General features: G+C 43.0%; 201 protein-coding genes, 12 tRNA genes and 10 pseudogenes (2 of these 223 only partly in view). 111 read left to right on the forward strand and 112 right to left on the reverse strand.

The window, feature by feature from the left end; genetic code table 11:
• A protein-coding gene (locus VTAP4600_RS06115; RefSeq protein WP_102521985.1) for an NfeD family protein crosses the window boundary here: on the forward strand, nucleotides 1-170 show its final stretch. Its footprint begins 283 nt before the window's first position; only the last 170 of its 453 coding nucleotides appear in the window; its start codon lies beyond the left edge, outside the window; it ends in the stop codon at nucleotides 168-170.
• A 50-nt stretch (nucleotides 171-220) separates the two neighbouring features.
• Here VTAP4600_RS06115 and cueR read toward each other — a convergent pair whose 3' ends face one another.
• Complete coding sequence (gene cueR, locus VTAP4600_RS06120; protein ID WP_102521986.1) at nucleotides 221-616, reverse strand: Cu(I)-responsive transcriptional regulator; 396 nt, start codon at nucleotides 614-616, stop codon at nucleotides 221-223.
• Nucleotides 617-825: 209 nt separating this feature from the next.
• Between cueR and VTAP4600_RS06125 the strand changes: the two genes are divergently transcribed.
• Nucleotides 826-1011, forward strand: a complete 186-nt coding sequence (locus VTAP4600_RS06125; RefSeq protein ID WP_102521987.1) for a hypothetical protein — start codon at nucleotides 826-828, stop codon at nucleotides 1009-1011.
• A gap of 51 nt (nucleotides 1012-1062) precedes the next feature.
• Here VTAP4600_RS06125 and VTAP4600_RS06130 read toward each other — a convergent pair whose 3' ends face one another.
• The 3 genes and pseudogenes from VTAP4600_RS06130 to VTAP4600_RS06140 form a co-directional block, all read right to left on the reverse strand.
• Nucleotides 1063-1425, reverse strand: coding sequence for a DUF2799 domain-containing protein (locus VTAP4600_RS06130; protein ID WP_231897880.1), 363 nt, complete (start codon nucleotides 1423-1425; stop codon nucleotides 1063-1065).
• A gap of 64 nt (nucleotides 1426-1489) precedes the next feature.
• The gene (locus VTAP4600_RS06135; protein ID WP_102521988.1) at nucleotides 1490-2872 is read right to left on the reverse strand and encodes an OprD family outer membrane porin; all 1383 of its coding nucleotides are present in this window, start codon (nucleotides 2870-2872) and stop codon (nucleotides 1490-1492) included.
• A gap of 775 nt (nucleotides 2873-3647) precedes the next feature.
• Nucleotides 3648-4514, reverse strand: a pseudogene (locus tag VTAP4600_RS06140) (helix-hairpin-helix domain-containing protein); the annotation flags it as partial.
• Nucleotides 4515-4627: 113 nt separating this feature from the next.
• On the opposite strand from VTAP4600_RS06140, the gene VTAP4600_RS06150 reads away from it, so the two are divergent.
• From VTAP4600_RS06150 to VTAP4600_RS06165, 4 genes are all read left to right on the forward strand, one after another.
• On the forward strand, nucleotides 4628-7708 hold the full coding sequence (locus VTAP4600_RS06150; protein WP_231897881.1) for a hypothetical protein: 3081 nt from the start codon (nucleotides 4628-4630) through the stop codon (nucleotides 7706-7708).
• Between the two features lie 13 nt (nucleotides 7709-7721).
• Entirely contained in the window at nucleotides 7722-9539 is a 1818-nt protein-coding gene (locus VTAP4600_RS06155; RefSeq protein ID WP_231897882.1) for a site-specific integrase, read from the forward strand.
• A 189-nt stretch (nucleotides 9540-9728) separates the two neighbouring features.
• Nucleotides 9729-10265, forward strand: a complete 537-nt coding sequence (locus VTAP4600_RS06160) for a hypothetical protein (protein WP_102521990.1) — start codon at nucleotides 9729-9731, stop codon at nucleotides 10263-10265.
• Complete coding sequence (locus tag VTAP4600_RS06165) at nucleotides 10265-11620, forward strand: site-specific integrase (RefSeq protein ID WP_102521991.1); 1356 nt, start codon at nucleotides 10265-10267, stop codon at nucleotides 11618-11620. The genes VTAP4600_RS06160 and VTAP4600_RS06165 overlap by 1 nt, the downstream gene beginning before the upstream one ends.
• 1545 nt (nucleotides 11621-13165) lie before the next feature.
• Here VTAP4600_RS06165 and istB (VTAP4600_RS06170) read toward each other — a convergent pair.
• From istB (VTAP4600_RS06170) to VTAP4600_RS06205, 8 genes and pseudogenes are all read right to left on the reverse strand, one after another.
• Nucleotides 13166-13906: pseudogene (istB, locus tag VTAP4600_RS06170) on the reverse strand (IS21-like element helper ATPase IstB).
• A 9-nt stretch (nucleotides 13907-13915) separates the two neighbouring features.
• A pseudogene (gene istA, locus VTAP4600_RS06175) lies at nucleotides 13916-15447 on the reverse strand (IS21 family transposase).
• Nucleotides 15448-16081: 634 nt separating this feature from the next.
• Entirely contained in the window at nucleotides 16082-16345 is a 264-nt protein-coding gene (locus tag VTAP4600_RS06180; protein WP_102521992.1) for a helix-turn-helix domain-containing protein, read from the reverse strand.
• Between the two features lie 1618 nt (nucleotides 16346-17963).
• Nucleotides 17964-18584: a hypothetical protein gene (locus VTAP4600_RS06190; protein WP_102521993.1), complete on the reverse strand. Its 621-nt coding sequence runs from the start codon at nucleotides 18582-18584 to the stop codon at nucleotides 17964-17966.
• Nucleotides 18585-18672: 88 nt separating this feature from the next.
• Nucleotides 18673-20889, reverse strand: a complete 2217-nt coding sequence (locus VTAP4600_RS06195) for an AAA family ATPase (RefSeq protein ID WP_102521994.1) — start codon at nucleotides 20887-20889, stop codon at nucleotides 18673-18675.
• Nucleotides 20890-21186: 297 nt separating this feature from the next.
• Nucleotides 21187-21876: a hypothetical protein gene (locus VTAP4600_RS26180; protein ID WP_231897884.1), complete on the reverse strand. Its 690-nt coding sequence runs from the start codon at nucleotides 21874-21876 to the stop codon at nucleotides 21187-21189.
• A 35-nt stretch (nucleotides 21877-21911) separates the two neighbouring features.
• Nucleotides 21912-22865: a KAP family P-loop NTPase fold protein gene (locus VTAP4600_RS26185; RefSeq protein ID WP_231897885.1), complete on the reverse strand. Its 954-nt coding sequence runs from the start codon at nucleotides 22863-22865 to the stop codon at nucleotides 21912-21914.
• A gap of 294 nt (nucleotides 22866-23159) precedes the next feature.
• On the reverse strand, nucleotides 23160-23912 hold the full coding sequence (locus VTAP4600_RS06205; RefSeq protein ID WP_102521995.1) for a metallophosphoesterase: 753 nt from the start codon (nucleotides 23910-23912) through the stop codon (nucleotides 23160-23162).
• 695 nt (nucleotides 23913-24607) lie between these two features.
• Here VTAP4600_RS06205 and VTAP4600_RS06210 point away from each other — a divergent pair.
• Genes VTAP4600_RS06210 through VTAP4600_RS06220 form a run of 3 tightly spaced genes read left to right on the forward strand, consistent with a single transcriptional unit; the run spans nucleotide 24608 to nucleotide 27571 of the window.
• A complete protein-coding gene (locus tag VTAP4600_RS06210) occupies nucleotides 24608-25555 on the forward strand; it encodes an ABC-three component system protein (RefSeq protein WP_102521996.1) in 948 nt (315 codons plus the stop codon).
• The gene (locus VTAP4600_RS06215; RefSeq protein WP_102521997.1) at nucleotides 25545-25784 is read left to right on the forward strand and encodes an ABC-three component system middle component 8; all 240 of its coding nucleotides are present in this window, start codon (nucleotides 25545-25547) and stop codon (nucleotides 25782-25784) included. Before VTAP4600_RS06210 ends, VTAP4600_RS06215 begins: the two co-directional genes overlap by 11 nt.
• Entirely contained in the window at nucleotides 25781-27571 is a 1791-nt protein-coding gene (locus tag VTAP4600_RS06220; protein WP_102521998.1) for a DUF2326 domain-containing protein, read from the forward strand. The genes VTAP4600_RS06215 and VTAP4600_RS06220 overlap by 4 nt, the downstream gene beginning before the upstream one ends.
• A gap of 48 nt (nucleotides 27572-27619) precedes the next feature.
• Here the strand turns inward: VTAP4600_RS06220 and VTAP4600_RS06225 are convergent, their stop codons facing one another.
• From VTAP4600_RS06225 to zipA, 6 genes and pseudogenes are all read right to left on the reverse strand, one after another.
• Complete coding sequence (locus tag VTAP4600_RS06225; protein WP_102521999.1) at nucleotides 27620-28072, reverse strand: hypothetical protein; 453 nt, start codon at nucleotides 28070-28072, stop codon at nucleotides 27620-27622.
• A 91-nt stretch (nucleotides 28073-28163) separates the two neighbouring features.
• Nucleotides 28164-28778, reverse strand: a complete 615-nt coding sequence (locus VTAP4600_RS06230; RefSeq protein WP_102522000.1) for a hypothetical protein — start codon at nucleotides 28776-28778, stop codon at nucleotides 28164-28166.
• 117 nt (nucleotides 28779-28895) lie between these two features.
• On the reverse strand, nucleotides 28896-29360 hold the full coding sequence (locus VTAP4600_RS06235; protein WP_102522001.1) for a hypothetical protein: 465 nt from the start codon (nucleotides 29358-29360) through the stop codon (nucleotides 28896-28898).
• A gap of 649 nt (nucleotides 29361-30009) precedes the next feature.
• A complete protein-coding gene (locus VTAP4600_RS06240; protein ID WP_102522002.1) occupies nucleotides 30010-31959 on the reverse strand; it encodes a BRCT domain-containing protein in 1950 nt (649 codons plus the stop codon).
• Between the two features lie 100 nt (nucleotides 31960-32059).
• Nucleotides 32060-33244 (reverse strand): annotated as a pseudogene (gene ligA, locus VTAP4600_RS06245) (NAD-dependent DNA ligase LigA); the annotation flags it as partial.
• Nucleotides 33245-33314: 70 nt separating this feature from the next.
• A complete protein-coding gene (zipA, locus tag VTAP4600_RS06250; RefSeq protein ID WP_102522003.1) occupies nucleotides 33315-34271 on the reverse strand; it encodes a cell division protein ZipA in 957 nt (318 codons plus the stop codon).
• Between the two features lie 209 nt (nucleotides 34272-34480).
• On the opposite strand from zipA, the gene cysZ reads away from it, so the two are divergent.
• From cysZ to VTAP4600_RS06285, 7 genes are all read left to right on the forward strand, one after another.
• Nucleotides 34481-35239 carry a sulfate transporter CysZ gene (cysZ, locus tag VTAP4600_RS06255; RefSeq protein WP_102522004.1) on the forward strand — a complete coding sequence of 253 codons (759 nt, stop codon included), beginning with the start codon at nucleotides 34481-34483 and terminating at the stop codon, nucleotides 35237-35239.
• Between the two features lie 225 nt (nucleotides 35240-35464).
• Nucleotides 35465-36433, forward strand: a complete 969-nt coding sequence (gene cysK / locus VTAP4600_RS06260) for a cysteine synthase A (RefSeq protein ID WP_102522005.1) — start codon at nucleotides 35465-35467, stop codon at nucleotides 36431-36433.
• A 333-nt stretch (nucleotides 36434-36766) separates the two neighbouring features.
• Nucleotides 36767-37024, forward strand: a complete 258-nt coding sequence (locus VTAP4600_RS06265; RefSeq protein ID WP_102522006.1) for an HPr family phosphocarrier protein — start codon at nucleotides 36767-36769, stop codon at nucleotides 37022-37024.
• 138 nt (nucleotides 37025-37162) lie between these two features.
• Nucleotides 37163-38887, forward strand: coding sequence for a phosphoenolpyruvate-protein phosphotransferase PtsI (gene ptsI / locus VTAP4600_RS06270; RefSeq protein WP_102522007.1), 1725 nt, complete (start codon nucleotides 37163-37165; stop codon nucleotides 38885-38887).
• Nucleotides 38888-38993: 106 nt separating this feature from the next.
• Nucleotides 38994-39503 carry a PTS glucose transporter subunit IIA gene (gene crr, locus VTAP4600_RS06275; protein ID WP_102522008.1) on the forward strand — a complete coding sequence of 170 codons (510 nt, stop codon included), beginning with the start codon at nucleotides 38994-38996 and terminating at the stop codon, nucleotides 39501-39503.
• Nucleotides 39504-39708: 205 nt separating this feature from the next.
• Nucleotides 39709-39906 (forward strand): hypothetical protein, encoded by a 198-nt coding sequence (locus tag VTAP4600_RS06280; RefSeq protein WP_102522009.1) that lies wholly within the window; start codon nucleotides 39709-39711, stop codon nucleotides 39904-39906.
• 11 nt (nucleotides 39907-39917) lie between these two features.
• Nucleotides 39918-41144 (forward strand): MFS transporter, encoded by a 1227-nt coding sequence (locus tag VTAP4600_RS06285; protein ID WP_102522010.1) that lies wholly within the window; start codon nucleotides 39918-39920, stop codon nucleotides 41142-41144.
• 353 nt (nucleotides 41145-41497) lie between these two features.
• Here VTAP4600_RS06285 and VTAP4600_RS06290 read toward each other — a convergent pair whose 3' ends face one another.
• The 14 genes from VTAP4600_RS06290 to VTAP4600_RS06360 all read right to left on the reverse strand — a co-directional run bounded on the left by VTAP4600_RS06290 (nucleotide 41498) and on the right by VTAP4600_RS06360 (nucleotide 56001).
• On the reverse strand, nucleotides 41498-42637 hold the full coding sequence (locus VTAP4600_RS06290; RefSeq protein ID WP_102522011.1) for a flagellin: 1140 nt from the start codon (nucleotides 42635-42637) through the stop codon (nucleotides 41498-41500).
• 435 nt (nucleotides 42638-43072) lie between these two features.
• Nucleotides 43073-44266 (reverse strand): flagellar hook-associated protein FlgL, encoded by a 1194-nt coding sequence (flgL, locus tag VTAP4600_RS06295; RefSeq protein WP_102523924.1) that lies wholly within the window; start codon nucleotides 44264-44266, stop codon nucleotides 43073-43075.
• Between the two features lie 14 nt (nucleotides 44267-44280).
• Nucleotides 44281-46161, reverse strand: a complete 1881-nt coding sequence (gene flgK, locus VTAP4600_RS06300) for a flagellar hook-associated protein FlgK (protein WP_102522012.1) — start codon at nucleotides 46159-46161, stop codon at nucleotides 44281-44283.
• Nucleotides 46162-46490: 329 nt separating this feature from the next.
• Nucleotides 46491-47420 carry a flagellar assembly peptidoglycan hydrolase FlgJ gene (gene flgJ / locus VTAP4600_RS06305; RefSeq protein WP_102522013.1) on the reverse strand — a complete coding sequence of 310 codons (930 nt, stop codon included), beginning with the start codon at nucleotides 47418-47420 and terminating at the stop codon, nucleotides 46491-46493.
• A 9-nt stretch (nucleotides 47421-47429) separates the two neighbouring features.
• Entirely contained in the window at nucleotides 47430-48524 is a 1095-nt protein-coding gene (locus VTAP4600_RS06310) for a flagellar basal body P-ring protein FlgI (RefSeq protein WP_102522014.1), read from the reverse strand.
• 30 nt (nucleotides 48525-48554) lie between these two features.
• Complete coding sequence (gene flgH / locus VTAP4600_RS06315) at nucleotides 48555-49331, reverse strand: flagellar basal body L-ring protein FlgH (RefSeq protein WP_102522015.1); 777 nt, start codon at nucleotides 49329-49331, stop codon at nucleotides 48555-48557.
• A 26-nt stretch (nucleotides 49332-49357) separates the two neighbouring features.
• Complete coding sequence (gene flgG / locus VTAP4600_RS06320; RefSeq protein ID WP_102522016.1) at nucleotides 49358-50146, reverse strand: flagellar basal-body rod protein FlgG; 789 nt, start codon at nucleotides 50144-50146, stop codon at nucleotides 49358-49360.
• Nucleotides 50147-50170: 24 nt separating this feature from the next.
• Nucleotides 50171-50920 carry a flagellar basal body rod protein FlgF gene (locus VTAP4600_RS06325; RefSeq protein WP_102523925.1) on the reverse strand — a complete coding sequence of 250 codons (750 nt, stop codon included), beginning with the start codon at nucleotides 50918-50920 and terminating at the stop codon, nucleotides 50171-50173.
• Nucleotides 50921-51119: 199 nt separating this feature from the next.
• The gene (gene flgE, locus VTAP4600_RS06335; RefSeq protein ID WP_102522018.1) at nucleotides 51120-52430 is read right to left on the reverse strand and encodes a flagellar hook protein FlgE; all 1311 of its coding nucleotides are present in this window, start codon (nucleotides 52428-52430) and stop codon (nucleotides 51120-51122) included.
• Nucleotides 52431-52457: 27 nt separating this feature from the next.
• The gene (locus VTAP4600_RS06340) at nucleotides 52458-53168 is read right to left on the reverse strand and encodes a flagellar hook assembly protein FlgD (protein WP_102522019.1); all 711 of its coding nucleotides are present in this window, start codon (nucleotides 53166-53168) and stop codon (nucleotides 52458-52460) included.
• A gap of 11 nt (nucleotides 53169-53179) precedes the next feature.
• Entirely contained in the window at nucleotides 53180-53596 is a 417-nt protein-coding gene (gene flgC / locus VTAP4600_RS06345) for a flagellar basal body rod protein FlgC (protein ID WP_102522020.1), read from the reverse strand.
• A 5-nt stretch (nucleotides 53597-53601) separates the two neighbouring features.
• The gene (gene flgB, locus VTAP4600_RS06350; RefSeq protein WP_102522021.1) at nucleotides 53602-53997 is read right to left on the reverse strand and encodes a flagellar basal body rod protein FlgB; all 396 of its coding nucleotides are present in this window, start codon (nucleotides 53995-53997) and stop codon (nucleotides 53602-53604) included.
• Nucleotides 53998-54232: 235 nt separating this feature from the next.
• Nucleotides 54233-55063: a protein-glutamate O-methyltransferase gene (locus VTAP4600_RS06355; RefSeq protein WP_102522022.1), complete on the reverse strand. Its 831-nt coding sequence runs from the start codon at nucleotides 55061-55063 to the stop codon at nucleotides 54233-54235.
• An 11-nt stretch (nucleotides 55064-55074) separates the two neighbouring features.
• On the reverse strand, nucleotides 55075-56001 hold the full coding sequence (locus VTAP4600_RS06360) for a chemotaxis protein CheV (RefSeq protein WP_102522023.1): 927 nt from the start codon (nucleotides 55999-56001) through the stop codon (nucleotides 55075-55077).
• Between the two features lie 101 nt (nucleotides 56002-56102).
• Between VTAP4600_RS06360 and flgA the strand changes: the two genes are divergently transcribed.
• The 3 genes from flgA to VTAP4600_RS06375 all read left to right on the forward strand — a co-directional run bounded on the left by flgA (nucleotide 56103) and on the right by VTAP4600_RS06375 (nucleotide 57723).
• Nucleotides 56103-56822 carry a flagellar basal body P-ring formation chaperone FlgA gene (gene flgA, locus VTAP4600_RS06365; RefSeq protein WP_102522024.1) on the forward strand — a complete coding sequence of 240 codons (720 nt, stop codon included), beginning with the start codon at nucleotides 56103-56105 and terminating at the stop codon, nucleotides 56820-56822.
• Between the two features lie 129 nt (nucleotides 56823-56951).
• Nucleotides 56952-57263: a flagellar biosynthesis anti-sigma factor FlgM gene (gene flgM / locus VTAP4600_RS06370; RefSeq protein WP_102522025.1), complete on the forward strand. Its 312-nt coding sequence runs from the start codon at nucleotides 56952-56954 to the stop codon at nucleotides 57261-57263.
• A 34-nt stretch (nucleotides 57264-57297) separates the two neighbouring features.
• On the forward strand, nucleotides 57298-57723 hold the full coding sequence (locus VTAP4600_RS06375; RefSeq protein WP_102522026.1) for a flagella synthesis protein FlgN: 426 nt from the start codon (nucleotides 57298-57300) through the stop codon (nucleotides 57721-57723).
• Nucleotides 57724-57924: 201 nt separating this feature from the next.
• Here the strand turns inward: VTAP4600_RS06375 and VTAP4600_RS06380 are convergent, their stop codons facing one another.
• Both VTAP4600_RS06380 and VTAP4600_RS06385 read right to left on the reverse strand, forming a co-directional pair.
• Nucleotides 57925-58350: an LPP20 family lipoprotein gene (locus tag VTAP4600_RS06380; protein ID WP_102522027.1), complete on the reverse strand. Its 426-nt coding sequence runs from the start codon at nucleotides 58348-58350 to the stop codon at nucleotides 57925-57927.
• Between the two features lie 28 nt (nucleotides 58351-58378).
• Nucleotides 58379-59014 carry a FlgO family outer membrane protein gene (locus VTAP4600_RS06385; protein WP_102522028.1) on the reverse strand — a complete coding sequence of 212 codons (636 nt, stop codon included), beginning with the start codon at nucleotides 59012-59014 and terminating at the stop codon, nucleotides 58379-58381.
• A 161-nt stretch (nucleotides 59015-59175) separates the two neighbouring features.
• Between VTAP4600_RS06385 and VTAP4600_RS06390 the strand changes: the two genes are divergently transcribed.
• The 4 genes from VTAP4600_RS06390 (at nucleotide 59176) to VTAP4600_RS06405 (ending at nucleotide 61924) form a co-directional block, all read left to right on the forward strand.
• Nucleotides 59176-60321 carry a flagellar assembly protein FlgT gene (locus VTAP4600_RS06390; protein ID WP_102522029.1) on the forward strand — a complete coding sequence of 382 codons (1146 nt, stop codon included), beginning with the start codon at nucleotides 59176-59178 and terminating at the stop codon, nucleotides 60319-60321.
• Nucleotides 60322-60364: 43 nt separating this feature from the next.
• A tRNA-Arg gene (locus tag VTAP4600_RS06395) sits at nucleotides 60365-60441 on the forward strand.
• Between the two features lie 240 nt (nucleotides 60442-60681).
• Nucleotides 60682-61503, forward strand: a complete 822-nt coding sequence (locus VTAP4600_RS06400) for a restriction endonuclease (protein ID WP_102522030.1) — start codon at nucleotides 60682-60684, stop codon at nucleotides 61501-61503.
• Between the two features lie 220 nt (nucleotides 61504-61723).
• On the forward strand, nucleotides 61724-61924 hold the full coding sequence (locus VTAP4600_RS06405; RefSeq protein ID WP_102522031.1) for a hypothetical protein: 201 nt from the start codon (nucleotides 61724-61726) through the stop codon (nucleotides 61922-61924).
• A gap of 2 nt (nucleotides 61925-61926) precedes the next feature.
• On the opposite strand, the gene istB (VTAP4600_RS06410) is transcribed toward VTAP4600_RS06405, so the two are convergent.
• Together istB (VTAP4600_RS06410) and istA (VTAP4600_RS06415) are read right to left on the reverse strand one after the other, a co-directional pair.
• Nucleotides 61927-62667 (reverse strand): IS21-like element helper ATPase IstB, encoded by a 741-nt coding sequence (gene istB / locus VTAP4600_RS06410; protein WP_012397030.1) that lies wholly within the window; start codon nucleotides 62665-62667, stop codon nucleotides 61927-61929.
• Between the two features lie 9 nt (nucleotides 62668-62676).
• Nucleotides 62677-64208 (reverse strand): annotated as a pseudogene (istA, locus tag VTAP4600_RS06415) (IS21 family transposase).
• A gap of 212 nt (nucleotides 64209-64420) precedes the next feature.
• Here istA (VTAP4600_RS06415) and VTAP4600_RS06420 point away from each other — a divergent pair.
• Complete coding sequence (locus tag VTAP4600_RS06420) at nucleotides 64421-64600, forward strand: hypothetical protein (protein WP_102522033.1); 180 nt, start codon at nucleotides 64421-64423, stop codon at nucleotides 64598-64600.
• Between the two features lie 274 nt (nucleotides 64601-64874).
• Here VTAP4600_RS06420 and VTAP4600_RS06425 read toward each other — a convergent pair whose 3' ends face one another.
• Nucleotides 64875-66404, reverse strand: a complete 1530-nt coding sequence (locus VTAP4600_RS06425) for a transposase (RefSeq protein WP_102522034.1) — start codon at nucleotides 66402-66404, stop codon at nucleotides 64875-64877.
• A gap of 144 nt (nucleotides 66405-66548) precedes the next feature.
• Between VTAP4600_RS06425 and VTAP4600_RS06430 the strand changes: the two genes are divergently transcribed.
• The gene (locus VTAP4600_RS06430) at nucleotides 66549-67412 is read left to right on the forward strand and encodes a hypothetical protein (RefSeq protein ID WP_102522035.1); all 864 of its coding nucleotides are present in this window, start codon (nucleotides 66549-66551) and stop codon (nucleotides 67410-67412) included.
• Between the two features lie 243 nt (nucleotides 67413-67655).
• Here VTAP4600_RS06430 and VTAP4600_RS06435 read toward each other — a convergent pair whose 3' ends face one another.
• The 5 genes from VTAP4600_RS06435 to VTAP4600_RS06455 all read right to left on the reverse strand — a co-directional run bounded on the left by VTAP4600_RS06435 (nucleotide 67656) and on the right by VTAP4600_RS06455 (nucleotide 72513).
• Nucleotides 67656-68894: a VapE domain-containing protein gene (locus VTAP4600_RS06435; protein ID WP_102522036.1), complete on the reverse strand. Its 1239-nt coding sequence runs from the start codon at nucleotides 68892-68894 to the stop codon at nucleotides 67656-67658.
• The gene (locus VTAP4600_RS06440; RefSeq protein ID WP_102522037.1) at nucleotides 68887-69123 is read right to left on the reverse strand and encodes a helix-turn-helix transcriptional regulator; all 237 of its coding nucleotides are present in this window, start codon (nucleotides 69121-69123) and stop codon (nucleotides 68887-68889) included. The genes VTAP4600_RS06435 and VTAP4600_RS06440 overlap by 8 nt, the downstream gene beginning before the upstream one ends.
• Before the next feature lie 73 nt (nucleotides 69124-69196).
• Entirely contained in the window at nucleotides 69197-70159 is a 963-nt protein-coding gene (locus tag VTAP4600_RS06445; RefSeq protein WP_102522038.1) for a hypothetical protein, read from the reverse strand.
• A gap of 10 nt (nucleotides 70160-70169) precedes the next feature.
• Nucleotides 70170-71186 (reverse strand): Fic family protein, encoded by a 1017-nt coding sequence (locus VTAP4600_RS06450; protein ID WP_102522039.1) that lies wholly within the window; start codon nucleotides 71184-71186, stop codon nucleotides 70170-70172.
• 94 nt (nucleotides 71187-71280) lie between these two features.
• Complete coding sequence (locus VTAP4600_RS06455) at nucleotides 71281-72513, reverse strand: site-specific integrase (RefSeq protein WP_102522040.1); 1233 nt, start codon at nucleotides 72511-72513, stop codon at nucleotides 71281-71283.
• A 145-nt stretch (nucleotides 72514-72658) separates the two neighbouring features.
• On the opposite strand from VTAP4600_RS06455, the gene VTAP4600_RS25910 reads away from it, so the two are divergent.
• Nucleotides 72659-72731 (forward strand) — tRNA-OTHER (locus tag VTAP4600_RS25910).
• 306 nt (nucleotides 72732-73037) lie between these two features.
• On the opposite strand, the gene VTAP4600_RS06460 is transcribed toward VTAP4600_RS25910, so the two are convergent.
• Nucleotides 73038-74525, reverse strand: coding sequence for an alpha/beta fold hydrolase (locus tag VTAP4600_RS06460; RefSeq protein WP_102522041.1), 1488 nt, complete (start codon nucleotides 74523-74525; stop codon nucleotides 73038-73040).
• A 483-nt stretch (nucleotides 74526-75008) separates the two neighbouring features.
• Here VTAP4600_RS06460 and VTAP4600_RS25915 point away from each other — a divergent pair, with 483 nt between their 5' ends.
• The 4 genes from VTAP4600_RS25915 to VTAP4600_RS06475 all read left to right on the forward strand — a co-directional run bounded on the left by VTAP4600_RS25915 (nucleotide 75009) and on the right by VTAP4600_RS06475 (nucleotide 77628).
• Nucleotides 75009-75179 (forward strand): hypothetical protein, encoded by a 171-nt coding sequence (locus VTAP4600_RS25915; protein ID WP_172443083.1) that lies wholly within the window; start codon nucleotides 75009-75011, stop codon nucleotides 75177-75179.
• 208 nt (nucleotides 75180-75387) lie between these two features.
• Nucleotides 75388-76293 carry an ABC transporter ATP-binding protein gene (locus VTAP4600_RS06465; protein WP_102522042.1) on the forward strand — a complete coding sequence of 302 codons (906 nt, stop codon included), beginning with the start codon at nucleotides 75388-75390 and terminating at the stop codon, nucleotides 76291-76293.
• Entirely contained in the window at nucleotides 76199-77164 is a 966-nt protein-coding gene (locus VTAP4600_RS06470) for an ABC transporter ATP-binding protein (protein ID WP_102522043.1), read from the forward strand. The genes VTAP4600_RS06465 and VTAP4600_RS06470 overlap by 95 nt, the downstream gene beginning before the upstream one ends.
• On the forward strand, nucleotides 77161-77628 hold the full coding sequence (locus VTAP4600_RS06475; RefSeq protein ID WP_102522044.1) for a transcriptional regulator: 468 nt from the start codon (nucleotides 77161-77163) through the stop codon (nucleotides 77626-77628). The genes VTAP4600_RS06470 and VTAP4600_RS06475 overlap by 4 nt, the downstream gene beginning before the upstream one ends.
• A gap of 67 nt (nucleotides 77629-77695) precedes the next feature.
• Here the strand turns inward: VTAP4600_RS06475 and gltX are convergent, their stop codons facing one another.
• Nucleotides 77696-79126: a glutamate--tRNA ligase gene (gene gltX, locus VTAP4600_RS06480; protein WP_102522045.1), complete on the reverse strand. Its 1431-nt coding sequence runs from the start codon at nucleotides 79124-79126 to the stop codon at nucleotides 77696-77698.
• A gap of 227 nt (nucleotides 79127-79353) precedes the next feature.
• On the opposite strand from gltX, the gene VTAP4600_RS06485 reads away from it, so the two are divergent.
• Nucleotides 79354-82110, forward strand: a complete 2757-nt coding sequence (locus tag VTAP4600_RS06485; protein WP_102522046.1) for a heavy metal translocating P-type ATPase — start codon at nucleotides 79354-79356, stop codon at nucleotides 82108-82110.
• 3 nt (nucleotides 82111-82113) lie between these two features.
• Nucleotides 82114-82554, forward strand: coding sequence for a DUF411 domain-containing protein (locus VTAP4600_RS06490; protein WP_102522047.1), 441 nt, complete (start codon nucleotides 82114-82116; stop codon nucleotides 82552-82554).
• A gap of 108 nt (nucleotides 82555-82662) precedes the next feature.
• Here the strand turns inward: VTAP4600_RS06490 and VTAP4600_RS06495 are convergent, their stop codons facing one another.
• Nucleotides 82663-83370: an oligogalacturonate-specific porin KdgM family protein gene (locus tag VTAP4600_RS06495; protein WP_102522048.1), complete on the reverse strand. Its 708-nt coding sequence runs from the start codon at nucleotides 83368-83370 to the stop codon at nucleotides 82663-82665.
• A 553-nt stretch (nucleotides 83371-83923) separates the two neighbouring features.
• Between VTAP4600_RS06495 and VTAP4600_RS06500 the strand changes: the two genes are divergently transcribed.
• Nucleotides 83924-84793 carry a TraB/GumN family protein gene (locus tag VTAP4600_RS06500; RefSeq protein ID WP_172443084.1) on the forward strand — a complete coding sequence of 290 codons (870 nt, stop codon included), beginning with the start codon at nucleotides 83924-83926 and terminating at the stop codon, nucleotides 84791-84793.
• A 111-nt stretch (nucleotides 84794-84904) separates the two neighbouring features.
• On the opposite strand, the gene rluF is transcribed toward VTAP4600_RS06500, so the two are convergent.
• The 3 genes from rluF to VTAP4600_RS06515 all read right to left on the reverse strand — a co-directional run bounded on the left by rluF (nucleotide 84905) and on the right by VTAP4600_RS06515 (nucleotide 86915).
• Nucleotides 84905-85957 (reverse strand): 23S rRNA pseudouridine(2604) synthase RluF, encoded by a 1053-nt coding sequence (gene rluF, locus VTAP4600_RS06505; RefSeq protein WP_102522050.1) that lies wholly within the window; start codon nucleotides 85955-85957, stop codon nucleotides 84905-84907.
• 69 nt (nucleotides 85958-86026) lie between these two features.
• The gene (smrA, locus tag VTAP4600_RS06510) at nucleotides 86027-86611 is read right to left on the reverse strand and encodes a DNA endonuclease SmrA (protein ID WP_102522051.1); all 585 of its coding nucleotides are present in this window, start codon (nucleotides 86609-86611) and stop codon (nucleotides 86027-86029) included.
• Nucleotides 86612-86774: 163 nt separating this feature from the next.
• Entirely contained in the window at nucleotides 86775-86915 is a 141-nt protein-coding gene (locus VTAP4600_RS06515; protein WP_102522052.1) for a DUF3149 domain-containing protein, read from the reverse strand.
• Between the two features lie 253 nt (nucleotides 86916-87168).
• Between VTAP4600_RS06515 and VTAP4600_RS06520 the strand changes: the two genes are divergently transcribed.
• A tRNA-Pro gene (locus tag VTAP4600_RS06520) sits at nucleotides 87169-87245 on the forward strand.
• Nucleotides 87246-87437: 192 nt separating this feature from the next.
• Here the strand turns inward: VTAP4600_RS06520 and ybaK are convergent.
• Both ybaK and ushA read right to left on the reverse strand, forming a co-directional pair.
• Nucleotides 87438-87911 carry a Cys-tRNA(Pro) deacylase gene (ybaK, locus tag VTAP4600_RS06525; RefSeq protein ID WP_102522053.1) on the reverse strand — a complete coding sequence of 158 codons (474 nt, stop codon included), beginning with the start codon at nucleotides 87909-87911 and terminating at the stop codon, nucleotides 87438-87440.
• Between the two features lie 77 nt (nucleotides 87912-87988).
• Entirely contained in the window at nucleotides 87989-89647 is a 1659-nt protein-coding gene (gene ushA, locus VTAP4600_RS06530) for a bifunctional UDP-sugar hydrolase/5'-nucleotidase UshA (RefSeq protein WP_102522054.1), read from the reverse strand.
• 348 nt (nucleotides 89648-89995) lie between these two features.
• On the opposite strand from ushA, the gene VTAP4600_RS06535 reads away from it, so the two are divergent.
• Complete coding sequence (locus VTAP4600_RS06535; protein ID WP_102522055.1) at nucleotides 89996-91897, forward strand: methyl-accepting chemotaxis protein; 1902 nt, start codon at nucleotides 89996-89998, stop codon at nucleotides 91895-91897.
• 88 nt (nucleotides 91898-91985) lie between these two features.
• On the opposite strand, the gene kdsA is transcribed toward VTAP4600_RS06535, so the two are convergent.
• The 6 genes from kdsA to hemA are packed head-to-tail and all read right to left on the reverse strand — an operon-like array spanning nucleotide 91986 to nucleotide 97350.
• A complete protein-coding gene (gene kdsA / locus VTAP4600_RS06540) occupies nucleotides 91986-92840 on the reverse strand; it encodes a 3-deoxy-8-phosphooctulonate synthase (RefSeq protein WP_102522056.1) in 855 nt (284 codons plus the stop codon).
• A 27-nt stretch (nucleotides 92841-92867) separates the two neighbouring features.
• Nucleotides 92868-93677, reverse strand: a complete 810-nt coding sequence (locus VTAP4600_RS06545) for a SirB1 family protein (RefSeq protein WP_102522057.1) — start codon at nucleotides 93675-93677, stop codon at nucleotides 92868-92870.
• 3 nt (nucleotides 93678-93680) lie between these two features.
• Nucleotides 93681-94064, reverse strand: a complete 384-nt coding sequence (locus VTAP4600_RS06550) for a SirB2 family protein (protein WP_102522058.1) — start codon at nucleotides 94062-94064, stop codon at nucleotides 93681-93683.
• Between the two features lie 35 nt (nucleotides 94065-94099).
• Nucleotides 94100-94984 (reverse strand): peptide chain release factor N(5)-glutamine methyltransferase, encoded by an 885-nt coding sequence (gene prmC / locus VTAP4600_RS06555; protein ID WP_102522059.1) that lies wholly within the window; start codon nucleotides 94982-94984, stop codon nucleotides 94100-94102.
• A 4-nt stretch (nucleotides 94985-94988) separates the two neighbouring features.
• A complete protein-coding gene (gene prfA, locus VTAP4600_RS06560) occupies nucleotides 94989-96077 on the reverse strand; it encodes a peptide chain release factor 1 (protein ID WP_102522060.1) in 1089 nt (362 codons plus the stop codon).
• A 16-nt stretch (nucleotides 96078-96093) separates the two neighbouring features.
• Nucleotides 96094-97350, reverse strand: coding sequence for a glutamyl-tRNA reductase (hemA, locus tag VTAP4600_RS06565; protein ID WP_102522061.1), 1257 nt, complete (start codon nucleotides 97348-97350; stop codon nucleotides 96094-96096).
• Between the two features lie 143 nt (nucleotides 97351-97493).
• On the opposite strand from hemA, the gene lolB reads away from it, so the two are divergent.
• The 16 genes from lolB to VTAP4600_RS06650 all read left to right on the forward strand — a co-directional run bounded on the left by lolB (nucleotide 97494) and on the right by VTAP4600_RS06650 (nucleotide 106219).
• A complete protein-coding gene (gene lolB / locus VTAP4600_RS06570) occupies nucleotides 97494-98144 on the forward strand; it encodes a lipoprotein insertase outer membrane protein LolB (RefSeq protein ID WP_172443085.1) in 651 nt (216 codons plus the stop codon).
• On the forward strand, nucleotides 98141-99013 hold the full coding sequence (gene ispE, locus VTAP4600_RS06575; RefSeq protein ID WP_102522063.1) for a 4-(cytidine 5'-diphospho)-2-C-methyl-D-erythritol kinase: 873 nt from the start codon (nucleotides 98141-98143) through the stop codon (nucleotides 99011-99013). Before lolB ends, ispE begins: the two co-directional genes overlap by 4 nt.
• A gap of 28 nt (nucleotides 99014-99041) precedes the next feature.
• Nucleotides 99042-99986 (forward strand): ribose-phosphate pyrophosphokinase, encoded by a 945-nt coding sequence (locus VTAP4600_RS06580; RefSeq protein WP_102522064.1) that lies wholly within the window; start codon nucleotides 99042-99044, stop codon nucleotides 99984-99986.
• Nucleotides 99987-100259: 273 nt separating this feature from the next.
• Complete coding sequence (locus VTAP4600_RS06585; RefSeq protein ID WP_102522065.1) at nucleotides 100260-101561, forward strand: Na+/H+ antiporter NhaC family protein; 1302 nt, start codon at nucleotides 100260-100262, stop codon at nucleotides 101559-101561.
• A gap of 72 nt (nucleotides 101562-101633) precedes the next feature.
• A complete protein-coding gene (gene pth, locus VTAP4600_RS06590) occupies nucleotides 101634-102224 on the forward strand; it encodes an aminoacyl-tRNA hydrolase (RefSeq protein ID WP_102522066.1) in 591 nt (196 codons plus the stop codon).
• Between the two features lie 10 nt (nucleotides 102225-102234).
• Nucleotides 102235-103326 carry a redox-regulated ATPase YchF gene (gene ychF / locus VTAP4600_RS06595; protein WP_102522067.1) on the forward strand — a complete coding sequence of 364 codons (1092 nt, stop codon included), beginning with the start codon at nucleotides 102235-102237 and terminating at the stop codon, nucleotides 103324-103326.
• 282 nt (nucleotides 103327-103608) lie between these two features.
• Nucleotides 103609-103685: transfer RNA gene (locus VTAP4600_RS06605), tRNA-Met, on the forward strand.
• Between the two features lie 46 nt (nucleotides 103686-103731).
• Nucleotides 103732-103816, forward strand: a tRNA-Leu gene (locus VTAP4600_RS06610).
• Between the two features lie 33 nt (nucleotides 103817-103849).
• A tRNA-Gln gene (locus VTAP4600_RS06615) sits at nucleotides 103850-103924 on the forward strand.
• 114 nt (nucleotides 103925-104038) lie between these two features.
• A tRNA-Met gene (locus tag VTAP4600_RS06620) sits at nucleotides 104039-104115 on the forward strand.
• Between the two features lie 86 nt (nucleotides 104116-104201).
• Nucleotides 104202-104286 (forward strand) — tRNA-Leu (locus VTAP4600_RS06625).
• 29 nt (nucleotides 104287-104315) lie between these two features.
• Nucleotides 104316-104392: transfer RNA gene (locus VTAP4600_RS06630), tRNA-Met, on the forward strand.
• Nucleotides 104393-104502: 110 nt separating this feature from the next.
• Nucleotides 104503-104587, forward strand: a tRNA-Leu gene (locus VTAP4600_RS06635).
• 80 nt (nucleotides 104588-104667) lie between these two features.
• Nucleotides 104668-104742: transfer RNA gene (locus tag VTAP4600_RS06640), tRNA-Gln, on the forward strand.
• 113 nt (nucleotides 104743-104855) lie between these two features.
• Nucleotides 104856-104940: transfer RNA gene (locus VTAP4600_RS06645), tRNA-Leu, on the forward strand.
• A 205-nt stretch (nucleotides 104941-105145) separates the two neighbouring features.
• Nucleotides 105146-106219 carry a lactonase family protein gene (locus VTAP4600_RS06650; RefSeq protein WP_102522069.1) on the forward strand — a complete coding sequence of 358 codons (1074 nt, stop codon included), beginning with the start codon at nucleotides 105146-105148 and terminating at the stop codon, nucleotides 106217-106219.
• A 76-nt stretch (nucleotides 106220-106295) separates the two neighbouring features.
• Here the strand turns inward: VTAP4600_RS06650 and VTAP4600_RS06655 are convergent, their stop codons facing one another.
• Nucleotides 106296-107453: a 2-octaprenyl-3-methyl-6-methoxy-1,4-benzoquinol hydroxylase gene (locus tag VTAP4600_RS06655; RefSeq protein WP_102522070.1), complete on the reverse strand. Its 1158-nt coding sequence runs from the start codon at nucleotides 107451-107453 to the stop codon at nucleotides 106296-106298.
• Between the two features lie 260 nt (nucleotides 107454-107713).
• Here VTAP4600_RS06655 and miaB point away from each other — a divergent pair, with 260 nt between their 5' ends.
• The 5 genes from miaB to lnt all read left to right on the forward strand — a co-directional run bounded on the left by miaB (nucleotide 107714) and on the right by lnt (nucleotide 113444).
• Entirely contained in the window at nucleotides 107714-109138 is a 1425-nt protein-coding gene (gene miaB, locus VTAP4600_RS06660; protein ID WP_102522071.1) for a tRNA (N6-isopentenyl adenosine(37)-C2)-methylthiotransferase MiaB, read from the forward strand.
• Nucleotides 109139-109285: 147 nt separating this feature from the next.
• The gene (locus tag VTAP4600_RS06665) at nucleotides 109286-110374 is read left to right on the forward strand and encodes a PhoH family protein (RefSeq protein WP_102522072.1); all 1089 of its coding nucleotides are present in this window, start codon (nucleotides 109286-109288) and stop codon (nucleotides 110372-110374) included.
• A complete protein-coding gene (ybeY, locus tag VTAP4600_RS06670; protein ID WP_102522073.1) occupies nucleotides 110375-110839 on the forward strand; it encodes an rRNA maturation RNase YbeY in 465 nt (154 codons plus the stop codon).
• A 133-nt stretch (nucleotides 110840-110972) separates the two neighbouring features.
• Nucleotides 110973-111863, forward strand: a complete 891-nt coding sequence (gene corC / locus VTAP4600_RS06675; RefSeq protein WP_102522074.1) for a CNNM family magnesium/cobalt transport protein CorC — start codon at nucleotides 110973-110975, stop codon at nucleotides 111861-111863.
• A 60-nt stretch (nucleotides 111864-111923) separates the two neighbouring features.
• The gene (gene lnt / locus VTAP4600_RS06680; protein ID WP_102522075.1) at nucleotides 111924-113444 is read left to right on the forward strand and encodes an apolipoprotein N-acyltransferase; all 1521 of its coding nucleotides are present in this window, start codon (nucleotides 111924-111926) and stop codon (nucleotides 113442-113444) included.
• A 112-nt stretch (nucleotides 113445-113556) separates the two neighbouring features.
• Here the strand turns inward: lnt and VTAP4600_RS06685 are convergent, their stop codons facing one another.
• Complete coding sequence (locus VTAP4600_RS06685) at nucleotides 113557-114030, reverse strand: zinc ribbon-containing protein (RefSeq protein WP_102522076.1); 474 nt, start codon at nucleotides 114028-114030, stop codon at nucleotides 113557-113559.
• A gap of 116 nt (nucleotides 114031-114146) precedes the next feature.
• On the opposite strand from VTAP4600_RS06685, the gene leuS reads away from it, so the two are divergent.
• The 13 genes from leuS (at nucleotide 114147) to VTAP4600_RS06750 (ending at nucleotide 127240) form a co-directional block, all read left to right on the forward strand.
• Nucleotides 114147-116723 (forward strand): leucine--tRNA ligase, encoded by a 2577-nt coding sequence (leuS, locus tag VTAP4600_RS06690; RefSeq protein ID WP_102522077.1) that lies wholly within the window; start codon nucleotides 114147-114149, stop codon nucleotides 116721-116723.
• Between the two features lie 152 nt (nucleotides 116724-116875).
• Nucleotides 116876-117454, forward strand: a complete 579-nt coding sequence (locus VTAP4600_RS06695) for an LPS-assembly lipoprotein LptE (RefSeq protein WP_102522078.1) — start codon at nucleotides 116876-116878, stop codon at nucleotides 117452-117454.
• A 2-nt stretch (nucleotides 117455-117456) separates the two neighbouring features.
• Nucleotides 117457-118473 (forward strand): DNA polymerase III subunit delta, encoded by a 1017-nt coding sequence (holA, locus tag VTAP4600_RS06700; RefSeq protein WP_102522079.1) that lies wholly within the window; start codon nucleotides 117457-117459, stop codon nucleotides 118471-118473.
• A 60-nt stretch (nucleotides 118474-118533) separates the two neighbouring features.
• A complete protein-coding gene (rsfS, locus tag VTAP4600_RS06705; protein WP_102522080.1) occupies nucleotides 118534-118851 on the forward strand; it encodes a ribosome silencing factor in 318 nt (105 codons plus the stop codon).
• A gap of 4 nt (nucleotides 118852-118855) precedes the next feature.
• Nucleotides 118856-119326 (forward strand): 23S rRNA (pseudouridine(1915)-N(3))-methyltransferase RlmH, encoded by a 471-nt coding sequence (rlmH, locus tag VTAP4600_RS06710; RefSeq protein WP_102522081.1) that lies wholly within the window; start codon nucleotides 118856-118858, stop codon nucleotides 119324-119326.
• A gap of 6 nt (nucleotides 119327-119332) precedes the next feature.
• Nucleotides 119333-121222 (forward strand): penicillin-binding protein 2, encoded by a 1890-nt coding sequence (gene mrdA / locus VTAP4600_RS06715; RefSeq protein WP_102522082.1) that lies wholly within the window; start codon nucleotides 119333-119335, stop codon nucleotides 121220-121222.
• Nucleotides 121219-122337: a rod shape-determining protein RodA gene (gene rodA / locus VTAP4600_RS06720; RefSeq protein WP_102522083.1), complete on the forward strand. Its 1119-nt coding sequence runs from the start codon at nucleotides 121219-121221 to the stop codon at nucleotides 122335-122337. Before mrdA ends, rodA begins: the two co-directional genes overlap by 4 nt.
• A gap of 4 nt (nucleotides 122338-122341) precedes the next feature.
• Nucleotides 122342-123136, forward strand: coding sequence for a septal ring lytic transglycosylase RlpA family protein (locus tag VTAP4600_RS06725; RefSeq protein ID WP_102522084.1), 795 nt, complete (start codon nucleotides 122342-122344; stop codon nucleotides 123134-123136).
• A gap of 115 nt (nucleotides 123137-123251) precedes the next feature.
• Nucleotides 123252-124430 (forward strand): serine hydrolase, encoded by a 1179-nt coding sequence (locus VTAP4600_RS06730; protein ID WP_102522085.1) that lies wholly within the window; start codon nucleotides 123252-123254, stop codon nucleotides 124428-124430.
• Between the two features lie 118 nt (nucleotides 124431-124548).
• The gene (gene ybeD / locus VTAP4600_RS06735; protein ID WP_102523926.1) at nucleotides 124549-124827 is read left to right on the forward strand and encodes a DUF493 family protein YbeD; all 279 of its coding nucleotides are present in this window, start codon (nucleotides 124549-124551) and stop codon (nucleotides 124825-124827) included.
• Between the two features lie 261 nt (nucleotides 124828-125088).
• Nucleotides 125089-125748: a lipoyl(octanoyl) transferase LipB gene (gene lipB, locus VTAP4600_RS06740; protein WP_102522086.1), complete on the forward strand. Its 660-nt coding sequence runs from the start codon at nucleotides 125089-125091 to the stop codon at nucleotides 125746-125748.
• Nucleotides 125745-126710: a lipoyl synthase gene (gene lipA / locus VTAP4600_RS06745; protein WP_102522087.1), complete on the forward strand. Its 966-nt coding sequence runs from the start codon at nucleotides 125745-125747 to the stop codon at nucleotides 126708-126710. Before lipB ends, lipA begins: the two co-directional genes overlap by 4 nt.
• A gap of 203 nt (nucleotides 126711-126913) precedes the next feature.
• The gene (locus VTAP4600_RS06750) at nucleotides 126914-127240 is read left to right on the forward strand and encodes a hypothetical protein (RefSeq protein ID WP_102522088.1); all 327 of its coding nucleotides are present in this window, start codon (nucleotides 126914-126916) and stop codon (nucleotides 127238-127240) included.
• A 446-nt stretch (nucleotides 127241-127686) separates the two neighbouring features.
• On the opposite strand, the gene VTAP4600_RS06755 is transcribed toward VTAP4600_RS06750, so the two are convergent.
• The 3 genes from VTAP4600_RS06755 to VTAP4600_RS06765 all read right to left on the reverse strand — a co-directional run bounded on the left by VTAP4600_RS06755 (nucleotide 127687) and on the right by VTAP4600_RS06765 (nucleotide 130402).
• Nucleotides 127687-128229, reverse strand: a complete 543-nt coding sequence (locus VTAP4600_RS06755; protein ID WP_102522089.1) for a tetratricopeptide repeat protein — start codon at nucleotides 128227-128229, stop codon at nucleotides 127687-127689.
• Nucleotides 128230-128233: 4 nt separating this feature from the next.
• Nucleotides 128234-129001 carry a hypothetical protein gene (locus VTAP4600_RS06760; RefSeq protein WP_102522090.1) on the reverse strand — a complete coding sequence of 256 codons (768 nt, stop codon included), beginning with the start codon at nucleotides 128999-129001 and terminating at the stop codon, nucleotides 128234-128236.
• A gap of 393 nt (nucleotides 129002-129394) precedes the next feature.
• The gene (locus tag VTAP4600_RS06765; protein WP_172443086.1) at nucleotides 129395-130402 is read right to left on the reverse strand and encodes an AraC family transcriptional regulator; all 1008 of its coding nucleotides are present in this window, start codon (nucleotides 130400-130402) and stop codon (nucleotides 129395-129397) included.
• A 118-nt stretch (nucleotides 130403-130520) separates the two neighbouring features.
• On the opposite strand from VTAP4600_RS06765, the gene VTAP4600_RS06770 reads away from it, so the two are divergent.
• Entirely contained in the window at nucleotides 130521-130847 is a 327-nt protein-coding gene (locus tag VTAP4600_RS06770) for an MFS transporter (protein WP_102522092.1), read from the forward strand.
• Complete coding sequence (locus tag VTAP4600_RS06775; RefSeq protein WP_102522093.1) at nucleotides 130841-132064, forward strand: HlyD family secretion protein; 1224 nt, start codon at nucleotides 130841-130843, stop codon at nucleotides 132062-132064. Before VTAP4600_RS06770 ends, VTAP4600_RS06775 begins: the two co-directional genes overlap by 7 nt.
• A gap of 77 nt (nucleotides 132065-132141) precedes the next feature.
• On the opposite strand, the gene glyA is transcribed toward VTAP4600_RS06775, so the two are convergent.
• Nucleotides 132142-133392, reverse strand: a complete 1251-nt coding sequence (glyA, locus tag VTAP4600_RS06780) for a serine hydroxymethyltransferase (protein WP_102522094.1) — start codon at nucleotides 133390-133392, stop codon at nucleotides 132142-132144.
• Between the two features lie 346 nt (nucleotides 133393-133738).
• Here glyA and VTAP4600_RS06785 point away from each other — a divergent pair, with 346 nt between their 5' ends.
• On the forward strand, nucleotides 133739-134338 hold the full coding sequence (locus VTAP4600_RS06785; protein ID WP_102523927.1) for a YitT family protein: 600 nt from the start codon (nucleotides 133739-133741) through the stop codon (nucleotides 134336-134338).
• 154 nt (nucleotides 134339-134492) lie between these two features.
• Here VTAP4600_RS06785 and treC read toward each other — a convergent pair whose 3' ends face one another.
• The 5 genes from treC to gmhB form a co-directional block, all read right to left on the reverse strand.
• Nucleotides 134493-136172 carry an alpha,alpha-phosphotrehalase gene (gene treC, locus VTAP4600_RS06790; RefSeq protein WP_102522095.1) on the reverse strand — a complete coding sequence of 560 codons (1680 nt, stop codon included), beginning with the start codon at nucleotides 136170-136172 and terminating at the stop codon, nucleotides 134493-134495.
• Nucleotides 136173-136284: 112 nt separating this feature from the next.
• The gene (gene treB / locus VTAP4600_RS06795; protein ID WP_102522096.1) at nucleotides 136285-137709 is read right to left on the reverse strand and encodes a PTS trehalose transporter subunit IIBC; all 1425 of its coding nucleotides are present in this window, start codon (nucleotides 137707-137709) and stop codon (nucleotides 136285-136287) included.
• Nucleotides 137710-137887: 178 nt separating this feature from the next.
• Entirely contained in the window at nucleotides 137888-138832 is a 945-nt protein-coding gene (gene treR / locus VTAP4600_RS06800) for a trehalose operon repressor TreR (protein ID WP_102522097.1), read from the reverse strand.
• A gap of 50 nt (nucleotides 138833-138882) precedes the next feature.
• Nucleotides 138883-139248, reverse strand: a complete 366-nt coding sequence (locus tag VTAP4600_RS06805) for an MliC family protein (protein ID WP_172443087.1) — start codon at nucleotides 139246-139248, stop codon at nucleotides 138883-138885.
• A gap of 26 nt (nucleotides 139249-139274) precedes the next feature.
• Entirely contained in the window at nucleotides 139275-139829 is a 555-nt protein-coding gene (gene gmhB / locus VTAP4600_RS06810) for a D-glycero-beta-D-manno-heptose 1,7-bisphosphate 7-phosphatase (protein WP_102522099.1), read from the reverse strand.
• Between the two features lie 292 nt (nucleotides 139830-140121).
• Between gmhB and metN the strand changes: the two genes are divergently transcribed.
• The 4 genes from metN to VTAP4600_RS06830 all read left to right on the forward strand — a co-directional run bounded on the left by metN (nucleotide 140122) and on the right by VTAP4600_RS06830 (nucleotide 144285).
• On the forward strand, nucleotides 140122-141156 hold the full coding sequence (metN, locus tag VTAP4600_RS06815) for a methionine ABC transporter ATP-binding protein MetN (RefSeq protein ID WP_102522100.1): 1035 nt from the start codon (nucleotides 140122-140124) through the stop codon (nucleotides 141154-141156).
• Nucleotides 141146-141823, forward strand: a complete 678-nt coding sequence (locus VTAP4600_RS06820) for a methionine ABC transporter permease (protein WP_102522101.1) — start codon at nucleotides 141146-141148, stop codon at nucleotides 141821-141823. Before metN ends, VTAP4600_RS06820 begins: the two co-directional genes overlap by 11 nt.
• Before the next feature lie 114 nt (nucleotides 141824-141937).
• Nucleotides 141938-142741: a methionine ABC transporter substrate-binding lipoprotein MetQ gene (gene metQ, locus VTAP4600_RS06825; protein ID WP_102522102.1), complete on the forward strand. Its 804-nt coding sequence runs from the start codon at nucleotides 141938-141940 to the stop codon at nucleotides 142739-142741.
• 143 nt (nucleotides 142742-142884) lie between these two features.
• Complete coding sequence (locus VTAP4600_RS06830) at nucleotides 142885-144285, forward strand: amidohydrolase (RefSeq protein WP_102522103.1); 1401 nt, start codon at nucleotides 142885-142887, stop codon at nucleotides 144283-144285.
• Nucleotides 144286-144348: 63 nt separating this feature from the next.
• Here VTAP4600_RS06830 and VTAP4600_RS06835 read toward each other — a convergent pair whose 3' ends face one another.
• Complete coding sequence (locus VTAP4600_RS06835; RefSeq protein WP_102522104.1) at nucleotides 144349-144789, reverse strand: Lrp/AsnC family transcriptional regulator; 441 nt, start codon at nucleotides 144787-144789, stop codon at nucleotides 144349-144351.
• 110 nt (nucleotides 144790-144899) lie between these two features.
• Between VTAP4600_RS06835 and VTAP4600_RS06840 the strand changes: the two genes are divergently transcribed.
• Nucleotides 144900-145487, forward strand: a complete 588-nt coding sequence (locus VTAP4600_RS06840) for a LysE family translocator (RefSeq protein ID WP_102522105.1) — start codon at nucleotides 144900-144902, stop codon at nucleotides 145485-145487.
• A 108-nt stretch (nucleotides 145488-145595) separates the two neighbouring features.
• Here the strand turns inward: VTAP4600_RS06840 and VTAP4600_RS06845 are convergent, their stop codons facing one another.
• The 3 genes from VTAP4600_RS06845 to VTAP4600_RS06855 all read right to left on the reverse strand — a co-directional run bounded on the left by VTAP4600_RS06845 (nucleotide 145596) and on the right by VTAP4600_RS06855 (nucleotide 147801).
• Nucleotides 145596-147185, reverse strand: coding sequence for an AbgT family transporter (locus VTAP4600_RS06845; protein ID WP_102522106.1), 1590 nt, complete (start codon nucleotides 147183-147185; stop codon nucleotides 145596-145598).
• A 212-nt stretch (nucleotides 147186-147397) separates the two neighbouring features.
• Nucleotides 147398-147538, reverse strand: coding sequence for a type B 50S ribosomal protein L36 (gene ykgO, locus VTAP4600_RS06850; protein ID WP_102522107.1), 141 nt, complete (start codon nucleotides 147536-147538; stop codon nucleotides 147398-147400).
• 2 nt (nucleotides 147539-147540) lie between these two features.
• On the reverse strand, nucleotides 147541-147801 hold the full coding sequence (locus tag VTAP4600_RS06855; RefSeq protein ID WP_102522108.1) for a type B 50S ribosomal protein L31: 261 nt from the start codon (nucleotides 147799-147801) through the stop codon (nucleotides 147541-147543).
• Nucleotides 147802-147968: 167 nt separating this feature from the next.
• Here VTAP4600_RS06855 and tsaA point away from each other — a divergent pair, with 167 nt between their 5' ends.
• The 6 genes from tsaA to VTAP4600_RS06885 all read left to right on the forward strand — a co-directional run bounded on the left by tsaA (nucleotide 147969) and on the right by VTAP4600_RS06885 (nucleotide 154131).
• The gene (tsaA, locus tag VTAP4600_RS06860; RefSeq protein WP_102522109.1) at nucleotides 147969-148664 is read left to right on the forward strand and encodes a tRNA (N6-threonylcarbamoyladenosine(37)-N6)-methyltransferase TrmO; all 696 of its coding nucleotides are present in this window, start codon (nucleotides 147969-147971) and stop codon (nucleotides 148662-148664) included.
• A gap of 101 nt (nucleotides 148665-148765) precedes the next feature.
• Nucleotides 148766-150481 carry a proline--tRNA ligase gene (locus tag VTAP4600_RS06865; RefSeq protein ID WP_102522110.1) on the forward strand — a complete coding sequence of 572 codons (1716 nt, stop codon included), beginning with the start codon at nucleotides 148766-148768 and terminating at the stop codon, nucleotides 150479-150481.
• Between the two features lie 280 nt (nucleotides 150482-150761).
• Complete coding sequence (locus tag VTAP4600_RS06870; protein WP_102522111.1) at nucleotides 150762-151451, forward strand: tellurite resistance TerB family protein; 690 nt, start codon at nucleotides 150762-150764, stop codon at nucleotides 151449-151451.
• Nucleotides 151452-151729: 278 nt separating this feature from the next.
• Nucleotides 151730-151933, forward strand: coding sequence for a YaeP family protein (locus tag VTAP4600_RS06875; protein WP_102522112.1), 204 nt, complete (start codon nucleotides 151730-151732; stop codon nucleotides 151931-151933).
• 2 nt (nucleotides 151934-151935) lie between these two features.
• Nucleotides 151936-152127, forward strand: coding sequence for a DUF4250 domain-containing protein (locus VTAP4600_RS06880; protein ID WP_102522113.1), 192 nt, complete (start codon nucleotides 151936-151938; stop codon nucleotides 152125-152127).
• Nucleotides 152128-152226: 99 nt separating this feature from the next.
• Complete coding sequence (locus VTAP4600_RS06885) at nucleotides 152227-154131, forward strand: sensor domain-containing diguanylate cyclase (RefSeq protein ID WP_102522114.1); 1905 nt, start codon at nucleotides 152227-152229, stop codon at nucleotides 154129-154131.
• Between the two features lie 68 nt (nucleotides 154132-154199).
• Here VTAP4600_RS06885 and VTAP4600_RS06890 read toward each other — a convergent pair whose 3' ends face one another.
• A complete protein-coding gene (locus VTAP4600_RS06890) occupies nucleotides 154200-155546 on the reverse strand; it encodes a sodium-dependent transporter (RefSeq protein ID WP_172443088.1) in 1347 nt (448 codons plus the stop codon).
• A 327-nt stretch (nucleotides 155547-155873) separates the two neighbouring features.
• Here VTAP4600_RS06890 and VTAP4600_RS06895 point away from each other — a divergent pair, with 327 nt between their 5' ends.
• Nucleotides 155874-158402 carry an Ig-like domain-containing protein gene (locus VTAP4600_RS06895; RefSeq protein ID WP_102522116.1) on the forward strand — a complete coding sequence of 843 codons (2529 nt, stop codon included), beginning with the start codon at nucleotides 155874-155876 and terminating at the stop codon, nucleotides 158400-158402.
• 124 nt (nucleotides 158403-158526) lie between these two features.
• Here the strand turns inward: VTAP4600_RS06895 and VTAP4600_RS06900 are convergent, their stop codons facing one another.
• Together VTAP4600_RS06900 and VTAP4600_RS06905 are read right to left on the reverse strand one after the other, a co-directional pair.
• Nucleotides 158527-159273 (reverse strand): YggN family protein, encoded by a 747-nt coding sequence (locus VTAP4600_RS06900; protein WP_102522117.1) that lies wholly within the window; start codon nucleotides 159271-159273, stop codon nucleotides 158527-158529.
• 37 nt (nucleotides 159274-159310) lie between these two features.
• On the reverse strand, nucleotides 159311-159799 hold the full coding sequence (locus VTAP4600_RS06905) for a GreA/GreB family elongation factor (protein ID WP_102522118.1): 489 nt from the start codon (nucleotides 159797-159799) through the stop codon (nucleotides 159311-159313).
• Nucleotides 159800-159867: 68 nt separating this feature from the next.
• On the opposite strand from VTAP4600_RS06905, the gene VTAP4600_RS06910 reads away from it, so the two are divergent.
• The gene (locus VTAP4600_RS06910) at nucleotides 159868-161799 is read left to right on the forward strand and encodes a RecQ family ATP-dependent DNA helicase (RefSeq protein ID WP_102522119.1); all 1932 of its coding nucleotides are present in this window, start codon (nucleotides 159868-159870) and stop codon (nucleotides 161797-161799) included.
• On the opposite strand, the pseudogene VTAP4600_RS06915 reads toward VTAP4600_RS06910, so the two are convergent.
• Nucleotides 161796-162443, reverse strand: a pseudogene (locus VTAP4600_RS06915) (DinB/UmuC family translesion DNA polymerase); the annotation flags it as partial. The gene VTAP4600_RS06910 and the pseudogene VTAP4600_RS06915 overlap by 4 nt on opposite strands.
• A gap of 219 nt (nucleotides 162444-162662) precedes the next feature.
• On the opposite strand from VTAP4600_RS06915, the gene VTAP4600_RS06920 reads away from it, so the two are divergent.
• On the forward strand, nucleotides 162663-163892 hold the full coding sequence (locus VTAP4600_RS06920; RefSeq protein ID WP_102522120.1) for a diguanylate cyclase: 1230 nt from the start codon (nucleotides 162663-162665) through the stop codon (nucleotides 163890-163892).
• Nucleotides 163893-164017: 125 nt separating this feature from the next.
• Here VTAP4600_RS06920 and nqrM read toward each other — a convergent pair whose 3' ends face one another.
• The 9 genes from nqrM to bolA form a co-directional block, all read right to left on the reverse strand.
• A complete protein-coding gene (nqrM, locus tag VTAP4600_RS06925) occupies nucleotides 164018-164239 on the reverse strand; it encodes a (Na+)-NQR maturation NqrM (RefSeq protein ID WP_102522121.1) in 222 nt (73 codons plus the stop codon).
• Between the two features lie 9 nt (nucleotides 164240-164248).
• On the reverse strand, nucleotides 164249-165253 hold the full coding sequence (locus tag VTAP4600_RS06930; protein ID WP_102522122.1) for an FAD:protein FMN transferase: 1005 nt from the start codon (nucleotides 165251-165253) through the stop codon (nucleotides 164249-164251).
• 148 nt (nucleotides 165254-165401) lie between these two features.
• Nucleotides 165402-166625, reverse strand: coding sequence for an NADH:ubiquinone reductase (Na(+)-transporting) subunit F (nqrF, locus tag VTAP4600_RS06935; protein WP_102522123.1), 1224 nt, complete (start codon nucleotides 166623-166625; stop codon nucleotides 165402-165404).
• Between the two features lie 35 nt (nucleotides 166626-166660).
• On the reverse strand, nucleotides 166661-167257 hold the full coding sequence (gene nqrE / locus VTAP4600_RS06940) for an NADH:ubiquinone reductase (Na(+)-transporting) subunit E (RefSeq protein WP_102522124.1): 597 nt from the start codon (nucleotides 167255-167257) through the stop codon (nucleotides 166661-166663).
• 7 nt (nucleotides 167258-167264) lie between these two features.
• Nucleotides 167265-167897, reverse strand: coding sequence for an NADH:ubiquinone reductase (Na(+)-transporting) subunit D (locus VTAP4600_RS06945; protein WP_102522125.1), 633 nt, complete (start codon nucleotides 167895-167897; stop codon nucleotides 167265-167267).
• Entirely contained in the window at nucleotides 167897-168670 is a 774-nt protein-coding gene (locus VTAP4600_RS06950; protein ID WP_102522126.1) for a Na(+)-translocating NADH-quinone reductase subunit C, read from the reverse strand. The genes VTAP4600_RS06945 and VTAP4600_RS06950 overlap by 1 nt, the downstream gene beginning before the upstream one ends.
• Complete coding sequence (locus VTAP4600_RS06955; protein WP_102522127.1) at nucleotides 168660-169904, reverse strand: NADH:ubiquinone reductase (Na(+)-transporting) subunit B; 1245 nt, start codon at nucleotides 169902-169904, stop codon at nucleotides 168660-168662. Before VTAP4600_RS06955 ends, VTAP4600_RS06950 begins: the two co-directional genes overlap by 11 nt.
• Nucleotides 169905-169907: 3 nt before the next feature.
• Entirely contained in the window at nucleotides 169908-171248 is a 1341-nt protein-coding gene (locus tag VTAP4600_RS06960; RefSeq protein WP_102522128.1) for a Na(+)-translocating NADH-quinone reductase subunit A, read from the reverse strand.
• A gap of 410 nt (nucleotides 171249-171658) precedes the next feature.
• Complete coding sequence (gene bolA / locus VTAP4600_RS06965; protein WP_102522129.1) at nucleotides 171659-171979, reverse strand: transcriptional regulator BolA; 321 nt, start codon at nucleotides 171977-171979, stop codon at nucleotides 171659-171661.
• A gap of 200 nt (nucleotides 171980-172179) precedes the next feature.
• Between bolA and VTAP4600_RS06970 the strand changes: the two genes are divergently transcribed.
• The 8 genes from VTAP4600_RS06970 to csdA all read left to right on the forward strand — a co-directional run bounded on the left by VTAP4600_RS06970 (nucleotide 172180) and on the right by csdA (nucleotide 179931).
• Entirely contained in the window at nucleotides 172180-173313 is a 1134-nt protein-coding gene (locus VTAP4600_RS06970) for a methyltransferase (RefSeq protein ID WP_102522130.1), read from the forward strand.
• Nucleotides 173314-173382: 69 nt separating this feature from the next.
• On the forward strand, nucleotides 173383-173955 hold the full coding sequence (locus tag VTAP4600_RS06975) for a YajG family lipoprotein (RefSeq protein WP_102522131.1): 573 nt from the start codon (nucleotides 173383-173385) through the stop codon (nucleotides 173953-173955).
• Nucleotides 173956-174498 (forward strand): peptidylprolyl isomerase, encoded by a 543-nt coding sequence (locus tag VTAP4600_RS06980; protein WP_102522132.1) that lies wholly within the window; start codon nucleotides 173956-173958, stop codon nucleotides 174496-174498.
• Between the two features lie 70 nt (nucleotides 174499-174568).
• Entirely contained in the window at nucleotides 174569-175951 is a 1383-nt protein-coding gene (locus tag VTAP4600_RS06985) for an AmpG family muropeptide MFS transporter (RefSeq protein WP_102522133.1), read from the forward strand.
• 364 nt (nucleotides 175952-176315) lie between these two features.
• Nucleotides 176316-177092, forward strand: coding sequence for an outer membrane protein OmpK (locus tag VTAP4600_RS06990; protein ID WP_102522134.1), 777 nt, complete (start codon nucleotides 176316-176318; stop codon nucleotides 177090-177092).
• Between the two features lie 143 nt (nucleotides 177093-177235).
• The gene (panE, locus tag VTAP4600_RS06995; RefSeq protein ID WP_102522135.1) at nucleotides 177236-178129 is read left to right on the forward strand and encodes a 2-dehydropantoate 2-reductase; all 894 of its coding nucleotides are present in this window, start codon (nucleotides 177236-177238) and stop codon (nucleotides 178127-178129) included.
• Entirely contained in the window at nucleotides 178126-178722 is a 597-nt protein-coding gene (locus tag VTAP4600_RS07000; RefSeq protein WP_102522136.1) for a DJ-1 family glyoxalase III, read from the forward strand. The genes panE and VTAP4600_RS07000 overlap by 4 nt, the downstream gene beginning before the upstream one ends.
• On the forward strand, nucleotides 178723-179931 hold the full coding sequence (gene csdA, locus VTAP4600_RS07005; RefSeq protein WP_102522137.1) for a cysteine desulfurase CsdA: 1209 nt from the start codon (nucleotides 178723-178725) through the stop codon (nucleotides 179929-179931). It abuts the gene before it with no gap.
• A gap of 129 nt (nucleotides 179932-180060) precedes the next feature.
• On the opposite strand, the gene csdE is transcribed toward csdA, so the two are convergent.
• The 4 genes from csdE to VTAP4600_RS07025 form a co-directional block, all read right to left on the reverse strand.
• Nucleotides 180061-180492 (reverse strand): cysteine desulfurase sulfur acceptor subunit CsdE, encoded by a 432-nt coding sequence (gene csdE / locus VTAP4600_RS07010; protein ID WP_102522138.1) that lies wholly within the window; start codon nucleotides 180490-180492, stop codon nucleotides 180061-180063.
• 161 nt (nucleotides 180493-180653) lie between these two features.
• Nucleotides 180654-181472, reverse strand: a complete 819-nt coding sequence (gene tcdA / locus VTAP4600_RS07015; protein WP_102522139.1) for a tRNA cyclic N6-threonylcarbamoyladenosine(37) synthase TcdA — start codon at nucleotides 181470-181472, stop codon at nucleotides 180654-180656.
• A gap of 86 nt (nucleotides 181473-181558) precedes the next feature.
• Nucleotides 181559-182662 (reverse strand): murein transglycosylase A, encoded by a 1104-nt coding sequence (gene mltA, locus VTAP4600_RS07020; RefSeq protein ID WP_102522140.1) that lies wholly within the window; start codon nucleotides 182660-182662, stop codon nucleotides 181559-181561.
• Nucleotides 182663-182801: 139 nt separating this feature from the next.
• Nucleotides 182802-183266: a DUF2850 domain-containing protein gene (locus VTAP4600_RS07025; protein ID WP_102522141.1), complete on the reverse strand. Its 465-nt coding sequence runs from the start codon at nucleotides 183264-183266 to the stop codon at nucleotides 182802-182804.
• A gap of 142 nt (nucleotides 183267-183408) precedes the next feature.
• On the opposite strand from VTAP4600_RS07025, the gene argA reads away from it, so the two are divergent.
• Together argA and VTAP4600_RS07035 are read left to right on the forward strand one after the other, a co-directional pair.
• A complete protein-coding gene (gene argA, locus VTAP4600_RS07030; protein WP_102522142.1) occupies nucleotides 183409-184737 on the forward strand; it encodes an amino-acid N-acetyltransferase in 1329 nt (442 codons plus the stop codon).
• A 245-nt stretch (nucleotides 184738-184982) separates the two neighbouring features.
• Nucleotides 184983-185243 carry a hypothetical protein gene (locus VTAP4600_RS07035; protein ID WP_102522143.1) on the forward strand — a complete coding sequence of 87 codons (261 nt, stop codon included), beginning with the start codon at nucleotides 184983-184985 and terminating at the stop codon, nucleotides 185241-185243.
• A 75-nt stretch (nucleotides 185244-185318) separates the two neighbouring features.
• Here VTAP4600_RS07035 and recD read toward each other — a convergent pair whose 3' ends face one another.
• The 4 genes from recD to VTAP4600_RS07055 all read right to left on the reverse strand — a co-directional run bounded on the left by recD (nucleotide 185319) and on the right by VTAP4600_RS07055 (nucleotide 195757).
• Complete coding sequence (gene recD / locus VTAP4600_RS07040) at nucleotides 185319-187373, reverse strand: exodeoxyribonuclease V subunit alpha (protein WP_102522144.1); 2055 nt, start codon at nucleotides 187371-187373, stop codon at nucleotides 185319-185321.
• Nucleotides 187366-190971 carry an exodeoxyribonuclease V subunit beta gene (recB, locus tag VTAP4600_RS07045; protein ID WP_102522145.1) on the reverse strand — a complete coding sequence of 1202 codons (3606 nt, stop codon included), beginning with the start codon at nucleotides 190969-190971 and terminating at the stop codon, nucleotides 187366-187368. The genes recD and recB overlap by 8 nt, the downstream gene beginning before the upstream one ends.
• A gap of 248 nt (nucleotides 190972-191219) precedes the next feature.
• Nucleotides 191220-194675, reverse strand: coding sequence for an exodeoxyribonuclease V subunit gamma (gene recC / locus VTAP4600_RS07050; RefSeq protein ID WP_102522146.1), 3456 nt, complete (start codon nucleotides 194673-194675; stop codon nucleotides 191220-191222).
• Nucleotides 194676-194797: 122 nt separating this feature from the next.
• Nucleotides 194798-195757 (reverse strand): TDT family transporter, encoded by a 960-nt coding sequence (locus VTAP4600_RS07055; protein WP_102522147.1) that lies wholly within the window; start codon nucleotides 195755-195757, stop codon nucleotides 194798-194800.
• A gap of 106 nt (nucleotides 195758-195863) precedes the next feature.
• Here VTAP4600_RS07055 and VTAP4600_RS07060 point away from each other — a divergent pair, with 106 nt between their 5' ends.
• The 6 genes from VTAP4600_RS07060 to VTAP4600_RS07085 all read left to right on the forward strand — a co-directional run bounded on the left by VTAP4600_RS07060 (nucleotide 195864) and on the right by VTAP4600_RS07085 (nucleotide 200436).
• Nucleotides 195864-196766 (forward strand): LysR substrate-binding domain-containing protein, encoded by a 903-nt coding sequence (locus VTAP4600_RS07060; protein ID WP_102522148.1) that lies wholly within the window; start codon nucleotides 195864-195866, stop codon nucleotides 196764-196766.
• Between the two features lie 157 nt (nucleotides 196767-196923).
• Entirely contained in the window at nucleotides 196924-197322 is a 399-nt protein-coding gene (locus VTAP4600_RS07065; protein WP_102523928.1) for a PaaI family thioesterase, read from the forward strand.
• A gap of 163 nt (nucleotides 197323-197485) precedes the next feature.
• On the forward strand, nucleotides 197486-197791 hold the full coding sequence (locus VTAP4600_RS07070; protein WP_102522149.1) for a YebG family protein: 306 nt from the start codon (nucleotides 197486-197488) through the stop codon (nucleotides 197789-197791).
• 242 nt (nucleotides 197792-198033) lie between these two features.
• Complete coding sequence (dapD, locus tag VTAP4600_RS07075; protein WP_102522150.1) at nucleotides 198034-199065, forward strand: 2,3,4,5-tetrahydropyridine-2,6-dicarboxylate N-succinyltransferase; 1032 nt, start codon at nucleotides 198034-198036, stop codon at nucleotides 199063-199065.
• Between the two features lie 280 nt (nucleotides 199066-199345).
• Nucleotides 199346-199648 (forward strand): PTS fructose transporter subunit IIB, encoded by a 303-nt coding sequence (locus tag VTAP4600_RS07080; protein WP_102522151.1) that lies wholly within the window; start codon nucleotides 199346-199348, stop codon nucleotides 199646-199648.
• Nucleotides 199645-200436: a PTS sugar transporter subunit IIA gene (locus tag VTAP4600_RS07085; RefSeq protein WP_102522152.1), complete on the forward strand. Its 792-nt coding sequence runs from the start codon at nucleotides 199645-199647 to the stop codon at nucleotides 200434-200436. The genes VTAP4600_RS07080 and VTAP4600_RS07085 overlap by 4 nt, the downstream gene beginning before the upstream one ends.
• A 22-nt stretch (nucleotides 200437-200458) precedes the next feature.
• On the opposite strand, the gene VTAP4600_RS07090 is transcribed toward VTAP4600_RS07085, so the two are convergent.
• Complete coding sequence (locus tag VTAP4600_RS07090; protein WP_102522153.1) at nucleotides 200459-201304, reverse strand: helix-turn-helix transcriptional regulator; 846 nt, start codon at nucleotides 201302-201304, stop codon at nucleotides 200459-200461.
• 365 nt (nucleotides 201305-201669) lie between these two features.
• Between VTAP4600_RS07090 and VTAP4600_RS07095 the strand changes: the two genes are divergently transcribed.
• Nucleotides 201670-203568 carry a PTS fructose transporter subunit IIABC gene (locus VTAP4600_RS07095; RefSeq protein WP_102522154.1) on the forward strand — a complete coding sequence of 633 codons (1899 nt, stop codon included), beginning with the start codon at nucleotides 201670-201672 and terminating at the stop codon, nucleotides 203566-203568.
• Between the two features lie 172 nt (nucleotides 203569-203740).
• On the opposite strand, the gene VTAP4600_RS07100 is transcribed toward VTAP4600_RS07095, so the two are convergent.
• Nucleotides 203741-206863 carry a beta-galactosidase gene (locus VTAP4600_RS07100; protein WP_102522155.1) on the reverse strand — a complete coding sequence of 1041 codons (3123 nt, stop codon included), beginning with the start codon at nucleotides 206861-206863 and terminating at the stop codon, nucleotides 203741-203743.
• 228 nt (nucleotides 206864-207091) lie between these two features.
• Between VTAP4600_RS07100 and VTAP4600_RS07105 the strand changes: the two genes are divergently transcribed.
• On the forward strand, nucleotides 207092-207283 hold the full coding sequence (locus tag VTAP4600_RS07105) for a YqaE/Pmp3 family membrane protein (protein ID WP_102522156.1): 192 nt from the start codon (nucleotides 207092-207094) through the stop codon (nucleotides 207281-207283).
• A 119-nt stretch (nucleotides 207284-207402) separates the two neighbouring features.
• Here VTAP4600_RS07105 and VTAP4600_RS07110 read toward each other — a convergent pair whose 3' ends face one another.
• Both VTAP4600_RS07110 and VTAP4600_RS07115 read right to left on the reverse strand, forming a co-directional pair.
• Complete coding sequence (locus tag VTAP4600_RS07110) at nucleotides 207403-208059, reverse strand: DsbA family oxidoreductase (protein WP_102522157.1); 657 nt, start codon at nucleotides 208057-208059, stop codon at nucleotides 207403-207405.
• A gap of 126 nt (nucleotides 208060-208185) precedes the next feature.
• Nucleotides 208186-209109, reverse strand: coding sequence for a LysR family transcriptional regulator (locus tag VTAP4600_RS07115; protein ID WP_102522158.1), 924 nt, complete (start codon nucleotides 209107-209109; stop codon nucleotides 208186-208188).
• Nucleotides 209110-209285: 176 nt separating this feature from the next.
• Here VTAP4600_RS07115 and chrA point away from each other — a divergent pair, with 176 nt between their 5' ends.
• Nucleotides 209286-210434: a chromate efflux transporter gene (gene chrA / locus VTAP4600_RS07120; RefSeq protein WP_102522159.1), complete on the forward strand. Its 1149-nt coding sequence runs from the start codon at nucleotides 209286-209288 to the stop codon at nucleotides 210432-210434.
• A 170-nt stretch (nucleotides 210435-210604) separates the two neighbouring features.
• Nucleotides 210605-211765: an HD domain-containing phosphohydrolase gene (locus tag VTAP4600_RS07125; protein WP_102523929.1), complete on the forward strand. Its 1161-nt coding sequence runs from the start codon at nucleotides 210605-210607 to the stop codon at nucleotides 211763-211765.
• Between the two features lie 107 nt (nucleotides 211766-211872).
• Here VTAP4600_RS07125 and VTAP4600_RS07130 read toward each other — a convergent pair whose 3' ends face one another.
• The 14 genes and pseudogenes from VTAP4600_RS07130 to VTAP4600_RS07195 all read right to left on the reverse strand — a co-directional run bounded on the left by VTAP4600_RS07130 (nucleotide 211873) and on the right by VTAP4600_RS07195 (nucleotide 223206).
• Nucleotides 211873-212526: an OmpA family protein gene (locus tag VTAP4600_RS07130; RefSeq protein WP_145958557.1), complete on the reverse strand. Its 654-nt coding sequence runs from the start codon at nucleotides 212524-212526 to the stop codon at nucleotides 211873-211875.
• An 18-nt stretch (nucleotides 212527-212544) separates the two neighbouring features.
• The gene (locus VTAP4600_RS07135; RefSeq protein WP_102522161.1) at nucleotides 212545-213789 is read right to left on the reverse strand and encodes a TadE/TadG family type IV pilus assembly protein; all 1245 of its coding nucleotides are present in this window, start codon (nucleotides 213787-213789) and stop codon (nucleotides 212545-212547) included.
• A gap of 2 nt (nucleotides 213790-213791) precedes the next feature.
• Nucleotides 213792-214301 carry a tight adherence pilus pseudopilin TadF gene (gene tadF / locus VTAP4600_RS07140; protein WP_231897886.1) on the reverse strand — a complete coding sequence of 170 codons (510 nt, stop codon included), beginning with the start codon at nucleotides 214299-214301 and terminating at the stop codon, nucleotides 213792-213794.
• 16 nt (nucleotides 214302-214317) lie between these two features.
• Nucleotides 214318-214800, reverse strand: a complete 483-nt coding sequence (locus tag VTAP4600_RS07145; protein WP_102522163.1) for a TadE/TadG family type IV pilus assembly protein — start codon at nucleotides 214798-214800, stop codon at nucleotides 214318-214320.
• Complete coding sequence (locus tag VTAP4600_RS07150) at nucleotides 214797-215564, reverse strand: tetratricopeptide repeat protein (protein WP_102522164.1); 768 nt, start codon at nucleotides 215562-215564, stop codon at nucleotides 214797-214799. The genes VTAP4600_RS07145 and VTAP4600_RS07150 overlap by 4 nt, the downstream gene beginning before the upstream one ends.
• Nucleotides 215557-216464, reverse strand: a pseudogene (locus VTAP4600_RS07155) (type II secretion system F family protein). Before VTAP4600_RS07155 ends, VTAP4600_RS07150 begins: the two are co-directional and overlap by 8 nt.
• Nucleotides 216465-217379, reverse strand: a complete 915-nt coding sequence (locus tag VTAP4600_RS07160) for a type II secretion system F family protein (protein WP_102522165.1) — start codon at nucleotides 217377-217379, stop codon at nucleotides 216465-216467.
• Nucleotides 217376-218656, reverse strand: a pseudogene (locus VTAP4600_RS07165) (CpaF family protein). Before VTAP4600_RS07165 ends, VTAP4600_RS07160 begins: the two are co-directional and overlap by 4 nt.
• A gap of 6 nt (nucleotides 218657-218662) precedes the next feature.
• Nucleotides 218663-219898: a CpaE/TadZ family protein gene (locus VTAP4600_RS07170; RefSeq protein ID WP_102522166.1), complete on the reverse strand. Its 1236-nt coding sequence runs from the start codon at nucleotides 219896-219898 to the stop codon at nucleotides 218663-218665.
• Between the two features lie 7 nt (nucleotides 219899-219905).
• Entirely contained in the window at nucleotides 219906-220400 is a 495-nt protein-coding gene (locus VTAP4600_RS07175; protein ID WP_102522167.1) for a hypothetical protein, read from the reverse strand.
• Nucleotides 220397-221719 (reverse strand): type II and III secretion system protein family protein, encoded by a 1323-nt coding sequence (locus VTAP4600_RS07180; protein WP_102522168.1) that lies wholly within the window; start codon nucleotides 221717-221719, stop codon nucleotides 220397-220399. Before VTAP4600_RS07180 ends, VTAP4600_RS07175 begins: the two co-directional genes overlap by 4 nt.
• Nucleotides 221720-221742: 23 nt before the next feature.
• Nucleotides 221743-222537, reverse strand: coding sequence for a Flp pilus assembly protein CpaB (gene cpaB, locus VTAP4600_RS07185; protein WP_102522169.1), 795 nt, complete (start codon nucleotides 222535-222537; stop codon nucleotides 221743-221745).
• Nucleotides 222538-222553: 16 nt separating this feature from the next.
• Nucleotides 222554-222970: a prepilin peptidase gene (locus VTAP4600_RS07190; protein WP_145958558.1), complete on the reverse strand. Its 417-nt coding sequence runs from the start codon at nucleotides 222968-222970 to the stop codon at nucleotides 222554-222556.
• Nucleotides 222971-223008: 38 nt separating this feature from the next.
• Entirely contained in the window at nucleotides 223009-223206 is a 198-nt protein-coding gene (locus tag VTAP4600_RS07195; RefSeq protein WP_102522171.1) for a Flp family type IVb pilin, read from the reverse strand.
• Between the two features lie 533 nt (nucleotides 223207-223739).
• On the opposite strand from VTAP4600_RS07195, the gene VTAP4600_RS07200 reads away from it, so the two are divergent.
• A complete protein-coding gene (locus tag VTAP4600_RS07200; protein ID WP_102522172.1) occupies nucleotides 223740-225425 on the forward strand; it encodes an AMP-binding protein in 1686 nt (561 codons plus the stop codon).
• Nucleotides 225426-225491: 66 nt separating this feature from the next.
• Here the strand turns inward: VTAP4600_RS07200 and VTAP4600_RS07205 are convergent, their stop codons facing one another.
• On the reverse strand, nucleotides 225492-225704 hold the full coding sequence (locus tag VTAP4600_RS07205; protein WP_102522173.1) for a DUF1127 domain-containing protein: 213 nt from the start codon (nucleotides 225702-225704) through the stop codon (nucleotides 225492-225494).
• 99 nt (nucleotides 225705-225803) lie between these two features.
• On the opposite strand from VTAP4600_RS07205, the pseudogene VTAP4600_RS07210 reads away from it, so the two are divergent.
• The 4 genes and pseudogenes from VTAP4600_RS07210 to VTAP4600_RS07225 all read left to right on the forward strand — a co-directional run.
• Nucleotides 225804-226358, forward strand: a pseudogene (locus VTAP4600_RS07210) (LysR family transcriptional regulator); the annotation flags it as partial.
• Nucleotides 226359-226487: 129 nt separating this feature from the next.
• The gene (locus VTAP4600_RS07215) at nucleotides 226488-228017 is read left to right on the forward strand and encodes a transposase (RefSeq protein WP_102521342.1); all 1530 of its coding nucleotides are present in this window, start codon (nucleotides 226488-226490) and stop codon (nucleotides 228015-228017) included.
• Between the two features lie 179 nt (nucleotides 228018-228196).
• A pseudogene (locus VTAP4600_RS07220) lies at nucleotides 228197-228571 on the forward strand (LysR substrate-binding domain-containing protein); the annotation flags it as partial.
• A 66-nt stretch (nucleotides 228572-228637) separates the two neighbouring features.
• Nucleotides 228638-228850, forward strand: coding sequence for a VF530 family protein (locus VTAP4600_RS07225; protein WP_102522176.1), 213 nt, complete (start codon nucleotides 228638-228640; stop codon nucleotides 228848-228850).
• Between the two features lie 167 nt (nucleotides 228851-229017).
• Here the strand turns inward: VTAP4600_RS07225 and fusA are convergent, their stop codons facing one another.
• Nucleotides 229018-230686: the 3' portion of an elongation factor G gene (fusA, locus tag VTAP4600_RS07230; RefSeq protein WP_102522177.1), read on the reverse strand. It continues 416 nt past the right edge of the window; only the last 1669 of its 2085 coding nucleotides appear in the window; its start codon lies off the right edge, out of view — the gene reads right to left on this strand; it ends in the stop codon at nucleotides 229018-229020.

Genomic DNA, 230686 nt, shown 5'->3' on the forward strand with positions numbered 1-230686 from the left:
TGATCGGGCAAGTGACTCGGCTTGAAGAATCAGTTCAAGTGGGAAAATGCCGAATTAAACTGGGTGACACGACATGGTCCGCGGTTAGCCACCAAGACATCGAAGCAAATAGCCTGGTTAAAGTAACTCACGTTAATGGCATTATCTTAACGATAGAAAAAGCCGACTAACAACATAGGCGTATCTATCTTAGACTTATCAAGCCCTTACTTTAAGGGCTTTATTTATTGTGACCGCAAAGATCATCAATAATTGGGCAATCCGCTCCTGAGTCTCCTGGGCAATGTGAAATCCATGACTCAAGTTGCTGTTTAATCACATTGAGTTCGCCTATCTTCTGCTCAACCACCTTCAGTTTCTCAACGGCTCTGGCTTTCACTTCTGCGCTGGTGCGCTTTGGGTCATTAGCTAAAGATAATAAGGATTTACACTCTTCTAAATTAAAACCTGCCCTACGAGCCCTAGCAATCAATTGAAGCTCTTCTATATGTTGGCTGGAATAAACGCGATAACCATTATCACTGCGTTGAGCAGGCGTGATTACGCCCTTTTCTTCATAAAATCGGATAGATTTAGCGGTGAGTTGTGTTGCTTTAGCGGCTTGGCTGATGTTCATTGTCGGTTAAAATTACGTTACGTGACCAGTATAGCAGTCACTTTATCAGCGCGTTAATCTGAAAGAAAGAGAATTAAGATGACTACAAAGTTAATTAGTAATTAAAATTAATTCTAATTTCTAAACTGAGTTTGATTAAACACTATTCATAGACATAATTAAAGAGTTGAAAGTGAATTTTATAAAATAATCATTACTGGAAGGATATTATGAAAAAGCTAATAACCCTAATGTCTATCATCTATATTTCTAGTCTAGCTATTTCTGCAAATGCGAGCGAAGGAAGTGCAGGAAAAGCTTTCGGTGCAGGCGTTACATGTGAACTAAATGGAAAAAATCAACAACTACCAAGAGAGCTTTGTATCCAATATGGCGGTAAAATAATACTAGTTTAATATCACATCCTGGCAGTATCAAATTCTGATACTGCTAAGGTAAGATACCGGCTAACGAAAGAAGTCACTCCCGACAAAAGCATCCCAACCGCGCTGCCACTCTGCCTCAATCATCACTTGCTGTTTGTGCCCGTCACATTGCCCCGTATATAAAGTGCCTGAGATACCTTTTTCAAAAGCAGAAAATGGGTCACAGTATTCTAGTTTCCCGTCTGTATAACCTTGCATATAGTTTTCAGATTGAAATGGCACCTTATCTTTTAGGTTGGCCAGTAACCTATTATCCGAATCGTAACCGGCCATTCCAAACCGGTAACCTTGTCCATACCAATATTCATCCGCAGTCAGTGTTTTAGTGGAGCATCCAGCAACAACAACCAATACAAAAAATAACATGAAATTATGTACATACATTAAAAAATTCCTACAAAAAAGCTGGGAAATCCCAGCTTTTTATTAATGACATACTATCTAACAATTACTTTACGTTAAATGGTAACGTTAACGCTAGCTTGAAATCTGTCTCATCTTGGAACGCATTTGAATATGGTGCCCAGTTACCAGATTTACTGTCGTTAAAGTATTCTGTGTAATGGAAGCTAACAGCACCACCTTTCAGAGGGCCACCTTGAATACCGTAGCCCATGAACAAGCTGTATGCATACTCTTTAAGATCATCTACACCGTCAAATTTAGCACCCATGCCAACAGCACCACTTACACCAGCACTAAACCCTGGAGCACCAACATCAGAGAAGTCACGAGAAGCCGATACAAAACCTGCGAATTCACCATCATGGTTAAAGTCGGAACGATTATTCCACCAAACATCGTACGCGCCGTTAGAGCCACCATATTGCTTAGTCAAACGGTAAGAGAAGTGACCTACATCAGCGTCACCTTTGTGGTCTGCTGAAGTGTAGATACCTTCAGCACGAAGTGAGTACTGACCAGTTTTGTAGCTTGTTAGCATAGCTGCTTGCCATGCAGTACTATCGTATTGCTCGTTATCGTCAACAACATAAAGCTGCGGAGACCAGAACAAGCCATCATCTGTGGTGCCTTTCACTTTGACGTGGAAGTTCTTACGAGGACCACTAGTTAGCGCACCGTAACCCGCATCAAGGGAAATACCATTAGCAAAGCTGTAACGTCCACCTAATGAGTATACTGAACCGGCTTCATCACCGTCAGTTGTTTGGAATTCATAAGTAGTCTTAAACCATGGTGCTTTATATTGGTCAGCAAAAACGGCACCAAGACTCAAGTCGCCAAATTTACTACCAATTTCGCCACCACGGTAAGTGCCGGGCGCGAATGACCAGTTAACACCTAAAGAACTAGGTACTGACGGTTGAAAGTAACCCAATTGAGCATTTGTACTTTCACCAAATTTAAATTTAGCTGCAGCTTTAGCGAATGAAACACCGTTATCATTACAAGATTTATCCCATGCACCAGTACAACCATCTGCGTCTGCAACTTTATCATATGGGTTGTTTACACCCCAAAAGTTAAACTCATGATCTGGACTAGCGTTTTGCCACATGTCCCAAGTTGAGTAAACAACAAAGTCTGCACCAACAACATCATTAACATACCCAGAGTTAAACCCCAAATTCACAAAAATTGAACCGTGATCTAGGTTTTTCTTTTTCTTGGTATCATTTCCATTTGCATCAACGCCACCACGTTTGCGGTCACGCATGAAGAAGTTTACATTACCACTGATCGTTGACTCAGCGAAAAAATCAGATACACCTTCAGTATACTCTGGTCCTACAACGTTTTCTGCGAAAGCACTTCCGCAAGCAACTGATAGAGCAACCCCAACAAGGGTGCGTTTAAACATTTTGTCCATGGAAAAACTCCTAAAAATGGATATAGCTGTTTTTTGTTTTACTTACCCCTCAAGTTGGCCGCCGAAGGTGGTAAGTAAATCTCCTAATTCGCTCTTCTAGTTAAAACCTATTAACTAGCAAACGTTCTTCTCTCCGTAATACACAGTGTGCATCCACAACTAAGAGACTAACTTCGCGGCGAAAAACATCAATCAGAACTTAATTTTTATATAAAAAAATGTGAGCAAGTGCAAAGTTTCATCAAGGCAGTGACTGAGTTCAAAGTTATTTACCAAATACACAACAATTAGATTAAAATCCATAATTTTCAGGTAATTAGCAAAATAACAAATAATTAAAACATTGAAGTACGCCGAAAAAATCAACATAAAAACAGCCCTAAAACACAAATTAGGACATTGATCACTGATTTAGATGAGACTTAATTTCAGGGAAGAAATTACATATAAGCAGACAGTGGATAGTTAGAGATTGAATAGAAACACAGCCAAAAACATCCATTAATAGAAGGCAGAGCGCAGACTAAATTAATGATAAACAATTCAATTAATCACGATATTACGACTCAACAAAAACAAAAAAGTTTCTATAAAAGATAAAAAAAGGTGATTTTCACTGATATTTCAAGGGAAGTGTGACTTAAGGCGGTAGGCGGTAGGCGGTAGGCGGTAGGCGGTAGGCGGTAGGCGGTAGGCGGTAAATTGAAATACCTAACGATTTTTGTCAATAAAAAAGCCGCTACAAAAGATAGCGGCTTTAGAATGTTCCAGAAAACTAACCGATTAACTCAATGAGTGCTTGCTCATCTTTTACTTCAATACCTAAGTCCGTTGCTTTTGCCAATTTGGAACCTGCGGCTTCACCAGCAAACAAGATATCTGTTTTCTTAGACACACTGCCAGTAACTTTAGCACCAAGTGCCTGTAGAGCGGCTTTAGCATCATTTCGATTAACTTGTGAGAAGCTGCCTGTAATCACGACCACTTTGCCTTCAAGAGGTTGGGGTAAATCTGCGCTTACCTCTTCAATGTCTGGCCATTCAACACCCAGTTCACGTAATTGCCTTACGACTTCAATGTTCAATTCTTGCGAGAAAAAGTGCAGTAAGTGTTTTGCCACAATCTGCCCCACATCACTCACTTCTAGTAGTTGTTCTTCAGAAGCGCTTTGAATCGCTTCCCAAGTTTTAAAATGACTCGCCAAATTCGCAGCGGTTGCTTCACCGACTTCACGAATACCCAGCGCATAGATGAATCGAGCTAGCGTTGTTTGCTTGGATGCATTTAACGCAGAAACGACATTTTGAGCCGATTTTGGCCCCATACGATCCAGTACAGTGACGACTCCTGCCGACAACTTGAATAGATCGGCAGGTGTTTCCACCATTTCTTTATCTACCAACTGCTCGATGACTTTAACGCCTAAACCATCTACATCTAGGGCTTTACGAGAAACAAAGTGTTTTAACGCTTCTTTGCGCTGCGCTTGGCATACTAGCCCACCACCACAACGCGTCACCGCTTCACCTTCGACTCTTTCTACTGGTGAAGAACATACCGGGCACTGTGTCGGGTAGACAATACTAACCGCATCTTCAGGCCTTCTTTCAAGCACAACAGCAGTCACTTGTGGGATAACATCGAAGTGTCACCTTGCATCTAATATTTCATATAGAAAAAGGCCTTGCAATCACTAGATTAATTACATTCAAGTACTACACTAAAGGTAGTTGAAACTATCAACAAGGGCATACTATGTTAAACTATGAAGACAGACTCATATTCTTGTCTAAGTTTCTTCGTTTTGATATATATGAATTGATAAGAAAATATATAAATAATCAGAGTAAAAGCCAGCAAAAACGACTTTCGCTTACCTTGGTTCAGTACGTCGAACTAATATATGTGCCCTTTAACAATGACGAGACGAACGAACTAATTCTTAGCTTGACCTACATTCGTGCAGACCTCTGCCAAAGATATAAAATAAAAGCTGCTAAAGATTGTTATCGCCACATTAACTTGCTAATAGAACACATGTTGGATCAGGGCTGTTTCAAAAAAGAACTTGTTGATGAACAACATTCACTCACTTGTACTCTAACTAAATCTCAATACGAAGCCTGTAAATCAGAGAAGATACCATTAATGGTTTCTGTTAAGTTCAATTGCGACCTCACCAAAGCAGATGTCACCGACAGCACAAAGAGCCAGCCCCCTTCACTTAAAGTTGAACAAAGACTTGAATATTTATCTTCCTTCCTGAGTAATGAGGTTTCTGAGTTAGTTGTCAATTTTGTGTACCAATCAAATAGTGTAAGACAAACTCAACTGACGTTTACATTAGTAGTGTACATTGAGGTTTTACATGAAGCATTTAACAAAAACGATACAAATAAGCTGGCCCAAAGTTTATCCTACATCCGAACCGACCTTTGTCAAAAATACTCTCTTCTAATAGTCGAACGTAAATTTAATCATCTTAGAATACTTTTAAAGCACATGCTTAAAGCAAGCTATTTTCATGAAGAATTAGTGGAAGAATTAACGACCTTTTTTTTTCCTATCAGTAAGACCCAATACGAAATCAGTATGTCCGAGAGCATACCTGAAGAAGTTTCTGCTCAGTTCAAGCATGATTTCAGGGTTACTGATATACGATGTAGAGAAAAAAACCATAAACTCTCTATTAATGTAGAAGAAAAACTTGATCGCTTATCTGGCATCCTGAATGAGGATATTTCTGAGTTGATTATAAACTTTTTATACCAATCAAATAAGGAACAACAAACGCAACTGACATTCAAATTAGTCACTTACATAGGTGTTTTGCATGAAGCACTTAATAACAACGATACAGATAAACTGATCCGAAGCCTGACCTATATCCGGTCAGATCTTTGCCAAAGACATACCTTCAAGGCAGCTAAGTCTGTACTTGTTCGTTTTCAAATGCTCGTAAAGCACATTATTAAGGCTGGCTACTTTAACGAAGGCTCCGTTGATCAACTAGCAACTTTTCTTGCTCCTTTTAATGAATTACAATTCGAAATCAGTAAGTCCGAAACTATACCTAAAAAAATTTCCAATCTATTTGCGCATGAACCTAACGCAGAGGAAAGTTTCAAGGAGGCTCTAAATTCTTGCTGCACTAGAGAAATTGCAACCAGACTCGAAGAGCACGTCAACACGTTCAAGGTTAAGAAGCACCACAGAGCACCTCTGATTTTATTCTTAAAGCAAATTTCCGAAAGCGACCCTGAATGGCATAAACACACAAGAGTGATTGAAAGTGAACTTCTTAAATTTAGAAGTAATTTACTTGATAACCTCCAAAGAAATACAGCATATGGTCGATTTCAGAACGTTAAGAACTCGATTGACGTATTGGTTAAACATGGATTGTTGTCTAATAACCTTGATATGCCAGATAATTTACGCAGGTGCACGAACACAGAAAAGGTGCGAAAGAACAACCCTTTAATATGCGAAGTTGATATGTATGATGAAACAAAACGTGAGTCATACATAAACAGTCGAAAATTCATTCAATCAATAGAATGCGATCTTTCTAAAAATTTAAATATACTTGTGGCAGATGCTCAAGAAATTGTATATCAAGGGTATCAAAAGTTTTGCGAAAAAGAGAGTTTCATAGCACAAAGTCAATTTGATGAGTTTATCAACCATCCAGAGTTACTTGTAAATAACACTAAAGGTAACAACGGCAAATCAAAGGTAAACCCTTTTTATGATAAACACCCAATGCGCACTAAAAATCTTACGGCTTACTACAACCATTTTTTTGATGATATGGTTCATGGTAGAACGCAACATAAGATGACATCTCTCTCGATCAGTGAGGAAATCCTTGGATATTTAGGTCTAACCGCCAATGTTGCATCTGCGATGCAAATAATCATCACTGAAGAACTTGGGATTAACCCCTATTCACTTTATCGAGTAAAAATTTCGTCTAAAGGTCATGGGTCTGAATTTGTTCAAATCGATGATGAAGGTTCTGTAAGAATTAACGCACTAAAGCCCCGGGCAAGAAGTTCTCACCCCAGAAAAGCGGTAGGAACCTTTACTCCATTGGCTAATATAAAGGCAAACGAAATAAATGCAGCCACTTGCCTAAAAATGGCTTTAGAAATGACATCCAGAACTAGGAAGTATTTAGGTGTAAAAGAGCTATGGGTGTGCTTGAGTGTCACGGGCTCGACGGTCGCCAGCTTGAACTCATTCCAGACACAATTTAAAAAAATTGTAAAACAAGCATCATCGAAGAGCACGACCCTACAGTACGCAACATTGAAAAAGGTTCGATCATCCAAGGGAGTTTTGATTTATATACTGACAAATGGTGACTCACTCAAGACTGCGGCATTCTTTGGTAACACTGTTAAAACAACTCTAAGTCGTTACATCCCCAAATACCTCACCGAGTTAGTCTACAGAGTGAAAATTAGAAATTTTCAGAACATATTTCTTTTTATGGCAATTTCATCAGATGAATCTCCAGCAAAATCACTAAATATGAGTGATAGTGATTTTAAGTTCCAGTTAAAACAAGCATTCAAGAATCCAGATATGGGCGGTAATTTATACGAAAAACTTACCCAAAACCCTACTGAAAATGAAGAAAATACCCCTCTCTACTTTTGTATCTCAGACTTAAACCTCCAGTTAGCGATAAAGTATGCCAAATATGGTGAAGATAAAGAGCTAAAGAATAACTGTAAAAATGTCCTTAATAAGATTGGAGAAGAATCACCCGTAGTAATAAAGAGCATGCTACGAAAGGCACAACTAGCGGTCGAACAAGAAAAATAGGGGTATAGGTAAAATGGAGCAAAGTAATATAAAAGCAATCAAAGAACTGGTGGATCCGAATGATTTGCCTGAGCTCATTAGCAATTGTACTTATCCTAAACCTCGATGGATGTTGAACGAGTCAGCTAGCGACACAACTTGGTTATTTCCTAAAATTGGTATTGAGATATCCTTCTTTGAAAAAAACAAGGATAAAGCATTAAAACTTTCCTTTAAAAGAAAAATTGCACCCGATAAATACCTGACTGACAGCGAAAATGAAGCAATATTAACCGACATAAAAAATAGCCTTCTTTATCTTACTACCACAGGTAAAATTACACGCCCCAAAAGACTCTTAGAGATCACAATAGCCGCAACTAAACTCATCAATCATGCAAACGAGCTTCGTCATGATAAGAAAAAACCTCTGGTTCGGAGTCTAGAGCACATTAAGTTTAAGGAACTGAAAGACTATTTGTTGTCTTTCAATGTCGAGAGGGCGATATTTAATAAAACGCTTAATTTAATATTGAAGAAATGGAGTTCAAAAAGTGATATCGACTGGATGTTAATCAAATCTGAGTTTGGCCTTACAACTCGGAGACTCGATAGTCTTAAACATAAGATAATCCAGTACCTAAAATCCGAAGAAATTGATGGTTTCAGTTCTCAAATAGACTATAAGCGTGAATACGAAAATGCTAATAATCGAGAGTTTGATATAGATTTTGATCTGTTCCCTAGTGAAAGTACTATCTCCAATGAAATTTCAAAGCTAGAAGCTCTTTACACATCAAGAACTGCTCAGAGATATAAATTCCAGCATTCACCGATGAAAATTTTTTCTGGAGGGGAAGCTATTTTTTATGACATGGTGGAAAGGATTAAAACCCCATTGATGCCAGTATTAGTATCCCTTCATGCTATTTCTTCTGCGCTCTCTTTCACTCGTATTTACGGAGCATCACTTCGCCAGTACCTTTCCGACTTATCTAAAGCTGAAGAAAACAGGATAAAAGAATTAAGTATAGCACTATCAACTAGCCGAAATCATAATATTGAAATAAAAAATCATGCCTTTGAAAACGTAAAAATACCAAGCAAAATAAAGAGTTTAAATATTACATCATGGGAAAATGGGGATGACACCAATTTAAAATATAGCGAATTAAGAAATGGTATGTCGGTTCGCACGGCTGTGAGGCTTTACACCGCAGCAATGTATATACAGCTCGCCAGCTTTTCTGCTGGACGATCTTCATCATTACAGACTCTAAGACGTAATTGTTTTGTGCTATCACCAATTGATGGTCTTTTCGATTTAGTCATGCGAATTCCTAAAAGCTCTGAACGTATAGAATTAGAAGAAGTGCATAGGCCAATTCCTGATGTGATATACGACTATGGCCTTGAGTTCGCATTATTAGTTTGTGAACTAGAAGAAAGACGAGGTTTTATTGGTGCCGAGCATGAATTATTTTTGTTTGGTAATGCACTATCATATAGATCAGTGAGTGCAGCTCGCAAAGACGGTGGAGAAATCTGTAAGTACCCTTTAGGAAATGATTATTTAAATAATTCTCTTCATATGTTTATAGACTGGAGTGAATCACCTTTGATTGGTGAGAAAAGGTGGTATCCATCAACACACCAATTCAGAAGGCTTTTTGCAGTGATGTATTTCAACTTCTCAGATGAAGTTGGCTTAGATGAACTATCGTGGTTTATGGGGCATTCTAACCTCGATCAGACGTTTCATTATGCAGAAGTGTCACCTGATGATGAATGGATCGATGAAGCTGAAGCGGCAATTGCTAGGATTTGGGGCATCATTACACAAATTAATTAATGCCGACGAGACTGTGAGAAGCATCGTCGACAAAGCTAGAAAATCAACAAGTATTTCTGCTGTGTTAGAACCACTGGTTCGTAGGTTGATTGAAAAACATAAGAATAAGACAGGACAAGTGGTTCGCTTTTACAAAATTGATAAAAGCGAAGTTTTCTTTTACTTTATTAACCCAGAGGTGAAGGAATAATGTCTAAATTTAGGAAAGGTGAAACATCTAAACTTGTTATCGAAAAGAAAAATTCAATCACTAAATCTATAAAACGTAAAGCAGAAATTATTGATAAGATAAAATGCTATGAAGATATCCCCAGCAGTTTAGAAATGAAAAAGAATACTATTTCTCTAATGTCCGTTCACAACTGGGTTGATAGTAATCTTGGTCTTATACGTTATTCTTACAATTCAGCTCGTGCAGACCATAACGCAAAAAACTTGGAGTCTTTAATTAGATCTATTGATAATGCTAACGCGAGGTTAGTTAGTAACCTAAAACCTGAAATCAAGAATAACTGTGCAGTCACCACCCGCCTATCTCAAGATTATGTTAAAAAATTAAAAAATGAAAATGAAGAGTTGCGTGTAGCTTTAGCTGAAGTATATAGAGCCTATATGCAGATTTTAGGCGAACTTCGAGAAGATAAGCAGATTGATGCTGCATATAGGAAACTAATACTAGCTCAAGCTCAAATTCTAGGGAAAAACAGAGTTTGGGAAGTAACATAATGTCTACTGTAGTCGTTGCCAAAACACCTGACCTGACCTTTCTTGTAACTAGTAGGCGTAGAGGTCAAGAATCTGATTGCCCATTGCCTCTTATTATGAAAAAAGGTGGTCGGTTTGATTGGCATGCCAATTCATTTATTACCGCGTATGGCGGTGGTTCACAAGCATATAATATTCGTCCTTTAGCTAAAACTGTTGAGAAAAAAGCATATAGTCTAAATTTGTTCTGTAATTTTATTGAAGATGAATCTATATGTGTTCATGATATTAACGATAGTACTCTATATCAATACGCTGATTTTTTAAAAGGTAGAGATGTTTCCGACGATACGGTACTAAAGCACGGGAGAACGGCGATTGAGTATATCGTACATCTCAATAAGCATCACCCTGACTGGAAGCTAGCTACTAGCGAAGAAGATAACGATAGAGCATTTGGCGTTCATTATAAGAAAAAAATATATAAAAATGGATATATAGAAAAGGAATATTTTCATCATGAATCATTAGAAGGCTTAATTCACATTGCTGCGGAATCTGAATACATTCGTGACTACGAATTAATTATGTGGCTTGATGCTATCAACTGTTCAACTTACCATCCAAAACCAAATGGTTTTTTGATAAGCAGATGGGAAGCATTAACCACATTACTAGAGATAACTGGTTCTAGGATATCAGAAGTTCATCAAATCACTCGAACAATGATAAAAAATGCTTCTGACTCATTTCTGTTAAATGGGAAAATGCCAGTTATCCGTAATATTCCCATAAGAAAAGGAAAGTACAAAGGGAAAACTCGTAATGTGAGAACTACCTATGAAGATATCCAAGTTATTCTTATTTACATTTATAAAGTTGAAGATATGTTTCCTGATATGGATCATGATGCTCTATTTGTTGATTCAGAAAAAGGAACTCAACTTAAGCCATCTTATTTAAAAAATTACACAAAAAAAATAATTAACGGCAGTAAATATTGTGATGCTTTAAGACATCTATCAAACCATTCTTTCCGCCACAGATTCATTACTCTTAATATTGCTAAAGCAATTAAGAAGATGTCCTCGACAGGTAGTTTTTCTAACATATTGAGCGTTGCTGCAAACGCTTGTCGTAAAATAACTATGCACGCATCCAATGAAACTTTATCCCATTATGTCCACCTTGCTTCTGAAGTTAATTATAAAAACGATGATATGGGTAAAGAATTCAAGAAGACCTCTACTCAAATTACAATCCGTCTAAAGAAAATGATGATGATTGCAAATTTACTTCACTCAAAAGAAATAAGCGAAACTGAGGCTCTAGACTCCCTTCTTTCAACTCTAGATGGATTAAAGAAGTTCGATTAATACAGCATCACTCACCTAGAAAAATAGTATCTAAGCCTGAACTCCAACCTTAGTTTTGATCCTAATGCAAAAAAAAGAATCACTGTTTGTCTTAACTCTTAATTATGAACCAAAGACAACTTTAAGCATCTGACGATGGCATTGAAGTACTCTATGCGATTTGATTAACAAGCGACTGTTTTTCTAACTTAATGCTAATTCCGATCTAATCCAATGCTAATTCCGATCTAATCCAATACTAATTCCGATCTAATCCAATACTAATTTTATAAGTCTAAGTTTCGATACAAATTTCAATTGCTCATTCCTAGTTCTATGACTAGCAGCTAACTCAACTTCTACTATGATGTAATGTAGGAGATTGCTCATTGTGTTCCGCTACATTATGTCCAGTTGTCCTTCGTTGTTCACCCATGGACAATACTACTAAGCGTTGATTTGTAGCTCACTGAAGTTGTAAGTGCTTTTTAGGGACATAATTAAAATCAGTGATGGTTATACATCGATGTTTAGCTTAACCACTAGCCAAAAGATATTGAACATGAGTAAAGAGCGGTCAAGGAAGGCTGCATTGATAGATAACTGTGATTTACCCACAGGGTTGGAGCGTAATCTGGTGAGGTAATCAAATCTCGACTAGCAGGTGTTGAATGTTTCACTAAAGATCTGGCATGAACTACATCGATGTTTGCGTTGACCACTAACCAGAAAATAATGAACGTTGATTAAATCTAGCATATAGATGAAAAAATCTATATGACAGAATGGATGAGAGGTTTTTATTGATATTTTACAAATATTTAGTAGTAAATTTTGATTGTTGCATTTGACTTCTAATCAACAAAGATTCAACGAGAGTAAAGATCGGTCAAGGAAGACTACATTGATAACTGAGATTGACCCGCAGAGTTAGAAAGAATTTAGTTAGGTAATCAAATCAGGTCCCTACGCTGGTGTTGAACGTTCAACAAAGATCGATCATGAGCCGCATCGATGTTTGCCTTGACCACTAACCACCAAATAATGAGCGTTGATTAAAGTTCGTATATAGATGAAAAAATCGATGTGACAGAATGGATTAGAGGTTTTTATTGATATCTCATAAATACTTAAGAGTAAATTTTGATTGTTGCATTTGACTTCTAATCAACAAAGATTGAACGAGAGTAAAGAGCGATCAAGGAAGGCTACATTGATAGCTGAGATTGACCCGCAGAGTTAGAAAGAATTTAGTGAGATAATGAAATCAGGTCCCTACGCTGGTGTTGAACGTTCAACAAAGATCGATCATGAACTGCATCGATGTTTACCTTAACCACTAACCACCAACCACCAACCACCAAATAATGAACGTTTATTAAAGTTCGTATATAGATGAAAAATCGATGTGACATAATGCGTTAAAGCTATTTATTGATATTTTATAAAGACTTAAGAGTAAAGATCGGTCAAGAAAGGTTGCATTGTGCGTATTTCGGCGATTCCGATCGGGCGTTTCGGTTTAATCCGATCACCTGACCCTGCCGTTTTTCTCTACCTCTAGTTTTACTCTAACTGATCGGATTGCGCCAGTTTTCTCATTGATTCCCCTCCTAGTTCTAATCGGTGGCTGTTATGGATTAATCGGTCTAAAACAGCATCAGCAACCGTGGCGTTACCTATCATGTTGTACCATTCTTTTACAGGAAGTTGGCTTATCATCATCGTGCTGCTGACCTGATATCTGTCTTCAAGTAACTCCAGTAAATGACCTGCATGATCCTGAGTGAGCTTTTCCATTCCCCAGTCATCTAGGACGAGTAAGCCTTTTTTCGATAGTGCCAGTAGCTGTTTTTGATATGTGCCGTCAAGACGGCCTGAACTTAGATCATCCAGTAAGCGACTCAAACGGTAATATCAAACGCTATGTTGCTGCTCGCAAGCCTGAGCCGATAAAGCGCAAGCGATATAGGTTTTTCCTGCTCCTGTAGGGCCAGTGATCAAGATATTTTGATGTTTGTGCAGATAGATTCCTGTCAGAAGTTCACTCATCTGACTCCGCATTAGACCTCGCCCTTCTTTGTAAATAATTTGGCTTGCCTGCGCATCTACTCTGAGCTTGGCTTGTCGCTGGAGCCTTTGGATCTTAGTTTGGTTTCGGTTAAGCAACTCACTCTCTAGAAGTAAGCTTAACCTTTCTTCGAACGCTAGCTCTGCGTAAGTGGATAGCTGCTCACGTTGCTGCTCTAAAGCTTGTGCTGCATGACCAAGGCGAAGTGCTTTTAGTTGTTCATTTATCTGGTTCATTACGTACTCCTAGTGGTAAAAGTCAGGGCCACGAACATTGCTGTGCTCTATGTTGGGTGTGGTTTGAGTTTCTGATGAGAGTTGGCCTTCCCGATGGTTTACTAACAAGTTTTTGACGAACTTAAGATAGGGTTTATTGATTAGAAGCGCATCCTTACAGGCTTGCTCTAGACGAACATCACCGTATTTTTTACTCAGGTTCAATAAGCCAAGACAGCTACGATAAGCTTGTTCAGGGTGTGCCTTTTTCATCAATTGAACATTCACCATTTCACGAGTTGCAGCGCCAATATGTTCTCCCCAGCGCAATAATCGTTCAGGAGACCATTTCTGATACCGATGGTTGCTGGGCATGTGTTCGGGGTAAGTGCTTATCCCTCGTTCTTTTGGGCTACATGGATGTTGTGAGACTAGGTTTCCTTGATAATAAATGCGTATCAAGCGGGAAGTGGCTTCAAGTTCAACATGTTGTCCCACTAACTGGTGAGGCACAGAGTAGTAATGTTTTCTGTACTCTATGTGGTAGTCAGGCCCAACTTTCGCCCGCTTAGTTTCGGTATAGATGTAGCGTTGGATTGGAAGTGGTCTCAATGCTGGTTTATCTAACTGCTCGAACAGTGCCTGACGGCTGGCTCCTAGCTGTTTCATTTCCCTTTGGTTCAAATCATTCATTAGCTCACGGATGGCTAGGTTTAACTCTTGAACGTGTGGAAGGTATTGTGTCGTAGTCGCATCATTATCCAACGCTCAACAATGAGCACTGCATTTTCAGCTTTTGCTTTGTCTTTAGGTTTGTATGGTCGAGCAGGCATGACAGCCGTCTGGTAATGGTTAGATAGTTTCTGGTAACTATCGTTGAGCTGAGGTTCATAGCGGTCATGTTTAGTGACAGCCGAACGCAGGTTATCAGGGACTAACAACCTTGGAACCCCGCCGAAGTGTTCGAAGGCATTGGCATGGGCTTCCAGCCAGTGTTCTAGTTTTTGACTCTCACTTGCTTCCACGTAGGTATAATTGGATGCACCAAGAGTGGCAACAAAAACCTGGGCATGACGGATCTCTCCCGTGTCAGGGTTAACGACTGGGATCGTTGGGCCACAGTAATCAATGAACAGCTTGTCACCTGCGATGTGGGTCTGTCGCATGCTACGCTTCTGCTTCTTTAACCAACGCATGTAATGTTCACAGAACTGAGTATAAGCGTAGGCTCGCTCCTGATATTGCTCGTAATATTCTTCCCACAACAGCAGTTTCGTCATGCCTTTTCTTTTTAGTTCCGTACAACAGTTAGCGAAGTTTGGCATCGCTTTGGCTTTATTCGCTCCTTTTGGGTGATAAAGCGCATTGGTTAACTCTGTATCTGAACAACTATCAGGGAGCGGCCAACCTATTTGGCTTTGATTAAAACGACTGATGATTTCAGATACGGTCGCACAACCAATTTTCAGACAGGAAGCGATATTTCTGTGTGACAATCCGCACTCGAATTTAAGGCGTAAAACCTCTTTGATTTTTGTCATTGGTGTTCTCTTTTTTGGCATCATCACTTCCTAGTTGTATACGACTACTAACAAGGATAGCGACTGGTTGATTTAAAAGAGAAAAAGGGAGGGTTTCGGAGTATCCGATCAGTGATTTCGCTATTCCGATCGCCCATTTCGGAGTTTGGGCTAAAGTGATCGGATTATTGCGGAATGAGCGATCGGTTTAAACCGAAACAGGTGATCGGATAATGCCGAAATAGGTGATCGCAATGCTCCGAAATACGCACATTGATAGTTAACTATGATTCACCCACAAAAAAGTTGGAATACGCTTCTCGCCTTAGCAATGTTTCAAGTATGGCAAACTCATCTGAATAGACACTGAATGAACTTTTGCACCAATACACAACGGGGCAAATGAGACAGGGGAAATGCGAGATGTGACAATAATTTCAAACTATGAGTGCAGCATATTAGCTAAGGTAAACTAGCTCAACACTAGTGTGATCAACCTAGGCCTAGATGCAAATTTCAGGTGTTCATAAAAATGACTTTTCTGGTCAGTTGTTCATCAGTGAGCAACAATAAAGAAAATCGAACCGTTAGTATATAACTCGCTGTGATTTACCGTAGAGAAGTTGGAAGTAGCTGTTTGAAGGAGGCACATCAAACCTCTGCTAACTTGTATAAATTATTCATCACCGTCTTCTGCGAATAGCTCTTCGATTTCATCCCAGTCAGGTAGTTGATGTGTTTTGTTGACAACCTCAAACTGCAAATCAACAGCATTTAACAACCTTTCAAATATATCGAATGAACCTGTAAAGCGACCATTTTCGATTTCTGAAATAGTCGTTTTATTAATTCTGGTCAGTTTTGATACTTGTACCTGTGTTAGCCCCTTATCAATACGTGCATGCTTAACCTTTAATCCTATTTCTGACCTACAAGCCATAGTTTCTCACCGTATTGTTAGCTAAATAGCTAACATTTTAGGTCATGTTTCAATTATTAGCTATATAGCTAACAAGGAAATGGACAAAGCGTCCTATCAGTTTCGCTAATTTAAGAATTAACCACAAGTATGAAAAGTCACTTTACTTGGGATCGAGTCTTGGTGGTAAAAATCAATCAATTGAGAGGCTTGAGGCTGAAAAACCAGCTTTTAGAGCAATTCCGCACTTGATTGTACAACGCAACTCAGCGCGGAATTACGATTGAGCAACTAAACGAACCATTACAAACTAAACAGCAGAAGTGGGTGCTTTATAAGTAAAACAACCACGGGATAACAAGGTTCTCGGGCTGATGAGGTAGTTCCTCAGGAAATGGAGGAGTATATCCTAATGGCTATCAATTAAGCAGCTTAAACGCTTTAGCGAGGAGTTGGAGCACTGTAAGCCAAAGTCTTGGAGAAGAGTGAGGAAGAGCATGAGCTAGGGAAGGCTCGCTTGATTGAATGCTAATTCCGATCAGGACTCCCACTTAACCTGAATTCAGAGTAGCCGAATGTAAATTTCAAGTGAGCATTGGCCCGTTGTCCATCATTGTCCATCAATGGACAATGGTACTAAGGAGGCTATCCATTAGTTTGTAGCTTGCTAAAAGATGCCTTGTTTTTTTAGGGGGATAATTAAAATTAGTGATGAAGAAGACATCGATGCTTAGCTTGACTACTAGTCGACAAACATTGAACGTTGACTAAAGCTAAAACATGACCAGCTAAAACTATGCGAACATTTATAAGTGATTGTATTATAATATTTTATTTTTCATTACATGCTTAAGAGTGAGTGTTGTTAGGTGCATCTGACTGCTAATCAACAAAGATTGAAAGTAAGTAAAGATCGATCAAGGAGCCTGCATTGATAGGTAGATGTGATTAGGTTGGAAAGTAATCTGGTTGCGGTAGTTACCTGTACACTACTAGCCCACATTGTTAATCATCTTTGTCTGCAAAGAGTTCTTCGATTTCATCCCAACTAGGCAGTTGATGTGTTTTTTCTACGACCTCGAACGGTAAGTCAACGGCGTTTAACTATCTTTCAAATATATCGAATTAGTCTGTAAAACGGCCATTCTCGATTTCTGAAATAGTTGTTTTATTAATTCTAGTGAGTTTTGATATTTGTACCTGTGTCAGCCTCATATCATCACACGCGGCTTAGTTATTAGCCTTGTTCCATATCTGAAAGCCATAGTTCATTCATCTTAAGGTTAGCTACATGGCTAATAATAAAATGAGAGCGACTGAGGTAGAAAGTGTCACAAGTAAAAGTTCAATCCATAAAGGTTATGGAGAATTATCATTTTCGGAAAATTGAATATTAGCAATTCATGAATAACTAGAGGTATGGCAAAGTCAAAAAAAAACCACGACTCGAAGTTAAGAAAGGGGGCAAATTATGGGTGACATGATGATATTAAAAGCAAGTGCGTAAATGATGTGCATTGCATCACATATAGGCAATAGCATTTCTATGACCTACAACTCGTTTTTGGACACTTATGAGTTACGAGGTGCCAACAACCGTGAAGATTATAGACACATAAACACGTTAGTTTTTTCAGCGTTATCTGCCAATTTGGTTTCGCAATGAATCGCTAACGCTATCTAAACTACGGTGCGTGAAATCGTGCTTTAGTACCAATTCATCTTCAATGCTTTTACCTTGAAATAACACTTGGGAGTCATCTACAGTCGTAACAAAGATTGGTCTGGATTCAAGCATAGCTTTGGATATGCCCGATGCATCACAATAAGCGTTCAGACCTTCAATGCTTGTTGCCCATGAACACCCTAAGTTATCCACACATTCTGTTTCCCTACCTATTCTGTATAAGGTAATGACTTGGTTACTCGGAGTATAGATTTGTGGGAATTTAGATAGATCAAAGCGAAAACAATCATAACCACCTGAAATTATGCCAGAAGTATATAGCTCAATAAACATTTCGTCTTGAGCATTTCCACGCATCATCTCAATAATTATGCCTTTATGACATGTAAAGAAATGCAGTAAACACTCCAAATTTTCGCCATACTTGCTAGTATAAAAATCAAGATTAAGATCTTCACCCGATTTAATTGTTTTGTTGAGGTAATCTAGTTCGCTCTTGTTCAGGAACTCACGCTGTAAATGATCTATATCGATGGCTATAGCACTGAGTAATGAAGTTAAATATTGGTTCAAACAGAAATTCCTCAACGAATTTATAAGAGAAGGAGATATGCGTTTATCTCACTGTTAAAAAGAAAACAAATGACGTGATTCTCGAGAGTTAGGCATAATATGCGTCATAGTGTGGCTTGTCGTTCGTTTCTATGGCGTTCGTAATGATCTCCCATGCGTTAGTTAACTGCGGCTGCACAGCTTCGGGGAACTGAACGCCTAGTTCCATTGACCTAGCGTGGCATTTTTCATTCATGTACTCATACAATGTATTTGCTTTAACTTCCGCATCTTCAATGTTTTTCAATAGATTAGGTGCTATCTGGTCTTTGCCGTTACCCCTGAACTCAGTCAGATTGAAACGGAATGAAAAATACACTTCCAGTATCTTCCTCACGTACGATTGCACTGCAACAGAATCACAATTTTCTGGTCGCTCTACAGCTTCTTTAACCTTGCTGATCAAGTAAGCATACTCGGATCTGTGATCTTTAAGTAGCTTAGGCAATGGGTCAATCTTAGATTGATCGCCTGTACGATTAACTAAGAAGAACTGTGCTCGCTTTGCTGTGCCCGTCTTAGTCCTACTGAAATAGGACAACCACGTTTTTACTAAGTTAAAGAACTCAAAGTTATGCGTAGAAATGAAAAGCTGTTCAACCTGCTCATGACCTAGCTTACTTTTGATAATGCCTAGAACGTTATAAATGTGGTTTGAATCAAGGCTACAGATCGGGTCATCCAAATACACGATAGGTTTGATGCCATTTAAGGATTCATCTTTTAATTGTGTAATGAAGTACGCAAATGCTATTGCAGTGCGTTCACCATCAGATAAGTGCTTTGCCTCTCGATCTTCACGCATGAACTTATACGTGCCATCTACAGGCTTAATCTCTATATCAGTCTTACCGAAGTACTGTCGCAAGTTGTCTTTTAGACTATGCGCTCCCTGTTTAGTGTTATTAAGTTCAGCCTTTATCGCATCAATACGTGCCTGATTAGCGTTGATCTCGTTTTGTGCGGTGACAGCAGCATCTTTAAACGCTTGTATATCAAGCTGTGTTTGCGGGTGGTCGTAGTTCTGTGTTTCTTGGTACACATAGTGACATTTGATTGCTTCAATAGCCTGACGCTGCTCTGTGGAATGGTTAGCAGCCCGCTCATTGTGCGCTTTTATCGATGCGTTGAACTGCTCCATCAAGTCTGTAACTAGCGGTAAAGGGTAGTCTGATGCATTAAATGGAAGTACCTCAGCCATGTGCTCTTTCTTGTCAGTAAGTAACTTAACCAGTGACGCTTTTAGTTCTTCGACAGAATCATCGATTGGCTGGATTTGGCTTCTTAATTCGTCAAAACCTTTCTGTAGATCTGGGTAAAGTTGACTGGTATCTGGAATACTTGATGTGAATGCTTGTGATTGAACCGAAGTGATAGCAACATCAATCCTTTGGCTAAGGTCTTTGTACGCTTTCGAAAAATAAGCATTTAACTCATCAATTCTTGCCTGACTAATCGTGTTGTGACAGAACTGGCAGGTGGTATGTCCAGCGTTACGCTCTATCCCTTCTTCTACCCAACTTCTAAGGCTTTTATCTGCATCCAACTCAGCAATAGTTATCTGTGTTACTGAAGTCGCCATGATTGATTCAATGTCACCCAAAATACCTTTCATTTCTGGGGTGCTAAGTTTAACTTTAGGCACGCTTGAAACAGCACTGGCTCTCGCTGTATCAATGTAAGCACTCATTTGTTCTGGTGTTAGATCATGACTAGCTTCAGCAGATGCAAGCATGGATCTTACGCTTGAAGCGTTGAATGTAGACCTACCTAGAATACTCAATACCGCAACGTTTCGACCTACTTCAGTTAAACGATTATTTTTCTCTTTTTCTTTGCTTGCTGCGAATCCTGTGTTTTGATCTCGCTTAACTTCCTTTACAGGAATAGCCTCTTCCAATCGTTGAAGCTCTGTCTCTAGTTCGATGTTACGTTCACCTACGATCAAAACAGGGCTTACGCTTGATTCATCAAAATTAACGTTTTTAGCGATGTAATCTGAATTGAAAACACGTAGGTTTTCTATTTTTTGTAAGTTGTTACTTTTGATAGAGCTAGCTTCATGACAATCGACTTCAAAAGATGCCCCAGTGAAGCCTTCTGGTATTTCACCAAGCTGCATTGCTTGGAAAACACGTGAAAGCGTGGTCTTTCCAGAATAATTAAAGCCATAGAATAAGTTAAATTGATAGAAAGGTTGACCAGCGTTAGTGTTGGTATCCTTGAAGATACCGAAGTTTTTTATAGACTTTACGTTCTTAAACATGCACATACCCCAACTAGGTGACTCTTCATTCTACTATGCATCATCTAAGATTGGATGTGACTGCTATCAACTTAGTTGCTTAATTTAATTAGGCGTTTGAATTACCATCCCTGAAGGAATTCTTCATGGTCGCCAGTACGGAATGGGGCACTTTCGAGTTAGAAAGTGCCACAGGTAAGAATTCAGTCTGTGAAGCACTGATATTTCAGATAACTTTTAATATGCCAAAACATGGTAATTAACTGTAAATATACGGTCAGATATGTAATCCAGCTATAGGTAGCCCTAAGTAATCTATTAAACGTCTAGAGCAGTGCTGAGTTCTACGAGATCTTTATATCGATCGTAGAACGATAGTTGCTCTACTGGGGACCTTCTATCATTTCCTTCACCTTTTGCTACACACTCTTCCTCAACCCAATGGCATCCGTACTGAAGCCAATTGCTGATATTGCTTATCGTCAAAGTTTCGCCACTGTCATTTGTGTTTCTGTTTGAAAGTTTCAGTGCGGAATAAGTACTCTCTCGAATGAACCCCATGAGCATCGAGCTGTGTGTGGAAGAGAAATAGTTGTTTAATGTGACTGTTGCGTCTGTAGATCGATATAGGCTCTGTATCTGGAGTGTCGTACCATGGTTTTTTTCTACAAAATTAGTAAAAAATGAGTTGGTATCAATGTGAATGTCTAAGACTCTCTCTCCGAGAAAAAGATTGTGAGCAAATATGTTCCATTCACTTTTTGCAGTGCCTGAAAAGATTGTTTTTTTATGTAGCTTAGTGAAGAACTCTGGGTATTTTTCCTTTATACACATTAAGATTACCAAGTAGTACAGATTAATAGCACTTCCTCGGCGCATATTGGTGATGGTCGAAGCCAACCTTTCCATAACTTGGATAGCCTCTCTTGCAGACAACCCAAATGCCTGCAATATCGTTGATAGGTTACGTTTTCCTGTGTCGCTCTTCGTAGCAGTCTTCTCGTTCACTGCACATTTCGGCCATACTTTCAGTCCGCTATCACTCAAACCTGACATTGAAATTTTGTTAAGATCGCAATGCACTTCCAAAAGCTGCTCATAGTTAGTCTCAGCGTGTACCTTGCATCAAAGAAGCGCCCAAGGTAAGTACCAGCATCAAAACGCTGGCCATAAACAGCTTTAACCGCATGCTGTAACTGTTCCGTGTCCGTCGCCACAACAAAGACTACACCTTTAATGTTGAAAATATGTTTTATTGTCTCCAGCATTTCTACTGCATAGCTTGGACGGCAGCGGTCTAATTCATCAATGAGGACGAAGGCTGGATAACTTTTATCCGTAAGACTTATTACTGCCTCTAGCCACTGACTAACACTATCCTTTAAGGCTGAAATCGCTTTCGCTTTTCCATCATGTTCGTCCAGCATGTACTGTACCGCTTTGGACGCAGCAGCACTCATATCTAAAGGTTTATCGTCCTCTCCCTTTAACTCAGATTCAGCGTTCGCTTCCTCGGCATCATTCATAACAGCAGCAAAATCAATGCCAGTAAATTTTTTAGCTACCCCACCTGCGATTGCGGGAGCTAGAGCTTTAAACAGACCTCCAGCCTTACCAACTACGCTAAACATTGTCTTGTCTTCTGTCCTGCCTGCTTGAGCTCGAAATTGCTTAGTCATAGAAGAAATTACCGTCATCAACGGGTCATCTGAATAGTCCTGCTGCCAAGCATCAACATAGACAACGGGATGATGAGCTTTTAAGTCTTCAGCCCAACGACGAAGGAAATACGTCTTACCACTGCCCCATTCGGAATTCAGGTTTAGCACGTAACTTCTCTTCTTGTTACCATTTTCAGAACTATCATCATACCCCTTAGATGAAAGGAAACTTGCTAGATACTGGGCGTATTTAGCTCGGTCTAGTGTGTCTTTGGGGTAATGAGCATTTTCAATCGTAATTGAACTATTCCAGTTAATTTCTACATTCTGAGACATGTGAACTCCCATGCATTTAAATACAAGGTATCCTCTACTTTTTCATTCGAAGAAGCAAAGAATTACGGGGGGAGAGAACTAGATTCCTTGAGGTATGTCGATTAGGCATTAAGAAATGATAATTTCTGCCCCTAGAACAAGTTTTACCATGATAGGCAATGACATGGTGTTAGGAAAAATAATGCTCGATGATGTAAAGACAAGTATGGGTTGAGCAACCACTAAATTGTTTTGGGGCAAAGACGTTCTAACAGTACACGAAGCACATCCTTGGACAAGTACGGGTAACACACATCATAAGGAAATTAAAATTTTGTGTGATGGATCGAAGTTCGAAACTTCTTCATAGCCAACGTATCCACGCTGGTTTGTATGGAATTTAATATTGAAATCAGAAAATTCCATACAATCATGGTTGTGTCCGTAAAACCAGACTGCAATTTTATCAGCAAGAACTGAAAATTCATCGCATTGGGAGGCAAATGCAGGACTAAGTGGGCTGCCCAAGTATTCAAGTTGTATTCCTTCTCTAGATGGAAGGTGGTGGGTAACGACAACATTGACATCTTCTTTGGCTTGACTTATTGATTCGTAAAGGAAATGCCTAGATTTTTGGTGAAGTTCTCTCGCATCCAATGGTGAAAATAGCTTTCCATGATATTGAATTTTTCGATAGTCATTCAAGCCTGAACGAGCTAATTTCATAGAATCTTTAGGGGTCTCATAAAGTTCGAAATCAGTCCACAAAGTACACCCATGAAATCTAACACCATTGATTACAACGCTATCATTTTCAAGAAAGTATACGTTGGAATAACGTTCAGCTCTGCTCCTACATTCTTCTATCAATAGCTCTAGCGATGAAGCACCATAGGCCTCATGATTACCTAGGACATACACAACAGGCACATCAAATTGTGCCGCCCAATCAATTCCTTTAGTGCCGAGGTGAATGTCTCCACTAAGTACGACGACATCTGCGTCAGTTTGCGGGAACTCCATTGGACCAAATTCCAAATGAAGATCAGAGAGATGGCAGATTTCCATAAATTTCTACTTTGATAAAAATTGATGACCCGAATGTAGTTCAGTGTTACAAATTCCTACAACCCGTAAATTGATACTTTCAGGCGATACCATAACCTGAGGCTATACAGCTACAGAGCGTGCTGTAGTTATGTAACGTTAGTATGCTTTTATGGACAGTTAAATACTGAATGCTAGTGGTATTATTTATTTTTGAAGCAATCTGACAGACTTTTCTGACTGAAGAGATCAATTTCCGCTACTAAATCAATAACCTTGCTAAGCTGAATTCTGTCTAGTTTGTATCCCAATGAGTGCTAGCACAGGAGAGGCGTACTACTACAGGTTTAGATAAAGTCGTCGATATCACCAAGCGTTTTAGTTCAAAAGAAAGATTACTTAGATTGAAGTCCCCCACTCAGGTGCTGTATTCATCGATACTAGAACTAAACTATGCAGGCGTAACCCAGATGTTGTGACAGAGTGTTTATATATCGTGGATGAAAGATGAACATCCATTGTTTAATGGGTGTATCACACAAATTAGTGTCAGATGATCAACCAAATAGTTAGACAACACAGACGCACTTTGTCTGAACTGTCATAGAGAACGACATTTCCGGCTTACTTCACCAAATAGCTAATAACAATATATTTTTCTTGCTGATGTTACAATTCAATAGGACAATAGACTCATATCAATATGAGCTATAACAATGAATTATAATTACGCAGACCTATCACCAACACAATTTGAACATCTCGTGATACTTCTATGTGGTGAACTATTTGGGATAGGCGCTGAAGTATTCTCAGATGGCCCCGATGGAGGCCGCGACTCTCGATTTGAAGGTATGGCTCAAATGTATCCTTCTATGGCTCGTCCATGGGATGGATTAACTGTCATTCAAGCTAAGCACACTATTAGCTATAACAGCAAATTTAGTGACCCAGATTTCTTTTCTCCAGATTCGGAGAATGCGACCATTACCGCGGAAGTAAAGAAAATAAAGAAGCTGATAGATGAAGATGGCCTCAATAACTACATCATATTCTCTAATCGAAAACTTCCAGCAAACATCAACGAAAAAATCAAAAAGTTCTTATCACAAGAAACTGGCTTACCTAAAGAAAACATTGGTCTCATAGGAACTGAAACTATGGGGTTACTATTTAAAAGATTCCCACACATTGCAAAAGCTGTCGACCTCAACCCTTACGATGTACCATTAACAATCCAACCAGATGACTTGGCTGACGTAATCGTATCAATTAAAGATGCTCTTCCTGCTATCAAGAAAAAAAACATTGAGCCGAATCTTAAGAGAACAGATTTCGGCAAGAAAAATGAAATCAATAGCCTCACAGACGGTTACGCAGGAGCAATACTAAAAAAGATGGGAGATTTCTATGCAATTGAAAACTTCCTTTCAATGCCTGACAACGAAGAGTACCAACAAAAGTACATCGAGACAGCAGATGAACTGCATGCAAAAATATGCATTTACAAAAAAGACCACCACTCTTTAGACCAGGTGATAGAAAAGACTATCGAGCTAATCATAGATAGAGATAATGACTGTAGAAGAAATAAAGCCCTTACAAGGGCGATGGTTTACTACATGTACTATAAATGCGATATAGGTGAAAACTATGTTGCTTAAACCAAACAAAAACGCACACCCAGACCTGACAATATTAGCAGCATCGTCTTTAATTCTAACCAGATTAAAGAAGAAACGATTCGATACTATCACGGTTCTAAAACAGGTACTTCACGATAACAACAAAGACTCTGTGACCCTACTAGAACCATCACTAGAGTTCCTTTTTCTATTAGGCTTGGTTGAATACCACCCCAAAAATGACTTAATCGAGTATGTAGGCTCATGAAGATTTCGAAAATTTACTCCAACAGACCAAACATTTTTCAGCCTATAGAGTTCAATGAGGGGTTCAACGTTATTATCGGTCAAATTAGACTACATGATGACAAAAATAAAGATTCTCATAACCTTGGAAAAAGTAAATTAGCCGAGCTAATCGATTTTGGCTTTCTAAAGCAAAGACATAAAGAGACGTTTCTCTTTAAGCATATGGATCGCTTTGATGATTTCATTTTCTTTTTTGAGATAAAGCTAAACGACGGCTCATACTTGACTATCCGTAGATCCGTAAATAAAAACACTCAACTCTTCTTTAAAAAACACTCCACGAAATATCAAGACTATAGATTCTTGGAAGACTCAGACTGGGACTACCAAAAGCTCACATTTGATAATGCCAAACTTCTGCTGGATAGCTTTCTCAATCTCACATCGATATCCCCTTGGGACTATCGCATGGCGGTTAGCTACGCACTGAGAAAGCAGGATGATTTTAATGACATATTCCAACTAAAAAAGTTTAGTCGTGGAAAAGACCTAAGCTGGAAACCCTATATCGGTCATATACTTGGTTTCAATGCCGATAATTTAAAAAGCAATTATGAGCTTAAGATTGATATTGAAAAAGTAACTGCACAACTTGCTGATCTTCAAAAAGAAATTGGTCTTTATCAAGGTGATGAAGAAGAGATGCTTCAAGATGCACTTTCTCTAAAACATCAAGATGCTTACGCCCTACAGGAACAATTAGATGCGTTAAATTTTGATGACTCTGACACCGAAACTGTCGAAGAACTATCCGAGAATACCGACGAAGAAATCGAAGAGCTTAACCGTGTACGCTATTACTTGAAATCCGATTTGAAAAAACTACGAAAAGTAGAGTCCAAGCGATCGGTATCATTTAACACTGATAAAACGAAAAAGCTCTTTACAGAAGCAGGGATTCTCTTTGGTGACCAAATCAAAAAGTCTTATGATGAATTAATCGAGTTCAACAAAAAAATAACAGTGGAACGCTCAAGATTTGTAAAGCAACAGACTAAAGAACTGGAACAACAAATTATTGATATTTCATCGCGACTAACGGAGCTCAACACTCTAAAATCTAAGCAAGTTTATTTCTTAACAAGCACAAACGCGCTGGAAAAATACAAAGAAGTATCCAACCGGTTGCTACTAGTGAGTACAGAAATCAACTTGATAAAAAGAAAACTAGAGATTAGTGAACAAATAAAGAGCAAAAAGAGTGAATCTAGAACCCTGAGCAATAGCAAGAATGATGTTATTGAAAAAATTAGGCTAGACAGAGATTTTGTAATGCAATCCGACACGTCTATCTATAAGTCTATAAAAGAAAACTTCACAACATTTGTTAAGCTAGTACTTGATAAAGACGGTCGAATTTCTACGGAACAAAATGGTGAGGGAAACTTAGTTTATCATGCTGGTTTTGTAGATGGCGATTTTAATTACACTAGTGAATCAGATGGGTGTAGTTATAAGAAAATTCTTTGTATTGGGTATGACTTAGCAGTGAACCTCGCTTTTGCAGACAAAGATTTCGTCCGCTTTGTCTATCATGATGGTGGATTGGAAACTCTCGATACCCGTAAAAAACTAGAGTTTTTGAATTATGCTCGTACAATTCCAGAGCTATTTGGAACTCAGTACATTTTAACTTTGATAGATTCTGACTTGCCAGAAGGCGTTGAATTCACAGACGAAGAGATAGCTCTCACTCTCCATGACAATGGGGATGATGGCCTGCTATTTAAGATGCCTTCATGGTAAAATTTAGCCAATAGAGGTTCTAGACAGAAGATAAGTTTAGGGTCATGTTCACAAACGCCTACTTCGAATTCGTTCGTTAACTTTATGTAAAACGCCAGCTATTGGTGTTTTACATAAACTATCATAATTTATTTCGTGTCTATCAATTCTAGAAAAACTTTCGTGGAAATCGCTACTTTTGGAGACAATCACCTTGTCTAGATTGTAACCAATGGAGTTAAATTGGTCTGCTGTTATATCAATAATATAGTCATCGTAGAGCAACCAAGCATGAGATTTTTCTCGATTATTACCTAGGCCCTTACCTGAAACATACAGACTGTCTTTTCCATAAGCAGTTTTTAGAAATAGACCTAAAAGGTTCGATGTATCACCGCAACATCCAGAGGGAAAACCATCTAAGCACTTGTAAAAGCAAGTTTTATAATGAAAATCTGACTTATCAAACGATTCTAGGGCAGTCCTGACTTTTCTAATGTCCACAATAATTGAATCTTTCAAATTACCTCCATACTAGTATTACTCCAAAACTCAGTACCCAAAACAAATCTCAAAACAGATATTGTATCTTGCTGATTTTTGCTCAGCATCCTTAACAACATAATAATTGAAATGTGATGAATCCTTTCTTTATCTCTTCACTAATTTTCGGTCGAGATTTCAAATCAACTAAAACTTCATACTCATGCCCAAACTCAGCATTGCCACCAAACGGCGCAACAACGGCTTTAACTGTAGAGTCTGTCTTAATCTCAATTGCGTATATTTTTATAGGCTTGATGTATCCATTTTTCAAGGCGTGATAAATTGCTATATAGGGAGATAAAGTTGTAGATACAGGCAGATACCAATTATCATTACTATTTTCCGAGCAAACTCCACGAAAGAGAATCTGTCCTTTTGACAAAAACAATCCGTTTTCTTGTATTTCCGTCCCTAATGCTTTGAAATCATTTCTATTGAACGTTCTATACTTTTTCTGAAACAACTTAAACACAGGGTTTTTAACGTTATTAGCCTTACTCTCTTGCCATTTACTCAAAGTGCTAGAGGATTCAAGAAGGGCCTCAAATTCTAGACATTGTTCAGGCTTTTTATGTTGATTTGGGGCTAATTGATAGTTAATAAGTTCTGAAAATAAATCTAAAACACTTTGAAAACTACCATTCCAACCAATTTGTTTAATATCAAACTTATCTAAGACCATCTATACTCCAAATACACAGCGCTAGTATGCTGCACGCTTACTAACCTCAAGATGATTAAAATGGCCAAATAGCCATAACTTAGAGCATTAACGAAAAACATTCCGTTAATACTCATATTATCCACTATCTGATAGTCTCTCTAAAACGGTTGCGTAACAGGATTCAAAGGCTCTTTCCAATCCCGGAGATGAATACTTTTTCAAGTGGATACGATAATCGGCAATGCCATTGTCTTGAATTTCGAAAGTAGACAAAAAATCATTATGTTCGGCCATTATTATTGGCGGATTCCTATAGCCATATTCGTTGAACTGATCGCTGGTAATGTCAATGTAGAAACCATCCAAATAGAGCCAAACGTGAGATCCTAACTCCCTATTAAAACCACCATTTTCTCCACGAATTAGCTTTGAATTAAAATATCCGTTATCACTCAAATATGCAGCCAGTAGCTGGGAACTATCATCACAACAAGCGTCGGGAAACTTACTAACAGAAAGTGATGTCCCATCAAAATCACAGGGATTTAGATTCTCCATTGCAGCTCGGAACTGGCTTACCAAAAATGGTAGTCGACCCATTTAGCCTCCAAAATACATAACAATTCTTTTGTTCTAAAAGTGAGGCATCTTAACAAAATATCAGCTTAATGCATCAACGTAAACTTATGTTTTAAAAGATTAAGATTAAAAAAACGCTAGTCGATAAACGAGATAAATATTTCTACACACCTCACATCGAGCATTAGATAATCTAACGAAAACTCTCAGAGTAAGACTGACTCCCTTGTATTTCACCAATAAGGAAAGGGTCAAAATTAACGTGTCCGTAATTTTGTCCATTAAGCAAATAATGAATTAATTCTATAGTGTAAACGTCGCCAAGTGGTGAGAAGCGAACATTCAAATTTGACTGGAATAACAATAGATAGCCGAGTGTTAGTAAGTTAACAACGAGAGGGAATAAATTTTGATAAGGAATAGCACATTAATAAAATGCGTATGATATTAACTAATCTCTAAAGGGGGGTACGTATGAGTAAAAACATTCTGTTAGGATTAGCTAAACCTTAGATAAAAAACGGCAGATCATCGCGTCCCGACGAATCCACCGTCTACACATAATTATGGAGTTATAGGCTTACTGTTACCATTACAGCTAAATCGACAGTGCTCTACTATACCTTTTCATCATCAGGTAAAAATTTAAGCTCCTACCCAATTTTATTTATTATCCTTGAAGAAGATCAAGATATTCACTTTCTGAAAGAACACTAACACCTTTATCTTTAGCACCATTAATTTTAGTCTCACCAACTTTTTCCCCAGCTACAAGGTAGGTTGTTTTACTAGTTACAGATTTCCCAACTTTAGCCCCTAAAGATTTAGCCTGCTTCTCCATATCACTCCTTTTACCTTGAACCATTGAGCCTGTGAACACTATCACTGCCCCAGCTATCGGAGATAAAAGATCACTTTCTTCTGAATCCTTAGGCGTAATATCCAGATTAAAACCAAGCGTATAAACCTTAAAGAACTCATCCTTAATTTTTGATAACCCTTCTACAATAGCCTCTGCACTCAATTTTGCGAAGCCATCAAGCATAGCTATATCTTCAGCGGAAAGAGAAAATAGGTCTGTTAATGCGTAATGTTGGAGTAACTTTTCGCAGTTTCCGCCACCTAAGCGGCTTACCCCAAATGCAGATAAAAATCGCCAATCTTCAATCTCAACGTCGCGGCTAGCTTGAAGCTGATTAAATAGGTTCTTAGAAGTTTTTTCACCAAAGCCATAACCAACAAATTGATGTGCTTTCAACTGATAGATTTGATGTATATGCTTAATACCATAGTTACTCAACTTCTCAATAACCTTAGGACCAAATCCATCGTTGTTACCCAAGGTTTTAAAAAAATGGATCAAGGTATTCTCTGTCTGTGCTGGACAATCATTCTTATTAGGGCAAATCAAATGATCCGACTCCCAAATAAGGTGAGATTGACAGCTAGGACAATTTTCAGGTAGTTGAACTTCTACTGGTTTAATAACCTTTTCGATCTTTGGTATTACTAGACCACTTCGAACAATTTGAACTATAGCCCCTTGACCCACTCCATTTGCTTCAACCATCTTATAATGGTGAACTGTCACCCTACTTATGGTTGCGCCACTGATCTTGGTCGGCACTAACTCAGCGACAGGGGATATTCTCCCTGTTCTGGAGGTTTGTGGTGTTACACTTAATACCTCTACTTCAGCGGCTTCTTCATTAATCTTAAAGGCTATTTGCCAGCGATGGAATTTCCTCGTCGCACCCATGTATTCTTTGATGCGAGAGTCTGTCGCTTCTAAGATAACGCCATCCACATCATATCCCACTGCATTCCAAATCTGATCGATGATATCTTCAAAGTTAGCTATCAGTTCTTTATAGTGTCCAGTCCAATTATCAATCAAACTGAATGGGTAGAACACACAGGCTCCATCATTAATAGCTTGTTGAACTCGCGGATCAACATTCTTTTCTGCAATAATGGCTGCTTGAATATTACGTGAATTTTCAAAGTATTGACTTAGCTTCTCTTCAAAGTAAGTTTTGTCGATAACAATCTCACCAGCGCCAAGCCCTCGCTCTCCACTTCGTGCAATTTCAAGTCCACGCTCAAATGCTCTCGAAACATCCTGACCTTTAACACCATCGCCCCTTGTATATAGCTTTTCGCCATCATCAAAGGCTGCATAACCATCGAGTTTTGGTGTAACTCGAATATTGATATCCCTAGTGTCTATAGACAAAGCATCTGAAGCCTTAAGAATTCGGTCAAGCCACTTCTGAATCTCTTCTTTGGAATAAGCCTTATCTGTAGATAGCATTTTTTGAGGTAGCGAAACTGTTTTACCTAAGCTCATAACCTCTGATTCAACAGATGTAACAAACGGATGTTCAGGATTTTTTTCTGCAAACTCATTACTGAATTTATCATACTGAGAATCACTAATTACCTTAAAACCAGAGCGATAACATGCATTCGCTACTATCAACAATGATAGTTGGTCTTCGCTTCTAAGTGAGTGGAAAGCACTTTCTCTGATTGCTATTTCTAGCATGTTTAAATCAAGATCTGCTTCCAACTTTTTAATGATTGAGAGCTGATCATTGTTAAACTTAAATTCTGTCATTATTTACTACCAATTTGGTTTTAGCTCTGGTCTAGAAGTTTTACCCTTATAAAGAGTGACTAACTAGCCATGGATCAACTTAGCAAGTATGGCTTAATTATCTATATGAAACATTACTTGCTAAGGTGACACTCACGTCACCCGCCCTACGAATAATTACGCTATCTCCGATACATACGCCCAAGCGTTCAATTTCATCAGCATTATGCAATGTCGCATTACTGACAGTGACACCGCCAACAAACACAGGTTCAAGCTTTGCTACTGGGGTGATCGCACCAGTACGGCCAACTTGAAACTCGACATCATTGAGAACCGTGATTTCTTCTTGCGCAGGAAATTTATAAGCAATGGCCCAGCGAGGTGCTCGGGCTACAAAGCCTAAGTTTTCTTGAACTTTAATATCATCTAACTTAATAACGACGCCATCGATCTCATAACTGAGTGCTTCGCGCTTTTCCATAATATCTTGGTAATACGCAATAACGTTATCTAGCCCTTCAACTTTCTTGGTCTCTGGGCACATTGGTAGTCCCCAGTTTTTGAGTTCAATAAAGCGCTGGTAATGGCTGAATGACAACTGTGCACCTTCAACGACGCCGACGCTGTACGCATAAAAACTTAACGGGCGTGTGGCCGTTATTTTCGAGTCCAATTGACGTAAGCTACCAGCCGCCGCATTTCTCGGGTTTACGAATGGCTTGAGCCCTTTTTTTAGTGCTTTCTCATTCAGCGCGTTAAAACCCGCCTTTGGCATGAATACTTCGCCACGCACTTCTAAGCGTGTCGGCCAACCTGTTCCTTGAAGCTTTAATGGAATCGCCTTAATTGTTCGCACGTTTTCCGTGATGTTTTCGCCCGTTGCGCCATCACCACGTGTCGCTGCTTGCACGAGTAAGCCATCGACATACAATAAACTTACCGCAAGGCCATCTAATTTTGGCTCACAACTGAATCGAGCTGACAAAGTTTCAGGCGATCGATCTTGCGCTCGCTTGTAAAAGGCCTTCAGTTCATCGTTGTCAAAAGCATTATCCAAAGACAACATTGGAATTTCATGCTTTACCGAGCCAAACCCGTCTAAAGCGACACCACCAACGCGTTGGCTCGGGGAATCGACTGAAACCCACTCCGGATGCTGTAATTCAGCTTCAAGCAATTGCCTCATTAATCGGTCATATTCCGCATCAGGAATTTCTGGGCTATCTTCTACGTAATAGCGCACACCATGATAGTGAAGGCTTTCTTTTAACTCAGCGTATTGTTGCTCGGTCATCATGTTCATCATTTAGTTTCTTGGCTTTATAATCAATAAGGGCTCCATTAGGAGCCCTTTAGTATAGTAGTAATAAAGACTATTTCGTGGCGGCATCGTGTCTTTTTGTAAAGTCACGAACTTGCTTACGGTATGCGTCTATCCGGTTTGGCGTTAGGATCGCACGGGTTTCATCTAACACTTGCGCACCGAGATCATCTGCGATCTGCTGAGCAGTTCTAAGCATCACTTTAAAATTCTGATCCGCCTCACCAAAGCATGGCAAAGTCATAAAGAAAGAGATGCCTTTCGTGGTAAACGTTGCTGGGTCATCATGAGCCAACGTACCTGGCTGCATCATATTTGCAACGCTAAACAAGACCTTACCAGTACCCGATAGATCGGAATGACGATGGAAAATGTCCATTTCGCCATATATCAAACCATTTTCTAGCATGCTATCAAACAGAGCGGTGCCGACAAATGGCTCATCACCAACACAATGCACATTCAGGACGATGACTTCCATCTCTGGCTCTTCAGCCACTTCCGTTATTTCTGCTGCGGAATCGGACAATTCACTCGCATCAGAGGTTTCATTAGCGAGTGGTTTATCAAATGCAGAGGCGGAAGGTGTGCGCCCAGAGCTTATATTTTCATTATTAGAGAGCTCTTGACCAACCGGTGACTCGATCTCTCGTGTCACATCGTCTTGAGATGCTTGGCTATCTATAACGTCATCGTTCGTAGAAATTGAAGGCATAACTTCATCTAGTGGGTCTGAACTCACTAACGGATCGAAATCGAGGGGCTCAGTAGCCAGCGCACCAAACTCTGGTTCTTTGCGCTCTTTTTTAATGATTTCGAAATCATCTTCAGGTGCAAACGCTCGTTGAGCTGAGTAATCTTTCTCATCTTCTGTTTCTGTCAACTTACCGAGAGGTTTACTTCCGAATTTTCCTTTGCCTTCTTTTTTACTGGTCCACAAACCATGAAATAGTAGTGCGCCAATGGCCAATAGCCCGACGATGATGAGTACTAGTCGCAATTCCTGCATTATTCACTCTCAGTGGTGATTAAAGTGGCGGCAATTTCGCCACTGGGTAACAATTAAAACGGTTATTACTCTTACTCTACCAAAATTTTGTAATATGTTTGAATCATTTAATGCCATCAATTTGTCAGAAGACGTGATTTTCTGCACGCTTTCTTTCTTTTTATACCGAGTTACAATAGAAGGTAAATTCTCAATCTGAACTCGGTCCTATGCAACTTAACGACAATACGCATAAAAAACGCAGTGGCTTTGGTTACTTTATATACGGGGCAGAACTGGCCTTTCAACCGGGCATCCGCCGGTTTGTCGCTTTGCCGCTATTAATGAACATTGTGCTTATCGGTGGTGCACTCATGTTCTTATTCAGTCATTTAGGCAATTGGATCGACTCATGGATGGCGCAGATCCCTGACATGCTATCTTGGTTGTCTTATATTTTATGGCCAATATTAGTGTTGACTATTTTGGCTACCTTTACTTATTTTTTTAGTACGGTTGCCAATTTTATTGCTGCTCCTTTCAATGGGTTACTCGCAGAACAACTGGAAGCAAAGCTAACAGGAAAAAAACTAAGCGATCAGTCCATCATGCACTTGTTGAAAGACACCCCTCGCATTTTGGGCCGTGAATGGCGTAAGTTAATGTACTACCTTCCGAAGGCAATTGGATTACTCCTTTTGCTTTTCATTCCTGCGGTTGGTCAAACCGTCGGCCCTATACTATGGTTCATTTTTTCTGCTTGGATGATGGCGATTCAATATTGTGATTACCCTTTTGATAATCACAAAGTGACCTTTCAAGATATGAAACGGGATTTAAAAAGTAAACAAACTAAATCTTACGGGTTTGGCATATTGGTTTCGATCTTCACAACCATCCCTTTCTTGAACCTTGTTGTCATGCCTATCGCTGTTTGTGGTGCGACCGCAATGTGGGTTGATGAATATAGAGATAAGTATGTAGCATAAGTTACGGGTTACGGGTTACGGGTTACGGCATTTTGCCATCATGGCACGCGGGTAACGCTTTTCCGTAACCTATAACCTGTAGGACGCTCTGCTTCCGTCCTGTCGCCTATCCCCTCATATCTTATAACTTTTCGTTCCTTTTCCGTTTAATCTTATCGTCTTATGCTAGATTCCTATAAGACAGTGCAATTGGCACCCAACTCAGTGCAATGAAGGAACATCAACATGAGCAAGATTTACGAAGACAACTCCCTAACCGTTGGTAACACACCTCTAGTACGCCTAAATCGCGTCAGTAAGGGTAACGTATTAGCTAAAGTAGAATCTCGTAACCCGAGCTTTAGTGTTAAGTGTCGTATCGGCGCAAATATGATTTGGGAAGCAGAAAAAGCAGGCACATTAAAACAAGGCATCGAACTTGTTGAACCTACTAGTGGTAACACGGGTGTAGCGCTAGCCTTTGTAGCAGCCGCTCGCGGTTACAAGCTAACACTAACAATGCCTGAATCTATGAGCCTAGAGCGTCGCAAGTTACTAAAAGCACTGGGTGCTAACTTGGTACTCACTGAGGCTGCTAAGGGTATGAAAGGCGCAATTGGTAAAGCAGAAGAAATTGTCGCAACCGACCCTTCTAAGTACTTATTGCTTCAGCAATTTAACAACCCCGCTAACCCTGCAATCCATGAGCAAACCACTGGTCCTGAAATTTGGGATGCGACTGATGGTGAAGTAGACGTCTTCGTATCGGGTGTGGGTACTGGCGGTACACTAACAGGCACAAGCCGTTACATTAAGAACACGAAAGGTAAAGCAATCACCACCGTTGCCGTTGAACCAGCCGAATCACCGGTTATTACACAAGTGGTAAATGGCGAAGATGTGCAACCAGCGCCACATAAGATTCAAGGTATTGGTGCTGGATTCATTCCAGGAAACCTAGATCTCGAACTTATTGACCGTATCGAAACTGTAACATCTGATGAAGCGATTGAAATGGCTCGTCGCCTGATGGAAGAAGAAGGAATCCTTGCTGGCATCTCCTCTGGTGCCGCGGTTGTTGCTGCAAACAAAATTGCTGAACTACCTGAATTTGCAGGAAAAACCATTGTAACTGTGCTACCTAGCTCTGGTGAACGTTACCTAAGCACAGCACTGTTTGCCGGACTGTTTACTGAACAAGAGAACCAGCAATAATCTGGTAACAAAACTGTGTTCAAATCAATTTTTCCTACAAAATAGCCCCTTTATGGGGCTTTTTTGTTGATCCCTGCCGCTCCTTTGGTAATATCACACTTGTTTTATTTTTCGCTTCAAAATAAAGAAGCGATGCGACATAAGCATTAAAACACGTATGTCTAATATTATTGATATCAGATATGCAAAACTAAAATACTGGAATCAATCGAGCGAACCCAGTTACCTGTGCAACTAGTGGATTAGGTAACCAATAGACTAGCCTTAGTTTATATTTATGGTTAAGCTTATTTGATTATCAGAACATAAAATAAATCAATTGGGGTAAATCACATGTATCAGAAGCAAGTAGAAATCACTGCAGAAAATGGTCTTCACACTCGTCCAGCTGCACAGTTTGTTAAAGAAGCTAAAGGCTTTGACGCTGACATCACAGTGACTTCTAACGGCAAAAGCGCTAGCGCAAAAAGCCTGTTTAAACTACAAACTCTTGGTCTAGCAAAAGGTACTGTAGTTACTATCTCTGCTGAAGGCACACAAGCTCAAGCAGCAGTTGACCACCTAGTTGCTCTAATGGATCAACTACATTAATAGAAAGATTTATCCTCGAAGCCATTTTGCGAAAGTAAAATGGCTTTGTTGAAATAATCGCTATTAAAAACACACGTCACTGTGAACATTTAGTCAAACACGTTCCTATTTTTTGTTGACCAACTTTAAGGTAAGGCTATGATTTCTGGCATTCTAGCATCTCCAGGTATTGCTTTTGGTAAAGCGCTACTTCTCCAAGAAGATGAAATTGTCCTAAACACAAATACTATCACCGACGACCAAGTTGAAGCAGAAGTACAATGCTTCTACGATGCTCGTACCAAGTCATCACAACAACTAGAAGTTGTTAAACAAAAAGCACTTGAAACATTCGGTGAAGAAAAAGAAGCGATCTTCGAAGGCCACATTATGTTGCTGGAAGATGAAGAGCTGGAAGAAGAAATTTTAGCACTCATTAAAAAAGACAAGATGTCTGCAGACCGCGCGATTCACTCTGTGATCGAAGAACAGGCTTGCGCACTTGAATCTTTAGATGACGAATACCTAAAAGAACGTGCGACTGATATCCGTGATATCGGTACTCGTTTTGTTAAGAATGCACTAGGTATCAACATTGTATCGCTAAGTGATATTGATGAAGAAGTTATCCTAGTTGCTTACGACCTAACACCATCAGAAACAGCGCAAATCAACCTAGACTACGTATTAGGTTTTGCTTGTGATATCGGCGGTCGTACTTCTCATACTTCAATTATGGCCCGTTCACTTGAACTGCCTGCGATTGTTGGTACTAACGACATCACAAAACAAGTTAAGAACGGCGACATGCTGGTTCTTGACGCGATGAATAATAAAATCATCATCAACCCTTCTGATGCTGAATTAGCAGACGCTAAGAAAATCAAATCAGATTTCGAAGCAGAAGCGGCTGAACTTGCTAAGCTAAAAGATCTGCATGCTGAGACTCTAGACGGTCACCGTGTAGAAGTATGTGGCAACATCGGTACAGTAAAAGACTGTGACGGCATCATCCGCAACGGCGGCGAAGGTGTTGGTCTGTATCGTACAGAATTCCTATTCATGGACCGTACTTCTCTTCCTACTGAAGAAGAGCAATACGTTGCTTACAAAGAAGTAGCAGAGTCAATGAACGGTGAGTCAGTGATCATCCGTACTATGGATATCGGTGGCGATAAAGATCTACCATACATGGATCTACCAAAAGAAATGAACCCGTTCCTAGGCTGGCGCGCTGTGCGTATTAGCTTAGACCGTCGTGAAATCCTACGTGATCAACTGCGTGGCATTCTACGTGCGTCGGCACACGGTAAACTTCGTATCATGTTCCCTATGATCATTTCTGTTGAAGAAATCCGTGAGCTTAAAAAAGCAATCGAAGAATACAAAGTTGAGTTACGTGCAGAAGGCTTAGCATTCGATGAAAACATCGAAATTGGCGTCATGGTTGAAACACCAGCCGCTGCAGCTATCGCACACCACTTGGCAAAAGAAGTGTCATTCTTCTCTATCGGCACAAACGATTTAACTCAATACACCCTAGCGGTTGACCGTGGTAACGAGATGATCTCGCACCTATACAACCCACTGTCTCCTGCGGTTCTGACTGTGATCAAGCAAGTAATTGATGCTTCACATAAAGAAGGCAAATGGACGGGTATGTGTGGTGAGCTTGCTGGTGATGAGCGCGCAACACTTCTTCTATTAGGTATGGGTCTGGATGAGTTCTCAATGAGCGGAATCTCTATCCCTAAAGTGAAGAAAGTAATCCGCAATTCTAATTTTGCTGAAGTTAAAGCAATGGCTGATGAAGCGCTTGCGCTACCAACGGCTGCTGAAATCGAAGCTTGCGTAGAAAAATTCATCGCAGAAAAAACACAATAGGCTACGATTACCAATGAGATAGACGACTAAAAGTAGTCGTCTAATGTTTCTGATTGGTATAATATAAATCGGCTGAATTAAAATTAAACGTTAGGAGCAAGACACAATGGGTCTGTTTGACAAACTTAAGAAGCTATTATCTGATGATAGCGCTGACGCTGGTGCAATCGAAATTATCGCACCTCTTTCTGGTGAAATTGTAAACATCGAAGATGTGCCAGATGTTGTTTTTGCTGAGAAAATTGTTGGTGACGGCATCGCTATCAAACCAGCTGGCGACAAAATGGTTGCTCCAGTAAACGGTACTATCGGTAAGATCTTCGAAACTAACCACGCATTCTCTATCGAGTCTGACGATGGCGTTGAGCTTTTCGTTCACTTCGGTATCGATACAGTTGAACTAAAAGGCGAAGGCTTTAAGCGCATCGCTGAAGAAGGTCAAACTGTTAAAGCTGGCGACACAGTAATCGAATTCGATCTTGCTCTTCTTGAAGAGAAAGCAAAATCAACTCTAACGCCAGTTGTTATCTCTAACATGGACGAAATCAAAGAGTTGAACAAACTTTCTGGCGCAGTTGTTGTTGGTGAAACTCCAGTACTTCGCGTTACTAAGTAATTTATACTTAGAACAATCACTTTAATAAACGCTGCCTTTGGGCGGCGTTTTTTTATAGACCAAGCAAAATATCCCTCCCTCCTATGTTCCTTTTTATCCCCGTTAATCTATGCATTTAATGCATAAACCTCATCAGTAATGGTCATTTGAAACATTCCCTTTTAGCCCATAAACTGCGCCTCCTTTATAACAAATAGGCACCTCCGTGTTTTTTCAGACCCTTTTTACCAAAATTTGCCGTTCGCAATCATTATTTGCGCAACTGGCACGCATGGTTGTATTGCTCTTCATCACCCTAATCGTCGTCCACCAATATCAACCATTATTGGATTCGTTAGCAGAGCATGCTGTTAATGCTGGCTGCCATCAAGGCGGTTTAGAAGATCATAGCCATCATCACTAAGAGTCATTTTTATGAGTATATTTCGTTTTCCGCTACTTGTGTGGCTAGGGATTGGCACATTAATCGTCAGTTTAGGGATCAGACAGTCCTTTGGGATTTTTATGATGCCTGTTTCTGAAACCTTTGGTACCGGCCGTGAATTTTTCAGTTTAGTTGTCGCAATGCAAAACCTCCTTTTTGGTGTATTCCAACCTTTTGTTGGTATGGCAGCGGACAAATGGGGTTCAAAAAAAATCATTGCACTTGGTGCTTGCGCTTATGGGCTTGGGCTATTCATTACCTCAATCACAACAGTACCATCGGTTCTCTTTATTTCGATGGGAGCATTAGTGGGCCTTGGATTAAGTTGTACCAGCTATGTTATCGTTTTGGGCGCTGTGGCTAAGGTTGTGCCTCCTCAACACGCAGCAAAAGCATTTGGTCTAACAACTGCGGCTGGTTCGTTTGGTATGTTTGCAGTCATTCCTGGGGCACAAGCATTATTGAATAACTTTGACTGGCAAGTGGCAATACAAGTATTTGCGATGTTGTGTACTCTGATGGTCGCGTTTGCCATGTTCATGCGCTCTGGCGCAATAACAACACCTTCTAACTCTAAGCATAATTTAAATTCGGACACGTTAACTCAGAGTCAATCACTTAAGCAGGCATTATCGGAAGCCTTTTCTCACCGTGGTTACTGGCTGATCCATGCCGGATTTTTTGTATGTGGTTTTCATGTGATGTTTATTGCGACCCATTTACCAAGTTATCTTGCCGACAAAAACTTGCCTGCAACAAGCGCCGCGATGGCTTTAGCTTACGTCGGAATATTTAACATCTTTGGTTCGTATTTCTGGGGCGTGTTAGGCGATAAATTTAATAAGCGCTACGTCATGACTTCACTTTACTTAGTTCGTACCATCGTAATCACTGGCTTTGTCACACTACCGATCACAGAAAACTCAGCAGGACTATTTGGCGCCGCGATCGGATTTTGTTGGTTAGGGACGGTACCGTTAACCTCTGGGTTGGTGAGACAAATGTTCGGAGCTAAATATCTGTCGACATTATACGGCTTGGTATTCTTTACTCATCAAGTGGGCAGTTTCTTGGGGGCATGGGTTGGAGGGCGTATCTATGATTATTATGGTTCTTATGATCCCATTTGGTGGGCAACGGTCATCATGGCATTTTGCGCAGCGTTGATTCACTTACCGATCAATGACAAACCCGTACTTCGCTTGCAAACCGCATAAACAACACAATTTAGTGCGACAGAAAAGATAAAGCCGACACGTGACAAGCGTGTCGGCTTTGTTGCTTTATCAATGAGAGAGAAGAAACTTCGCTTTCACGTTGCTCTTCCTTCTTTTTAAAGAAAGAGCCCCTTTTCCTTTGAGAGAACTGGGGCTGTTACCAGTCAGAGCCTTTCGGAGATCAGAGAAATGAACTTTTCACTGACTAGCCAAGGTGCTTCCAGTATAACTTCAATAACATTTGGCCGGTGAGAGATGAGAGAGCCGCATGTACCATTACACTTTCCGCTATACCAACTTTGCTGTTTCACCAAACGGTCCACGTCTGTCCCTTTTAGTGAATAGAGTTACTTCTATTGAAGTAACTGCATAGCAGAGTTAGGTAACTGTTTAGCTTGAGCAAGTATTGATGTACCTGCCTGCTGCAATATTTGAGATTTCGTCATTTCAGTGGTTTCTTTCGCCCAATCTGTGTCTTTAATTCGACTGTTTGACGCATCTACGTTTTCTTGTACGTTGGCCAAGTTATTAATGCTGTGGCTTAAACGGTTTTGCTTCGCACCCAAATCGGCACGTTGGCTATCAACATATTTCAATGCTGAGTCAACGATACTGATAGCGTTCTGAGAGCCTGCAACGGTTCTTAAATCCACATCTTGTACCGTTGTGTATTGTGGGTTATCAGCATTCAGACCGAGTTCTGTCGCCAAAGTACCTGAAACAGTTAAATCACCTTCCAAGTTTGGTTCAGCCATGAATACTTGCAACTTGCCATCTTCACTGACTGACGCATTGATTCTGTCTGACTGACCATTAATGTAAGTCGCTAGCTCTTCAATATCATCACCTGTTTTAGCAGTGATATCGATAACCGTTTCTTCACCACCTTTGGTCGTAAATTCAAGCTTCATCGCATTGGCGTCTACGGGTACACCCCAATCTTTGGTTTTCGCTTGCTCAGAAACAAAGGTCGTACCGCCCATTCTCGTATCATCAGCACGAATACTGGTTAGTGCCATGACCATGGCTTCACCTGAATTAGCACCGATTTGGAATGCTGCGTCACCAAAAGAGCCGTTCAATAAGCGACGACCACCAAATGATGTGGTTTCAGCAATACGGTTAATCTCATCTTGAAGTGCCGTTGCTTCTTCGTTAATTGCACGACGGTCTGCATCAGAGTTTGCACCATTCGAAGACTGTATCGCCAAGTCACGAATACGTTGCAACACATTCGTTGCTTCGTTCATCGCACCTTCTGCGGTTTGTGCAATCGAAATACCATCATTTGCATTTCGCATTGCCACATCTAAACCACGTGATTGAGCCGTCAATCGGTTAGAGATTTGCAAACCAGCTGCGTCATCTTTAGCGCTGTTGATTTTATGTCCAGACGATAAACGCTCCATTGAAGTGTTTAGCGCATCTGTTGATTTATTTAGATAACGCTGTGCCGTCATTGCGGATACGTTAGTGCTAACAGTTACAGCCATAATTTGCTCTCCTATTGAGTTCGCATTATTTGCGAAGCGGCCAGCTGTACTCTCATTTGGATAAGCACTGACCGTAGTTGCCTTGTAAAGTCCAACTTAACTGGTGAACTTACAATCGCACCTAAGTTGTTTTGTTATTTATAACTATCCAATTAGTGTGCCAACTTTTACGAACATCAATTTTATTTGTAGCTGCATTTAATTTTTCAACTAAAATACAATAGGTTAAATAGTCTTCAACTTAACGAACCTTACCTTTAACTCATCTCAATTAAAGGTTAAGGCCTTGAGTTGCCCTTTTTCTATTTCCATTACACCGACTCGGTATTGCCGCATTTTTCGGCAAACTGATAAGCGGCAAATCCTTACCCTATACACTGACTTTTTCTAGGCACATGCGGCATAGCACACAAGGCTCTCATTAGAATCAATAAATTAGATGTAATTGAACAAGGTCAGATCTTTGGTTTTACCAAAAGCCTGTTGGGAAGCTTGTAATGCAAGCGAGTTTTCATTGAACTCAATTACTGCTTCTGCGTAATCAAGATCTTCAAAATTACTTTTAGACTTGGCCATGGATATTTTAAAATCTCCATGTTGCTGCTCTTGAATGTCTAACGTGCCTTGTCTTGCGCCCAAATCTGTACGTACTTTATTTAAGTGGATAAATGCAGAGTGGAACTGAGCAGTAACCTGATGCAATTCAGCCGTTGCAGATGCATCTGCAACTGACGATTTAGACATTTCAATTGCGTCGTTAAAACTCTCAAAAATGCTAAACGTTTTCTGAGGGGCAAAGTCAACTTGGTCACCGGCACTGATCTGTCCTTTGAACTGCAGCGACAAGCCCTCATAACGAATCCCTTCTACAGGATCGTAAGAATCAGCGGCAACCACCGAGCCATCTTTTTCTAACTGGTACCCAAAGCTACCATCACCCATATTTACAAAAGTTACTTTGTAGTTGGCTTCATCAACCTGGTTGATATTGGTCGCGCGTTCTACAAGCAGTTCAGATGCTTCCTGCAACTTATAGCTTGGGTTGTAGTCGCCAAGTGGGTTATCAATTTCCATAAAGACTTTGTTGCCAGCATCATTGGCGGCAATCTCTAGCCCATTCGAAATTTTCATCATGCGTTGATAGGTATCACCGACATAGCGAACACTACTATCATGGTCTTTAAAAAACGGCTGATTTTTTGTCTTGGTACCGGCAAAGATATAGTTACCAGATTCATCTTGGGTGTTAACCAGATTAAGCATGTTCCTTGACATCTCTTGAAGCTCACGAGCAGTCGCCGCGCGATCCTCTGGAGATAATGCACCATTAATCATTTCCATTACGGAGCGCTTAGCCGTATCGGCATGTTGTTCGGCACTCGAAATTATCACTTCTTGGTTTTCCAAACGGTTACGAATTAAAACGATGGAATCCATGTATTGATTCGTTTCTTCCGTTTGTTGCTTTAAACCCTGAACATAATGGGCGGCTAGTGGACTATCCGCTGCAGTTAATAGTTTTTTACCCGAAGCGAGTTGAGCTTGGTTGTGATGAATTTTGCCTTCTTGACGACGCAAGTCATTTTGCACGGTCTGATAGTTATGGAAACTAGAAATGCGATTATTGATCATCTATCTTCCTCCTATCTCAAAGCCAATATGGTGTTGAACGTATCATTAGACGCTTGCATCACACGGGAGGAAGCCATATAGGCTTGCTGAAACTTCATCATGTTTGCCGCTTCTTCATCCAGGTTTACACCGGAGATAGAAGCAATACGCTCTTTCGCAGCCTCACTTTCTAAGGTTGCAATGTCTGCCTTCCTGATCGCAGTAGAGGTTCTAAGGCCCACATCGGTATTCAAATTCTGATAAAGCCCAAGCATGGTAGTATTACCATCATCCATCACCTTATCCGTTTGAATACTCTGCATTTTCAATAAGTTTCCGTTATCACCTTCCGATGGGACAAGGTTGACGGCAAATCTATCATTCGCTTTGGCGCCTTCGGTTAACTCAAATACTGTCCCATTTACCGTAACAGCCCCTTTCGGAGGATAAGTTTGTGGCTCTGTGATCACTCTTCCATCCATTCCTAGAATGGCAAACTGATCACCTTTTGGAGACACCACCACTTGGAATTCTTTTTGGGCACCCGCCTGTAAAATATTAAATTCAGCGCTGCCTTTGGTATTGGTGTACGAGCTTTTATAACTCTGTGCGGCTAATTGTGTCGGATCATCCATCTCAACCTTCATTAGTCTTGCCGCATTTTCCGTAGGGCGAATGAGAAGGCGCTCTCCCTCTTTTGGTGGGTTTTTCACATCAATACGCAACCCATCCATTTTGTAACCGTTAGCAAATACGCTTTTCGATACAGCAATGGTTTCACCCGATGGTTTCGTGACTTGGTAGGTCGAACCATCATATCGAACGGAATATTCTCCGCCTTTCAACTGACTTAAATCATCAATATAAACGGACATATCCGTTTTGGAGCCAGCGCCGAGTATCACGCGAGATTTTGCCATGTCTTCCGAATTCACATCAGTAAAAATGGCCTTACCGACTTGACCATAAAGATCCAGACCTTGACTTTGCAATTCATTAACTCGAAATGACATCGATGTGGCCAGCCGCCCCAACTCATCCATAACATATGGCAGGGTTTCGTCGCGGGTTTTTAAAAATGCCTCAAGCTTGCCGTTTATATCTTTAGGATTAATAACTTTCGTGCCTTTACCTTCTACAAGAGCCAGTTGCATTTCCTTAGGATCAGGGCTGCCATTTACTAACTTTAACTGACTGGCTTCCGTACCTGAGACTAAAGTGTCACCATTGCCAATGTGGATGTTAAACCCTTCATTAGAGCCCCGAGTCGTCACCGTAACCTTGGTGTATTGAGACAGTTCATTCACCAAACTTTCTTGCTTATCCATTAGATCATTATGTGGACCCGGTGTTCGCATGATGAGTCGGTTTATATCTCGGAGTTCGATCGCCAATGAGTTCATTCTCTCTACTGAGTGACTCATTTTGGTATTGATGTTGTCTTTTTCTTTTCTGACAACTTCATGGAAATGATTCATGTTTTGGGTGATCAAGTGCGATTTTTCCAACAACACTTTACGCGCACCCACATCATTGGGTGAATCCGCTAAGGTTTTTAACGTATCAAACCATTCATTAATATTATCCGGGATCTTGCGCGATGCTACAGAAGAGAGCATGTTGGTAAGCTGATCAAGATTTTCTACGGCATCTTGCTTATTGCTTAGCTCGGTCGTGGTTAAGTTATGTTCGTTAACGGCAAACTGATCCCAAGAGCGGCGAACATTTTCCACATGCACGCCCATACCATAGGTTTGACCACCGTATTGTTTTGGGTCGTTAGCCCCTTGAATAACAGATTGGCGGCTGTAACCCTCGGTATTAACATTCGCGATGTTATGACCGGTGGTCGTCAGTTGTCTTTGCGCTGTCAAGACACTCTGTGTACCTACATTCAGTAGATCAGATGACATATCGCCCCCAAAATAAACAAACAAAATCGGCAGTTGCCGTTACTGAGTTTATAATTGCAATATGTGTGCCAAGAAAATAAAAGGACGGGTTACGGGTTACGGGTTACGGGTTACGGGTTACGGGTTACGGGTTACGGGTTACGGGTTACGGGTTACGGGTTACGGGAAAAGATTGGAAATAACAGCATGACAATGCAAGTAATAATGCGTCAGGAAGCATTATAGAATAGGTGAGTTAAACTAGCGTTCAGCGAAAGCACGTCAGTGCTCTTATTCTTTTCCTGTAACCTGTAGAGCGCAGTTCGTCCTCACCCCAGGACGAAGTCTCCCTATTTCCCTAACATCTCGTCAACTTGACCTTTAACACGCATGATCTTATCTGCGTATTTAGGATCGGTTGCGTATCCTGCTTGATGGATTCCGCGAATAAACTGCTCCGAGCTGCCATCGTGTTGTAATGCTGTTTTATATCTTGGATTCGCGTTCAAGAACTGAACGTAATCATTAAAGCTATCTTGATAAGAATTGTAAGAGCGGAATGCTGCATTTTCTTTAACTGGTACGCCATCGTAAACTTCAAGTGTTTGTGTTGCCACTTTATCACCCTGCCAACGGCTATCCGCTTTGATATTGAAGAGGTTATTACTTGAACCCATAGAGTTCTTAACAACCTTTTGTCCCCAGCCAGTTTCAAGAGCGGCTTGAGCAAGAATAACTGAAGAGTCAATACCAAGCGCATTTGCGGCCTTATCGGCAAAAGGCTTCATTGATTCAACAAATTGCTCTGGGCTGTCAAAACGAGACGATTTTGATTGGGTCGCGGCCATGGCTTGAATGGATTCATTCGTCACACGACGAGCGGTTTCTCTATCAACAGGCAAGCGCAATGACGTATCCATTGCCGCATTGCGCATGGCGATTTCAGATTGGTTTTCACCAGTGCCTGCACTTAACTGTGCGACGATCATATCCGCCAAGCCTAAAGAACCCGAATCACTTAACTCACTCGACATTTGATCATCAAGCATATTACGGTAAAAATCTTGATTCTGACTTTTCATTAAATCAGATTCAAACGTGGCATTAGCGTCACGCATTGACTTAAAAAGCATAGACGTGAAGATAGATTCAAACTGTTTTGCTGCCGATTTCAGCGCCGCTTCTTTGCTTTGCTCATCATCACCAACAGCGCTTTGACGAAGTTTATCTAAGCTACTGATATCATGAATAAAGCCAATATCATTGGGATCGTTAATCATAATATTACCTTAAATAATAATCAGTTGGCCTTCAATTGCACCCGCTTGTTTAAGCGCCTGCAATATGGCCATTAAATCGGAAGGAGCCGCACCAACTTCGTTAACTGCGCGAACCAAATCATCAAGAGTCAAGCCCGGTTCAAATTTAAACATTTTTCCAGACTGTTCTGATACTTCAATATCGGTATCTGGCACCACGACCGTTTGGCCGCCACCAAATGCATTAGGTTGGCTGACGTTTAAGTTCTCTTTAATCGCAACCGTCATACCGCCATGGGTAACGGCCGCCGGCTTTAAACGAACGTGCTTACCAACAACAATGGTGCCCGTTCGTGAGTTTACGATGATTTTTGCAGAACCATCAGCAGGAATAAATTCAATGTTTTCAATCGCAGAGAGAAAGGCAACACGTTGGCTGATATCACGAGGAGCTCTTACTTTGACAGAGGTGGCATCTATCGCTTGTGCCATTTGAGGTCCGAGGAAATTATTTACCGCATCAACTAAACGTTGAGCTGTTGTGAAGTCAGATTCCAATAAATTGAAGGTAATGTAGTCGCCACGACCAAAAGGGGTTGGAATTTCACGTTCAACAGTAGCTCCGCTTGATATCAGGCCGACTGTTGGGTTATTGCCGACAATTTTCGACCCATCCGCACCCGACGCACTGAAACCACTCACCACTAAGTTACCTTGTGCAATCGCGTAAACTTCACCGTCTAAACCTTTTAAGAAGGTTTGTACTAAGGTGCCGCCACGTAAGCTCTTTGCACTACCGATAGACGAAACAGTCACGTCTACTTGCTGCCCTTGCTTTGAAAATGCGGGAAGTTCAGCCGTCACAATAACCGCCGCAACGTTCTTCACTTTTGGCTTTGTACCTGGTGGCAATTGAATACCGAAATTTTGCAGCATGGCGTTAAAGCTTTGGTCAGTAAACGGAGTAGATTCACCCGTGCCCGGCAAGCCAGTCACCAAACCGTAGCCCACTAATTGGTTACTACGAACTCCAGCGACCTTGGCGACATCTTTAATGCGGGCTGCGTGAGCGGTACTCACACATAGCATTAACGCGCTAATCAATATCATTGCCAATTTTTTCATGGTGTCAAAACTCCGACCGTATTCTAACTATTACAAGGATACATTGAAGAATCGTGCCAAGAATCCTGGCTCTTGCATATCTTGTTGATTTCCAGTGCCAGAATATTTAATTCGTGCATTTGAAATACGAGTTGAGGCAATGGTGTTGTCAAAAGAAATGTCATCCGGACGAATTGTGCCGCTTAAACGGATGTATTCGTCACCGGTATTCAACGTTAGCCATTTTTCGCCACGGATGATCAGATTGCCGTTTGCTAACACTTCAATTACCTCTACCGTAATTGAACCGCTGATGCTGTTACTTTGGTTAGCCGATGCGTTGCCTTTAAATTTGTTTTCATTACTCAATTCGTAGGAGAAGTTGTAATCTTGAATTTTCAGTTCTTGGCCACCAACACTTAATGGGTCCATCGAAGCATCGTTAGATTTATTTAAATCTGCATCGGCACTTTTTGCCGCTTTCGTGCTTTCTTGTAGCATGACCGTTACGATATCACCGACACCGTGAGGCTTACTGTCATCATATAGGTTCTGTACATAGTCAGTATTAAACAATGACCCTGTCGCCGTCGCGTAATGCTCTGGCTTTTGCTTAGGGTGAATCGGAGACCAAGCAGGGTCACCCGCAACAGGATCTGTACGACCACGAAGCGTATCGACAATACCGCCACCGGTATCACCAGACTTATCGCCCTCGATCGCATCAACAACGGTTGTACCTTGTGATGGATCGGTCAACTCAGGTTGTTGTAATGCCGAACAGCCCGTCATAGCCATGACCAAAGTAGCAAATAGAATACGTTTCATAATACTTAACCTATTAAAGTGTCGGGTTATAGTTGTTGGTTAACAAAGCTCATCATCTTATCTACTGATGAGATAACTTTAGAGTTCATCTCATAGACACGCTGAGCTTCAATCATGTTCACCAACTCTTCGGTCACGTTCACGTTCGATGTTTCTAACATCGATTGACGAACAGAACCTAAGCCTTCAAGGCCTGGCGTTCCCTCTTGTGGGTCGCCACTTGCACCGGTTGGTAGGTACAAGTTCTGGCCGATAGGCTCTAAACCACCCGGGTTAATGAAATCTGCCGTTGTGATTTGCCCAACCACTTGGTTATTTTGCTGGCCACGAACACGTACCGACACTTCGCCGTCATTACCAACGGTAATAGAAATCGCATCTTCAGGAATAACAATCTCTGGTTCGAGTCGGTAACCAGAACCCGAAGTCACAATTGCGCCTTCGCTGTCGAGTGTGAACTGCCCGTTACGGGTATAGCCTGTGTTGCCATCAGGTAATAAGATTTGGAAAAAGCCATCGCCTTCAACCATCATATCTAAACTGTTGCTCGTCGTTTGAGCATTACCGTTGGTATGTACTTTTTGCGTCGCGACGACTTTAGAGCCCGCACCAAGCATCAAGCCTGTTGGTAATTCTGTATTTTGCGATGACTGGCCACCTGGCTGGTTGATATTCTGATAAAACAGATCTTCAAATACCGCACGGCTTTTCTTATAACCAATGGTTGAGGCATTGGCCAGGTTATTCGAGATGGTCGAGATGTTGGTCTGTTGAGCATCTAACCCTGTTTTACTTACCCATAATGCTGGATGCATAATCTATCCCCTACCCTAATTCTATTAGCTTGAACGGATAAGAGAATCAGACGCTTTGTCCATCTCTTCAGCCGTACTCATCAGTTTTACTTGCATTTCAAACTGGCGTTGCAAATCTATCAAGCTGGTCATTTCACCAACTGCATTAACATTACTGCCTTCAACCGCTCCGGTCATAATTTTAACCGCTGCATCCGCTTCAAAAGGTTGATTCGGCTCTTTTGAACGAAATAGGCCGTTAGTGTCTTTATACAAAGAACGATTGTCTGTATTGGTCAATTTAATTCGGTCAACGATTTCCATCGCATCGGCTGGAGCACCTTGAGGAATAACTGAAATCGTACCGTCACGACCTATTTCCACTTTGCTTAATGGGATAGGTAACGTTATCGGACCACCCGTTTCACCTAAGACTAAGTGACCAGAACTGTTAGTCAGCAAACCTGTTTGATCAATATGAAGATTTCCGTTACGGGTTAAGCCTTCTTTGCCTGTTTTGTCCATTACGGCCAACCAGCCGTTACCTTCAATCGTCACGTCAAGATCACGACCTGTGGTAATCACACTACCTTGAGCAAAGCTTTGTCCTGGACGTTCTGTCATGCTAAACACGCGGCTCGGTAAACCTTCACCATATGCCTGCATAGAGCGAGCTTGCGCTAAGTCTGCACGGAATCCGTTTGTGCTCACGTTGGCAAGGTTGTTAGACCTAAGCTGCATCGCTTGCATGTTCTGCTTAGCACCACTCATGGCTAGAAATAGTGAACGATCCATAATTTGCTCCAAAATAGTTTCTAAGAGCAATAAAGCAATATGCATGCCAATAAATATAATCGTTATATTTCAAATAATTAAGATAAAATCAGGAAGTGCGAAGATGGGAGGGAATATGATTCAGTACTGTAAACGGCAAAAGTATTGCCACAAAAAAAAGCATTGCCGCAAAAAAGCGGCAATGCCAGATGATTGTAGATTAACGGATTTGAAGAATGTTCTGTTGTAGGCCGTTATGAACTTCAAGGGAACGGGAGTTCGCTTGGAAGTTACGCTGTGCAGAAATGAGATCCACCAGCTCTTGAGTCATATCGATGTTCGATTGCTCCAAAGTACCACTTGTTACCGTACCGTAAGAGCCTTTATTCGATTCACCCCAAGTCTTCTTGCCAGACAGTTGAGTCGTATCCCATTGGGTTCCGCCTTTCTTGTCTAGCCCTTGTTCATTGGCAACACGTACTAATGCTACACGGCCAAGGCTTACCGCTTCACCATTAGAGTATGTCCCCATTACGGTTCCGTACTCATCGAAGTCAACTTTGGTTAAGAAGCCAGTAGTTGCGCCATCTTCGTTAAAGCGAACTAGCTCAAATGGAGCAGCGTATTGAGTCGCACCCATCTGATTCAACACCAGCGATTGATTACCATCAGCGCCATTAAGATCAATTGGGGTAGGGTTACCTTCACCAGCCAGAGGAACCGTTACAACATCGTTGCCACCATTCACACTCGCCAGCGTACCATCGTTGTTAAAACGAATGGTATGACCTACATGGCCAGTAGGCGTTGTCGCATCACCACCTTGAATACTTAACGGCTTTTCACCTTCAGAATCTGTCATGGTGTAGTACGACTGCCAAGTATTCGGCTGTGTTGCATCCTTCATGTAGTACGTTGTCATTTTGTACGACTGACCCATTGAGTCATACACCGTCGATGAAGTCGAACGGTTGTATGTTGTTGGATCAGTAATATCAAACTGCAACGGATCTTTTAGCTCACCATCTGCGGGTAAGTTAACACTCAGCTCAACATTTTCTGTCGGTTTTGGTCGGCCATATTCTGCAGGTATATTTAGCGGCTCTGGCTCATAAGATGCCACTTCACCATTTTCTGGGTTCACCTTATAACCTAATAGGTATTCTTCATTAGAAGTCACCATGTAGTTATCTTTATTAAGGTGGAACGCACCGTTACGAGTCAACTCATTTTGTTGCGGCTGCAATCTATCTTTGGAAACGGCAAAGTAACCTGTACCAGAGATACGCAAATCCATTGGGTTGTTAGTATAAATACTAGAACCTTCATGAAATTGCTGAGCGACTTTACTTGCTTGAGCACCACCACCGGTAGCAGTCTTTGCATTGGTAAAAAGTGAATTCGAATAAACATCACCAAATTCCGCACGAGACTCTTTAAAGCCGTACGTGTTGGCGTTAGCAATGTTATTACTGGTTGTGTTTAAATCTAGTTGAGCGGAAGCAAGTCCACTAAGTGCAATATATGACATTCCAAAATCTCCTATCTAGCTAGCGTTTTACGCCTTACCTACTTCTAGTACTTCAGCGAGTCGAACTGGCGAATCAAAGCCAGCCAGATTGAGCAGTACATTCCCATCACCTTTACCTAAGAGCACGCTATTCACGTTTGCGTAAGTCGAAACTTCGAATTCGCGTGTCTCTCCGTCAAGCAAGCCACCAGCTTTCACTTTGTACTTGCCACCCGGCAATGGATTACCGTTTTCATCTAATCCGTCCCATTCCACCTTTGCATCGCCTGAAGGTTTAGCACCCACATCTAATGTACGGATCAATTGGCCTTGAGCGTCTTCAATACGAACAAATAAATTGTCCAGTGCTTGAGGAACCTTAACCATTGCCGACATTCCAGCGTTCTCAGGTTTAATGCCCGCAGCACCAGGAACTAACACGTCACGCCCAACAAGTGATGAAGCTTGCAGAGCCTGATTAGAAGTCATAGATGAATTCAAACTTTCGAATTGAGTGTTCATCTTCCCGATACCATCGACGGTCGCAAATGAAGCCATTTGCGCAATCATCTGGTCATTGCTGACCGGCTTAAAAGGGTCTTGCTGAGCAAGCTGTTTGGTAAGCAAAGACAGAAAATCTTCTTGGTTGAGATCATTCTGCCCCGTTTGCGCTTCCGCAGGCTTATTCTTTTCTTGCAAGCTTTTAAGCTGATCAACATAGGACAAGCCGCTCTGACCAACATTATCTATTCCGGCCATGACGTTACCTCCTATTGACCCATCTGCAGCGTACGCAGCAGCATTTGTTTACTTGCATCTGCAACTTGAACATTCGTTTGATACGCTCTCGATGCAGAAATCATGTTTGCCATTTCTTCCATCACATTGACGTTTGATTTGAAGATGAATCCTTCGTCATTCGCCAATGGATGCTCTGGGTTGTACTCTGAACTCAGTGGTTTATCACTTTCAACAATACCTAACACTTTTACCGGAACGTTATGGTCACGGTTGTATTTCGCCTTATTTAATTCAGCACCAAATACCGCATGACGCGCTTTGTATGTTTGCTCAGCAGAGCTACTAACACTATTGGCGTTAGCTAAGTTACTTGAGGTTGTGTTTAGACGAACAGATTCAGCGCTCATGGCAGAACCGGTCACATTGAATACATTAAATAAGCCCATCTAAATTACTCCCCTTTTAGTGCTTTCGTTAAATTCTTAAACTTACTGCCTAAGAAATCGAGCGAAGCCTGATGACGAATTTGGTTTTGCATAAACAAGTTACGCTCCAAATCTACGTCGACTGTGTTCCCATCCCCTGTATCAGGTTGGGTTGGTATGCGGTACAAAGTATCCCCAGTAAAATTAGTAGTGGCACCAATATGCCGACCATCGGTACGATTAAGACCAAAACTTGCCCCCGACTTTGCCGCTTGCAACGATTTATCAAAATCCATGCCTTTCGCTTTAAAGCCAGGCGTGTTCGATTGAGCAATGTTGGTAGAAATCACCTCTGCATTGCGCTCTCGTAAGCCCACCGTGTGCTGGTGAACCCCTAATGCTTTATCAAACGAAATAGCCATATATTGCCTCTACTAAAAAGAACTGACTTACCTAAGATAAAGAATGCAATCTATATGCCAACTTAACTAAGTTCTCATATAACCAATTCAATACCTACATAGACTATTAGCAATTATTAAGCCAATAGGTAGGTGAATAGAGAAAAAATGACGAGAGGTCTAGATTCAGACGAAAAAAAGCTAGGTAAGATACCTAGCTTCTATAAAGATGAATGTGTTGAGCAAACTCTTTTGACTAACTTTTCAGCTTGTAAATAATGCCTGGATTACAACGAACCATATCAAAACGGTCCGTCAAGCCTGTCAGTGACTCTGATGCACCTAATAATAGGTATCCACCAGGGTTCAGACAGCCGGCCATTTGATTCAGTACTTTGGATTTCATATCCGGAGAAAAGTAAATTAACACGTTACGACAAAAGATGATGTCGAACTTACCAAGTAAGGCATAGCTGTCCATCAAGTTTTGTGGGCGAAAGTTCACCATACGCTTTACGTTGTCTTTGACTTTCATCTTGCCATCACCCGCATCTTCGAAGAAAGTGCGACGGCGCTCCGGTGAAAGGCCACGACCTAAAGCTAGGTTATCGTAAACACCCGCGCGACACATATCTAACATGCTAGAAGAGATATCGGTCGCCGTTATCGCTACATTTGGTAGCATACCCGGCTTACGTTGCTGAGTTTCCGTAATCGTCATGGCGATTGAGTAAGGTTCTTGGCCTGAAGAGCTCGCCGCAGACCAAATTTTAATTGGTCTTTTGTTGGCAGCAACTTCTGGCAGCAGTTTTTCAGACAACACAGCAAACGGATAGCTATCACGGAACCATAAGGTTTCGTTCGTTGTCATCGCATCAACTGCCGCGACTCTTAACTCACGGTTTCGCCCTGTTACGACATCGCGTAACAAATCAGATAATGAACCTAATTTAAACTTGTTAACCAGCGGGCTTAATCGGCTTCGAACCAAATATTGCTTACTGTCTCCCAAGACAATCCCACATTGGGACTCAAGAAAACGGCTGAAATCGCGATACTCTTGATCACTTATAGTTATAGCTGTCATTCAGTTCTCTATTAATTATTTACCGCGGCTTTTACTGCTGAACCCAATTCATCTGGATTGAATTTCGCAATAAACTCATTTGCCCCTACACGCTCTACCATGGCTTGGTTAAATACACCACTTAACGAAGTGTGTAAGATCACGTGTAAGTTTTTAATATCGGCGTTTCTTCTGATCTCTGCCGTTAAAGTGTAGCCGTCCATTTCTGGCATTTCAATGTCAGAAATTACCAGCGAGATCTGTTCGTAAATACTGCCTTCAGCTGCCATCTCAACCAATTTATCATACGCTTCTTTGCCATCTTTCACGGCAATGGCTTCAAATCCTATCGATTCAATAGCACGCTGAACTTGCTTACGGGCAACCGTAGAATCATCTGCAATCAGAATTTTTCGGACAATATTTTTATCGCTTTGAATTTCTGCAATTTCTTCTTTTAGCTCTTCACTCATGGTTTCATCAACCGGAGAGATTTCAGCCAAGATTTTTTCTACATCCAGGATTTCAACTAGCTCGTTATCAATATTCGTCACGGCCGTTAGGTAGTGAGCTTTACCGGCACCTTCCGGTGGAGGAAGAATAGACTCCCAGTGCATATTGATGATACGTTCTACTTTCGTAACCAAGAAACCTTGAATAGTTCGGTTGAACTCAGAAATAACAACAAAACATTTATCAATGTCGGTTGTTGGTCTGCCGCCAGTAGCTAAACTTAAATCAATGACCGATACTGTTTGACCACGAATATGCGCAACACCTTTAACTAAAGGGTGTAGATTAGGCATAGAAGTGAGCTTAGGGCACTGAAGAACTTCTTTAACTTTAAAGACATTAATGCCATAACGTTGACGTCCCATTAGACGAAACGTTAATAGCTCTAATCGGTTTTGACCGACGAGTTGCGTGCGTTGATTCACTGAATCAAGAATGCCCGTCATATGCGCATCTCCATCTCAAGCATTTTTAGTAAAGTATTTAACCCAACACTGACTACAAAACATACAATTACAAAATAACGTATTATAAGGTGTTTTTCTGTATGCAATCTATATCTAAGTGTAGAGCTTTCTATCGAAATTTTGCTAAATCTATCGGCTTTTGTTCAATTTTCTTTAGCCTTTTGTGCAGTGCAGCAACAGAACAGCAACTGGATATGATCAAATATGCTGCTCAAGATCACGTGTTAAGCACATACCAAGTTGCAGCGAATGACCAGTTGTCCGTTACAGCGGCGGATGTTGATAGCCGTATTAGAGCAACAGATTGCCCTGAGCCTCTCACGACGTCATCACCTTCTAGCAGCCGCTCATCAACCAATGTTACGGTACTCGTCCAATGCGAAGCCGATAATTGGCGTATTTATGTACCTGTACGCGTATCGCTTCTTAGACCATTAGTTACTGCACTACGACCACTCTCGCGTGGAGAATTAGTCAGTAACAGTGATATTAGCATATCTTTGATAGAACAACGCGCTTATCGTCGATTTGGTTTCAATCAAACGAATCAAGTTGTTGGCGCTAAACTTAAAAGAAATGTACGCCAAGGAGATGTCATCGAACAAGGTGATATCTGTGTGGTATGCCGTAATGAAACCGTGGTAATTAAGGCCGTGAAAGGTGGGCTCGTCATCACAACAAAAGGAACCGCGCTGTCAGATGGGTCAAGCGGTGAGCAAGTTAGGGTGAAAAATAAGAAATCTAGTCGTATAATTGATGGTATAGTAACTGGAATTGCAGAAGTAACAGTCAACTTCTAATGAAATTCAGGCACGTTTACCACCACGCAAGTGATAGCAAAATTAGAACAAAAATATATTAAAGTTTTGTTTTAGACTGTCGATATCATTTGTATAGGTTCACTATCATTTGCGAATAAGGTTCAAACTATGGCAGGCATTGATCAACTCAGGTCCGGACAAACGGTGGCAACGAGTCGCCCCCAGACTCGTACAGATTCAAGCGCTACGTCGCGTTCTGATTCTGTCGCCGAATCTAAAGGCGGTAAAGACGCTGTATCGCTAAGCCAAGAAAGCAAAGCGATTGGCCAACTTCATCAATCTATGGCTTCCGAGCCAAGCTTTGATAGCGCAAAAGTTGCAGCTATTAAAGAAGCGATTGCTAATGGCTCTTATACGGTTAATCCGGAAAAGCTTGCCGAAAGCATGATGAAACATGAAGACGATCTAGCAGGACTGTAATGATAGTTGCAGTCCTGCTATTTTAAGATAACTTATGGCCAGCCTAACCAGTTTACTTGAATACCAAGTTCAAAATGCTCAGTCCTTATCGGATTTGCTCGAGCTAGAAAAAATAGCCATTGCTAACCGTATCGCAACTGATATCGAAGCCATTGCTAAAGACAAACTCGCTCTTATTAGTTTGCTTCAACAAACTGATCGGCGCATTTCAGAACATCAAGATATCGAACAACTCACTTCCGTTCAACAATACTCAGATCGCGTCTCGCACATCCAATCCATCGTCCATGATTGTCAGCAAATGAATGACATTAATGGTGAAGCTTTACAGCGTGCTCAGCTGAGTTTCAATAAATTAAACAACTTGATGCAGCAAAGCCGAGGAAAAATCGGTATGACTTATAATGCTGACGGCCAAACACATACCATCTCAACGCTAGGCACTAACATAAAAGCCTAACGCTCACCTACTTTCTACTTTCTACTTTCTACTTTCTACTTTCTAACAAAAGCTTATCGCCACTTTATCTTAAGATATTAAAAAAGCGGCAAATCATTCGATTGCCGCTTATTGCCGAGTTTTGCCGCTTCTCTGGAGATGAAAAGAACAACAAAACAGCTAATGTATCGCTTATCTAATCAAAGGCAGAGCCTGAAGTGATTAAAATAGTGTTGTCTGCTTCTTAACTGGCACTTGCTGAACATCACCATAATCTTTAAATCGATCCATTTTGTCCATATCGAGACTTAGCTCAGTCACATAGTTATCGCCAACCGCATAACTGCGGAGCACTTGTGCACCTCGAATTACCCCATCAACCGATCCTGTCGTTAGCTCTCGGCCTAAGCGGGTATCCTCAATATCAGAACGGGCACTAACTCTAAGCCCATATACTTGTTCGGCCAATTCGCGGTAGGCATCAACTTTAGATGCTCTCATCGCTCTAACTTGTTGTTCTTCTACTGAACGGCCTTTTTGTTCACTTATGCTTGCATACCCTACCGCCATCAATAAGTTATCTTCTTTATTTAACGGCTGGCAACCAACAGCAATCAATGCAAACGCAATCATCATTAACTTTTTCATTTCTCTCACCTATTCTCTCAATTCTTTCTTACGGGCGTAAAATAATTGAATTTGGATATTTTAGAGTTGGATCAGATCGAATTAACACGCCATCTTGTGTACGGATACTATTAAGCGTTTCCAAGTCACGACCAATTCGATCTTCTGGCAAGAAGCCTTGTGCGGTAGCAACTACGATACGAGTTTGCATACCAACAACACGAGCATTAATAAGCACACCGCCATCTTGACGTAACATTGTGCCCGTCAGCACATACTTAACATCCTGCTCCTCAGCCAGCTCTTTCCAGTCTCTGCTAAAGGCGAAATCACCTTCATTAGTGACTCGGATAGACCCTGTAGTTTTAAAGTCCACAACTTTAAAACCACGACGCTGGAATTGGTGGATAAAACCTTCAGAAACTGAGTTACCGAGCCAATTCGTTGTATCCATATTTTGCAAGTCAACAAATGAGGTGACGGCAATTGGGGTTCGAGCAGAAACGCTGGTATTAGAGAGAATTAACTCTTCAGCTAAGCTTTCTACAAAGAAGTCCATCGTATGACGAGGTGTATCCATTAGCATAAATCGACTGCCAGAATACGTATCTTTACCGTTATAGATGGGTGAAAAAGCACACGATGACAGAAGCATCGCCATTGCTATTACAAGCCATTTATTCATTATCTTCATCTCCGGGTTTACTGAGTGTTATTGTTCCAAATACTGTAAACTTACAAGTTGGAACAATACTTGCTTTTCTTAATGTGCCGAAAAAGAAAAACACCACCAAAATCTACTACCTAAATATTAAGCAATAAACGTACCCAAATGGTAAGTGAGTCATGAAAAAAATTAATTTACGCCTTATAGCACTGTTTTTAACGCTTTTATCTACATTCACGGCGAAAGCGTCTTGGTATGAAGTGGAAGGCACATCTGCAATCGTGTCTACAGAAGAAGTGGCAAGGATCCACGCGATTGAAGACGCCATTTTTAAGGCGATGAATTTTTCAGGCGCAGACATCGGCACCATCAGCTATATCATGCCGTACCTTGAAGAAGCCCGTGAAGAATATCAGTTTACCAACCATGAAGTCCGCTATATAAGAGTGCTCGATGAAGACAAACGAGGTGGCAAGATGCGGATCAAAGTTCGCCTCGACATCTACCCTTCGGCAACAGGTTGCCATGTTGATCAGTACAAAAAAACATTTGTAATAGGCAAGGTCGATATGGTTTCACCACAACAAGCCGTTATGGGCGCAGTTTACAGCCTAGGCGATGATTATAGCCAAATCATCAACCGACAGCTCACTCAGCAATCCATGAGTTTTGTTTCTGTTGGTACAACACCTTATAACGTCGACAAGCGCCAACCAGAAGTCATCAAAATGATTGCCCAAGACAACGGCGCACAGTACATCGTCAGCGGTGCCATTACGGATTTAACCGCAACGGTTGAAAGCTCATTTCTATCCGATGACAAAATAAATCGTCAGTTTGCTATGGAAGTAATGGTGTTTGATGGCAAAACCGGTGCAGAAGTTTATACCAAGAATTATCGAGAAGTCGCACTTTGGCCATTTCCTAAGACGAGTAAAATTGACACTAAGGGCGCGCGCTTTTGGTCTTCTACCTATGGTGAGATGATGCTTCGAGTAAGCCGAAACATCATGCTGGACTTAGAAGCCGAGCTATCTTGTAAAATCACGCTACCTGAAGTCGTGGCGATAAAAGACAACATTGTTACCATCGATCTAGGCAGACGCCATGGCGTCGAAAAAGGCGACACATTACAACTTTGGCATACCGGAGCTTTTGTTGACCAACATGGTATTCCGCGTAATCGTGTTTCTAAAAGTGCCATTACGTTAACGGTTAATAGAGTCTATGACCAACAAGCCGAGTTGATCATCAACCAACCCACACTGGCACAAAGTATCCAAATTGGCGATGTGATGCACAAAGAAATTTATGATGATAAATAAAAAGCTTAACAATATTAGATAGATGTGTATTATCTAAAGCTGAGCTCCCGTGGCACAGCTGGATAGCGCGGCCCCCTCCTAAGGGGCAGGTCACAGGTTCGAATCCTGTCGGGAGCGCCATATAAATAAAGGGCTGAGAGGTATTTTACTTCTTAGCCCTTTTGCTTTTTTAAGGTTCTGTGTAGCAAATATGTAGCAGCACCACTTTCACTGCTATTTTTCTTCCAATGCTTGTTTCTAAAGCCAATCTCATGACACTTCCGACTCATTCCTAAATGTTCATTTTTGCTAGTGTGTTCAAAACAAAATGAGTCAGATATGTGATTAAATGAATATAAATACAACAATCACATCACTGTTATGGCTAAAAAGAACGACGGAATTATTTGGCATCTTATGGATGCCCCTTGGCAGTTAAGTGTCATTCTAGCGATCACCACCTACTTAGGTATGACTTATATTGCGCCCGCTTTGATGCTAGATGAGAGCAATATCTTTCTGACTGCCATTGCCACACAGTTGCCAACGATTGCGCCTTACTTCACTTTTCTGTTTCTAATCCCTGCCCCGATCGCCTTCTTCAAGCAATGGAATCGAAAACAACACTTCTTACACGCCACAACAAAAATCAAACGTCAAAAGAGCACTGAACCTCTAAAAGCAATGAATTGGATCGAGTTTGAAAGTTATGTGGGTGAGTTTTTTAAATGTAATGGCTATGAGGTAAAGCAACAGCTTTCACCCGCTGCAGATGGTGGTGTCGATATCTGGCTTAAAAAAGAGGGAGAGCTATCTCTTGTCCAGTGTAAGCAATGGAAAACCAGAAGTGTTGGCGTTCAAGTACTCAGGGAAATGTACGGTGTTATGCTGGATAACCAAGCAGCACGCATGATCATTGTCACTACTGGAAACTTCACTCGTGAGGCTCGTCAGTTTGCTAAAGGAAAGCGGTTTTGGTTAGTGAGCGGCGATGAACTGGTTAACATGGTAGAAAGCGGCAAACATGCCCTAAGTCAGCCTAAAGAAAAAAGTCCTTCACAAGCCAGCGACATAACGAAAAAAATATGCCCAAAATGCAATTCTGAGTTAGTCATACGAACAGCAACGAAAAGTGCCTATGCGGGTTCTAAGTTTTATGGCTGCTCATCATTTCCGAAGTGTCGGCATATAGAGAACATTTAGGTTAACCAGCTCCTAGTTTTCGGGCATTTGATGAATTGTTTCTACACCATAGTGTACTGACAACTCGTAAGAAATCCTTACTTGTTGCCTAAACCGTTTATGCCCCATTCTAAGTTTACTCTGCTTAGCTTCTCACTTCGTTAAATCTTCATTTGACCTATTTTTCCTTATGCTAGTAAGTTGCTTACAGTATCGAAGGATCATCAAACAAAGGTAGATAATGAATTTCAAGCTAGGTGTAAGAGAAATTACTGAATCCGATATCAAGGCTGATTGTCCTTTCATGCCAGAGAAAGAGGATTTCCCTATGCATGTAGCTGCTTTCGTAGAAGATATTGATAATATGCGTATTTCGGCGATTCCGATCGGGCGTTTCGGTTTAATCCGATCACCTGACCCTGCCGTTTTTCTCTACCTCTAGTTTTACTCTAACTGATCGGATTGCGCCAGTTTTCTCATTGATTCCCCTCCTAGTTCTAATCGGTGGCTGTTATGGATTAATCGGTCTAAAACAGCATCAGCAACCGTGGCGTTACCTATCATGTTGTACCATTCTTTTACAGGAAGTTGGCTTATCATCATCGTGCTGCTGACCTGATATCTGTCTTCAAGTAACTCCAGTAAATGACCTGCATGATCCTGAGTGAGCTTTTCCATTCCCCAGTCATCTAGGACGAGTAAGCCTTTTTTCGATAGTGCCAGTAGCTGTTTTTGATATGTGCCGTCAAGACGGCCTGAACTTAGATCATCCAGTAAGCGACTCAAACGGTAATATCGAACGCTATGTTGCTGCTCGCAAGCCTGAGCCGATAAAGCGCAAGCGATATAGGTTTTTCCTGCTCCTGTAGGGCCAGTGATCAAGATATTTTGATGTTTGTGCAGATAGATTCCTGTCAGAAGTTCACTCATCTGACTCCGCATTAGACCTCGCCCTTCTTTGTAAATAATTTGGCTTGCCTGCGCATCTACTCTGAGCTTGGCTTGTCGCTTGAGCCTTTGGATCTTAGTTTGGTTTCGGTTAAGCAACTCACTCTCTAGAAGTAAGCTTAACCTTTCTTCGAACGCTAGCTCTGCGTAAGTGGATAGCTGCTCACGTTGCTGCTCTAAAGCTTGTGCTGCATGACCAAGGCGAAGTGCTTTTAGTTGTTCATTTATCTGGTTCATTACGTACTCCTAGTGGTAAAAGTCAGGGCCACGAACATTGCTGTGCTCTATGTTGGGTGTGGTTTGAGTTTCTGATGAGAGTTGGCCTTCCCGATGGTTTACTAACAAGTTTTTGACGAACTTAAGATAGGGTTTATTGATTAGAAGCGCATCCTTACAGGCTTGCTCTAGACGAACATCACCGTATTTTTTACTCAGGTTCAATAAGCCAAGACAGCTACGATAAGCTTGTTCAGGGTGTGCCTTTTTCATCAATTGAACATTCACCATTTCACGAGTTGCAGCGCCAATATGTTCTCCCCAGCGCAATAATCGTTCAGGAGACCATTTCTGATACCGATGGTTGCTGGGCATGTGTTCGGGGTAAGTGCTTATCCCTCGTTCTTTTGGGCTACATGGATGTTGTGAGACTAGGTTTCCTTGATAATAAATGCGTATCAAGCGGGAAGTGGCTTCAAGTTCAACATGTTGTCCCACTAACTGGTGAGGCACAGAGTAGTAATGTTTTCTGTACTCTATGTGGTAGTCAGGCCCAACTTTCGCCCGCTTAGTTTCGGTATAGATGTAGCGTTGGATTGGAAGTGGTCTCAATGCTGGTTTATCTAACTGCTCGAACAGTGCCTGACGGCTGGCTCCTAGCTGTTTCATTTCCCTTTGGTTCAAATCATTCATTAGCTCACGGATGGCTAGGTTTAACTCTTTGAACGTGTGGAAGGTATTGTGTCGTAGTCGCATCATTATCCAACGCTCAACAATGAGCACTGCATTTTCAGCTTTTGCTTTGTCTTTAGGTTTGTATGGTCGAGCAGGCATGACAGCCGTCTGGTAATGGTTAGATAGTTTCTGGTAACTATCGTTGAGCTGAGGTTCATAGCGGTCATGTTTAGTGACAGCCGAACGCAGGTTATCAGGGACTAACAACCTTGGAACCCCGCCGAAGTGTTCGAAGGCATTGGCATGGGCTTCCAGCCAGTGTTCTAGTTTTTGACTCTCACTTGCTTCCACGTAGGTATAATTGGATGCACCAAGAGTGGCAACAAAAACCTGGGCATGACGGATCTCTCCCGTGTCAGGGTTAACGACTGGGATCGTTGGGCCACAGTAATCAATGAACAGCTTGTCACCTGCGATGTGGGTCTGTCGCATGCTACGCTTCTGCTTCTTTAACCAACGCATGTAATGTTCACAGAACTGAGTATAAGCGTAGGCTCGCTCCTGATATTGCTCGTAATATTCTTCCCACAACAGCAGTTTCGTCATGCCTTTTCTTTTTAGTTCCGTACAACAGTTAGCGAAGTTTGGCATCGCTTTGGCTTTATTCGCTCCTTTTGGGTGATAAAGCGCATTGGTTAACTCTGTATCTGAACAACTATCAGGGAGCGGCCAACCTATTTGGCTTTGATTAAAACGACTGATGATTTCAGATACGGTCGCACAACCAATTTTCAGACAGGAAGCGATATTTCTGTGTGACAATCCGCACTCGAATTTAAGGCGTAAACCTCTTTGATTTTTGTCATTGGTGTTCTCTTTTTTGGCATCATCACTTCCTAGTTGTATACGACTACTAACAAGGATAGCGACTGGTTGATTTAAAAGAGAAAAAGGGAGGGTTTCGGAGTATCCGATCAGTGATTTCGCTATTCCGATCGCCCATTTCGGAGTTTGGGCTAAAGTGATCGGATTATTGCGGAATGAGCGATCGGTTTAAACCGAAACAGGTGATCGGATAATGCCGAAATAGGTGATCGCAATGCTCCGAAATACGCATAATATCGATATTGTAGAAAGTGCTTATGAAAGCAATAACTGCGTTATCATACAACTTGCAGGTGATGCAGATATTGAACAACTCCGCCACGCGTGTATATCAATACATCAACATTATTGGGATAAGCTTCGTACAACAGGCTTTGAGTCAATCCATCGCTAGCGTTTGAGATTAATTGACACGGTTCGGCATTCATATGTGAGTGTTCAAGGTGGTTGTTTTAGTGAGTTTGTAGTGGGCCAGTCACTTAATCGCACGTTGAGGCTGTAGAATTTCTCGATTTTTCACCGATTTCCCATGTTTTTATCGTCATTAATCCTACTGGCAACGGCGTAAATACTGCTCGATGATAGCGACCTTTACCATAGTAAGGAAAGATAGAGCGACAGGATGAGAGGGAATCTGGATTTTTCGTTGATTTGAGAGGTTTTACCCTCTAGATAATGCAATTTCTTAGCTTTTCTATGTTGTGAAGCATGCTGAACATCGCCCATTGGGCGTTCACTTTCTCTTGTCCTCTTAGCGTAAATCGATTCATCTGTTTGTTGACGGTGATGTTACCAAAAACAGGTTCAACACACCCAAGCCGTTTACTGTATTGCCGCCTTCCTTCTGGGCTATCAATCTTGTCTTTCATGGCCTGCATGTGGTCAAAGTCTTTGGTATTTTTGTAGATGAAGAAGACTTGTCGACCGACTTGCTTGCCAGGCGGTTTTCTCATGCACAGCGGTTGATGCACGCATTGTCTGCAGTCGTTTAGGTATCCACAAAACTGAGCACCACGCTCCCCACGGATGACGGCGTTTTTGCTGCTCAGTCGCATCATATTTCCTGCAGGGCATCGGCAAGTCATTTCGTCTTGGTTGAACTCGAACATAGAAATGGAGTAACAGGTTTTACCTGTTTTCGAGCGTTTCTTCCGTTTTTTCTCTTGCTCGGTCTGATAGGTTTCACTGTTTTGAAATAGTGGATTACGACTGCGAAATCCAGTGTCTGCTATGTAACAATCATAAGGGGTCTCAGATAGGAACTTGAGGTTAGTTTTACTGTGAAATCCACTGTCTGCGGTGAACTTGGTGGTGCGCTCTGAGCTGTTGGGTAGCTTCTCTAATTGTTCTTTCAAAGCGAGCACTGCAGGCTTTAATGTTTGCTGCTCACCAACGCTTCCCCACACTTGGCTGTGTAAAATAATTTGGTGCTTGTCATCTGTGATGGCGATACCGTTATAACCTTGAATCGTGCCTTTTGAGGTGGTCATTTTGGCGCTGTCATTGTCCGTGATGTTGCTTTTTACGGGTTTTTTACTGCTGCCCAATTTGTCTTGAGTGCTCGCCAGAAATGCACCTATTTTATCGGCGCTGCTATCAAGCTTTTGTTTTTGTCTTAGGTCTTGTTCGATAACTTCATTTGGGAGCGAATCTTGGCTTTGATGACGCTCGATAATTCGCTGGCTCGCCCGCTGTAGTTTTTCTTTTTTACGGAGAAGCTCTTCGTGTGTGCCACTCCATTCTTTACTAGCATTGGATGAAATTTTACAGCCATCAATAGCAAACATATTATGGCCAATTAGGCCTTGTTCATCGCATATCATGAGAACCTGAGTGAACAGTGGTTCGATGGTGTCTTTCATTTGTGCGATGAAAGCCGCGATAGTGGTGAAGTGTGGTCGCTCGTCGCCCGATAAGCACATGAAAGTGACATTGTTGATGCAGGCTCTTTCTATGCGTCGGCTAGTTAACATGCCGAGGGAATAGGCGTAAAAAATAACCTTAAGCATGATGGAGGGTGGATAAGCCGCCGCCCCGTTTTTGTCGTTGTGGTAGTGCGCATCAAAGGGCGAGAGGTCGAGGTGGTTATCGACAATGTGGGAAATCGCATACTCAATAGTTCCGGGGATGAGTTGTTCATCGATGATGATAGGGACGAACATGTTTTGGTTCGAGTAATCGGTTTTGAAGTTGGGCATAACCGTGTCTTGTGGCGAATAATTTAGATTAGATCACAAGGAGTTAGTGCGTTCAAGTTCATATCGTGATGAAATGGCGGCAGGATCAGAATTGAGACGGGCGAGGAGAAATTCTACAGCCTCGTTAGACCAACGGAGTAACAGTTGAGAAAGTACATTTTTTTAGATAACTGGGTCATTGGTCGTTTGAATGACGATAAGTTTCAAACTTCTCTAATCGAGTACATTCAGTCGAATAGGTATGTTGTGGTTCTAAACTCACTCTCATTAACTGAACTATACAACCCCAATTGGCAACAAGGTGATAGAACAGAAGTAGCTGCAAAGTTCTATGCATCGATCCCATGTGTAATTGTTGACCCTGCTAAAGTTAAACAAGCAGAAGTTGATAACTATCTTGATAGACTAGATGAATTACCCATTGAGATTGACTTGACAGAAATAGACCCTGAAGAGCGTGAAAGGCTTATTCTTGGGCTCTTGAGGTGTAGCCCTGAATTTGTATTACAAGGCAAAGACTTAGAACAATGGGATCTCAGCTACAAAAATGAAAAATCTGGATGGCTAAATAATGTAGACCACATTATTTCTCACGCTATCAATACAGGTAGCCTAAAAAAGGGTAAGAAGCATCGCAGAAACAACGCACTAGCAGAAAAAGAAACATTTTTGCTTTCACTAGATATGCGTGAAGTACCCAGTGAAAAAATAGACTTGTTGTTTCAATATCGGATGTCAAAGTTAAAAAGGACTAGCTTGTGTTCGAGCGTACGTTTTCTTTCGTTGCTGTTCTGGTATCTATATATTGATGAAGACCCTTCCAATAAGATCAAACATCAAAATTCAGATATCGGTGATCTACATCAAATGACTCTTATCCCATACTGTGAGGTTTTTACGTTAGATAATTCTATGTTTCGTCTTGTCAATCGCGTGAAAAATGAAGGGACAGTCTTTAGATCTACTTTACTCACTAAAGCTATGTTAGAGAAAAAGGTCTTTGTGTAGTGGAGAGTGAATTGGGTCATCAAGTTAAATAGTTTGCAATACTTCAGGTGATCCATGAATTGCTAATTTAGTGAAATCACTAACACAGAATTGTCCAAAAACGAGTTATTACAGCCTCCCACCAAAGCAATGTGATCACCAAGACGGAAACTCAAAAGCACTAAGTAACCAAACCTACCCCACTTACCCCACCTAAAAGTGACTAAGTGGGGCAAGTGGAGCAACTTTTCCAACTTCCAGACTTTAAAACGGCATAACAGAAGGAAAGCAGTATTGGTTTGTTCCATTGAGTAATTTCTTATCAATTTTTTCTTCTTTATTTAGCAAAGACAATGCCTTACCAACCGCATTACCTTTAGAAAAATCAATTCTTAAATACTCACAAATCTGCTTGGTCGTCATCCATTCTCGCGCTTTACCTTCGCAAGTGTTTAAGTGATCAGACAGTGTGTTGTACCAAACCCCTTTATCAACGTATTTTTCGGACTCGGCCGCGACTAGAGCTTGTTCAGTTGGTGACAGCATCCAAGCGTGGTTTTCATTCACCAATAAGTGCTTAACCTCTAACCAAAACTGCTTGAGTTTATTGGGCTCAGCTAAGCTTAACTCCCCTGTCTCTTGATACTGCCAGCCAAGCGTCTCATTAAGTAAATCCATCTTGGTTTCAGCAATCAATTCAATGACGGCGTAGCGCGTGTTGCCTGTTTCATCTTTCAAGAAATCAGTTCCGTTTACGGTCGCTATCAAGCTAGTTTGGCGATCTTTTTTGATATCTGTTTTGCCATAGGGTGGTCGAACGGTGTCACAAGCCCGACTGATAAAAGCTTTCAGTGCGCCTTGGCAGTTTTTAGTAGAACGCTCTAACTCCCCTAACTCGACAATCCATGAACGAATAACAGACAACACACTGTCTTTGTTATCGGGATTTAGCTCTGCCCCTTCCAAAAAAGCACCGACCTGTACATTCGCCACGCGCTCGACAAAGGCGGTTTTCTTAAACGACTGGCCGCTTTGCAGTACAGGAACCAATTTGGATTTAAAGTTAGGTTTAACAAGTGAAGCCACACACCCAACTAACCAGCACTTTAATACGATTTTCGCCACCACTGGGTTTTTAGCAGCAATGCAACTTAATACGGTATCGACCCTCGCTACTCCGTCCCAGTCCCCGCTTAGCCACTCTTCTACAGGGTGATAGCTACTATCAAGTGCCACGGCATTAAAGTGATCATCAATGGCCGACTTAGGTAATCCATGAATAGACGATAAGGATATCAACTCACTTCGTACAATTTCAGGCGCACCAAGGCAACGGGAGCCGACAAAAATGTCGGTCTCTAAAGTCATCTTGTTAAATTTAGCCTTGTAGCCTGCACTTTCGAGCAGCGCTTTTAGGTTATCGGCGGTATTAAGAACAATCGACTTTCCCGAATCGGTATAATTGACGTGAGGAAAGCTAGGTGCTTGTTTATCGCTAGGCATCGAAACCACCCCCACACATCAATTGATCGAGCTTTGTATGGCTATCTAACCAACAATCTAGATCTTCTTTGAGGTAGCGAACAGCACGACCTATTTTGATGAATGGTGGCGCAATCGTGCGGTTTTTACGTTGACCTTCCATTCGAGCTTGGCGAAGAAAAGAACGGCTCATACCAATGTATTCCGCCGTTTCTTGCTCTGTATAGACACGCTTTGTACTTTGAAGCATATTGTTTACCCTCGTTGTTTAATAAGGTTCCACAATAGGCATTGGGATCGTCAGCTGACGTTTAGGCTGACCTTTACGCTGACGTTTCTTTTAAGGTCTTTTTAACGGTATAAACTAGGTTCTTTCGGAAATGCAGATAAGTGAGCTGCTTTTCTACTTCTTTGTCCTTGCCAAAGTAAAATAGAGTGTCGCTTGTCATGCTTGAAATCACCCCTTCCTTGTCGTAACTTCGATTCACTTCTAACTGATAATCTGCCTTGATGCTGTTCCAAATATCGATCGGCTTTGCGTTAGGAAAGGATTCAAGAACACACAAAATGATTTGTTTGATAGGGTGAGACTCAATTTTTGGCTTTAAGCCATTTGTTTTATGGCTTCCAAGCCTTAAAGAAGCCGAATCTAAGCCATTAACTAAGCCGTTAGGCGATATGGCTTCTATACCAAACATTTGGTTTAACCAATCCTTATTAAGCCTTAAATCATGCGGCTTCAAGCCAATGAAGCCAGTTCCCAATTTGGTTTGTTTGGTACTTAAAATATCACTGAGGATATTAAAAGGGTTACTGTAGTTCTGCTTCATTTCTTCTTGCGATTGGCTACCAATTTCTGTCATAGCAGCCATATGGTCAGACACTTCAGTAACAGGCGCACAAGCATAAAATATCTTGGTTGGTTTACCGCAAAAGTACTCTATTGAGTCAAAGCACCCTAACCGACTATCTTTAAAGTGGTTACGGCAGTCCCATATTTGGCTTACTTGCTCAGGCTCTACCACCACAAACCGCTTAACATTGATTGGCTCTTGTTCTATTAGCAGTTTTTTAGTGGCTTTATGCCCTAACAAAACCATACCTTGATAGTTAAATAAGCCTAATAGGACTTTCCCAGTCCTATCCAACATGCCTAGTGACTGTTCAGAGATAAACGCATGCAAACCGTTGCCGTCTCGCTCGACGGCATCCATCACTTGTTCAATCGTTAACGAAGTCAGTTTTTCGACTTCGTTTACTCTTATGTATTTACGTATATCTTCCATGACTTACCTATCAACGTTTGACTGCTTTTTTACCCAACGATGTTAACCGATACAATTGGTTAGGGCTGCGAGGTTTATCAGGATTCGACATCTCCACTAACCCTAACTTTATCGCAGGATCTAAATAGCCTTTTTTAAAAGTTGGCCTATGTTTGAGTTCAAGAGAAGCCATTAAATCGACAAGCTTGACCGCACCAAGTTCAGACAACACATTAATAACACGCTGGACTGCGTTATCTAGCTCATCAATATTACAAGGCTCTACGGGGCTATCATCAATTTGCTTCAAAGCGGTCAAGAGGGCTTTTAGCATAAAACCAATAAATGGTGACGACTCACTAAGACGGTCTGAATCCGCTAAAGCTTGATAGTACTCATCCTGTTTATCTCTAATTACGGTTTCTACAGGCACATAAGCGAATAATGGTTGCCATTTACTTAATACCAACGTTTGCCATAACCGCCCCATTCTGCCGTTACCGTCAGAAAAAGGATGAATAAATTCAAATTCATAGTGAAAGATACAACTGGCAATTAATGGGTGAACATCGGTTCGCTCTAACCAATCCATAAGCTCAGCAATCAGTACAGGGACTCTATTCGCTTGTGGTGGCATGTGTATCAATGTTTCGCCACGATATATCCCAACACCCCCACGACGAAAGCTACCCGCTTGCTCATCTAAGCCAAACATCAGGTTTCCATGCGCACTTAACAAATGATCGACTGAAGTGTCAGACCAATCAGCGATTTTTTCATAAGCTGAGAATGCGTTATTTACTTCCTGAATTTCTCTTGGCAAACCTAAAACACGTTTACCTTCAATCACGGCCGTTACTTGCTCCACTGACAAGGTGTTATTTTCTATCGCCAACGACGCTTGAATAGTTTTAATCCGATTACCTCGGCGCAATTGGGGTGAAAGCAAGTCAGGGTTGGTCACTTCTAAACGACCCAGTAAACCGCTGATTTCAACAACCATATTCAGGATGTCATTACTTATACTAAATGGTGGGGTATAGGCCATTTCGATGCTCTTTATGTTGTAGGCTGCTATAGCTTAACTTGATCGGTTACTTGATCGCTAGCTTGATCGGTTACTTGATCGGTTTTGTCACCTTTTAACCGATCAAGTTAACCGCTGCGGCTTTATGTTCTGGGGCTAAGTGGGCATAACGTAAGGTCATTTTTAGATCGGAGTGACCCAATAGCTCTCGAACTGTATTTAAGTCCACGCCAGCCATAACGAGTTTACTCGCAAAATGATGTCTCAAGTCGTGAAATCTAAAATCCGTAATTTCAGCTTGTTCAAGTAGCCTCATCCACGGTTTTTTTATGTCTGTTATAGGCTTATCACTATAGGGACTAAACACATAGACAGCCTTAGTATTCTGCTTATGCCACAGTTGTAATGCTGTAAATAAACTATGGTTCAACGGTATGGTTCTACTCTTTTTAGATTTGGCATTTTCTGCTTTTACAGTCAGATAGCGGTGATCTAATGAAACATCACTCCACTTGAGAGAGAGTAATTCTCCACGCCGAAGACCAGTATTGATCGCTGTCAGTATGAGAGGTTCAAAGTAGTCAACAAAGCGTACATCTTCCAACGTTGGATAAAGCGCCTTGTTTCTTTCATATCGGTGCTGGTTTGCGGTTACTCTTTTTGCTCTAACTTGCTCATCCCTCATTTCAACAGCCTTAAGTAGCACTGTTTCTTCTGCGGAAGTTAGGTAACGAATTCGAGTGTTATCTTCCCGTACCACTCTGATTTTATTTAGGTTATGTGACTCAATTAAGCCCCACTCAACAGCTCTGTTTAAGGCTGCTTTGAGTCTACCAATCGAGTAAGTTAACGTTGATGGCGCTCGCCCTATCTTCCTTCTCTCTGCTACCCACTGCTGAATATCCCAAGCCGATATATCAGAAATATTTTTGTCTAATAGAAAAGCAAAACTACTAGTGATGTTTTTATACGCCTTGTGAGCAGTTTTAGGGTTTTGAGCGTTCAAATAAGGTAAGTACTTATTTTCTAAAAAAGTGTTTAATTTTAGGTTTAGCGTAGCCTCTCGCTGACGAGTTTCTAGCTTGTTCTGCTGAATATCTTTACCGCTCGCCACAAGCCCAGCCTGCTCTTTTGCTAAGTCACGAGCTTGCGCAGGTGTCAAAGAAGATGCCGACCCCAACAGAAAATTTCGTTGTTTGCCATTCAGTCGATAAAAAAGGTAATACTTAATATGTCCTTTGGGAGATATACGAGCATGAAAGCCACTGACTTCGGTATCATTGATACGCTGTTCGTCTGTACTGAGCTTCTTGATGGAGGCATTGGTTATTTTCTGCTTAAGAGCCATTTCACGATTCCTGTGTAGCAAATATGTAGCAAATATGTAGCAAATTGATTGTACTAACCTATGCAACAAAGAACAACAGTGAACATAACCAAAGAAATATATCACCATAAAAACAATAGCTTAAGTTACACTCAAATTCACTAAGGTACACTGGGAAACATTACAAAAACACGCTCCTAAGGGGCAGGTCACAGGTTCGAATCCTGTCGGGAGCGCCATATAAATAAAGGGCTAAGAGGTATTTTACCTCTTAGCCCTCTTGCTTTTCTCAAATTCTGTTATCTCAATACCGTTGAGATAAAGCAAGCCAGGATGTCATTACTTATACTAAATGGTGAGGTATAGGCCATTTCGATGCTCTTTATGTTGTCGACTTCTATAGTTTAACTTGAAAGGTTTTGTCACCTTTTAACCATTAAGATCCGGTTTAAAGTTTCCTATTACAGGCTCAAAACCTTCAAGAACAAACGATTAAAAAAGCCCTATGTGGCTAGGGCTTTTATTGTTTCCGGACAACTAGGAAATTAAAAACCGCTTACCGTTTTTGCAGGGTGTGTTTTAGCTGGATACTCTGGATTAAAGAAGTTGAATGATGAGCTATATGTACCTAAACAACTTTTATCCGATAATGTTTGTGTAGGATCTAGCAAATAAGCTGTCGTTTGGCTATCAACACAATCTATCCCGGAATAACTAAAGCCGTGATCAACTCGGTTTGTGACTGTCGTGGTAACTGCCAGAGTACCAAAACTTTGTTTCATTTGTTCTGCCCAAATATAAGGCGTCGCAGGGTCATACTTGCCACCAATCACCAGTATTTTTTGCCCTGACAGTACTTGATCCATCCGCTCAACATGCTCAACATGCTCAATAGAATCTCGCTCTCCCGGCCAGTCTACGCACATGCTAGCCGTATCTTGATAGTTCATTGGCCCATAGATTGCAGAAGCTTGCTGGTAGCTATTTTGATAGTTAGCCACTTCATTCGACTCAACAGGTACTCGCTCATCGGTGCAGACGACTGTTTGGAACATCGCACTACTACGATAGTCATCGTCAGTAGGACTATTCCCATTTGAAATACTAAGATCACCTAACAGATTATTTAGATAGTCATTATCTAAGAAGCTGAAAAGAGATGACTTCATGTCACTGAACTCTTTGCTCGGGTCTCGACTGCTCAACTTACTAAGTAGAATACGACCTTTATCAACACTCAAGGAGGAACCATACTTGTCGACATATACTCCATTAACGTAAATATCATTCGCTACGGCTTCTAACCTTTTTTTCCGTTCAGGAGTGATCAGTCTATAATCAGCGACAGCATCATAGCCTTTTGCATTATCGATTCTTAAATCAATATAATTATTCGACTTCGGCGGCATTGGGGAATCAAGTACTATCGCCCGAACATTTTGTGGGAACATATTCGCATAAAGCGACCCTAATCGAGTACCGTATGAATAACCCAAGAAGTTTAACTTCTCTTCTCCCAGCGCTTCTCGTAGGCTATCAAGATCTTTAACGACACTATTACTACCCATGTAATGTGCAAAATCTCTGTTTACCTGAGTACAATCGTTAGCGACGGCACAAGCTGTAAGCTCTTTGGCAAAAGCGCTCTGACCTGACCCTCGCGGATCCATACCAATTACGTCGAACCTATCCAAAATGGTCGAAGGCAGCCATTGACTAACCATATAAGATGCTCCGGATACCGCGCTCCCACCAGGACCTCCAAAATTAAACACCAAAATACCTAAGCGCTCAGAAGGCACTCTGGCTTTGTGAACTCCATAAAAAATATTAACGTTACCCTGCTGCGGATTATCATAGTCTTTAGCTACAGATAAATAATCACACGTTAAATTTGTTGGGCACCCTGAAATGAGGTCTCCTTTATTACTCTCAAAGTCGTCACTACCACCTCCTCCACATCCACTTAAAACCGATGTGATAGCTAAAGCTACCAGTGATTGACTAAATGTTATTTTATTTATAATTTCCATATTAAAGCGCTATCCTGCCGTTATTTATATTAACCTATCCTTTTGTATATACTGGAATTAATGAAATTAATTAGCACACACTGACATTTATGCAGGTTATTGCAGTGAACCTAATCATTCAATGGTGAGATGTGATTTTGGTGATAGATGACAAAAAAACCACACAAACCGTGTAATTTATATAATTAACAATAACTTAAAATAACCAATAATCACATCAAAGCATTCTCATCCGCCATTCTTCACAACAGAAATTATCTGATCTATTTGTTTTTAATCAAATAATCATCCAACTTAGGTACGAAATGCAGCTGAATCGCTTTTTCAGACAGTCATAACACTTACTTTTATGAAGGTTAATGGCTAACCTTATGAAACCACAGAAACTAGTTAATTATTTTATAAAATTAAACGTAATCATTAATTTAAGTAACTATAATCATGATGTAAGCGAGTTAAATGTTCTATTTAATGGAGACAATAATGAAGTATTTAGCAGCTATATCACTTGGGTTAATTCTATCAACCAGTATGTCTCACGCTATGTCTAACTTAACTGTTAGCGGCGTTGATATCCCTGAGAAAGTTTTTCAACAATGTGCAGGCAGTAAGAATTTTTACAACTGTGCAGAACAAGCGATGAAAGCGATGTAACCTAATACGTCACTCAAAAAAGGTGAACCAAACGCCATTGGTTCATCTTGCTTACCCCCTCTCTCTCTCTAATAAACGTCCCCTCACACTTTTGTGATTTTTACGGGAAAATTATTCGAGTCATATCACTTTATAGGATCTACCTTGTTTTCTAACGCGAACTAAGTGGTAATGATAAGCGATATCATTACCACTTAATGGATCGCTCATGACCTCTAAAAAACACGTACATGCTTTTCATCCTGACCCCATTCTAAAGGTTAGAAACTTATGTGTTGACTACATCACTGAACATGGAGATTTTAATGCCGTCAAGTCCGTTAATTTGGATATTGGCAAAGGTGAGATTTTTGGTTTAGCTGGTGAGTCAGGCTGCGGTAAAAGCACCATCGCTTTTGCGATTAATCGCCTCCATAAAGCACCGGCTTTCATCTCTGGTGGTGAGATCTGGTTTAAAGAGCGCGACATTCTTCGTCTGTCCGATGAGCAGTTACAAACTCTTCGTTGGAGCGAGATTGCCATGGTATTTCAAAGTGCCATGAACTCGTTAAACCCAGTACTGACCATTCAAGAACAGTTTTCTGATGTACTAAGGCACCATAAAGGGTACAGCGATATAGAAGCCAAAGACCGAGCCGAAAAACTGCTCGATTTGGTCAATATTCCCCGTGAAAGGCTTACGGAATATCCGCACCAATTTAGTGGTGGCATGCGCCAACGCCTAGTTATCGCCATTGCTCTATCACTTAACCCAGATCTTATCGTAATGGATGAACCAACAACGGCATTAGATGTTGTTGTGCAGCGTGAAATTCTTCAGCAGATTTTTGAACTGCGTGAAGAGTTTGGCTTTTCCGTATTATTTATTACACACGACTTAGCACTAATGAGCCAGTTATGTGACCGAATTGCGGTGATGAGATATGGCGAACTGGTCGAAGTTAACTCGTCAAAAGAGATCCGCAATAACCCCCAGCACCCATACACTCAAAAACTATGGGCGTCATTTCCCAATATCCATGAAGCGAAAAAAGAGAGCCAACAAGGAGAGCCAGCCAATTATCGAAGTGAAAAACGTCACCAAGAGATTCATCGTCAATGGCGGTTTGGCTAAAGCTGACACCTTTACCGCGCTGCAAGGCATCAGCTTTAATCTTTATGCAGGCCGTACTCTCGCCCTCGTTGGTGAGTCAGGCTGTGGCAAGAGCACCTGTGCTCGCTTAATGACCAAGGTTTTTCCTACCACTGAAGGGGAAATTCTCTATCGTGGCCGAAACATTGATGACATCACTAAACGCAAGGACGTATTAGATTACCGAAGCAAAGTGCAAATGGTGTTTCAAGACCCATTTGGATCTCTAAACCCCACTCACACCATTGAGCACCATTTAACGCGACCAATAAAAATCCACAAGCAAGTACCGGATAAAGCGCAAATTCCAGCACGATTGGCCGAGTTAATCGACTTGGTGGAGCTTGCACCTGACACATTGAAAAAATACCCGCATGAACTCAGCGGAGGCCAAAGGCAAAGAGTGAATTTAGCCCGAGCGCTCGCGGTTGGTTCGGAGATGATCTTGGCGGATGAGCCTACTTCTATGCTGGATGTCTCCATTCGATTAGGCGTTCTCAACCTAATGCAGCAAATGAAAAAAGAGCTGGGTATCGGCTTTCTTTACATTACCCACGACCTTGCAACAGCCCATTACATTGCAGAAGAAACAGCCGTGATGTACCAAGGACAAATCGTCGAATGGGGAGATACGCAATCTATTCTAAGTAACCCACAGCACCCATACACTAAGTTATTAATCTCCGCAGTCCCTGATCCTGATCCTGATCTACCCTTTAAACAGTTGGTAGAACGCGAACCAAACTACACACAAAACGCGGACACCATCAGGGCGATGAGTGGCATTACCGAGCCACACTATGATCAAGTGGGTCAAAATCACTTTGTTAGGAAATGGGTTAACGCTGCATGATGACATTACAAACATGGCAATCACATGTGTCTCAATGGTATGAGTCAGGTCAATTGCATAAAATTGATAACCTCATACCGTTAGTTCATAGCCCTCCAGAAGAGATCTGGGGGCCGTCGATTACCGATGCCCAAAGTAAAGCTATTGCCTGTTGGTTAGATGGTTGCTTACGAATAAATAGGCATTACGTTCACGCCGGTGAAGCGCAAAAAGCATACAGTTATCTAAACTTTGCTTATGCAAAATTGCAGTCTGTTAGTTGCCACCCCCTATCAGAAATTGACTTAAAGAGTTGGGCACTAAAGAGGCTCGAGCACTTAATCGTTTTAATTTTGGAGCAATGCAGCCAACAAGGTTGGCAACAGGAACTCCACCAGCAAATAGAAAGCCACGTGCAGTTTATGGCCAAACATAATGAACTTACTGTAGAGCACGAAGTGCAAACGAAAAAAGCCGCTATTTGATAGCGGCTTTTTGAGTATTTTCTTTTTAGGTTAGCTCACGAAAGTCGCGACTAACCAATAAGCTCTATTATTGAGCGTTAGCTTCACGATCAGCGATGAAAGCAAGTGCTAGCTTGATACGAGCCACAACGCGCTCTTTACCAATCAACGGCATCACAGCATCAACAGAAGGCGATTGACCACCACCGGTTACCGCAACACGTAATGGCATGCCGATTTTACCCATACCAATCTCTTGCTCTTCACATACAGCAGCAATCACACCTTCTTTGATGTTTACTGTTGTGAATTCTTCTAGTGCTTCCGCTTTAGCAAGAGCCAATTCAAGTGGGCCTTTAGCAACACCGCGTAGATGTTTTTTAGCCGCGCCCGCTTCAAACTCAGAAAAATCTTCGTAGAAGTAACGAGATTGCTCAGCCAATTCAATCAGCGTATTACAACGCTCACCAACAAGCTGAATCACTTCAGTGATCGCTGGGCCATTTGACGTATCAATCTTCTGAGCGTCAAGGTGCCATTGAAGGTACTTAGCGACGTATTCAGGTTCAGATGTTTTGATGTAATGGTTGTTCAACCAAAGCAACTTATCAGTATTAAACGCAGAAGCCGACTTGCTGATAGCGTTCAGGCTGAACAAGTTGATCATTTCTTCTTCAGAGAAGATTTCTTGATCACCGTGAGACCAACCTAAACGAACTAGATAGTTGTTCAGTGCGTTCGGCAAGTAACCTTCGTCGCGGTACTGCATAACAGAAACAGCGCCGTGACGTTTAGACAGTTTCGCGCCGTCATCACCCAAGATCATTGCACAGTGAGCGAAAGTTGGAACTGGTGCACCTAGTGCTTCATAGATGTTGATTTGACGAGGCGTGTTGTTGATGTGATCTTCACCACGAACAACGTGCGTAATGCCCATATCCCAGTCATCAACCACAACAACGAAGTTGTACGTTGGCGCGCCATCGGTACGACGGATAATCAAATCATCTAACTGGCTGTTTGAAATCTCGATACGGCCACGGATTTGATCTTCAAATACAACCGACCCTTCTTTTGGGTTACGGAAACGAATAACACACGCATCGTCTTCGTTTGCGGCTTCGTTCGCTGCAACAATTTTCGGGTGGTTGGCATCGTAGCGAGCCATTTCTTTGTTTTCTTCTTGCTCTGCACGAATTTCATCAAGCAGATCTTTCGACGCATAGCACTTATAGGCTTTGTCTTGTGCAAGTAACACATCAACCATTTCGTTGTAACGGTCAAAACGCTTAGATTGGTAGTAAGGACCTTCATCCCATTCCATACCCATCCATTTCATGCCTTCTAGAATCGCATCTACTGCTTCTGCAGAGTTACGCTCTAAATCGGTATCTTCAATACGCAGAACAAACTCGCCACCTTGGCTTTTAGCGTAAAGCCATGAATAAAGTGCAGTACGAGCACCACCAACGTGAAGGTAGCCTGTTGGGCTAGGAGCAAAACGAGTTTTAACCGTCATTATAATTCCTTTGGATGTGTCGGTATGACACGACATTGTTGCCATGCCATCAAGATAAGCAGAAAAATTGGCGTCATTTTACCACCGTATCGTAATTGTACAATGCTGATATTGGCACCTTGTCGTTATCAATGACCCGTTACCAACAAATTACAGAATGACCTGTTGACCTTACCCTTGAAGGAAGGTTTATTCTTAATCACAGTGACCAACATGAGATTCGAGCAATGAAACAGTATCAAGTTCCTCTAACAGGGCTAAATTGCATGGGATGTGCTAATAAAGTGAAAACGGCGTTGCTTGCATTGCCAGACACCGAGGTTGAGCACATTACGCCCACACAAGTAACGGTTACGACGGTACATCCAGCTAAAACACTTGGGCAAGCGATCGAATCTCTTGGTTATCAGGCCGGAGAGACAGTTGAGTTATCTCTACAAGGTTTAAGCTGCGGAAAGTGTGTGGCAAAGCTCACCGCGCATCTCGACAGTCTCGATTGGGTGGTTCGCTTCGAAGTAAGCAAAATACACCTTTCTATCTTGTGTTTCGGTAGCCAAGATCAAGTCATTAATGAGGTAACCCAGCTCGGTTATCAAGCGATGCCCGTTAATCTTGAAGCTCCAGTCACCAGCGAATCGTCCCATTTAAAATCTGGATCTGACTCAGAACATTCTGAAGAGTCTTCTCAAACCTCAGCAGGCAACCACGAGATACAAATTCAATTGATGGTCAACGGAATGACCTGTGCAAGCTGTGTATCATCGGTTGAAAAAGCACTGTTCACGGTTGATGGTGTTCAGCAGGTTCAAATTAACTTGGCAGAACAGTCCGCTCTGTTAGTGGTAACGAAAGAGTCCGATGAATTCGAAAGCGAATTGTTAAGCGCAGTTGAAACTGCCGGATACCAAGCAGAGCGAATTCTGGACGAAGCCACTCAGCGTGAACGTCAAAATACCAAACTTCAGCAAACGCTGAACCACCACAAACACAGCGCTTTGGTTGCACTCTCTGTTGGTGCTCCACTGATGGCGTGGGGTGTTTTTGGTGGCAACATGATGATCAGAAACAGCCAAGATCAATGGGCATGGGGGGCAATCGGCCTCGTTTGTTTCTGGTTACTTGCTACGGCTGGCAAACACTTTTTTGTTAACGCATGGCAATCGGTCTTACACCGCCGAGCAACGATGGATACCTTGGTTGCATTAGGCACAGGCTCGGCTTGGTTATTTTCAACACTCATCGTTATGTTTCCGCAATGGTTTCCAGATTCCGCTCGCCACGTTTATTTTGAAGCAAGCGCGATGATCATCGGCCTCATCTCTTTAGGTCACTATATTGAAGCCAAAGCCAAAGCAAGAACGACCCTCTCTTTACAAGCACTGGTTAACTTACAGCCTCAGCATGCGTGGCTCATTGAAAACGGCAACGAGCGCTCGGTCTCACTTGAGCAAATCCAAGCAGGCATGCACTTGCGTATCAAGCCCGGTGAAAAGATTCCTGTTGATGGGGTTATTACGAAAGGTGAAAGCGATCTAGACGAATCCATGCTAACGGGTGAAGCATTACCAAATACCAAAACAGTTGGAGACAACGTCTCTGCAGGCACCATTAATATCGATGGCAGCCTGATTATTGAAACGCGTTCAGTCGGCAATAACACCAAGCTAGCTCGCATCATCAATATGGTACGAAAAGCGCAAAGCAGTAAGCCACAAATCGCCAAGCTTGCAGACTCAATTTCTGCCGTCTTTGTGCCTGTTGTGGTTGGCATTGCCATTACCGCAGCCGCTATTTGGTTTTTTGTCGGGCCCGACCCAAAGGCGAGCTATATGCTGGTCGTCGCTACTACCGTACTCATCATTGCATGCCCTTGTGCCCTTGGCTTAGCTACGCCGCTTTCCGTTACTGTGGGGATAGGTAAAGCTGCTGAGTTGGGTATCTTGATCCGCGATGCTGATGTTCTGCAAACGGCTAGCAAGATCAATACGGTCGTATTTGATAAAACAGGAACGCTGACGGAAGGGAAGCCTCAAGTTCAATCCGTTGCCTTCTCTGATGGCTGGTCCGAAGATAGCGTTTATCCGTTAGTCTATGCCGCTGAAGTTCAATCCGAGCACCCGCTCGCGGTCGCCTTATGCCAATACACAGAGCTAGCTCACCGTGCTTCTCCTATCTTAGCGAACGACAATAACACCTTCAGTAACCAACGGGGAAAAGGCATCTCCGCAATAATAAATGGCGTCGACGTTAAAATTGGTAGCCCTAACTTTATGCTTGACGAGGCCGAGCAAGATCACCCTCTCACTTTGAGTGCCCAACACTATCAACAGCAAGCTCAAACGGCCATTTTGGTCGCCATTGACCATAAAATAGCGGCTGTGTTTGGTATCTCTGACACGCTTAAGCCCGATGCAGCCCAAGCGGTATCACGGTTACAACAACGGGGCATTGATGTCGTCATGTTATCCGGAGATAGCCAGGTGGTTGCCGATAATATTGCCTCCCGGCTCGGCATCAAACATGTGATTGCGGAAGTTCTACCTGAACAAAAAGCATCACATATCCAACAATTACAAACGAATGGATCGATCGTCGCAATGGTAGGGGATGGCATCAATGATGCGCCTGCTCTCGCCAATGCCGATATTGGGGTTGCCATGGGCAGCGGTTCAGATGTCGCCATAGAAAGTGCGCAAATGACGTTGCTTAACAGTTCGCCACTGGCTATCACCAATGCGATAGAGTTATCTAAAGCGACGGTTAAAAACATGCATCAAAATTTGCTCGGCGCTTTTATTTACAATTCACTCGGTATTCCAGTTGCGGCTGGCGTGTTGTACCCGTTTTTCGGCTTTCTACTTAGCCCAGTATTTGCAGGGGCGGCAATGGCGCTATCGTCGATCACCGTTGTTAGTAATGCAAATAGGCTCCGACTTTTTACACCACCACATAGTCAAAAACATCATCAAGAACATAAGAGGTAAACAATGAAACTTTCCAAACTGATCGTTATTGCGAGTATTTTTAGCGCGACGTCGGCCTTTGCCGCTAATGTCATCACCCATAAATCCCCTTATTGTGGCTGCTGTAGCGAATGGGTAAAGCACATGGAAAAAGCAGGATTTGATGTTGACGTCACTGATCATCAAAACATGAACCCTATCAAACAGAAACTGGGTATTACCCCAGAATTGGCTTCATGCCACACAGCAGAAATTAACGGATACGTTTTTGAAGGTCATATACCAGCCAATGACATCAAGCGCTTTTTAGCAAATCCACCGAAGCAAGCAATAGGGCTAGCCGTTCCGGGCATGCCTATGGGCTCACCTGGGATGGAGTATGGCGATAAGAAAGATGAATTTGTGGTGTACGCTTTTAATAAGCAAGGCCGTACGTTTGAGTTTGAAAGACATAACCAAAAGTAGTGACCGAATTGATTTAACTCACTTTATTACGATTTCGTCGCTCAACGGAAAAAGCCAATGGAGAACCATTGGCTTTTTTGCGGACTTAGAACTTACATACGGTCGGACTTAGAAACCGTACGAAGCACCAAATACGAATGCGTTATTTACTTTATTGTCGCCGCCGTGACCTTGGCTACGAAGCTCAAAGTATGGCTGAACGCCTTCACGTGTCCATGTCGCACGAAGCTCGTGATCCATAGTGTTTTTCTTGTCTTCAGCGTTGCTATTCTTGTCACCTGCGAAGATGTAAACGTTGTTATATGCTACAGCAATTTCTTGGTCTGCAAACGCATAAGCAATTTTGTTGTCTAGACGGTAATCAGTATCAGATTTTTGAGTGTGGCTATCTTTTTCTACGAACATGTGAGCACGAGTACGGTTCGAGATGGAAAGACCATTGTCAAAGTTGTAGCCAATTTTAACCAATGGACGGTACTGAACTGTTTCACCGTTATTTAGTAAGTGGTGGTAACCCGCAGCAACCCATAAGTTGTCGTTAATAGCATAGCTTTGCTCTACACCTAAAGTAATGTAAGGTGTTTTACCATTACCTTCGTTAAAATCACCAGGGTAGCTACCCAGAGAAATACCGTCAAACTCAGTAAGGATTGTAGTACCAGTATCAAACGTGTGGCCCGCTTCTAGCGTAGACGTTGCGTTAGGTGATTTGTTCTCACTGTGGAACTGAACGTTACCCGTTACGTAAGAAGAACCTGCAAATGCGCTTGTAGAGAAAACCGCTGCTAGTGCTGTAAGTGCGAATACTTTTTTCATTTTAATTACCTATCTATTTTAAACTGAACTGTCGTGTTTTTTGGCTAACCTTGCCATTTGGAGGAACACCACAGCTAAAAGGTGTTTTGTGCCTTCCTTGCTTGAGACGAATCATTACAGATATTTTTCGAGGTGCAAAATAACAACATCGCTTTGGTGATCCAGTTCAAAATCAATTAATATAAAAATATAAAAATCATTTAAAATCAACAACCTATTTAATTAATATAAAAAATATTGCGAGTAAAATCACAAGCCATTAGTGATTTTGATCACCAAAAATCATGCGACATACTTGTTTTTTCCGACCAACTTCACACGTGAAAGCCCCTACATAATGTGACATTTATGCTTTTTTACCCCTTATTCGTGACATCAATCACATTTATACCAGCTATCATTAACATGAACTTAGTTCCCCCTATAAATAAAGATGGTTATTTTACCCTAGCGTTTGAACCAATCTGTATTGACGGTATTTTCTATCGCTTTACATTGTCTTTAATCGTAAGCTTACATGCCTAATCACATTGAGTTAGGAGCGATCAAATTAATGATTAATCTAAAGCGCTTTTCTATTATTGGCGCATTGTTAGCCAGTTTCATTACACAAAATTCCAGTGCCGAACCCATCTATTGGGTTGCTCAAAAACAACAAGTGCAACTTTTACTATTGGGTTCTATTCATGTGGGGGATGCATCAATGTACCCGTTGCCCTCGCCTGTTATGAACTTTCTAGAACACAGTGATGGGTTTGTCAGTGAAATTGATTTAACCAATCAAAGCGCGCCCGTGTTACCACAGTCAGAACTCAGCACTCAACAAGCACTTAATTCATTACAAACCAACAAGCTCACGACTTTACTTAAGCAGCACAGGCTCCCGATTGAAGCTATGCTGTCTTCACCGCCTTGGCTTACCGCAATGAGCTTGCAAATGAAGCAAATCAACGCTCTTGGCTACCATGGCGAATTTGGCGTAGACAAAGTACTAACCAAGCAAGCCGTAAAGCTCAATATTCCCATGTATCCGCTTGAGACCATTGATTTTCAATTAAATATGTTGAATTCATTGCCTGAGAATGGCGCACCATTGCTGACCGAGTTAATAGAACAGTGGGATAAAGCCGATGATATTTTTGAATGTCAGATAGATAGTTGGAAGAATGGCGACAAAGACAGCTTACTCACCCTGCTAGATAGCGAAGAATATGATGAAACAATGATCAACATGCTGCTTGGCGACCGAAATAGAGCATGGGCAAAACAGTTGGATTCAGGTTTGCTACCCAAATCAGGGCAATTTTTCGTGGTGGTTGGGGCGTTGCATTTAATTGGCGAAGACAACCTAATAACGCTAATGAAGCAGCAAGGCTGGCAAATAGAGCAACTCTCAAACTCCAAGACAACGTCTTGCATCTAGCCTTTAAAGCAACCTCAGATAGAGGCTCAAACTCATGACGAAAAAAAGGAAGGCTATGCAAGCCTTCCTTTTTCGTTCAATACTACTTAATGTTAGCTAGCCAGTTCAAATTTAACCTAACGTTTTGCCCGTAGGCTTACGGACTTTAAACGGTCTGCTTTTATTTGAGTCGGGCTTATTGTTGGTTGCTGGCTTTGCGCCTGCTGTTGGCTTTCTGTTGCCTCTCGATTCAGGCTTAGCTTTAGGCTCATGCTTAAACGAGGCTGAATCGCCACGATTAGAGCGATTCGGTCGGCGTTGGAACGAGTCTTCATTACCCGAGTATGTTTTGTGCTTACGAGGCTCACGATCTTGCGTTTGCTGCTGGCGACTATCATATAATTTAGCATCGGTCGCTTTAGCGATCGCTTTACCGTCAGCATCGGTTTTTGACGCCTCTTCCGTGCCGCTCGACGTTTCACACATACTATGAATTTCAGTCATTTCATCGTCAGTTAAATAACGCCATTTACCATTGGGGATCCCATCCAATGAGATATTCATGATACGCACACGGCGCAGCTTAAATACTTCATAGTCTAATGCTTCACACATACGACGAATTTGACGGTTAAGACCTTGTGTTAACACAATTCGGAATGAAAACTTGGTTTCTTTAGTGACAGTACATGGCAAAGTCACGGTATCTAGAATCTCAACACCTGACGCCATTTTCTGTAAAAACTCTTCCGTAATCGGTTTATCGACACGAACCACGTATTCCTTTTCATGCGAATTACCAGCACGAAGAATTTTGTTTACGATGTCTCCATCGTTAGTCAAAAAAATCAGCCCGTCTGATGGCTTATCCAATCGACCAATTGGGAATATGCGTTTACGGTGGCCAATAAAGTCAACAATGTTACCTTCAATATGGCGCTCTGTTGTACAAGTGATGCCTGTTGGTTTGTTCAACGCGATGTAAATCGGCTTCTCTTTATTGCGCAAGGATTTACCATCAACAAGCACTTCATCGGCTTCGGTTGCTTTAACTCCCATCTCAGGTATCGAGCCATTAATGGTCACTCGACCTTGTTCGATCAATTTATCGGCTTCACGACGAGAGCAAAAACCCGTATCGCTGATGAATTTGTTTAATCGAGTTGCTTTTAATTCTTGGGACATGTGACTCTCTTTATGTAACGTTTCACAACGGAGTGTGGGGCAATAATATCATTTGATCTTATTGTTAATTTATTCGCTTAATCGTTTTTGATGACGTTCTCTGTTTTCTAACTTTTTCTCTGCGCTTTTTCTCAACATGACATAGACCGCGCCCGTACCACCGTGATAACGCTGAGCGCTGTGGAAGCACATCACTTCTTGGATTTGCTCTAACCATGCTGCAACAAAACTTTTCATTAACGCCGGAGGATTCGAACGCTCTCCTTTGCCATGAACAATTATTACGGTTCTAACATCAAGTCGTTGGCATTGACGCAAAAACTTTAACACTTCATCCCGTGCTTCTTTCAAACTTTTTCGATGTAAGTCCAAGCGCGCTTGCAACGGATATTTACCCAGCCTCAACTTACGATAAACCCCCTCTTGTACCCCAGAACGCTTGAATTCAAGAAACCCATCAGGCTTAAGCATTGGAGCGTTATCAATAGAGAGGTACTCGGGATCACTTTCACTAAGATGAACAGCCGCTTCTTGCTTTGCGATATGAGCATCGGTTAGGTTGTGCTGCTTTTGAAGTACGGCTTTATCTTGAGAGATTGGCCTTACATCCGTCATCATCTGTGCAAACAGGTCAAGTTCATCTTCTTGAGTCATAACATCATCAAAAACGGTTTTCTAGATGCGGGTAATTATATACTCAAACGAGAAGAAATGGGAAAAGGCAAAAGGCATTTAGAGAAGAGTTTTTGTAACAGGCAAAGAAATCCGGAGAAAGTAGTCCACTTCCCCCGGTGCAATTGATTCATTGCCAATCGATCTAGTGAGGAGATTTGTCACTCATTACTTTATAGATGAAGAAGCTACCGAAAAATAGCATTAAACCTACAGTAATGAAGATGACGATCATTGAAGTCAAACCAACGGCATTACCAAATAGGAGATCAAGCCAAAAATCCATAAATCCTCTCTATGTGTATTGAAAGACAACCTCACATTAATACTTGCGTAACAAATCCGTCATGATCCAGATCAATTGAAATAGTTAAGCTATCTATAACCCTTTCCACTTGAGGTTTCGGTCACATTTTACTCGAGTAGTACAAGAGTTAATCAAACAAACTAATATTCTGAAAAATTACAATAAAAACACTTGCGTCTAAACTCAGAACCCGTAATATACGCTTCGTTGTCAGAGCAAACCGACAACAACTCGGTGAATAGCGCAGCTTGGTAGCGCATCTGGTTTGGGACCAGAGGGTCGGGGGTTCGAATCCCTCTTCACCGACCATATATAGAAAAAAGCCTCATCATTGATGAGGCTTTTTTCGTTTCAGAAGATGAGAAATCCAATACAAAGATAGAAGACAGATACGGGCTTCGCCCTGAGAATACAGATAAAGCAAAAAACCAAAATGAGAACCTAACGTCTAGTGTGCTCTGCTATTTCCGTAATCTGCTTTTTCCATATTCATCTCTTCTTTTACAAACACAATTCAATAAAGCTCGCTCTTGTTAATGCCGCTAAATCTTGTGGTGCTAGCTCTATCTCTAATCCCCGCTTACCAGCGCTAACGCAAATAGTATCCAAATCTAATGCAGATTGGTGGATAAAGGTAGGCAGAGCTTTCTTCTGCCCCAAAGGGCTGATCCCACCCACAACGTACCCCGTGGTCTTCTGAGCAATATCAGGATTCGCCATTTCAGCTTTCTTCGCCTTGGCTGCTTTAGCCGCCAATTTCAAATTCAATTTCTGTTCTACTGGGATGATGGCCACCGCCAATGCCTTAGGGTTAGAATCCAACGCAAATAACAGTGTTTTAAATACCGTTTTAGGGTCTTGCCCTAATGCTTGCGCCGCTTCGAGTCCGTAACTTTCATGTTTGGGGTCATGCTGATATTGATGCACTTGGTGCGCGACTTTTTTCTTCTTAGCTAGATTAATGGCTGGTGTCATGGGAATACTCATACTCATAAAAAGGCGAAGCAGTTATGCTTCGCCTTTATCAAATAATATTTAAACCGTTAGGTCAATTATTTGTATACCATTTCGCCTTTAGATGCGTAATCTTCTACTTTGATTGGGCTGTTGCTTTCTAAGTAATCTTTTAGTACTTCAGCATCAACAAAACCAGTATTCACGTAACCTGGGTGGCTGTTTAGTTTAGGGTAACCGTCACCACCAGCTGCGTTGTAGCTAGGCACTGTGAAGCGGTAAGTTTTAGCTGGGTCTAGTGGCTTACCACCAATCACAACATTACTTACTTGACCATTTTCAACGGTCATTGAAATACCAGCAAACTGTGCGTATGCACCTGAATCTACAGGCTTAGTGCCGACTACGTTTAGGTAGTCCATTACTTCAGCGCCCGTCATATCAGTGTAAGTCAGGATATTTGCAAATGGTTGAACCGTTAGTACGTCTTTATAGGTTACGTCGCCACCTTCAATAGAATCACGAACGCCACCTGAGTTCATCACAGCAAAATCAGCTTTAGCACGAACCATGTGTGCTGTTGCGATTAAGCGGCCAAGGTTAGTCTGCTCAAAACGAACCACATTACGGTCGCCTTCTAGCTTACCGTTTGTTGTTGCAATTTTAACATTAAGCTCAGCTTGACCTTGGTTTTGGAAAGGTTCTAAGAACGCAAGAACTTCTGCATCTTGCTTAATTTCATCTTCGATAAGAACACGTTGTTTCTTGCCGTCGATTTTCACTTTCTTCTTCAAGTTTACTGGAATCAGGTCGTAGCTCACCATTTCTAGCTCGCCATTACGGAATTCGTAATCAGCGCGGCCTACGTATTTGCCCCACTCGTGCGCTTGAACAATCCAAGTACCGTTTTGTTGATCTGGCTTACACTCGTCTGCAGGCTGGAACTTCTTCGTGATAACGTTCGGTCCTTCCATACACACAGGCTCTTGAGAGTGACCACCTACGATCATATCCAGAGAACCTTCATTTAGGTAGCGAGCCAATGCTACGTCACCCGGTGCGTTGATACCACGCTTACCATCTTCGTAGTGACCCATGTGAGTTACTGCGAAAATTAAGTCTGGTTTTTCTGTTTTCTCGATTTCAGCGATCAATTTCTTCGCTTCAACTTTCGGGTCGCGGAAATCAAGGCTATTAATGTACTCAGGGTTACCAATCTTTGCCGTATCTTCAGTAGTTAGGCCGATAACAGCAATCTTAATGCCTTGTTTTTCGAACATTTGATAAGCTTGGTATTTACGTTCGCCCGTTGCTTTATCGTAAATGTTGGCAGAAAGCATAGGGAAACCGCCCCACTTAATCTGCTTTTCTAGAACTTCTAACGGGTTATCAAACTCGTGGTTACCCAATGCCATTGCATCGTAACCCAGCATTTTCATGCCTTTAAAATCTGGTTCTGCATCTTGCAAATCAGACTCTGGAACACCTGTATTAATGTCACCACCAGACAACAGCAATACGCTACCACCGTCAGCACGAATCTCTGTACGCAGTTCATCAATTAACGTCTTACGAGCAGCCATGCCGTACTCGCCATATTTATTCTGCCAAAAACGACCGTGATGATCATTGGTATGCAAAACCGTTAGCTTATAAGTTGTATCTGCATCCCACGCTGGAGCTTGTGATGCACAGCCAGTAAGAGTGGCAAGAATAGCTGCGCTAATAGCAACTTTTAGATTTAGGCGTTCCTTCATGCTTAGTAACCTTTTTAATTAGTAGAGGAGAGGTTAAACCCACACTGTATTTGTAGTTTAAATTGGCTCATATCGTGGCTTAACCTTAAAAACATGAACAAGTTTAAATTAACCTAAAGAAACAACCATAGCGATTTCATATTTATGACGAATAGATCACTATTCTTAGCATCGTAAACTGTAACAACATGACCCACTTTCAATTTGGATAAAACCAAGATCACAGGCAAACGATTACGCAAAATAGACGAAAATGGCTACAATTTTATCAATACAACAAATAATCCGTATAGATTTTAACTAAACACTCCCGTATGCTGTGCTGCTACTTAATAATGTGCGTAAAATATGACTAATTTTATAAAGAATACCTCACTGAAAGTCAAAATAACCTTATCGGTTTTAACCTGTATTTCAATTTTGGCAACCATTTTAACCTGGCAAGCATCCAACACCTTGTTTGATCAAACCCGCTATGGGGTTTACAGCCGTGCCATCAGTACTTCAAATGCAGCTAGTGACTCTTTATCTTATTGGTTAAGTAGCCACAAAAGCGTTGTCGAAGGCATGTCACAGGTTGATACCTTACAACAAGCGATCGATATCATGCCGCTGGCAAAAAAAGCGGGTAACTTTGATGAAATGTTTTACGCTGAGTTAAATGGTGATCTCTACCCTACGGGTCAATCTGAACCTCACCCAGGATTTGATGCTAATTCTCGTGACTGGTTTCAAATAGCAAAACAAACCCGCTCAACTTATGTTTCTAAACCCTATGCTGGAGCGCAAGACGGTGAAACGCTCATCACCATTTCGACTCCTGTCATTTCTAATGGCAGCATCATTGGCATTATGGGTGCCGACTTAAAGCTAAAATCGCTACAAAAAGCCATTAATGAATACGAAGTCGGAACCAATGCGTTTGCCATGATGCTAAATAAAGAGGGCGTTATATTAGCTCACCCTCAAAGCAACATGCTGATGAAACGACTGACTGATTTTGCCCCAAATATCAACATCGGTAATATGAATGCGGCAATTCAAGACAATCGCATTGAAAGCGTTATGCGTAATGGCAAAGAAAAACTGGTTTACTTCATTGAAGTGCCAAATTCCGATTGGATTTTCGCCATTGAGATGGATCGCGAAACAGAAGAAGCAAACCATGCCAGTTTATTAAAAGAATTAATTATCGTGGCTGTCGTTGTAGCGGCGCTTATGATTGTCTTTATTTGGTGGCTAATCACTTTCCTTCTTGGCGGACTAACTCAAGTTACACGAGCATTGGAAGCCATTTCTGAAGGTGATGGTGACCTAACTCAGCGCATTGAGGTTCGCAGCCAAGATGAAGTTGGCAAGCTGGCACAGAGCTTTAACCAATTCGTTGAGAAAATGCATACCTTGGTATCAAACATTCATCACCACTCAACGCATCTTTCCAAGCAAGCCGATATCACAGCCGCCCATGCGAATGACAGCGCAGCTCGTATCGATCACCAGATGCAAGAAATCAATATGGTGGCAACGGCAGTAACCGAAATGTCTAGTGCCACTCAAGAAATTGCCAACAATGCTGAAAATACTGCCCGTGAAGGCGCGCAGACGGTCACCATTTCTAATGAAGGTGAACGCGAAGTATTGAATAGTCAAAATTCTATTCTCGCGTTGGCAACTGATATTAGTGATGCAACCAATGTAATCCAAGAGTTAGAGCAGCGCACCAAAGAAATCAGCGGTATCTTGTCGACCATTCAAGATATTGCAGAGCAAACAAACCTACTCGCATTGAATGCAGCAATCGAGGCTGCTCGTGCAGGTGAACAAGGTCGTGGTCGTGGTTTTGCCGTTGTTGCTGATGAAGTTCGAGTTCTTAGCCAACGTACTCATGACGCAACGGAAGAGATCAATAAGAACATTGTCACTCTTCAAACCACCACCAATCGCGCAGTAGGTTCTATGCAGACGAGTCAAGACAATGCAGAGAAAGCGGTAAATGATGGACGTGTCGCATCTGAAAGCTTGCAACGTATTACGCAGTCAGCAAACTTAATCAATGACATGGCGAGCCAAATAGCCGCAGCAGCCGAGGAACAATCTTTGGTGACAGCAGAAATTACTCGTAACACTAACGAAGTAAAAGATGTCTCTGACGATTTAGCAAGCCAAGCTCAAGTAGCCAGCTCTCAAGCATCTGAACTGAACAGTATTTCGAACGAATTGTTCCAAGAAGTGTCTCGCTTCAAGTTATAGCAACAAACTAAACTTAGAACGAAAAAAAGCCGCGATACACTCTCTCTTTTGAGTAAAAGTGTATAGCGGCTTTTTTATCGACTTCGGATTACTTAATATCGATATGCTCAAAGCCTTTGATGAGGTCATCCAGTGATTTCATCTGAGCCAAGAAAGGCTCAAGTTTGTCTAGTGGTAACGCCGATGGGCCATCACAAAGTGCTTTTTCTGGGTTCGGGTGCGCTTCGATAAATAAACCGGCGATACCCGTCGCTAGCCCAGCTTTTGCAAGCTCTACCGTTTGTTCACGGCGGCCGCCAGATGCCGCGCCCGATGGGTCACGCATTTGCAGTGAGTGAGTCACATCAAAAATGATTGGGCTTCCGTTAGATACCTTCTTCATAACTCCAAAACCAAGCATATCCACAACGAGATTGTCATAACCCATGCAAGCACCACGCTCACAAAGAATGATGTTCTCGTTGCCACACTCTGCGAATTTATCAACGATGTTACCGACTTGGTTCGGGCTCATGAACTGAGGTTTTTTCACGTTGATTACAGCACCCGTCTTCGCCATTGCTTCAACCAAATCAGTTTGGCGAGCAAGGAAAGCCGGAAGCTGAATTACATCAACGACTTCAGCAACGGTTTTCGCTTGTTCTTCGTTATGAATATCAGTGATGATTTTCACACCAAACGTGTCTTTCAGTTCTTGGAAGATCTTCAGACCCGCTTCCATACCAGGACCGCGGTAAGAATTGATGGATGAACGGTTCGCTTTATCAAAAGAGGCTTTAAACACGTAAGGAATACCCAGCTTTTCCGTAACCTTTACGTAATGCTCACAGATCTGCATAGCAAGATCGCGAGACTCAAGAACGTTCATTCCAGCAAATAAAGTAAATGGCTTATCGTTAGCAACAGGAATATTGCCTATTTGAACCGTTTTCTGTTCCATCATCTTCTCTCTATTCTTATCTCAACCCAATTAATGGATTGTAATTGAAGTTTTGTTCATATTGTTAACTTGAGCTTTCAACAACTCTGCCGCGGGATCATCGGGACACTGGTCAATAAAGAACTGGTAATCCGTTGCTGCTATTTGATGGCAATCTAGCTGTTGATAAATAAACCCACGGTCGCGAATTTCATACGGGTCGTCTGGAACAAAGGTCAGTGCCAAGTCAGTACAAGCAAGAGCCAAAGTATAGCGTTCTTCTCTTAACAGCGCCCCTTTAGCCAATGCGAGCCAGCGTCCAATCACCGTTGGATTATCTGCAGTAGCTAAGTGCTCAGGTTGCAGTTTTGCCAATGGGCCATCATGACCGATCAGCCACGCCAGCAACATTTGCTCACCTACATACTCGCCAGTAAATGGGTTGATGTATTGTGGGCGTTCGTTAAACCACGTCACTTTAACCAAAAACTGCGTAGGAAAAGTCACCCCTTCGATCGGGAACCCTAACTTACGTCCAAAATATAACAATAATGCGCCCAAGCTTACTGGAATGCCTTTACGGCGTTCTAACACTTTATCAATGAAAGCATTTTCAGATGAAAAGTAAGCTTCGTTGTCCCCTGTGAACTTCCATTCATGGTAGAACAGTCGTAAAAAAGACTCGAATTTCTGTTGCTCATTCGACTCAATGCTAAGCGTTTGCTCCGCATCTTCTAACAAACGTTGTAACTCAGCTTTCGCCCATTGGTTTTGTGTTTCAGGATTGATCGCAGAGTTTAAAGCCAATGCGCCTTCCACAAGTTCCATGTTGTCGAAGTCTTCGTCAAACAAATTCAACATAATTTACCCTAAGAAAGTAGGCACTTTGGTCATTGCTATTTTGCCTGCCATTGCAAGCCAACCAAGTGCACCAAAGAATGCAAAACCTCTCAGCAGCTGGTTTTTACCATAATGCAAAGCAAAGAAACCCAGTGCGATATAAGCCATAACGCAAGTAAGCTTTTCAGTTAACCAAACCGCTGAAGGTGTGAATGGGATGAATCCTGTCAACATAATGAGTGCGATACCGGAAAGTAATAAAACGGCATCGTTAATATGCGGGACTCGTTTAAGGAATTCAGATTCGAGCTTTGGTGATTTAGCGACCATCAAAGCATAACGAATAACAAAAAGTATAACGCTGAGAGCAATCGTCAGCATATGAAAATGTTTTAGAGCTGCGTACATGGATGTTCTGCTTCTAGTTATTAGGGTCTATTGACCTAGTTAGTATAACGCCCCAGTGTGACTCGGTCGTTTCCAGCATAATCTTGAGCTGTTTCGACATCTGTGTATCCGAAACTCTGCATCATTTCACGTACAGCTTGTCCTTGCTCAAAACCATGTTCCATTAGTAACCAACCAGCTTCGACAAGAAACTGACGGCCATGGTTTGCGATATACGTAAGGTCAGCCATACCTTTTTCCTCAGCAACCAAAGCTGATAAGGGTTCGAAGCGGACATCACCTTGCACTAAATGAGGATCGTCTTTTTCTATATAAGGTGGATTACTGACAATACATGCAAACTTTGTTCCGTCTTCTAAGGGTGTAAACCAACTTCCCTGTAAAAAACGGCTATTTGTTAGTGCTAATCTCTTAGCATTCTCACAGGCTAAGGCCTGAGCTTCAGGTCGAATATCAATACCTGTCAATGAATGATTCGGTAACTCTGATGCCAGCGCCAAAGCAATGGCGCCAGTACCCGTACCAAGATCCAATATACGACAAGGCTTCGTTGGTATTTTGTCTAACGCCAACTCAACCAAACGCTCTGTATCGGGCCTTGGTATCAAGGTAGAAGGCTCTACCTTTAATGGCAAAGACCAAAATTCTCGCTCACCTAAGATATAAGCGACAGGTTCACCTTGTTTACGTCTTGCCATGACAGTTTCAAAGTCAGCTAACTGCTCTTTTGTCAGTTCACGCTCTGGCCAAGTAAGTAAGTAACTTCTTGGTTTATCCAATACGTGGCAAAGAAGAACCGCGGCATCAAGTGAAGGTGAGTCACTGCCACTCGCCAGTAATTCAATACTCGCGCTTTTCAGTTGCGCCTCTATCGAAAGAAGAGGCACAGAGTCTGTTTCTGACGGTGAATGTTCGAACATATAATTAGTTATGCTCTGAAAGTGCAGCCAGTTGATCCGCTTGGTGCTCAGTCATTACTGGGTCAACCAAACATTGTAGATCCCCTTCCATCACTTCGTTTAGACGGTAAAGCGTCAAGTTGATGCGATGATCGGATACACGGCCTTGTGGGTAGTTGTAAGTACGAATACGGTCACTACGGTCACCTGAACCTAATAGGTTACGACGAGTATCAGACACTTCAGCCGCACGTCTTGCTTCTTCCGCTTGTGTAATTCGAGCGGCAAGTACTGCCATCGCTTTCGCTTTGTTCTTATGTTGTGAACGCTCATCTTGACACTCAACAACGGTACCGGTTGGTAAGTGAGTAATACGAATTGCAGAATCGGTGGTGTTAACGTGCTGACCACCCGCGCCTGACGCACGGAAAGTATCAATTTTTAAATCGCCCGCTTTGATTTCTGGAATCTCTGCTTCTGGGATTTCAGCCATCACAGCAACAGTACATGCTGAAGTGTGTACACGACCTTGAGATTCAGTTTCTGGCACTCGCTGAACACGGTGGCCGCCTGACTCAAATTTCAAAATACCGTAAGCGCCATCACCGCTGACTTTTGCGATCATTTCTTTAAAGCCACCTTGCTCTGAAACATTCGAGCTCATGACTTCAACACGCCAACCTTTTTTCTCTGCGTACTTACTGTACAAGCGGAAAAGGTTACCAGCGAAAATGCCCGCTTCATCACCACCAGCACCCGCACGGATTTCTAAGAAGCAGTTGCGATCATCGTTAGGATCTTTTGGAAGCAAGAGAATTTGCAGATCAGCAGTCAACTTTTCAATGTTAGCTTTTGATTCTTTAATTTCTTCTTGCGCCATTTCACGCATTTCTGCGTCGTCTTCTTTGGCCATTTCCTCAGCCGCAACCAAGTCTTCTTGAGCTTGTTCGTAAGCTTGAAAGCACTGAGTTAGCTCTTCCAGTTGAGAATATTCTTTAGAAAGCGCGCGAAACTTGTTTTGATCGCCGATAACGCCTGGATCACCAAGTAAATGCTGCACTTCTTCATAACGCTCAACCAGCGTTTGAAGTTTGGTCAAAATAGAAGGATTCATAATTTTCTTTATTTAGTTACGAGTCTTCGAGGCCGAGACTCTGTCTGATGACGGTTAATTTTGCAGGTTCACCTTGCTCTGCGGCACTTTGCAGCGCACGAGTCGGAGCATGGATCAATTTGTTGGTCAGCTTATTACTAAGCTCTACCAGAATTTTGCTTGGATCAGCACCTGCCTCTAGAGATTGTAGACTTTTCGTCAACAGATCTTCACGAATTTGGTTGGCAGAGTACCGATAGTCTCGAATGCTGTCTACTGCTTGTAGTGAACGGAGCCAACTCATGAAGGCTGCACTCTCTTCAGAAACGATGGCTTCCGCTTGAATCGCTTCTACTTTTCGCTGCTCTATATTACGGTCAACGATGGATTGCAAATCATCTACGGTATACAGATAGGCGTCGTTTAATTCGCTCACTTGTGATTCCACATCCCTTGGTACCGCGATATCAACCAGTAAAATAGGTTGATGCTTTCTGGCCTTCAACGCTGTTTCTACCATTCCTTTACCAATGATAGGCAGTGGGCTTGCGGTAGAACTGATGACAATATCTGCGCGATGAAGGTGATCGGGTATTTCAGGTAAGCTGATGACGGTCGCGCCAAATTGTTCTGCCAGCCCTAACGCTCTTTCTTTGGTTCGATTGGCAACAATCATTTCTTTACAACCATGACCATCTAAGTGCTTAGCAACCAGCTCTATGGTCTCGCCCGCACCTACCAAAAGAATGGTGGTATCTTCAATAGATTCGAATATTTGTTTGGCGAGCGTACACGCAGCGTAAGCAACAGAAACGGCGTTACCACCAATTTCAGTTTCGGTTCTGACCCGCTTTGCTACAGAGAAAGCTTTTTGAAACAGCTTTTCCATCGCGGCATCCACCGCTTTATGTTCTCTTGCATCTGAAAAAGATTGTTTCACTTGCCCTAAAATTTGTGGCTCACCTAACACCAGCGAATCCAAACCACACGATACACGCATCAAATGCTTTATGGCCGCTTGCTCTTCATGGATGTAAAGGCTAGACATGAGATCTTCTGGTTTCACATTGTGAAACTGTGTCAACCAGTCAATTAACCGCCCTTTACCTTCTTGCTTTACATTGCAATACAGCTCAGTTCGATTACAAGTTGAAAGTATAACCCCACCTTTTACATGGTTATTTGCTGCGAATTCTTTTAGAGCTTTTGTAAGCTTATCTGGTGAAAAGGCGACTTTTTCGCGCAAATCAACCGAAGCGGTATTGTGATTGATACCTATAGCAAGCAAAGACATGTAATGAGCGTTCTCTGTCCAGAGTGGTGTAAGACCGGGAATTTTACTTTATGGGAGAGCCTATTTAAAGAGGGGATTTTCTGAGTTCGTGATTTCAATGCTATAGTAAGCCACATTATTGGTATTTTGAGGTTTGAATTCGGGTGTTTCATATTCTTTCCAACGCATTTAATTGGCGAAAAAAGACACAATGGTTAACTTTATTTGTGTGTGGTTCTTTTTTAATCGGTTGTAGCTCAGTACCTCAAGCGCCGTTGCACAGCGTAGAATGGCAAAGTCATCAACAGCAACTCACTGACCTTTCGTACTATACCTTATCTGGAAAAATGGCTTATATCGGTGCTGACGACCGCCAAAGCCTTAATTTTTACTGGAAACGCACTCCAGCGAATACCCAATTAACGCTAACAACCTTCTTGGGGCAAACAGCGTTGGATTTAACCTTTACCAACATGGGCGCTAAAGTCGTCACTTATGATGGCCGCACTTTTACCCACCCAAACGCTAATATGTTAGTAAAAAAGCTCACCGGCTTAAGCATTCCGGTCAAAGAACTTTCCGATTGGGTTAAAGGTATGCCCACCAATGCCGATCACTACACCGTGAGTAACCTTAATACGTTAGCAACGCTTGAAAAAAATGTAACAGGTCAAGACTGGGCTATTCAGTTTGATCGTTATCGAGATCAAATCTCAGAAAACAACGTAAATTACGTGTTGCCCAGCAGTATTAACATGACCCACGACGACACCAGAATTAAACTGTCAATTTCAAAATGGCTGATAAACCAATGATCACAGACGCAACCTCTTGGCCCTCCCCTGCCAAGCTGAATTTATTTTTATACATTACCGGCCAAAGACCCAATGGTTATCACGACCTACAAACCCTATTCCAATTCATTGATTACGGCGACGAGCTAACGATTCAAGCCAATACCAGCGGCAGCATTACCATTTCACCAGCCATTGAAGGTGTAGAGCTCGAAGACAATCTCATTTGGAAAGCGGCAACGGCATTGCAACAAAAAAGTGACGTCGGCTTTGGAGCCCACATTGAGCTCAAAAAAATACTTCCCATGGGTGGTGGCATTGGCGGCGGTTCTTCAAACGCAGCCACAGCTTTAGTCGCACTTAACTTTTTATGGCAAACCAAATTAAGCGACGATGAGTTAGCAGAAATCGGTTTAGCCTTGGGGGCAGACGTCCCTGTTTTTGTAAAAGGCTTCGCCGCATTCGCGGAAGGTGTCGGTGAAAAGTTGGTCCCGGTGTCACCAAAACAGAACTGGTATTTGGTGATTAGACCCAATGTCGGAATATCTACCGCAGAAATTTTTTCTCATCCTGAATTGACCAGAAACACAGTAAAACGAGAGCTGGCAACGCTTTTAGACTCCCCTTACGAAAACGATTGCGAAAAAATAGTTAGAATCCTCTATTCGGAGGTTGATAAGCAACTTTCATGGCTGCTACAATACGCGCCGTCAAGATTGACGGGTACGGGTTCCTGCGTTTTTGCTGAATTTCACAGTAAACAAGCAGCAGAATCGGTACTCTCTCAGTTGCCAAACGATACCCATGCGTTTGTTGCTGAAGGCGTAAATCTTTCGCCTTTAAACCAAAGATTGACTGAGCTTGAATCAGTCTACTCACTATCTAAATAAAACTGGACGCAAACCCGAGGTTTCCACCGTGCCTGATATGAAGCTATTTGCTGGTAACGCAACACCTGAACTAGCCCAACGCATTGCAGATCGTCTATACATCTCTCTAGGAGACGCTACTGTTTCTCGTTTTTCTGATGGCGAAGTCGCTGTTCAAATCAACGAAAACGTTCGTGGTAGTGATGTATTCATCATCCAATCAACTTGTGCACCAACCAATGACAACCTAATGGAATTGGTGGTAATGATTGACGCAATGCGCCGTGCTTCAGCGGGCCGTATTACTGCTGTTATTCCTTACTTTGGTTACGCTCGTCAAGATCGTCGTGTACGTTCTGCTCGTGTGCCAATTACTGCGAAAGTTGTCGCTGACTTCCTTTCTAACGTTGGCGTTGACCGCGTATTAACGATTGATCTACACGCAGAGCAAATCCAAGGCTTCTTCGATGTACCAGTAGACAACATCTTCGGTACTCCGGTACTGCTTGAAGATATGCGTGCTCGTGGCCTAGAAGATCCTGTTGTGGTATCTCCTGACCTAGGCGGTGTTGTTCGTGCTCGCGCTACTGCAAAAGCACTAGACGACACAGATATCGCTATCGTTGATAAGCGTCGCCCACGTGCTAACGTTTCTGAAGTAATGAACCTAATCGGTGATGTTGAAGGTCGCGACTGTGTGATCGTTGATGACATGATTGATACGGGTGGCACACTGTGTAAAGCAGCAGAAGCTCTGAAAGAGCGTGGCGCTAAGCGTGTATTCGCTTACGCAACTCACGCGGTTTTCTCTGGTACTGCAGCAGAAAACATCAAGAACTCTGTACTTGACCAAGTGATCATCACTGACTCAATTCAGCTTTCTGATGAAATGGCTGCAACAGGTAAAGTTACTCAACTAACTCTATCTAGCATGCTTGCAGAAGCTATTCGTCGCATCAGCAACGAAGAATCTATCTCAGCAATGTTCAGCTAAGAGACATTTTCTGCGCGCAGATTACTGCGTCAGTAAATCGAAATATCGAATACCCTGCCTCGGCGGGGTATTTTTTTTGGTTTTAGGCGGAAGGCGGAGATTTTTAACAACCGATCTCCCCTTGTCACGAATTCCTCATCTCTATGCGCTTTTTCTTTTTCAGCCCTATGCCTCTTGCCTTACGCCTTACCAGCCGTATAGCCATCTAGACGTTGACACTCCTAAACAAAATCCGTACTCTTAGCGCCAATTTCCGCTATTGAGTAATTTGTCATGTCGACACCATCCATCAAAGCTCTTGTCCCTTTAGCTATCTTCCTTGCCTTATTCATTGGTGTGGGAAGCTATTTGACACTGCAAGGTGTGGAGTTTGCTTTTTATCAACTACCTGCGCCGATTGCCGCATTGCCTGCTGTGATTGTCGCTATCTTGATGAGCAAAGAGTCGATCAATAAAGCCATTGAGCAGTTCATTCGTGGCATTGGCCACAGTGACATCATTGCTATGTGCATGATCTACTTATTGGCGGGCGCCTTTGCATCTGTAGCCAAAGCAACAGGCGGGGTCGATGCAACGGTAAACCTTGGGTTATCATTGTTGCCACCGAGCTTAATATTGCCTGGCATGTTTGTGATAGCGGCTTTTATAGCGACCGCGATGGGCACATCAATGGGCACCATTGCCGCTTTAGCACCGGTCGCCCTTGGGGTCGCTGATGCAGCAAATATCGATCCTGCTATTGCGGCAGGTGCCGTTTTAAGCGGCGCGATGTTTGGTGATAACTTATCGATCATTTCAGACACCACAATTGCAGCAACTCGCTCGCAAGGCTGCGAAATGAAGGACAAGTTCAAAGAAAACATCACTATCGCGCTACCAGCTGCCATCGTTTCATTGATCCTATTTGGCTTTCTTAGCACGCCAAGCACCGCTCCGATCGTATCTGATTTTAATTGGATCAACGTATTGCCCTATATCAGCATCCTTATTCTTGCGATTGCAGGCATTAACGTGTTTGCCGTTTTAACGATAGGAACTTTGATGGCAGGTGTCATTGGTTTGAATACAACGAGCGATTACAACCTCACGCAATACGGGCAAGATATCTACACTGGCTTTGGCAATATGCAGGAAATATTTCTTCTTTCCATGTTAATTGGTGGTTTGAGTGAGTTAATGAAGCAGCAAGGCGGCTTGGCGTACATCACCAACAAACTCAGCAAGGCGCTTAGAAATAGCAGTCAAAAAAGCGGAGAATTTGGTATCGCTTTACTTGTCAGCTTAGTCAATTGCTGTACGGCTAATAATACTGTCTCGATTTTAGTTTCAGGCAGTATTGCCAAAGATCTGGCACAAAAACACGGCATTAGTGCCAAACGCTCGGCCAGCCTATTGGATATATTTTCGTGCATTATGCAGGGAGTTTTACCTTATGGCGCACAAGTCTTATTAATTGGCTCAATTCTTCAATTGTCGCCTTTAGAAGTCACAACACACTCCTATTATTGCTACGCTTTAGCCATCAGTGCGATTGCGACCGTGCTACTGAAAAAGACAAAACAACCCCGTCATTAGGATGCTGTCGCCCGATAGCACAGAAGTGTGCTATCATACCGCGCTTTTTGAGATTCCAGAGAGATCCTTACCTTGAGTCAACAGATTAAACTGCTCGTTGGGCTAGCAAATCCAGGCCCTGAATACGCTAGAACTCGCCATAATGCAGGTGCATGGGCGGTAGAAGAACTTGCCCGTGTTCATAATATTACATTGAAAAATGAAGCGAAGTATTTTGGGCAAACGGGCCGTATCATGGTCAATGGTCAAGATCTCCGTTTACTGATCCCATCAACGTTCATGAATTTATCAGGTAAATCGGTAGCCGCTATTGCGAAATTCTACCAAATTAAACCTGAAGAAATCATGGTCGCACATGATGAATTAGACATGCCCCCAGGTGTGGCTAAATTTAAAAAAGGTGGCGGTCATGGTGGTCACAATGGACTGCGTGACATCATCAGTAAAATGGGAAACAACAAAGAATTTTACCGCTTGAGGATTGGCATAGGCCATCCCGGGCACAAAGATAGAGTCGCGGGTTACGTCCTTGGTAAAGCTCCAGCTAAAGAGCAGGAGTGCCTAGACGCGGCAGTCGATGAGTCTGTACGCTGTCTCGATATATTACTTAAAGATGGCTTAACCAAAGCGCAAAATCGCTTACACACGTTCAAAGCAGAATAAGGTCTAAATCATGGGTTTTAAATGTGGCATCGTTGGCCTACCAAACGTTGGTAAATCAACTCTGTTTAACGCACTAACAAAAGCTGGTATCGAAGCGGCTAACTTCCCTTTCTGTACTATCGAACCAAACACAGGTGTTGTTCCTGTACCTGATCTTCGTCTTGACGCACTTGCAGAGATTGTAAATCCGCAACGCATCTTGCCGACAACAATGGAATTTGTTGATATCGCAGGTTTGGTTGCTGGCGCATCAAAAGGTGAAGGTTTAGGTAACAAATTCCTAGCTAACATCCGTGAAACTGACGCTATCGGTCATGTAGTACGCTGTTTTGAAAACGAAAACATCATCCACGTTGCAGGTAAGATCTCTCCTATCGAAGACATCGAAACCATCAACCTAGAACTAGCACTTGCTGATCTAGATTCGTGTGAACGTGCTATTTTCCGCCAAGCTAAGAAAGCAAAAGGCGGCGACAAAGACGCTAAGTTCGAAACAGCCGTACTTGAAAAGCTGCTTCCGGTACTAACGGAAGGCGGAATGGCTCGTACTATTGAGCTATCAAAAGAAGAATTAGCCGCGGTTGATTACCTAAACTTCTTAACGCTTAAGCCAACAATGTACATTGCTAACGTTAACGAAGATGGCTTCGAAGACAACCCGTACCTTGATCTTGTGCGCGACTATGCAGCAAAAGAGAATAACGTTGTTGTACCTGTATGTGCTGCAATTGAATCTGAGCTTTCAGAACTTGACGACGAAGATCGTGAAGAATTCCTAGCAGACATGGGCATCGAAGAACCAGGCCTAAACCGTGTAATCCGTTCTGGCTACGAATTGCTAACACTTCAAACCTACTTTACTGCAGGTGTTAAAGAAGTACGTGCATGGACGATCCCAATTGGTGCAACCGCTCCTCAATCTGCAGGTAAGATCCACACAGATTTCGAGAAAGGCTTCATCCGAGCGGAAGTTGTTGGTTACGATGACTTCATCCAGTTCCGTGGTGAAAGCGGTGCTAAAGAAGCCGGTAAATGGCGTCTAGAAGGCAAAGATTACATCGTAAAAGATGGTGATGTGGTTCATTTCCGTTTCAACGTATAAAAATCAATTGCTTTAACTGTTCAAAAAGCCAACAAATGTGTTGGCTTTTCTTTTATTTGAAACCAACCGCATTTGCCTGTTTCTATTTTAATTAAAGGCTGCATGGCATTTTGACGTCCATTTTTGATCACAAATACGTCTCTTTGATTAAAAAAAACTCGAACGATTCTAAAATCGAAATTTATTCAAAAAAACTGTTGACGCATTTCGGTCAGATCCGCATAATGCGCTCCGTTCACAACGACAAGGCAACTTATCGAAGTGAGCAACAATTTGGAAAATGGCTACTTAGCTCAGTTGGTTAGAGCACATCACTCATAATGATGGGGTCGCAGGTTCGAATCCCGCAGTAGCCACCATTTCCTAAACGCTTTTTAACGAAAGTTTTTAGGAAAGAAAAAGAATGCGGTCGTGGCGGAATTGGTAGACGCACCAGATTTAGGTTCTGGCGCCGCAAGGTGTGAGAGTTCAAGTCTCTCCGACCGCACCATTCTTTTTAGAACATCGCGGAGATGTTCATTGTTGGGCTATCGCCAAGCGGTAAGGCACTGGCTTTTGATGCCAGCATTCCCTGGTTCGAATCCAGGTAGCCCAGCCAACATTCGTGATAATCGATGCTTAATTGAGCGATTATTACTAACAGTGAAAATTCTTGAAAAAGAGTATGGCACTGTCGGCGAGATTGTATTATATTGTTTCGCTCCAAAAAGATGGCTACTTAGCTCAGTTGGTTAGAGCACATCACTCATAATGATGGGGTCGCAGGTTCGAATCCCGCAGTAGCCACCATACAACGTCTGGTTGATTTACCAATCATCGACCAAGACTATACTCTTGCTAAGAGACTCTCTTTCATTAGAGATAAAAAAAGCACCGCGGTCGTGGCGGAATTGGTAGACGCACCAGATTTAGGTTCTGGCGCCGCAAGGTGTGAGAGTTCAAGTCTCTCCGACCGCACCATATTTTAAAATAGTGTGTAAACATTATTTGGCTACTTAGCTCAGTTGGTTAGAGCACATCACTCATAATGATGGGGTCGCAGGTTCGAATCCCGCAGTAGCCACCATATTTAAACTCTTTGTTTAGAAGTACTAAAAGCGAAATGCTAAGTACTAAATTGAAGAGCACAACGTTAACTAGGCCTCACCAATCAGCCTGTTAACTACAAAGTTTGCTGCGGTCGTGGCGGAATTGGTAGACGCACCAGATTTAGGTTCTGGCGCCGCAAGGTGTGAGAGTTCAAGTCTCTCCGACCGCACCATCATTCTTGATGTTGATTTATCAGCATGTTCAAGAGCAGTGTGATTACTGTAAGTTTTAAGACTTTAAATAAATCTTTGTTGGGCTATCGCCAAGCGGTAAGGCACTGGCTTTTGATGCCAGCATTCCCTGGTTCGAATCCAGGTAGCCCAGCCACAATTTGAAACTCTTTGTTTAGAAGTACTAAAAGCGAGATGCTAAGTACTAAGAATTAAGAGCACAACGTTAACGAGGCCTCACCAATCAGCCTGTTAACTACAAAGTTTGCTGCGGTCGTGGCGGAATTGGTAGACGCACCAGATTTAGGTTCTGGCGCCGCAAGGTGTGAGAGTTCAAGTCTCTCCGACCGCACCATTATTTCTCTTGAAATATAGAGACGAAAGAAACCCAGTATTTTTATACTGGGTTTTCTTTTATCTGAAGTTTAACAATAGGTTTCTAAACCACGGCTTCTTCTTAGAATTGCAGCCCATATCACTAATTTAATCAAACTTCCCTCTCTTCAAGTTCATTCGTTTATTACACAATAACAGTCACTTATTTTTTGACTGTGGATCTCATGAATACACTACCTGTTTTCGTTGGCTGCTATACCGACAACAATTCAAGCCAAGGGCTATACCAATTTCAACTAAATGTGGTCACAGGAGAAATGGAAGCTCTCAATCTTTATGTCGAAGCAACCAACCCATCATTTACTTGCACTACAAACAATGGCTGCTACCTAAGTAGCGAAGTCCAAGCATCTGAATCACCATCATTACGATTCGTTCCTCACTCAGAATCTGAGATTCCAGTACCTAGAAATCAGCGCCCTAATGCCATCATCCCCGGTGATCACCCTTGCCATATCACCATTAGCCCCGATCAACGGCTCGCGATCACCTCTCAATATTCATCGGGTAGTTTTAATATTTTCACACTCAGCCAATCAGGACACATAGAAGCATCAGTGGCGACATTGCAGCACCAAGGCTCTGGGCCAAATAAAGACCGACAAACCCAAGCTCATGCACATCAGGCCGTATTTTTGAAACATTCTCGCCAATTCGCGACCGTTGACCTTGGTTCTGATGAAATTTGTTTGTATCAGTACTCTGAATCTCAGCCATTCGATGAGACATCAGTAACATGCATACATAAAATCAACGCACCAGCAGGAAGTGGCCCAAGACATCTCGTCTTTAGTCACAATGAAGATTATTGCTATGTCGTGTGTGAATTGAGTGAAACCGTATTGGTATTGGCACAAGAACTAAACGCGGCACAAGATGTGAGTTGGAAGATAATCCAAGAAATAGATATTCTACCTGAAGAAGAAAAAGGCGAAGCGGCGGCTGCGATCAAATTATCTCCTGATGGACGGTTCATTTATGTCTCTGGGCGTCATCAATCAAAAATAAGCTGGTTCTCTATTGATGAGCAAACCAATGAACTCAGCTATATCGATAACATCCCCACTCATGGTCATTTTCCACGTGACTTCAGTATTACACCAGATGGGCAGTGGTTAATTGCGGCTAATCAGCACTCAAACAACATCATCAGTTACGCTCGAGATCGAGAGTCTGGCAAGTTAAAAGCCACAGGCTTCGAGCTCAAGATAGACGCTCCTGTTTGCGTCGCGCTGTAATTAGTTCATATTCATAAAAAAAGGAGAGCTATCATTAGCTCTCCTTTTCAACATCCTTGGCTTATCTAGGGTTGTGTTACAACCCTAACGCATATTTCAAAACCTGTTGTTTTACGGGACCCGTTTGATCAGCCAACTTTAAAATAGCATTTCGTGCGAATTTGAGTGGTGCTAAATCGTTACTGAACCCTTTATAGAAAACGTCCATCCCCGATTGCATGATCAAATTGTCGCAACGACGTGTACGTTGATATTGGTTCATCGCCTGAGCCGTTAGCCCTTTTTCTTCTACTGCTGCCAATAGTGCAGCAACATCTTTAAAGCCAAGGTTAACCCCCTGCCCTGCTAGCGGGTTAATGGTATGCGCCGCATCGCCAACCAAAACGCAGTGGTGTGCGACATAAGTTTGTGCATGACGACGAGTCAGTGGAAACGCACCAGCCTGCAATACTTCAATATCCCCCAACTCTTGAGGAAAACATTTAAGGATCTCATCCCGGAGTTTTTCAGGCTCTAAATTGACCAACTGACGAATGCGAGTTGGATTGTCATACCACACGAGCGATCCTTGATGACCACAAAGGGGTAAAAACGAGCGAGGGCCTGTTGGTGTAAATTGCTGCCAAGTGATGTCTTGTTGTGCCAACTCTGTTTTAACATTCACCAACATACAATGTTGACGATAGTCCCAAGCGGTAACGCCAATTCCCGCCAACTCGCGAACCTTAGAGTTCGCACCATCTGCACCCAAGACCCATTGAGCTCCAATGCTCTGTCCTGAGTCTAAATGCAACGTATTACCTTCATCGCCAAAGTCCATTGAAGTCATCGAGTCTGGGCAAAACGTCACGAGGTTTGAATAGTGAGAAAATTCTTGCCATAAGCCTAGCTGAATTAGGCGGTTTTCAACAATGAAACCCAATTGATCTAACTGTAGAGATTCGGCACTAAAACGCGTTCTGCATTCTGGATGTTCCCACGTTTCTAACCGACGGTAAGGACACACTCGCATCCCTTTAGTGTGGGGCCAACTGTCTAATTGACTAAGTAAATCAACCGATGTTTGAGAGATAGCAGAAACACGGATATCCATCGGTTGTTCCGATGAGAAAGCGCTTGGAGCAAAGCCTTCAATTAACGCGACTTGCTTACCTTGTTTAGCAAAGCCAACGGCCAATGCGGCACCGACCATACCGCCACCAACAATGGCGACCTCAAACTGCTGATTATCCATACTTCCACAACCTTGATTACTCGACTGTTTTTTATTGTACTCACTCCACTTTTATTTGCGAATAAAAATCCCTCTAGACCTTTTAACAAACATGAAGCGACGGGTTCAACAATGATTCGAACCATGTGAAATAAGAAGATTGATCGGATTGCTAGTCAGGCGGTTTCTAAACCAGTACAATACGCCGCTTGCCGCTATGAGCGGAGAAACACTGGGCGATTTGCTCCCTTAAATTAAACTAACGACCGAGCGAACATAAAATGAGTAAGAAACTGCTAATAAAAACTTGGGGCTGCCAGATGAACGAATACGATTCGTCGAAAATGGCTGACCTGCTAAATGCTGCAAATGGCTATGAGCTAACTGAAGTACCTGAGGAAGCAGACGTACTACTCTTAAATACCTGTTCAATCCGCGAAAAAGCGCAAGAAAAAGTATTCCACCAGCTTGGTCGTTGGAAAAGACTGAAAGATAAAAAACCAGGCGTTGTGATTGGCGTCGGTGGCTGTGTTGCGACTCAAGAAGGCGACCATATCCGTAAACGTGCACCATTTGTTGACGTGATCTTTGGCCCACAGACACTGCACCGTTTGCCACAGATGATCAAATCATCAAGCGACAACGAAGCGCCGGTTATGGATATCTCTTTCCCTGAAATCGAAAAGTTCGACAATTTACCTGAACCTCGCGCAGAAGGGGCAACCGCATTCGTGTCGATCATGGAAGGTTGTTCTAAATACTGTACGTACTGTGTAGTGCCTTACACTCGAGGTGAAGAAGTAAGCCGCCCGATGGATGACGTCTTATTTGAAGTCGCTCAGCTCGCAGAACAAGGTGTACGTGAAGTTAACCTGCTAGGCCAGAACGTAAACGCATTCCGTGGACCAACTCACGATGGCGAGATTTGTAGCTTTGCCGAGTTGTTGCGTATGGTCGCTTCTATCGATGGTATTGACCGTATTCGCTTTACCACAAGCCACCCATTAGAGTTCACTGACGACATCATTGAAGTTTATGAAGATACTCCAGAGCTTGTAAGCTTCTTGCACTTGCCAGTACAGTCTGGTTCTGACCGCATTCTTACTATGATGAAGCGCCCGCACACCGCGATCGAATACAAATCTATCATTCGTAAGCTTCGTAAAGCACGACCAGACATTCAGATCAGTTCCGATTTCATTGTTGCGTTCCCAGGTGAAAGTGACAAAGATTTCCAAGATACAATGAAACTGATTAAAGAAGTGGATTTTGATATGAGCTTTAGCTTCGTATTCTCTCCTCGTCCGGGCACGCCTGCTGCAGATTACCCTTGTGATTTGAGCGAGCAAACTAAAAAAGACCGTTTGTACGAACTTCAGCAACAAGTAAACAGCCAAGCAATGCGCTTCTCTCGCATCATGTTAGGCACAGAACAACGCGTATTGGTTGAAGGTCCTTCGAAAAAGAACCTAATGGAATTGCGTGCACGTACCGAAAATAACCGCGTTGTAAACTTTGAGGGCTCTGCAGACCTCATTGGCCAATTCGTTGACGTGAAAATCGTCGACGTGTTTACTAACTCATTACGTGGCGAGCTTATCCGCACCGAGAAAGACATGGATCTACGTATTGTGATGTCACCAACTCAAATGATGGCAAAAACACGCAGAGAAGATGAGCTAGGTGTTGCAACCTTCACGCCTTAGTGTCTAAATAAAGACTAATATTAAAGAGCCCGGTTTTTAATCGGGCTCTTTTGAATCCGAACACCAACAGCAACCGGAATGCATTCATGTTACCTCGACGTCGTAACGCATCGATTCCGTGCTGGTTTGCCAATAAGTGAGGCTACATTGAGCAATAAAATCATTACTTTAGAAATCGATTTAGAACCTTCTGATAACCAGCGTCTTGCGAGCTTATGCGGCCCATTTGATGACAACATCAAACAAATTGAACGTCGCCTAGGTGTTGAAATTAACCACCGCAGCAACGCCTTCTCTATCGTAGGTCAACCACACACATCTGCGGCGGCTCTGGAAATATTAAAAACACTGTACGTAAATACTGCGCCTGTTCGTGGCAACATCCCAGACATCGAGCCCGAAGACATTCATTTAGCGATTAAAGAAACAGGGGCACTTGAACAAATAACAAGTGCCGACTTCCAACCCGGAAAAGAAGTCTTCGTTCGTACTAAAAAAGGCATTATCAAGCCTCGTACGCCTAACCAAAGCCAATACCTGGTCAATATGGTTACGCATGACATTAGCTTCGGTATTGGCCCGGCTGGTACAGGTAAAACCTACTTAGCTGTTGCTGCAGCAGTAGACGCACTAGAGCGCCAAGAGATTCGCCGCATATTGCTTACTCGCCCAGCCGTTGAAGCCGGCGAAAAACTCGGTTTTCTACCGGGTGACTTAAGCCAAAAAGTAGACCCATATTTACGCCCTCTTTACGATGCATTATTCGAAATGCTTGGCTTTGAGCGCGTAGAGAAACTCATTGAGCGTAACGTCATCGAAGTTGCACCGCTTGCGTACATGCGTGGTCGCACACTCAACGATGCCTTTATCATTTTAGATGAAAGCCAAAACACCACCGTTGAACAAATGAAAATGTTCCTAACGCGTATCGGCTTTAACTCGCGTGCGGTGATCACCGGTGACGTAACCCAAATCGATTTACCTCGTGGGGCTAAATCGGGTCTAAGACACGCGATTGAAGTACTCAGCGATGTTGATGAAATCAGCTTTAACTTCTTCCAAGCCGACGACGTGGTTCGCCACCCCGTGGTCGCTCGCATTGTTACTGCGTATGAGAAGTGGGAAGCAAAAGACTCTAAAGAACGCAAAGAGCGCGAACGTCAACGTCGTGAAGAATACGCCCAAAAACAAGTTGAAACCACGCAACCAAGCACAACTACATCAGGTAACGAATAAATGACTATCGAACTTGATCTGCAACTTGCTGTCGAAACTGAAAGTGGCTTGCCAAGTGAGCAAGACTTTCAACAATGGTTAACAAAAGCGGTAAGCTTGTTTCAAGCGCAAGCTGAAGTCACCATTCGTATTGTTGACGAGAAAGAAAGTCACCAACTGAATCACGAGTACCGTGGGAAAGACAAACCAACCAATGTGTTGTCTTTTCCATTTGAAGCACCACCGGGTATGGAGATCGACCTATTAGGTGATCTTATCATTTGCCGTCAAGTTGTCGAAAGTGAAGCAAAAGAGCAGAATAAAACCCTGCAATCACATTGGGCGCATATGGTTGTACATGGCAGCTTGCATCTGTTAGGTTATGATCATATTGATGACGATGAAGCCGACGAAATGGAAGCTCTCGAAACAGAAATTATGCAATCTATGGGCTTCGAAGACCCGTACATCGCAGAAAAACAATAATAGTAGTCTTGCTTTAGCCTTTAGCCTTTAGCCTTTAGCCTTTAGCCTTTAGCCTTTAGCCTTTAGCCTTTAGCCTTTAGCCTACTATAAAGTGTGCTATCACACATTTGATAGCGTTAACGACAGAGAACCAATGAACGCCGATAATCAACCTCCTCCCTCGGAAGGAAAAACTGAAGGTCCGAGTAGAAAGTCCTTCTTTGAACGCCTAGGTCAACTTTTTCAAGGTGATCCAAAAGATCGCCAAGAACTTGTAGATGTCATCCGTGACTCAGAAATTAATGACCTGATAGACCACGACACTCGCGACATGCTCGAAGGTGTAATGGAAATCTCAGAGATGCGTGTACGTGACATTATGCTGCCACGCTCTCAAATGGTTACCGTTGAAAGAACCGATGATTTAGATGCACTGGTTGCACTTCTCACCGACGCTCAACACTCTCGCTACCCAGTAATTAGCGAAGATAAAGACCATGTAGAAGGCATTCTATTAGCGAAGGACCTACTTAAATACTTAGGATCAGACAGCGCCGATTTTGATATCGAGCAAGTTATCCGCCAAGCTGTTGTCGTCCCTGAGAGTAAGCGAGTCGATCGCCTACTAAAAGAGTTCCGAGAAGAACGCTATCACATGGCCATCGTAGTTGATGAATTTGGTGGCGTTTCAGGCTTAGTCACCATCGAAGATATCCTCGAAGAAATTGTAGGGGAAATTGAAGATGAATTTGATGACGAAGAAGAAGTCGATATTCGCAAACTAAGTAAACACACGTTTGCGGTCAAAGCCCTGACAACAATTGAAGAATTCAACGACACCTTTGGTACTACCTTCAGCGACAATGAAGTAGATACGGTCGGTGGCATGGTCATGACCAGCTTTGGTCACTTACCATCGCGTGGTGAAATAGTCGAAATAGACGGCTATAACTTCAAAGTAACCGCGGCAGACAATCGTCGAGTCGTACAACTTCAAGTGACGATTCCAGATAGCCAGCCTCTTCCAGTAACGGAAGAAGAGTAAAGTATTCACTCCTAGCGCGACAGCCGTGCTAGGAGCTGAATTAACGAAAAGAATAGACAGATGATACAGAAATGGATTCATCGCCTGTGGCGGCCTTTAGTGGCCGTTTTTATTGGCGCCTCAACTACCCTTGCTTTTGCTCCTTATCAAATGTGGCTATTCGCCCTTCTTAGCCCAACAGTATTATTACTGCTACTAAACCAAGCGAAAACTAAGCAAGCCTTAGCGATTGGTTACGCATGGGGCTTCGGTCAATTCGCTACCGGGATCAGCTGGGTACATGTCAGTATTGATAACTTTGGTGGCATGCCCAAGCCGGTAAGCGTATTGCTCATGACCGGGCTTGTTGGCTATCTCGCGATTTATCCCGCTATTTTTGCTGGCGCTCTAAATCGTTGGTTTAATAAAACCAACTGGCTTCGCTTGCTCGTCGCAGCTCCGGCTTTATGGTTGATCTCAGAATGGTTGCGTGGCTGGGTAATGACTGGCTTCCCATGGTTGACCTTAGGCTACAGCCAAATTGATGGGCCACTCTCGAGTTTTGCACCTGTTGGTGGCGTCGATTTAATTTCTTACGCACTGTTACTTATTAGCGGTGCTATCGCTCTTGCACTACTTGAAAGAAAAGTATCCTATCTAGCCATGCCTGCTGCGTTATTTGCATTAGCTGGCGGGCTTCAATCCGTGCAATGGGTAAAAGAAGATCCGCAAAGTGAAACTTTGGTTGCGCTTATTCAAGGAAATATCGCTCAGGATTTAAAGTGGCTGCCTAGTCAACGCTGGCCCACACTCATGCGTTACACTGATCTCAGCCGAGAAAATTGGGACGCAGACATCATCATTTGGCCTGAAGCCGCCATTCCTGCATTTGAACGAGAGCTTCCTTCGTTTTTGCACAACCTCGATTCTGCGGCAAAGATGAATCACACGGCACTGATCACGGGCGTTGTCACCCAACCCAAACGGGATCAGTATTACAACAGTATTATCTCTTTGGGCAGTAACGAGCATGGTGAGTACAACTACGACACTCAACCTCGCTACAACAAGCATCACTTATTGCCTTTTGGTGAGTTCGTACCGTTTGAGTCAATACTAAGACCACTGGCTCCGTTCTTTAACTTGCCAATGTCCTCTTTTAGTCGTGGGGATTTTGTGCAAACCAATATTGAAGCTAACGGTCGCCACCTGGCACCGGCTCTTTGTTATGAAATCATTTTTAACGAACAGGTTAGGCAAAATATTACCGAACAAACTGATTTTATCTTAACGCTCTCCAATGACGCTTGGTTTGGCCGTTCAATTGGGCCGCTTCAACACATGGAAATAGCAAGAATGCGTGCATTGGAGTTAGGTAAGCCCGTGATCCGCACCACCAACAATGGTGTAACCGCGATTACGGATTATCAAGGAAAAATCATCAGTGAAGTACCACAGTTTGAAACCCAAGTACTTAAAACCACCGTTACATCCACAACAGGCATGACCCCCTATAGACATGTAGGTACGTGGCCTTTGTATATTTTGGTTGCGCTGAGTTTAATCTTTGGACAACTAGCGAATTCGAGAACTAGAAACTAGAAACTAGAAACGATAAAAACCAAGGCAAAGACAAGTCATCACGATATGATGACTTTTTGCCCTTTCTGCACTCTAGTGAGCAAAACGAGTTTTACACTCTGCTCTTACACTCTTACGGTTTCAACGCCTGACGAGTAAACGCATTATTACCACACTTACTGCAAGCTTCTATGCTGGTTGGATGGGTATATCGCGTTTTGTGGTTACACTTGTCACACACCAAATAGCCCAAACCAATCACATCCCCGACTTGATACAAACCTCGGTGCTCTAAATCAAGGAAAAGCTCTTGCCATTCCACTTGGGTCTTGTCTGTGATATCGAGCAAACCTTGCCAAATTGAGTCTGACAACATCAAATAAAACGGGCTGTTATCCTTATCTTGTTGATAGTTATCTGCGAACTCTTTTAAATCAGACTTCACATAGGCAGATATTAATGCCATCTCATCTTTGGTCATATCACTGGCCGCAGACACCACTTCCGCCGACGTATCCACTGCCCGCTCTAACTCTTCAGGGCTGTGTTTTAGTGTATCGACGACACCTTCTAGCATCTCTTCGTAACTGGCTTTACGCTTAGGCATTAAACACCTCCGTGCATTGGCTATTGTTGACTGTCTCTCCTTTATGTATTCTATGCTGATCAAAACGAATCTGATCTAACCGATCTCACAAATTCCAAGATAACCGGATATCATCGATGCAAGAGCAATATAACCCGCAAGAAATTGAACAAAAAGTTCAAGAGCACTGGGATAACAACGAAACTTTCGTTGTTACTGAAGACTCAACGAAAGAAAAATTTTACTGCCTGTCTATGTTCCCGTACCCAAGTGGTCGACTGCACATGGGTCACGTACGTAACTACACCATCGGTGATGTGGTATCTCGCTTCCAACGTCTGCAAGGCAAAAACGTTATGCAGCCTATCGGTTGGGATGCATTCGGCCTGCCCGCGGAAAACGCAGCAGTTAAAAACAACACGGCACCTGCACCGTGGACATACGAAAACATCGAATACATGAAAAACCAGCTTAAGCTATTAGGCTTTGGTTACGATTGGAAACGTGAGTTCGCAACTTGTACACCTGAGTACTACCGTTGGGAGCAAGAATTCTTTACTAAGCTTTACGAAAAAGGCCTAGTGTACAAAAAGACATCTTCTGTTAACTGGTGCCCGAATGACCAAACTGTACTTGCTAACGAACAAGTAGAAGACGGTTGCTGCTGGCGTTGTGACACCCCTGTTGAACAAAAGAAGATTCCACAGTGGTTCATTAAGATCACAGAATACGCACAAGAGCTTCTAGATGATCTAGATAACCTTGAAGGTTGGCCTGAAATGGTGAAAACCATGCAGCGTAACTGGATTGGTCGCTCAGAAGGTGTTGAACTGTCTTTTGCCGTTAACGGTGAAGAAGCCCCACTTGAAGTCTACACCACACGTCCAGACACGCTAATGGGCATGACTTACGTAGGTATTGCAGCAGGTCACCCTCTTGCCGAGAAAGCCTCTAAGAACAACCCTGAGCTTGCAGCATTTGTTGACGAATGCCGTAACACCAAAGTTGCTGAAGCCGAACTTGCGACAATGGAAAAGAAAGGCATGGATACTGGCTTGACTGCTATCCACCCTCTTAATGGTCGTGAAGTGCCAATCTTCGTTGCTAACTTCGTATTGATGGATTATGGCACAGGCGCTGTTATGGCGGTTCCTGCACATGACCAACGTGACTACGAGTTCGCAACTAAGTACAAACTAGACATCGTTCCTGTCATCAAACCTGAAGACGGCAGCGAGCTTGACGTTTCTGAAGTGGCTTACACTGAGAAAGGCGTATTGTTTGATTCTGGTGAGTTTGACGGCCTAGCGTTCCAAGACGCATTCGATGCTATCTCAGCTAAATTAGAAGCAGAAGGCAAAGGCAAGAAAACGGTTAACTTCCGTCTACGTGACTGGGGTGTTTCTCGTCAACGTTACTGGGGTGCGCCAATCCCTATGGTAACAACAGCTGATGGTGAAGTTCACCCTGTTCCTGCTGACCAACTACCGGTTATTCTACCAGAAGACGTCGTCATGGACGGCGTAACCAGCCCGATAAAAGCAGACAAATCTTGGGCTGAAACCACCTTCAATGGTGAACCAGCACTGCGTGAAACCGATACTTTCGATACCTTTATGGAGTCGTCTTGGTACTACGCTCGTTACTGTTCACCACAAGCTGACGACATCCTAGATCCTGCAAAAGCGAACTACTGGTTACCGGTTGATCAGTACGTAGGGGGTATCGAGCACGCTTGTATGCACCTATTGTACTCTCGTTTCTTCCATAAACTACTACGTGATGCTGGCTACGTAACGTCTGACGAACCGTTCAAGCAACTTCTTTGTCAAGGTATGGTGTTGGCTGATGCCTTCTACCACACTAACGAGAAAGGCACCAAAGAGTGGGTTGCACCTACTGACGTGACGATTGAACGCGATGCAAAAGGCCGCATTGAAACAGCCGTTGATGATCAAGGTCGTAACGTTGAGCACTCAGGCATGATCAAAATGTCTAAGTCTAAAAACAACGGCATCGACCCACAAGAAATGGTCGACAAATACGGTGCAGATACCGTTCGTCTATTCATGATGTTTGCTTCTCCAGCCGACATGACATTGGAATGGCAAGAATCTGGCGTTGAAGGGGCTAACCGCTTCCTAAAACGCGTTTGGAAACTGGTTCACACCCATGCTTCAAAAGGTGCTGCCGAAGCCGTTGACGTAACCGCTCTTTCTGGTGATCAAAAAGCACTTCGCCGTGACGTACACAAAACTATTGCTAAAGTAACGGATGATATTGGCCGTCGCCAAACATTCAACACAGCGATTGCTGCGATCATGGAACTGATGAACAAGCTTGCTAAAGCGCCGCAAGAGTCTGCACAAGATCGCGCGATTCTTGATGAAGCTCTTAAAGCCGTTGTTCGTATGCTTTACCCAATGACGCCTCATATCTCTTACGAAATGTGGATTGCATTAGGTGAGTCTAATGTCGACTCAGCAACATGGCCTACTTTCGACGAAAAAGCATTAGTTGAAGACGAAAAGACTATCGTTGTAATGATCAACGGTAAACTTCGTGCGAAACTAACCGTTGCTGCAGATGCGACTGAAGAACAGGTACGTGAACTTGGTCTGAATGACGAGAACGCAATTAAGTTCCTAGACGGATTAACTATCCGTAAAGTGATCTACGTACCAGGAAAACTTCTGAACATCGTAGCCAACTAGTCATAATTAAGCTGAGCTGACTGAAACTATTTCATCGCTTAGTTATCCAATAAAACAGGGTGAGTGATCACCCTGTTTATTTGGTTTTTATCAGTGCTTTTCTATAGAGTACTTATCAAAGCCTATTTTGCTAATTCCAAGGGAGTTCTTTAGTGAACCGTCTTTTTATCTCGCCATCTGTTCGTTTATTTATCGTCGCATCGCTTGCAGTGCTTACTACCGCCTGCGGTTTCAATTTCCGTGGTACGTACTTATTGCCAGACGAAGTGTCTCGTTTGTCCTTCACAAGTTACGATTCATACAGTGCGTTAACCCGTTACGTACGTACCGAGCTACACATGAACGGTGTAGACATGGTTTCACCTTCTGAAAACACGCCTAATCTGCACCTTATTAGCGGTTCTTCAGAAGAGCGTACGTTATCGCTATATCAAAACAGCCGAGCGGCAGAATACGAGCTAACCTATACCGCAACATTTAGAGTCACCATTCCTGATGTAGGCGCCCAAACGTATTCCACCACAGTTAACCGCAGTTATCTTGATAACCCGTTAACGGCTCTAGCAAAATCTGAAGAAAAAGAAATGATTCTGGATGAAATGGAAAAGCTCGCAGCCCGCCAGATCTTACGTCAAATGGCTCGCTTAAAAGCCGCGCTCGAAAAAGAAGAGCAACTCATTGATGAAGGCGTAAGCCAGAGCACTGAGACGAAATTGGAAGAGTCGCAATAGTCATGCGCATTTTTGCTGACAAGTTACCAGAACACCTGGAGCGCCAACTCTTTCCTGTTTATTTGATCATTGGCAGTGAACCTCTACTGATCCACGAAAGCAGACAAGCGATCCAGAAAAAAGCCGAAAAATCCGGCTTTGAAGAAAAACACCGATTCACATTAGATGCGCAACTAGATTGGAATCAAGTCTACGATTGTTGCCAAGCTCTAAGCTTATTTTCTGCTCGTCAAATAATAGAGCTAGAAGTGCCTGAGTCTGGCCTTCCAGCTGGCGCTGCCAAAGAACTGACGCAGCTATCAAGTGTGCTAAACCCAGATATATTGCTGATCTTTATTGGCCAGAAAATCACTCGCCAACAAGAGAGCAGCAAATGGTTTAAGTCCCTTGCTGCGAATGCCGCAATCGTTAACTGCCTAACGCCAGACATCAATCGCCTGCCTCAATTTGTTTTGCAGCGTTGCCGCGCACTCAATTTAGTGGCGGATGCACAAGCCACACAAATGCTGGCACAATGGCATGAAGGCAACCTATTAGCACTCTCGCAAAGTTTAGAAAAGTTGGCGCTCATTTATCCCGATGGCCAACTTACCTTAGTTCGAGTTGAAGAAGCCTTAAGTCGACATAACCATTTCACTCCATTTCAATGGGTCGATGCTTTGTTGGCAGGACAAAGTAAACGCGCACAACGAATATTACGCCAACTGGAATCGGAAGGTGTCGAAGCCATTATTATGCTTCGAACCATCCAAAAAGAACTGCTGCTGTTATTAGAAATGCACAGCGAAATGACGCATCAGCCCATCAGCCGAATTTTCGAAACTCGCCGTATTTGGCAAAATAAGCGCCCCTTGTACAACTCCGCTATTGGCCGACTTACGCCAACTAAGTTAGCGCAGTTATTATCACTGATAACCCGGGCTGAAATAGAAAGTAAAACAAGCTATGGTTCAGTTTGGCCATTACTTGCACAGTTATCGCTTGAGTGTTGCGCACCTGATGCACTCATTCCTAGCTGATCGAAAAAGCGTGCTATACTCCTGCCCGCTTTAATTTGACTAATTTTTGAGGAAACTACCTTGCAACTTGAACAACTGAAAGACTTTTTAGCTGACAAAGCTGACGACATGAAAGCAGAAAACATCGTAACGATTGACGTACAAGGCAAATCATCAGTAACGGATTACATGATTGTTTGTACCGGTACTTCAAAACGTCATGTTGTTTCTATTGCTGATCACGTATCACGCGAAGCGAAAAAAGCCGGCCTAGAACCTCTAGGTGTTGACGGTGAACAAGAAGGCGAATGGGTTGTTGTTGATCTTGGCTCTACCATAATTCACGTAATGCAAGATACGCATCGCGAACTGTACCAACTAGAAAAACTGTGGAGCTAATTCGTTGAAGATTCAACTGATCGCTGTTGGCACAAAAATGCCTAAATGGGTGGAAGAAGGCTTTAAAGAATATCGCCGTCGCTTCCCTCATGATATGCCTTTGGAACTGATTGAAATCACCGCAGGAAAACGCGGTAAAAATGCAGACATCGCTCGTATCTTGCAAAAAGAAGGCGAAGCCATGCTAGCGGCAGTCCCAAAAGGCAATCGCATTGTTTCTCTTGATATTCCAGGTAAGCCTTGGAACACAGAGCAGCTTGCGCAGCAATTAGAGAATTGGAAACTCGACGCACGTGATGTGTCGATTCTCATCGGTGGTCCTGAAGGGCTAGCACCAGCATGCAAAGCTGCGGCTGAGCAAAGCTGGTCACTTTCACCATTAACACTTCCCCACCCATTGGTGCGAGTTGTTATGGCAGAAAGTTTATACCGAGCGTGGAGCATAACCGCGAACCATCCTTATCACCGAGAATAGAACTCCATGAGACGCATGCGCACCCAAATCCGAGATTACCATGCCGAGTCCGCGCTTTTTTCTCGTCGAGCCATTGTCGCATTTGTCGGCATTGTCACTTTGATGGGGGTGTTGCTGCTCAATCTCTATAACATTCAGGTTAACCAGTACCAAGACTACAAGACTCGCTCAAACGATAACCGAATCAAGGTGGTGCCAATCGCACCTAACCGCGGTTTGATTTATGACCGAAATGGTATATTACTGGCCGAAAACCGCCCTATTTTCAGCCTTGAACTGACTCCTGAAAAAATCGACGATATTGACGATACTGTCGCTCGTTTGCAGACCTTTTTAGAGATCTCCCCCGCTAGGGTCGACGCTTTTAACAAAGAGCGACGACGCACAAGACGATTCAAATCGATCCCTTTATTAACTCAATTAACCGAACAGCAAGTCGCTCTATTCGCGGTTAATCAGCATGAGTTTAAAGGGGTTGAAGTCTCCGCTATTTTGAAACGAAACTACCCATTTGGCGCTTCATTAACCCATGTAATTGGTTATGTTTCTCGTATCAATGACCGAGATTTGAACCGTTTAACACTAGAAGACAAAGCGGCAAATTATCAGGCAACTCGCGATATTGGTAAAATTGGTATTGAACGATTTTATGAGGATGTGCTTCATGGCACCGCAGGCTATCAAGAAGTTGAAGTCAACAGCCGTGGCCGCGTAATACGAACGCTAAAATATGTTCCGCCAATACCAGGACAAGATATCGTTCTGAATTTAGACATCAATTTACAAGATTTTATCTACGGATTACTTGATGGCCGACGTGGCTCTGCCATTGTCTTGGATCCATCAGATAATGGCGTACTTGCTATGGTATCTAGCCCTAGCTACAACCCGAACTCATTCGTACATGGTATTTCAAGTAAAGATTACCGTGCGCTGCTAGAAAACAAAGACCGTCCATTGGTGAACCGGTCGACATTAGGAATTTATCCGCCAGCGTCAACAATCAAGCCATTTATGGCGGTTGCGGCTTTGGAAGAAAAAGTGATCACACCTAATACCACTCGAAACGATCCTGGATACTGGAAAATCCCTAATTCAAAAACAAAACCATTCCGAGATTGGCTACGTTGGGGCCATGGTAAAGTCGATATTACTAAATCTATTGAAGAGTCCGTAGACACCTTCTTCTATCAAATCGCTTATGATATGGGCATTGACCGTATATCTGAATGGATGATGCTATTTGGTTTCGGTGACTATACCGGCATCGATATTCGAGAAGAAAGCAAAGCAAATATGCCAACTCGTGAATGGAAAATGGGCCGCCACCGTCAACCTTGGTATCAAGGAGACACCATCCCTGTCGGGATTGGACAAGGTTACTGGACATCAACACCAATGCAGCTTGCAAAAGCGACGTCGGTTTTGGTGAATAGAGGTAAGGTCATGGCTCCGCATTTACTGCGTGCAACAATCGACAAATCTGTCGAGCCCTATAACCGAATAATGGCACCTATTGAAACTTACCCACCCATTGAAGGGGTTCCTGATAAATACTGGGATATCGCCCTTAACGGCATGAAACTGGTTAACCATGGCAAGCGAGGCACAGCAAGAAGAGCCTTCTATAAAACCGCTTACCTAACCGGAGGCAAATCCGGCACCGCGCAGGTCTTCGGCTTAAAAGAAGATCAAGAATATAATGCAGACGAACTAGCGGAACATCTACGCGATCATGCTCTTTATACCGGTTTCGCCCCATGGGATGCACCCGAGCTTATTGTGACCATAGTATTAGAAAATGCCGGCGGTGGTTCGTCGCAAGGTGGCCCAGTGGTAAGAAAAATATTTGATCATGTACTGCTTAACAAAAAAGACGGTGAGAAAGCACAATGAAATTAAACCCCACGGGTCAAAGCCGTAGCTTTTTTGAGCGCCTGCACATCGACTTACCCATGTTACTCGGTATTTTGCTGTTAATGGCCTTTGGCCTCGTCATTATGTACAGTGCCAGCGGACAAAGCTTAGCCATGATGGATCGTCAAGCAATGCGTATGGCGCTTTCTTTGGTCGTCATGTTTGTATTAGCTCAGATCCCACCTCGCACTTATGAAGCACTAGCGCCATTATTGTTTGTTTCTGGGGCACTATTGCTTCTGGGTGTATTGTTTTTTGGTGAATCCTCAAAGGGAGCACAGCGCTGGCTAAACCTAGGTTTTATTCGCTTCCAACCATCAGAGTTACTCAAATTGGCCGTGCCGTTAATGGTCGCTCGCTACATAGGTAAGCAAGCACTTCCACCAACAATTCGAACCTTATTCGCTTCTCTACTCATGGTCTTTATTCCGACCATTTTAATTGCGAAACAACCGGATCTTGGCACGTCTATTCTGATTGCCGCTTCAGGGATCTTTGTTATATTTTTAGCAGGAATAAGCTGGAAGATTATCGGCGCTGCCGCCGTAGCTGTTGGTGCTTTTATTCCTGTACTTTGGTTCTTCCTGATGCGGGAATACCAAAAAGTGCGAGTGAAAACCCTATTTAACCCAGAGTCTGATCCACTCGGCGCGGGTTACCATATCATTCAAAGCAAAATTGCTATCGGCTCTGGAGGCATGTCTGGAAAAGGCTGGCTTCACGGAACCCAGTCTCAATTGGAATTTTTGCCAGAACGCCACACTGACTTCATCTTCGCCGTTATCGCAGAAGAATGGGGAATGATCGGCGTCATCGCTCTACTCAGTATCTATTTGTTTATTATTGGCCGTGGGCTCATTCTTGCCAGTAAAGCCCAAACCGCATTTGGCCGCATGATGGCGGGAAGTGTTGTTTTGAGCTTCTTTGTCTATATTTTTGTAAATATTGGCATGGTGAGTGGTATTTTGCCTGTGGTAGGCGTTCCCCTACCTCTAATTAGTTATGGCGGTACATCAATGGTGACACTCATGGCTGGCTTTGGCATTTTAATGTCGATTCATACACACAGAAAAATGCTCTCTAAGGCGACCTAATATCATGTTCAAAAAGATTCTCCTGCTCGCTATAGCGATCGTAATCCCTTCCATTTTGGCAGGTTGTTCTAGCTCTGATAAAGGCCGCTACACCATCGATGATGACTTAGCCCCAGCCAAGCCGATTGCCGTTGAGCATTTGGAAGACGCACACCCTAAGTATGAGCCGATCAGCTTAGGCGGTAACAAAGATTACACGTTGCGCGGTAAATCTTACCAAATAGTGAAGCAGCCAAAAGATTTCAAACAACAAGGCATATCGTCTTGGTATGGCAAGAAGTTCCATGGCCACTTAACGTCGAACGGCGAAATTTATGATATGTATTCAATGTCGGCGGCCCATAAAACACTGCCTATCCCGAGTTATGTTAAAGTCACCAACAAAGACAATAACAAAACGACGATAGTAAGAATCAACGACCGCGGGCCGTTTCATGAAGGACGCATTATTGATTTAAGCTACGCTGCGGCTTATAAATTGGACGTCCTAAAAACAGGCACTGCCAACGTAGAGATCGAATACATCTCGGTCGAAAAACCAAGCAAGACACCAATCAATAATAAGCATCAGTTTATTATTCAGTTTGCAGCGTCAAAAGATGGAGAAAAAGCGCGAACTTTAGCTCAAGAAATGGGTCAAAGACTATCAGTCAAAAGTTTTACCCAAGCAGACAAGTCAGTACATCGAATATTTCTTGGGCCCTTTGATGACGTAGATTTGACAAAAGCTACGTTAATCCAAGTACAATCGGAAGGTTATCCCTCCGCTTTTATCAAGCGCTTTAGAGCACAATCTTGACATGGAATGTGACAATAACAATTTCAATTTCGCTCTAACATTCTGACTTAGCCGATTGATTCTGCTAAGATATGGACAGTTTAGCTTCAAAAATTACATAACGATTATTAAACCAATGAAAAAATCATACTTAAAAACTTTGCTCATTGCCTCAGCTACCGTAACTGCTAGCTTGGCACCTTATGCTCATTCAGCACCAATTGTTGTCCCTGATGCTCCAGAGATCGCGGCAAAGGGTTACGTGTTGATGGATTTCAACTCAGGTAAAGTACTTGCTCAAAAGGAAATGAACACACGTCTTTCCCCTGCAAGTCTAACCAAAATGATGACAAGTTATGTTATCGGCCAAGAACTTGATCGCGGCAACATTGCCCTTAGCGATAAAGTCGTGGTAAGCAAAAATGCTTGGGCGAAAAACTTCCCTGACTCATCAAAAATGTTCATTGAAGTCGGCACAACCGTCACAGTTGAGGATCTCAACCGCGGTATCATCATTCAATCTGGCAACGATGCAACGGTAGCGATGGCAGAACACGTTGCAGGCTCAGAAGACGCATTCGTCGATCTAATGAACGCTTGGGCTAAATCTATTGGTATGGACGATAGCCACTTTGCTAACGTACACGGCTTAGATAACAACGAATTATATTCGACTCCTTACGATATGGCACTGCTTGGACAAGCACTTATTCGCGATGTCCCTGAAGAGTACCGTATCTACGCTGAAAAACAGTTTACCTACAACGGCATCACTCAATACAACCGTAACGGCTTGCTTTGGGATAAAAGCATGAACGTAGACGGCATTAAAACTGGCCACACAAATAACGCCGGTTACAGCCTGGTTAGTTCTGCCACTCAAGGCAAAATGCGCTTAGTTGCTGCGGTTATGGGCACAAAAAATACGAATGCTCGTAAAGCAGAAAGCAAAAAATTACTGAACTACGGATTCCGCTTTTTTGAAACAGTTTCTCCTCATAAAGCGGGTGAAACGTTTGTAAGCGAAAAAATCTGGATGGGCGAAAGCGACACAGTCGCGCTTGGCGTAGCTGAAGATACGTACGTAACACTTCCTCGCGGCCAAGCTAAAAACATGAGCGCGAACTTTGTGTTAGATACTGAACTGCAAGCTCCGATTAGCCAAGGTGACGTAGTAGGCCGTTTGTTCTACCAAGTAGACGGTGAAGACATCGCTGAATACCCGCTTCTAGCACTAGAAAGTGTTGATGAAGGCAGCTTATTTAGCCGTTTAATTGATTACATTGTGCTGCTGTTCAAGAGCTGGTTTAGCTAAAAAACGGTTTGCATAATACTGATAAAAGCCGCCTAGTGCGGCTTTTGTTGTTCTTGAGATCCTGTGCGAATGGCAGTACTATTCCGCACCGAAAATAACCAAATTGGAGTATTCCATCATTATGAACATCAACTCTGATGCAAAACTGAAAGATCTACTTGAGTTCCCTTGTCAGTTTACTTACAAGGTATTGGGCTATGCTAAGCCAGAACTACCAGAGTTGGTTCTTGCGGTTATTCAACGTCACGCGCCGGGTGATTACAGCCCAAGCGTTAAGCCAAGCGGCAAAGGCACGTACAATTCTGTGTCTGTGAGCATTACTGCGACGTCTATTGAACAAGTAGAAACCCTATATAAAGAATTGGGTGAAATTGACATCGTTCGAATGGTGCTTTAATCACAGCCACTTCAACGTGAAGAGACAGTGTGCAAAGTAACTATGTTAAAACAGCGACGATGAGTCGCTGTTTTTGTCTCTGAGCACCATCAAGTAAACAATCTGATCATCTCGATTCCGTTTTCTTTTAAAGTCTTTCAAACGGTTAGATTTAATTTGTTTAAGATGTAACAACTTTGTCCGTTTATTGGTAGTTAGTTGTGCCAAACAAGTTTATAATCCTTTTACTTTATATACTCTGAAACACCTGAGGGTCTATCTTTGTCTAGCGTCCAAGATCAGTTAGTCGTAAAAAAACTCGGTCGACAAGACTACCAACCAGTATGGCAAGCCATGCACGAGTTTACAGATACTCGTGACGACGAAACCGTCGATCAAGTTTGGTTAGTTGAACACAACCCTGTATTTACTCAAGGACAAGCGGGTAAAGCCGAACACCTACTCAATACTGGTGATATCCCCGTAGTGCAAAGTGACCGAGGTGGTCAAGTTACCTATCATGGCCCCGGGCAGTTAGTTGCGTACTTTTTAATAAACTTACGCCGTAAGAAAATGGGTGTTCGCGAATTAGTCACGCACATCGAAAACACGGTCATTGGGTCATTAAACCATTATGATATTCACTCCGCAGCACGACCAGATGCTCCGGGGGTTTACGTTGACAACAAGAAGATCTGTTCCTTGGGTTTGCGCATTCGTAAAGGCTGCTCATTTCACGGTCTCGCCCTCAACGTAAATATGGATTTATCCCCGTTCCTACGCATTAACCCATGTGGTTATCAAGGAATGGAAATGATTCAGGTCAGCGATTTAGTGAGCTCTATCGAGCTGGCTGACATTGAAACATCATTAGTTCAAGAGCTTGTTTCTATACTCGATTACAAGCAGGTCGACATTATTACAGAAAGCGGACAATCATGAGCAAACCTATCCAGATGGAAAAAGGCGTCAAATATCGTGACGCTGACAAAATGGCATTAATTCCCGTCAAGAACATGCCTACAGAGCAAAAAGAAGTGTTACGTAAACCTGACTGGATGAAGATCAAATTACCTTCAGATAGCCACCGCATTCAAGAAATCAAATCTGCGATGCGTAAAAACAACCTTCACTCTGTGTGTGAAGAAGCTTCTTGCCCTAACCTTGCTGAGTGCTTTAACCACGGCACAGCAACGTTCATGATTTTGGGTGCTATCTGTACGCGCCGTTGTCCGTTCTGTGATGTTGCCCATGGTCGCCCAATGGCTGCCAATGCGGAAGAGCCAAAGCAACTAGCAAAAACCATCTCTGATATGAAGCTTAAGTACGTGGTCATCACTTCCGTTGACCGTGATGACTTAAGAGATGGTGGTGCACAACACTTCGCAGACTGTAACCGTGAAATTCGTGAACAGAACCCGAACATCCGCATCGAAACCCTTGTTCCTGATTTCCGCGGCCGTATGGACGTTGCGCTAGAGTTATTAAAAGACAATCCGCCAGATGTATTTAACCACAACCTAGAAACGGCCCCTCGCCTTTACCGTAAAGCGCGCCCAGGAGCTAACTACAAGTGGTCATTAAACCTGCTTAAGAAATTTAAAGAACAACACCCAGACGTACCGACCAAATCGGGCGTAATGATGGGCCTTGGTGAAACCAAAGAAGAAATCGTTCAAGTACTAAAAGACTTACGCGAACATGGCGTATCGATGCTTACCCTAGGTCAATACTTAGCACCAAGTCGCCATCACCTTCCGGTAGAGCGTTATGTACCACCATCTGAATTTGATGAGCTAAAAGAGATCGCCCTAGAGCTAGGCTTTACTCATGCGGCATGTGGCCCATTTGTACGTTCGTCTTACCACGCTGATCTTCAAGCGAAAGGCGAAGAAGTTAAGTAAGCAACTGATTAATAACGCCTCAGACTCAGCTCTGAGGCGTTTTTTTATGTCTAAATTTTACTCAACACGTTTAGTACGTTAAACTGGAAAGAGATTAATTTACACTAAGTTGATAGACAAGCAGGTCAAACAGTTTAATATCGCACCTAATGCCAGTTTGGTCTTCAACTTAACATCAATAGAAATTGGATTGGATATTACCCATGAAATTATTTGCAGCAGCGGCACTTTTTGCATTCACTTTAACGGGCTGTGCATCAGCTCCGAGTCAACAAGACAACTACATGGATGCTTCGTTTGAGCTTTGTAATACTGAAGTAAAAGTCTACTCCACCAGCGACGACGGCCGTGTTCGTATCGTTTGTGCTGACGGTTCAAAGTTCGCTCTTCGTAGCGCTGAAACTCTAGAAATCATGCGTGACATCAACGCAGACTACTGCAGCGGTGAAGGCCTGTCTAAATTCAACGAAAGTACTCGTTACTATCAGTTCCGTTGTAAGTCTGGTGAAACTATCAGCATTAATAAGTAATTAAGGCTGGTCGCGAGCTCCCAGCTAGGCTTTAGGCGGCAGGACGCTTCGCTTTAAGGTTAAAAAGAGAGCAACAGAACCGTATGGGTCTGTTGCTCTCTTTTTATGTAAGGCTAGAAAGCGCGCGATGAGTTCGACGAATCTAAGCCGATGCATTCATCAAGTAGATTCCTAACAAGTTAAAGGGGCGCGTCATCTCGGAATTGAGGAACGAAATGTCCGAGAGCTACTCACCTCGTGTAAAGCCTACCTACTAGTTTCTTCACTTTGAAGCGACCGCCTTAAAGTTGTATGAACGAATTCAGGCATGTCTTCCATACGGAGGCATAGCTAAAGCACTTTAGGACAGAAGTGTGCTAGCCCCATAAGCTCTAACCCACTAGAATTGGATTAGTGGACCTTTCGGTGCCTGTTCCTTCAATTCCGAATAGATGAATTAAGTTCATCTATTTTAGCTGCTGCCAATAAGCAGAAAGACTTTCAACGTACTGCATTTCATCTATGCCCGTGTCATTCGAGTCTTCTTTAAGAAAACTCAGTAACATCTCTGCACCTGACTCACCGTTCTCTAGCGCTTTCTCTAGCCAGTATGCCGATAGGATTCTATTCTCCGGAATGCCACAGCCATCATCATATAGGCATGTTCCAAGGTAAAACTGAGCACTTACTAAGCCACCTTCAGCGGCTTCTGTCACAAGCCTAAATCCTTTCTTGAGGTCTGATACTTCTGACTCTCTAAGTAAAATAAAGCCCAAAAGTTCTTTCGCATGATTATCACCACGAGTAGCCGCGACTTCAAGCTTGGACTGTGCGCCTTTAATATCACCCTGTTCATAAAGCACATTTGCTTCACGATATAACTGCGAAGCGGAAACACTAGACGTACTTTTTGGCTCTTGCTTATTGCCTTCCATTTCAGCAACTATTGAGTTGCTTTCGTTGCAAGCCACTAGTAAAAATACCAATATAAGTAAGATGAAATCCTTCATTTATTCACCACACACATTTGATAAATAGGATAGCTGTAGAGTAAGACTCATCGGTTTCACCGTGTACTATCGAAAATTTTGTATCTACTCGTTTTCTTGCACTCACCTCACATAAACTGCTAATTTTTTCTCTTAAATAAGCGTGAGATTCAAAACCAGACTCATCTGCACTTGGAATCAGGTGGTCTAACGTGACTTGTGATAATTGAGGGGCTTTTCCGTACTCCCTTTCTACTTTTAGATATTTTATATTTACAATCAAAACGCAACCAGAAGACTCAGGGTTTGAGATTTTAACTCTCTTAGCTAATGCCTTAACATTTTGGCGGACAATATCATAAAGCAACATGGCACGACCTTTCTGCAATACTATGCCCACAGCCATAGCTCTTCCCCCTTTAATCTTCATTGCATTGGACAGTGATGTTGATGGCTGTATAGGAGCAACACTAGGATAACGCTTAGACGGGAGCACCCCTTTATTTTTCCAGTGCGCCCTATCCGTAACCATTGTTGCTTTTACATTTACACTTCGATCAATTTTCTCTTTAAGTTGTTGAAGTCTTTTTTCACCAGTTAGATCGTTTGGGAGCTTTCTAAGTGGCCCCGCAAGTGAAGAGTCCTTGATGGAAGATGCAGGAATAGACTCCACGGCAGTATCACTTCGCAGCTCAATACAAGAGTTAAATAACTTATTTGCTGGAAACATATAGTTTATATAATCTGAAGATAGTGGCACTTCACGGTTATGTGTCAAAATTGAAAGATACATTTAGCTCTCCAAAAAAGAGAATATTATGAACCTAATTGACTATATGCCACATACATTATTGATACTTTTTGAGCGTACCTTTCACCCCTTTTCTAGCGACTGCATTATTTTTCGTAAAATATTGAAGAGATATCTCACTTTCTAATACTTGACCGTAAAGGCTTTTTAAATTGGCTCCCCCAGAGTAGTGGGCACTTAGAGCCTTTCATCGTCGAAACACTGAAAGTAATGCGTGACATCAACGAAAATTACTGGCGTCACTTCCGAGCGTGGGAACGATATGGCAGCGCTATATTTTGAACTAGCAACTCTAGGTGCCTGTCCCTTCAAGCAAAGGTTGCTACTATCAGCGAGTGTGGTCGGTGGTTATCAGAACTCTACTTGATGAGTGCGCTAAAAAACATCATGAAAATGCCGGATGTATTGTTTAGGCGTTAGGCCTCGGTGTTTTTTGAACATGCGATTAAAACTGGCTACGTTGGTATAACCTAACCGAACAGCAACCTGATCGACTTCGATCCCTTTGCTGAGTAAATCAACCGCGACATTACTCATCACATAGCCGCATACGGTCGAAAAATTAAGCCCTAGGCTATGTAATCGGCGTTGAAATTGCTGCTCCGACAAGCCCAGTAAGCTGGATACCGAAGACAAGGTTGGTAAACCAAAGTAGCGGCTATAGTTAACCATTTCATAGATCACTTTTAGCTCATCTTCTGGTTCTGGCATGTTCAATATCTCATCCAGCTCTGTAAAATTCATCGCCAAACGTTTATTTGAAATTTGACGAGACTGCTTGGTTGCCAGCCTTAAGTCAGAATGAATCCATACCTCGGTTCTTGAATGACTCCATCCAATGTCGCAGCCAAAAAATGCCTTGTACGCTTGCTCATTTTTACATACACCAGAAATCATAACCCGTTGAGGCGCGAAGTCTGCGCCTAGGTATTCGCGCAGTACTTTCGTCATGAATATTGCTACACGCACACTATCGTGTACTTTGACTTGTGGCGAGAAATTGGGGTTGTTATAAGTCCACTTAATAATAGAACCAACTTGAGCGCCAGCCATAAACGCGCCAGACTGTAAGCTCCCGACACCATAGTTAATCCGCCGAATGGTGGAAGCCAAATCGTAGCCCGAGAACAACCAGCGCCCAATGGCTCCCATGCTTTCTATATCCAGGATCTGTGCCAATTCAAGGATGATGTCTGGGTTAGCCGTCTGTTGTACTAAAAGGCTAAACCAGTCGTTCACTTCATCAATTGGGATCAAGTTCATCGGGTTAAGAAATACCGATTCTGGTATACCTAATTGATTGATGTCTATCCCATACCGTTTTACCGCTAGCTCACCGATATTAACAATTGCTATCGCACGCATGAAATGAACACTCTTCACAACAATCACCTTACCAATTACATCAATATAACCTCAATATTTAAGTAATCTGTCATATTGAATCTATTTATTCAATTCTAAATCACAATAAGTTCATCTTAATCATCAGGAGTATTGAATGAGCTTACTTAGTGTCCCGTTTGTAGGAACTGGCGCCGATACTGCGCTGCATGTTGTCGCGGCAGTGATCCTAATCGCTACAATTGGCGCAGCAGCATATGGTTTCTGGAAACTGCATGAACTACCAATCAACAAAGCGCACAGTAAAGATCATCATCAAATAGGATTGATTACTGCCCTCACATGGATTGGTTTCATTTGGCACTGGGTATGGGTATTGGCCGTTATTCTCGCGTTTGTTGATATGGAAAAGGCCATCATCAACCTTAGAGACACATGGCGCCATACACCCGTGACAATCAAACAAGAGGAACCAAAATGTTAGAAGGCTTAGCAGTATGGTCACTATTTATTTACCTATTACGAATGGTCGGTATGCCATGGAATAAAGCGACTAAGTCGTTCGCTTATCTGGGCGGAACGTCATGGCTGCTATTCGTTTGGGTTGGGCTTATTAATTTTACCCCGATGGACTTGTCGGGAGGCTCGGTCGTTCAGTCGCCTCATATTCAGCTGCGTCCCGATTCTAGCAATGTGACTGGAAAGGTAGAGCGTATTTACGTTAAGCCTAATCAAGATGTGACAAAAGGCCAGTTGATTTATGAGCTTGACGACACCCGCTATCAAATCGCCTTAAATCAAGCCACGGTGAAAAGAGAGGCAGCAGAAGTCGCACTGGATGTTGCCAAAGAAGACATCGCTATCTCTAAAGCGGCTTACCAATCACTATTGCAAGACCTAGAGACATCTAAGAGCCAATTAATGGCAGCAAGAGTCGACTACGATCTGCAAAACAAAATGCTTATACGCTACAACGAACAAAACAGAGTGGTAAAAAACACCATTACCGCCAGCGACATTGATAAGCAAACCAGCAGTGTTGAAATGGCAAAACAAAACATGAATGTGATCAACTCTCAAATTAAGAAAAAACACGTTGATGCCGATAAAGCCAAGCTGGCCATAACCAAAGCAGAGCTTGCGGTAAAAAGCAGGCACGCCGACTTACGTACCATTGATGAACAAATAGCGCAAACGCAGTGGGATTTAGACAGTACTAAGGTATACGCACCCGCTGACGGCTTTGTTACCAATTTCATTTTGCGTGAAGGACAAAGGGTATCGATGATGCCTCGCTTACAAATGTACACTAACGAAAAATACGTCTTGATGCGCGTAAATCATCAAGCAATCCGAAATGTAAAACCCGGCCAAGCAGCAGAGTTTGCCTCATCGGTTTATCCCGGAAAGGTATTTGCAGCAGAAGTAGAAGGAATTGTTGAAGCAACGGGAGAAGCACAAGGCAACTTACTTGGTTTTGACGACTCTGTACGTGCGACAACCGGGAAAAACTTACAGAACAAGCACCACTTTGTGCGCCTCAAAGTAGCAGAAAGTGACGGCTACGACTTACCGGTAGGTTCGGTTGGGTTAGCGTGGGTAAGCGGAGAAAAGCCAGTTGGATTCATGGCATTTCTTGATGTCATTCGAGGCATCATCTTACGAATGAAGTCCCAACTTTACTTCTTCTATTCGATTTAGAAACAAAAAAAGAGCAAGGGAACCAAACGGTCTCTTGCTCTTATCGTTTCTAGCTTCTCGCCTTCAGCCTATCAAGCTTAAGCGTATACAGGTAGACGCTTACAAATTTCTAGAACTTTGGCTTTTGTAGCTTCGATAACAGACTCATCGCCTAGGTTATCAAGGATGTCACACACCCAGCCAGCAAGTGCTTTTGAATCTTCTTCTGAGAAACCACGACGAGTGATTGAAGGAGAACCAACACGGATACCAGAAGTAACAAACGGGCTACGAGGATCGTTTGGTACTGAGTTTTTGTTCACTGTGATGTTTGCAGAACCAAGTACAGCATCCGCTTCTTTACCTGTGATGTCTTTGTCGATTAGGTCAACAAGGAACAGGTGGTTCTCGGTAGAACCTGAAACGATGTTGTAACCGCGAGCCAGGAATTCAGCAACCATTGCTTTTGCGTTAGCAACGACGCGAGTTTGGTATTCTTTAAACTCTGGCTCTAGCGCTTCTTTGAACGCTACGGCTTTACCCGCGATAACGTGCATTAGAGGGCCGCCTTGGCCGCCAGGGAATACCGCTGAGTTTAGCTTCTTGTAAAGATCTTCGCCTTCGTTAGAAAGGATAAGACCGCCACGTGGACCAGCTAATGTTTTATGCGTCGTTGTAGTAACAACGTGCGCATGAGGAACTGGGTTCGGGTATACGCCTGCAGCGATAAGACCAGCAACGTGTGCCATGTCTACGAAGAAGTAAGCGCCAACTTTGTCTGCGATTTCACGCATGCGCGCCCAATCACAAATTTGAGAGTAAGCAGAGAAACCACCAATGATCATCTTAGGCTTATGTTCTACTGCTAGTGCTTCCATTTCTTCGTAATCGATCTGGCCAGCTTCATCAATACCGTAAGGAATGATGTTGTAAAGCTTACCAGAGAAGTTTACTGGAGAACCGTGAGTTAGGTGACCACCGTGAGCAAGGCTCATACCTAATACAGTATCGCCTGCGTTTAGCAGCGCCATGTAAACCGCATTATTCGCTTGAGAACCAGAGTGAGGCTGCACGTTTGCATACTGTGCGCCAAATAGCTCACATGCACGCTCGATTGCTAGCGTTTCTACTTTATCAACAAACTCACAACCGCCGTAGTAACGCTTACCAGGGTAACCTTCTGCGTACTTGTTCGTTAGTTGAGAACCTTGAGCTTCCATTACACGTGGGCTGGTGTAGTTTTCTGAAGCAATTAGCTCAATATGCTCTTCTTGGCGAAGAGTTTCTTCCTGGATTGCGGTAAAGAGGTCCGCATCATAATCAGCGATGTTCATGTCACGCTTTAGCATCTGTATCTCCTGACTCAGATAATCTCAAAGTTTCAAAAAAACCACACAACGACCAAAAGCAAACGTTTTCGTCACCGTATTAATTGCCGATATTCTACATAATTTGATCTATGTCATAAAGTGTAAATTACACTTTCTTTATGTAAATATCTCATGATCGACATTAGTCCTTATCACGATCAAGGGCAATATGGTTAACTTATCACCGATAAGTGTCAACCACCAGCTTTACACTGTGTAAAACTTCAGTTACACGCCTTTGCGTCATTTTTACCTTTGTAGCTACCGAAAACATAAACTTTTCTCTACTATTCACGCCTCTAATGGCTAGATAACTATAAAAATGATGGAAAAACACTCAAGTAAAGAAGATTGGATTGCTATTTTAACCGGCACGTTTGTTGTTGCTCAGGGCGTATTCTTTCTACAGTCTTCACATTTATTAACCGGTGGTACTACCGGCCTTGCGCTTTTATTGACTCAGTTTGTGCCATTAAGCTTCGGTATGATCTATTTCATCGCTAACTGCCCATTTTATCTATTGGCTTGGCGTCGCTTTGGGCCTCGATTCGCCTTTAATAGTGCAATATCTGGTGCGCTTGTTTCAATTTTCACCGACAACTTACATCATGTAATTAGTGTGGATGCGATCAACGATGTGTACTGCGCTATCGTTGGGGGATTGTTAATGGGATTGGGCATGCTTATTTTATTTAGGCATCGTTCGAGTTTGGGTGGGTTTAACGTATTATGTTTAGTTATTCAAGATAAGACCGGCTTCTCGGTCGGTAAGAGTCAGATGATCATTGATGCATTAATTCTTGTGACTTCTTTCTTCTTCGTATCAATAGAAGTGATCGCTGTCTCCGTGTTAGGTGCGGTAATGCTCAACCTCGTGTTAGCGATGAACCACAAGCCGACACGCTACACGGTTAAATACAGCTAACACGACCACCATCCCCTTTTAGATGTAAAAAAGGCTTTGGAGATAACTCCAAAGCCACATTCTGTAACGACTAAGTTTTGCTTTATATGAAAGCCACTATTGGGGGTTGCCTGCCAATTTCAATTGACTCCTTAGCAAGTGGCCTATATGAAAATTAGTGCTCAATAAGAAAAATACGCGTCTCATACGGTTTAAGAACTTGTTTAGCCATCACTGAAGTATTTTCAATATCTGAATAGTTACCTAATAGATAGCGGCCTTTTTCCACATCCTCCCTTACAGGCAACGTCACCTCAACTTCATTGCCATAGTAGTTGTTTACGCACACCAAGGTTTGTTTTTCTGATTGGCGCTGGTATGCAAAAACACTCGAGTGATTAGGCAGTAAATCCAGATAATCACCTGTCGTTATCACCTCAACCTCTTTGCGCATCTTTATTAATTTCTGATAAAAATAGTAAACAGAGTCGATATTTGCTACCGCTTGTTGCGCATTGATTTGCAGATAGTTCCCGGCAACTTGAAGCCAAGGTGTTCCCTGTGTAAATCCAGCATGTAAAGAGTCATCCCATTGCATCGGGGCACGAGAGTTATCACGAGACTTTTGTGCCAATATGGCGAGCATGTCAGCTTCGGCAACGCCTTGTTGCTTCACCATGATGTCGTACATGTTAGTACTTTCTACATCTTGGTACTGATCAATGCTGGTATAGCCCGGATTGGTCATTCCGATCTCTTCACCTTGATAGATGTAGGGCGTGCCTTGCATCATATGTACTGACGCAGCCAACATTTTAGCGGACTCGACACGGTAGCGTTTATCATCTCCCAAGCGACTAACAATGCGTGGCTGGTCGTGGTTACACCAAAACAGTGCCCCCCACCCCTTACCATTCAACCCGGTTTGCCAATGATTAAAGATCTCTTTTAATTGTAAGAAATCAAACGGCGCATTGGTCCACTTGTCTCCGTTGGTATAGTCGACTTTCAAATGATGGAAGTTAAACACCATAGACAGCTCTTTGTTATTGTTAGCGGAATACTGCTGACAATGCTCAAGCGTTGTAGAAGACATCTCGCCAACCGTCACGCTGCCGTATTTTTGGAACACCGCTTCACTGATTTCTTGCAAATATTCATGCACACGTGGGCCGTCAGTATAGAAACGGCGACCATCACCAATTTCATCGCTAGGAAAGTCTTGCTGCTTGGAAATTAAATTGATGACATCTAAACGGAAGCCATCAACGCCTTTTTCCGCCCAAAACCTGATCACCTCTTTGACTTCAGCGCGAACTTTTGGATTTTCCCAATTTAAGTCGGCTTGTTCTTTTGCAAATAGGTGCAAAAAGTACTGATTGGTTTCACGGTCTAACTCCCAAGCGCTGCCACCAAATTTGGACTGCCAGTTATTCGGTACTTCATCATCTACTGGATCTTTCCAAATATAGTAGTCTCGGTACGGGCTGTTTTTGTCCCCCAAAGCCGACTGAAACCAGTGGTGATGAGTTGAAGTATGATTCACCACGATATCCATAATAATACGAATGCCACGTTGGTGAGCTTGTGCCAACAACTGCTCTAAGTCTGCCATTGTGCCAAACTCAGGATTCACCGAGTAATAATCTGAGATATCATAGCCATTATCAATCATCGGAGATTGGTAAACAGGAGTAAGCCAAATTGCATCCACACCCAGCTTTTTTAGATAATCGAGCTTAGAAATGATCCCTTTTATATCGCCCGTTCCACGACTTCCACTGTCACAAAAACTTTTAGGGTAAATTTGATAGATAGACGCTGTGCGCCACCAGTCTTGTTGTACTGCCACCATTCCAAAGCTCACTTACTTAACGATGTAAAAATAGAAAATCTGAATTGAGTGGCCGTGAAAATCTACGTTAACAACGGCCATTTAAAGTACTTATGTATATAAACTCGATACGTTAGGCACTAACTGCAGTCAGTTCGCCTTTACCTTGAGCTCGTTTGTACATGAACAAAGTCAGAGCAGCAGGAACGACAATCGCGACAGCCATCGCTATTAAATATACTGACCAGTATTGAGGTTGAATGGATAGAATGCCTGGCAAGCCACCGACACCGATACCATTCGCCATCACACCCGCACTACCACAAATTGCCGCAGCAATCGCAGAACCAATCATGGCGCTCAACATTGGGAATTTGTACTTCAAGTTAATGCCGTACATCGCAGGTTCCGTAACACCAAGGTAAGCAGAGATAGCGGCAGGGACTGAAATATCACGCTCACCATTTTTACGGCTAATAATAATAATGCCGACAACCGCAGACGCTTGTGCAATATTGGACAATGCAATCAAAGGCCAGATTGGCGTACCACCCATTTCTTGCATCAATTGCAAATCAACGGCATTGGTCGTGTGGTGCACACCGGTGATAACCAGTGGGGCATAAAGAAAGCCAAATACCATTGCGCCGATGACAGCAAAGTCACCCGTCATCGCCGCTTTTGCCGCGAATGCAACGCCATCACCAATAATTCGACCAAATGGGCCAATTAATGCGTGCGCCAAAATCACAGAAAGAATGATAGAAACAAACGGCACCACGACTAAATACAAGTAAGCAGGCACAATGCGTTTCAAGTTGGTTTCAATGAACGCCAGAGCAACACCGGCTAACATGGCAGGAATGACTTGAGCTTGGTAACCCACCTTTTCAATGACAAACCAACCAAAGTCCCAAACTTGCGGAATTTCCTTACCAATGGCGTAAGCATTCATCAGTTGTGGGGAAACCAAGGTCACACCTAAGGTGATACCCAGAATTGGCGTCCCTCCAAGTTTTTTAACGGTCGCCCAGCAAACACCAACAGGTAAGAAGAAAAAGATTGCTTCGCCGATTAACCATAAGAAAGAGTGGACCGTTGCCCAAAACTGACTGATTTGCGTAAGAGTTTGGCCATCAAACATTTTGATGTCGCCAATAACGTTACGAAAGCCAAGGATCAGACCACCAGTAATAATGGCAGGCAGCAGAGGTACGAAGATTTCAGCCAGATGTGAAATACCGCGCTCTAGAATATTCATATTCTGACGAGCCGCCAGTTTCGCGTCGTCTTTACTGGTCTCACTTTTACCAGCTTGTTTGATCAGTTCTTTGTAAACATCGTCGACTTCCGTTCCGATCACAACTTGGAACTGGCCCGCATTGGTGAAACAGCCCTTAACCAAAGGCAAAGCTTCCAACGCTTTTGGATCAGCGGCATCGGTATCATTTAACACAAAGCGTAATCGTGTAAGGCAATGACTGACGCTGGCAATATTGTCGTTACCTCCGACTAGCTCTATAAGACGGGAAACGTCTTGGCTTGAAATCCTACTCATATTATTGTCCACCCTATTGGAGTTCAGTTTGTCTTTCTTATAAATGGGACCGTTCCCATTAATTGAGGTGATAATGCCAAATCAAGCCAAACAATAAAATGGGAACATTCCCATTAATTGAACATGATCACACAAAAAGTGTAGAAAACTTAGTCAACACTGTCGTCAAATTTGGCCGTTATATCACAGGTTTTTGGGTAATATGTTGGACGCTACACTGACCGGAGAGTTGTTGTATCAGCAAGGTTGCTGCTTTCTCTCCAGCTTGATGATAACCAGGATCGATACTAAATATATTTGGGAAGAGAAAAGATAATAATGGATTTCCGCCAACGCCTGTTACTCGAACTTCAGTTCTTCCTAGCTCTTGTAAGCGTTTGATCACACCCAAAGCTAGCGTGTCACTCGCACAAACAACAGCTTGTGTTTCGTCGGTCAAAACTTGATCTAATAAGGTATAGGCACTTTCATGACTCAACTCACCCGTCACCGCCTGGGAGTTAACCTTGTTACGTTCACACCATTCAAGATAAGCCAAAAGACGTAGTCGTCCTGTTGTGGTATCACTTTGGTCGACACCTACGTAAGCAATATCGTGTAAACCCTGCCCCCTCAAATGCTCCAATGCGTTATTTATCAGCGCTTGATTATCATAATTAATCGATGAGACATTTTCGGTATCCATTGCGACAACGACCATTCGTTGCTGCCAACTCTCTAACTTAACAACATCGCAGCCCGTGAAACCAAAGACCACCACGCCATCTACATTACGCCTCTTCAAAACGTCCAGATGCTCGTTTGTTTTGACGCTGTCAAACTGACTTTCCATGATGACAACATCGTATCCAGCGCCATACAACGTCGCTAGCATTGCGCTAACAACTCTATTTTCTGACGCTGAATCCAAACGAGAAATGATGACCCCAACCACTTTCTGGCTGCCTCCTCTCATCGACTGGGCCGACTTCGAAGGCACGTAACCATGAGCATCAATCACCTGCTCTACTTTCAAACGAGTTTCAGGTTTTACCTTCGGATCATTGGTTAATACCCTTGATACGGTAGATTTCCCAACGCCTGAAAGCTTTGCAATATCAACAATGGTCAGTTTTTTGCTCATAGGTAATGTTATCTTTTATTCGTTGGCTGCGGGCTGAGTTGTATGGGCGACTAAAACATCGTGTTGTTAGAAGGGGCGTCGATGTTATTCATTGGCACAACTAAATTACACATTTGTATAGGGTAGCCGCTGAGTTTAATGCTCGCTTGCTCACCTTTAAACCACATCTTTACTTGCTCATCATGGGTTCGGTATTTCTCACCAGAAGCGCTAACGGTGCGGTTCAACACATAGTACTTTCCTAACATTTCCGCGTGGATTTTTGTGTCACTGCGATCGCTCACCACAACGTCGTAGTGATCGCTGCAGCGATAAACTTGGTCGACAATTTCGGGTTGAGAAATACATCCACTCAACGCTCCTAAAACCACGACCGAAAAAACACTGCGTGGCAACAATCGTTTAGTTAAAGCCATTTTTAAAGACATCATTCACCAATTTGTTATCGCGCCGCTAAGTAAGCAGGAGCATTCGCGATGCTATCAACCACAACCGTTGCTAGAGACTCACCTATTTCAGTGATCGGTTTGCCAGTTCGTACTAATATTTTCGTACCAACACCCGCAGCATCAGCCGCCATCATATCTTCGGCTTTATCACCAATCATCACCGACTTTGCCATATCAATATCAAGAAACTCTTGCGCTGAAAGGAACATGCCCGGCTTTGGCTTACGGCAATCACAGTCTTGCTTATATTTACCTACACCATGCTCAGGATGGTGAGGGCAGTAATAAATACCGTCAAGCTCAACGCCATTGTCTGCAAAATTCCAATCCATCCACTGTGTTAAAGATAAGAATCGGTCTTCGCTAAACATGCCTCGGGCAATACCCGATTGATTCGTCACAAGTACTAACATGAACCCCATGTCTTGAAATTTCTTAGCCGCTTCAAACACGCCTTCTACATATTCAAAATCATGCTCATCATGCACATAACCATGATCGACGTTAATTACGCCATCACGGTCCAAAAACACTGCAGGTTTAGCCAAAATGCTACCCTCATTAACTGGTTATATCGCAAATTATTACACGCTTTATATCGGTTAGCACTATTCAATTACCTTTTAGACGTCTAGACGTAAAAATACCTATTGACTTAAAAATGTGAAAGCCATAGCATCAACTAACAATTGAGAGCAAGGTCAACATTTTCTGCTGAATTGCTAGCCAACCAGCTCAAACATACACTGTTCGGTAACCGATTTATCGAATAAACAACAGTAAATTGGCCATATTACGTCGTCATGTTGATTACAGCCAACTCTGCACAGGTTTCGAAGAATGATTGAAATTAATCAAGTAAATAAGGTTTTCTATCAAGGCACTAAGGAAATAGTTGCCCTGAAAGATATCGACCTTACCATACCTCAAGGGACGATTTTTGGTGTCATTGGTTCGTCTGGCGCAGGTAAAAGTACACTGATTCGCTGCGTAAATATGTTGGAAGCCCCAACATCCGGTGAAGTCATCGTTGATGGTGTGGATCTCACCAAGCTCTCTAAATCAGATTTAAGTAAAACTCGCCGTAACATCGGCATGATTTTCCAGCATTTCAATCTGCTTTCTTCTCGCACGGTATTTGACAACGTTGCATTGCCACTTGAGTTAGCGGACGCAAGCAAAGACAAAATCGAAACCAAGGTGTCTGAGTTATTGTCTTTAGTTGGTCTTTCTGACAAACGTGATACCTACCCTGCTAATTTAAGCGGCGGTCAAAAACAGCGTGTCGCGATTGCACGTGCATTAGCGTCTGATCCTAAAGTACTGCTTTGCGATGAAGCGACGAGCGCACTTGACCCTGCAACGACTCAATCGATTTTAGAACTGCTTAAGCAAATCAACCGTAAGCTCAACATCACCATGCTCCTTATCACCCATGAAATGGATGTGGTTAAAAGCATCTGTCATCAAGTGGCCATTATTGGTGACGGTGAATTAGTAGAAAAAGGCACGGTTGGCGATATTTTTGCACACCCTAAAACAGAATTGGCTCATCAGTTTATTCGTTCAACCTTAGATCTTTCGATTCCAGAAGATTACCAGATTCGTCTAAAGAAAAAGCGTGTTGAAGGCAGCTATCCATTAGTTCGTTTGGAATTCACAGGCGCGACAGTAGATGCCCCTCTGGTGACGCAGATAGCTCGAAAATTCAATATTGATGTCAGTATTTTAAGCTCGGATCTTGATTACGCTGGTGGCGTAAAATTCGGCATGATGGTCGCGGAACTGTTCGGGACTGAACAAGACGACATCGCCGCTATCGAATTCCTACGTGAAAACAACGTAAAAGTAGAGGTACTTGGTTATGTCCTTTAATACTGTAACGCAGTGGCTAAGCCTAAATGGCAACTTGTTACTTGACGCAACGTGGGAAACCTTATACATGGTTGCGGTTGCTGGCATTGTCGGTTTTGCTGTTGGTATCCCTCTTGGTGTGATTCTTCATACCACCAAGAAAGGCGGATTACTTGAAAACACCAAACTCAACGCGATTTTGGGTGCCATCGTTAACATTGGTCGTTCTGTGCCGTTCTTAGTGCTCATGGTAGCGATTATTCCAGTGACTAAGCTGTTGATCGGCACATTCATCGGAACAACCGCAGCGATTGTTCCGTTAACCATCGGTGCTATTCCGTTTGTTGCCCGTTTGATTGAAAGCGCATTACTCGAAGTACCGTCAGGTCTTGTGGAAGCGGCGCAATCTATGGGGGCTACACCGACGCAAATTATTACTAAAGTACTGCTTCCGGAAGCCCTGCCAACCATCATCAACACAGTGACCATCACTTTGGTTACTTTGGTGAGCTACTCAGCAATGGCGGGGACCGTCGGCGGCGGTGGTCTTGGTGATGTTGCCATTCGATATGGCTTCCACCGGTACGACGTAACCATTATGGCTGTTACGGTAGTGATGCTCATTGTACTAGTACAAATTATTCAATCTATTGGTGACACGCTGGTTCGTAAAGTTGACCACCGATAGAAGATAGAGGTTGGTAGCAAGAAGCGAATGACTTCTATCGATTGACCTCTAACAACAAGATTAGTCAGAAACCTAATAAAAAATATAAATTGGATTCATTAAAAGGAGATTACCATGAAATTTAGCCTTAAAAGTTTACTAGCCCTTGCCGCCACAGCAGCCGTATTAACCGGTTGTGGTGAAAAAGCCGTTGATAACAATAAAATCAAAGTTGGCGTAATGGCAGGTGCCGAAGCTCAAGTAGCTGAAGTTGCCGCTAAAGTAGCGAAAGACAAGTACGGTTTGGAAGTAGAGCTTGTTACTTTTACTGATTACGTAACACCAAATGCAGCGCTTGATGATACATCAATCGACGTAAACGCATTCCAACACAAGCCATACCTTGATCAGCAAGTGACTGACCGTGGCTACAAATTGACTATCGCGGGTAACACGTTTGTATACCCTATCGCAGGTTACTCTAAGCAAGTTAAGTCTGTCGATGAGATTGCTGATGGTTCTCGTATTGCGGTACCTAACGATCCAACTAACCTAGGTCGTTCATTACTGCTTCTTGAGCAACAAGGTCTACTTAAGCTACGTGAAAACGTTGGTCTGCTAGCGACGGTTCGTGACATCGTAGAGAACCCAAAAAACATCTCTATTGTAGAGTTAGATGCTGCTCAACTGCCTCGCTCTCTTGATGATGTTGCGCTTTCAGTTATCAACACAACGTACGCAAGCAGCATTAATCTAACACCAGAAAAAGACGGTATCTTCGTTGAAGACAAAGACTCTCCATACGTAAACTTGATTGTTTCTCGTGAAGAAAACCTAAACGCTGAAAATGTACAAAATTTCGTTAAAGCATACCAAACTGACGAAGTATACAAGGCAGCAATGGATATCTTCCAAGGTGGTGTCGTTAAGGGTTGGTAAGGCCTGGCGCTAAAAAATGAACAACAAGAGAGCTGACTTCGGTTAGCTCTTTTTTTATACCTACAACATTAAAACAAACGATTGCATCAGTATTTATAAAGCCTATAATCGCCAGCACTTTCCTCCTGTTCCAAGGATTAAACATGAAAATGAAGCACACACTTTTGGCCTCTGTACTTGGCCTACTCTCTTTTTCTACTGCCGCTGCAAAGCCTGCCGATCTCATCATTACTGATGCCATGGTTCTTACCATGAACCAAGATAAAACCGTGTATGAAAACGGTACGGTTGTGGTTAAAGACAACAAGATCATCGCCGTAGGTGATAAGACGTTAGCCAAGCAATACAAGGCGAACAAAACACTCAGTGTCGATGGCGATATCGTCATGCCTGGCCTTATCAATACGCACACCCACGTTTCCATGACGGTATTCCGTTCTTTAGCCGATGATGTGCCAGACCGTCTGCACCGCTACATTTTCCCGCTAGAATCTAAATTGGTTTCTCGTGACATGGTTCGCATTGGCGCAAACCTTGGTAACGTTGAAATGATCAAAGGCGGCGTAACGACTTATGCTGATATGTACTACTTTGAAGACGAAGTGGCTAAAACAGTCGATACCATCGGTATGCGTGCCATTTTGGGCGAGTCGGTTATCAAATTCCCGGTTGCTGATGCGGCGAACGCTGAAGAAGGCATTCAATACGCGTTGAACTTCATCGAAGAATACAAAGATCACCCGCGCATTACACCGGCATTTGCTCCGCATGCAACCTACACCAACACCACCGAAGTACTGCAAAAAATTGCGAAGCTTTCGTTAGAAAAAGACGTACCTGTGATGATTCACCTTGCTGAGTCTCATCGTGAAGAAGAGAAGATCGCAGAGCGTTCTAACGGCCTGTCTCCTGTTGCTTACATGGACAGCATCGGTGCGTTAAACAAGAATTTAATTGCCGCTCACGTAATTCTAGCGGACGATAACGATATCGAACTACTGAAAAAAGCGGACGTTGGTATCGCGCATAACATGAGTGCAAACATCAAATCAGCGAAAGGCGTGGCTCCTGCATTAAAAATGTATGACCAAGGTCTACGCGTTGGTCTAGGCACCGATGGTCCAATGTCAGGTAACGGCTTGAGCACGATTGACGAGTTCAACCAAGTCGCTAAGGTTCACAAGCTTCTGAATAAAGATCGTGCTGCTATGCCTCCGATTAAAGTTATCGACATGGCAACCATGGGCGCAGCTCGTGCACTGCATATGGAAGACACCATTGGTTCATTAGAAGTCGGCAAGCAAGCGGATATCATCGTCATCGATACTAAAGCGCCTAACATGATCCCAGTTTACAACCCGTACTCTGCATTGGTTTACTCTGCGAACGCAGGCAATGTAAAACACTCTATTGTTGCGGGTAAAATCTTAATGCAAGATCGTGAAATGCTGACAGTTGATGAAGCACAAATTCGCAAAGAAGCACTAGACTTCACTGACGTCGTGCGTAAGACCATCATCGAATCGGGTGAAGTGGTTCGATAGTTCACTTAACGACTACCTCTATTCAAGGGCAGCTCTATTGCTGCCCTTTCTCTTGCCTATAAACTAGCGCTCGTCTTTAGGCGTCTCCATCACCACCAAAGTACCGATGGCTTTTACTTGTGGGATCTCTCCTAAAATATTGGAGTGAAAGTGCTTATAAGCAGCAAGATCTTTTGTTTCTACTCTCAATAGGTACTCGTTGGTTCCCGTGATGTTATGGCACTCAGTCACTGCGTCTGCCTGACTCACTTCTTCTTCAAAACCCAATTGCGATTTTTTGCTGTGATTGTTGAGTCCAATCGTCACGTAAGCCACAAAGCCAATGCCCATCTTGTTGGCATCTAATACCGCTCGATACCCCTTAATGACTCCTGAACGTTCTAGATCTTGCACGCGTCGTAGGGAAGCCGACGGTGACAAGCCGATGCGCTCCGCCAGTTCCACATTACTTAAACGGCCGATACTTTTTAGCTCACACAATATTCTTTCGTCAAACTTATCCATAAGCTCACTTCGTTGTGAATTAATTCAATTTGGTGCAAATATAAGCACAAAATTTACCCGACTCATCACTAACATACAAGGAACAGATTACAACGACTACGGAGTCGACCATGGATCCTCAACAGCTATTCGCGTTCATCACCTTTGCTTTTGCTTCTACCGTTTCACCTGGGCCAAACAATATTATGCTCATGACTTCTGGCGCTCACGTCGGATTTAAACGCACCATTCCTCATATGCTTGGTATCACATTTGGGTTTAGCTTTATGGTGGTATTAGTTGGGTTAGGTTTAATGGGTGTTTTCCACCAATACCCTATCAGTCAGGACATACTGCAAGTGCTGTGCTTGGGCTACTTGGCTTACTTAGCCGTTAAAATTGCGATGAGTCCGCCCGTGAATACAGGTGACTCCAGCTATAAGCCAATGAGCTTTCTCGCCGCAGCTAATTTTCAGTGGATAAATCCAAAAGCTTGGTCAATGGCCATAACGGCGATTGGGGTTTACAACGTGTCTGGATCTTGGCAAGGCATGGCAATCATTTCATTAGGGTTTGCCATGGTGAACCTGCCCTCTGTGAGTATTTGGACAGTAGCAGGCCAAAAGCTACAGCGAGTGTTATCTCAGCCCAATGTGGCTCGACTTTTCAATTTCACTATGGCGGGCTTATTGCTGTGTTCTGCCGCATTAATGCTGTAATGGCCTGCTGATCAGACGAAAAAAAACCGAAGCACTGAAGTGCTTCGGTTTTATAGTCATGAACAAGGTTAATGCTCAGAACAAGATTAATGAGCCGAGCGAATCAGCTTAAGGCGTATAATAGGTTGCCGCACCCGGGCCAACAGGCAAACCGAAGACAAACACCCAAACGTAGAACAACACGCTCCAACCCACTAAGAAGCAAATTGAGTATGGAAGCATGGTTGCGATCAACGTACCAATGCCTAAATTCTTCATGTAGCGAGTGGCGACTGCCAGAATCAAGCCGAAGTAACTCATCATTGGAGTGATGATGTTAGTCGTTGAATCACCAATACGGTAAGCCGCTTGAATGGTTTCTGGCGCGTAGCCAACCAACATCAACATTGGAACAAAGATAGGCGCAGTTACCGCCCACTGAGCCGATGCAGAGCCAATCATCAAGTTAATAAAGCCACACATCACGATGAACGCAAAGAACAGCGTAGGGCCCGTTAAGCCTACTGTTTGTAGGAAGTCGGCACCACCAACGGCGATCACTTGACCAAAGTTAGTCCACTTAAAGAAAGCAACAAACTGAGCGGCAAAGAATACAAGAACGATGTACATGCCCATAGAAGACATTGATTTCGCCATTGCATCAATAACGTCACGATCGTTTTTCATTGTGCCAACGACTTTACCGTAAACAAAACCCGGAATCGCGAAGAACACAAAAATGAAGGCCACGATGCTTTTCAAGAACGGAGAACCCGCAATCAAACCGGTATCTGGGTTACGTAGCACGCCGTCAGCAGGAACAACGGTCCATGCCAATAGAGCACTCACAACCAAAACCGCAATACCCGCAATTTTAAGGCCTTTCTTCTCAATAGCTGTGAGTTTACCCATGCTATCGTTGCTTAGATCTTCAGACGCTTCTTCACTGTTGTATTTGCCCAGCTTAGGCTCAACAATTTTCTCGGTAACAAACGCACCGGTGATTGAGATAAAGAAGGTAGAGATAAACATGAAGTACCAGTTCGCTTCTGGCCCTACCGTGTAAGTTGGGTCAATCATTTGCGCTGCGGTTTCTGTTATGCCAGAAAGCAGAGGATCAACTGTGCCAATCAATAGGTTGGCAGAGTAACCACCAGACACACCAGCAAATGCAGCGGCGAGACCCGCTAATGGGTGACGACCTAAAGAGTGGAATAACATAGCAGCCAATGGAATCAATACCACGTAGCCAAGCTCAGATGCAGTATTAGAAATAATACCAGCAAACACGACCGTGAACGTCACCATGCGTTTTGACGCGCCCATCACCATGCCACGCATTGCAGCGGATAACATGCCTGAGTGCTCAGCAATGGCCACACCTAACATAGCAACCAATACCGTACCAAGAGGGGCAAAGCCAACGAAATTTTTCACTAAATTGGTTACGATAAGGCGCAAACCATCAGCATTCAATAAGCTAATGACTTCAATAGTTCCATCTGCAGCACGACCGGCAGCACCTTCTGGGCGCGGGTCTATTACCGACACATCAAAATACCCAGCAACGCCAGATAACACTAAAATCGCGGCACAGAAAATAGCAAAAAGAGTGATTGGATGAGGCAGTAAATTACCTAGATATTCCACGCTATCAAGGAAGCGGGTAAAAAGGGGTTTTTTAGGGGCTTGTTGCGTATTCGAAGCAGATGAACTCATCCGTTTCCTCCTTGTAATTGATTCCTAGCGTAATTGACATACCTGTCAAAAAGCATCGGCAGATTACGTTACAAGAATGAGTTTTCAAAACCGCAAATGTTACAAATTGTAAATAAAGTTAATACATTCATCTAGCAAATGAATTTTTATTGGTTATTTATACCAACATGAGAGCAGGCAACAATCGTCATCTGCTCCACATGTTTATCAGTCTATTTTTTCTTTGATTTCCCTTGGACAGCCTTAAAGCGAGGGTTAGTTTTACAAATAACAAATATACGCCCTTTCCTTTTAACTATTTGGCAATCTGGATGACGATTTTTCGCACTTTTCAACGAGCTAAGTACTTTCATTGCTATTTACCTTCCTTATTAAATTGAGCAAATCTACGATTGTAATGTGCAATTCTACCTTCTTTATTAACCACTCTTTGCTTGCCTGTATAGAAGGGATGAGACTCAGATGATACGTCGAGTGTCATATAGGGATACTCTTTACCATCTTCCCATGTAATGGTGCGATCCGTTTTTAACGTCGACCCAATAACAAAGTACTTATCTACGCTGGTATCGTGAAATACCACTTTTCTATAATCTGGATGAATACCGTCTTTCATTATTTCTTCCTTAAAGATGCCTTTACTTAGGTTCTCTTCTCAAAAACCTTATCCCTCTAGATTAATTGATATGTTATAACATTGCAATTAATAATCATTCTCAATAAGAAAGTTCGCAACTTTTTGTGATATTTTTAGCTTATCGCTCCCCATAACACAGAATCTATATGCACCAAATAGAGCCCATTGGATTAATAGAAAGTCCATACAAAGAGAAGTTTGCAGTACCTCGCCAGCCTAGGCTTGCTCCTAGTTCAACAGCCAGAGTTAAGCTGCTTGGCGAAGCAAACTGCCCTGAGTCTGTTCGTGGTATTGAGCAATTTAGCCATATTTGGTTATTGTTTTTGTTCGACCAAAATTTAGATGCAGGCTGGAAGCCAACGGTAAGACCTCCGAGATTAGGCGGAAATGAACGCATTGGTGTACTGGCGTCTCGGGCAACGTTTCGCCCCAATGGTATTGGCATGTCTGCGGTTGAATTACGTGGTGTCACCAATGATGGCAATCAAACATGGCTAGAGTTAGGCAGCGTTGACTTAGTTCACGGCACCCCTATCGTCGACATTAAGCCTTATATCCCTTATTCGGACTCAATTCCTGAAGCTGTTGGAGGTTATGCTCAACAAGAACCCGAGACGCTAGAAGTCGTCTATTCCGCTACTGCGCTAGCCACACTACAACAACATGAGAATGGCAATCAGATCGAAGCTGTGATCAAACAAGTGCTAAGCCAAGATCCAAGACCGGCTTATAAGAAGAACAAGCCCGACGACAAAGAATATGCAGTGAATTTGTTCGATTTGAACGTAAAATTCACTGTTTCACTCGATTGCTTGTTAGTTACGGCAATTGAGCGCTTTTGAGATGACTCATAGGCTGATATTATGGTCGGCTATATCGAATTTATTGTTCCATCGAATGACAATAAATTTTCTTTTATCAATGATGAAACGGATACCATAGAATGCGTACCAGTAACTACCTTCTTTCTACCGTGAAAGAGACTCCAAACGACGCAGAAGTTATCAGCCACCAGCTGATGCTACGAGCAGGTATGATCCGTAAGCTAGCTTCAGGTTTATATACTTGGCTACCTACTGGTCTACGTGTACTGCGTAAAGTCGAAAATATCGTTCGCCAAGAGATCGATAATGCAGGTGCCGTTGAAATCTTGATGCCCGTAGTTCAACCGTTTGAGCTTTGGGAAGAGACTGGCCGTTCTGAAAAAATGGGCCCTGAGCTACTTCGTTTCACAGACCGTCACTCTCGTCCGTTTGTGCTTAGCCCAACAGCTGAAGAAGTGGTAACTAGCCTAGTACGTAACGAGATTAGCTCTTACAAACAGCTTCCTCTCAACCTGTACCAAATCCAAACTAAATTCCGTGATGAACGCCGCCCTCGTTTTGGCGTAATGCGTGCACGTGAATTCTCAATGATGGATGCGTACAGCTTTGATATCGACAAAGAAGGCTTAGAAAAATCTTACCAAGCGATGCACGATGCTTACTGTAAAGCATTCGACCGCATGGGCCTTGAGTACCGCCCAGTTTTGGCAGACTCTGGCGCAATCGGCGGCAGCGGTTCTCAAGAATTCCACGTTCTTGCTGAAAGCGGCGAAGACCTAATCGCATTCTCTTCAGAGTCTGATTACGCAGCGAACATCGAAAAAGCAGAAGCACTAGCTCCTACTGAAGAAGTTGCAGCGCCAACTCAAGACATGGAACTGGTTGATACGCCAAACGCAAAAACAATCGCAGATCTTGTAGAACAACACGGTCTAGCAATCGAGAAGACCGTTAAGACGCTATTCGTTAAAGCTTCTGATGAAGTGGATGCAGATATCATTGCTCTAATCATCCGTGGTGATCACGAGCTTAACGAAGTGAAAGCAGAAAACCTTCCACAGGTTGCTTCTCCACTAGAAATGGCTGATGAAGCTGCAATCCGTGCACTTGTTGGTGCTGGTCCTGGTTCACTTGGCCCTGTTGGCTTAGAGCTACCATTCATCGTTGACCGCTCTGTAGCTGTAATGAATGACTTCGGCGCTGGCGCAAACGTAGACGGTAAGCACTACTTCGGCATCAACTGGGGTCGTGACGTTGAGCTTGCTCAAGTTGAAGACCTACGTAACGTTGTTGAAGGCGACCTAAGCCCATGTGGTCAAGGTACTATCCAACTTAAGCGTGGTATCGAAGTCGGTCACATCTTCCAGTTAGGTAATACTTACTCAAAAGCGATGAACTGTAACGTGCTTGGTCCTGATGGTAAGAGCGTAACGCTAGAAATGGGTTGTTACGGTATCGGTGTGTCTCGTGTTGTAGCATCAGCGATCGAACAAAACCATGATAAGTTCGGTATCATTTGGCCAGAAGCACTTGCTCCTTTCCAAGTGGCTATCGTGCCAATGAACATGCACAAGTCTGAGCGCGTTAAAGAAGCGGCTGAAAAGCTTTACTCAGAGCTAACAGCGATGGGCATTGAAGTATTATTTGATGACCGTAAAGAGCGCCCTGGTGTTATGTTTAAAGATATCGAGCTTGTGGGTATTCCTCACACAGTCGTTATTGGTGATCGCAGCATCGACGAAGGTAACTTCGAATACAAAAACCGTCGTGACGGCGAGAAAACAGCTGTAGCAATTACAGACATCGTAGAACACGTTAAAGCGCAGTTGGCGTAATAAAAGATAGAATACAGAGACAAGCGTTGCCCTGAGATTACAGAAAAAGACCAGAGCGCTCCTCTAATATAAGAGCAAACAATTATTTTGCTCTTATAGCCTCTAGCCTCTAGTGAGCATAGCGAATCCTGTAATCTGTAATCTGTAATCTGTAATCTGTAATCTGTAATCATCTTTTCCAAAAAGAGCTTCCCTCAGGAAGCTCTTTTTTTATGCCCCATTAATCTTCAATTCATATTCAAACTGTTAATGTCACCTAATCAACGTAATGGAGGCGAATATGGATCTTAAAAGTTTACTCAATCAAGCGCTCAACTCAGACCTAGTAAAACAAGGTGGCCAAACCCTTTCTCAGGGCGCTCAAAGCCTAGGACAAGGAGCACAAAAGCTCGGTCAAGATAAGAGTCAACTCGCCACATTAGGTGCAGGTGCCGTTGGTGGTGGCTTAATCGGCTTATTAATGGGGTCTAAAAAAACACGAAAAATGGGCAAAAAAGTAGCTGGGATAGGTGGCGCCGCTGCCCTAGGCGCACTCGCCTTTAAAGTGTATGGTGATTGGCAGAAAAAACAGCCAGATAACTCCGCAACGAGTGCACCTACCGAGACCACACCACAGCTAACCGAAGACCAACACAGTACCCTGATACTAAAAGCCATGATTGCCGCCGCTAAAGCCGACGGTCATGTTGATGAACAAGAACAACAAAAGATACAACAAGCGGTAGAAAGCATGGGCGCAGGTGACTCTGTTAACCAATTAGTGACCAATGAACTCAACAAACCACTCGACCCTAGCGAGCTGGCACGAAATGCCGCAACGCCTGAGCAGGCCGCAGAAATCTATCTTGCATCCCTGCTGGTGGCCGACGAACAAAACTTCATGGAAAAAGCCTACCTCAAAGAGCTAGCAAGCCAGCTAGGGTTAGCTGACGATTTAGTTGCCCAGCTTGAACAGCAAGTGAAAGAGTAAGAGATAAAGCGAAAACAGCGAATACAGAAAAAGAGACTAGACCGCTTCGCTGCTATAAGAGCAAACACATCAACCCCGCTCTTATAGTCTCTAGTCTCTAGTCTCTAGTAAGCGTAGCGAATTCTGTAATCTGCTCCGCCCCTCTCTCTAACTATTAATTTTTCGCCTACTTTGCCACCACTCTCTTCACCGACTTGTTCTAAAACAAACTCTGCTTTTGAGTTTGAACTTATCTCACGCTATATTGAGACCAGTTATCATTTAAATGGATAGAGATTATGAAAATTTACGACTGTTGCCCTTTAGTTCGAGAGTTATACGCTCAAATTGGTAGTGGCGATCAGGGTTATATTCCACAAGCTATCACTTGCGCTCTTAAAACGTTTAATGACATCGCCGCCGATGAATCGTTACCGAAAGAAACTCGTGAACGAGCAGCCTTTGCTGCAGCTAATCTTCTTATTTCAGATTTTGAGGATTAAGCATGGATCTGTCTAAGTTTGAATCTATGGATACCATCATGCTGATGAGTATCATCAATATGAAGTTAAGAGATGAATTCGGCGGAGATTTAGATAAATTGGTGAGTTACTTTGAGATAAATAAAACTAAGTTAGAAGCCAAATTGGCGCAAGCCGGTTTCGAATTTCTTCCAGAGGCTGGTCAATTCCGTTAATGAACGGAACACAGCAATATTTTTCGCTAACTAACGGATTAAATAGAAAAACCCGTCTAAACTTACTAAGTACTCTATTACTAATAGATGTAGGCGGGCATGACGAACAAACAAACCAAAAAACGTGCACTTCCCACTATTCAGCACATGATAAAGCGATCTTTTTTAAAGACCGCTATTCTTCCCCTTATTTGTATAGAAATCACCTTCCTACTGATCTACTGGCTGACTATTTCTTTAAGTAACGAGCAATCAGTCAAAGTCGCCAAAGAGTTCGCCTATCACGACTTACACTTCCATACTAAGGAAGCAGCCTCACGTGTGAGTCATAAGCTCAATAGCGTGTCGATGTTAACCAACATCTATGCCGATCAGGTAAGTAAAGTCATCAATGACCAAGTGACGTCTTTACCCCCGGAGTCTCACAATCTGTATTTGAGTGAGTCTGGCATGTATGTCTCCAATAAAGATATGGGAGGATCGGCTGTTTATTACAGTGGCATACACCCAATAGGACAAACGGAAAAAGACAAAGTCACTAGAACCTCAATATTGGATCCCTTGATGAAATCGATTCATCAAGCGAACTCTCTTATCTCGCAAATCTATTTTAATACTTACGATTCATACAATCGCATTTATCCCTACATTGATGCTGAGTTCACCTATGAAGCAAAAATGGATCTTCCAAGCTACAACTTTTACTACGAAGCCAATCTCGAAAACAATCCGACTCGCACGCCTGTCTGGACTGATGCGTACCTAGATCCTGCTGGTTCTGGCTGGATGATCTCCTCCATTGCTCCAGTTTATTCAACCCAAGACGTCAATCATTTAGAAGCGGTTGTTGGGTTAGACATTACGCTTAGCAAGCTCATTAATGAGGTACTGAATCTCGATATTGGCTGGGGAGGTTACGCCATGGTGTTAAATACTCAAGGACGAATCATCGCCATGTCGACCAAAGCAGAACAGGACTTAGAGGTAAAGGAGCTTCTCGAACACGACTACAAAAATGCCATCTTAGAAGACAACTTCAAGCCAGATACGTTTGATTTATCCCAAAGACCTGAAACCCAACATCTGATCACTCAGATGCAACGCTCACGTGATGGGGTGACCGACGTAATATTGCAAGACAGTAAAATTGTTAGCTGGGCAACACTGCCAGAAACGAACTGGTATCTACTCTACTGGATCCCCGCTGAGCAAATTGAACATGGTTACTCGAATATAAAAGACAACCTAACTCAAATAGGCTGGATGATGGTCGCCGGGCTACTGTTCTTCTATCTATTATTTTATATCTACATTAGATATCAATCTAACCTCGTTGCTCGCGGTGCGATCCATCAATTAAATACCCTAAGTAAACTCATTGAGAGCATAGGTAGAGGAAATTACTGGCAACCAAAACCAAAACTTCATTTCCTTGAGCTGGATTCTTTGGCTACCTTAACCATACGTATGGGTCGGCGTTTAGGTGAGGCCTATAATGCCGTTGCAAAAGCGGAATATCATGCCGGGCACGACAAGCTTACAACCTTGCCTAACCGTTACTTAATGGAAGAGCACCTCCACCACTCGATTGACCTAGCAAAACGCGATGAGCAGTTACTGGCGGTGTTATTTTTCGATCTCAATAAATTCAAACAGATTAACGATACATTAGGCCATACGGTTGGAGACGTGGTACTGAAAACCGTAGCTACGCGGATCACCAGTAAACTAAGGCATTCGGATATCGTTGCCCGTTACGGAGGCGACGAGTTTGTTGCGGTACTCAATAATATTCAAAATATTGAAACGGTCGAAGCTCTCATTGAAAACATTGAAAACATTGAAAGTGTGATCAACAAACCAATTGAATATAACGAGGGTAAATGCCAAATATCATCCGCTATTGGTTATGCCATTTACCCTAATGACGGCAATAACGGACAGCAATTGATCATTCATGCTGATACCCAGATGTATAAAAAAAAGCCCACTAACAGTAGTTAGCAGGCTTACGATAATTAGTAAGCTTACGTCGCAGCTTTGAACAACCTAACGAAGTGATAAAATACCAATTAAAAAGAAGCCCAGATTACCGTCGCTACCAATATCGGACAGACGAACTTCACATAAAAAGGCCATATTTTACCAAACAAGCCCATTTGGAAATCTGGGTAACCTTGTTCAAGTTCTTTAATTTTACTGTTTCGGTTCCAAACCCAGCCACCAAATAAGCAGAACATAAGGGCTGCTGTTGGTTGTAAGTACTGAGTAGCAACCATAGCAACGAGACCGAACAAATCCCCAAAGTTGAATACAATAACAACACTAAACAGCGCGATTAAACTGCCTAGAACCCAGCTAGTAGGCGTCCTTTTCGTTTCAAATCGTTCACTGACCAAAGCGACCGGACATTCCAGCATCGAGATAGATGATGTTAACGCCGCAATGGTTAACAATAGAAAGAATACAACTGAGAATATCAACCCTAATACGCCAAGGCTATCAAACATCAAGGGGAGTACAGTAAATACTAAGGTATCAGAGCTAAGTAATGAGCCATCCTGTGCATAGATCTCGACGCCTTTTTGCATCGCAACAAACATAGCAGGCATCACCACTAAACCCGCAACAAACGCAACGGCGCTATCAACCAAGGTGACGCTCATAGCCATCTTGGGTAGGTTTTCTTTTTTACTTAGGTATGAACCGTATATCAGCATCGAGCAACCGCCAATGGTCAAAGAAAAGAATCCTTGCCCCATGGCCGCCAATATCAATTTACGATCCCAAATTTTCTCGAAATCTGGAATGAGGTAATGCTTAAGCCCTTCTATAGCACCGTCTTGCATCATGATGTAAACAAATAGCACAGCAAACAACACAAATAACGCGGGCATTAAGCGAGTCGACCATTTTTCAATGCCCTGCTTTACGCCACCTTGCACGATTAAAATCGTCAGCACATAAAAAGTTAACGTACCAAATAAGTTTCGCTCTACGCTAAACCCTTTAAACCACGCCGTGGCCTCGACCATACCGAGCAACTCAGTAACAGCGCCAAGCAAGAAGCAAATTAGCCAACCACCAACGATACTATAAAAAGCCAGTACCGCACTTGGCACGCTAAGCCCAACCCAGCCAATTACGCTACCAACACCTTTGCCTGCTGAGTGCGAGGTAAGAGAGCGCATACTATCTACTGGGTTAGCTTGCCCATGCCGCCCGATCGCCATTTCGACCACCAGCATTGGGTATGCGACTACTAAGATCATCACTAGGTAGACCATCAAGAAGGCGCCACCACCATTGCTCGCAGCTTGGGTAGGGAAACCCCAAATATTGCCTAAACCAACTGCGGCACCAGCCGCTGCCAAAATAAAACCTAATCTTGAACCAAAACTTTCGCGCGTGTTTGTCATGTTGCAAATACTTCTATGAACTAGTTGTCTAGTACAGTACCAAAAAAACCCAAAATAACAAGTTTTATAAGAACAATACTCCAGCTATTAAGCACAACACCCAACTAAAAATTGCCCGCTTGCCACTTAGGCCAGATCTCTCACCAGGAAAAATCGATTGTGAAGTGACTCGTAAATCAAGTGCAACAAGAAAACCTCTCACACTGGGTTTGTGATACCGAATCAAAGACTATAAAAAATCGTCGTTAAAACAATGTGTTTAATGAGTTATCAGACTATTTAATAGAGTCAGTACTAAAGTTTGCTGTTAAATGGAGAATCGATAAAATGAAACGGACTTTACTTACCCTATCAATACTTACTACTTGCGGAGTCTCGAGCTCCGCATTCGCAATAGACTGCACTAACTTACCAAACTGGCAACCAGAAACCGCCTATGCCAGTAATTCCCAAGTGCAACAAAATCAAACTGCCTTTAAAGCAAATGGGTGGTCGAAAGGAAATTCCCCAGAAACGCATTCTGGGCAATGGCAAGAATGGAGTTCACTAGGAGCCTGTGCTGGCGGAAACATCCCTCCCGCAGTCGAGGTGATCTCACCATTAAATAATGCACAACTCACCACAGGAAACCAGATCACACTGCAAGCGAATGCGAGCGATGATACTCAAGTCAGTTCGGTGGAGTTCTTTGTTTCAAATACGTCGGTCGCGGTAATCACAACACCGCCTTACCAATTCGTCTGGACAACCACAACAGGCAATCACACCATCAAAGCATTAGCTACCGATGATCAAGGAGCCAGTAACGAATCAAATGTAAACATCTCTGTGACACCAGCGGGATCAGCGACACCGCCAACGATTGTTCTGAGCTCACCAACAGGCTCGGAGAATATAAAACAAAATGACGTATTACAAATCACGGCAGACGCCTCCGATACTGATGGCACGATCAGTCAAGTCGAGTTCATGGTTGATAACACGCTCATTGCCACCGATACCAGTGCACCATTTGAGCACCAATGGATAGCTCAAGCTGGTGATCACAGCTTCAGTGCCAAAGCGACAGATAACGATAACCTCTCCACCACAAGCGCAACCGTTAACTTATCAGTTTCTGGTGGCTCTTCTGGTGGATGCGCTGATGCAACCTCTTATGTCGCTGGCACAAATTACGCCGCTAATGCACTCGTTGAAAACAACAATCAAAAATATCGCTGCGATGTGGCCGGTTGGTGTTCATCCAGCTCTGCGTGGGCCTACGAACCCGGAGTAGGTGAATATTGGCAAGAAGCTTGGACTGGGCTTGGCGCCTGCTCAACGCCCCCTACCGTTACGCTGACTTCACCATTAAACAACTCTGTTTATCTTGCTGGAAGTACGGTCTCTGTAAACGCAGATGCCGCTTATGTGGAAGGTTCTATCTCTCAAGTCGAATTTTTCGAGAATCAAACCAGCCTTGGTATCGATACGTTAGCCCCTTACGCGCTTGATTGGCAAGCAACGATGATAGGCCAAACGCAAATCAAAGCCATCGCCACCACCAACTTAGGAGCGACAGCCGAAGACAGCGTGATTGTGAGTGTGAGCGACCAAGCTGTCGTCACACAAATCACGGCTCCAACGGCCGGCGCTACCCTCGCGCTAGGAAAGACAACAACGATCTCTGCTGACGCAACCAGCCTAGTCAGCACGGTGCAAAGCGTCGATTTCCTTGCCAATGGTGCACTGATCGCAACAGATACCACTTCCCCATACCAAACCAGTTGGACGCCTACGGCCATCGGTAACTACACCCTCACGACTACCGTGACTGACGCACAAGGCAATAGCGCTACATCCAGTGGGGTTACGGTAAAATCTGTAGAGCAAGTCGCGAAAAAACATCAATTAATTGGCTACTGGCATAACTTTGTCAACGGTTCAGGATGCCCTATTCGCCTTGCCGATATGTCTACCCGCTGGGATATCATTGACATCGCTTTTGCCGACAACGATCGAAACAGCAATGGCACGGTTCACTTCAACCTGTATTCAGGTGATATGCATAGTACTTGCCCTGCCTTAAATGCCGCGCAATTTAAGCAAGACATGGCAGCCTTGCAAGCTCAGGGGAAAGTGTTTGTCTTATCACTTGGAGGGGCAGAAGGCACCATCACTCTCAATACCGACCTAGACGAAGCTAACTTTGTTAGTAGCTTAACCGCCATCATTAATGAATGGGGATTCGATGGTTTGGATGTGGATCTAGAAAGTGGCTCAAACCTGATGCACGGTACGCAGATCCAAGCACGACTTGGCCGCGCACTGAAACAAATTGAAATCAATACTGGTGGAGACATGTACTTAACGATGGCACCTGAGCATCCATATGTTCAAGGCGGTATGATTGCCTACACTGGAATTTGGGGCGCCTATATTCCTGTCATCAATGAAGTTCGCGATACATTGGATCTTCTGCATGTGCAACTTTACAACAATGGCGGCTTACCTAACCCGTACATGACAGGTGCAGCCCCTGAAGGTTCGGTTGACATGATGGTGGCCTCAGCGAAAATGCTGGTTGAAGGTTTCACATTAGCAGATGGCAGCCAATTTGCACCGTTACGTGATGATCAAGTGGCCATTGGTTTACCGTCTGGGCCGAGTTCAGCTAACTCTGGACAAGCTCCAATTCAAAACATTAATGATGCCTTAGATTGCTTGATTAAAGGCACTCGATGTACTTCTGTCGTGCCTGCGAAGCTTTATTCTAACTTCGGCGGCATGATGACTTGGTCAATAAACTGGGACCAACACGATGGGTTCAATTTCTCAGGCCCTGTTGGCGACAAGCTTGATCTTCTCAATCAATAGCGTTTCTTTGTAGAAGCATAAAGGGGCGCCAATAACGGCGCCCCTTCATTTCCTACAATTAACTTTTACTATTTAGCACTTCGCTCTTAGTACTTCCCTTTTAGTACTTCGCCCTTAGCATTTCCTATATCGTGAAGACTCGATAGTTTTTAAGCTCAGGTATTTTTTCATGTAACGCTTTTTCTTCTTCCGCTACTGCTTCAAGATCGTCACAATATTGTTGCGCATCTTTCTTGATGTCGTCAGAGCGGCCTTTTACTTTTTCTTCAAGCTGGTTTTTCAACTCAGTCATTTTGTCCTTCAGTTCAGTTAGGTTAATGCCACCTTCCTTTTTCATCTTTTCTGACAGTGCGGTAAAAGCACTGGAAAAGAACTCTGAATCAAAGGTTTCTCTCATCTGATCAAACTCATTGCGCCAATTATTCCACGCGTCGCTAAACGCCTCTTCCTTTAATACAAAACTGCCGTCTTGTGTATACCGTGCTTCTATGTCTGCATAGAATTTGTCAATGGCCACTTTCACGTTGTCGAACGCTTCACTGTTGTCAAAACTGCTACTCACATCGTCGACAATCTCTTTTGCTAGCTCAACGCCGCTATTGGCAATAGTTTTGGCTTCCGGTACATATTTGTTCATTTTTTCACGATAAGCTTGAGCCGCCTGCTGCTGTATCTGATCAAGATCCAGAGCTTCTCCATTGATAAATACATTGTTGTCCTTATCAATGAGCACTTTGGGCTGCCCTTGTTGGTACACTTCTACTTGAGCACCATCTAGGTGGACTTCATTGCTTACATCTATTTTGCACTGCCCCGCAAGTGCACCTTGGCTTGATAACAGTAAACCCAACGCTAACCATGATTTATTCATCTTGATACTCTCTTAAATTCATTCACGATGTCAGAAATTACAGTACTTGCGTAATTTCATAACAGTGAGTTTTATCGCCTATTTTAACGTCCACTTCGTCATGCAAAAATTTGCCCACCAGCGCTTTCCCTAGTGGTGCTTGCGGTGTTACGACCGCGACAGATGCTTGTTTACTAGACACACAGACACTTAAGCCACCACCGCATGGGCCGACAAAAAACCAACTCAATTTGTCGTGCTCATCAACAACTTCCACTAGCGCACTGACAGTAATGGGGGTGTCTATCGTGAATTCTCTTAATACCAACTCTCGATATTGACGAATATTCTCTTCGCATTCTTGAACGCGCTGCGCTTGGCCGTGAGCAAGATACGCCGCTTCTAATGCTAACGTATCGTATTTATTGTCAGGGATGGTTTCTTCGTTGGTTGCTGATTCAATAGCAGACTGGGTCGCAGCCAAAGAAACCTGATGCACCTTATGCAACTCAATCAGTATTAGTTGGCATAACTCGGATTTATCCACTAAATGCTCTCTCTTAATTTCACTTACGGGTAGAATACACTGAATCGGCCAAATATGGGAAAGAAGCAATGACACCACTGACTATTGAGCAATCACTTAAACAAATTTTTGGCTTTGATGCGTTAAGGCAGGGTCAACAAGAAGTGATTGATACCGTCATGTCTGGCCATTCTTGCGCTGCAATCTTTCCAACTGGCTCTGGTAAGTCTCTCTGTTATCAACTTCCTGCCCTGCACCTACCGAGCCTAACCTTGGTTATTTCACCGCTCTTAGCACTTATCAAGGATCAAGTAGACTTCTTACAAAGTAAGGGCATCGCTGCCGCCTCTATCGATTCTTCAATGGAGAGAGAAGCGGTGCAACAAGTGATGCAAGGAGTACGTGATGGCTCGATTAAAATCTTGATGATCTCAGTAGAGCGACTTAAGAACGAACGATTTAGGCATTTTATCAGCCAAATACCGCTCTCGATGATGGTTGTTGATGAGGCGCACTGTATCTCAGAATGGGGGCATAACTTTCGCCCTGACTATTTAAAGCTACCTCAATACATGCAGCAATTGAATATCCCTCAGGTATTACTGCTCACCGCAACGGCGACACCTAGTGTTATAGAAGACATGAAGAGCAAGTTTGCTATTGCTCCGGAGCACATAGTGGTCACTGGGTTTTATCGTCCAAACCTTAATTTACTGATCAAGCCTTGTGAAAACGACGACAAACTTGATGCTCTTTGCAACCACCTACAAGAGTCTGAAAGTAAACCCAGTATCATTTACGTCACCTTGCAACAAACCGCAGAGCAAGTGGCTCTTCAACTTAAAAAACAGGACATCAATGCTCACGCCTATCATGCTGGGTTATCACCTGAGGTCAGAGAGTCGATACAACGCCAATTTATGCACGGTGAAATAAACTGCATCGTGGCCACCATTGCATTTGGTATGGGCGTAGATAAAGCGAATATCCGTCAAGTCATCCACTTTGATTTACCTAAATCGATTGAAAATTACAGCCAGGAAATTGGCAGGGCGGGTCGAGACGGCAATGAATCTGATTGTATTTTATTAGGTAATAAAACCGGCCTTACCGTACTAGAGAACTTTGTTTATGGTGATACGCCGGACGAAGCTGCCATCGCCGGTGTATTGGGGCTTATCTACCAACAAGATGGCGACTGGGAGTTTACGCTTAACCACCTGTCTCGTGAGTACAACATTCGCCAGTTACCTTTGAAAACATTGCTTGTTTATCTTGAATTAAAACAGGTTATTTCGCCTAAGTTCAGCTATTTCGCCGACTACCGATTCAAACTAATCAAGACGAAACACGAAATTTTGTCTCACTTCCAAGGAGAAAGGCAAGCCTTCGTGGAAGCAATCTTCCAATGCGCGCCAAAAGCTCGCGTTTGGCATCAGCTTGATTTTGATGCGCTATACCAATATCACAACGCCCCACGTCAGCGTGTTGTTGCAGCCATCGATTACTTTAATGAGCAAGGCTGGGTAGAGCTAGAAAGCAAACAAATTACTGAGGTGTATCAAGTCAACGACACCAGTCAACCCGTCTCCCAACTGGCTCTTGAGTTATACAACTTATTTGAACAAAAAGAAGCCAGTGAGATAGGAAGAATACGTAATATGGTAGAGCTATTTGAATCTGAGCAGTGTTTAAGCCATCAACTTGCACGCTACTTTGCGGATGTTAAAGCCCCTGAAAAATGCGGTCACTGCTCAGTTTGTATGGGACAAGTAGCTAGGCTACCCGGCTCCCACCACGAGCATCACTTGGCGGCGATTGAGCAAATACAGCAATGGATAGAACCTTTCCTTCAAGCTTGCTCTTCTTCGGTCACCGACCAAAGTGTGGCAAGATTTCTATGTGGAATAACCACGCCTTTGATCACGAAAACCAAAGCAAAGAAAATGGCCGGTTTTGCAACCCTAGAGCACCTGCCATTTTCCGATGTCGTTCAAGCTGTCGTACAAGCTAGAACCTAGAAAAAACTGAGTTGCTTCGCTTGCTCCTGAGGTTTGAGCATCACACTCAAACCGAGCAAGCGAATTTCCCGACCTTGCTGCCGTTTGAGGACTTCACGAAGTAAATGTCTGAAATCGTCTAACTCTAGTTCTGGGTGAATATGCTCGATAGTGGTCTGTTGAAAATCGGCAAATTTCACTTTGATCCCCTGTTTAATGATGGCTTTTTCTGGGCTCGCTTTTTCAAGTCGTTTATCTAACTCTGGGTATAAACGTTCAGTAATCACCTGCCAACATTGCTCATAACTTGAAATGTTTTCACTAAAAGTACGTTCTACACCGACGGATTTTCGCTCCCTTTCCGTCGTCACTTCTCGGTCATCAATGCCTCTACTTCGTTTCCACAACGATGCTCCCATTCGACCAAATTTGAGCAACAATTCTCTATAATCACTATTTCGAATATCCAAACAAACGTAAAACCCAGCCTGATGCAATTTTTCTAAGCTGACTTTTCCTACCCCTGGGATCTTTTCTAATGGCAGTTTATCAATCTCGTCTTGTACCCTTTCAGGGGGGATCACATACTGGCCATTGGGTTTATTAAGATCAGAGGCCACTTTGGCAAGAAATTTCAACGGTGCTACACCAGCCGAAGCGGTCAGACTATCGGGTAAACAATCCATATCTACGTGGATAATTTTCCGCTCGAATTGCACCCTGCCACCAATAAACTGTATAAAAGAACAGTATAATAAATATAACTCCCTAAGCCAATAGTGATAATTAACCCAATATTGTTATCAAAACTGCATTTATCGTGGCGGAATTTAATCGAAGCATTACAATTAATTCAAGGGATTGATTTGTTATAAGAGGGTCTAGTGCTAAACCGAATTTTGGTAGTTGAAGATAGCCGAGCGTTTCGTAATTATTTAGAGTCTAAATTAACTTCCATTGGATTCGACGTGGTGTTGGCAGCCTCTTGCTCTGACGCCAAGAATATTTTAGACAGTGACACCAACTTCATGTATGCGGTTCTCGATTATTGCCTACCAGACGGCGAAGACGGGGAAATTATCGATTTGGTGCTCTCGTACCAATTGCGAGTCATCATTCTTACCGCACAATTTAATGATGCAGTACGAGAAAGAGTGATAGCAAAAGGCGTATTAGACTATATAACCAAAGACAGCACCGCTTCGGTTTCCTACTTACGTCCACTACTAAAACGTTTACTTGCCAACCACTCACACAAAGCGTTGGTTGTTGATGATTCCGCCATGGTACGTAATCATGTTACCTATCTACTGGAACATCAGTTTATTGAGACCATTCAAGCTAAGGATGGTGAACTGGGGCTTCAAGCGTTAAAAGATAACCCTGACGTAACCCTCGTTATTACCGATCACGACATGCCGAATAAAGACGATATCACACTGACCAGAGACATTCGCCACGATTTTGACCGAAACCACGTCGCGATTCTAGGTCTGTCCGCCAACAGTGATCGCACGTTAACGGCTCGCTTTCTAAAAGCTGGGGCAAACGACTTTCTTTACAAACCATTCAACCAAGAAGAATTTTATTGTCGCGTACAACACATCCTAGACATGAAAGACGTCACTGACGAGCTATATCAAATGGCGAATCAAGACGCCCTCACCGGATTGTGGAACCGCCGCTATTTGTTTGAAGAATGCAGCCGTTCTAAAAGTGGTAACCGCAATGTCGCCATGATTGACATCGATTTCTTTAAAAAAGTAAACGACAATTACGGTCATGAATGCGGTGATCTTGTCCTAGCAAAAGTTGCAAAACTACTACAGGATAACTTCAAGGACGACTTAGCGGTTCGGTTTGGTGGGGAAGAGTTTTGTATTGTCAGCACATCTAGCTATATCGATTTCATTACTCACTTGGATAATACCCGCAAAGACATAGAACAATATCAAATCGCGTTTGACGAGCAAGATATTCGTGTAACGGTCAGTATTGGGGTCACATCAGGAAGTTCTGACGTCGATCTAAATATCCATCTGAGAGAAGCCGATGAGCTGCTTTATCAAGCAAAAGATGATGGCAGAAACCGCCTCATTGCTAAAACAAGTTAGTACTCGCTTAATTTCCAACTAATAAAAAAGGAGAGCTCAAATCGCTCTCCTTTCATTGACTTAATGCGGCTATAGTTTAACGGGTCGTTAATCTAATTGCATTTTAGCGACTGATTCATCGCCTATTACAAAATTTGGTTTTTCTTCCATTGCGCAGCACGCGCTTCTCTTGCTTCTCTCTTTTTGCGAGCATCACAAGGTTCAGGGCAATTACACACTTTGTCTATGCCCATTGCGCCAAGGCCACCACAACTGCCTTTCACGACTTTTTTCTGAAAGATATAACCAACCGCCATTGCGGCAATGACCGCAAGGAAAACACCGAAAGTAACTAAAAAGGTTGTCATCGCTCTCTCCTACTTCTTAACAAATGGTAAAAATGCATCTGAATAAAATTCTTTAAAGCCGTCTTTGGTTTTAGTGATGATCATTGCTGCGATATCATTTTGATTAGCAACCGCGAGTCCTTTTTCTTCACCTAATACCATTAAACCCGTTGCTAGCCCGTCAGCAGTCATACTTGATGGATGCAGCACAGTGACCGAAACCACCTTATGATTAATTGGCTTTCCTGTTTGCGGGTTGATGATGTGAGAGTAACGAACACCGTTGCTTTCGAAATAATTACGGTAATCACCAGAGGTCGCAATTGCCATGTCGCCGGGCTCGATTATCTCTTGAATCGCTCGTTCTTCAACTGAAGGCTTTTCAATCGCTATGCGCCACGGTACTTGCTCGCCATTCACACCCTTAACGCGCATTTCGCCACCAACTTCGACCATGTAATTGTCGATGCCTTGTGAAGCAACGTATTCAGCGACAACATCAACACCCCAGCCTTTTGCGATAGTAGAAAGGTCTACATACAAGTTAGGCTGTGTTTTCGTCAGAGTGTTCCCTTCAACACTTAAGTATTTAATCCCGGTCATTGCCTTACGTTGCGCTAACTCGTCATCAGAAGGAACAACATCAGGACGCGCCTCAGGACCAAAACCCCATAGGTTAACTAACGGACCCACCGTCACATCCAGAGCACCTTCAGTCAGCAGATTTAAGCGAATGGCTTCTTTCACTACAAGGGCAGTTTCACTTGAAACCTCAAAGCCTGTGTCACCGGTAAATTGATTAAAACGACTAAGCTCCGAATCTTTACGATACGTTGACATTTGATCGTTAACTAACTCAAGTAGCTTATCAATTTCAACCTGAAGCTCTTCACCCGTTGGTGAGTTTTCAGTCGGTAGGTATTTAACGTTATAGCTAGTACCCATTGTCGGGCCCGTTAAATGCACTTGTTTAGGTGCATCGCTACAACCAGAAAGCAGTAAAAAAGAAGTTAATGCTACAAGCCAAATTCTCACTTGCGTACTCCAATATATAAGGCTGAAGACAGAAGGCGAAAGACGAAAGGAATCCCTTTTATGCCTTTTGCCTTATGCCCTTTGCCTTTCTAAAAAACAAATGGCTGACTCAAAAGAGCCAGCCATAGATTCAAACACTTAGATGGGTTTAGCCACCAAAGTCATCGAGCAAGATGTTTTCATCTTCTACACCTAAGTCTTTCAGCATACCGATAACGGCTGCGTTCATCATAGGTGGACCACACATGTAGTATTCACAATCTTCTGGTGCGTCATGATCTTTCAAGTAGTTTTCATAAATCACGTTGTGAATGAAGCCTGTGTAGCCATCCCAGTTATCTTCTGGTGATGGATCAGACAAAGCAACATGCCATGAGAAGTTTTCGTTATCTTTTTGAAGATTATCGAAATCTTCGATGTAGAACATCTCACGCTTAGAACGAGCACCGTACCAGTAAGTCATCTTACGAGAAGACTTAAGGCGCAATAACTGATCAAAGATGTGTGAACGCATTGGCGCCATGCCAGCACCACCACCGATGAAGACCATTTCGTTGTCCGTATCTTTAGCGAAGAACTCACCAAATGGACCTGAAATAGTACAGCTATCACCTTCTTTCAGTGACCAAATGTATGAAGACATCACACCTGGAGCCACGTCTGGGTTATTAGGTGGCGGAGTTGCGATACGAACGTTCAGCTTGATCAGGCCTTCTTCTTCTGGGTATGACGCCATAGAATAAGCACGGATTGAAGGTTCATTAACCACAGACTCGTAACGGAACAAGTTAAACTTATCCCAATCGCCACGATACTCTTCTGGAATATCGAAATCAGCGTATTTAATGTGATGAGGTTCAGCTTCGATTTGGATGTAACCACCCGCACGGAACGGCACTTCTTCACCATCAGGGATCTTAAGCACAAGCTCTTTGATGAAAGTCGCTTCGTTGTCATTAGAAAGAACAGTACATTCCCACTTTTTAACACCGAAGATCTCTTCTGGAAGCTCGATATCCATGTCTGTTTTCACAGCAACCTGACAAGCTAAACGCTCACCTTCACGTGCTTCACCTTTAGAGATGTGATCACGTTCAGTTGGAAGAATATCACCGCCGCCTGCTTTTACTTTTACGCGACACTGGCCACAAGAGCCACCGCCACCACAAGCAGATGAAACGAAGATACCTTTACCCGCCATAGCGCTGAGTAATTTGTCACCCGGAGAAGTTATAATGCTCTTCTCTGGATCACCGTTAATTGTGATTGTAACGTCACCTGTTGGTACCAGCTTAGATTTAGCGAACAAGATCACTAAAACCAATACCAGTACGATCAGAGTAAACATCACTACACCAAGAATAATGTCCATTGACTATTCCTTATAAATTGTGCGGTTTACCCGACTTACAGTTGAACACCAGAGAAAGACATAAAGCCCAACGCCATCAAACCTACAGAGATAAAGGTAATACCTAAACCACGAAGACCAGGAGGTACGTCAGAGTACTTCATTTTCTCACGGATACCTGCAAGTGCTACGATAGCTAGCATCCAACCTACACCAGAACCAAAGCCATAAACGACTGATTCTACGAAGTTGTAATCGCGCTGTACCATGAATGATACGCCACCAAAGATTGCACAGTTAACTGTGATAAGCGGGAGGAAAATACCTAGCGCGTTATACAAAGGTGGGAAGAAACGGTCTAATACCATTTCTAGGATCTGTACCAATGCCGCAATTACACCAATAAAGGTGATGAAGTTTAGGAAACTCAGATCAACACCAGCAACCAATGCGCTGTCTTTCAGTACTAGGTTGTACAATAGGTTGTTCACTGGAACCGCGATGGTCAACACCACGATTACCGCAACACCCAAGCCAAACGATGTTTTCACTTTCTTAGACACGGCCAAGAAAGTACACATACCTAGGAAGAACGACAGTGCCAAGTTTTCGATGAAAATCGATTTAACAAGCAGACTAATATAATGTTCCATAACGTCCTTACTCCTTCGGTTCTATTTGTTCTGGCTTGATGATACGGATAGCCCAAATCATGAAACCAATTAAGAAGAACGCAGAAGGTGCTAGCAGCATCAAACCGTTTGGTTGATACCAACCACCATTGCTCACCAATGGAAGTACTTCCAAACCAAATAGCTTACCGCTACCAAATAGTTCACGGAAGAAAGCAACCGTAATCAATACAAAACCGTAACCTAAGCCATTACCGATACCATCGATTAACGATGGAAGTGGCTTCGACTTCATTGCGTATGCTTCCGCACGACCCATTACGATACAGTTTGTAATGATAAGACCAACGAATACAGATAGCTGTTTAGAGATATCGTATAGGAATGCCTTCAATACTTGGTCTACCACGATTACCAAAGATGCGATGATGGCCATCTGAACGATGATACGAACGCTGTTTGGAATGTGATTACGAATAACTGAAACGAAGAAGTTAGACAAAGCCGTTACAAAAATAACAGCGAGAGTCATAACAAATGCGGTTTCAAGTTTTGTCGTTACCGCCAGAGCAGAACAAACACCCAATACCTGTAAGGCAATCGGGTTGTTGTCTAGTACTGGCGAAAGAAGGTTCTTCTTCATGTCTTTTGCATTTGACATTAGTTCAGGCCTCCGTCACGTACTTTTGCTAGGAAAGGACCAAAGCCCATGTCCCCTAACCAAAAATCGAAAGTGTGTTGAACGCCAGTCGCTGTTAATGTTGCACCAGAAAGGCCATCAACACCGTGCTCAGAACCTTCAGGAGCGCCACCTTTTACGATTTTAATCGCAGGTTTGTGGTTCTCATCGAACAGTTTTTTGCCAACGAACTGTGCACGCCAAGTTGGGTTTTCGATCTCGCCACCAAGCCCAGGAGTTTCACCTTGCTCGTAGTAAGTAAGACCAGAAACTGTGTTGCCATCAGTTTCTACCGCAACAAATGCGTACATCATCGACCAAAGACCATTACCGTGAACAGGAATGATAACTTTAGTCGTTGCCGTGCCTTCTTTCACAAGGTAAACAATACCTGTGTTAGCACGACGAATGATTTTAGCTTCGTCTTGTTCGCCAGTCAGTTTGATTGACTGAGCAGGATCTTTCGCTGATTGACGTTGGTCGTATGCTGCTGCATCGCCGTCGACAAAATCACCGGTTGCAAAGTCAACCAGACGAGGTTCTATATTACTTGCGTAAAGCGCACGAACTTCTGTAGGAGAAGCTGCAGAATAGCCAGCAACATCGATGATTTTCGATTGCTTGTCTAGTACTGCATTTTCGCGCTGTTTGTCACGCAATAATACCGCTGAAGCCGACACCACAATTGAGCACACTAAGCTCAATGCGATAACAACAAACAGCGTCTTTTTAATGCTATCGTTATTATTTGCCATAGCGTGCGTTTCTCCGCTTGATGTTCTTCTCAACCACAACGTGATCGAATAGAGGTGCAAATAAGTTCGCGAATAAGATCGCTAACATCATACCTTCTGGGTATGCAGGGTTAGCTACACGAATCATTACACACATTGCACCAATCAATGCACCGTATACCCATTTACCGTTGTCAGTAAATGAAGCCGATACTGGGTCTGTCGCCATAAAGAACATGCCGAATGCAAAACCACCAAGCACTAAGTGCCAGTGCCAAGGCATTGCAAACATTGCATTGGTGTCAGAGCCAATCACATTGAACAAGAACGAAGTCGCAACCATGCCAAGCATTACACCAATGATAATGCGCCATGAAGCAATGCCCATGTACACAATCATTGCAGCACCGATCATCAGTGCCAATGTAGATACTTCACCAATTGAACCAGGAATGTTACCAATAAAGGCATCCATCCAAGTAATTGCTTCGCCAGTTACACCGTTGATAAGTGCGCCGTTACCGCCTTGTGCCCACTGGCTAAGTGCCGTAGCACCAGAGAAGCCATCAGCTGCAGTCCAAACAACATCACCTGAAATCTGTGCAGGGTATGCAAAGAACAGGAATGCACGACCGGCAAGCGCTGGGTTAAGGAAGTTACGACCAGTACCACCAAAGATTTCTTTAGCGACAACAACACCAAAGGTAATACCTAGTGCTGCTTGCCAAAGTGGTAATGTTGGCGGAACGATTAAGGCAAATAAAATCGAAGTAACAAAGAAACCTTCGTTAACTTCGTGCTTGCGCACCATACAGAACAGTACTTCCCAGAAACCACCGACAATAAACACTGTCGCGTAAATAGGTAGGAAATAAGTAGCCCCGAGAAGCATTTTACTGCCCCATCCGGCCTCTGCCCCGAGCGTGCCCCCGATTAACTCGGTCCCCCAGTAATGCCAGTTACCCGCGATTACTGAAGCAAGCTCTGCACCTGAATAGAGGTGGTTAAGTGCAACGATAGCCTGATGGCCAGTGTTGTACATACCCCAAAACATGGCAGGGAATACCGCAAACCACACCATGATCATGATGCGTTTTAGATCGACACTATCACGTACGTGAGTGCCTTTTTTTGTTACTAAACCAGGCGTATAAAACAACGTTGCTGCTGCTTCATAAAGGGCAAACCATTTTTCGTGTTTACCACCCGGCTCAAAATGATGTTCTATGTCTTCAATGAACTTCTTCAAAGCCATGACTTACCCTTCCTTCTCGATGGCGTCTAGACAATCACGCAACATTTCCGCGTAATCATATTTGCCCGGACAAACAAACGAGCATAAAGCCACATCTTCTTCGTCCAGCTCTAACGCACCTAGTGCTTGAGCACTGTCAATATCACCCGCACAAAGATCGCGAAAAAGCAAAGTCGGTTCCATATCAAGTGGCATTACTTTTTCGTAGTTACCAATTGGAACCATTGCACGATCACTGCCGTTCGTCGTTGTGGTCATGTTGAACACTTGACTAGGGAAGAAGTGACTTAAGAAAGCTTTCGTTACCGAGAACTTATTTTTGCCAGGCATAGCCCAACCGAATAATTCTTTCTCGTAACCTTCACGTAAGGCTGACACTTGCAAATGATAACGGCCAAGATAAGCATGAGGGCCTGTTGCTTGTGTGCCAGTCAAGACTGAACCGGAAATAATACGTACATCACCAGGCATTAACTCGCTATCTGCTAAGTCACCTAAATGAGCACCTATTTGAGTGCGAACTAAGCGAGGTTTATTTACGACAGGACCCGCGAGAGAAACAACACGGTCTGTGTAAAGTTCACCAGTTAAGAACAACTGACCAAATGCAATCACATCTTGGTAGTTAATACTCCACGCTACATGTTCAGCATTGACCGGATACAAATGATGCATGTGAGTGCCCACCAACCCAGCTGGGTGTGGACCATCAAATACATGTTCTTCGACATTGCTTTGAGTTGAGCGAGGTAAGCTATGGCCTTTTTTACATACGTAAACTTTGTCGTCTGTTAATTTAGACAACAAATCTAGACCAGCAGAAAATGCTTCTGCTTGCTCACCAATTATTACTTCAGGGTCAGCTGCTAACGGATTAGTATCCATCGCAGTCACAAAAATCGCCTTGGTAGACGACGAAATTGAAGGTACCTTGCTGAAAGGACGGGTACGCAAAGCAGTCCACGCACCAGAATCAACCAGTTGAGTTTTGATCACATCGCGATCAAGACTTGCTAGTTGGTCTGCTTTGTAGCTTTCAAAAGTCACTTGCTCGTCACCTGATACTTCAATCACTACTGACTGAAGAACGCGTTTAGCGCCTCGGTTAACTTCAATGACTTTACCGCTTGCTGGAGCTGTGAATTTTACACCTTCGTTCTTTTTATCTACAAAAAGAACTTGGCCTTTTTTCACATCATCACCCACGCGAACATGCATCGTTGGACGCATACCCACGTATTCTTCGCCAAGCAAGGCGACTTTGTTAATGGCTTTGCCATCACTTATCACCTGGGATGGTCCACCTGCAATAGGAAGATCCAAACCCTTTTTTATTGTAATCATACGCACTTGCACTATTTTATCGGGAAAAAGATTCTGTTATTTGCGTAACATTTAGACACGACATTTCTGTGTCGAGTTTCGGCCTACACCTTGGCCAAAATCGCAACAATCCATTAATCAACCCTTCACAATGTAAGGTGAAGGGCCACTTTCAGTGCGTAAGTCTAGCATCATTTAAGCCCTTGATGCCATGACCTCTCACTCGAATAATCTGTTAATTAATACTTATTGGTCAAAGATTAGCTCATCAAATCAAATAAGTTTGACCTGTCGCACAAATGTTAAATTTCTTGAGTTGCAATCGCACTGTTTATTCATAAAACAACACAACATTACTTATTCTTTTATGTCACTTACATTCATTCACTAGCTAAATAGGTGAAATTGAATGTTTCTGCAACAATTTACTCTTAATTCGAAGGGGTATTACTGCCACCCATGCACATCGGGCTTTCAGGTGCTCCATCTCTAAGTTCTTTCCATTCTTTGGAAGTATAGGTGTGAATCGACAATGCATGAATGTTGTTTTCTAGCTCTTCGGCTAAAGCGACATTGACTTGTCGATGGCGAGCAATCAAGCGTTGAGATTCAAACGCATCACTCACAATGATAACTTTAAAATGGCTTTCCGAGCCTGCAGGAACATTGTGCATATAGCTTTCATTGTTCACATCGAGGTGTTCGGGTTCAAACGCAAAATGCAGTTTAGTTTCAATGATTTCTTGAATCATAGTCCTTCCTTAACGTAACTGACGGGCAATATTATAGTCGTATTAACTATAAGCTATCTATTATCTTTTAGGGTTAATTGTATCAGGTTATTTGTTGTTTGGGATTTCCTGTTCTATTTCAGAATCGCTTTCATTTTTTGTTTCCTGTTGGAAACCCTTTTGAGACAATAGAACAACTGAAACTGGCATAGTTATAAAAAATGAATACTGAACTGAATCTTTTCGAGCGCAGCTTGACTCTTACTCGCTACCCAAAGCGCAACAATGAAACATTGCAAGCATGGAACGCTGGAGACGAGTACCTCATTAATCATGTTGAACAGGAACTAAATTTAGAGCCGCACCAGCGAATCTTAATCCTTAATGACCATTTTGGTGCATTGTCTTGCTGGTTTTCAGAAAAGCATCACGTATTTATGATGAGTGACTCGTTTATCAGCCACCGAGGAACGAGTAAAAACTTAGAAAAAAATCAGAGTAAAGAGGTTAAGCTTCTCTCTTGCTTGGACGAAATCCCCGCGGATATTGATCTCGTTTTAATGCAACTGCCTAAAAGCAATCGTCTACTTACTTGGCAGCTCTCTAAATTGAGAAAGCATCTGCCAAGCCATTGTAAGGTTATCGGTGTTAACAAAGCGAAAGACATCCACTCTTCCACCTTAAACCTGTTTGAAAAGCACTTTGGTGAAACAACAACCTCACTTGCTTGGAAGAAACACCGTCTCGTTTTCTCTTTGCCAAATAACCAAACGGTTCCTGACGTGTCTGACACGACAAATTGGTCAGTAGACGGACATGACATCACACTAAAAAATCATGCTAACGTGTATTCAGGAGAGAGCTTAGATCTTGGTGCCCGCCTCATGTTAGAACACATCCCACAAGATCCAGAGCTTCGTCATATTATTGACCTAGGTTGTGGTAATGGTGTGTTGGCGATAAAAGCAGCCCAACTAAACCCTCAGGCGCGCATTACCTGTGTCGACGAAAGCTTCATGGCGGTTGAATCAGCCAAAGGTAATTTAATCGATAACTTATGTAACGAGCGTGATATTCAGTGTATCGCAAACAACTGCTTAGATGGATTTACACCAGACAGCTCCTACTTGGTGATGTGTAACCCTCCATTTCACCAACAGCAAGCCATTACTGATCATATTGCTTGGCAAATGTTCTGTGATGCAAAGCATGTTCTTAATACTGGCGGTCAATTAATTGTTATTGGCAACCGTCACCTAGGCTACGATGTTAAGCTTAAACGCTTATTTGGTCAGTCAAATGTAGACGTGGTTGCATCAAACAATAAATTTGTTATTTTACAAGCCACTAAGTAATTCACTATTATCTTGATACTGACTACACATGCCGTCTCTACTGACAGCACACTAATAAAGGAATAAAGCATGAGAAAACTGATTGTCGCTGCCTCAATCGTACTACTTGCGGCCTGCGCTTCTCCTCAAAAAGAAGAGCAAATCAGCATCAACCCGCAACCTACGTTAAGTAATCAAAAAATGGTTGATAACGTAACCTTCACTTTATCAAGCAAAGATTTACGTACAGCACAGTATGTAGCACTAGTGAAAAGCGGCCGTAAGAGCACTCAACCCATTCATGCGCGTCAAAACCTTCGTGTTGCGATTGAGACCGCTCTTTATGAGCAGTTAATTTCTCAAGGCTTCCAAATGGTCGTAAACAGCAACAACACGTTAACACTAGAAGTTCAACAAGTGCTTGTTAATGTTGCCAATACCCTAATGGAAAACGAAATGGATGCCGTTGTTACTTTGCAACTGACTGCCGAGACTCCACAAGGGAAATTCGTTAAGACCTATAACGGCACAGGTAAAAAAACAGGCACTATGGCCGCTTCTGATGAAGAAATCGCTACCGTACTAAATGACGTAATCAACTTAACATTGGCAGAAATTGCCAACGATCAAGAACTCTCAGATTACATGAAGGAGCGCTTCTAAATGCGTAAATTACTCGTTGCGATGCTTTGCTGCATCGCCTGGCCAACAATGGCTGCGAATGTGGTTTTTGAAACAACACAAGGCAGTTTCACGGTTGAACTCAATGAAGAAAAAGCACCTATCACCGTTAAAAACTTTTTACGTTATGTTGAAGATGGCAGCTACGAAGGCAGCCAATTTCACCGCGTAATTGCTGGTTTCATGGCTCAAGGTGGTGGTTTTGATGCTGATCTAAATCGCCTGGCGACTTACGCACCCATTCGTAATGAAGCAAGCAATGGCCTAAAAAACAACGTGGCGACTATCGCTATGGCGAGAACTTCAGATCCTCATTCTGCTAGCCGTCAGTTTTTTATTAACTTACAAGACAACGATTTCTTGAACTATTCTGCTCGTAATGACGGCTATGCCGTATTTGGCAAAGTAACACAGGGATTTGAAGTCATTGAAAGTATGGCAATGCAACCTACAGGTATTCAAAACGGCATGAAAGATGTGCCTGTCGCGCCTATCGTAGTCAACAAAGTTACACTACAAAAATAATATCCCTTCAAGGCTGACCACTGAGTCAGCCTTTTTCTTCGCTATTTTTCTTTGCAACAAGGAGTGTTCAATGACAAGTAAAATGTCTTGGATGGAAACGTTCCGCAGTTATCTTGATAGACGCTTACTTTGGGTATTCATGCTGGGTTGTTCCAGTGGCTTTCCTTGGGTACTGATTGGTTCCAACATGTCTGGTTGGCTTAAAGATGCCGGACTTACTCGAGCCGCTATCGGCTATTTTGGCTCTGTTTTTGCTGTTTATGCCATTAACTTTCTTTGGGCTCCGTTAGTCGACCGCGTCAAACTCCCTTTGCTTCACCGCCTGCTTGGACAACGTCGTAGTTGGATTTTCTTTTGCCAATGTTTTGTCTTGATCTGCACCTTATTTATTGCTGGCGTTAATCCCGCAAATGATTTGATGTTCACTTCCATGCTAGCTCTGGGTATTGCGATTGCTTCAGCTACGCAAGACATTGCCATTGATGCCTACCGGATTGATACGTTCCCTAAGTCTGAATCGAGCAAACTGCCACAAGCCTCTGCGATGGCTGTTGCGGGTTGGTGGACGGGTTACTCATTGCCTGGCTATCTAGCATTTGTTAACGCTGATGCAATCGGTTGGAATGGTGTTTATTACGGAATGGCCGTCATCGTCGGTGTTCTCATGTTATTTACACTTTTAGTCGGCGAGCCTAAAACACTCCGTGAGCGCTTACAGATGCAAGCTGAAGCGCGTCACTCTGAAGTAGTAGGTTCCAAATTGATTGCATGGCTAACCGTAACGGCCATTGAACCTTTCTGGGATTTCTTTAAGCGAAATGGCGTTCGTGTCGCGGTTACACTTCTGCTGTTTGTCTTTTTGTTCAAGATTGGCGAAGCCTTCCTTGGAAGAATGTCGATAGCCTTCTATAAAGAAGTGGGCTTTAGTAACGAACAAATTGGTCACTACTCTAAATTGATTGGCTGGTGGGTAACGATTGTCTTCACCATCGTTGGCAGTATGTTCAACGTGAAGTTTGGTATTGTACGCGGCCTAATGATTGGTGGCGTGGCAATGGCGGCAAGTAACTTAATGTTCGCATGGATTGCAAGCGTGGGACCGAACGAGAATCTATTCTTAGCCACGATCATCGTTGACAACTTTACGACGGCCTTCTCTACCGTTGCTTTTGTCTCTTTCCTAACCGTATTAACTGGGCAGGCATTTTCAGCCACACAATATGCGCTACTCGCATCGCTAGGTAATTTTGGCCGAACGACGCTTGCATCGTTTAGTGGGGAGTTGGCTGATTACCTTAATGATTGGTCGTTATTCTTCATTATTACGGCACTAATGGTAATACCAAGCCTCATCATGCTCTATTCATTAAGGCACTACTTTACCGATTTACTCGAAAAAGCGAGGAAACGTGACCAAGATCTTGAGCAAGATATTGAACTCAAACAAGAATAAAAAAATAACCACAATAACTATGTGAAATCGCACCCATAGCCGACCTGAATAGGTCGGTTTTTTTCCATCAAGCCCCGTCTCATAAGCCTTTATCTATACCGCGTCTATTTTCACCAAAAGTTAGAACGAAACCGATTACCTGTTAATAATCGACTTGAGAATCGACAATTTATGTCTATTATTGCTGCGAACCAACAAAGTTCCCCTAACATTTATTTTATGTGATACATATCACGCAAACGGTTTCTTTTTCTCACTTGTTTCACTTTTAATTGAGATAAATATCTATATGATAGCCGTCAAAGGATTGAAGCAACCATGGATCATTGGTTAACACATTCATAAATTGAAAGAGTAGACACCTATGCGTAAATCACTTTTGGCTCTTAGCCTTGTTGCAGCAGCTGCAACAGCTCCAGTTCAAGCAGAATACCTATACGGTTTTGGCGGCATGTACCTAGATCACCAAAGCTGGAACCATGGTCCAAATGCAATTAAAAATGCTAGCGACCGCAACCAATTTGTAGTGGGTATTGAAGGTGGTGCTGGATTTACGTGGGGCGAACTATACGGTTTTTACGATTACGAAAGTGTTGAAAAATCATCAGACAAGCGTAAAGCATCTGTAAAAGGTCAAGCACACGTTTATCTGGGCGATACTGGTGCTAGCCTTTACGCACAAGTTTACAATCATGATAACGCTCAACAAAGTGAACAAAACCGCGTAATTGGTCTTGGCTACACTAAACTAACTGGCGAAGATTGGTGGTTTAAGCCATGGGTTGGTGTTCATGAAGTAAACGCATGGTCTAACTTTGGTTACGGCAACTTCAACTATGATGGCCTTAACGGTTACATGGCCGGTTGGTCTGCTGGATACAAATTTGAAGCACTAGGTCAGAACTTCTCTTTAGTTAACTGGAACGAAATTGAGTTTAACCGTGCTGATGAATACGCTGCTGAAATGGGCGGAAAAACAGGCCTAAACGGCGCTGCAATGTTGTTCTGGCACGTAACAGACAACTTTTCCACAGCTCTTACTTACCGTTACTTCCAAAACAAGCTTGGTGTTAACGAAAAGCTAAACGACGGTAACGCATACGGTGACGCTCTAATCTACCGTGTACAATACAACTTCTAATTTGAGTTGTTAGCAACAAGATTTGAAATGGCGCTTTTAAGCGCCATTTTTTATCCCTAAACATTCCCATCTTGCGCCTCCCCCTTGGAAATATCACACGCTAGCGTTATGCTTCTGGCATAGATTTCAGCTAGGTAACCATCTTGAATATCACCATTGTTGGCCCCGGTGCCATTGGCGCTCTTTGGGCATATAAACTTCAACAAGCGGGGCATAATATCTCGCTGTGGCAGCGAAAAGGTGACACTTCGACTTTTGCGATTCAACTCGACAATGAAGAGAAAATCACTTTTCCTAGCAATGATACTGGGCTTCTTGCTAATAGCGATTTGGTTCTCATCACAGTGAAAGCTTGGCAAGTAGAAAGCGCGATTACCCCTCTGCTAGATCATATCCACCCTGATACCATATTGTTATTTATGCACAACGGCATGGGTGCGCTAGATGAATTAGAAGCAACGCTTTCAAGCTGGCCAGTCTTAATCGCAACGACGACACAAGCCGCGTTCAAACCCAGTAAGCATCAGGTACACCACACCGGAAACGGAACCACTCAGATCGGAGCATGGAACAAAAAAGGCCAACAATGTGCCTTTGTTGCCGATGTGTTTAATCACGCGTTACCACAAACAAGTTGGAACGATCATATTATCGATGCACTCTGGCTAAAGCTCGCTATCAACTGTGCAATCAACCCGCTTACTGCCCTCAATCAGTGTAAAAATGGTGCGCTCGCAGGCGATCGTTATCATGAACAAATAACCGACATTATTAATGAACTGACTCAAGTCATGCAGCAGCAACACATTCAGTTTGATGAAGAAACACTGAAACAAACCATTTATAATGTCATTACTGCAACGGCTGAAAACTACTCTTCCATGCAGCAAGATATACAGCACCAGCGAGTGTCAGAGATAGACTTTATCACAGGCTATGTGGTCAAATGCGCGCAACGACATCAACTTTCTGTGCCAGCCAATAAGCAACTGCTTGGAAGCATTAAGCAAATCGAACAATCTTGGAGTCAACAATGAGCCATAAAATATTAGTCCCTATTGCCGAAGGCAGCGAAGAGATGGAAGCGGTCACCATCATTGATATTATGGTTCGTGCGGGCTACCAAGTAACGGTAGCGAGTGCAGATCCTGAAGGTAAGTTGACTATGACCGCTTCTCGTGGGGTGACACTCACTGCTGACTGCCGTTTAATCGACATTGCCGACCAAGAATTTGATGCCATCTTATTGCCAGGTGGTGTTGGCGGCTCTGAAGCTTTTCGCGACAGCACTGTGCTCATAGAAATGATTAAACAGCATATGTATGAAAGCCGCTTGATGGGGGCAATCTGTGCCGCTCCTGCTTTGGTTTTTCAGCAAAACCAGCTCTATACCAAAGCCTTAATGACTTGCCACCCTGCCTTTCAAGACCAAATTCCTGAAGAACTGAGACGTGTAAAACGCGTGGTTTATGACATTACTCATAACCTGATGACCAGCCAAGGCCCCGGCACGGCTTTAGAGTTCGCCATGGAAATCGTTATCCAGCTATCTGGCAAACCACATGCTTGGAGTATTGCTGAACCTATGGTCACTCAACCAACACTTCACTACCATGAGATGGGAAAATAAATGCACATCAACGACATCCGCAATCAATTCCCTGCCCTGCAACAAAACATCGCAGGGGAGTCTTTGGTGTACCTTGATAGTGCCGCGACCACTCAAAAACCCCAATTGGTGATCGATGCGATCAGCCATTACTACAGCCAACAAAATGCTAACGTTCACCGCGGCAGCCACAGCCTGACCGCTAATGCGACCTTTCAATTTGAGGCAGCACGAGAGTGCGTCAAAGAGTTTATTGGCGCAACGAGCAGCAAAGAGATCATTTGGACGCGAGGCGCAACCGAAGCATTAAACCTCATCGCCCAAACTTATGCCCGAAACACCCTACAAGCTGGTGATGAAATATTAGTTGGGGAGATGGAACACCACGCCAATATTGTGCCTTGGCAAATCGTTGCGCAGCAAACTGGCGCGAAAGTTATCAAGATCCCCATGACAGATAACGGTGAACTAGACCTAGATGCCTTCTCCCTATTACTTAATAACAAAACAAAACTCGTTGCTGTCGCCCATATCACGAATGTCACGGGCTACCGCCAGCCGATTGAAACCATCATAGAGCGCAGTCACAACGCTGGTGCTGTCGTGGTCGTCGATGGAGCGCAAGGCATTGTGCATGAACATGTTGATGTCCAATCCCTTGGTGCCGATTTCTATGTATTTTCAGGACACAAGCTATACGCTCCTACCGGAATTGGCGTGCTCTACGGCAAACTTGCGCTGTTAGAAGCGATGCCTCCATGGCACGGTGGTGGAAAAATGGTTGAGAAAGTCAGCTTTGACGGCACCACATTTTCTGCTTTGCCTGGGAAGTTTGAAGCCGGCACTCCGAATGTGGCTGGTGCGATTGCTCTTGCGACCGCCATCAATTGGTATAAAGGCTTAGATTCAAAAGTTATTGAAGCGCACATTCGCAACTTGGTTAAAACCACCGCTAACGCCCTTGGTAAACTGGACGACCTCACCCTTATTCATCCACAAGAAAAAGGCAGCGTGCTGACCTTTATCGTCGATGGTGTTCACCACCAAGACATTGCGACACTGCTAGACAAACAAGGCATTGCGGTGCGATCTGGTCATCATTGCGCTCATCCATTAATGGATGCTCTGGGTGTCTCTGGCACAGTTCGTGTTTCGTTTGGGGTTTATAACACAATGGAAGATGTTGAACGCTTGATTAGCGCAATGGAAAAAGCATTGGATATGTTGTGATGAAGTGCTAAAAGCTAAGTACTAAAAGCTAGGTGTGTCCGGTAGGGCTTAGGGCTGCTAGGAAAAGATGAAATAGAAGCAAGAATAAGGAAGAAGGGGATTGTTGATGTTCTTCTTCCTGTTTGCTAACTAGCGGCTAGCTTGTTCTTTGATTTGTTCCACGATGGCTTTTAAGCCATTGCCTCTTGATGGGCTCAAGTGTTCAATTAGGCCTGTTTTTTGAAAGTAACTGTCGATATCAAATTGAGCAATTTCAACACTCGTTTTACCATGATACGCAGCTAAAACCAGCGTTATCAAGCCTCGCACTATTCGCGCATCTGAGTCTGCGCAAAAATACCAACGACCTTCTACTTGCTTGCTTACAAGCCACACTTGGCTTTCACAACCCGCTACCGTTACTTGCTCTGATTTAAATTCATCAGGCATGGTTGGCAACTTCTTTCCCCATTGAATCACTTGGCGATATCGGTCTTCCCAGCTAGTAAAATTTTGCATGGTACTTTCGATATCTTGAGCAGTAATATCACTACCAAAAGGCGATTGAGGAAATTCAGACATGAGACTTTACTTTTAACCATTGAAATTGACACAATTATATCACTAAAGCCAGTAAGGCAAAGGCACAAACCAACCTAAGTTGAACCCCTACCTTCCCCCAAGCTCTTCGCTTTTAGCCTTTAGCCTTAAAAACTTAGCTTTTAGCACTTCGCTTTTCGTACCTAGCTCTTAACCTTCATCCCACGCTCAATTAGCTTTTCAACCACACGTGAAACCGCAACAAAGCCAAACGTTGCCGTGACGACCGTAGCCGCGCCAAAACCACTCGCGCAATCCATTCGCTTCGGTCCTTCAGCCGTCGACTTCATACCGCAAACGGATCCATCGGCTTGAGGGTACTTCAATTGTTCGGTTGAAAATACACAATCAATACCGAATTTACGCTGTGGATTTTTGCTAAAGTTATGGAAACGACGCAAAGTATCTTTAATTTTTTTCGCTAGAGGATCTTGAATAGTTTTAGATAAATCAGCCACTTTGATCTGAGTAGGGTCGACTTGACCACCAGCACCGCCCGTTGTCACTACTTTGATCTTATTGCTCTTACAAAAAGCCAATAGCGCCGCTTTTGCTTTTACGCTATCAATCGCATCCAGTACATAATCAAACTCTTTACTAATGTACTCTTGTAAGTTTTCAGGCCCAATAAAATCATCAATGAGGTTGATTTTACATTCAGGGTTAATCAACTTAACTCGCTCTGCCATTACTTCGATTTTACTCTGACCAACGGTCCCGCTCATCGCGTGAATTTGACGGTTGATATTAGTCACACAGACGTCATCCATATCGATAAGGGTCAGCTCACCTACGCCCGTTCTTGCAAGGGCTTCGACGGCCCATGAACCCACACCACCAATACCAACAACACACACATGGCTAGCACGTAAGATATCGACCTCACTGTAGCCATAAAGGCGACGAGTACCGCCAAAGCGTTGGTCATATTGTTCAGAAGCTGGTGTGTTTAGTTCACGCATAAAAAACTCTTAGATTGCGGTAGGTAAAAAGACAAAGAGTGCGTTTTATACGCACTCTTTAAGGGTAATACAAGTTGAGATTAAACTTAGTCTGACTTTTCTGGCGGCATTGCCCATGGGGCTTGAGTAGGAGAGCTTTGCAGCCCTAACTTCCATACTCGACCAAAGTGTTTATAGTGCCCAGCTTGTGTTCCTGCTCGGCTACCTATGCCGTGATATAAATCAAGGTGGTTTTGCTTAACGGCACCTCCGGTATCAAGCACGATCAAGATACGCAGCTCATGAGCTCCGCTCCAAGTTCCATCAGCATTAAGCAGCGGCACTTCAGCAAGAATTGGGGTTCCCATAGGAAATAAACTGCGATCACCCGCAACAGAAGCCATCGGCATTAGCGGAATTCCCGCACTGCCCGTTACTGGTGCTGCATCTCTTGGTTCAAAGAACACGTAAGAGGTGTTTTGCTCTAGCACTTCCCTTACCGTTGCTTCGTCTTGCTGTAACACCCAATCTTTAATGGCTTTTAGAGACATTTTTTCACGAGGAACTAGGTCTCGCTCAATCAAGACTTTGCCGATGCTAACGTACGCATGACCATTTTTACCACCGTAGGCAAAATACTCTAACGTGTCATCATCACCAAAGTGTACAAAACCACTGCCCTGAACTTCCATAATAAATGGGTCAATCATATTCGCAGCATAACCAAGTTCTAGATCTTGGCCTTGCAATGCACCTTGATTGATTTGGGCACGAGTTGGACACTGTTCGCCACAATCAGGTTTACGGTAAACGGGGTATCGGTATTCATTATCAGCTTCATGGCGCAATTCAATTACGGGAGAAAAATAGCCAGTAAAAAGAACATTCCCCTTTTTATCACCGCCACCTAACTGAGCCATTTGGATGCCATAGTTAGCCAACTCACTCGGCTCGCCGCTTTGCAAGCTCCACGCTTCTAGCTGCTCATAAAGAGGTTGATAGATTTTTGCCATCGAAGGCGACAAAGTAACAACTTGCTCAGCTTGATTTGAAAAAGCCGTGTAATTGCGTGGCACATTCGACTCAATCGATTCGACTTGATTTAGGTTAGAAGTAAACTCACCACTTTGGTATTGCTGACCACGTTCGGTGGGCCCAGCACAACCAGCAAGGGCAAGAACCGCCCCGATACAATACAGTTTTTTGAACACAGAAATAGCATCCCTTTATTATGATAAAAAGCAGGATGACAAAGTATTCAATTTGAAGCAACACAAGGATTGTAAAGATTTCATATCGCTGGGAATCCGAACGATATTAGTCGCATGTAGGAAGACGAAACACCATTACTTAACGAAATAGCTCATTGGTGCCGGGTAATGGTGGTGGAGGTGTCGTATTAATAAATATCGATTCATAATGCGCTGGCGAAACACGTCTAAGACGAGTCATCGTTGAATTTAACACATCAAACCTATGGTGCTCTGTGCCTAAGTCAAATTCCAAGCGTACACCATCGAATTCAAATTTGGTGGTAACCTGTCGGCCTTCAATGTATATGCCGTTTTTTTTAACCACAAAACGGTCTGCCGCATAACCCGCAACATTTTGCTCAACCCAAGTGCCAAAGATCTGCTGTCGATAGAGCTTGGTTACTTTCTGGTGATCAACGAAACTTTTGACCCCGCCATACCCCAAACCAATAACGATAATACTAAGTAACGCCCAAACCCTCGCATACTGATGCAATGGTTTCTTGCTACGTTTATTAGGTTCTGTCTTTTTATAGTTGGCCATGGTCATGGATGGTTTCATTGTTATTCCATTAAGGTTAATTCAACATTGCTAATAATGGTATTTATTTGGGAAATAAGCCTTTAACTAACCGTTAAAACCTTGCATTAAAGTGAATTAATAGTCATTATTAAAACATAAATAATCAAGGATGTGCCAAGTAGTGAAATTGAGAAGCACCGCATTAGTAAAAGGGTTTAGACAATCCACCCCTTACGTCACCGCCCACCGTGGGAAAACCATGGTGATTATGCTGGGTGGAGAAGCTTATCAAGACAACAACTTTAACAACATAATCAATGATATTGCACTACTTCACAGCCTGGGTGTAAAAATTGTTCTCGTTCATGGAGCAAGGCCACAAATTAACCAAAGACTTGAGCAACAAGGCCTTACTACACCGTATCACAAAGGTATACGAGTCACGGATGCTAACGCACTTAATCTAGTTATGCAGTCTGCAGGACAACTCCAGCTCGACATAACAGCCAAACTGTCCATGAGCTTAAACAACACCCCAATGGCCGGCACTCAGCTTACTGTCGTCAGCGGTAATTTCGTCGTCGCCCAGCCTATCGGAGTCGACGATGGTATTGATTATTGCCACAGTGGCCGTATTCGACGTATTGATACTCAGGCGATTGACCGAATTTTAGAACAAGGCTCGATTGTACTGATTGGCCCGATTGGCAGCTCAGTTACCGGAGAAAGCTTCAACCTACTTTCTGAAGAAGTCGCGACACAAGTAGCCATCAGGTTAAACGCCGATAAACTCATCGGCTTTAGCTCTGAACAAGGAGTGCTGGATAAAAATGGCCAAGTCATTGCGGAGCTTTTCCCCACAGAAGCAAAATCGATTCTAGATCAGCTTGAAACCAATGACCAAAAGCAGGGTTCAGGCTCTATTCGCTTCTTACGCGGTTCAATTAATGCGTGCCGCGCAGGCGTGCCGCGAAGCCACCTGATCAGTTACAAAATCGACGGCGCTTTGATCCAAGAGTTATTCTCTATCGACGGTATTGGTACCCAAGTAGTGATGGCCAGTGCCGAACAAGTAAGAGAAGCAGACATTGATGACATTGGCGGTATCGTTGATCTCATTGAGCCGCTCGAAACACAAGGCATATTAGTACGCCGCTCACGAGAGCAGCTAGAGCAAGAGATCCACCAATTTACCATCATAGAAAAAGACGGCATGATCATTGGCTGTGCAGCCCTTTACCCTTATGAGAGTGAAAAGAAAGCGGAAATGGCCTGCGTTGCTATTCATCCTGACTATCGGGACGGTAACCGAGGAGTACACCTGCTCAAACACATTCATTTAAGAGCAAAAAAACTGCAGCTTAACCACCTGTTCGTTTTGACTACACGAAGTTTGCATTGGTTTAGAGAGCAAGGGTTCGTTGAAGTTGACGTATCTGCGTTGCCTACAGAAAAGCAGGGGCTATATAACTACCAGCGCCGCTCCAAAATTCTACAACTCACCGTCTAGGTATTTACTATAGCTGGATATAAATCAAGTTCCATAACATATTGATATATCAGGACTTGCTAAAAAATTAACATTACTGACTCTAAACTGACTGTTATTTAAGCAAGTTACTGATACAATCACGCCCTTCTCAAATTAACGCGACCACAAATAATAGAGAAAAATTACCACACGGAGGTAATACACTCTTCTACACTAGAGTGAAAAGCTAGGATGCGAGCATTCATCACTTGCGAGCATGATTCATGAAAACAGTCATTTGTAACTCCGCCCAGAGCTTTTGGGACATGGCCGATAACCATTTCTTAGACGGCCAAGAAGTACACTGCGTCTTCCCCGTGAATACCAGTATGAAGCGTTTTATTTTGTCTTACCAAACACGCTGCAACATTAAGAACATTTCGTTCTCAAGCATCTTTGAAGAAGATGACACTTCACAAGAAACGGTCAAAAAACCGAGCATCTTAAACCGATTTAAATCACAAGAAATTCAATTAGCTGACTAACCTAGCCAGCTAATATCGAGCCAAGGAAGGTCGACCTCCCTCTTTAAACGCCCTAAGCATTAACGAATACTACGGCTAACTCAAACGCTGAGCTAAACCGCTACTTCGAACTGTTTTAATGCTGACGCCTTTGGACAACACCGCTGGCTGACAAAATAAATCCAATTGCGATTTAGCACGAGTAATTCCCGTATAAATAAGCTCTCGGGTGAGAATAGGACTAAAATCGTTTGGCAGTACCATTACCGTGTGGTCAAACTCACTGCCCTGAGATTTATGTATCGTCATGGCATACGCAGTTTCGTGCTGTGGCACTCGGCTTGGTAACACCCCTTTTACGCTTCCATCAGGCAATTCAAAATACACTCGTAAGCGAGCTTCATCTTCCGATTCATCTAACATACAGATGCCGATATCACCGTTATACAAACCTAACCCATGATCATTACGCGTGACCATAACAGGGCGCCCAATGTACCACTGCTCTTCAAATCGCGGGATTAAACGTTTTTTTCGTAAATCGGCTTCAATACGTTGGTTCAACCCTGTCAGGCCAAAGTCGCCTTCACGAATGGCGCACAGCAATCTACTTTTACTGAACGCTTTCAACACTTGTTTAGGTAACGACGTGGCTGTTTCATCGCTTACATGAAGCAGTGACAGATAGCCGGAATAGTTTGCCACCATCATATCTATCATCGCAGCATAGGACTCTTTGCTTAAGTCGTGACGAGCAATATCAGTAAACCCAGCTTGCCACACTTTTTCAACTTGGTACGGTTTACCAGCATTGATGGCTTTGGCTAGTTGACCTATCCCGGAGCGAGCATCAAATCGATAGCTTTTTTGCAGCATACATAAGCTGTCAGCCAAGCCCGCATTCGAATTAGTCGACTCACGCTTTAGCCAATCGAACCCGGTCAACGTGGCAAGTTGCTGACCTTGTTGCGCACTAAAACCTTGATCAATGAAGGAGCAAATATCGCCCAGCACCGCACCCGCTTCTACTGACGCCAACTGATCTTTATCTCCAAGCAAAATCAACCGAGCTTGATTGGGCAGAGCATCAATCAACTTATGCATCATGGGTAAGTCGACCATGGAGGCTTCATCAACGACCAAAATATCCAGGTGTAAGGGATTTGCTTTGTGGTGACGAAATTCCGCGCGGTTTGGTATTGCTCCGAGTAATCGGTGGATGGTACTGGCATCAGTCGGAATGGCCGCGATGGTTTCCGGCGCGACAGGGAGCTGGCTTATCGCCGCACCAATAGATTCCGTTAAACGCGCCGCCGCTTTTCCCGTTGGCGCGACAAGCTTAATAATTGGCAAATGATCGGTGTGATTACCTTGCTCGACTAATGCAGCCAACAGTTTCGCCACTGTGGTTGTTTTACCTGTACCCGGACCTCCGGAGATCACGGCAAAACGCCGAGTAAGAGCAACGGCTGCCGCGACCTTTTGCCAGTTTAAACAAGCCGATGTTGGTACTAGTTGACGAAGGCCTTCTAAATCAGCGGCTTTTGTCGCCTTAACCAGCACGTGATCAATCACACTCCAGTCCAATTGCTCTGGCAACACCACATCTAGGTGATCGCACACCAATTGCTGCCGTAATACCTGATTACTTTCAGTCAGATTCTCTAAAGCTTTATACAAAAAACTGAAACTAGGGATAAATAAATGCTCCAAGGTTTGAGTCATCGCTCCCAAACCGTTACTAGTAAGAGGAGCAGACTGAGCCAGGCTTTTTAATACGTCGCTTAATTGGCTTTCGTAGTGCCAATATCGGTGTAAATACAAACGTGAGCCGTCTAATACCAAAGGTTTTGCTTGGCTACCACTTCCAACCACACTTGCACTTTGCATCAATGAAAGCCAATCGACCTCAGAGGTAATAAGGTTTAGTTCTGCGGCTTGCTCCCCATAGAGGCCTAACATCTGGCTAATTTCCAGCGTAGTTAGATCAATACAGATATGGCCTTTACCTAGCTCATGGCTAAGTAACGCAGCTAAAAAGCCAATCTGTTCTGAATGTGTTGTCTCTTGGCTTGCAATAAAACGACCAAACTGATAATCAAGCTGACGTAATACGCCCTTTTGGCTCAAGCGCTGTAAAGTACTAAACATGTTCTAATTCACCATCAATCAGTTGATCAAACTGCTGTAAGAAATCTTGGCTCGGGCGCGCAGAAAACACACCATGCCCAGATTGCCCATCCATCCCTCTTAAGAACAGATAATACACGCCACCAAAATGCGTTTCGTAGTCATAATTTGCTACTCGGCTACGTAAGAATCGATGTAAGGCAAGTGCGTAAATTTGGTATTGTAAATCGTAGCGGTGATCGGCCATCGCTTGCTTGAGTTTATCACCATGGTATTCACTCACATCATCACCCAAGTGGTTCGACTTCCAGTCCAAAACGTAATACTTGCCGTCATGTTCAAACACTAAGTCAATGAAGCCCTTCAACATACCTTGAACCGTGTGAAATCCTAACTCGCCAGCTTGCTGAGATAATTCATCATGCTGATGAGCCAATTGATTGAAGGCAACGGAAGAGAGCAATTTGATTGGTAGCAAAAACTCCATTTCAACTAAACGCTGACTTGACCCTTTTTGTGCCAATTGAAGACCATTACCATCCAATGGCGTATGCATTACTTTATCTACCATATTCTGCAGTACAGGTAGCCACTCAGCCTCTAAATTTTCGCTTTCAATTAATCGTTCAATAGTTGCTTGGTTGTCAGTGCTGTCAGCAGGCTCTGTAAATTCAATTTCTTCAAATAACGTATGTAAAAACGTACCCGGAGCTGCGCCACGAGGAAAAGTAAATATAGAACGCTCTGGTTCGGCTAACTCTTGATCTTCCTTATCATCGACAGAATCAATATCAAAGCCAGGTTGCTCAAAACTGGCGTCATGATTGGAATGTGAGCCTTGCTTTACCAAACCCGAATAGCTGGTAATACGCCAATAGCGATCAATTTGAGTATTGAACTCATTGGCGACAAGCTCTTGCTCTTCCTCTTTTGGTGGCAGGTAAATCGAAGGTTGTTCATCTGGCACGCCAGTTAACTGCATCGATTGTGCCGTTAAACAAACATTTCGTATCGAGCTCGAGAGCTCAACGGCTGATAACTCTTTACCATTTTGTAATAAGTTCCCCATGGCACTTAAATGTACACCTGTCGGATCTTTACTTGAACGGCCTTTTCTCAATGGCGTTACGCCTATGATACAACCATAGACGGCGCGTGTTAGCGCCACATAAATCAGGCGTAAATCCTCTGCTAGACGTTCTTTATCTGCCTGAACCAATGACGCTTTATTATTGCTAATATCCAATACCGTTTGAGCTAATTGCTCATCGTAGTACTTCCCTTCACTGGCTTCTCGATAAGCGGAAACAAACGGCAAAAATACCAAATCATATTCCAAACCTTTCGATTTATGAATCGTGACAATTTGCACCAAATTTCGTTCTGATTCTAAGCGCTGAATTTGTTCATCACTGACACCAGAAACCCCGGATTGTATATTTGAAATCGTTTCGCCAAGCCAGCGTAATAAACCATGGTCACTGTCGATTTCTAAGCTCGCTTGTTGCAATAATTCGCCAACATGCAGTAAATCGGTTAAGTCCCTTTCACCTTGTTCTTCTTCTAGCAATCGCTCGGCAATTTGATGTTTGCTCATCACCGAACGTAACATTGGCATCACACCTCGTTGCTGCCATAAAATACGGTAATCACGAAACTCGTTGACCGTGTTTTCCCATAAGACTTCGAGGTTATTTAAGCTATCAAGCTGTTTTGCATCTAAGGCAAATAAGCCTGAAGCCAAGCAAGACCTTAATGCCCGGTCATCATCGGGGGTTAATACCGCTTGAATAAGGCGCATCACGTCGGTCGCAATCGTACTGTTAAACACACTGTCTCGATTAGAAAGATAAACACTGGCGATACCTTGCTGAGCAAGTGCATCTTTAATTAACCGTCCTTCCATTCCGGTACGCACCAACACCGCAATATTACCCGCCCGCAAAGTGTGCTTTTGTTTACCAGTATCTAGCCAAGCTTGCCCTTGATCGGCAGCGGTCAAAATAGACTGAATATGCGCTGCGGTCGATTTCGCCATAACCTGTTGGTATTCACCTTTAGTCACGGGCTTGGCTTCTTCGTCTTCGTGCAACCAAAATGTCATGGCATCTTGTTTTTGACCATTCACCTGCCAATGTTTATTTTCAGCACCCGGGCTTGATTTCACCGGACGAAATGGAATGTCTTTATCGTAAATAAAAGGGCTATCTGATGCACTAAACACCTGATTTACTGCATTCACCATATCCGCACTAGAACGCCAGTTAGTGTCTAGCGTATAGTGATCCGCCACCTCATTTCGGGCGCGAATATAGGTAAAGATATCCGCCCCACGAAAGGCATAAATTGCTTGCTTAGGGTCGCCGATCATAAATAAGCCACACTCAGGCTGCCCAACGTATATTCGACTAAAGATGCTGTATTGCATTGGGTCGGTATCTTGAAATTCATCGATCATGGCAACGGGATACAACTGACGAATTCGCTCCACCAGCAATTGTTGTTCATCGTTATCAATCGCTGCGCTTAATTGAGTCAGAAGATCGTCAAAAGAGAGCCAATTTTTACGCTGTTTTGCTTTAGCCAGCATCACTCGGCATTGCTCAATGGCATGCGCAAGCAAAGGCTCACGCAGGCTCATAGGTTGAGCCAAAAAGGTTTCTATTGCCGCAAAGACAGAATGAGAAGGAGCGTCTCCCTTTGGCGTTTTTTCCGCTAACACTTGCTGAGAAAAACGCGCTAACTTGTCGGGGAGTTGATAGTCCACCGTAGGCGTTGCTGCCCATGTTGAAACTTCATTTAACCAATTGGGTAAGGATTTTTTGGTGTAGCTGCGTTTATTGATATCTGAATTAGCAATGAGATCATGCAGATCACCCTGAGCCTCAAGCCACAGCGCTTTCAGTGCGTCGATGCCCTTCATGTTTTCCTGGTGAAGATCAGCCAAAGAGCCCTGCATCGCTGGTACTGACACATTCACCGGAACGCCGGTTAGGTACCCACTAACTTGTTGCAACAGTGCTTGTGGAGAAGACCAAATATTGCGAACTTCTGCCGACAGTTCCAACGACAGTGGGTAAAAATTACGACGCCAGTAATCGGCCACCACTTGCGCTTTCAGTTGGCTTTCATCGGTCACAAATTCATTATTAAAACGACTACCCGATTCAAATGCATTTTGGGTCAGCATTCGCTGGCAAAACCCATGAATGGTATAAATGGCCGCTTCGTCCATCTGGCGTTCAGCTTGCAATAATATGTCAGCCGCATTTTTATGATCAGTAATGACGTCCAATAATGGCTTAATAACTGGATCGCTACTCACACCGCGAGCAAACGCTAAGCGTGCGTCATGAATACGTGCACGAATACGATCGCGAAGCTCAGCAGTCGCGGCTTCGGTAAACGTCACCACCAATATTTGATCCACGGTAAGCGGTGCTTGATGTCGAGTTTGCTCATCGCCATGACCAAGCAGCAGGCGCAAATAAAGCCCGGCGATAGTAAAGGTTTTCCCTGTTCCGGCCGAGGCTTCAATGAGCCGTGCGCCATGCAAAGGAAAAGTCATGGGAGTTAGTACGGTTGCAGCGTCGTTTTGCTCATCCATATTGGTTGTCATTTTTTGCCTTTAAGCTCAACTGATTTGTGATCGAACACTTAAATCATTACAAAATTAAAAGATCTCAGAATCAAAATAAAACAGCTTGAGATCGAGCTCACGGTTTCATTGAACCCATCTCGTTAGTATCGCTTCCACAGAATTTATGGTCACCTCTGACCTTGTGGTCGCACAGTAGACGCCTTACATATAATAATGATTTGCTGGCGACCACCCTACACTTCTTATCACTGTAAACTTTTATCTCATTAGCGACTTGCCATCTCTTCTGCTGTCGTGGTGGATAAGACTGCCGCTTGCAAAACTAAGCTTGAATTCAACCTGACTTGCTGTGCCAATTCTTCAGTCCACTGAGGCCAAATTCGGCTGATATAGCTGTCTATTCCTTCTCCAGGAAAGAAACCACTGTTGAACGTATCCGCCATTTTATTTAAACACTTATCTTCATCATCCACCCACTCACCCGCTTTATTAATGCAAGCTTCGATGCCTGCCAGTGCCGTTTTTGGGAAATATGCCAGTGGTTGATTCATGCCTTGATAATACAGACGGATCAGCTGTGTTAATGCCTGTTTGGCATTTTGAGCAGAGTCTATTGGGGCAATCACCCAATGTTGCACCCCGTCTTTTTTGTCATAGCCAATCAGATGAGTACGCGTTGAATGGCCATTAGCCGCCAAACATAAATGGTCAATCCACCCTGATAACCAGTCTTGCGGGCGCAGTTTTCCGCAGCGATAACGCACTAAACCTGAACGATACAAACGCGTGAGCCAGCCGTTTAAGTGGTAGTTTTCGCGATCAATATCCAAGACTAATGCAACTTCTGCATCTTCTAACTCGGTATGGCATAAAGGCGCAATTTCATCGACTAAAGCTTGGGTTTGCGCTGAATTAGTCACAAACTCTAATTCGCCAAAAGCCCCAATGGGCAACAAGCCTTTCGCTCGTTGCTCGGCAACAAAAGAGGCAATTGCTGCGGTTTCATCGCCACCTTTCATGCGACTTTCGAGCAATATTTCAAGCAACTGGTCACGCATGACATAACCTTCGAGGCCGCCAACAATAAAAGGTTCATCGTCTTCCATCACACCTTGCAGGGAATCAAAATTCACTTTTAAACGGCGATTAAAGAAATACTGAACAGGCAATCGCCAAAAGCGTTGTAGCTCAACCAGATCTAATTGGTACGGTGCATTAAACTCCAACAAGTAATCATCAAGAGGTTGGCTAAACTCGCCACACGCCTGCCCCCTGCGGTTTACGGTTGGCAGCCACTCTTTTGCGTAACTAGGGCTTTCCAGACTAAAAGCGGACGGGCTAAATGGCATCATGGCATGATGAGAAGTTAAAACGGCAAGCAAAGCATCACCGGACGCATCGACCGCGAGTGCTTCATCCCCTGCCAAACAATAATTCTGATGGCAGTACTCAAGTAATTCAGAAACCAAGATAGACGGCACTTTTTCAGTATTATCTTGAATAGAACGGCCAACGTAGCTGATGTACAACCCTTGCTGCGCAGAGAGCAAAGCTTCAAGAAACAAATAACGGTCATCATCTCTGCGAGAACGATCTCCCGGCCTTGTTCTCCCAGTCATTAAATCAAACCCTTCTGCAGGCATTGAGCGGGGGTAAGCGCCGTCATTCATGCCTAATAGACACACCACTTTAAATGGAATGGAACGCATGGGCATCAAGGTACAAAAATTCACTTGCCCCGCTAAGAAACGCTGACTGACACGAGTGCCGGATAACCGGTTCTGCAAGTAGATATTAATGACCGAAGGACTGATTTCTTGGTCAAATCCTGCATCAATTAATTGCTCTTGCAACTGAGTTAAGCCATCTCTAATCGACTTAAGCACCATTTCGTCTTCAAGCTCGACGCTGAAGAAATCATCCAATAGTCCGTGGATGTTCTGGTGCCATTGGCTGGCTGTTTGTGGCAATGACAGGGCTTGCCTGTAGTGACTCAGCATCTCAACAAAATGCGCTAATTTTCCCGCTAATTCTGCGTCCATGCCTTGAACTTCATTAAAAGCCGAAATATGACCGCTTGCCCCGGAAAACAAACCATAAGAGTCAGGCATCGCATAACCCAATAGCATTCGCTCTATGCCAAATAACCAGGAGTTTTGTGTTTGCGTGGGTAAATCAAAATCAACGGATGTATCACCGTCAAGACCCCACCGAACACCAATTTCTTCGATCCATGCTTTCGCTCGTTCAAACTGTTGCTCATCTAATCCAAATCGCGCCATCATGGCTGGTACTTCCAACAACTCGAGCATCTCAGAAGCGTGGCATCGGCTTTCGGGTAGTGCGATTAAGCTCATGAACGCCGCTAAAATTGGGCTTTCTTGAGAAGCACTTCTATCAGAAATGGAATAAGGGATATAACGTTCACCTGGCGCATTACCAAACACTGAGGAAATCGCGGGGCTATAGGCGTTAATGTCTGCCACCATCACGATGATATCTCGCGGTTTCAGTGTTGAATCGGCTTCAAACATAGCCAGCAGTTGGTCATGTAATACCTCAACTTCACGCATAGCGCTGTGGCAGGCATGTAACTGTAAGGATTTATCGCCAAGCATGATTGGTTTTTTATGGCGACTAGAGTCCAGAATGCTGTCGTCTTGATGTTCTTCTAGATTAAGAATGTCGGTTTGGATTTGGTGTAATATTGACTTACTGTCTAGATCAACAAAGGCTTCAATTTCATTGGCTTCTAACTGAGAGAGTAAGTACATATTATCTCTTCCGAGCTTGCCCATGGACGCTAGTAAGCCGTTACCGACGACATCAGTATGCAGTTCATCAATGACGTTATCTTCAACGCTGCCTTTAAGCTGTGTGGTTTCACCTGCCAACTCAGAATGGTCTCCTTTCCACTCAATGTGTTTTCTTGCCTGAGAAGCCAAGCGAGCGAGGTATTTTCTGTCTCTGACCTCTCCCCAGTAATAACGGCAAGGGTTGGTAAACATCAGATGCACATCGATGTGCTCCCCCAGCGCTTTTAAGGCATCCATATAACGCGGAGGCAATGAAGAAATGCCGAACACAAATAGACGCTTAGGTAAGTTTTCTACCTTGCCGTTAAAATTGTCTAAGGAATCGATGAAATGTTCGTATAGATTGGCACGATGATAAGGCGATTGGCCTAGTGCTATGGTTTGATCATAGAGTGCTTGCCACAAAATAGGCTGCCAAGGGGATTCCCCTTCTAGCTCAGCTACGTCCTGCCCCGCTTCCCATGCTGCGATCCATTCAGGTCTATACACCAAGTAACCATCAAAGATATCCGCAATTTTCTCTGACAATTGGTAAAGCTTAGATTGGTCTGTATCGTCTTCTAAATACTGCTTTAACGGTGCAAACTCTTCCTGTTCTAACAAGGCTGGCAAGCAAAGCATGAGCTTCCATGTCATGGCTTCTTTATTAAAGGCACTGCGCTTGGGAACATCAGGCAGCACTTTAGTAAACATTTCCCAAATGAATGTCGCTGGCAATGGAAAATCAAGGTTTGCGGCAACGCCAAATTCATTCGCCAAGGCCATTTTTAACCACTGAGACATGCCAGGGCTTTGCACCAAAATCTGTTCGGCTTCAAACGGATTTTCAAGAGGATTAATCCTGACTAGTTCGACCAATAAGGATTTTAATAATTCGACTTGATTAGAATGATAAACAGTAAACACGTTAGGCTCATGCGGGCAAGATTAACAATGCCCTCAGATTAGCACATCAGAACCCATTCCGAGAGAAAACAAGCTTACGAACGCGCGTCTTTGCTGGTAAAAACATCACGTTATCATTAACGCTAGTGTGTCTTTCCCGGGATAAGATAATGATGAACGTAGCGTACCGATACATAACCGACAACGAGCGTCGCAACGAGCAATTCAAACAAGGCTAAATGACTCACCTGAGCACAATAGTGCTGTGCAACGCCAACGCTTTCCAGCCACACTGCCATTTTGAATAAGGCCGTTGCACTTATCACGGTTGGGAAGGTGAACGCGGCAAAGCTCGCGCTAAAAGACAAGCGCATTAAGTGCAAGAAAGACAAATAGGTAACGAAGGTCATCAACACGGCGATACCAAATAACAAAGCAATCAAGATTGGCGAAGGGTGCTCGGTAATGGTCAGATACCCCGCCATAGATAGGCTCGCTGGTGCCGCCATAATCGCAATCGTTGGCTTAGCCGTATCCGGTATTTGTTCGCAAAACACCAAACGATACACCATCACAGGTAACATAATCCCATAGCTCACTAAGCCAAATAACAGTGCCGCTTCAGCAACAGGGGCTAATACGGCCGTACCCGAGAATGAAACATCGGCCACGATAAGCCCAACCGGCGGGACAAACCAACTCGGCACCATATGGTGTAATCGAAATTCTTTGGCGCGGTGATAAATAAAACTGACGAGAAAAACCACGTGTAACGCCACCGCTGCTAACCAAATAGCATCACCGATATAAATCGAAAACTGCCCAACGGAATGAGACACCACCATCAAAGCCATGGCAAACGTCGGCGCAACGCTACCAACGACAGGATGTGCTAGCTCATCACGTAGCAAATGGTTATGGAACACAAACTTCACAAATAGCATAACCAATAGCACACTCGCTAGGATGGCTCCGACCCACTGGGCTTTGCCATTCAGTGTTACCGCGTTTTCCCAGCACCACCCCAAACTGGCAATGCCTAATGCTAATCCGGCCATGGGTGTAGGAGCTGCTGCTGTTTTATTCACTGCCGTTTTTAGCATGATGTATCCTCGTTTGATGCTTTTCTTGAATGCCATCACTTTAAACTTGAACTATGTTTAATTATATCTGAATATATTTAAAATAGAGTTCAATTAAACTAAACATATGAATATTTCACTCAAACAGCTACGTGTATTCGTGGCTATCACTCAAGACAAGACCATCACCGCTGCCGCGAAAAACCTGTTTTTATCTAAAGCAGCGGTAAGTATGGCACTGGCTGAAATGGAAAAGCAGATCGGCCACGATCTTTTTGATCGCGTGAATAATCGTTTGGTTTTAAATCAGCAAGGCCACCAGCTTTTACCATTAGCCGATGAACTGCTTCACCGAGCCCAAGATATTGACCAGCTATTTGTTGACGATCAACCCTTGCATGGCCAGCTTCATTTGGGCGCTAGTGACACGATAGGTAATCAAGTTGCGCCCTTTCTTCTTCGTGATTTTCGTTCTGAGCACGGTCATCACGCCCAAAGTTTGCTGATCTCAAATACTTCTCAGATCTGTCAAAAACTCGTAGATTATGAGCTAGATATTGCGTTGGTTGAGGGAAAAACACAACACCCTCTACTGACTACTGAGCAATGGCGTTTAGACGAAATGTGCATCATCGCCGCCCCTACTCATGCGCTTGTTACCCATGCACTGACGACTCAAAAGCCATTAGAAGTGTCAGATTTAGAAGGAAGTGATTGGATTTTACGAGAGGCAGGATCTGGTAGCCGAGAGTTTTTCTTGCAACGTATCGCACCACGTATTGATACATGGGCTGAAGCCTTTCAGCTCAACACAACGGAAGCCATTATTAATGCCGCCAGCGCCAACTTAGGGCTTGCGTGTTTATCTCATCGCTCCGCAAAATGGGCCATTGCCGATGGACGGGTAGTTCCCCTTAACCTACCGCTAGACATGCAGCGCCGCTTTTGGCTGTTAATGCACAAAGAGCGTTACCAAAGCCCATTACTTAAAGCGTTTCGCCAGTTTTGTTTGGAATGGGATGGTGATTAAAAAAGGGGACAAAATGAAAATGTGTCGTTAGCAACCAAGCAATGATCGTTATTCAATAGATGGAGTTTATTTATGAAACCATATTTCCCATCCTTATTTATGGCATATGACAATAACTAACGCTAAATTGGTTCTTTACGTAATCAAGTGGGTATTTATGCTTCCAAGTAATCATCAGAACTGCGCGGTTTGTTGCCAACCTTTCTTCTCAGATCAACAAGTTATTGATTTCACTCATTTGGCTGATGGCAGTGTTCAAACCACAATAACGGCAACAGACAAAATGCAAGGCTATCAAGGTGTGATGCAAGGAGGGTTGATCAGCACACTGCATGATACCGCCATGACACATTGTCTTTTTGCTCATAACATTCAAGCACTCACAGCCTCACTAAACGTGCGCTTCATTCAAACTGTGCCATTGCACACCACGCTGTGCGTAACGGCTAAAATGGTCAAACGAACCAAGCGGATCTTTGCCTTAGAAAGCCGTATTGAGGCCGAGGGTGTGATTTGCTCAACCGCCGAAGCGAAGTTCATGTTGGATAGAAGATAAAAAGCAAACCTAGGCCAAGTTATTAGCCGCATTTTTTGCTCTCTTCCCAACCAAATTGGTTAAACAACTCCCACTCTCGCCAGCTCAACTAGACAAGGCGATCTGTTGGCTGTATAAACAGACAGTAATTGAATTTTAATTTGGTAAGTTTAAGAGGATAACCATGGCTGTAATCGTCAAGTACGTGGTGGAGCGCAACGGAGAAGAAAAGATGACTTTTACCTCTAAGGCAGAAGCCGACGCTTATGACAAAATGCTCGATATGGCAGATGAGCTGTTTTCATTACTCGCAGGCAGCGAGCTAATCGAAGATGAAGCCAAGCAAGAAGAGCTTTCAATGTATCTTGCTAAGAATAAAGAAGAGGTGCTTTACGCACTGGGCGCTAAAAAGCGCAAAGCTGAACCTAAAAAGCCAAAAGCAGTGAAAACTGAAGCGGATGAAGCTGAAGAGCAAGACGACGCAGCGTAAGTTTTAGAATCAGGCAAACTTTAAATGGCCAGCAAGATCTCAGATCTGGCTGGCTATTTTTCTTCCTAGCGATATTATATCTCTCATCAGACAGCTCATATCTATTGGCAGACTTTCAAGCCAATTGCCCTTTTATATCGATAACAGGGTTATTATGATGCAAACAGATTCATTTTTGTTGCGATGTTCTTGTATGGATACAAGCAAACAGCAACCCCAATTCCCCAAGGAGATCATTTACCATGGCATACTTTTCACTGGCGTTTGGCACAGCAACTAAAAACAGCCAAGACAAAATCATTGAAGCTTTCTTCCCTAATCCAGTATTGAACCCAAGTGATGTTCTTGTAGATGCTCTTGCTAAAGTAAGCGGCTACCAAGGTGAAAACCAAGCAATCGAAATCACAGCCGATCAATGTGAAGCATTGGCGCAAGCATTTGCAGCAAATGATGATCAAGCCAATGCGAGCTTTGCGACTAAAGCGGCAGCATCAGCTCAACCTCTAGTGTTAGTGATTCTAGCAACCGATGAAAAACCACAATCCGTTGCTGAAGGCTTCCTTAAGCTACAACTTATTTCAAACCGTTTGGTTCAACCACACGGCACAGTACTTGATGGTATCTTTGGTCTTTTGCACAACATCGCTTGGACTAACGAAGGTCCAATTGATCTACCTGAGCTTACAGAGCGTCAAATCGAAGCACGCCTAGCTGGCCGTGCGCTGTCTGTCGATTGCGTAGATAAGTTCCCTAAAATGGTGGATTACGTAGTACCTGCAGGTATTCGTATTGCTGACACATCTCGTGTACGCCTGGGCGCACATGTTGGTGAAGGCACAACCGTTATGCACGAAGGTTTCATCAACTTCAACGCCGGTACAACAGGCGTAAGCATGGTTGAAGGCCGTATTTCTGCAGGTGTTGTTGTGGGTAACGGGTCCGACATCGGTGGTGGTGCTTCTATCATGGGTACACTTTCTGGTGGCGGTTCAGTGGTCGTTTCTATCGGTGAAAAATCACTGCTTGGCGCAAACGCTGGCCTTGGTTTCCCGCTTGGCGATCGTTGTACGGTTGAATCTGGTCTTTACGTAACGGCAGGCTCTAAAGTGCGCATGTTAGATTCAAGCGGCCAAGAAGTTGAAGTGGTTAAAGCCCGTGATTTAGCCGGAAAATCAGATCTTCTATTCCGTCGCAACTCTGTTACAGGCCAAATTGAGTGCCTGACGAACAAGAGTGCCGTTGAACTAAACAGTGAGCTGCATAGTAATAACTAAAAGCGAAGTGCTAAAAGCGAAGTGCTAAAAGCGAAATAAGAGCAAAAGATTGAGCTTGGAGCTAGCACTTAGCACTTAGAGTAGAGCAAATCCGAAGTATTCCGTACTTCGGATTTTTTATACCTAGAGTTTCTTACTTGCCTTTTCTTACTTCGCTTTTCGTACCTAGAATTTCGTACTTCGCTTTTAGGACTTCACTTTTACCCCCTCTTCCTCTTGACTCCATATCCATAACAGTGACAATCTTGTGCCTGCTTATTTGCCAATGATGAGAACTGATATGAGAATTGTCGCCGTTACTGCTTGCCCAACTGGGATAGCTCACACCTATATGGCTGCAGATGTGCTCACCAAAGCTGCGACAAAAGAAAGCACTACGATCAAAGTCGAAACCCAAGGGGCAATGGGGATCGAAAACCAACTCAGTTCCCAAGATATTGCTCGTGCCGATGTGGTTTTAATTGCTTCAGACATCGAAATAGAAAACCGTGCTCGATTTACTGGCTGTAAAATTCACTGTGTTACCATTGAAGAAGTGCTTACGGATGTGGCTTCAGTATTAGAGCGTTGCCGCTCGTTATGATCGAACGAAGAATCACCTTTATATTACCTAAAGATGGCTTTGTCAGTTGGAAGGTCAACCGCCTGAAAACGTTAGGCAGTATGTTTCGCTCGGTGATTCTCTTGGTCAATCACACTCGTGATGCGCGTGCTAACGCAGAACAAACCCTACAAGTCATGGCGCTCGGAGGTCGAGAACACGATCTATGCCAATTGCACATTGAAGGTACCGATGCCGAACTGGCGTGTATGGTGATGACCGATTTCATCGCCGATCAATTTACCTTGGTCAACACCGCTCATAAAAGTAATGTAAAAACCAATATCGAACTCATTAAACAACTACCGACTTTTGACCTTCCTTTCGAATTAAACTTTACTTTCAAATACCTCAGTCATCCGAATACTAAAAATGACGTCTTAGCTCACGCTAGCCGAATGCTCTCACCCGATTCAGTTGTCAAAATGTTTGATGCCTTGTATCAACGAGAAACAACGTCTTCAACAGCCATTGGCCACGGCATTGCTCTGCCTCACGTGATGAACGACAACGTCGATACTCCCTCTATGGTTGTGATTCAATTGGCAGAAGAGATAGATTGGCAGTCGAAAATGGGGAATGTGCAGTTTGTTATCGCACTGGCACTGCCAAAGCCTCCTGAGCGTAATATGATCATGGCATTTACCCACTTAACCAAATCTCTACTTCACCAAGAATACTGCCAAGTATTAACTTCTAGCCGAGAGCCTGAAGCGGTTAAAGCCATACTCATTCATCGACTAGCCCAAGCCTTCCCTTCTAACTCGTAACCAATATTCAGTTTGTAGACCATCACACAATTTGCCTATATTCACTTGGTGTCCGACCTGTTTTAGCCTTAAACACCCTGAAGAAATAGTTTACATCTTGAAAGCCGCATCGTGTCGCCACATCTTGCAGACGAAAGTCGTATTTACGTAACATAAATTTAGCTCGATCGATTCTTACCCACGTAATGTAGTCTGCCAGTGTCATGTGTCCCTGCTGTCTAAATAGACGAGAAAGATGATTGGGAGAAATATTAAAGCGCTGAGCGATACTGCTACGATTGATGGAGCGGTGAAAGTTCTCTTGAATATAGATGCAAATCCCTTGGTACACATCATCACTGCGCTTTTTCGCTGACGCATTAGGGTCGGCAAGCATCGACAGAGCGTAGGTAAGTAAAGCCAGTAATAGGTGTTCATCCATCGGGGCTTTTTTGGGTTCCGTTGCCAGCGCATTCAGTGCGTCTAACATTGAATCAATCGCATGACCCGTTCGTGTTTGAATACTGTGCTTTTGCACATCAAAGAAGCCTTCCTCGCCTTTACGCTTACTGACAAAACTCAAACCTAGCTGCCTTCGTCCGAACAATAAGCTCACGACTGAGCAATCATTATCCCAATTCGGTTTGTTCCAACAGTTGGGTGGAATGTACAGCGCATCTCCTGCGAGAACCTTAATGTCGGCAATACCTTGTTCCGGGTCTTCAAGCTGGTTTTGATACTCACCACTCACCACTAACTCTAAGCGAGGGAAGTTCACTTGATAGCTAAATGGAGGCGGCTGAAGCTGGTCGGACGCAAACCAAATGCGGTTAAAATGATCACGTTCAGTAATCAAGGTCTCTAACAAGTTATGAAAAACTTTGGCCATTACACGGCTCTCTTATGCTATGTCATTGGGTAAAAATGTCGATTTTATGTGACCAAAATCAAATAAAACCGACAGATTTACTGGTTACTTTGCTCTAGTTTCTCATTATTATCCAGCGATTCTTTTTCTATCTAAAAATACAACTGACAGAAAGATATAATATAAAACACTGAATTTAAACAATTAAAGTTATATAGAATTGACAAACAGAAGTAACATAAGAATTTGAGAGCGATCACACTAAATTTGATACGTTACAATAATCCAGTAATTGCATTTATGGTGCTCTAAAATTTCTTGCCAAGATGTCCGACAATAATCCCATAGCAAAATAACTTTTAACGACGGAACATCAGGGGAAGAACATGATCACGGACTTAATCAACGACAAGTTGATCTGCTTAGATCTAAAAGCCACCAGCAAAGACCAAGTGTTTGCTGAACTTATTGAGCTTTTACATCAACAAGGCAGGATCAGCGACAAGCAACAATTCCTAAACGATATTCACGCACGTGAAGAAATCGGTAATACCGGATTTGAAGAAGGTGTTGCTCTCCCTCACGCGAAAAGTGCTGCTGTTACTGAACCCGCTGTTGCTATTGGTATTAGCAAGAGCGGCATAGAGTACGGTGCTGAAGATGGTCAGCCATCAAAATTGTTCTTTATGATCGCCTCCCCTGATGGCGGTTCCGATCACCACATCGAAGTATTAGCCGAGCTTTCTTCTAAATTGATCGAAGAAGGCTTTATTCAAAATTTAATGGCCGCAACCAATTCGAAACAAGCACTTGAGTTATTGCTCGCTAAAACCGAAGCCAATGCTGATACACCAGAAGCCGATCAAGGCTTTATTATTGGTGTAACAGGTTGCCCAACCGGCGTCGCACATACCTACCTTGCGGCCGAAGCTCTTGAAAAAGGCGCAGCCGCTATGGGCTACGAAATCAAAGTAGAAACCAATGGTTCTATCGGTGTGAAAAACAGCCCAACGGCTGAAGAAATTGAACGTGCTGATGCCATCGTCGTTGCCAGTGACAAGCAAGTCGACATGGCGCGTTTTGCCGGTAAGAAACTGATTGAAACACCCGTAAAAGCCCCGATTAAAAACGCCCAAGACGTCATTAACCAAGCATTGAAAGCACCGATTTACGTCAGTGAAGACAAAGCAAATGGATCATCGGTGTCTAAAACCTCTTCTGCTCGCTCCGATCTCTATCGATACTTGATGAACGGTGTTTCACACATGATCCCGTTTGTGGTTACTGGCGGTCTTTTGATTGCGCTTGCGCTTGCCATTGGTGGCGAACCAACAGAAGCAGGCATGGCTATTCCAGCCGACAGTATGTGGCAAAAAGTGCTCGATGTGGGCGTCGTTGCCTTTACTTTGATGATCCCTATTTTAGCCGGTTACATTGCTTATGCGATTGCGGATCGTCCCGGCCTAGCTCCAGGTTTAATTGGTGGTTGGATCGCGAACAACGGCTCTTTTTATGGCGCGGAAGCTGGTACAGGCTTTATTGGTGCGATAGTCGCAGGCCTTCTGGTTGGTTACTTTGTTAAGTTCATTACGAGCATTAACTATCACAAGTTTATTCAGCCTTTAGTTCCAATCATGATTGCCCCTATTGCTGGCTCTCTGTTTATTTCTAGCCTATTCATCTTTGTGATTGGGGCGCCGATTGCAAGTTTAATGGACGGCCTTAACGCAATGCTAACCTCTATGAGCACGGGTAACGTGGTTCTATTAGGTATCGTTCTTGGCGGCATGGCTGGATTTGATATGGGCGGCCCATTTAACAAAGTGGCTTTCTTATTCTCTGTCGGCATGATTGCCAGTGGTCAAACACAGTTTATGGGCGCGATGGCGTGTGCCATTCCTGTCGCACCACTAGGTATGGGCCTTGCTACTTACCTTGGCCGTAAATTTGATTTGTTTGAAACCTCTGAAATTGAAGCGGGTAAAGCCGCCGGTGCTATGGGCTTGGTGGGGATATCTGAAGGCGCAATTCCATTTGCAGCGCAAGATCCAATGTCAGTTATCCCTGCCAACGTATTGGGATCAATGGTTGCGGCTGTGATGGCGTTCTCATTCGGTGTGACCAACAGTGTCGCTCACGGTGGCCCTGTTGTTGCTCTACTTGGTGCGATGAACTACCCACTACTTGCGATTCTTTGTATGGCGGCAGGTACCGTGGTAACCGCACTGACCTGTATTACTCTTAAAAAAATGCGTAAATCTAAAGCTGAGCTAGCCGTTGCGTAATGAGCACTAACTGGCAACCAAGCGAGGTTGCCAAAATAGATTGCTTAATTTAGTCAATAAGTAACGTCCCCCAATAGTAAAGCACCCAGACACCCTAGCTCCTAGGGTGTCTTTTTATTTGCGCTTTCACGGCGCATTTTTTATTCATCTGGCATCGCGCTAACTCGTCGAACTACGCGTTCATATTCACTATTAAGTGATATCGGTAATGGGTTTGCTCCAAACGATATTCCTGATGCACGCTGGGTGTCCAGGAGTCATCGCCTCCAACACCCATATGGAAACCATCAACACGAACAAAGACTTGTCCACTATCGACCAACTCATTGGTGTGCTTGGCATCCGCTAAATTATTTTGCGTAAAGCGACTTACCGAGAAATGAAAATCCCCGCTCAACTGCATAGCACCAATGTGTGCGCTTTTTACATCACAACGTAAGCCGTTATCACTAGGGAAAATGTAGTTAGTATGCATCTGGTCAATATCGGATTGATAATGGCCAAAATAGGCAGAGGTCTTTCTATCTGGGTAATTCTCATGCGGCCCACGGCCATACCAAATAACGGGCTTTGATTTTGTGGTAATACTTGGTAGCGAAGCCGGTAATGCCCATTCCATTCCAACTCTAGGCAAAGACGGTAAGTGGCGAGCCGCGACTACATCAACATCTATTGACACCTCTCCGGTTAGATCAATACTGTATTGCCAGGTCGTTTGAAACAAGATTCGTTGCTCGAATCGATAAACAAACTGACTGGTTATTAATACCCGATTACTCAATCGCTGCGCATCGAATTGCTGGCACTCAACCTGCAATTTATCAAGACCAATTTCCGCCCATCGAGCCACCCAAGAGTTAGGGTCAATTCTGTCTATTTCACTGGTTCCAATATCATTATCCAACGGTGCTCGATAGAAGTTATCTCTTGGTCCCTGAGCTATTTGATTTTGCTCCCCAACCAGCCACTTAGTAAGGTAACCAGTGTTAGGATCAAACTGCAGATTAACGCCTTGGGCTTCTACGGTAACGACGTCTCTTTGTGTATTAAGAATAGGAGCGTGAGCTAAACGGGAAGAAGGAAGCGGCAAAGAGGTGACCATCGGCAAAGTAAGTTGCTCTGTTGCGGTAACGTGCCCAGCATCAGCCCATGACGTTGCGCTTTTCAAAACAACCGTTACGTTTAAATAATACTCATAGCCAGCTTCCAGACTCGGTAGCTCACCAGCCAACTCTATGGCGTGCTTCGTTTGCGGTAGAACCCTGAGTTCAGCGTCTCCCTTTAAGACAAAATGACCATCTTTAATAATTGACCATTGGAGTTGCTCATTATCATTGGTTTCAAATAAGTGTTCATTGGCAACTTCAATGGTCAGTGGTTCTAGTGATAACAATGAAAATTGATAGAACTGCTGAGCCTTTTTCACTTCATGTAACGTAGGGTGTATGCTTCGATCCGGATAAATTAAGCCATTAATACAGAATTGTCGGTCATTAATCGTATCGCCAAAGTCTCCACCATAGGCCCAGTAGTTTTGTCCATTGGCGTCTGTTTTGGTCAGCCCTTGGTCTACCCAATCCCAAATAAAGCCACCTTGCAAGCGTGGATATTGCCTAAAGGCCTGCCAGTATTTATGAAAATTACCAATACTGTTCCCCATCGCATGAGCGTACTCACACAGAATCAAGGGGCGTGTTTCATTTGGTAAACCGATCCATTTTTTTATCGCCATTTTAGGGGTGACACTTGGATCTGGGCCATACACTTGATCGTCTTCAACTCGAGCATACATTGGGCAAATAATGTCTGTCGCTGCCGTATCCGCCCCTCCTCCCTCATATTGAACTGGACGAGTTGGATCATTTTGCTTAGTCCATTGATACATCGCATGATGATTGTTGCCAATACCCGACTCATTACCCAAAGACCAAATAATAATAGACGGGTGATTTTTGTCTCTTGCGACTAAGCGAGTCATGCGTCGCATATAAGCATTAAGCCAGCTCACATCGTCGGATAAACGACACATTGGAAACTGACCGTGAGTTTCCACATTCGCTTCATCAACTAAGTAAAGCCCATACTGATCACACAGTTCATACCAACGAGGGTGATTCGGATAGTGCGCTGTTCGCACAGCATTAAAGTTATTCTGTTTCAGTAACTTGATGTCTTGCAGCATGCTTTGTTCTGTCATGGTATGCCCAAGCTCTGGGTGATGCTCGTGCCGGTTAACACCACGGATCAAAATAGCTTGGCCATTGACCATCAGTTGACCATTTATTATTTCAACCTGACGAAAACCAACCTCATACGCTTCACTATCCACACAGTCGCCATTGGCATCAAGTAGCCTGATCACACAGCGATATAAATATGGGGATTCCGCACTCCACTTTTTTGGGTTAGTCAGCGGTAAGCTAATTTGAGAAATGTCATGCCATGCTCCTTTCTCATCAACAAACTTGTCTCCAAAACTAGGCTTACCCGCTAGCAAAGCGCGATCACTGCCATGCTCAAAAAGGTCCACGTCAACACGATAGTCTTCTGACTCTACGCTAGAGATTTTCACTTTGACGTTCAAAGTAGCATCGCGGTAACAGGCATCTAAATTGGTCACTATGGTCACATCTTCAATGGCCACTTTGGGTTTGGCTAACAAGGTAACGTCACGAAATATACCGCTTAACCACCACATGTCCTGATCTTCTAGGTAAGAACCATCTGACCAACGCAAAACCATCACCGTCAGCTGGTTTTGACCTGATTTCAGAACATCAGTTAAATCGAACTCTGCGGGCAAGCGGCTGTCTTGAGAATAGCCAACCCACTCTCCATTGCACCACAAGTGGAAGGCAGAGTTCACTCCATCAAAAATAATGCGCTGAATTAAACCTTCAAAGTGGCTCGGAGCATCAAAGCCAATCCGATAAACGCCCGTCGGGTTTTGTGCTGGTACATTCGGAGCGTTATCAACAAAAGGGTATTTTACATTGGTGTAAATGGGGTTATCGAAACCTTGGCATTGCCAATTACTTGGCACACGAATCACAGGCCAGGAACTATCATCAAAATGCTCAGAGACCATGCTCTCTTTGACCAACTCTGGCTGTTCAAACAGCTGAAACCTCCACGCTCCATTTAACGACAACTGATTAGGAGAATTCAGGCCTAAACGAGCACATTCGGTATCAGGATAAGAATGAAGAGGAGAGTGCGCAGCCAACGTGTTGTGATGCACAATGTGTTGATTTTCCCATTCTCTCGCTAACATTACCTGCTTAAATGATCTCATAGAGCCTTCCCTTTGCTACATTATTGACCGTAATTCTGGCACTTTTGTGGTGATAATTGCTCCGTAAGCCAATACCCCAACCTTTAGTGGAAACGTTTACAATAGTAGCACTAGAATAAAAATGAAAAATAGAAGTGGTGCACAATTGCGGTGATTGAAATATGCCCCCTGTGAAATCACTGAAAAGTTGATAGTATTAACAGTAATTAAATTGAAAGGATTTCTCAGATGCGTTTACTTCTTGCTTTACTACTCCCATGGCTACAATTTTTCACTATCGGTCGCCCGATAAGCGGTATTGTATGTCTGCTGCTGCAGATTTCATTGATCGGTTGGATTCCTGCTGCGATTTGGTCGGTTTATGCGTTAAGCCAATATAAAACGGATCAAAAGATCAAAGATGCCTTTGAAGATCGATAATCAACGATTGATATTGAATTAAGCGGTGAGAAATATAAAGACGTTGGGAGCCCAACGTCTATTACTTATCCTGACACCCGTGAGCGCTGACACAAGCAGGCACAGCGAATCGAAATCCGTTATGGGTCTGGATTAAATGCAATGTCTTTTAACGCGTCGGCCAGCACATCAACAGGTTGAGCACCATTAATCAAATGCTGTTGGTTGATGACTAACGCGGGAACAGCATGAACACCCAGTGACAACCATTGAACTTCATTGTCGTGCACGGTTTTATTCCACTCTTCGCTTTCTATCACGCGCTTCGCGCTAGCCTCATCTAGGCCGACTTCCCGTACACACTCCAGTAGAGTGTCAGTTTGGTCGACGGCTTTTCCATGACAGAAGTAGGCATTAAATAATGCCATTTTTAATAAGGTTTGCTTACCAGTTTCAGCAGCCCAGCATAAGAGCTTGTGAGCATTGCGAGTGTTATAGATTTTGGTACTTTCATCAAAGTTAAATTCTATCCCAACCTCTTGACCCAGTTGATGCATATTTGCAAGCTGAGCTTGATACTGTTCTGGCGTAGCGCCATAGCGTTTAGCAAAATACGCACTTAACTCGACGCCGCCAAGGTGTAGATCTAAGTTAAGCTCGAATGGATGCCAACTCACTTCAAAATCAATTTGCTCACCGACAAGTGTCATTGCTTGCTCTAGGCGTTTATATCCGAGGAAACACCAAGGACAAGACACATCAGAAACCAATTCGATCTGTAATACTGGCTTATTCACAAACACTCCTTCGACTCATTAAGGCTATTGCACAACGGTCAAACTTTACCACAACAAGTGACTAAGTGACTGTTTAATAATCTACCTACCTTACCTTGAGGCGTTAAATGCGTCTAGCACGCCATCCTACTCTTCGTTATCTTTTAGAGCTTGGCTTATTACTCCCCTTAACCAGCGACTTTTCTCTTGGCCATTTTTTCTTGTTGGCCATGCCATCACTATATCAAAATTACCAACGTTCAACGGGGGTTCGCTCACTTTTAATGCATCTGAAAATCCTGAAATTTGAGCCATTTTCTCAGGAACAATCGCCAATAAATTTCGCTGAGATAGCAGTTGGCGAATGGTAAGAAAGTGACTTGATGCAACGGCAACGTGGCGACTTAGCCCATGTTGTGCCAGTGTTTTATCGACGCCAGAATCAAGAACGCCATCAGGGCTAACCAGTGCATGAGCCGCTTGGGCATATTCCGACAGTTGTATTGGTTCAGACAGTGTGACTCGAGTTGGATCAAATAGACACACGTGCCGTTCGGTGTACAGGCGTTGACCTGAAAATCGGCTATCAAGATCGTTAAAGCTTCCGATAACCAAATCGATATTTTGCTCTTCCACTATTTTTATGTAGTTACTTCGGTTCACATTTACAAAGCTAATTTGGCATTGTGGCGATTGAGCATGAATCACATCAAACAGCACCGAAGAAAAGATGTACTCAGCATAGTCAGTTAAACCTATACGACAAACGCCATTGAACTCTTTGGAACTAAAGCGTTGAGGTATAAGCACTTCGCTCGTAATTTGATTGAGTAATCTCGCCACGATAGGCGCAATCTGTGTTGCTCGCTCACTTGGTTTCATTTTGTGGCCTTGCCTCTCGAACAAGGGGTCACCCAGCAATATCCGAAGCCTTGCTAAACTGTGACTCATCGCCGACTGGCTCACATGCAGTTTTTTAGCCGCCTCACTCACGCTTTGAGTATCAAATAACGCAGAGAACGTGACCAGCAAATTGAGATCGACACTCTTCCAATTAATATCCTGACTCATTTATCCCCACCTTTAGCCTCTATACCTTTACCTTCCGCTTTCCGCTTTCCGCTTTCCGCTTTCCGCTTTCCGCCTTCCAATCCTATATCATTCATAGTTTATATCAAAACTATCGATTTGAATCATTTACAAACTCACTTTAACCTAACCACTATTCATATTTTTGTAGGCTTGTTATGTTTTCCATTTTTAAGACGTTCTTTCTACTCGGTTGGGTTAGCTTTGGTGGCCCAGCCGCACACATTGGCTATTTTCGGCATACGTTTGTTGAAAAGCTAAACTGGCTAACGGAAGAAGAATACGCGCAGATAGTCGCTCTGAGTCAGTTTCTTCCCGGCCCTGGCTCTAGCCAAGTCGGTTTTGCTATTGGTCATAAAAAAGCTGGCACTTTAGGCGCTATTGCTGCTTTTCTAGGGTTCACCCTACCTTCAGTATTAATCATGTTGGCATTGGCATTATTGAGTAGCCAAATCACTGACTCTAGTTGGTTTGTTCATAGCATTCACGGATTAAAATTGCTTGCCGTTGTTGTCGTTGCTGACGCAACATTTTCTATGTATCGCAATTTTTGTACTCATAAAACCGGCGTGTTTTTGTGTTTCAGCACCGCTGCTGCTCTGTTGATACTTCCAAGCTTATTTACGCAAATGGCAATGCTTATTATTGCAGCTCTTATTGGTCAGAAATATCTCGCTGGTGAGCTAAAATCGACAGTCTCTATTGGTAAGTTTAATCCCGCGCCGCTATTGATATTTGCGCTACTCGTGTTTGGCTTACCTTTAATTGCAGACACATCACCGCTCGTTGCATTGTTCAGTGAATTCTTCCAAGCAGGCAGCCTTGTTTTTGGTGGGGGTCACGTCGTTCTGCCTTTACTGCAGAACATTGTTGGCGACCAACTCAGTCCAGATGCTTTCTTAACGGGATATGCCGCAGCCCAAGCTGTGCCAGGGCCAATGTTTACGTTTGCCACCTATATTGGCTACCACCTTGTTCCATCGGCTCCTCTTCTCGGTGCGGGCATTGCAACTCTGGCTGTATTTCTTCCTGGGTTTCTCTTACTTATGGGGGTCTTACGGAACTGGCAAAACCTAGCAAAGCACCCGAGATTATCAGGCGCAATCAGCGGCGTTAACGCAGCAGTTGTAGGGCTACTGGCATCTGCACTTTATCAACCGGTTTTTGTTAGTGCCGTGGTATCGGGTGTGGACATGGCCGCGGTGCTTTTGGGTTTCTACCTATTGAAACAAAAAAAGATGCCTATCGTAGGATTAGTCGCAGTATTCATCGTAATAGGTTTATTCTCAGGACAAATATTGAGCTAAATACAAAGGTTTTCCTTGGCCATAATTTTTTACATATTTTTGCACATTATTTAAGCGGAAATGCAATTTATTGCCTACACTTATTAAGTCTAAATTCGCTCTAAATCTCATCTCTATTGATAGAGCGCGAGGCAAAGCACAATTAGTAGGTTATGGCCGAGGACCCGATCATGTTCACTCAATCGCACCAAATTGCACAAGATCTCAATAATGAGTTTCATTCATTAAACCATCAAATTGGAGATCTTCACCATAAGATTCGAGAGACAATTCCACAGATCGACCGTATTTCATTTATCCTCTACGACACACATTTAGACATGTTACGAACTTATGCCGTCAGTGAAATATCTGGGGTTAGATCCGAAGATTATCACCAGTACTATTTCTCTGAATGCCTGCAATTGAAAGAAGTCGCCGATGAAAAGACAAGTCACGTCATTAATAGTATTGCGGAATTAACGTTAACTCCTCAGCCTCAGCATACTAAATGGCTATTAGATCATGGCTACCAATCGACTTACTTTGTTCCGAGTTACCATCATCAGCAGTTTATTGGATTTATTAGCTTTAACTCTATTCAACCGCAAGTGTTTAACGCCCAAGTCCAACAGCTATTGCAACCTTTCTGCGAAGAGATCAGCGAAACAATCAACAACGAATACTCTCTCATCAATGCCATACTCAGTTCAGCTGAACTCGCTAGAGAAGTGTACCCAGAAGCGAAACAGGACTCAGCTAAGCACATATCTAGAGTCAGCCTATTTACTCATTTGATCGCCAAAAGCTTAGCCTATACACAGTGTTTTGAAGATGGGATGGTTGAGTACATTCACTTATTCTCTCGTTTACATGACATAGGTAAGCTCACGATCCCGGATGCTATTTTGCTTAAACCAACCAGTCTGACACCCGATGAACGCAAAATTATGCAAAGCCATATTGATAAGGGCTTAATCATAATAGAAAAGATATTAACTGATCTTGGTTCACCGCAGCATGCTTGTGTAGAAACGCTGATAGATATCATCACTCATCACCATGAGTTTTTAGATGGTTCTGGTTACCCTAATGGGTTGTCCGGTGACGATATTCCCATCAGCGCCCGTATCGTAGCGGTGGCTAATATCTTTGATGCATTAACCAGTCATCGACCATACCAACAGGCTTGGTGTGTAACGTCAGCATTGCTCGAGCTGGAAAAAATGGTCGCCATGGGTAAGTTAGATGGCAATTGCGTCAATGTGTTACGCGATCACCAAGAATACATCAACCAGATACTTTCTCAGTACCCAGAACAAGACCCGCGCGAGCGTTTATTTAGGCACTAACCGTCAAGTTACACACGCTATTAAATGAAAAATAGGCCATGAAGTTAAAGTTATTCATGGCCTATTCTCTATTTGTGTTTCTTCGTTTTATTCGCCCGCAAGGTTATTTAGTTCTCTGATGCGGGTTCAGCCAGCAAGTCGACTCTTCGGTTTTTCTGACGCCCTTTCGCATTGCCGTTACTGGCTATTGGCGCCGTTTCGCCTTTAGATATAGCGACTAGGCTGTCTTTTTTCACACCTCTTTCAACCAAATACTCAGTCACTGTTTCTGAGCGTTTTAGGCCTAGGGTGAAATTGTATCCATGATCACCTACGCTATCGGCATGGCCCTCTACAATCAAATCCGACGGAGCCGATCTCAACTGAGCCGCAACACTTCTCAAAACGTAACGAGATTGACTGGTCAATTGATGTTTATTGAAATCAAAATACACTCGGGCGTATACATCAGAGTCACCCTCTATGGATTTAACCCTCCCTTGGGAGACCAAAAACTCAGCGCATTCGCTGGTTAGCCCAACTCGTTTCATTTCTCCAACTAAATTTTCCACAGACGCATTGTAGCCACTGTCCATCTCAATTTGATGAAGGCTACCTGCATTTATCAGCACCGTCTTAGCTTGGCCAACTTTAACGCTTTGCTCAAATTCAGCACCGGCTGCATTGCAGTAAAAATTCAATTCTTGATTCACGTCTTGCCCTAAAACAGATTGAGAACCAAACAGGGCAATCATTGTAAACAGCCACACTTTCCTATTCACATTACATTCCTTCTACTGTTATTTTAAATGCCCAATCTCTTCACTAATGAGCTCGAGTATTCGGTTTAAAATTTCATTCTTATCTTCGGCTTTATAAACGTTATCACTGCCCGCACAATTTTTAAGGGCAACATTATTTTCTAAATCGTAATCAAAACCGATTACCGCTATTTTGGAGCTGACTTGCTCTTCACCAATAACAAGGCTATCAAAATGGGCTCTTATGGTATTACACATCCCAGCATTGACTAGATTATTTGAAATCGTATTGTTGCTCGAGCTGTACTCTTGTCCATCAGACAGGACGATCATCAAACGGCGCGGGTTCGCTCCTTTATTGAGCAGTTGAGCCCCTCGAATAATACCTTGGTATGACGCCGTCCAGCCTCCTGGGTAAAAATTGGAAATCGCGTTATTAAAATTAGTGAAGTTAGTCGTGGGGACAAGATCATAAAAACTACCACCAGCATGGGAGTTATAGGCGCATCCCGATTTTTCGGTAAAAATTGCGTTGATGGTTTGCGTAGTACTGACTGAGGAACCGCTGTATTTAAGCTGCTGAACATAGCAATTCGTTCCACTGCCATCACCATCATCTAACCGAACCATATGATTAAAAGCGACAAACGAAACCGAGTTGTCATCGATGTTCTCAAGCGCATTAAATTTAGCAAGCTCTGTCGTCACTAGCCCAATCACATCAATCAGATCTTCGTATTTGTCTTTGCTTCCGCCATCCCAACTGTTGCCCATGGAACCGGAAAAATCAGAAACGAATACAACGTCTACGGCGTGATTCTGATATTTTCGAGAACTGGATGTCCCACTTACGTTAAAAGTTTCAACATTCTCGGTAAATGCATTTGGGAACCAAAAATCATGGTTCGTGGTTGCCGTCACCGAATATTCAAAAAAACGAGAATCACCATCTTCTAACCCCGACACACAATCTGGAATGTCTTCACAGCTTTTTTTCTCGATCTTAACGTTCGTGACGGAATTCATAGAGTCCATATATTGATTGATGTAAGCATTCGCTATCGTTTGATTAATCTCACTGCCTGACCCAGAGCCATCGTCGTCGTTATCATCATTGAATGCCGCGACCGCTAAGCTTGCCGCTTCCAAGCCATCATCAAGTCGCGCACTGGCTTGTAGCGCTCTGGCACCATCACTCCCCAAAGCAAACAAGCCGAACAATGCAGGAATGATCAAAACAAATAATATCGCCGCATGACCTTTATTACGCTTGGCTATACCCATAGTTACCTCCCCACCATTACTGAGGTAGAAGATACGGTAGTAAAGTCGACATCCATCAAGTCCCCGATCCAATTATCCGTTTCATAACAGATAGTGACTCGATATAAAGTCGACATTCGCCCCCATGTCGTCATGACTGCAAGGTTACTTTCTATATCACTTAATGTGTCAGTCACAGAGCACTGTTGTGCTCCTCTGTTATAGACAATCAAAGCATTTGCTGCATCATCGTCATCGTACGTCTGCTCTTCAATACGAACGCCTAACTGAGACGCTTCAAAACTGCCAATGGTTCGAGTCAGGGAATTCTGAATGATTGTATATAGCGAATCCGCTTCTAAATCGGTTAGTGTGAAATCAGCATCAAACAACTGCGTTCTTTCTTTCAAAACGCTGACTGCTGAAAACGACAAGCGATCCAACTTTCCCTGTGTCGAAAGCTTGATAACGATGTCACCACAAAACACCAAGAAAAGGCTAAAGAACGCAGCAACGATTGCGAATTCCAACATGAAAGTACCGCGCTGGTTAGATCTGGAATTGATCACGTTCATATTCTTGTACCACGATGACTTCACGAGAAAAGACCGACTCTGTATCTAAAAAATACGTAAATACACTTTGGTAGTTATAACTAATGGAATAAATGGCGATTGCCGCATTGGACTCTGTGCCACACGTGTTTGTCTGGCTCCCCTCAGCAACAGCACAAGTATCGGCAACGGCCAGTAAATCGTCGAACGTATTAATGTAGCGAACTGAAGCGGAAAAATTTTCTTCATCAACCAAGTTTTTCCAAATGCTGTCGCTCTCATTTAAAACCTGATAAAACGCACTAATGTACGAGCTTGTCTCTTTTTTCGCTTCTCTTGAAGCTTCGGATATGGCCAAATCACTGATCGCAGAAACATAAGACATCATGCTCATTTCCATCCACGCAACCACCATCATCCAAAACAGACCAAAGCCTAAAGCGAACTCAACTGTAACGACACCACTCTGCTGTTTCATATAGCCCCTCCATTGAGTTCAGGGGTAAATGGGGCAACGGGAGTCATGGTTCTCAATCCATGGTAAATCAATGAGATTTGTTCAATGCTATAGTTGTCTTCTAATAGTATTTTTACATGTTCGAATTGGCCTAAATTGGCGTGTGCCATTGCCAGATTTGCAATGACTTGTTGGTCGGCTTGTTCACTAACGTATAACGGTGTTAATCGTTCTACCGCTGTTTTATAGTCACCTTCAATAATATCAATCATGGCTAAATTATTTTTTACAATAATATCATCATGATAATAGAGTCGAGCTAAATTGAATTGCTTGCGAGCGTCAGTGGTATTACTACTTTGCGCATACACTAGCCCTAATAAATTATGCACATGTGGTTGTTCAGGTTTTGCAATAAGTGAAGCCAAACAGTTATTTTCAGCTAAGCTGTATTTCCCTTCATAGAAGTCGACTTTTGCCTTATAAAACAAAGCTTCATGATTTTTAGCTTCGTACTCACTCAGGTTAGCTAATTGAAATGAAGCCGATTCATAATCCATAGCTAATAGATATTGATTGATCAGCTTCATTCTAATTTCAGTTCTTCCCGACTTTGCCAACTCCTCTTTGTAAAGTGCAATTAGCTTACTGTGATTATCAGTTTGAAGCAACATATGTTCGGTGGATGAAAAATTTGCTTCTTGCACAGCACTTTGATTAGCCGGTTCCGAAGTGCAACCAGCTAACAATAATATGATTACGCCAATTCGAGTTAATCTATCCACCAGACATCAACCTCATGACTCCAGGAGCCGCAATTAAGATAACAATAGGAAACATGATAAATACAATAAGCGGCAACGACATTTTGGCTGCTAATTTACCTATTTTTTTTCTTCTAAACCAAGCATTTGCACTTCTCGAATATCAACCGCCAACGTCACGAGCACATCATATATTGATGACCCATATTGAAGGCTTTGATTCAGTGTCATCACAAAGCTTCGTACTTCTGACGTTGGTACTCTTTGGTAGAGCTCCTGTAACGCAACCTCTAAACTGACCAGCCGCGCTCTGTCATTTGTGCGTTTTAAGATATGAGCGAGATCCTTGTCAAAACCTTGCATCTCCTTTCCTAAATACGCCATGGCAGCTTCGATCGTCATACCGGTTTGTACACATACCCCCATTAAGTCTAGTAGATAGGGAAGCTGGCTGGATATTTTATTCTGCAGTGCTTTTTTCTTCATCGACAAATAGATATCCGGTAAGACAATTACGAGGACGATCCAAAATAGCTCTGCCAGTATGAATTTTTTAGGCTCCCACCCAAACAGATACCCCATATAAGCCAAACCAATGCCACCAACTGCCGCAAGTAAATATTTAAAAGGGGTAACTAAGGAAGCAAAACGAGTATCATAAAGGCCAGCGGCAACGAATTTTTCTGACATATCAACGGAAGATGAGGTGAACATCTCGTTGAACTGCTCTGTCGTTTGGTCAATAAATTGAATATGCTTTTTGGTCTCTTTGGTTATTAGCCCAAATCGCCTTAACTTTCTTTTTCTTCTTAAGTATTCCGCAACAAAATAAAAAGTCGTCGCGATCAAGATAACCATTAACCAAATCAACAGCATGATCTGAACGTCAGGGCGGATTAGAACGTCGATTATCGAATCCATCTACTTCACTCCCTTCATCAGCATCCAAATAATACTTATGCCAATAAACTCACTTCCCAACATATAGTAAAGTATAGGTCTTCCATCCTCGTGGAACATGACAAATTCATAATTGTCTGGGCTTAAATACTGCAACATAAATAGAAAAGTGAAGGGAATGGCAGCAACGATTTTTGCAGAAGTCCGAGCCTCTGCTGTTAAGGCGAATTTTTTCTTTTCAATGGCTCTCGCATCAAACATGAGTCGATTTAATCGTGTCATGACATCTTTTAGTTGCCCTCCTCGATGCATGTTAGCTCTTAAGGTAATCACAAAGAATTGAAAGGAAGGATAGGGGAATCGGTCACAAGCTTTACGAAATACATCATCGGGTGTTTCGCCCATTTGCAAGCGCTCACCCATTTTTTTGAACTCAGCCCCCACATCACTATCGAGTGATTTCCCAACATACATAATGGCGTGCATGATACTTTCACCGGCTGAAACGGCACTCGCAAGCATATTTAATGCGTCAGGGAATGCCTCTTCAAACTGTTTTTGATCCCTCGAGTTTAACCACGAGTATCCATAAAGAAAGCCGCTAACCTCCACAAGTAGGATGATAAAATACGCATTTCCTCGAATAAATCGATCATTGATTTCGGCGCCAACAAAAAACAAAACACAAGCGAAAACAATGATCTTCAAAACAGCAAAACTACCAATTTGCTTCAACAAATGACGCCACTTTTCGATGACTCGCTGCCACAACGTTTTGTCGAGTAAAGATTGAAAATCTATGGCTTGATCGTTTGTCATCGATTCAACTCGAACGGTTCGATTAAACTCATGTAGATAGTTATGTTTTGGCTTCCTAAAAATGGCGATAAGCAGAAGCACCGTTACTCCCGCTAGTATCAGAACCCAAATGATCATTGCGCTGAACCTATTTGAAAGGCCGATTCAAGCTGCGCTTCTAAACCAAAGAAACGTGCCTTTTCGACCAAAATAGAACGCTTCATCAAGCCCGCAGTAACAAAATTACCGTCAACTTTGTCTGCATTGGGGTTGGTGTATTCTGGTTTAAAACGATACAGCTCCTCTAGCACGACGTTTTGGCCCTCTAGCCCCACGACTTCCGTTATGCTCATTACCTTACGGCTACCATCATGCAATCGACTGATTTGAATAACGATATCGACTGCACTCACAATCGTTCTTCTGATCGCTTCAAGTGGCAAGTTACTGGTTGCCATCATCACCATCGCTTCTACCCTTGCTAACGCATCCCTTGGGGTATTGGCGTGCAAAGTAGACATAGACCCATCATGGCCGGTATTCATTGCCTGAAGCATTTCAAAGGCCTCCCACGACACTCCCCCACGATAATTCTGTCTGGACGCATACGTAAGGCGTTAATAACCAGATCTCTCTGGTGAACAGCCCCCGTGTTCTCAATCCCTGAAGTTCTGGTTTCTAATCGAACGACATGAGGCTGCTGCAATTTAAGCTCTGCGGCATCCTCTATGGTTATGATCCGCTCTTTTTCTGAGATGAACTGTGACAAGGCATTAAGCATGGTCGTTTTACCCGAACCTGTACCTCCTGAGATAAGGATGTTAAGACGACAGCGTGCAGCAATCATTAATAGCTGCGCCATTTCAGGGCTCATGGCTCCAAAATCAACTAACTTAGAAAAGTCGATGGCGTGTTTTTTAAACTTACGGATAGAAACGGTTGTGCCATCGAGAGCAATAGGGGGGAATAACGATATTAACACGGCTACCATCAGCCAAACGCGCATCACACATAGGTTGAGATTCATCGACTCGTCGTCCGACTCTCGAAGCAATACGCTTCGCGATTTCAATTAACTGGTGTTCATCGATAAAGTTAACTTCAGCTTTCTCAACCAAGCCATTGCGTTCAATGAAGACCTGCTCATGACCATTGATCATAATATCGGTAATGGAGTCATCATCCATCAACATCTGCAACGGTCCTAAACCGTTGAGTTCGTCAACTAAATTACGGACAAAATCATGCCTAAGTACAGCAGGGACAGGTAAGTTCTCTCTATCAATCAACATGTCGATGGCTTTGCCTATCTGAGCCGCCAACTGTTCATCGGACAGGTTATCTAGCGCTTCAGGTTCTAGTGCATCAAATATTTGCCGCCGTAAACTTTTGTATATTTCTTTTACACCATACATACGCCGCTACCCTTTCCCAAAAGAAAAGCTAAGGCCTTTCTTCTTCGCACTGCCGTCCTCACCTAGTATGAGTGAAGCAAGCTTTCTCACTTCTCGGCTTGGCGCTCCTCGCAGAGTCACTAGGCGCTTATTCTCCAGTAATCGAGAGTCGAGTTTTTTTATGTACGGTAATTTAATATCAATGGGCGCTTCTAAATATTGTTCAGCTTCCGCTACCGACACGGTTGACATGGCTTCGGGTTGAACATGGTTAAGCAATAAAATCATTCTTAGGGAATCTTTGTCATTGATTTCAGTTATGCGTTTTTTCATCCGTGCCGCCTCCCTTAAGGACGCAACCGTCGGGGTAAAGGCGATAACCAAACAATCCGATACTTCCACAATTTCACTGTAGCTAAAATTCAATGCAGCATTGGCAGAAAAGTCTTCAATGACAAAGTTGGCGTCTTCGGCAACGTTATCCATGACCGATTTTGTGTATTCTTTTAGATCTTGAGCAGACAAATCGTTCGACGTTAACGCAAGCACCGACAACATACTATTGCGCTTTTTCAGCAAGCTCTGTGCCGATGTATTGTCCAAGCTACTCGCCAAGGAGCCGGGACGGACTTCCATTTTCTCGAACTTTTCAATACCTAACATGATATCGAGATTTCCACCTTGATAATGATTATCAACGATGATGCAAGAGGCGTGCTTTTCTTCAGTCAGTAACAGGCTAACTTCGGCGGTTATCATTGTGGTGCCAATACCACCTTTACTGCCGATGATACTGATCCTTTTTGCTTTTCTTCTTTTGCCAATGCCATTTGCTCTTCGTCGGTTATCCCAAACACTTTTTACAAAATCGATCATCTCTTCTTTGTTGACGGGCCAAAACAAATAGTAAAAACCCAATTTTTTTAGATTACGAATCGTAGATATCGCGTCTTCGCTGCCAACAATCACCACGGAAGCATCGTTGGGAAGCAAATGACTGATCCGTTCAGCATCTTGCGTTACATTTTGGCTTTGGTTGAGTTCAACAATAATAATTTCGACATTTGCGCCACGTACATTCTCGGAGATCAGAGCATCAGTATTTTCACTGAGCGTCGGAGGCAAGTAACCTTCAAATTTATAGGCTTCTTTAACCATTGAGCGACACTGCTCTGTTTGATAAAACAGCACCGATGAAATATCAGACTTCTCTTCTGGTGCTTTCTTCTCGCCTTTTTTCAGTACATCAACTAGATCAAACATAGGCCACCTACTCTTCTAACGGCTTTTCAGGGTTAGTCATAGATATCCAACGATTGGTTTCCGCAAAACATCCTTCGCTGCGCTTCTGGGCAGACTGATCTAATCGGTAGTAATCACACAACGGTACTATCGCACTGTGCTTCATGACATCGATTTTAATATCAAATGCGCGCTCATCCGTTCCATATTGCTGTTTACCAAGTGATAATTTTTCTCTGTCTAAACCCAAAGAGATCAAGTACTGCAGATAGTCTTTCGATAATTTCTGGCCCTTTTTCGAATTCCAAGTGAGCGTAACAGGCTGGTTTGAAACCATACTCCAATGCTGCTCTACAAAATCATCCAGTTTTTGTTTCGCCGCTTTTACGTCGTTATTCTTAATATTTAATTGCAGGCTGTAGGTGACAGGCACGACTTCAATCGCTGTCCCTTGTCGCTCTTCAACTAAGTCTGCACAACCACTGGTTACGAATAAAAAAATACCCACTATAAACTGCTTCATTGTTTGAACCCTCCGCTAGCCAGTACCTGCTGTAACCATTTCTCTTCTGATTTCGGATAGCTTTTATCTATCGCAAAGAAGCGGCTCAAATTAGTGGTTCTTTCCATCATGGGTAATTGAATCTGAGATGCCTTAACTGGCTCGACGAGATTAACGGTCGCAACAATGACCAGTTCGGTTTTCTTACGTTCTGTCCCTGTTTTTCGAAACAAAGCACCCAAAATAGGGATATCGCCGATATAAGGTATTTTTCGCAGCGACTCTCTGTCTTCAGTATTGAGCAACCCCCCCAAAACAAAGCTTTGCCCATCCCCTAATTCAATGGTTGTACGTGCTCGTCTGGTTTTTAATGCTGGTAAATTATAGGTGGCATTTTCGTACTGGTTATCAAGAGAACTGACCTCAGGCATCAAGGAAAGTTTTATTTTGTCGTCACGTAGCACTTTGGCCATCAGCTCTAAACGAATACCATATTCTTTGTAGAGAACGTTTGTACCACCATCTACGATCGTGACTACTGGTAGTTCACCACCAACAAGAAGGAAGCTGGCAGTTTCACCAGAAATTACAGAAAGGTTTGGTTCAGCAAGGACTTGGCCAACATTTTCATCACCCAAGGCAGTAATCACAGAAATAATGTCACTTGCACTTATCCTCGTCAGCTGATCAACAAAGACACCAGCCTCAGTGGTTCCGATTTCAACACCAAAGTTTTCTAAAAAGGAATGAGAGACTTCAGCAACCGATATTTTTACGTTTACTTGCTTGGTAGAAACAACGTCTATGTTATTTACCACTCCTTTGAACTTAGTTTTTTGCATAAAATCCATGTTGTAGCTTTCAGTACCTAACTTCCATGCCACGTTAGTTACTTCAGCATCTTTGCCTAATAGCTCCCCTACAAGATTGTAAATGCCATCTTTTTGCTCTTGAGTCGCGACGGTACCACTGAGTACAGCTTGCTCAGCCAAATTGTAAATACTCACATCAGCTTTTGGGTAACGAAGTTGAATTTGCTGCTGAATATGCACCAAGCTTTTATTTACAATCAGTTTTCTGGCCACCTGTGTAGCACCTTCGTCATCAAAGACCATCATGGTGGCACTGCCTATTTGTTTACCAAACACCACTACTTTGTTTTGATCAATGACTTGATAATCAGCAATATCGGGGTTTGAGATAAAGACTGAGCTAATGCCCGACGGAACATCTATTGTTGTCGCGTCACCTTCAGCTAAATTCACGATTCTCGCCGCATACACACAACTACTAATAAGCGTAAAGACTAGAGCAATCGCTTTGATCATTTTTGTAATCATCGAAATTCCCTTTGCTAAAATTTTTATCGAATACTCACTTTACCTGCGCGATACTCTTTAATTGCTCTGTAGTCAGGTAACACGTCGCCTGCATCAGCATGAAGTTGCTCTGCTTCTTCTACACCTAGCGACTTATGAACTTCAATTTGCGCGATATTTTTAGCGATAGCGAGCTTAGCGACCTGTTTTCGAGTTAACTCCAAAATCAAACTGGTGTCTTTCTTTTCAGAGGAGTTCTTTGTTGCAGGCGTAATATTTTGTTCAACCTTCAAGACTTTTACAGCCATCAGTACCGGCGAAATAGAAACGCTTTGAAATGTCCCCACTTCATCATCATTCGCTAAATTTTGATTAACAGAAGATAGAGCAACAATATCGACCAAAGTGCCATTTCGTATAACACCACCAACAATCGCACTCTCAGATACAGATATTGGGTATGGGACATAACCTTTCTCGATAATAAAATCGATGTACTCACTATCATCAGGAGCCAAAAACAAATCCCGAGTAATAAACTGCCCTTCCGCTACAGCAGCCTTGACCAGTAACCCATCATGCCACTCAAATTTTTCGTCTGCGACATATCCCATTTTGATCGCACTTTCTTCTAAAACTGATATTGATTTAATGTCAGCCTGAACTAGAAGGTGCTTGGTTATCATTGATTTACTAGCAACTATGATCTCAACCATCACAGGCGGCGCTTCTTCCACAACTTCTTTGGGTGCAACCTGAGTTAAATAAGACTTTGATGCACCGTACAGCGCAGCCCCTGTCAATATCAAAATAACGGGAAGTAAAATTCTTAACCTCATAGCTAACCTTATAGATTTATAAAGAAGTGACGAGTAACAAAAAACCACTTATAGATATAGGTACACCATAAGGTAAACCATTATTTTTAGCGGACGAATCTACAAAACGATTCTTAATTAAATAGACAATAGCCAGTACTCCTCCGATGAATAGTGTCATCACAAAAAATAGAAGCACATAATTAATGTCAGTCGCTGCTAATATAACAGCGACCAATTTAATATCTCCGGGCGCAATAATCCCTTTCAGAAATATCCCGCCAATAACTAAAAAGGCTAGAGATACTAATAGTTGGCTATTTAAATTTATAAGCCCAAATAAAAACAAAGTAATTAATAGAAGTACAAGCACCCCATTTTCTATTTTCCTGTAGAATATGTCGGTATAACAAATCCTAACAAAGATAAAAAACATCAACACTTCAGCAGTCAATATAATTACAACCTATTGTTTTTATTTAAGGTATAAAACTAAGAAGGATTCACCTTGGCTGTAATCTTAGTCATTGCACCTGACAGTGCTGCACTCAAGTTTGTATCGAACGCTAAGGCAACAGCTGTGGCAATGGCTACTCCAATAATTGCATATTCTATTGCTGTAACACCTCGTTCATCTTTAGCAAAACGTAGGACTTGAGCTTTTATATAAATACGTGTAAGAAAATTCATGACTAACTCCATTTATTTTTAGTGGGCTATAACCATTCAATACCCAACTAAATTAATAGTAGTAGCGAACATTAGTGACTTCAAATATTTATTGACATTTTAATTATCAATTATTTACAACAACATCAAAGATATAATACCAATTTAAAATTAATAAGTTATAAACAATATAATAAACACATCCAATTTTTTATTTTAAAGCTCATATTTTGGTTATATTACTATTATTCTTTATAACAATATTTGCAAAATCGCGTACTAACAACGTGTTATATTTATTCATCTCGCACTGGTAATTAACGATGAGTAAACTAAGCTAACAAGGAAGGCATGGCTACGGGTAACAAAGAGCCCTCATTGATTGTTTGAGCATTGTTCTCGATTTCGTTCTCTCTAACCGTACGAATCTAGACGTTTTTTTAAGCAGCTTTCACCATTTTGAGCTAAATTTCTATTGACGACCAATGGTCGGATCACTTAGATTTAACAAATAAATAACATAAAAATAAATCATAACGATATGGAGTCACACGATGATTCAGCCAGTAAGCACATTGAACCCAGCCTGCTCCCTACCACCGCCAAACGAAATGATCTTGAAGTGGGCTGAAGAACGCCCTAATGAGGTTTATCTTAGACAAATTAAAGATCGCCAATTTGTCGATTTCACTTTCCAACAAGTGGCTGATCAAGCACTTAAACTAGTGACCGCTTTGCAAGACCTTGGAGCTCAGCCTGGCGACAAAATTGCTCTGATTTCTAAAAACTGTGCTGAGTGGTTTATCGTTGATTTAGCGTTAATGCTCGGCGACTTTGTTAGCGTACCTATTTTCCCTACTGCGGGTAGCGACACTATCGCGTATTGCTTAACACATAGTGAAAGTAAGATTCTCATCGCGGGAAAATTGGATGATTCGAAAGCAAGTGTTGATGCTATTTGCACATTACCCGACTTAGTCACTATCGCGCTACCTTACGACAGTGCACCTCCATGTAAGCATCAATTTACCGAACTTATTCGCGATGTTCAGCCAAGCGCACTTCGACCAGAGCACCATGACGATAAGCTCATGTCGCTAGTGTACACATCGGGAACATCTGGTTTACCTAAAGGCGCAATGTTGACCTATGGCGCCTTTAGTTGGTCGGTACAACGTTTAATCGATCATATTGGCATTCAAGGCAATGACCGCCTGTTTTCTTATTTGCCCCTCGCTCACATTACCGAACGAGTCTATATCTTTGGTTCGTCCATTATGGGAGGCGTTCCGACGGCCTTTCCTGAGTCTTTAGACACCTTCATTGAAGATGTCAAAATGCATCGCCCTACTTTGTTTATCTCAGTACCACGCTTATGGGCGCTATTCCAACAACGAATTCAAGACAAATTACCGCAAAGAAAGCTGAATATCCTACTAAAGATTCCGTTTATCAATGGCATCATTAAAAAGAAATTAATCGAAGGGCTGGGCTTAGACAAAGCTCGAGTCTTAGGCTGCGGTTCAGCCCCCGTATCTCCATCACTGCTTGAGTGGTATCACTCGGTAGGAATTAATATTACCGAAGCCTGGGGAATGACGGAGTCGTTTGCTTATAGCACACTGAACTATCCGTTTAGAGGTGACAAAATTGGTACAGTAGGTAACGCAGGGCCGGGTATAGAACTAAAGATTGCTGAAGATGAAGAAATTCTAGTGCGTGGCCAGGGGTTATTTGCTGGCTATTATAAAAATGATGAGGCGACGACCGAATCTTTTAATAAAGAAGGTTGGTTATACACTGGCGACATTGGTCACATCGATAGTGATGGCTACCTTACCATCCTTGGAAGAAAGAAAGACACATTTAAAACAGCTAAAGGTAAGTTCGTAGCCCCTGTTCCTATTGAAAATAAGCTATTCGAATACAGCCGCGTTGAAATGATGTGTTTGATTGGTTCTGGTCTTCCCGCTCCGATCTTACTTGCTGTCCCTCATGAGTTTACCAATTTCGATCACGACCGTTATGAGCGTACGACTCAACGAGTAATAAAGCGGATGAACGAATCACTTGAATCCCATGAGCAAATCAAAGGCGTTTTAATGATTAAAGACCCTTGGAGCATTGAGAACGGCATTCTTACTCCAACGTTGAAAATCAAGCGTCACGTGTTAGAAAAGAAATATCACGATCAATGTGCACAGTGGCCTAAAGGTCAACTAGTGGTTTGGGAGGAATAACCCAAAAATAAAAAGAGCGCTGAAACCTTATCGCATTCAGCGCTCGAACTGGCATTTATCATCTTCTTACTTCCAAAATGGCTTATTACTTTCTTTTTCAGCATTCACTCTATCGATGCCAACATCATCAAGTAGATGACTCGGTAGTTCCGCTAGGTGACGTCTTGTTTTTGCATTCCTCCCCCACCTTGTAATCACTGATAAGAAATCCTTAATCAATACTGATAATGAATTCGTGTTAACTCTGCCTTGATTTGACTTGGTAATGACGCTTTCCATGTGTTCTCCTTGCTTTAACTTCAACTCATGGTTAATAATCAACCAATAGAGCGTATCTCTCAAACGATACAAATTGGCATTCAGTTAAGGAAAACTAATGTGATTGAGCGTACTCCACCTTTTCAAGGCATTTATTACTTTTGCAGGGCGGCAGAGCTAGGGAGCTTTAAACGTGCGGCTGAAAAACTGTTTGTCACCTCTGCAGCCATCAGCCAACAAATTCGACAGCTAGAGGATTGGCTTGGTGCCGACCTCTTTATTCGGCAACACAGAAAGGTCGTGTTAACTCACGAGGGAGAAATACTCTTTCAACAGGCCAAAAAAGGGTTCGATCACCTTCAAGATGGCATTCGGCAAATCAACCAAGATAGAAACCCGAATCAGCTGTCGATCTCAACGCTCCCTTCTTTTGCTCAACATTGGTTGGTTCCAAGAATTGCCGATTTTCGAGCTCAAGCTCCTAACATTGCCATGTTAATTGAGCCGACCAATCGATTAGTGAACTTTCATGATTCCAGTGTCGATCTTTGCATTCGATATGGCAAAGGTGGGTATCACAATGTCGAATCACGCTGGCTTGCTGATGAAGTGTTATATCCTGTCTGTCATCCCATTTACCAAAAAGCCCATAACATCTACCAGTTATCCGATCTGGCTAACGAGGCTGTAGAATTTCTCCTCGCCCGTCTCAATTCTGATCCTGCCGCCATTTCATCACGATATGAACTTGAACGCACTAACTCCTTGTGATCTAATCTAAATTATTCGCCACAAGACACGGTTATGCCCAACTTCAAAACCGATTACTCGAACCAAAACATGTTCGTCCCTATCATCATCGATGAACAACTCATCCCCGGAACTATTGAGTATGCGATTTCCCACATTGTCGATAACCACCTCGACCTCTCGCCCTTTGATGCGCACTACCACAACGACAAAAACGGGGCGGCGGCTTATCCACCCTCCATCATGCTTAAGGTTATTTTTTACGCCTATTCCCTCGGCATGTTAACTAGCCGACGCATAGAAAGAGCCTGCATCAACAATGTCACTTTCATGTGCTTATCGGGCGACGAGCGACCACACTTCACCACTATCGCGGCTTTCATCGCACAAATGAAGGACACCATCGAACCACTGTTCACTCAGGTTCTCATGATATGCGATGAACAAGGCCTAATAGGCCGTAACATGTTTGCTATTGATGGCTGTAAAATTTCATCCAATGCCAGTAAGGAATGGAGTGGCACACACGAAGAGCTTCGCCGTAAAAAAGAAAAACTACAGCGGGCGAGCCAGCGAATTATCGAGCGTCATCAAAGCCAAGATTCGCTCCCAAATGAAGTTATCGAACAAGACCTAAGACAAAAACAAAAGCTTGATAGCAGCGCCGATAAAATAGGTTCATTTCTGGCGAGCACTAAAGACAAATTGGGCAGCAGTAAAAAACCCGTAAAAAGCAACATCACGGACAATGACAGCGCTAAAATGACCACCTCAAAAGGTACGATTCAAGGTTATAACGGCATCGCCATCACGGATGACAAGCACCAAATTATTTTACACAGCCAAGTGTGGGGAAGCGTTGGTGAACAGCAAACATTAAAGCCTGCAGTGCTCGCTTTGAAAGAACAATTAGAGAAGCTACCCAACAGCTCAAAGCGCACCACCAAGTTCACCGCAGACAGCGGATTTCATAGTAAAACCAACCTCAAGTTCCTGTCTGAGACTCCTTATGATTGTTACATAGCAGACACTGGATTTCGCAGCCGTAATCCGCTGTTTCAAAACAGTGAAACCTATCAGACCGAGCAAGCGAAAAAACGAAAGAAACGCTCGAAAACAGGTAAAACCTGTTACTCCATTTCTATGTTCGAGTTCAACCAAGACGACATGACTTGCCGATGCCCTGCAGGAAATATGATGCGGCTGAGCAGCAAGAACGCCGTCATCCGTGGAGAGCGTGGTGCTCAGTTTTGTGGATACCTAAACGACTGCAGACAATGCGTTCATCAACCGCTGTGCATGAGAAAACCGCCTGGCAAGCAAGTCGGTCGACAAGTCTTCTTCATCTACAAAAACACCAAAGACTTTGACCACATGCAAGCCATGAAAGACAAGATTGATAGCCCAGAAGGAAGGCGGCAATACAGTAAACGGCTTGGGTGTGTTGAACCTGTTTTTGGCAACATCACCGTCAACAAACAGATGAATCGATTTACGCTAAGAGGACAAGAGAAAGTGAACGCCCAATGGGCGATGTTCAGCATGCTTCACAACATGGAAAAGCTACGGAATTGCATCATCTAGAGGGTAAAACCTCTAAAATCAGCGAAAAACCCAAATTAACTCTCATCCTGTCGCTCTATCTTTCCTTACCATGATAAAGGCCGCTACCATCGAGCAGTATTTACGCCGTTGCCAGTAGGATTAATGACGATAAAAACATGGGAAATCGGTGAAAAATCGAGAAATTCTACAGCTTCAACGCCGACCTAATAGAAGACACCTGGCCCGATATCGATTGGGGGATATGGCTGCGTAACATCGGCTTAGAAGCAGGAAAACCAACCTTGCAGTACAACGGTTCTCATTTCGTATTAGAGGCGGCTCTATCGCTTCAAGGGGTGGCATTGGTGAAGCACTCTCTCGCCTATCGTTACTTACAAGAGGGCAAGCTAGTACGAATAGGCAACGTCGCGATTCAGCCAGCTTATAGCTACTATTTGTGCGCCCCTGCGGGCTACTTCAAGCGTGAAAAAGTCAAAATTTTTTGTCACTGGATCAAGCAACAGATTGAACAATCAGCCCTTTTGGGCAGGGAAGAGTTAGATATCATCGAGGCTTCGTACTCATCAGATTAAGCCCTGCCATTTAGTAATGGTGTTATACTGACAGCCATAATCTGAAACAACGTAGATGCACCTATTATGGAACAAGAAAACAACCCTTTGCATGGGATCACGCTAAAAAAATTACTGACAGAATTAGTCGATCATTATGGCTGGGAAGAGCTGAGCTACATGGTCAATATCAACTGCTTCAAAAGTGATCCAAGCATAAACTCAAGCCTGAAATTCCTCCGAAAAACCGATTGGGCGCGTGAGAAAGTTGAAAAGATCTATATTGATTTGAAGAGATAAGTACCAAAAGCTAAGTACTAAAAGCTAAGTTCGAAAAGCGAAGTAAGAGCTTAAAAGCGACTTTGGCTTTCGAGTGTAGCGGCCTTAGGCCTTTTCTTAGACTGCTTTAAAACAAAAGCCCCGCAAGTTTTCACTTGCGGGGCTTTTTAGTTAATTAGAGAAAGCGATTATTTGTTCGCTTTTTCTTCTTTAACTTTAGCGATAACTTCTTCAGCTACGTTCATTGGACATGGTGCGTAGTGAGAGAACTCCATAGAGAACTGACCACGACCAGAAGTCATTGTACGTAGAGAACCGATGTAACCGAACATCTCAGAAAGAGGGATGTCAGCTTTAACACGAACACCAGTTACGCCAGCCATTTGGTCTTTGATCATTCCACGACGACGGTTAAGGTCACCGATTACATCACCAACGTGATCGTCTGGAGTGAACACGTCTACAGCCATGATTGGCTCTAGAAGTTGTGCACCAGCTTTTGGCATAGATTGACGGAATGCGCCTTTTGCTGCGATTTCAAATGCTACTGCAGATGAATCGACTGCGTGGAAGCCACCATCGAAAAGTTCGATTTCAACATCAAGAACAGGGAAACCAGCTAGAACACCAGTATCCATCATGCCTTTGAAGCCTTTCTCGATTGCAGGCCAGAATTCTTTAGGAACGTTACCGCCCACAACAGAAGACTTGAACGAGAAACCTGAACCAACTTCACCTGGTTTCATTGTGTAGTCGATCTTACCGAACTGACCAGAACCACCAGATTGTTTCTTATGCGTGTAGCTATCTTCAACTGCTTGAGTAATAGTTTCACGGTAAGCAACTTGAGGAGCACCAACAGTCAAGTCAACACCGTAAGTACGCTTAAGGATGTCTACTTTGATGTCTAGGTGAAGCTCACCCATACCTTTTAGGATAGTTTCGCCAGTTTCTTCGTCAGTTTCAACTTGGAAAGACGGATCTTCTGCAACCATTTTACCAATTGCAACACCCATTTTTTCAGAGCCGCCTTTATCTTTAGGCGTAACAGCAATTGAGATTACAGGAACAGGGAAAACCATTGGCTCTAGTGTTACTGAATCTTTAGGGTTACACAGAGTGTGACCAGTTTGAACGTTCTTCATACCAACGATAGCGATGATATCACCCGCTTGAGCGCGAGTAAGTTCGTTACGGTCGTCTGCTTGCATCTCAACCATACGGCCAACACGCTCAGTTTTACCCGTGAATGAGTTAAGGATAGTGTCACCCTTGTTCAATACACCTGAGTAGATACGTACGAACGTTAGAGCACCGAAACGGTCATCCATGATTTTGAATGCTAGCGCTTTGAACGTTTCTTCAGTAGAAACGATCGCGTGCTCGCCAGTTTCTTCGCCTGCTTCGTCCATTAGAGGTTGTGGATCAACTTCAGTTGGAGAAGGTAGGTAATCAACTACAGCATCAAGGATAAGTTGCATGCCTTTGTTTTTGAACGCAGAACCACAGTAAGCTGGGAAGAATGCCATTGTGCGAGTACCCTTACGGATACATGCTTTAAGTTGCTCGATAGTCGGCTCTTCGCCTTCCATGTAAGCTTCCATTAGGTCATCGTCTTGCTCAACAGCAGTTTCAACTAGCATCTCACGGTATTCTTCAACCTGATCAACCATGTCAGCTGGAACGTCTTGAAGCTCGTAGTTTTCTGGAAGACCAGTGTCATCCCATACGAAAGCTTTACGAGTAAGAAGGTCTACAACACCAACGAAACCGTCTTCGATACCGATAGGTAGAACCATTACTAGTGGGTTAGCACCTAGTACGTCTTTAGTTTGCTTAACAACACGGTAGAAGTCA

The organism is Vibrio tapetis subsp. tapetis (assembly GCF_900233005.1).
In the GTDB taxonomy this organism is placed as follows: Bacteria; Pseudomonadota; Gammaproteobacteria; order Enterobacterales; family Vibrionaceae; genus Vibrio; species Vibrio tapetis.

Bases quoted from the DNA above. Each gene is read 5' to 3' on its own strand.
- cueR (WP_102521986.1), bottom strand. From the start codon at position 616: ATGAACATCAGCCAAGCCGCTAAAGCAACACAACTCACCGCTAAATCT.
- VTAP4600_RS06125 (WP_102521987.1), top strand. From the start codon at position 826: ATGAAAAAGCTAATAACCCTAATGTCTATCATCTATATTTCTAGTCTA.
- VTAP4600_RS06130 (WP_231897880.1), bottom strand. From the start codon at position 1,425: ATGTATGTACATAATTTCATGTTATTTTTTGTATTGGTTGTTGTTGCT.
- VTAP4600_RS06135 (WP_102521988.1), bottom strand. From the start codon at position 2,872: ATGGACAAAATGTTTAAACGCACCCTTGTTGGGGTTGCTCTATCAGTT.
- VTAP4600_RS06150 (WP_231897881.1), top strand. From the start codon at position 4,628: ATGTTAAACTATGAAGACAGACTCATATTCTTGTCTAAGTTTCTTCGT.
- VTAP4600_RS06155 (WP_231897882.1), top strand. From the start codon at position 7,722: ATGGAGCAAAGTAATATAAAAGCAATCAAAGAACTGGTGGATCCGAAT.
- VTAP4600_RS06160 (WP_102521990.1), top strand. From the start codon at position 9,729: ATGTCTAAATTTAGGAAAGGTGAAACATCTAAACTTGTTATCGAAAAG.
- VTAP4600_RS06165 (WP_102521991.1), top strand. From the start codon at position 10,265: ATGTCTACTGTAGTCGTTGCCAAAACACCTGACCTGACCTTTCTTGTA.
- VTAP4600_RS06180 (WP_102521992.1), bottom strand. From the start codon at position 16,345: ATGGCTTGTAGGTCAGAAATAGGATTAAAGGTTAAGCATGCACGTATT.
- VTAP4600_RS06195 (WP_102521994.1), bottom strand. From the start codon at position 20,889: ATGTTTAAGAACGTAAAGTCTATAAAAAACTTCGGTATCTTCAAGGAT.
- VTAP4600_RS26185 (WP_231897885.1), bottom strand. From the start codon at position 22,865: ATGTCTCAGAATGTAGAAATTAACTGGAATAGTTCAATTACGATTGAA.
- VTAP4600_RS06205 (WP_102521995.1), bottom strand. From the start codon at position 23,912: ATGGAAATCTGCCATCTCTCTGATCTTCATTTGGAATTTGGTCCAATG.
- VTAP4600_RS06210 (WP_102521996.1), top strand. From the start codon at position 24,608: ATGAATTATAATTACGCAGACCTATCACCAACACAATTTGAACATCTC.
- VTAP4600_RS06215 (WP_102521997.1), top strand. From the start codon at position 25,545: ATGTTGCTTAAACCAAACAAAAACGCACACCCAGACCTGACAATATTA.
- VTAP4600_RS06220 (WP_102521998.1), top strand. From the start codon at position 25,781: ATGAAGATTTCGAAAATTTACTCCAACAGACCAAACATTTTTCAGCCT.
- VTAP4600_RS06230 (WP_102522000.1), bottom strand. From the start codon at position 28,778: ATGGTCTTAGATAAGTTTGATATTAAACAAATTGGTTGGAATGGTAGT.
- VTAP4600_RS06235 (WP_102522001.1), bottom strand. From the start codon at position 29,360: ATGGGTCGACTACCATTTTTGGTAAGCCAGTTCCGAGCTGCAATGGAG.
- VTAP4600_RS06240 (WP_102522002.1), bottom strand. From the start codon at position 31,959: ATGACAGAATTTAAGTTTAACAATGATCAGCTCTCAATCATTAAAAAG.
- zipA (WP_102522003.1), bottom strand. From the start codon at position 34,271: ATGCAGGAATTGCGACTAGTACTCATCATCGTCGGGCTATTGGCCATT.
- cysZ (WP_102522004.1), top strand. From the start codon at position 34,481: ATGCAACTTAACGACAATACGCATAAAAAACGCAGTGGCTTTGGTTAC.
- cysK (WP_102522005.1), top strand. From the start codon at position 35,465: ATGAGCAAGATTTACGAAGACAACTCCCTAACCGTTGGTAACACACCT.
- VTAP4600_RS06265 (WP_102522006.1), top strand. From the start codon at position 36,767: ATGTATCAGAAGCAAGTAGAAATCACTGCAGAAAATGGTCTTCACACT.
- ptsI (WP_102522007.1), top strand. From the start codon at position 37,163: ATGATTTCTGGCATTCTAGCATCTCCAGGTATTGCTTTTGGTAAAGCG.
- crr (WP_102522008.1), top strand. From the start codon at position 38,994: ATGGGTCTGTTTGACAAACTTAAGAAGCTATTATCTGATGATAGCGCT.
- VTAP4600_RS06285 (WP_102522010.1), top strand. From the start codon at position 39,918: ATGAGTATATTTCGTTTTCCGCTACTTGTGTGGCTAGGGATTGGCACA.
- VTAP4600_RS06290 (WP_102522011.1), bottom strand. From the start codon at position 42,637: ATGGCTGTAACTGTTAGCACTAACGTATCCGCAATGACGGCACAGCGT.
- flgK (WP_102522012.1), bottom strand. From the start codon at position 46,161: ATGTCATCTGATCTACTGAATGTAGGTACACAGAGTGTCTTGACAGCG.
- flgJ (WP_102522013.1), bottom strand. From the start codon at position 47,420: ATGATTAACGATCCCAATGATATTGGCTTTATTCATGATATCAGTAGC.
- VTAP4600_RS06310 (WP_102522014.1), bottom strand. From the start codon at position 48,524: ATGAAAAAATTGGCAATGATATTGATTAGCGCGTTAATGCTATGTGTG.
- flgH (WP_102522015.1), bottom strand. From the start codon at position 49,331: ATGAAACGTATTCTATTTGCTACTTTGGTCATGGCTATGACGGGCTGT.
- flgG (WP_102522016.1), bottom strand. From the start codon at position 50,146: ATGCATCCAGCATTATGGGTAAGTAAAACAGGGTTAGATGCTCAACAG.
- VTAP4600_RS06325 (WP_102523925.1), bottom strand. From the start codon at position 50,920: ATGGATCGTTCACTATTTCTAGCCATGAGTGGTGCTAAGCAGAACATG.
- flgE (WP_102522018.1), bottom strand. From the start codon at position 52,430: ATGTCATATATTGCACTTAGTGGACTTGCTTCCGCTCAACTAGATTTA.
- VTAP4600_RS06340 (WP_102522019.1), bottom strand. From the start codon at position 53,168: ATGGCCGGAATAGATAATGTTGGTCAGAGCGGCTTGTCCTATGTTGAT.
- flgC (WP_102522020.1), bottom strand. From the start codon at position 53,596: ATGGGCTTATTTAATGTATTCAATGTGACCGGTTCTGCCATGAGCGCT.
- flgB (WP_102522021.1), bottom strand. From the start codon at position 53,997: ATGGCTATTTCGTTTGATAAAGCATTAGGGGTTCACCAGCACACGGTG.
- VTAP4600_RS06355 (WP_102522022.1), bottom strand. From the start codon at position 55,063: ATGACAGCTATAACTATAAGTGATCAAGAGTATCGCGATTTCAGCCGT.
- VTAP4600_RS06360 (WP_102522023.1), bottom strand. From the start codon at position 56,001: ATGACGGGCATTCTTGATTCAGTGAATCAACGCACGCAACTCGTCGGT.
- flgA (WP_102522024.1), top strand. From the start codon at position 56,103: ATGCAATCTATATCTAAGTGTAGAGCTTTCTATCGAAATTTTGCTAAA.
- flgM (WP_102522025.1), top strand. From the start codon at position 56,952: ATGGCAGGCATTGATCAACTCAGGTCCGGACAAACGGTGGCAACGAGT.
- VTAP4600_RS06375 (WP_102522026.1), top strand. From the start codon at position 57,298: ATGGCCAGCCTAACCAGTTTACTTGAATACCAAGTTCAAAATGCTCAG.
- VTAP4600_RS06380 (WP_102522027.1), bottom strand. From the start codon at position 58,350: ATGAAAAAGTTAATGATGATTGCGTTTGCATTGATTGCTGTTGGTTGC.
- VTAP4600_RS06385 (WP_102522028.1), bottom strand. From the start codon at position 59,014: ATGAATAAATGGCTTGTAATAGCAATGGCGATGCTTCTGTCATCGTGT.
- VTAP4600_RS06390 (WP_102522029.1), top strand. From the start codon at position 59,176: ATGAAAAAAATTAATTTACGCCTTATAGCACTGTTTTTAACGCTTTTA.
- VTAP4600_RS06400 (WP_102522030.1), top strand. From the start codon at position 60,682: ATGGCTAAAAAGAACGACGGAATTATTTGGCATCTTATGGATGCCCCT.
- VTAP4600_RS06405 (WP_102522031.1), top strand. From the start codon at position 61,724: ATGAATTTCAAGCTAGGTGTAAGAGAAATTACTGAATCCGATATCAAG.
- istB (WP_012397030.1), bottom strand. From the start codon at position 62,667: ATGAACCAGATAAATGAACAACTAAAAGCACTTCGCCTTGGTCATGCA.
- VTAP4600_RS06420 (WP_102522033.1), top strand. From the start codon at position 64,421: ATGCTCCGAAATACGCATAATATCGATATTGTAGAAAGTGCTTATGAA.
- VTAP4600_RS06425 (WP_102522034.1), bottom strand. From the start codon at position 66,404: ATGCCCAACTTCAAAACCGATTACTCGAACCAAAACATGTTCGTCCCT.
- VTAP4600_RS06435 (WP_102522036.1), bottom strand. From the start codon at position 68,894: ATGCCTAGCGATAAACAAGCACCTAGCTTTCCTCACGTCAATTATACC.
- VTAP4600_RS06440 (WP_102522037.1), bottom strand. From the start codon at position 69,123: ATGCTTCAAAGTACAAAGCGTGTCTATACAGAGCAAGAAACGGCGGAA.
- VTAP4600_RS06445 (WP_102522038.1), bottom strand. From the start codon at position 70,159: ATGGAAGATATACGTAAATACATAAGAGTAAACGAAGTCGAAAAACTG.
- VTAP4600_RS06450 (WP_102522039.1), bottom strand. From the start codon at position 71,186: ATGGCCTATACCCCACCATTTAGTATAAGTAATGACATCCTGAATATG.
- VTAP4600_RS06455 (WP_102522040.1), bottom strand. From the start codon at position 72,513: ATGGCTCTTAAGCAGAAAATAACCAATGCCTCCATCAAGAAGCTCAGT.
- VTAP4600_RS06460 (WP_102522041.1), bottom strand. From the start codon at position 74,525: ATGGAAATTATAAATAAAATAACATTTAGTCAATCACTGGTAGCTTTA.
- VTAP4600_RS25915 (WP_172443083.1), top strand. From the start codon at position 75,009: ATGAAGTATTTAGCAGCTATATCACTTGGGTTAATTCTATCAACCAGT.
- VTAP4600_RS06465 (WP_102522042.1), top strand. From the start codon at position 75,388: ATGACCTCTAAAAAACACGTACATGCTTTTCATCCTGACCCCATTCTA.
- VTAP4600_RS06470 (WP_102522043.1), top strand. From the start codon at position 76,199: ATGAAGCGAAAAAAGAGAGCCAACAAGGAGAGCCAGCCAATTATCGAA.
- VTAP4600_RS06475 (WP_102522044.1), top strand. From the start codon at position 77,161: ATGATGACATTACAAACATGGCAATCACATGTGTCTCAATGGTATGAG.
- gltX (WP_102522045.1), bottom strand. From the start codon at position 79,126: ATGACGGTTAAAACTCGTTTTGCTCCTAGCCCAACAGGCTACCTTCAC.
- VTAP4600_RS06485 (WP_102522046.1), top strand. From the start codon at position 79,354: ATGAAACAGTATCAAGTTCCTCTAACAGGGCTAAATTGCATGGGATGT.
- VTAP4600_RS06490 (WP_102522047.1), top strand. From the start codon at position 82,114: ATGAAACTTTCCAAACTGATCGTTATTGCGAGTATTTTTAGCGCGACG.
- VTAP4600_RS06495 (WP_102522048.1), bottom strand. From the start codon at position 83,370: ATGAAAAAAGTATTCGCACTTACAGCACTAGCAGCGGTTTTCTCTACA.
- VTAP4600_RS06500 (WP_172443084.1), top strand. From the start codon at position 83,924: ATGATTAATCTAAAGCGCTTTTCTATTATTGGCGCATTGTTAGCCAGT.
- rluF (WP_102522050.1), bottom strand. From the start codon at position 85,957: ATGTCCCAAGAATTAAAAGCAACTCGATTAAACAAATTCATCAGCGAT.
- smrA (WP_102522051.1), bottom strand. From the start codon at position 86,611: ATGACTCAAGAAGATGAACTTGACCTGTTTGCACAGATGATGACGGAT.
- VTAP4600_RS06515 (WP_102522052.1), bottom strand. From the start codon at position 86,915: ATGGATTTTTGGCTTGATCTCCTATTTGGTAATGCCGTTGGTTTGACT.
- ybaK (WP_102522053.1), bottom strand. From the start codon at position 87,911: ATGACACCAGCCATTAATCTAGCTAAGAAGAAAAAAGTCGCGCACCAA.
- ushA (WP_102522054.1), bottom strand. From the start codon at position 89,647: ATGAAGGAACGCCTAAATCTAAAAGTTGCTATTAGCGCAGCTATTCTT.
- VTAP4600_RS06535 (WP_102522055.1), top strand. From the start codon at position 89,996: ATGACTAATTTTATAAAGAATACCTCACTGAAAGTCAAAATAACCTTA.
- kdsA (WP_102522056.1), bottom strand. From the start codon at position 92,840: ATGATGGAACAGAAAACGGTTCAAATAGGCAATATTCCTGTTGCTAAC.
- VTAP4600_RS06545 (WP_102522057.1), bottom strand. From the start codon at position 93,677: ATGTTGAATTTGTTTGACGAAGACTTCGACAACATGGAACTTGTGGAA.
- VTAP4600_RS06550 (WP_102522058.1), bottom strand. From the start codon at position 94,064: ATGTACGCAGCTCTAAAACATTTTCATATGCTGACGATTGCTCTCAGC.
- prmC (WP_102522059.1), bottom strand. From the start codon at position 94,984: ATGTTCGAACATTCACCGTCAGAAACAGACTCTGTGCCTCTTCTTTCG.
- prfA (WP_102522060.1), bottom strand. From the start codon at position 96,077: ATGAATCCTTCTATTTTGACCAAACTTCAAACGCTGGTTGAGCGTTAT.
- hemA (WP_102522061.1), bottom strand. From the start codon at position 97,350: ATGTCTTTGCTTGCTATAGGTATCAATCACAATACCGCTTCGGTTGAT.
- ispE (WP_102522063.1), top strand. From the start codon at position 98,141: ATGATCACAGACGCAACCTCTTGGCCCTCCCCTGCCAAGCTGAATTTA.
- VTAP4600_RS06585 (WP_102522065.1), top strand. From the start codon at position 100,260: ATGTCGACACCATCCATCAAAGCTCTTGTCCCTTTAGCTATCTTCCTT.
- ychF (WP_102522067.1), top strand. From the start codon at position 102,235: ATGGGTTTTAAATGTGGCATCGTTGGCCTACCAAACGTTGGTAAATCA.
- VTAP4600_RS06650 (WP_102522069.1), top strand. From the start codon at position 105,146: ATGAATACACTACCTGTTTTCGTTGGCTGCTATACCGACAACAATTCA.
- VTAP4600_RS06655 (WP_102522070.1), bottom strand. From the start codon at position 107,453: ATGGATAATCAGCAGTTTGAGGTCGCCATTGTTGGTGGCGGTATGGTC.
- miaB (WP_102522071.1), top strand. From the start codon at position 107,714: ATGAGTAAGAAACTGCTAATAAAAACTTGGGGCTGCCAGATGAACGAA.
- ybeY (WP_102522073.1), top strand. From the start codon at position 110,375: ATGACTATCGAACTTGATCTGCAACTTGCTGTCGAAACTGAAAGTGGC.
- corC (WP_102522074.1), top strand. From the start codon at position 110,973: ATGAACGCCGATAATCAACCTCCTCCCTCGGAAGGAAAAACTGAAGGT.
- lnt (WP_102522075.1), top strand. From the start codon at position 111,924: ATGATACAGAAATGGATTCATCGCCTGTGGCGGCCTTTAGTGGCCGTT.
- VTAP4600_RS06685 (WP_102522076.1), bottom strand. From the start codon at position 114,030: ATGCCTAAGCGTAAAGCCAGTTACGAAGAGATGCTAGAAGGTGTCGTC.
- leuS (WP_102522077.1), top strand. From the start codon at position 114,147: ATGCAAGAGCAATATAACCCGCAAGAAATTGAACAAAAAGTTCAAGAG.
- holA (WP_102522079.1), top strand. From the start codon at position 117,457: ATGCGCATTTTTGCTGACAAGTTACCAGAACACCTGGAGCGCCAACTC.
- mrdA (WP_102522082.1), top strand. From the start codon at position 119,333: ATGAGACGCATGCGCACCCAAATCCGAGATTACCATGCCGAGTCCGCG.
- rodA (WP_102522083.1), top strand. From the start codon at position 121,219: ATGAAATTAAACCCCACGGGTCAAAGCCGTAGCTTTTTTGAGCGCCTG.
- VTAP4600_RS06725 (WP_102522084.1), top strand. From the start codon at position 122,342: ATGTTCAAAAAGATTCTCCTGCTCGCTATAGCGATCGTAATCCCTTCC.
- VTAP4600_RS06730 (WP_102522085.1), top strand. From the start codon at position 123,252: ATGAAAAAATCATACTTAAAAACTTTGCTCATTGCCTCAGCTACCGTA.
- lipA (WP_102522087.1), top strand. From the start codon at position 125,745: ATGAGCAAACCTATCCAGATGGAAAAAGGCGTCAAATATCGTGACGCT.
- VTAP4600_RS06750 (WP_102522088.1), top strand. From the start codon at position 126,914: ATGAAATTATTTGCAGCAGCGGCACTTTTTGCATTCACTTTAACGGGC.
- VTAP4600_RS06755 (WP_102522089.1), bottom strand. From the start codon at position 128,229: ATGAAGGATTTCATCTTACTTATATTGGTATTTTTACTAGTGGCTTGC.
- VTAP4600_RS06760 (WP_102522090.1), bottom strand. From the start codon at position 129,001: ATGTATCTTTCAATTTTGACACATAACCGTGAAGTGCCACTATCTTCA.
- VTAP4600_RS06770 (WP_102522092.1), top strand. From the start codon at position 130,521: ATGAGCTTACTTAGTGTCCCGTTTGTAGGAACTGGCGCCGATACTGCG.
- VTAP4600_RS06775 (WP_102522093.1), top strand. From the start codon at position 130,841: ATGTTAGAAGGCTTAGCAGTATGGTCACTATTTATTTACCTATTACGA.
- glyA (WP_102522094.1), bottom strand. From the start codon at position 133,392: ATGCTAAAGCGTGACATGAACATCGCTGATTATGATGCGGACCTCTTT.
- VTAP4600_RS06785 (WP_102523927.1), top strand. From the start codon at position 133,739: ATGGAAAAACACTCAAGTAAAGAAGATTGGATTGCTATTTTAACCGGC.
- treC (WP_102522095.1), bottom strand. From the start codon at position 136,172: ATGGTGGCAGTACAACAAGACTGGTGGCGCACAGCGTCTATCTATCAA.
- treB (WP_102522096.1), bottom strand. From the start codon at position 137,709: ATGAGTAGGATTTCAAGCCAAGACGTTTCCCGTCTTATAGAGCTAGTC.
- treR (WP_102522097.1), bottom strand. From the start codon at position 138,832: ATGAGCAAAAAACTGACCATTGTTGATATTGCAAAGCTTTCAGGCGTT.
- VTAP4600_RS06805 (WP_172443087.1), bottom strand. From the start codon at position 139,248: ATGGCTTTAACTAAACGATTGTTGCCACGCAGTGTTTTTTCGGTCGTG.
- metN (WP_102522100.1), top strand. From the start codon at position 140,122: ATGATTGAAATTAATCAAGTAAATAAGGTTTTCTATCAAGGCACTAAG.
- VTAP4600_RS06820 (WP_102522101.1), top strand. From the start codon at position 141,146: ATGTCCTTTAATACTGTAACGCAGTGGCTAAGCCTAAATGGCAACTTG.
- metQ (WP_102522102.1), top strand. From the start codon at position 141,938: ATGAAATTTAGCCTTAAAAGTTTACTAGCCCTTGCCGCCACAGCAGCC.
- VTAP4600_RS06830 (WP_102522103.1), top strand. From the start codon at position 142,885: ATGAAAATGAAGCACACACTTTTGGCCTCTGTACTTGGCCTACTCTCT.
- VTAP4600_RS06835 (WP_102522104.1), bottom strand. From the start codon at position 144,789: ATGGATAAGTTTGACGAAAGAATATTGTGTGAGCTAAAAAGTATCGGC.
- VTAP4600_RS06840 (WP_102522105.1), top strand. From the start codon at position 144,900: ATGGATCCTCAACAGCTATTCGCGTTCATCACCTTTGCTTTTGCTTCT.
- VTAP4600_RS06845 (WP_102522106.1), bottom strand. From the start codon at position 147,185: ATGAGTTCATCTGCTTCGAATACGCAACAAGCCCCTAAAAAACCCCTT.
- ykgO (WP_102522107.1), bottom strand. From the start codon at position 147,538: ATGAAAGTACTTAGCTCGTTGAAAAGTGCGAAAAATCGTCATCCAGAT.
- VTAP4600_RS06855 (WP_102522108.1), bottom strand. From the start codon at position 147,801: ATGAAAGACGGTATTCATCCAGATTATAGAAAAGTGGTATTTCACGAT.
- tsaA (WP_102522109.1), top strand. From the start codon at position 147,969: ATGCACCAAATAGAGCCCATTGGATTAATAGAAAGTCCATACAAAGAG.
- VTAP4600_RS06865 (WP_102522110.1), top strand. From the start codon at position 148,766: ATGCGTACCAGTAACTACCTTCTTTCTACCGTGAAAGAGACTCCAAAC.
- VTAP4600_RS06870 (WP_102522111.1), top strand. From the start codon at position 150,762: ATGGATCTTAAAAGTTTACTCAATCAAGCGCTCAACTCAGACCTAGTA.
- VTAP4600_RS06875 (WP_102522112.1), top strand. From the start codon at position 151,730: ATGAAAATTTACGACTGTTGCCCTTTAGTTCGAGAGTTATACGCTCAA.
- VTAP4600_RS06880 (WP_102522113.1), top strand. From the start codon at position 151,936: ATGGATCTGTCTAAGTTTGAATCTATGGATACCATCATGCTGATGAGT.
- VTAP4600_RS06885 (WP_102522114.1), top strand. From the start codon at position 152,227: ATGACGAACAAACAAACCAAAAAACGTGCACTTCCCACTATTCAGCAC.
- VTAP4600_RS06890 (WP_172443088.1), bottom strand. From the start codon at position 155,546: ATGACAAACACGCGCGAAAGTTTTGGTTCAAGATTAGGTTTTATTTTG.
- VTAP4600_RS06895 (WP_102522116.1), top strand. From the start codon at position 155,874: ATGAAACGGACTTTACTTACCCTATCAATACTTACTACTTGCGGAGTC.
- VTAP4600_RS06900 (WP_102522117.1), bottom strand. From the start codon at position 159,273: ATGAATAAATCATGGTTAGCGTTGGGTTTACTGTTATCAAGCCAAGGT.
- VTAP4600_RS06910 (WP_102522119.1), top strand. From the start codon at position 159,868: ATGACACCACTGACTATTGAGCAATCACTTAAACAAATTTTTGGCTTT.
- nqrM (WP_102522121.1), bottom strand. From the start codon at position 164,239: ATGACAACCTTTTTAGTTACTTTCGGTGTTTTCCTTGCGGTCATTGCC.
- nqrF (WP_102522123.1), bottom strand. From the start codon at position 166,625: ATGGACATTATTCTTGGTGTAGTGATGTTTACTCTGATCGTACTGGTA.
- nqrE (WP_102522124.1), bottom strand. From the start codon at position 167,257: ATGGAACATTATATTAGTCTGCTTGTTAAATCGATTTTCATCGAAAAC.
- VTAP4600_RS06945 (WP_102522125.1), bottom strand. From the start codon at position 167,897: ATGTCAAATGCAAAAGACATGAAGAAGAACCTTCTTTCGCCAGTACTA.
- VTAP4600_RS06950 (WP_102522126.1), bottom strand. From the start codon at position 168,670: ATGGCAAATAATAACGATAGCATTAAAAAGACGCTGTTTGTTGTTATC.
- VTAP4600_RS06955 (WP_102522127.1), bottom strand. From the start codon at position 169,904: ATGGCTTTGAAGAAGTTCATTGAAGACATAGAACATCATTTTGAGCCG.
- VTAP4600_RS06960 (WP_102522128.1), bottom strand. From the start codon at position 171,248: ATGATTACAATAAAAAAGGGTTTGGATCTTCCTATTGCAGGTGGACCA.
- bolA (WP_102522129.1), bottom strand. From the start codon at position 171,979: ATGATTCAAGAAATCATTGAAACTAAACTGCATTTTGCGTTTGAACCC.
- VTAP4600_RS06970 (WP_102522130.1), top strand. From the start codon at position 172,180: ATGAATACTGAACTGAATCTTTTCGAGCGCAGCTTGACTCTTACTCGC.
- VTAP4600_RS06975 (WP_102522131.1), top strand. From the start codon at position 173,383: ATGAGAAAACTGATTGTCGCTGCCTCAATCGTACTACTTGCGGCCTGC.
- VTAP4600_RS06980 (WP_102522132.1), top strand. From the start codon at position 173,956: ATGCGTAAATTACTCGTTGCGATGCTTTGCTGCATCGCCTGGCCAACA.
- VTAP4600_RS06985 (WP_102522133.1), top strand. From the start codon at position 174,569: ATGACAAGTAAAATGTCTTGGATGGAAACGTTCCGCAGTTATCTTGAT.
- VTAP4600_RS06990 (WP_102522134.1), top strand. From the start codon at position 176,316: ATGCGTAAATCACTTTTGGCTCTTAGCCTTGTTGCAGCAGCTGCAACA.
- VTAP4600_RS07000 (WP_102522136.1), top strand. From the start codon at position 178,126: ATGAGCCATAAAATATTAGTCCCTATTGCCGAAGGCAGCGAAGAGATG.
- csdA (WP_102522137.1), top strand. From the start codon at position 178,723: ATGCACATCAACGACATCCGCAATCAATTCCCTGCCCTGCAACAAAAC.
- csdE (WP_102522138.1), bottom strand. From the start codon at position 180,492: ATGTCTGAATTTCCTCAATCGCCTTTTGGTAGTGATATTACTGCTCAA.
- tcdA (WP_102522139.1), bottom strand. From the start codon at position 181,472: ATGCGTGAACTAAACACACCAGCTTCTGAACAATATGACCAACGCTTT.
- VTAP4600_RS07025 (WP_102522141.1), bottom strand. From the start codon at position 183,266: ATGAAACCATCCATGACCATGGCCAACTATAAAAAGACAGAACCTAAT.
- VTAP4600_RS07035 (WP_102522143.1), top strand. From the start codon at position 184,983: ATGAAAACAGTCATTTGTAACTCCGCCCAGAGCTTTTGGGACATGGCC.
- recD (WP_102522144.1), bottom strand. From the start codon at position 187,373: ATGTTTAGTACTTTACAGCGCTTGAGCCAAAAGGGCGTATTACGTCAG.
- recB (WP_102522145.1), bottom strand. From the start codon at position 190,971: ATGACAACCAATATGGATGAGCAAAACGACGCTGCAACCGTACTAACT.
- VTAP4600_RS07055 (WP_102522147.1), bottom strand. From the start codon at position 195,757: ATGCTAAAAACGGCAGTGAATAAAACAGCAGCAGCTCCTACACCCATG.
- VTAP4600_RS07060 (WP_102522148.1), top strand. From the start codon at position 195,864: ATGAATATTTCACTCAAACAGCTACGTGTATTCGTGGCTATCACTCAA.
- VTAP4600_RS07065 (WP_102523928.1), top strand. From the start codon at position 196,924: ATGCTTCCAAGTAATCATCAGAACTGCGCGGTTTGTTGCCAACCTTTC.
- VTAP4600_RS07070 (WP_102522149.1), top strand. From the start codon at position 197,486: ATGGCTGTAATCGTCAAGTACGTGGTGGAGCGCAACGGAGAAGAAAAG.
- dapD (WP_102522150.1), top strand. From the start codon at position 198,034: ATGGCATACTTTTCACTGGCGTTTGGCACAGCAACTAAAAACAGCCAA.
- VTAP4600_RS07080 (WP_102522151.1), top strand. From the start codon at position 199,346: ATGAGAATTGTCGCCGTTACTGCTTGCCCAACTGGGATAGCTCACACC.
- VTAP4600_RS07085 (WP_102522152.1), top strand. From the start codon at position 199,645: ATGATCGAACGAAGAATCACCTTTATATTACCTAAAGATGGCTTTGTC.
- VTAP4600_RS07090 (WP_102522153.1), bottom strand. From the start codon at position 201,304: ATGGCCAAAGTTTTTCATAACTTGTTAGAGACCTTGATTACTGAACGT.
- VTAP4600_RS07095 (WP_102522154.1), top strand. From the start codon at position 201,670: ATGATCACGGACTTAATCAACGACAAGTTGATCTGCTTAGATCTAAAA.
- VTAP4600_RS07100 (WP_102522155.1), bottom strand. From the start codon at position 206,863: ATGAGATCATTTAAGCAGGTAATGTTAGCGAGAGAATGGGAAAATCAA.
- VTAP4600_RS07105 (WP_102522156.1), top strand. From the start codon at position 207,092: ATGCGTTTACTTCTTGCTTTACTACTCCCATGGCTACAATTTTTCACT.
- VTAP4600_RS07115 (WP_102522158.1), bottom strand. From the start codon at position 209,109: ATGAGTCAGGATATTAATTGGAAGAGTGTCGATCTCAATTTGCTGGTC.
- chrA (WP_102522159.1), top strand. From the start codon at position 209,286: ATGTTTTCCATTTTTAAGACGTTCTTTCTACTCGGTTGGGTTAGCTTT.
- VTAP4600_RS07125 (WP_102523929.1), top strand. From the start codon at position 210,605: ATGTTCACTCAATCGCACCAAATTGCACAAGATCTCAATAATGAGTTT.
- VTAP4600_RS07135 (WP_102522161.1), bottom strand. From the start codon at position 213,789: ATGGGTATAGCCAAGCGTAATAAAGGTCATGCGGCGATATTATTTGTT.
- tadF (WP_231897886.1), bottom strand. From the start codon at position 214,301: ATGTTGGAATTCGCAATCGTTGCTGCGTTCTTTAGCCTTTTCTTGGTG.
- VTAP4600_RS07145 (WP_102522163.1), bottom strand. From the start codon at position 214,800: ATGAAACAGCAGAGTGGTGTCGTTACAGTTGAGTTCGCTTTAGGCTTT.
- VTAP4600_RS07160 (WP_102522165.1), bottom strand. From the start codon at position 217,379: ATGATCATTTGGGTTCTGATACTAGCGGGAGTAACGGTGCTTCTGCTT.
- VTAP4600_RS07170 (WP_102522166.1), bottom strand. From the start codon at position 219,898: ATGTTTGATCTAGTTGATGTACTGAAAAAAGGCGAGAAGAAAGCACCA.
- VTAP4600_RS07175 (WP_102522167.1), bottom strand. From the start codon at position 220,400: ATGAAGCAGTTTATAGTGGGTATTTTTTTATTCGTAACCAGTGGTTGT.
- VTAP4600_RS07180 (WP_102522168.1), bottom strand. From the start codon at position 221,719: ATGATTACAAAAATGATCAAAGCGATTGCTCTAGTCTTTACGCTTATT.
- cpaB (WP_102522169.1), bottom strand. From the start codon at position 222,537: ATGAGGTTAAGAATTTTACTTCCCGTTATTTTGATATTGACAGGGGCT.
- VTAP4600_RS07195 (WP_102522171.1), bottom strand. From the start codon at position 223,206: ATGAATTTTCTTACACGTATTTATATAAAAGCTCAAGTCCTACGTTTT.
- VTAP4600_RS07200 (WP_102522172.1), top strand. From the start codon at position 223,740: ATGATTCAGCCAGTAAGCACATTGAACCCAGCCTGCTCCCTACCACCG.
- VTAP4600_RS07205 (WP_102522173.1), bottom strand. From the start codon at position 225,704: ATGGAAAGCGTCATTACCAAGTCAAATCAAGGCAGAGTTAACACGAAT.
- VTAP4600_RS07215 (WP_102521342.1), top strand. From the start codon at position 226,488: ATGCCCAACTTCAAAACCGATTACTCGAACCAAAACATGTTCGTCCCT.
- VTAP4600_RS07225 (WP_102522176.1), top strand. From the start codon at position 228,638: ATGGAACAAGAAAACAACCCTTTGCATGGGATCACGCTAAAAAAATTA.